General features: G+C 69.2%; 216 protein-coding genes (2 of these 216 cut by a window edge). 112 read left to right on the top strand and 104 right to left on the bottom strand.

Features of this window, described 5'->3' with window-relative positions; translation table 11 throughout:
* A protein-coding gene (locus ACFSVL_RS04970; RefSeq protein WP_378300903.1) for an FAD-binding oxidoreductase crosses the window boundary here: on the top strand, positions 1–254 show its end. The gene continues 1,210 nt to the left of window position 1, outside the view; 254 of the gene's 1,464 nt are visible here — the last part of the coding sequence; its start codon lies beyond the left edge, outside the window; the stop codon is at positions 252–254.
* Here ACFSVL_RS04970 and ACFSVL_RS04965 read toward each other — a convergent pair.
* The gene (locus ACFSVL_RS04965; RefSeq protein ID WP_378300901.1) at positions 232–693 is read right to left on the bottom strand and encodes a GNAT family N-acetyltransferase; all 462 of its coding nucleotides are present in this window, start codon (positions 691–693) and stop codon (positions 232–234) included. The genes ACFSVL_RS04970 and ACFSVL_RS04965 overlap by 23 nt on opposite strands.
* Before the next feature lie 5 nt (positions 694–698).
* Positions 699–2,144, bottom strand: coding sequence for an aldehyde dehydrogenase family protein (locus tag ACFSVL_RS04960; protein WP_378300899.1), 1,446 nt, complete (start codon positions 2,142–2,144; stop codon positions 699–701).
* Between the two features lie 129 nt (positions 2,145–2,273).
* Here ACFSVL_RS04960 and ACFSVL_RS04955 point away from each other — a divergent pair, with 129 nt between their 5' ends.
* Positions 2,274–2,915, top strand: coding sequence for a rhomboid family intramembrane serine protease (locus ACFSVL_RS04955; protein ID WP_378300897.1), 642 nt, complete (start codon positions 2,274–2,276; stop codon positions 2,913–2,915).
* On the opposite strand, the gene ACFSVL_RS04950 is transcribed toward ACFSVL_RS04955, so the two are convergent.
* On the bottom strand, positions 2,848–3,393 hold the full coding sequence (locus ACFSVL_RS04950) for a DinB family protein (RefSeq protein WP_378300895.1): 546 nt from the start codon (positions 3,391–3,393) through the stop codon (positions 2,848–2,850). The two genes, ACFSVL_RS04955 and ACFSVL_RS04950, sit on opposite strands and share 68 nt — an antisense overlap.
* Before the next feature lie 117 nt (positions 3,394–3,510).
* Here ACFSVL_RS04950 and guaA point away from each other — a divergent pair, with 117 nt between their 5' ends.
* A complete protein-coding gene (gene guaA / locus ACFSVL_RS04945; RefSeq protein WP_378300893.1) occupies positions 3,511–5,067 on the top strand; it encodes a glutamine-hydrolyzing GMP synthase in 1,557 nt (518 codons plus the stop codon).
* A gap of 46 nt (positions 5,068–5,113) precedes the next feature.
* Here guaA and ACFSVL_RS04940 read toward each other — a convergent pair whose 3' ends face one another.
* The 6 genes from ACFSVL_RS04940 to ACFSVL_RS04915 form a co-directional block, all read right to left on the bottom strand.
* Positions 5,114–5,344 carry a hypothetical protein gene (locus ACFSVL_RS04940; RefSeq protein ID WP_037368646.1) on the bottom strand — a complete coding sequence of 77 codons (231 nt, stop codon included), beginning with the start codon at positions 5,342–5,344 and terminating at the stop codon, positions 5,114–5,116.
* Positions 5,337–6,629 carry a PspC domain-containing protein gene (locus tag ACFSVL_RS04935; RefSeq protein WP_378300891.1) on the bottom strand — a complete coding sequence of 431 codons (1,293 nt, stop codon included), beginning with the start codon at positions 6,627–6,629 and terminating at the stop codon, positions 5,337–5,339. Before ACFSVL_RS04935 ends, ACFSVL_RS04940 begins: the two co-directional genes overlap by 8 nt.
* 269 nt (positions 6,630–6,898) lie before the next feature.
* Positions 6,899–7,603 (bottom strand): DUF3558 family protein, encoded by a 705-nt coding sequence (locus tag ACFSVL_RS04930; protein ID WP_378300889.1) that lies wholly within the window; start codon positions 7,601–7,603, stop codon positions 6,899–6,901.
* A 354-nt stretch (positions 7,604–7,957) separates the two neighbouring features.
* Positions 7,958–8,509, bottom strand: coding sequence for a DUF3558 family protein (locus tag ACFSVL_RS04925; protein ID WP_378300887.1), 552 nt, complete (start codon positions 8,507–8,509; stop codon positions 7,958–7,960).
* Positions 8,509–9,003: a hypothetical protein gene (locus ACFSVL_RS04920; protein WP_378300885.1), complete on the bottom strand. Its 495-nt coding sequence runs from the start codon at positions 9,001–9,003 to the stop codon at positions 8,509–8,511. The genes ACFSVL_RS04925 and ACFSVL_RS04920 overlap by 1 nt, the downstream gene beginning before the upstream one ends.
* 67 nt (positions 9,004–9,070) lie before the next feature.
* Positions 9,071–10,516: a hypothetical protein gene (locus ACFSVL_RS04915; RefSeq protein ID WP_378300883.1), complete on the bottom strand. Its 1,446-nt coding sequence runs from the start codon at positions 10,514–10,516 to the stop codon at positions 9,071–9,073.
* Between the two features lie 238 nt (positions 10,517–10,754).
* On the opposite strand from ACFSVL_RS04915, the gene ACFSVL_RS04910 reads away from it, so the two are divergent.
* Positions 10,755–12,029 (top strand): ATP-binding protein, encoded by a 1,275-nt coding sequence (locus ACFSVL_RS04910; protein ID WP_378301972.1) that lies wholly within the window; start codon positions 10,755–10,757, stop codon positions 12,027–12,029.
* A 45-nt stretch (positions 12,030–12,074) separates the two neighbouring features.
* On the top strand, positions 12,075–12,743 hold the full coding sequence (locus ACFSVL_RS04905; RefSeq protein WP_378300881.1) for a response regulator: 669 nt from the start codon (positions 12,075–12,077) through the stop codon (positions 12,741–12,743).
* On the opposite strand, the gene ACFSVL_RS04900 is transcribed toward ACFSVL_RS04905, so the two are convergent.
* Positions 12,740–13,648 carry a DMT family transporter gene (locus ACFSVL_RS04900; RefSeq protein WP_378300879.1) on the bottom strand — a complete coding sequence of 303 codons (909 nt, stop codon included), beginning with the start codon at positions 13,646–13,648 and terminating at the stop codon, positions 12,740–12,742. The two genes, ACFSVL_RS04905 and ACFSVL_RS04900, sit on opposite strands and share 4 nt — an antisense overlap.
* Before the next feature lie 103 nt (positions 13,649–13,751).
* On the opposite strand from ACFSVL_RS04900, the gene ACFSVL_RS04895 reads away from it, so the two are divergent.
* Positions 13,752–14,654 (top strand): LysR family transcriptional regulator, encoded by a 903-nt coding sequence (locus tag ACFSVL_RS04895; protein ID WP_116206532.1) that lies wholly within the window; start codon positions 13,752–13,754, stop codon positions 14,652–14,654.
* Positions 14,655–14,660: 6 nt separating this feature from the next.
* Here ACFSVL_RS04895 and ACFSVL_RS04890 read toward each other — a convergent pair whose 3' ends face one another.
* The 7 genes from ACFSVL_RS04890 to ACFSVL_RS04860 form a co-directional block, all read right to left on the bottom strand.
* A complete protein-coding gene (locus ACFSVL_RS04890; protein ID WP_378300874.1) occupies positions 14,661–15,812 on the bottom strand; it encodes a serine/threonine-protein kinase in 1,152 nt (383 codons plus the stop codon).
* A 13-nt stretch (positions 15,813–15,825) separates the two neighbouring features.
* Positions 15,826–17,457, bottom strand: coding sequence for a serine/threonine-protein kinase (locus ACFSVL_RS04885; RefSeq protein WP_378300872.1), 1,632 nt, complete (start codon positions 17,455–17,457; stop codon positions 15,826–15,828).
* Between the two features lie 212 nt (positions 17,458–17,669).
* The gene (locus ACFSVL_RS04880; RefSeq protein WP_378300870.1) at positions 17,670–18,566 is read right to left on the bottom strand and encodes a hypothetical protein; all 897 of its coding nucleotides are present in this window, start codon (positions 18,564–18,566) and stop codon (positions 17,670–17,672) included.
* Positions 18,567–18,822: 256 nt separating this feature from the next.
* Positions 18,823–20,538 (bottom strand): hypothetical protein, encoded by a 1,716-nt coding sequence (locus tag ACFSVL_RS04875; protein WP_378300868.1) that lies wholly within the window; start codon positions 20,536–20,538, stop codon positions 18,823–18,825.
* A gap of 347 nt (positions 20,539–20,885) precedes the next feature.
* Complete coding sequence (locus tag ACFSVL_RS04870; protein WP_378300866.1) at positions 20,886–21,191, bottom strand: hypothetical protein; 306 nt, start codon at positions 21,189–21,191, stop codon at positions 20,886–20,888.
* Positions 21,192–21,248: 57 nt separating this feature from the next.
* The gene (locus ACFSVL_RS04865) at positions 21,249–21,545 is read right to left on the bottom strand and encodes a chorismate mutase (protein ID WP_116206527.1); all 297 of its coding nucleotides are present in this window, start codon (positions 21,543–21,545) and stop codon (positions 21,249–21,251) included.
* 164 nt (positions 21,546–21,709) lie between these two features.
* Entirely contained in the window at positions 21,710–22,144 is a 435-nt protein-coding gene (locus tag ACFSVL_RS04860) for a DUF1707 SHOCT-like domain-containing protein (protein WP_378300864.1), read from the bottom strand.
* A gap of 134 nt (positions 22,145–22,278) precedes the next feature.
* Here ACFSVL_RS04860 and pcrA point away from each other — a divergent pair, with 134 nt between their 5' ends.
* Positions 22,279–24,690, top strand: coding sequence for a DNA helicase PcrA (pcrA, locus tag ACFSVL_RS04855; RefSeq protein WP_378300862.1), 2,412 nt, complete (start codon positions 22,279–22,281; stop codon positions 24,688–24,690).
* Positions 24,691–25,850: 1,160 nt separating this feature from the next.
* Here pcrA and ACFSVL_RS04850 read toward each other — a convergent pair.
* Positions 25,851–26,537 (bottom strand): M23 family metallopeptidase, encoded by a 687-nt coding sequence (locus ACFSVL_RS04850; RefSeq protein WP_378301970.1) that lies wholly within the window; start codon positions 26,535–26,537, stop codon positions 25,851–25,853.
* 1,923 nt (positions 26,538–28,460) lie between these two features.
* Between ACFSVL_RS04850 and ACFSVL_RS04845 the strand changes: the two genes are divergently transcribed.
* From ACFSVL_RS04845 to purH, 8 genes are all read left to right on the top strand, one after another.
* Complete coding sequence (locus tag ACFSVL_RS04845) at positions 28,461–30,437, top strand: hypothetical protein (protein WP_378300860.1); 1,977 nt, start codon at positions 28,461–28,463, stop codon at positions 30,435–30,437.
* A 20-nt stretch (positions 30,438–30,457) separates the two neighbouring features.
* Positions 30,458–30,754 (top strand): hypothetical protein, encoded by a 297-nt coding sequence (locus ACFSVL_RS04840; protein WP_378300858.1) that lies wholly within the window; start codon positions 30,458–30,460, stop codon positions 30,752–30,754.
* A 118-nt stretch (positions 30,755–30,872) separates the two neighbouring features.
* Positions 30,873–32,042: an ADP-forming succinate--CoA ligase subunit beta gene (gene sucC, locus ACFSVL_RS04835; protein WP_378300856.1), complete on the top strand. Its 1,170-nt coding sequence runs from the start codon at positions 30,873–30,875 to the stop codon at positions 32,040–32,042.
* Between the two features lies 1 nt (position 32,043).
* Complete coding sequence (sucD, locus tag ACFSVL_RS04830) at positions 32,044–32,934, top strand: succinate--CoA ligase subunit alpha (protein ID WP_378300854.1); 891 nt, start codon at positions 32,044–32,046, stop codon at positions 32,932–32,934.
* A gap of 216 nt (positions 32,935–33,150) precedes the next feature.
* A complete protein-coding gene (locus tag ACFSVL_RS04825; RefSeq protein ID WP_378300852.1) occupies positions 33,151–33,888 on the top strand; it encodes a DUF5336 domain-containing protein in 738 nt (245 codons plus the stop codon).
* 154 nt (positions 33,889–34,042) lie between these two features.
* The gene (locus tag ACFSVL_RS04820; protein ID WP_378300850.1) at positions 34,043–35,563 is read left to right on the top strand and encodes a cell division protein PerM; all 1,521 of its coding nucleotides are present in this window, start codon (positions 34,043–34,045) and stop codon (positions 35,561–35,563) included.
* Between the two features lie 74 nt (positions 35,564–35,637).
* Positions 35,638–36,255, top strand: a complete 618-nt coding sequence (gene purN / locus ACFSVL_RS04815; protein ID WP_378300848.1) for a phosphoribosylglycinamide formyltransferase — start codon at positions 35,638–35,640, stop codon at positions 36,253–36,255.
* Positions 36,252–37,814: a bifunctional phosphoribosylaminoimidazolecarboxamide formyltransferase/IMP cyclohydrolase gene (gene purH / locus ACFSVL_RS04810; protein WP_354742411.1), complete on the top strand. Its 1,563-nt coding sequence runs from the start codon at positions 36,252–36,254 to the stop codon at positions 37,812–37,814. Before purN ends, purH begins: the two co-directional genes overlap by 4 nt.
* 43 nt (positions 37,815–37,857) lie before the next feature.
* Here purH and ACFSVL_RS04805 read toward each other — a convergent pair whose 3' ends face one another.
* Positions 37,858–38,370, bottom strand: coding sequence for a GNAT family N-acetyltransferase (locus ACFSVL_RS04805; protein ID WP_378300843.1), 513 nt, complete (start codon positions 38,368–38,370; stop codon positions 37,858–37,860).
* Between the two features lie 1,589 nt (positions 38,371–39,959).
* Here ACFSVL_RS04805 and ACFSVL_RS04800 point away from each other — a divergent pair.
* The 5 genes from ACFSVL_RS04800 to ACFSVL_RS04780 all read left to right on the top strand — a co-directional run bounded on the left by ACFSVL_RS04800 (position 39,960) and on the right by ACFSVL_RS04780 (position 46,393).
* Positions 39,960–40,553 (top strand): hypothetical protein, encoded by a 594-nt coding sequence (locus tag ACFSVL_RS04800; protein WP_378300841.1) that lies wholly within the window; start codon positions 39,960–39,962, stop codon positions 40,551–40,553.
* A 53-nt stretch (positions 40,554–40,606) separates the two neighbouring features.
* Positions 40,607–42,193: a DNA polymerase Y family protein gene (locus tag ACFSVL_RS04795; protein WP_378301968.1), complete on the top strand. Its 1,587-nt coding sequence runs from the start codon at positions 40,607–40,609 to the stop codon at positions 42,191–42,193.
* 55 nt (positions 42,194–42,248) lie between these two features.
* Positions 42,249–42,371, top strand: coding sequence for a hypothetical protein (locus tag ACFSVL_RS04790; RefSeq protein WP_378300839.1), 123 nt, complete (start codon positions 42,249–42,251; stop codon positions 42,369–42,371).
* Between the two features lie 2 nt (positions 42,372–42,373).
* Positions 42,374–45,715 carry an error-prone DNA polymerase gene (locus ACFSVL_RS04785; protein ID WP_378300838.1) on the top strand — a complete coding sequence of 1,114 codons (3,342 nt, stop codon included), beginning with the start codon at positions 42,374–42,376 and terminating at the stop codon, positions 45,713–45,715.
* 90 nt (positions 45,716–45,805) lie between these two features.
* Positions 45,806–46,393, top strand: a complete 588-nt coding sequence (locus ACFSVL_RS04780) for a pentapeptide repeat-containing protein (protein ID WP_378300836.1) — start codon at positions 45,806–45,808, stop codon at positions 46,391–46,393.
* Between the two features lie 59 nt (positions 46,394–46,452).
* Here the strand turns inward: ACFSVL_RS04780 and ACFSVL_RS04775 are convergent, their stop codons facing one another.
* Positions 46,453–50,883, bottom strand: a complete 4,431-nt coding sequence (locus ACFSVL_RS04775) for a glycohydrolase toxin TNT-related protein (protein WP_378300834.1) — start codon at positions 50,881–50,883, stop codon at positions 46,453–46,455.
* A gap of 263 nt (positions 50,884–51,146) precedes the next feature.
* On the opposite strand from ACFSVL_RS04775, the gene ACFSVL_RS04770 reads away from it, so the two are divergent.
* Both ACFSVL_RS04770 and ACFSVL_RS04765 read left to right on the top strand, forming a co-directional pair.
* Positions 51,147–52,001, top strand: coding sequence for a bifunctional methylenetetrahydrofolate dehydrogenase/methenyltetrahydrofolate cyclohydrolase (locus ACFSVL_RS04770; protein ID WP_378300832.1), 855 nt, complete (start codon positions 51,147–51,149; stop codon positions 51,999–52,001).
* Complete coding sequence (locus tag ACFSVL_RS04765; RefSeq protein ID WP_378300830.1) at positions 52,001–52,312, top strand: DUF3017 domain-containing protein; 312 nt, start codon at positions 52,001–52,003, stop codon at positions 52,310–52,312. Before ACFSVL_RS04770 ends, ACFSVL_RS04765 begins: the two co-directional genes overlap by 1 nt.
* A gap of 10 nt (positions 52,313–52,322) precedes the next feature.
* Here the strand turns inward: ACFSVL_RS04765 and ACFSVL_RS04760 are convergent, their stop codons facing one another.
* Both ACFSVL_RS04760 and ACFSVL_RS04755 read right to left on the bottom strand, forming a co-directional pair.
* Positions 52,323–53,501, bottom strand: a complete 1,179-nt coding sequence (locus ACFSVL_RS04760) for an MFS transporter (protein WP_237597994.1) — start codon at positions 53,499–53,501, stop codon at positions 52,323–52,325.
* Between the two features lie 185 nt (positions 53,502–53,686).
* A complete protein-coding gene (locus ACFSVL_RS04755) occupies positions 53,687–54,010 on the bottom strand; it encodes an ArsR/SmtB family transcription factor (RefSeq protein WP_378300828.1) in 324 nt (107 codons plus the stop codon).
* Positions 54,011–54,119: 109 nt separating this feature from the next.
* On the opposite strand from ACFSVL_RS04755, the gene ACFSVL_RS04750 reads away from it, so the two are divergent.
* Positions 54,120–55,310 (top strand): MFS transporter, encoded by a 1,191-nt coding sequence (locus ACFSVL_RS04750; protein ID WP_378300826.1) that lies wholly within the window; start codon positions 54,120–54,122, stop codon positions 55,308–55,310.
* A gap of 13 nt (positions 55,311–55,323) precedes the next feature.
* Positions 55,324–55,968 (top strand): spermine/spermidine synthase domain-containing protein, encoded by a 645-nt coding sequence (locus tag ACFSVL_RS04745; RefSeq protein ID WP_378300825.1) that lies wholly within the window; start codon positions 55,324–55,326, stop codon positions 55,966–55,968.
* An 18-nt stretch (positions 55,969–55,986) separates the two neighbouring features.
* On the opposite strand, the gene ACFSVL_RS04740 is transcribed toward ACFSVL_RS04745, so the two are convergent.
* From ACFSVL_RS04740 to ACFSVL_RS04725, 4 genes are all read right to left on the bottom strand, one after another.
* Positions 55,987–56,373, bottom strand: a complete 387-nt coding sequence (locus ACFSVL_RS04740; protein WP_378300823.1) for a PIN-like domain-containing protein — start codon at positions 56,371–56,373, stop codon at positions 55,987–55,989.
* Positions 56,363–57,013, bottom strand: coding sequence for a DUF433 domain-containing protein (locus ACFSVL_RS04735; RefSeq protein WP_378300821.1), 651 nt, complete (start codon positions 57,011–57,013; stop codon positions 56,363–56,365). Before ACFSVL_RS04735 ends, ACFSVL_RS04740 begins: the two co-directional genes overlap by 11 nt.
* A gap of 102 nt (positions 57,014–57,115) precedes the next feature.
* On the bottom strand, positions 57,116–57,697 hold the full coding sequence (locus ACFSVL_RS04730) for an HhH-GPD-type base excision DNA repair protein (RefSeq protein WP_378300819.1): 582 nt from the start codon (positions 57,695–57,697) through the stop codon (positions 57,116–57,118).
* Positions 57,698–57,724: 27 nt separating this feature from the next.
* Positions 57,725–58,486, bottom strand: a complete 762-nt coding sequence (locus ACFSVL_RS04725; protein WP_378300818.1) for an AraC family transcriptional regulator — start codon at positions 58,484–58,486, stop codon at positions 57,725–57,727.
* A 50-nt stretch (positions 58,487–58,536) separates the two neighbouring features.
* Here ACFSVL_RS04725 and ACFSVL_RS04720 point away from each other — a divergent pair, with 50 nt between their 5' ends.
* Both ACFSVL_RS04720 and ACFSVL_RS04715 read left to right on the top strand, forming a co-directional pair.
* On the top strand, positions 58,537–58,950 hold the full coding sequence (locus ACFSVL_RS04720) for a DUF2000 family protein (RefSeq protein WP_378300817.1): 414 nt from the start codon (positions 58,537–58,539) through the stop codon (positions 58,948–58,950).
* A 68-nt stretch (positions 58,951–59,018) separates the two neighbouring features.
* Positions 59,019–59,525: a hypothetical protein gene (locus tag ACFSVL_RS04715; protein ID WP_378300815.1), complete on the top strand. Its 507-nt coding sequence runs from the start codon at positions 59,019–59,021 to the stop codon at positions 59,523–59,525.
* On the opposite strand, the gene ACFSVL_RS04710 is transcribed toward ACFSVL_RS04715, so the two are convergent.
* From ACFSVL_RS04710 to ACFSVL_RS04700, 3 genes are read right to left on the bottom strand one after another with little or no spacing between them, the layout of a single operon-like run.
* On the bottom strand, positions 59,522–60,121 hold the full coding sequence (locus ACFSVL_RS04710; RefSeq protein ID WP_378300813.1) for a class I SAM-dependent methyltransferase: 600 nt from the start codon (positions 60,119–60,121) through the stop codon (positions 59,522–59,524). The two genes, ACFSVL_RS04715 and ACFSVL_RS04710, sit on opposite strands and share 4 nt — an antisense overlap.
* A gap of 29 nt (positions 60,122–60,150) precedes the next feature.
* Positions 60,151–60,516: a DUF2203 domain-containing protein gene (locus ACFSVL_RS04705; RefSeq protein WP_037816161.1), complete on the bottom strand. Its 366-nt coding sequence runs from the start codon at positions 60,514–60,516 to the stop codon at positions 60,151–60,153.
* A gap of 37 nt (positions 60,517–60,553) precedes the next feature.
* On the bottom strand, positions 60,554–61,042 hold the full coding sequence (locus ACFSVL_RS04700; protein WP_378300811.1) for a hypothetical protein: 489 nt from the start codon (positions 61,040–61,042) through the stop codon (positions 60,554–60,556).
* Between the two features lie 216 nt (positions 61,043–61,258).
* Here ACFSVL_RS04700 and ACFSVL_RS04695 point away from each other — a divergent pair, with 216 nt between their 5' ends.
* Together ACFSVL_RS04695 and ACFSVL_RS04690 are read left to right on the top strand one after the other, a co-directional pair.
* On the top strand, positions 61,259–62,482 hold the full coding sequence (locus ACFSVL_RS04695) for an NADP-dependent isocitrate dehydrogenase (protein WP_344270567.1): 1,224 nt from the start codon (positions 61,259–61,261) through the stop codon (positions 62,480–62,482).
* Between the two features lie 192 nt (positions 62,483–62,674).
* Complete coding sequence (locus tag ACFSVL_RS04690; protein ID WP_370932097.1) at positions 62,675–62,986, top strand: SH3 domain-containing protein; 312 nt, start codon at positions 62,675–62,677, stop codon at positions 62,984–62,986.
* Positions 62,987–63,644: 658 nt separating this feature from the next.
* On the opposite strand, the gene ACFSVL_RS04685 is transcribed toward ACFSVL_RS04690, so the two are convergent.
* On the bottom strand, positions 63,645–64,376 hold the full coding sequence (locus ACFSVL_RS04685) for an MBL fold metallo-hydrolase (RefSeq protein ID WP_378300809.1): 732 nt from the start codon (positions 64,374–64,376) through the stop codon (positions 63,645–63,647).
* A 64-nt stretch (positions 64,377–64,440) separates the two neighbouring features.
* Here ACFSVL_RS04685 and ACFSVL_RS04680 point away from each other — a divergent pair, with 64 nt between their 5' ends.
* From ACFSVL_RS04680 to ACFSVL_RS04665, 4 genes are all read left to right on the top strand, one after another.
* Positions 64,441–65,256 carry an exodeoxyribonuclease III gene (locus ACFSVL_RS04680; RefSeq protein WP_378300807.1) on the top strand — a complete coding sequence of 272 codons (816 nt, stop codon included), beginning with the start codon at positions 64,441–64,443 and terminating at the stop codon, positions 65,254–65,256.
* A gap of 329 nt (positions 65,257–65,585) precedes the next feature.
* Entirely contained in the window at positions 65,586–66,050 is a 465-nt protein-coding gene (locus ACFSVL_RS04675) for a hypothetical protein (protein WP_378300805.1), read from the top strand.
* A gap of 289 nt (positions 66,051–66,339) precedes the next feature.
* Positions 66,340–67,359, top strand: coding sequence for a tryptophan--tRNA ligase (gene trpS, locus ACFSVL_RS04670; protein ID WP_378300803.1), 1,020 nt, complete (start codon positions 66,340–66,342; stop codon positions 67,357–67,359).
* Between the two features lie 67 nt (positions 67,360–67,426).
* On the top strand, positions 67,427–68,440 hold the full coding sequence (locus ACFSVL_RS04665) for a YhjD/YihY/BrkB family envelope integrity protein (RefSeq protein WP_378300801.1): 1,014 nt from the start codon (positions 67,427–67,429) through the stop codon (positions 68,438–68,440).
* Positions 68,441–68,497: 57 nt separating this feature from the next.
* Here ACFSVL_RS04665 and ACFSVL_RS04660 read toward each other — a convergent pair whose 3' ends face one another.
* Positions 68,498–69,724, bottom strand: coding sequence for a D-alanyl-D-alanine carboxypeptidase family protein (locus tag ACFSVL_RS04660; protein WP_378300800.1), 1,227 nt, complete (start codon positions 69,722–69,724; stop codon positions 68,498–68,500).
* Between the two features lie 42 nt (positions 69,725–69,766).
* Between ACFSVL_RS04660 and ACFSVL_RS04655 the strand changes: the two genes are divergently transcribed.
* Together ACFSVL_RS04655 and ACFSVL_RS04650 are read left to right on the top strand one after the other, a co-directional pair.
* Positions 69,767–70,012, top strand: a complete 246-nt coding sequence (locus ACFSVL_RS04655) for an SCO4848 family membrane protein (protein ID WP_378300798.1) — start codon at positions 69,767–69,769, stop codon at positions 70,010–70,012.
* Between the two features lie 78 nt (positions 70,013–70,090).
* Positions 70,091–71,473 carry a S8 family peptidase gene (locus tag ACFSVL_RS04650; RefSeq protein WP_378300796.1) on the top strand — a complete coding sequence of 461 codons (1,383 nt, stop codon included), beginning with the start codon at positions 70,091–70,093 and terminating at the stop codon, positions 71,471–71,473.
* Positions 71,474–71,539: 66 nt separating this feature from the next.
* Here the strand turns inward: ACFSVL_RS04650 and ACFSVL_RS04645 are convergent, their stop codons facing one another.
* The 5 genes from ACFSVL_RS04645 to sdhC form a co-directional block, all read right to left on the bottom strand.
* Positions 71,540–72,526: a hypothetical protein gene (locus tag ACFSVL_RS04645; RefSeq protein ID WP_378300794.1), complete on the bottom strand. Its 987-nt coding sequence runs from the start codon at positions 72,524–72,526 to the stop codon at positions 71,540–71,542.
* Between the two features lie 155 nt (positions 72,527–72,681).
* Positions 72,682–73,455: a succinate dehydrogenase iron-sulfur subunit gene (locus tag ACFSVL_RS04640; protein WP_378300792.1), complete on the bottom strand. Its 774-nt coding sequence runs from the start codon at positions 73,453–73,455 to the stop codon at positions 72,682–72,684.
* Positions 73,455–75,209: a succinate dehydrogenase flavoprotein subunit gene (gene sdhA, locus ACFSVL_RS04635; protein WP_378300790.1), complete on the bottom strand. Its 1,755-nt coding sequence runs from the start codon at positions 75,207–75,209 to the stop codon at positions 73,455–73,457. The genes ACFSVL_RS04640 and sdhA overlap by 1 nt, the downstream gene beginning before the upstream one ends.
* Before the next feature lie 36 nt (positions 75,210–75,245).
* Positions 75,246–75,662, bottom strand: coding sequence for a succinate dehydrogenase hydrophobic membrane anchor subunit (locus tag ACFSVL_RS04630; protein ID WP_378300788.1), 417 nt, complete (start codon positions 75,660–75,662; stop codon positions 75,246–75,248).
* Between the two features lie 4 nt (positions 75,663–75,666).
* A complete protein-coding gene (sdhC, locus tag ACFSVL_RS04625) occupies positions 75,667–76,116 on the bottom strand; it encodes a succinate dehydrogenase, cytochrome b556 subunit (protein WP_078870582.1) in 450 nt (149 codons plus the stop codon).
* 542 nt (positions 76,117–76,658) lie between these two features.
* On the opposite strand from sdhC, the gene ACFSVL_RS04620 reads away from it, so the two are divergent.
* From ACFSVL_RS04620 to ACFSVL_RS04595, 6 genes are all read left to right on the top strand, one after another.
* Positions 76,659–77,801 (top strand): BMP family lipoprotein, encoded by a 1,143-nt coding sequence (locus ACFSVL_RS04620; RefSeq protein WP_378300785.1) that lies wholly within the window; start codon positions 76,659–76,661, stop codon positions 77,799–77,801.
* Positions 77,802–77,880: 79 nt separating this feature from the next.
* The gene (locus ACFSVL_RS04615) at positions 77,881–79,446 is read left to right on the top strand and encodes an ABC transporter ATP-binding protein (RefSeq protein WP_378300783.1); all 1,566 of its coding nucleotides are present in this window, start codon (positions 77,881–77,883) and stop codon (positions 79,444–79,446) included.
* Positions 79,443–80,540, top strand: coding sequence for an ABC transporter permease (locus tag ACFSVL_RS04610; protein WP_378300781.1), 1,098 nt, complete (start codon positions 79,443–79,445; stop codon positions 80,538–80,540). Before ACFSVL_RS04615 ends, ACFSVL_RS04610 begins: the two co-directional genes overlap by 4 nt.
* Positions 80,541–80,587: 47 nt before the next feature.
* Positions 80,588–81,820, top strand: a complete 1,233-nt coding sequence (locus ACFSVL_RS04605; RefSeq protein ID WP_378301967.1) for an ABC transporter permease — start codon at positions 80,588–80,590, stop codon at positions 81,818–81,820.
* Positions 81,820–82,209 carry a cytidine deaminase gene (locus ACFSVL_RS04600; RefSeq protein ID WP_009072565.1) on the top strand — a complete coding sequence of 130 codons (390 nt, stop codon included), beginning with the start codon at positions 81,820–81,822 and terminating at the stop codon, positions 82,207–82,209. Before ACFSVL_RS04605 ends, ACFSVL_RS04600 begins: the two co-directional genes overlap by 1 nt.
* On the top strand, positions 82,206–83,480 hold the full coding sequence (locus ACFSVL_RS04595; protein WP_378300779.1) for a thymidine phosphorylase: 1,275 nt from the start codon (positions 82,206–82,208) through the stop codon (positions 83,478–83,480). Before ACFSVL_RS04600 ends, ACFSVL_RS04595 begins: the two co-directional genes overlap by 4 nt.
* A 60-nt stretch (positions 83,481–83,540) precedes the next feature.
* Here ACFSVL_RS04595 and ACFSVL_RS04590 read toward each other — a convergent pair whose 3' ends face one another.
* Complete coding sequence (locus ACFSVL_RS04590; protein ID WP_378300777.1) at positions 83,541–84,632, bottom strand: PA containing protein; 1,092 nt, start codon at positions 84,630–84,632, stop codon at positions 83,541–83,543.
* Positions 84,633–84,844: 212 nt separating this feature from the next.
* Between ACFSVL_RS04590 and ACFSVL_RS04585 the strand changes: the two genes are divergently transcribed.
* Positions 84,845–85,936 (top strand): adenosine deaminase, encoded by a 1,092-nt coding sequence (locus tag ACFSVL_RS04585; RefSeq protein WP_378300775.1) that lies wholly within the window; start codon positions 84,845–84,847, stop codon positions 85,934–85,936.
* 110 nt (positions 85,937–86,046) lie between these two features.
* Positions 86,047–87,255: an MFS transporter gene (locus ACFSVL_RS04580; protein ID WP_378300773.1), complete on the top strand. Its 1,209-nt coding sequence runs from the start codon at positions 86,047–86,049 to the stop codon at positions 87,253–87,255.
* Here ACFSVL_RS04580 and ACFSVL_RS04575 read toward each other — a convergent pair.
* Positions 87,252–87,806 carry a TetR/AcrR family transcriptional regulator gene (locus ACFSVL_RS04575; protein WP_378300771.1) on the bottom strand — a complete coding sequence of 185 codons (555 nt, stop codon included), beginning with the start codon at positions 87,804–87,806 and terminating at the stop codon, positions 87,252–87,254. The two genes, ACFSVL_RS04580 and ACFSVL_RS04575, sit on opposite strands and share 4 nt — an antisense overlap.
* A gap of 101 nt (positions 87,807–87,907) precedes the next feature.
* Between ACFSVL_RS04575 and ACFSVL_RS04570 the strand changes: the two genes are divergently transcribed.
* A complete protein-coding gene (locus ACFSVL_RS04570; protein WP_378300769.1) occupies positions 87,908–88,612 on the top strand; it encodes an SDR family NAD(P)-dependent oxidoreductase in 705 nt (234 codons plus the stop codon).
* Positions 88,613–88,621: 9 nt separating this feature from the next.
* Here the strand turns inward: ACFSVL_RS04570 and ACFSVL_RS04565 are convergent, their stop codons facing one another.
* Complete coding sequence (locus tag ACFSVL_RS04565) at positions 88,622–89,875, bottom strand: primosomal protein (RefSeq protein ID WP_378300767.1); 1,254 nt, start codon at positions 89,873–89,875, stop codon at positions 88,622–88,624.
* Between the two features lie 153 nt (positions 89,876–90,028).
* Between ACFSVL_RS04565 and ACFSVL_RS04560 the strand changes: the two genes are divergently transcribed.
* A complete protein-coding gene (locus ACFSVL_RS04560; RefSeq protein WP_378300765.1) occupies positions 90,029–92,533 on the top strand; it encodes a DEAD/DEAH box helicase in 2,505 nt (834 codons plus the stop codon).
* Here the strand turns inward: ACFSVL_RS04560 and ACFSVL_RS04555 are convergent.
* From ACFSVL_RS04555 to ACFSVL_RS04545, 3 genes are all read right to left on the bottom strand, one after another.
* A complete protein-coding gene (locus ACFSVL_RS04555; protein WP_378300763.1) occupies positions 92,520–93,071 on the bottom strand; it encodes a hypothetical protein in 552 nt (183 codons plus the stop codon). The genes ACFSVL_RS04560 and ACFSVL_RS04555 overlap by 14 nt on opposite strands.
* A gap of 134 nt (positions 93,072–93,205) precedes the next feature.
* A complete protein-coding gene (locus tag ACFSVL_RS04550; RefSeq protein WP_378300761.1) occupies positions 93,206–94,351 on the bottom strand; it encodes an FAD-dependent monooxygenase in 1,146 nt (381 codons plus the stop codon).
* A gap of 19 nt (positions 94,352–94,370) precedes the next feature.
* Entirely contained in the window at positions 94,371–94,952 is a 582-nt protein-coding gene (locus tag ACFSVL_RS04545) for an NADPH-dependent F420 reductase (protein WP_378300759.1), read from the bottom strand.
* A gap of 73 nt (positions 94,953–95,025) precedes the next feature.
* On the opposite strand from ACFSVL_RS04545, the gene ACFSVL_RS04540 reads away from it, so the two are divergent.
* Positions 95,026–95,343, top strand: coding sequence for a winged helix-turn-helix transcriptional regulator (locus ACFSVL_RS04540; RefSeq protein ID WP_378300757.1), 318 nt, complete (start codon positions 95,026–95,028; stop codon positions 95,341–95,343).
* A 20-nt stretch (positions 95,344–95,363) separates the two neighbouring features.
* Here ACFSVL_RS04540 and ACFSVL_RS04535 read toward each other — a convergent pair whose 3' ends face one another.
* Positions 95,364–96,353: a sugar-binding transcriptional regulator gene (locus tag ACFSVL_RS04535; RefSeq protein WP_378300755.1), complete on the bottom strand. Its 990-nt coding sequence runs from the start codon at positions 96,351–96,353 to the stop codon at positions 95,364–95,366.
* 131 nt (positions 96,354–96,484) lie between these two features.
* Between ACFSVL_RS04535 and ACFSVL_RS04530 the strand changes: the two genes are divergently transcribed.
* The 6 genes from ACFSVL_RS04530 to ACFSVL_RS04505 all read left to right on the top strand — a co-directional run bounded on the left by ACFSVL_RS04530 (position 96,485) and on the right by ACFSVL_RS04505 (position 102,387).
* On the top strand, positions 96,485–97,492 hold the full coding sequence (locus ACFSVL_RS04530) for a zinc-dependent alcohol dehydrogenase family protein (protein WP_378300753.1): 1,008 nt from the start codon (positions 96,485–96,487) through the stop codon (positions 97,490–97,492).
* The gene (locus ACFSVL_RS04525) at positions 97,479–98,825 is read left to right on the top strand and encodes an ABC transporter substrate-binding protein (protein ID WP_449224366.1); all 1,347 of its coding nucleotides are present in this window, start codon (positions 97,479–97,481) and stop codon (positions 98,823–98,825) included. The genes ACFSVL_RS04530 and ACFSVL_RS04525 overlap by 14 nt, the downstream gene beginning before the upstream one ends.
* Positions 98,822–99,754 (top strand): carbohydrate ABC transporter permease, encoded by a 933-nt coding sequence (locus ACFSVL_RS04520; protein WP_378300749.1) that lies wholly within the window; start codon positions 98,822–98,824, stop codon positions 99,752–99,754. Before ACFSVL_RS04525 ends, ACFSVL_RS04520 begins: the two co-directional genes overlap by 4 nt.
* A 41-nt stretch (positions 99,755–99,795) precedes the next feature.
* Positions 99,796–100,632, top strand: a complete 837-nt coding sequence (locus tag ACFSVL_RS04515) for a carbohydrate ABC transporter permease (RefSeq protein ID WP_378301965.1) — start codon at positions 99,796–99,798, stop codon at positions 100,630–100,632.
* Between the two features lie 12 nt (positions 100,633–100,644).
* Positions 100,645–101,727 (top strand): ABC transporter ATP-binding protein, encoded by a 1,083-nt coding sequence (locus ACFSVL_RS04510; RefSeq protein WP_378300747.1) that lies wholly within the window; start codon positions 100,645–100,647, stop codon positions 101,725–101,727.
* A gap of 78 nt (positions 101,728–101,805) precedes the next feature.
* Positions 101,806–102,387 (top strand): DUF3995 domain-containing protein, encoded by a 582-nt coding sequence (locus ACFSVL_RS04505; RefSeq protein ID WP_378300745.1) that lies wholly within the window; start codon positions 101,806–101,808, stop codon positions 102,385–102,387.
* On the opposite strand, the gene ACFSVL_RS04500 is transcribed toward ACFSVL_RS04505, so the two are convergent.
* A complete protein-coding gene (locus ACFSVL_RS04500) occupies positions 102,371–102,964 on the bottom strand; it encodes a TetR family transcriptional regulator (protein ID WP_378300743.1) in 594 nt (197 codons plus the stop codon). The genes ACFSVL_RS04505 and ACFSVL_RS04500 overlap by 17 nt on opposite strands.
* 51 nt (positions 102,965–103,015) lie before the next feature.
* Here ACFSVL_RS04500 and ACFSVL_RS04495 point away from each other — a divergent pair, with 51 nt between their 5' ends.
* Positions 103,016–103,819 (top strand): class I SAM-dependent methyltransferase, encoded by an 804-nt coding sequence (locus ACFSVL_RS04495; RefSeq protein ID WP_378300741.1) that lies wholly within the window; start codon positions 103,016–103,018, stop codon positions 103,817–103,819.
* Positions 103,820–104,026: 207 nt separating this feature from the next.
* Here the strand turns inward: ACFSVL_RS04495 and ACFSVL_RS04490 are convergent, their stop codons facing one another.
* Genes ACFSVL_RS04490 through ACFSVL_RS04480 form a run of 3 tightly spaced genes read right to left on the bottom strand, consistent with a single transcriptional unit; the run spans position 104,027 to position 106,706 of the window.
* Positions 104,027–104,221, bottom strand: a complete 195-nt coding sequence (locus tag ACFSVL_RS04490; RefSeq protein WP_037356317.1) for a ferredoxin — start codon at positions 104,219–104,221, stop codon at positions 104,027–104,029.
* Positions 104,222–104,261: 40 nt separating this feature from the next.
* Positions 104,262–105,467: a cytochrome P450 gene (locus ACFSVL_RS04485; RefSeq protein ID WP_378300738.1), complete on the bottom strand. Its 1,206-nt coding sequence runs from the start codon at positions 105,465–105,467 to the stop codon at positions 104,262–104,264.
* Positions 105,468–105,479: 12 nt separating this feature from the next.
* Entirely contained in the window at positions 105,480–106,706 is a 1,227-nt protein-coding gene (locus ACFSVL_RS04480; RefSeq protein ID WP_378300736.1) for a cytochrome P450, read from the bottom strand.
* A 205-nt stretch (positions 106,707–106,911) separates the two neighbouring features.
* Between ACFSVL_RS04480 and ACFSVL_RS04475 the strand changes: the two genes are divergently transcribed.
* Positions 106,912–107,544: a TetR/AcrR family transcriptional regulator gene (locus ACFSVL_RS04475; protein WP_378300734.1), complete on the top strand. Its 633-nt coding sequence runs from the start codon at positions 106,912–106,914 to the stop codon at positions 107,542–107,544.
* A gap of 140 nt (positions 107,545–107,684) precedes the next feature.
* Positions 107,685–108,230 (top strand): DUF4232 domain-containing protein, encoded by a 546-nt coding sequence (locus ACFSVL_RS04470; protein ID WP_378300732.1) that lies wholly within the window; start codon positions 107,685–107,687, stop codon positions 108,228–108,230.
* A 4-nt stretch (positions 108,231–108,234) separates the two neighbouring features.
* On the opposite strand, the gene ACFSVL_RS04465 is transcribed toward ACFSVL_RS04470, so the two are convergent.
* From ACFSVL_RS04465 to ACFSVL_RS04420, 10 genes are all read right to left on the bottom strand, one after another.
* Positions 108,235–109,083 carry a helix-turn-helix domain-containing protein gene (locus ACFSVL_RS04465; protein ID WP_378300730.1) on the bottom strand — a complete coding sequence of 283 codons (849 nt, stop codon included), beginning with the start codon at positions 109,081–109,083 and terminating at the stop codon, positions 108,235–108,237.
* A gap of 139 nt (positions 109,084–109,222) precedes the next feature.
* Positions 109,223–109,462 carry a hypothetical protein gene (locus ACFSVL_RS04460; RefSeq protein ID WP_378300728.1) on the bottom strand — a complete coding sequence of 80 codons (240 nt, stop codon included), beginning with the start codon at positions 109,460–109,462 and terminating at the stop codon, positions 109,223–109,225.
* Between the two features lie 139 nt (positions 109,463–109,601).
* The gene (locus ACFSVL_RS04455) at positions 109,602–110,354 is read right to left on the bottom strand and encodes an ESX secretion-associated protein EspG (protein ID WP_378300726.1); all 753 of its coding nucleotides are present in this window, start codon (positions 110,352–110,354) and stop codon (positions 109,602–109,604) included.
* 12 nt (positions 110,355–110,366) lie between these two features.
* Positions 110,367–111,701, bottom strand: coding sequence for a hypothetical protein (locus ACFSVL_RS04450; RefSeq protein ID WP_378300724.1), 1,335 nt, complete (start codon positions 111,699–111,701; stop codon positions 110,367–110,369).
* Entirely contained in the window at positions 111,701–112,327 is a 627-nt protein-coding gene (locus ACFSVL_RS04445; RefSeq protein ID WP_378300722.1) for a DUF3558 domain-containing protein, read from the bottom strand. Before ACFSVL_RS04445 ends, ACFSVL_RS04450 begins: the two co-directional genes overlap by 1 nt.
* Positions 112,324–112,737 (bottom strand): hypothetical protein, encoded by a 414-nt coding sequence (locus tag ACFSVL_RS04440; protein ID WP_378300720.1) that lies wholly within the window; start codon positions 112,735–112,737, stop codon positions 112,324–112,326. Before ACFSVL_RS04440 ends, ACFSVL_RS04445 begins: the two co-directional genes overlap by 4 nt.
* 368 nt (positions 112,738–113,105) lie before the next feature.
* Positions 113,106–113,972 (bottom strand): aldehyde dehydrogenase family protein, encoded by an 867-nt coding sequence (locus tag ACFSVL_RS04435; RefSeq protein ID WP_378300718.1) that lies wholly within the window; start codon positions 113,970–113,972, stop codon positions 113,106–113,108.
* On the bottom strand, positions 113,965–115,398 hold the full coding sequence (locus ACFSVL_RS04430) for an aldehyde dehydrogenase family protein (protein ID WP_378300716.1): 1,434 nt from the start codon (positions 115,396–115,398) through the stop codon (positions 113,965–113,967). The genes ACFSVL_RS04435 and ACFSVL_RS04430 overlap by 8 nt, the downstream gene beginning before the upstream one ends.
* Position 115,399: 1 nt before the next feature.
* Entirely contained in the window at positions 115,400–116,374 is a 975-nt protein-coding gene (gene deoC / locus ACFSVL_RS04425) for a deoxyribose-phosphate aldolase (RefSeq protein ID WP_378300714.1), read from the bottom strand.
* Between the two features lie 136 nt (positions 116,375–116,510).
* A complete protein-coding gene (locus ACFSVL_RS04420; RefSeq protein WP_378301963.1) occupies positions 116,511–117,143 on the bottom strand; it encodes a DUF1707 SHOCT-like domain-containing protein in 633 nt (210 codons plus the stop codon).
* 105 nt (positions 117,144–117,248) lie between these two features.
* On the opposite strand from ACFSVL_RS04420, the gene ACFSVL_RS04415 reads away from it, so the two are divergent.
* Entirely contained in the window at positions 117,249–117,692 is a 444-nt protein-coding gene (locus ACFSVL_RS04415) for a protein-tyrosine phosphatase family protein (protein WP_378300712.1), read from the top strand.
* A gap of 492 nt (positions 117,693–118,184) precedes the next feature.
* A complete protein-coding gene (gene upp, locus ACFSVL_RS04410) occupies positions 118,185–118,808 on the top strand; it encodes a uracil phosphoribosyltransferase (protein WP_116205731.1) in 624 nt (207 codons plus the stop codon).
* On the opposite strand, the gene ACFSVL_RS04405 is transcribed toward upp, so the two are convergent.
* The gene (locus tag ACFSVL_RS04405) at positions 118,801–119,391 is read right to left on the bottom strand and encodes a TetR/AcrR family transcriptional regulator (RefSeq protein WP_378300709.1); all 591 of its coding nucleotides are present in this window, start codon (positions 119,389–119,391) and stop codon (positions 118,801–118,803) included. The genes upp and ACFSVL_RS04405 overlap by 8 nt on opposite strands.
* Before the next feature lie 95 nt (positions 119,392–119,486).
* Between ACFSVL_RS04405 and ACFSVL_RS04400 the strand changes: the two genes are divergently transcribed.
* The 8 genes from ACFSVL_RS04400 (at position 119,487) to ACFSVL_RS04365 (ending at position 128,139) form a co-directional block, all read left to right on the top strand.
* Positions 119,487–119,888, top strand: coding sequence for a MerR family transcriptional regulator (locus tag ACFSVL_RS04400; RefSeq protein WP_378300707.1), 402 nt, complete (start codon positions 119,487–119,489; stop codon positions 119,886–119,888).
* Entirely contained in the window at positions 119,885–120,865 is a 981-nt protein-coding gene (locus ACFSVL_RS04395) for an aldo/keto reductase (RefSeq protein ID WP_378300705.1), read from the top strand. Before ACFSVL_RS04400 ends, ACFSVL_RS04395 begins: the two co-directional genes overlap by 4 nt.
* A gap of 197 nt (positions 120,866–121,062) precedes the next feature.
* Entirely contained in the window at positions 121,063–122,607 is a 1,545-nt protein-coding gene (locus ACFSVL_RS04390; protein ID WP_378300703.1) for an NAD(P)-binding domain-containing protein, read from the top strand.
* A gap of 1 nt (position 122,608) precedes the next feature.
* Complete coding sequence (locus ACFSVL_RS04385; RefSeq protein ID WP_378300702.1) at positions 122,609–123,634, top strand: alpha-hydroxy acid oxidase; 1,026 nt, start codon at positions 122,609–122,611, stop codon at positions 123,632–123,634.
* Positions 123,631–124,953 carry a cytochrome P450 gene (locus ACFSVL_RS04380; protein WP_378300700.1) on the top strand — a complete coding sequence of 441 codons (1,323 nt, stop codon included), beginning with the start codon at positions 123,631–123,633 and terminating at the stop codon, positions 124,951–124,953. Before ACFSVL_RS04385 ends, ACFSVL_RS04380 begins: the two co-directional genes overlap by 4 nt.
* Positions 124,950–126,221: a cation:proton antiporter gene (locus tag ACFSVL_RS04375; protein ID WP_378300698.1), complete on the top strand. Its 1,272-nt coding sequence runs from the start codon at positions 124,950–124,952 to the stop codon at positions 126,219–126,221. Before ACFSVL_RS04380 ends, ACFSVL_RS04375 begins: the two co-directional genes overlap by 4 nt.
* 92 nt (positions 126,222–126,313) lie before the next feature.
* A complete protein-coding gene (locus tag ACFSVL_RS04370; RefSeq protein WP_378301961.1) occupies positions 126,314–126,961 on the top strand; it encodes a response regulator transcription factor in 648 nt (215 codons plus the stop codon).
* Positions 126,958–128,139, top strand: coding sequence for a sensor histidine kinase (locus tag ACFSVL_RS04365; protein WP_378300696.1), 1,182 nt, complete (start codon positions 126,958–126,960; stop codon positions 128,137–128,139). The genes ACFSVL_RS04370 and ACFSVL_RS04365 overlap by 4 nt, the downstream gene beginning before the upstream one ends.
* Before the next feature lie 7 nt (positions 128,140–128,146).
* Here ACFSVL_RS04365 and ACFSVL_RS04360 read toward each other — a convergent pair whose 3' ends face one another.
* Positions 128,147–128,491 carry a hypothetical protein gene (locus ACFSVL_RS04360; protein ID WP_378300694.1) on the bottom strand — a complete coding sequence of 115 codons (345 nt, stop codon included), beginning with the start codon at positions 128,489–128,491 and terminating at the stop codon, positions 128,147–128,149.
* 42 nt (positions 128,492–128,533) lie between these two features.
* Positions 128,534–128,980: a hypothetical protein gene (locus ACFSVL_RS04355; RefSeq protein ID WP_378300692.1), complete on the bottom strand. Its 447-nt coding sequence runs from the start codon at positions 128,978–128,980 to the stop codon at positions 128,534–128,536.
* 148 nt (positions 128,981–129,128) lie between these two features.
* On the opposite strand from ACFSVL_RS04355, the gene ACFSVL_RS04350 reads away from it, so the two are divergent.
* Positions 129,129–129,512, top strand: coding sequence for a hypothetical protein (locus ACFSVL_RS04350; protein WP_378300690.1), 384 nt, complete (start codon positions 129,129–129,131; stop codon positions 129,510–129,512).
* A 36-nt stretch (positions 129,513–129,548) separates the two neighbouring features.
* Positions 129,549–130,844, top strand: a complete 1,296-nt coding sequence (hisS, locus tag ACFSVL_RS04345) for a histidine--tRNA ligase (protein WP_378300688.1) — start codon at positions 129,549–129,551, stop codon at positions 130,842–130,844.
* Positions 130,845–131,306: 462 nt separating this feature from the next.
* Here hisS and ACFSVL_RS04340 read toward each other — a convergent pair whose 3' ends face one another.
* Positions 131,307–131,756, bottom strand: coding sequence for a flavodoxin family protein (locus ACFSVL_RS04340; RefSeq protein WP_378300686.1), 450 nt, complete (start codon positions 131,754–131,756; stop codon positions 131,307–131,309).
* Positions 131,757–131,766: 10 nt separating this feature from the next.
* On the bottom strand, positions 131,767–133,395 hold the full coding sequence (locus ACFSVL_RS04335) for a phospho-sugar mutase (protein WP_378300684.1): 1,629 nt from the start codon (positions 133,393–133,395) through the stop codon (positions 131,767–131,769).
* 57 nt (positions 133,396–133,452) lie between these two features.
* Between ACFSVL_RS04335 and ACFSVL_RS04330 the strand changes: the two genes are divergently transcribed.
* On the top strand, positions 133,453–134,604 hold the full coding sequence (locus ACFSVL_RS04330) for a glycosyltransferase (protein WP_378300683.1): 1,152 nt from the start codon (positions 133,453–133,455) through the stop codon (positions 134,602–134,604).
* 155 nt (positions 134,605–134,759) lie between these two features.
* On the opposite strand, the gene ACFSVL_RS04325 is transcribed toward ACFSVL_RS04330, so the two are convergent.
* From ACFSVL_RS04325 to ACFSVL_RS04315, 3 genes are read right to left on the bottom strand one after another with little or no spacing between them, the layout of a single operon-like run.
* The gene (locus ACFSVL_RS04325) at positions 134,760–135,545 is read right to left on the bottom strand and encodes a purine-nucleoside phosphorylase (RefSeq protein ID WP_378300681.1); all 786 of its coding nucleotides are present in this window, start codon (positions 135,543–135,545) and stop codon (positions 134,760–134,762) included.
* Complete coding sequence (locus tag ACFSVL_RS04320) at positions 135,542–135,970, bottom strand: ABA4-like family protein (protein ID WP_378300679.1); 429 nt, start codon at positions 135,968–135,970, stop codon at positions 135,542–135,544. Before ACFSVL_RS04320 ends, ACFSVL_RS04325 begins: the two co-directional genes overlap by 4 nt.
* Positions 135,967–136,857 (bottom strand): hypothetical protein, encoded by an 891-nt coding sequence (locus ACFSVL_RS04315; protein WP_449224365.1) that lies wholly within the window; start codon positions 136,855–136,857, stop codon positions 135,967–135,969. Before ACFSVL_RS04315 ends, ACFSVL_RS04320 begins: the two co-directional genes overlap by 4 nt.
* Positions 136,858–137,051: 194 nt before the next feature.
* On the opposite strand from ACFSVL_RS04315, the gene ACFSVL_RS04310 reads away from it, so the two are divergent.
* Positions 137,052–137,675, top strand: a complete 624-nt coding sequence (locus ACFSVL_RS04310) for a MerR family transcriptional regulator (RefSeq protein WP_378301959.1) — start codon at positions 137,052–137,054, stop codon at positions 137,673–137,675.
* 10 nt (positions 137,676–137,685) lie between these two features.
* Here ACFSVL_RS04310 and ACFSVL_RS04305 read toward each other — a convergent pair whose 3' ends face one another.
* The gene (locus ACFSVL_RS04305; RefSeq protein ID WP_449224364.1) at positions 137,686–139,404 is read right to left on the bottom strand and encodes a serine/threonine-protein kinase; all 1,719 of its coding nucleotides are present in this window, start codon (positions 139,402–139,404) and stop codon (positions 137,686–137,688) included.
* 259 nt (positions 139,405–139,663) lie between these two features.
* On the opposite strand from ACFSVL_RS04305, the gene ACFSVL_RS04300 reads away from it, so the two are divergent.
* The 5 genes from ACFSVL_RS04300 to ACFSVL_RS04280 all read left to right on the top strand — a co-directional run bounded on the left by ACFSVL_RS04300 (position 139,664) and on the right by ACFSVL_RS04280 (position 147,078).
* Positions 139,664–141,529 (top strand): methylmalonyl-CoA mutase family protein, encoded by a 1,866-nt coding sequence (locus tag ACFSVL_RS04300; RefSeq protein WP_378300673.1) that lies wholly within the window; start codon positions 139,664–139,666, stop codon positions 141,527–141,529.
* A 61-nt stretch (positions 141,530–141,590) separates the two neighbouring features.
* Positions 141,591–143,759 (top strand): methylmalonyl-CoA mutase, encoded by a 2,169-nt coding sequence (scpA, locus tag ACFSVL_RS04295; RefSeq protein ID WP_378300671.1) that lies wholly within the window; start codon positions 141,591–141,593, stop codon positions 143,757–143,759.
* A 3-nt stretch (positions 143,760–143,762) separates the two neighbouring features.
* Positions 143,763–144,752, top strand: a complete 990-nt coding sequence (gene meaB / locus ACFSVL_RS04290; RefSeq protein WP_378300669.1) for a methylmalonyl Co-A mutase-associated GTPase MeaB — start codon at positions 143,763–143,765, stop codon at positions 144,750–144,752.
* A gap of 528 nt (positions 144,753–145,280) precedes the next feature.
* Complete coding sequence (locus ACFSVL_RS04285; RefSeq protein ID WP_378300667.1) at positions 145,281–145,595, top strand: hypothetical protein; 315 nt, start codon at positions 145,281–145,283, stop codon at positions 145,593–145,595.
* Between the two features lie 190 nt (positions 145,596–145,785).
* Positions 145,786–147,078 carry an amidohydrolase gene (locus ACFSVL_RS04280; RefSeq protein ID WP_378300665.1) on the top strand — a complete coding sequence of 431 codons (1,293 nt, stop codon included), beginning with the start codon at positions 145,786–145,788 and terminating at the stop codon, positions 147,076–147,078.
* 601 nt (positions 147,079–147,679) lie between these two features.
* On the opposite strand, the gene ACFSVL_RS04275 is transcribed toward ACFSVL_RS04280, so the two are convergent.
* Positions 147,680–148,132, bottom strand: coding sequence for a gamma-glutamylcyclotransferase (locus ACFSVL_RS04275; protein ID WP_378300663.1), 453 nt, complete (start codon positions 148,130–148,132; stop codon positions 147,680–147,682).
* A 132-nt stretch (positions 148,133–148,264) separates the two neighbouring features.
* On the opposite strand from ACFSVL_RS04275, the gene ACFSVL_RS04270 reads away from it, so the two are divergent.
* The 4 genes from ACFSVL_RS04270 to ACFSVL_RS04255 all read left to right on the top strand — a co-directional run bounded on the left by ACFSVL_RS04270 (position 148,265) and on the right by ACFSVL_RS04255 (position 151,695).
* Complete coding sequence (locus ACFSVL_RS04270; RefSeq protein ID WP_378300661.1) at positions 148,265–149,668, top strand: NAD(P)H-quinone dehydrogenase; 1,404 nt, start codon at positions 148,265–148,267, stop codon at positions 149,666–149,668.
* 78 nt (positions 149,669–149,746) lie between these two features.
* On the top strand, positions 149,747–150,202 hold the full coding sequence (locus ACFSVL_RS04265) for a hypothetical protein (protein WP_378300659.1): 456 nt from the start codon (positions 149,747–149,749) through the stop codon (positions 150,200–150,202).
* A 194-nt stretch (positions 150,203–150,396) separates the two neighbouring features.
* The gene (locus ACFSVL_RS04260; RefSeq protein WP_378300657.1) at positions 150,397–151,038 is read left to right on the top strand and encodes a hypothetical protein; all 642 of its coding nucleotides are present in this window, start codon (positions 150,397–150,399) and stop codon (positions 151,036–151,038) included.
* A 57-nt stretch (positions 151,039–151,095) separates the two neighbouring features.
* A complete protein-coding gene (locus ACFSVL_RS04255) occupies positions 151,096–151,695 on the top strand; it encodes a class F sortase (protein WP_378300655.1) in 600 nt (199 codons plus the stop codon).
* A gap of 285 nt (positions 151,696–151,980) precedes the next feature.
* Here ACFSVL_RS04255 and glpK read toward each other — a convergent pair whose 3' ends face one another.
* Together glpK and ACFSVL_RS04245 are read right to left on the bottom strand one after the other, a co-directional pair.
* The gene (gene glpK, locus ACFSVL_RS04250; RefSeq protein ID WP_378300653.1) at positions 151,981–153,489 is read right to left on the bottom strand and encodes a glycerol kinase GlpK; all 1,509 of its coding nucleotides are present in this window, start codon (positions 153,487–153,489) and stop codon (positions 151,981–151,983) included.
* Between the two features lie 22 nt (positions 153,490–153,511).
* A complete protein-coding gene (locus tag ACFSVL_RS04245) occupies positions 153,512–154,261 on the bottom strand; it encodes an MIP/aquaporin family protein (RefSeq protein WP_378300651.1) in 750 nt (249 codons plus the stop codon).
* Positions 154,262–154,462: 201 nt separating this feature from the next.
* Between ACFSVL_RS04245 and ACFSVL_RS04240 the strand changes: the two genes are divergently transcribed.
* Complete coding sequence (locus ACFSVL_RS04240) at positions 154,463–156,232, top strand: glycerol-3-phosphate dehydrogenase/oxidase (protein WP_378300649.1); 1,770 nt, start codon at positions 154,463–154,465, stop codon at positions 156,230–156,232.
* 45 nt (positions 156,233–156,277) lie between these two features.
* On the opposite strand, the gene ACFSVL_RS04235 is transcribed toward ACFSVL_RS04240, so the two are convergent.
* Entirely contained in the window at positions 156,278–156,811 is a 534-nt protein-coding gene (locus tag ACFSVL_RS04235; RefSeq protein ID WP_378300647.1) for a GNAT family N-acetyltransferase, read from the bottom strand.
* A 147-nt stretch (positions 156,812–156,958) separates the two neighbouring features.
* Here ACFSVL_RS04235 and ACFSVL_RS04230 point away from each other — a divergent pair, with 147 nt between their 5' ends.
* Positions 156,959–158,410, top strand: coding sequence for a class I adenylate-forming enzyme family protein (locus ACFSVL_RS04230; RefSeq protein ID WP_378300645.1), 1,452 nt, complete (start codon positions 156,959–156,961; stop codon positions 158,408–158,410).
* Position 158,411: 1 nt separating this feature from the next.
* On the opposite strand, the gene ACFSVL_RS04225 is transcribed toward ACFSVL_RS04230, so the two are convergent.
* From ACFSVL_RS04225 to ACFSVL_RS04205, 5 genes are all read right to left on the bottom strand, one after another.
* Positions 158,412–159,641, bottom strand: a complete 1,230-nt coding sequence (locus ACFSVL_RS04225; RefSeq protein ID WP_378300643.1) for a sensor histidine kinase — start codon at positions 159,639–159,641, stop codon at positions 158,412–158,414.
* A gap of 32 nt (positions 159,642–159,673) precedes the next feature.
* Positions 159,674–160,057, bottom strand: coding sequence for a DUF1707 SHOCT-like domain-containing protein (locus ACFSVL_RS04220; protein WP_378300641.1), 384 nt, complete (start codon positions 160,055–160,057; stop codon positions 159,674–159,676).
* Positions 160,058–160,065: 8 nt separating this feature from the next.
* Positions 160,066–160,635, bottom strand: coding sequence for a DUF1707 SHOCT-like domain-containing protein (locus tag ACFSVL_RS04215; protein WP_378300639.1), 570 nt, complete (start codon positions 160,633–160,635; stop codon positions 160,066–160,068).
* A gap of 54 nt (positions 160,636–160,689) precedes the next feature.
* Positions 160,690–162,483: an acetyl/propionyl/methylcrotonyl-CoA carboxylase subunit alpha gene (locus ACFSVL_RS04210; protein WP_378300637.1), complete on the bottom strand. Its 1,794-nt coding sequence runs from the start codon at positions 162,481–162,483 to the stop codon at positions 160,690–160,692.
* A gap of 101 nt (positions 162,484–162,584) precedes the next feature.
* Positions 162,585–162,884 (bottom strand): SAV_915 family protein, encoded by a 300-nt coding sequence (locus tag ACFSVL_RS04205; protein WP_378300635.1) that lies wholly within the window; start codon positions 162,882–162,884, stop codon positions 162,585–162,587.
* A 50-nt stretch (positions 162,885–162,934) separates the two neighbouring features.
* On the opposite strand from ACFSVL_RS04205, the gene ACFSVL_RS04200 reads away from it, so the two are divergent.
* Entirely contained in the window at positions 162,935–163,660 is a 726-nt protein-coding gene (locus ACFSVL_RS04200) for a hypothetical protein (RefSeq protein ID WP_378300633.1), read from the top strand.
* A 43-nt stretch (positions 163,661–163,703) separates the two neighbouring features.
* Here the strand turns inward: ACFSVL_RS04200 and ACFSVL_RS04195 are convergent, their stop codons facing one another.
* The 4 genes from ACFSVL_RS04195 to ACFSVL_RS04180 form a co-directional block, all read right to left on the bottom strand.
* Entirely contained in the window at positions 163,704–165,050 is a 1,347-nt protein-coding gene (locus ACFSVL_RS04195; RefSeq protein WP_378300631.1) for a dicarboxylate/amino acid:cation symporter, read from the bottom strand.
* 103 nt (positions 165,051–165,153) lie between these two features.
* Entirely contained in the window at positions 165,154–165,765 is a 612-nt protein-coding gene (locus ACFSVL_RS04190; RefSeq protein ID WP_378300629.1) for a Maf family protein, read from the bottom strand.
* A gap of 563 nt (positions 165,766–166,328) precedes the next feature.
* Complete coding sequence (locus ACFSVL_RS04185; RefSeq protein WP_378300627.1) at positions 166,329–167,948, bottom strand: DHA2 family efflux MFS transporter permease subunit; 1,620 nt, start codon at positions 167,946–167,948, stop codon at positions 166,329–166,331.
* Positions 167,929–168,537, bottom strand: coding sequence for a PadR family transcriptional regulator (locus tag ACFSVL_RS04180; RefSeq protein ID WP_378300625.1), 609 nt, complete (start codon positions 168,535–168,537; stop codon positions 167,929–167,931). The genes ACFSVL_RS04185 and ACFSVL_RS04180 overlap by 20 nt, the downstream gene beginning before the upstream one ends.
* 130 nt (positions 168,538–168,667) lie before the next feature.
* On the opposite strand from ACFSVL_RS04180, the gene ACFSVL_RS04175 reads away from it, so the two are divergent.
* Positions 168,668–169,072: a tyrosine-protein phosphatase gene (locus ACFSVL_RS04175; RefSeq protein WP_378300623.1), complete on the top strand. Its 405-nt coding sequence runs from the start codon at positions 168,668–168,670 to the stop codon at positions 169,070–169,072.
* Complete coding sequence (locus ACFSVL_RS04170) at positions 168,993–169,325, top strand: tyrosine-protein phosphatase (protein ID WP_378302029.1); 333 nt, start codon at positions 168,993–168,995, stop codon at positions 169,323–169,325. The genes ACFSVL_RS04175 and ACFSVL_RS04170 overlap by 80 nt, the downstream gene beginning before the upstream one ends.
* Here the strand turns inward: ACFSVL_RS04170 and ACFSVL_RS04165 are convergent.
* On the bottom strand, positions 169,315–170,622 hold the full coding sequence (locus ACFSVL_RS04165) for an MFS transporter (RefSeq protein WP_378300621.1): 1,308 nt from the start codon (positions 170,620–170,622) through the stop codon (positions 169,315–169,317). The two genes, ACFSVL_RS04170 and ACFSVL_RS04165, sit on opposite strands and share 11 nt — an antisense overlap.
* Positions 170,623–170,695: 73 nt before the next feature.
* On the opposite strand from ACFSVL_RS04165, the gene ACFSVL_RS04160 reads away from it, so the two are divergent.
* Together ACFSVL_RS04160 and ACFSVL_RS04155 are read left to right on the top strand one after the other, a co-directional pair.
* Positions 170,696–171,307 carry a TetR/AcrR family transcriptional regulator gene (locus tag ACFSVL_RS04160; protein WP_378300619.1) on the top strand — a complete coding sequence of 204 codons (612 nt, stop codon included), beginning with the start codon at positions 170,696–170,698 and terminating at the stop codon, positions 171,305–171,307.
* Positions 171,308–171,325: 18 nt separating this feature from the next.
* Positions 171,326–171,721: a hypothetical protein gene (locus tag ACFSVL_RS04155; protein ID WP_378300617.1), complete on the top strand. Its 396-nt coding sequence runs from the start codon at positions 171,326–171,328 to the stop codon at positions 171,719–171,721.
* Between the two features lie 82 nt (positions 171,722–171,803).
* On the opposite strand, the gene ACFSVL_RS04150 is transcribed toward ACFSVL_RS04155, so the two are convergent.
* From ACFSVL_RS04150 to ACFSVL_RS04140, 3 genes are read right to left on the bottom strand one after another with little or no spacing between them, the layout of a single operon-like run.
* Positions 171,804–172,016, bottom strand: a complete 213-nt coding sequence (locus ACFSVL_RS04150) for an acyl-CoA carboxylase epsilon subunit (RefSeq protein WP_378300615.1) — start codon at positions 172,014–172,016, stop codon at positions 171,804–171,806.
* A gap of 7 nt (positions 172,017–172,023) precedes the next feature.
* Positions 172,024–173,661, bottom strand: coding sequence for an acyl-CoA carboxylase subunit beta (locus tag ACFSVL_RS04145; RefSeq protein WP_378300613.1), 1,638 nt, complete (start codon positions 173,659–173,661; stop codon positions 172,024–172,026).
* Between the two features lie 14 nt (positions 173,662–173,675).
* Positions 173,676–175,220, bottom strand: a complete 1,545-nt coding sequence (locus ACFSVL_RS04140; protein ID WP_378300611.1) for a hypothetical protein — start codon at positions 175,218–175,220, stop codon at positions 173,676–173,678.
* An 83-nt stretch (positions 175,221–175,303) separates the two neighbouring features.
* Between ACFSVL_RS04140 and ACFSVL_RS04135 the strand changes: the two genes are divergently transcribed.
* Positions 175,304–176,122 (top strand): GNAT family N-acetyltransferase, encoded by an 819-nt coding sequence (locus tag ACFSVL_RS04135; RefSeq protein ID WP_378300609.1) that lies wholly within the window; start codon positions 175,304–175,306, stop codon positions 176,120–176,122.
* Here the strand turns inward: ACFSVL_RS04135 and ACFSVL_RS04130 are convergent.
* Genes ACFSVL_RS04130 through ACFSVL_RS04120 form a run of 3 tightly spaced genes read right to left on the bottom strand, consistent with a single transcriptional unit; the run spans position 176,119 to position 177,726 of the window.
* On the bottom strand, positions 176,119–176,313 hold the full coding sequence (locus ACFSVL_RS04130; protein ID WP_378300607.1) for a hypothetical protein: 195 nt from the start codon (positions 176,311–176,313) through the stop codon (positions 176,119–176,121). The genes ACFSVL_RS04135 and ACFSVL_RS04130 overlap by 4 nt on opposite strands.
* A complete protein-coding gene (locus ACFSVL_RS04125; RefSeq protein ID WP_378300605.1) occupies positions 176,310–176,993 on the bottom strand; it encodes an SRPBCC family protein in 684 nt (227 codons plus the stop codon). The genes ACFSVL_RS04130 and ACFSVL_RS04125 overlap by 4 nt, the downstream gene beginning before the upstream one ends.
* A gap of 31 nt (positions 176,994–177,024) precedes the next feature.
* Complete coding sequence (locus ACFSVL_RS04120) at positions 177,025–177,726, bottom strand: NAD(P)H-dependent oxidoreductase (protein ID WP_378300603.1); 702 nt, start codon at positions 177,724–177,726, stop codon at positions 177,025–177,027.
* A 70-nt stretch (positions 177,727–177,796) separates the two neighbouring features.
* Here ACFSVL_RS04120 and ACFSVL_RS04115 point away from each other — a divergent pair, with 70 nt between their 5' ends.
* On the top strand, positions 177,797–178,780 hold the full coding sequence (locus ACFSVL_RS04115) for a GlxA family transcriptional regulator (protein WP_378300601.1): 984 nt from the start codon (positions 177,797–177,799) through the stop codon (positions 178,778–178,780).
* 125 nt (positions 178,781–178,905) lie between these two features.
* On the opposite strand, the gene ACFSVL_RS04110 is transcribed toward ACFSVL_RS04115, so the two are convergent.
* Positions 178,906–179,706, bottom strand: coding sequence for an NBR1-Ig-like domain-containing protein (locus ACFSVL_RS04110; RefSeq protein ID WP_378300599.1), 801 nt, complete (start codon positions 179,704–179,706; stop codon positions 178,906–178,908).
* A gap of 79 nt (positions 179,707–179,785) precedes the next feature.
* Entirely contained in the window at positions 179,786–180,646 is an 861-nt protein-coding gene (locus tag ACFSVL_RS04105) for an alpha/beta fold hydrolase (RefSeq protein ID WP_378300597.1), read from the bottom strand.
* A gap of 70 nt (positions 180,647–180,716) precedes the next feature.
* On the opposite strand from ACFSVL_RS04105, the gene ACFSVL_RS04100 reads away from it, so the two are divergent.
* On the top strand, positions 180,717–183,650 hold the full coding sequence (locus ACFSVL_RS04100; RefSeq protein WP_378300596.1) for a BTAD domain-containing putative transcriptional regulator: 2,934 nt from the start codon (positions 180,717–180,719) through the stop codon (positions 183,648–183,650).
* Here ACFSVL_RS04100 and ACFSVL_RS04095 read toward each other — a convergent pair.
* Entirely contained in the window at positions 183,610–184,113 is a 504-nt protein-coding gene (locus ACFSVL_RS04095; protein WP_378300594.1) for a hypothetical protein, read from the bottom strand. The genes ACFSVL_RS04100 and ACFSVL_RS04095 overlap by 41 nt on opposite strands.
* Before the next feature lie 122 nt (positions 184,114–184,235).
* Between ACFSVL_RS04095 and ACFSVL_RS04090 the strand changes: the two genes are divergently transcribed.
* Positions 184,236–184,460: a hypothetical protein gene (locus ACFSVL_RS04090; protein WP_378300592.1), complete on the top strand. Its 225-nt coding sequence runs from the start codon at positions 184,236–184,238 to the stop codon at positions 184,458–184,460.
* Between the two features lie 3 nt (positions 184,461–184,463).
* Here the strand turns inward: ACFSVL_RS04090 and ACFSVL_RS04085 are convergent, their stop codons facing one another.
* Positions 184,464–185,573 (bottom strand): C40 family peptidase, encoded by a 1,110-nt coding sequence (locus ACFSVL_RS04085; protein ID WP_378300590.1) that lies wholly within the window; start codon positions 185,571–185,573, stop codon positions 184,464–184,466.
* A 91-nt stretch (positions 185,574–185,664) separates the two neighbouring features.
* On the opposite strand from ACFSVL_RS04085, the gene ACFSVL_RS04080 reads away from it, so the two are divergent.
* From ACFSVL_RS04080 to ACFSVL_RS04055, 6 genes are all read left to right on the top strand, one after another.
* Positions 185,665–186,474: a biotin--[acetyl-CoA-carboxylase] ligase gene (locus ACFSVL_RS04080; RefSeq protein ID WP_378300588.1), complete on the top strand. Its 810-nt coding sequence runs from the start codon at positions 185,665–185,667 to the stop codon at positions 186,472–186,474.
* An 83-nt stretch (positions 186,475–186,557) separates the two neighbouring features.
* The gene (locus ACFSVL_RS04075) at positions 186,558–187,133 is read left to right on the top strand and encodes a PH domain-containing protein (RefSeq protein ID WP_378300586.1); all 576 of its coding nucleotides are present in this window, start codon (positions 186,558–186,560) and stop codon (positions 187,131–187,133) included.
* Position 187,134: 1 nt separating this feature from the next.
* Positions 187,135–188,064 (top strand): hydroxymethylglutaryl-CoA lyase, encoded by a 930-nt coding sequence (locus ACFSVL_RS04070; protein WP_378300584.1) that lies wholly within the window; start codon positions 187,135–187,137, stop codon positions 188,062–188,064.
* Positions 188,054–188,629 (top strand): GNAT family N-acetyltransferase, encoded by a 576-nt coding sequence (locus ACFSVL_RS04065; RefSeq protein ID WP_378300582.1) that lies wholly within the window; start codon positions 188,054–188,056, stop codon positions 188,627–188,629. Before ACFSVL_RS04070 ends, ACFSVL_RS04065 begins: the two co-directional genes overlap by 11 nt.
* Before the next feature lie 82 nt (positions 188,630–188,711).
* Complete coding sequence (locus ACFSVL_RS04060) at positions 188,712–189,512, top strand: TNT domain-containing protein (RefSeq protein ID WP_378300580.1); 801 nt, start codon at positions 188,712–188,714, stop codon at positions 189,510–189,512.
* A complete protein-coding gene (locus ACFSVL_RS04055; RefSeq protein WP_378300578.1) occupies positions 189,509–189,772 on the top strand; it encodes a hypothetical protein in 264 nt (87 codons plus the stop codon). Before ACFSVL_RS04060 ends, ACFSVL_RS04055 begins: the two co-directional genes overlap by 4 nt.
* Here the strand turns inward: ACFSVL_RS04055 and hisN are convergent.
* Positions 189,766–190,557 (bottom strand): histidinol-phosphatase, encoded by a 792-nt coding sequence (hisN, locus tag ACFSVL_RS04050; RefSeq protein WP_378300576.1) that lies wholly within the window; start codon positions 190,555–190,557, stop codon positions 189,766–189,768. The genes ACFSVL_RS04055 and hisN overlap by 7 nt on opposite strands.
* A 42-nt stretch (positions 190,558–190,599) precedes the next feature.
* Between hisN and ACFSVL_RS04045 the strand changes: the two genes are divergently transcribed.
* Both ACFSVL_RS04045 and ACFSVL_RS04040 read left to right on the top strand, forming a co-directional pair.
* Positions 190,600–191,301 (top strand): response regulator transcription factor, encoded by a 702-nt coding sequence (locus ACFSVL_RS04045; protein WP_378301957.1) that lies wholly within the window; start codon positions 190,600–190,602, stop codon positions 191,299–191,301.
* Positions 191,302–191,313: 12 nt separating this feature from the next.
* A complete protein-coding gene (locus ACFSVL_RS04040; RefSeq protein ID WP_378301955.1) occupies positions 191,314–192,597 on the top strand; it encodes an ATP-binding protein in 1,284 nt (427 codons plus the stop codon).
* On the opposite strand, the gene ACFSVL_RS04035 is transcribed toward ACFSVL_RS04040, so the two are convergent.
* The 4 genes from ACFSVL_RS04035 to ACFSVL_RS04020 are packed head-to-tail and all read right to left on the bottom strand — an operon-like array spanning position 192,521 to position 196,559.
* Positions 192,521–193,231: an HAD family hydrolase gene (locus ACFSVL_RS04035; RefSeq protein ID WP_378300574.1), complete on the bottom strand. Its 711-nt coding sequence runs from the start codon at positions 193,229–193,231 to the stop codon at positions 192,521–192,523. The genes ACFSVL_RS04040 and ACFSVL_RS04035 overlap by 77 nt on opposite strands.
* Positions 193,228–193,752, bottom strand: coding sequence for a GtrA family protein (locus ACFSVL_RS04030; protein WP_378300572.1), 525 nt, complete (start codon positions 193,750–193,752; stop codon positions 193,228–193,230). The genes ACFSVL_RS04035 and ACFSVL_RS04030 overlap by 4 nt, the downstream gene beginning before the upstream one ends.
* Before the next feature lie 37 nt (positions 193,753–193,789).
* Complete coding sequence (locus tag ACFSVL_RS04025) at positions 193,790–194,290, bottom strand: GtrA family protein (protein WP_378300570.1); 501 nt, start codon at positions 194,288–194,290, stop codon at positions 193,790–193,792.
* A gap of 10 nt (positions 194,291–194,300) precedes the next feature.
* Positions 194,301–196,559, bottom strand: coding sequence for a sigma-70 family RNA polymerase sigma factor (locus ACFSVL_RS04020; RefSeq protein WP_378300568.1), 2,259 nt, complete (start codon positions 196,557–196,559; stop codon positions 194,301–194,303).
* 254 nt (positions 196,560–196,813) lie between these two features.
* Between ACFSVL_RS04020 and ACFSVL_RS04015 the strand changes: the two genes are divergently transcribed.
* From ACFSVL_RS04015 to purE, 4 genes are all read left to right on the top strand, one after another.
* Positions 196,814–197,665, top strand: a complete 852-nt coding sequence (locus ACFSVL_RS04015) for a GGDEF domain-containing protein (protein WP_378300566.1) — start codon at positions 196,814–196,816, stop codon at positions 197,663–197,665.
* A 53-nt stretch (positions 197,666–197,718) separates the two neighbouring features.
* Positions 197,719–199,068: a glycosyltransferase 87 family protein gene (locus ACFSVL_RS04010; RefSeq protein ID WP_378300564.1), complete on the top strand. Its 1,350-nt coding sequence runs from the start codon at positions 197,719–197,721 to the stop codon at positions 199,066–199,068.
* 897 nt (positions 199,069–199,965) lie between these two features.
* On the top strand, positions 199,966–201,150 hold the full coding sequence (locus ACFSVL_RS04005; protein WP_378300562.1) for a 5-(carboxyamino)imidazole ribonucleotide synthase: 1,185 nt from the start codon (positions 199,966–199,968) through the stop codon (positions 201,148–201,150).
* 11 nt (positions 201,151–201,161) lie between these two features.
* Positions 201,162–201,659: a 5-(carboxyamino)imidazole ribonucleotide mutase gene (gene purE / locus ACFSVL_RS04000; protein WP_378300560.1), complete on the top strand. Its 498-nt coding sequence runs from the start codon at positions 201,162–201,164 to the stop codon at positions 201,657–201,659.
* Positions 201,660–201,701: 42 nt separating this feature from the next.
* Here the strand turns inward: purE and ACFSVL_RS03995 are convergent, their stop codons facing one another.
* Positions 201,702–203,375 carry a class I adenylate-forming enzyme family protein gene (locus ACFSVL_RS03995; RefSeq protein ID WP_378300558.1) on the bottom strand — a complete coding sequence of 558 codons (1,674 nt, stop codon included), beginning with the start codon at positions 203,373–203,375 and terminating at the stop codon, positions 201,702–201,704.
* Positions 203,376–203,494: 119 nt separating this feature from the next.
* Here ACFSVL_RS03995 and ACFSVL_RS03990 point away from each other — a divergent pair, with 119 nt between their 5' ends.
* The 7 genes from ACFSVL_RS03990 (at position 203,495) to ACFSVL_RS03960 (ending at position 209,812) form a co-directional block, all read left to right on the top strand.
* A complete protein-coding gene (locus ACFSVL_RS03990; RefSeq protein WP_378300556.1) occupies positions 203,495–204,652 on the top strand; it encodes an acyl-CoA dehydrogenase family protein in 1,158 nt (385 codons plus the stop codon).
* 374 nt (positions 204,653–205,026) lie between these two features.
* The gene (locus ACFSVL_RS03985) at positions 205,027–205,500 is read left to right on the top strand and encodes a hypothetical protein (RefSeq protein WP_378300554.1); all 474 of its coding nucleotides are present in this window, start codon (positions 205,027–205,029) and stop codon (positions 205,498–205,500) included.
* Positions 205,497–206,138, top strand: coding sequence for a DUF3558 domain-containing protein (locus ACFSVL_RS03980; RefSeq protein ID WP_378300552.1), 642 nt, complete (start codon positions 205,497–205,499; stop codon positions 206,136–206,138). Before ACFSVL_RS03985 ends, ACFSVL_RS03980 begins: the two co-directional genes overlap by 4 nt.
* 3 nt (positions 206,139–206,141) lie before the next feature.
* Complete coding sequence (locus tag ACFSVL_RS03975) at positions 206,142–207,560, top strand: hypothetical protein (RefSeq protein WP_378300550.1); 1,419 nt, start codon at positions 206,142–206,144, stop codon at positions 207,558–207,560.
* An 8-nt stretch (positions 207,561–207,568) separates the two neighbouring features.
* Positions 207,569–208,300 (top strand): ESX secretion-associated protein EspG, encoded by a 732-nt coding sequence (locus tag ACFSVL_RS03970; RefSeq protein WP_378300548.1) that lies wholly within the window; start codon positions 207,569–207,571, stop codon positions 208,298–208,300.
* Positions 208,301–208,375: 75 nt separating this feature from the next.
* Positions 208,376–209,305, top strand: a complete 930-nt coding sequence (locus tag ACFSVL_RS03965; RefSeq protein WP_378300546.1) for an alpha/beta fold hydrolase — start codon at positions 208,376–208,378, stop codon at positions 209,303–209,305.
* Between the two features lie 84 nt (positions 209,306–209,389).
* A complete protein-coding gene (locus tag ACFSVL_RS03960) occupies positions 209,390–209,812 on the top strand; it encodes a hypothetical protein (RefSeq protein ID WP_378300545.1) in 423 nt (140 codons plus the stop codon).
* Here the strand turns inward: ACFSVL_RS03960 and ACFSVL_RS03955 are convergent.
* Positions 209,748–211,652 (bottom strand): GTP-binding protein, encoded by a 1,905-nt coding sequence (locus ACFSVL_RS03955; RefSeq protein ID WP_378300543.1) that lies wholly within the window; start codon positions 211,650–211,652, stop codon positions 209,748–209,750. The genes ACFSVL_RS03960 and ACFSVL_RS03955 overlap by 65 nt on opposite strands.
* A 278-nt stretch (positions 211,653–211,930) precedes the next feature.
* Here ACFSVL_RS03955 and ACFSVL_RS03950 point away from each other — a divergent pair, with 278 nt between their 5' ends.
* On the top strand, positions 211,931–212,359 hold the full coding sequence (locus ACFSVL_RS03950) for a DoxX family protein (protein ID WP_378300541.1): 429 nt from the start codon (positions 211,931–211,933) through the stop codon (positions 212,357–212,359).
* A 33-nt stretch (positions 212,360–212,392) separates the two neighbouring features.
* Here the strand turns inward: ACFSVL_RS03950 and ACFSVL_RS03945 are convergent, their stop codons facing one another.
* The 3 genes from ACFSVL_RS03945 to ACFSVL_RS03935 all read right to left on the bottom strand — a co-directional run bounded on the left by ACFSVL_RS03945 (position 212,393) and on the right by ACFSVL_RS03935 (position 216,155).
* Positions 212,393–213,097, bottom strand: coding sequence for a TIGR03089 family protein (locus ACFSVL_RS03945; protein ID WP_378300539.1), 705 nt, complete (start codon positions 213,095–213,097; stop codon positions 212,393–212,395).
* Positions 213,098–213,118: 21 nt separating this feature from the next.
* The gene (locus ACFSVL_RS03940; RefSeq protein ID WP_378300537.1) at positions 213,119–214,552 is read right to left on the bottom strand and encodes an LCP family protein; all 1,434 of its coding nucleotides are present in this window, start codon (positions 214,550–214,552) and stop codon (positions 213,119–213,121) included.
* 64 nt (positions 214,553–214,616) lie between these two features.
* Positions 214,617–216,155: an LCP family protein gene (locus ACFSVL_RS03935; RefSeq protein WP_378300535.1), complete on the bottom strand. Its 1,539-nt coding sequence runs from the start codon at positions 216,153–216,155 to the stop codon at positions 214,617–214,619.
* A gap of 118 nt (positions 216,156–216,273) precedes the next feature.
* Between ACFSVL_RS03935 and rfbB the strand changes: the two genes are divergently transcribed.
* Together rfbB and rfbD are read left to right on the top strand one after the other, a co-directional pair.
* Entirely contained in the window at positions 216,274–217,266 is a 993-nt protein-coding gene (gene rfbB / locus ACFSVL_RS03930) for a dTDP-glucose 4,6-dehydratase (protein ID WP_378301953.1), read from the top strand.
* A gap of 28 nt (positions 217,267–217,294) precedes the next feature.
* Positions 217,295–218,179 carry a dTDP-4-dehydrorhamnose reductase gene (gene rfbD, locus ACFSVL_RS03925; RefSeq protein ID WP_378300533.1) on the top strand — a complete coding sequence of 295 codons (885 nt, stop codon included), beginning with the start codon at positions 217,295–217,297 and terminating at the stop codon, positions 218,177–218,179.
* A gap of 305 nt (positions 218,180–218,484) precedes the next feature.
* Here the strand turns inward: rfbD and ACFSVL_RS03920 are convergent, their stop codons facing one another.
* Genes ACFSVL_RS03920 through ACFSVL_RS03910 form a run of 3 tightly spaced genes read right to left on the bottom strand, consistent with a single transcriptional unit; the run spans position 218,485 to position 223,032 of the window.
* Complete coding sequence (locus ACFSVL_RS03920; protein ID WP_378300531.1) at positions 218,485–219,570, bottom strand: glycosyltransferase family 4 protein; 1,086 nt, start codon at positions 219,568–219,570, stop codon at positions 218,485–218,487.
* A complete protein-coding gene (locus tag ACFSVL_RS03915) occupies positions 219,563–222,070 on the bottom strand; it encodes a glycosyltransferase (protein ID WP_378300529.1) in 2,508 nt (835 codons plus the stop codon). The genes ACFSVL_RS03920 and ACFSVL_RS03915 overlap by 8 nt, the downstream gene beginning before the upstream one ends.
* A gap of 32 nt (positions 222,071–222,102) precedes the next feature.
* Complete coding sequence (locus ACFSVL_RS03910) at positions 222,103–223,032, bottom strand: glycosyltransferase family 2 protein (protein ID WP_378300527.1); 930 nt, start codon at positions 223,030–223,032, stop codon at positions 222,103–222,105.
* An 18-nt stretch (positions 223,033–223,050) separates the two neighbouring features.
* Between ACFSVL_RS03910 and ACFSVL_RS03905 the strand changes: the two genes are divergently transcribed.
* The gene (locus ACFSVL_RS03905) at positions 223,051–224,136 is read left to right on the top strand and encodes a glycosyltransferase family 4 protein (protein WP_378300525.1); all 1,086 of its coding nucleotides are present in this window, start codon (positions 223,051–223,053) and stop codon (positions 224,134–224,136) included.
* 307 nt (positions 224,137–224,443) lie between these two features.
* Positions 224,444–225,574 (top strand): glycosyltransferase family 4 protein, encoded by a 1,131-nt coding sequence (locus ACFSVL_RS03900; RefSeq protein ID WP_378301951.1) that lies wholly within the window; start codon positions 224,444–224,446, stop codon positions 225,572–225,574.
* Here the strand turns inward: ACFSVL_RS03900 and ACFSVL_RS03895 are convergent.
* Positions 225,571–225,791, bottom strand: partial view of an amidohydrolase family protein gene (locus ACFSVL_RS03895; RefSeq protein WP_378300523.1) — the end only. The gene runs 754 nt beyond the window's last position; only the last 221 of its 975 coding nucleotides appear in the window; the start codon falls outside the window, past its right edge; the stop codon is at positions 225,571–225,573. The two genes, ACFSVL_RS03900 and ACFSVL_RS03895, sit on opposite strands and share 4 nt — an antisense overlap.

Raw genomic sequence — 225,791 nt, 5'->3', positions numbered from 1 at the left:
ACCGGAAAGCGCTGGCGAGCATCCAGGTCTACGCACCGGCCACCGCGAGCAGCCAGGAGAACGCGCGCAAGTCAGTGTCCTCTGTGGTCTCAGGGCTGGCGGATGCGGGCGCGCGTGGCGGCTACGTGAACTACATCGACCCGGATCTGCCGGACTGGAAGTCAGCCTATTACGGCGACAACGCGGCCCGGCTGGACCAGGTGGCGAAAAAATACGATCCCAACGGGGTTTTCAAGTTCGCTCAGTCTGCGTGAGGAGGGGCCAGACGTAACGCACGTCTGGCTCGCCTTCTTCATTCCGCTGCCCATCGGTGTATTCGACGGCGACGAAGCCGTGGCGGCGGTAAAACCGTTGCGCTGACTCGTTGACCTGAAACGTCCACAGAGTCAGGCCGTCTGGACGGAGCTGTTTGGCCAAGCCCACCAGCTGATCGCCGATTCCCCGTCCGCGCCACGGCGGGTCGAGGTAGAGCTGCGCCAACTCCGCGCCGTCGAGCACCAAAAGACCGGCCACAGTGGATTCGGCGACCGCGACCCAGGTTTCCTGCTGCGGCAGCACGACATTCGCGAACCACCAGCGGACTTCGTCGTCATCGTGCGCGCGGCGCACCGACGGCAGCGCGGCGGTAAACGACCGCAGCCACACGTCGGCGACGTTGCGTGCGTCGGCGGCCGTTGCCCGCCGAAGGTCCACTGTGGTCAGAGGTCTACTCCGGTGAAGACCGTCACCCGCTCCTCGGTCAGATCGTGCATCGCCGACAGCACGCCCTCCCGGCCGACACCGGAACCCTTTACCCCGCCGTACGGCATCTGATCCGCGCGATACGACGGCACGTCGCCGATGATCACGCCGCCCACTTCCAGCTCCGCCGACGCATGGAACGCCAGCTGCACATCGCTGGTGAACACCCCGGCCTGCAGCCCATACGCGGACGCGTTCACCGAAGCGAAAGCCTCGTCCACACCGTCCACAATGGATACGGCGAGCACCGGCCCGAAGATTTCCTCCGACCAGGCCTTGGCGTCCGCTGGCACGTCGGTCAGCAGGGTCGGCGCAACCGTTGCGCCAGAACGGGTTCCGCCGGTCAGCAGCCGCGCGCCACCGGCCACGGCCTCCTCGACCCACGCGACGATCCGTTCCGCGGCCGCCTCGTCGACGACCGGGCCGACGTCGGTGTTGCGGTCGTACGGGTCGCCGGTCTGCTGCGCCTCGACGGCCTCGGTCAGCGCGGGCACGAACTCGTCCGCGATCGCCGCGTCCACGATCACCCGCTGCACCGCGATGCACGACTGTCCGGCCTGGTAGTTCCCGAACGTCGCGATCCGCTGCGCGGCACCCTCGACGTCCGGCCAGTCCCGCAATACGACCGCCGCCGCGTTGCCGCCCAGTTCGAGCACCACGTGCTTGCGCGCCGCCGCGTCCGCGATCGACCAGCCGACCGGGCCCGATCCGGTGAACGACACCACCGGCAGCCGAGGGTCGGCGACCAGCGCCTGCGTCTCCTCGTTTCCCAGCGGCAGCACGGAAAACGCGCCTTCCGGCAGGTCGGTTTCGGCGAGCAGTTCGCCGAGCACGAGCGAGGACAGCGGCGTCCGCGGCGCGGGCTTGATGATGATCGGCGCGCCGACCGCGAGCGCGGGTGCGACCTTGTGCGCCACCAGATTCAGCGGGAAGTTGAACGGCGCGATCCCGAGCACCGGCCCGCGCGGCACCCGGCGGGTCAGCGCGAGCCGGGCGTCGCCGGACGGGTCGGCGTCGAGCCGCTGCATGTCGCCGCTGAACCGGCGCGCCTCTTCGGCGGCGATGCGGAACACCGACACCGCGCGCTTGACCTCGGCCTCGGCCCACTTCAACGGCTTGCCGTTCTCGGCCGTGATCACCTCGGCGAGTTCCTCGGCGCGCATCGCGAGCCCGCGCGAAACGTGCTCCAGCGCGGCCGCACGCTGGTGCGCGGGAGTCCGCCGGAACTCCTTCGCGACCGCGGCCGCCGCGGCCACCGCCCGTTCGACCTGGTCGGCGCCGGGCACCGCGACCGTCGCCACTTCGCTGCCGTCGAACGGGTGGTGCACCACGAGGGTGCTCGCGCCCTGCTCAGCCTGACCGGCGATCCACGCGGCCCGCGGCTGTGGGGTGATCGTGTCCATGCGCATCAAGGTATTAGGCGGCTCCGGGCCCGGCACGCCGGACTCGGTCCTTCTTTTGTGGCACCTGTCCTGGCCCCGAGATGACATTTATCGGGGGTGTCCGGCGCGCGTCCGTCATATCGTCAGCCCATGACCAACTCGGTTGCTTCTCGCTGGTCCGCCACGCCGGTCGGAGCCTTCTTCGCGCGCGTCGGAACACCGCGCCGTCCGGTGCTGACCGGCGCGGTGTTCCTCGTGACCGCAGCCGTGCTCATCGCCCAGCTGGCGGACCCGTCCCTCTTCGACCGCTTCAAGCGCGACGCCACCGCGATCGACGCCGGCGAGTGGTGGCGGCTGCTCACCGGGATGTTCTTCCAGGACGGCAAGCTTTTCGGTGGGATTTTCAACCTGGTCGCCCTGGCCGCGGTGGGCACGTTCGCGGAATGGTGCCTCGGCCGGATGTCCTGGTTCATCGTGTACTTCGGGTGCGGGCTGTTCGGGCAGTTCCTGAGCTACGTCTGGCTGAACCCGGTGGGGGCGGGGAACTCGATGTGCGTCGCCGGGCTGCTTGGCGTGCTCGCCGTGGTCGTGCTGCGTGCCGATGGGGCGCCTCCGGGGCTGTACCGGGCGGCGTTGCTGATCGCTCCGCTGGCCGTGCTCGACACAGTGCTGCACGACAACCACGGCCTGCCCGCACTGCTCGGGATGGTGCTGGGGTTGCTGGTCACCGGTTTCGGTAAAGGTCGCGCAGCAGCAGGATCTCCGCGCAGTGATGGATCATCTCTCGGTTGATGTGCAAGACCAGCGCGGCCATCGACAGCTCCGCGTACGGCCCTTCAGCCGGACCGCACGGGCGAGCCAACGCTTCGGCGTCGAGGCTGCGTACGCCGGCGATCCAGGTCGCGTACGCGTCGTCGAGCTGCTTCAGCGCTTCGTCGGCAGTGCCCGCGTACGGGAAGTCCTGATAGGACACCGGCGGCCCGCCGAAGTGCGACGCGGAGCGCATGCCCAGCACGCCCGGGATGATGTGGCCCAGCCGCCACGCGATGGTGGTCACCGGCGGCGGGGTCGGTTCCGGGAACGAGAAGTCGATGGTGAAGTCGCCGGTGCCCGGATCGCTCTCGCTCGTGCGCGGGTGCACGGTCCAGCAGTCCGCGACCGGCTGCCAGAAGTACTCGTCGTCGGTGAGCCCGTCCAGCTTCGGGCGCACGTGGTGCTGCCAGTGCCAGTCGAGCTGTTCGGTCAGTTCGTTGGTCCAGTCGTTGGTCATGCGGGCACGGTAAGCCGGTTCGCGGACGACGGCTGTCCTCATTACGGGGGCATTGCCGACGTGACGGGGCCCACCTGGGACGATGGTGGCAAAAGCGCTGATACCTGGAGGTCTTGGGTGGCCACTCCCACCGGTCCGGTACTCGTCATGGACTTCGGGGCGCAGTACGCGCAGCTGATCGCCCGTCGCGTGCGCGAGGCGCAGGTCTTCTCCGAGGTCGTGCCGTCCAGCTCGACCGTCGAGGAGCTGCTGGCCAAGAACCCGTCCGCGATCATCCTGTCCGGCGGCCCGTCGAGCGTGTACGCCGAGGGTGCCCCGGCGATGGACCCGAAGCTGGTCGAGGCCGGCGTGCCGATCCTCGGCATCTGCTACGGCCATCAGCTGCTCGCCCGCGCCCTCGGCGGCGTCGTCGAGCCGACCGGCGTGCGCGAGTTCGGCCGCACCGACGTGCGGATCGTCGGCGAGGGAGGCGTCCTGCACACCGGGCTGCCCGGCCACCAGACGGCGTGGATGAGCCACAACGACAGCGTCACCAAGGCTCCCGAGGGTTCGGTCGTCACGGCCAGCTCCGACGGTGCCGAGGTGGCCGGTTTCGAGGACGTCGAGCGGCGTTTCGCCGGCGTGCAGTACCACCCGGAAGTGGCGCACTCGCCGCACGGCCAGGAGGTGCTGCGCCGGTTCCTGTACGACATCGCCGGCGTCCAGCCCGGGTGGACCACTTCGTCCATTGTGGACGAACAGGTCGCCGCGGTCGCCGCGCAGATCGGCGACGGACGGGCGATTTGCGGGCTGTCCGGCGGCGTTGACTCCGCGGTCGCGGCCGCGCTCGTGCAGCGCGCCATCGGCGACCGGCTGACCTGCGTGTTCGTGGACCACGGCCTGCTGCGCTCGGGGGAGCGCACCCAGGTGGAGCGCGATTTCGTGGCCGCCACCGGCGTCAACCTGGTCACCGTGGACGCGCGCGAGCGGTTCCTGAACGCGCTGGCCGGCGTCACCGACCCGGAGCAGAAGCGCAAGATCATCGGCCGCGAGTTCATCCGCGTGTTCGAGCAGGCCGAGCGCGACCTCAAGGCACAGGGCGACTACCGGTTCCTCGTGCAGGGCACGCTGTACCCGGACGTGGTCGAGTCCGGCGGCGGCGAGGGCACCGCGAACATCAAGAGCCACCACAACGTCGGCGGCCTGCCGGACGACCTGCAGTTCGAGCTGGTCGAACCGCTGCGGCTGCTGTTCAAGGACGAGGTCCGCCGGGTCGGGCTCGAACTGGGGCTGCCCGCGACGATCGTGCAGCGCCAGCCGTTCCCGGGCCCGGGTCTCGGCATCCGGATCATCGGCGAGGTGACCGCGGACCGCCTGGAGACCCTGCGCGAGGCGGACGCGATCGCCCGCGAGGAACTCACCGCGGCCGGGCTGGACCAGGAGATCTGGCAGTGCCCGGTGGTGCTGCTCGCGGACGTCCGCAGCGTCGGCGTCCAGGGCGACGGCCGTACGTACGGTCACCCGATCGTACTGCGCCCGGTGTCGTCGGAGGACGCGATGACCGCCGACTGGACGCGGCTGCCGTACGAGGTGCTGGAGCGGATCTCGACTCGGATCACGAACGAGGTGTCCGAGGTCAACCGCGTGGTGCTGGACGTGACGAGCAAGCCGCCGGGCACGATCGAGTGGGAATGACATAAGAAAACGGGGCCCGGACATCCGGGCCCCGTTTTTTGTGTTCTCAGGGACGTCGTTTGCGGAACGACGCACCGAGCATCAGGATCCCGCAGAACACCGCGCCGCCCGCGATGATCCAGCGGAAGTCGAAGGTGGGCAGCCAGCTGGAGCCGTCGGTGAGGACGTACCCGGACACCAGCAGGGTCGCGACCCCGACGATCAGCGTGATCCAGTCGACCCCGCGGCGGCGGGCCGGGGCCTCGGGCTCGTCGTAGGAGTAAGGGTTCTCAGCCACGGCGCACCTCCACCTGGCCCACGCCGTTGGTGACGTGGAGCGTGATCTTCTGTCCGCCGACGTTGTCGTCGCCGTTGTCGGTCCCGGTGATGGCCGGCTGGCCTACGCCGTTGGACGTGCGGTTCAGGCAGTCGACCTCACCGGCGCTGTTCTCGCAGGTGAAGGTCACGTCCGCGGTGCGCGGCACGATCACCTCGGTGTTCCCGGCGCCGTTGGAGACCGTCGTGGTGATCGGGTCGCTCGCGGGCAGCTGGGTCAGGTCGATCCGCATGTTCCCGGCCGTGTGCCGGTACACCGGCTGCAGCTCGGCCACCGTATGCGGGGTGGCGGTCAGATCGCCGACGCCGCCGCGCACGTCGAGGTTGTCGAACGTGCTGGTCGTGAGCACCATCCCGGCGACCGAAAGCGGGATCGCGAGCCCGATCAGGCCGCGAGCGCCGCGGACGAACGCCCCGGCCACGAGCCCGATGCCGAGCACCGCGAGCGTCAAGCCGATGATGTGCCGCAGCGAGAACCAGTCGAACCCGTTCAGCGCGAGCGCGACGCCGACGCCGGCCACGATCACCGCGATGCCGAACGTAGCGGCCCCGATCTTGGACCGCCGCCGCGGCGTCCTCGGCGCGGAGTCGTTGTAGTCGCCGCTCGGCGGCGGAGGCGGTGGCGGCGCCGCCGGGTCAGGCAGATCCCAGCCCGCCGGGTCGGCGGCCAGCGGATCCCAGCCCGGTGCCGCCGCCGCGGGAGTCGGGGTGTCGCTGTTCATCGTGAAAGCTCCGGTTCCGGAAGCGGTTCCGTCCGCCGCGAACGCGACGACCGGCGCCGGTCGGTTGTCCTGCCCGCGGGTGCGATGCAGGAGGTAAAGGCACGTGGCGAGCAACGCGAACCCGATCAGGCCGCCGCCGTCGAACCAGCCACCGCCGAACGTCCACCCGACCACCGGAATCAACGCGACCGTCAGCACGGCCGCGAACGCCTTGGTCATGGTCGACCGCCCCCGGCCGATCAACGCCTCGAAGCCGGAAACCTCGTCGCCCTCCCCCGGGAAGAACAGCCACCCGAGCAGGTAAAGCACCAGCCCGAACCCCCCGAAGACGGTCGCCGCCGCCAACGCGACCCGAATCACCACCGGATCGATCCCGTAGCGATCCCCCAGCCCAGCCGCGACCCCCGCGACCTTCCGCCCCGAGTGCGGCCGCCGGGGCCGGCTGGCCCAGAAGTCCTTGACGGTCTCCTCGAACCCGTTCAACGGATTCGTGCGCGGAGGCCGCACGTCGTTCGCACCACTCATGCTTCACAGCATGGTCGATGGAGGGGGAGGGCACATCGGGGAAGGTCCCTGAGGTTATCCCCGAGATGGGGGCCTTGCCGGGGGTCTTCCGTTGGGAGGGGGCCAGCTCGCATGACCCACTCGGACCGAACGGTCGTGGCTCCTAGATCACGGGACGGTCGTCGACGCCGCCGAGGCAGACCCCTATTCGATCTTGCCGCCCGCGGTCAGCGTCGTAGCACGACCGGAGCTTTCGAACTTCGCGATGCGATCTTTGGCTGGCCTGATTCTCAGTTCCGGGGCAGCAGCTTGTCTAACGCCGTTGCGACGTCTTCGGCCTTTTCACACGCGGCTGCGGTGTCGTCGCCGATCAGCACGATCACCAAGGCGCGCGAGTCTGGTCCGACTTCCATTCCTATCTGGCAACCGCCTGGCGAGCCCAGCAGATCACGTTGCTCGATGAGCTTGCGCCCGTTGATATTTCCGTTGTGCGCGGAATGTGGGTCAAGGACGTTATCTGTGTACTTCTGGCCGTCCTGGAGCGCGATCCCAACTTCCGCCGCAGGATCCTTCGCGGCATTGACGGAGGTTCTCTTCGTCCGGCAGCTGCGGTTGGCGTCCGCGATGGACGGCCGAGCTGGCGGAAATCCTTGCCCGGACAGGATTTGATCGACTAGCTGACATTGGTCCAATGTGGCGAATGGGTTGGGGGAACTAGAGGCCGGATTGGCTGGCGCAGAAGCTGATGTGGTAGCTGTGCCAGTTCCATTGATCGAGTTTCCGCAGGCCGCTGCGTTGACTAGGGCCAGTGTGACGCTCAATGTCCTGGCGACTCGGCGAATATTGGCCACGATTTTTCCAGCTTCCATGGTGCGAGTCCCGGCCGACTGCGTTGGCGGAGTCAGTTCTTCGGGAGAAGGTTCCAGTTTGCCTGCTAGGTCCTCGGCGGTCTTGCACGAGGCAGTCGTGTCCGTGCCGCTGGTAACGTCGAGCACCGCGCGAGAGTTGGGTTCAACTGCCAAGAAAATCGAGCATTGGCCGCTTGACTGCAAGGGCTCGGGGTCTTCAGCGGACGGTCGACCGTTGAGCTTTCCGCTGCGAGCTTTTTCGGGATTTTGGATGTTTCCATGGGTGTCGCTTTGGGGAACCCCTTGCCAGCGAGGGCCTGGCCCAAGAGGGCGCATTGGTTCCGAGCGGCAAAGGGATTCCTGGACGCGGCTGAGGAAGCTGGTGTGCTCGGAGCTGCTTCGCCGTTGACGGAGTTGTCGCACGCGGTGACCAGGATGGCTGCGGTGTCCAACGTGAGAAGTACCCCTACGGTTCGCAATGCGACTTCCCGGGTGGCTGGGTCAGTTTTTCGGAAGAAGAGGGTCCAGCTTGACCGCCAGCTTTCGGGCTGCCTCGCATGCGACGTCGGTGTCGCTGCCGTTTGTGACATCAATAAGTGCGCGAGAGTTGGTCGCGACAGCCAACTTGATCAGGCATGATCCACTCGAGCCGAGTGGCTGGCGTTCCTCGATGAGGGGGCGGCCATTGACGTCGCCGGCGTGCGCCTTGCTGGGGTCGGCAACGTTGTCGGTGTAGCGCTGACCGTCCTGCAAGGTGAGGCCGATGACACCGGCGTCAGGTCCGTCTCCTGGCTTCTGGGACATGCAGGAGCGCTTTGAGTCGGCAACTGAGGGGGTCGCCTTGGGAAAACCTCGGCCGGCCAGGATTTGATCCAGCAAGGAGCACTGGTTTCTCGCGGCAAAAGGGTTTGCGGAAGAGGATGACGGCGCGGCGGTCGGAGAAGGTGTTTGGCCTGCTCCTGCGGTCCCGTCGACGGTCTTGTCGCACGCGGTCAGCAGCACCGTGGCCGCGCCGAGCAGGAAGAGGGTTTTCGGGACTCGCGATGCGATCATCAGTTGTTAATTTTCTTGTTGAGCTGATCGAATGACTTCTTGTGAGCATGGTCGGTTTCGCGGTAATTTTTGCGCGCGATGGCAAGAGCGTCTCTCGCGGTCTCAACCGCATCCCGCATTAGGACAAGGTTGGGCAGCATGGCTTCTCCGCCTCCGGCTGCTACTTCGACATTGAACCCCGCTACCAAGGTCGCGTACGGAGAACTGCCCATTTCGGCGAATTCAGTGAGGAGGGTCAGGTCGTGAATCATCGTCTTGTAGCCGTCGAGGAAAAAATTGCAGGCCTTCATGTAGGCGTTGAATCCAGCCTCATTGACCGCAAACGACCCGTTTTGTGCCAAGGTCTTCAGTGTGTGCCCGGCATCGCGCATCTTCTCGGCGGCTTCGTGGCTTCCGGGGCCCTCGGTGAGCCCCGCCAAGAAGGCGTTGCCCGCCGTGTCGGCTGCGGGAGAGCCGCCGGAGAGCGGCTCCGAGTTTACTTCGATTCCTGACATCAGCTGCTCCTGTGTCTACGTCTGCGCTCGAGATGCGGAGGCCATGGCATGCGCCAGGCAGCTGGCATCAACCACCGAGCACCGGCGGAGTGATCTTCTCCCCGTCCGGCCCGCGTTCCGGCTTGACCTCGAAGACCTCGTCCGGATCGACCTGTGTCGGGATCTTGTTCTTGTGTTCCTTGTCCTCTTCCTTCTTCTTCCCAGCCCCAGCAGCACCAGCGGCCCCAGCCGCACCCGGCTTGCCGCCCTTTCCGGCGTTCGCGGCCGCCGTAGCTCCGCGCTCAAGCCGTTCCGCCGCGCCCTTGCCGCCGCTCTCACCAGGCTTTCCAGCACCGCCCGAACCAGCGCCACCAGTCACCCGACCGCCAGCGCCACCCCGGCCAACACCGCCGCCCGACCGGCTGCGCGGCGTGTCCTCGCCAGGCTTCGCGACATTGCCCCCGCCCAGCGCGAGCCCGTCAGGGGACAGGCGGCCCAGCGGACCCGGCGTAGGCCGGGCATTGCCGCCGCCGGGCAGGCTGGGGTTGCTGAGCGGTCCGGTGCCGGTGTTGATGCCGGGTCCGGGGTTGTACGACACCCCGGGCGGAGGGCCAGCGGGGTTTCCGACGGACGGCGGACCGAAAGTGTTGGCAGCGGGACCGCCAAGCGGCGGATTCGTGCCAGTGAACCCAGTCGCAGGCCCGCCGTTACCCGGCCCGACATAAGGCCCACTAGAAGCCCCACCCGGCACCGTCACCGGCGCGGCACTACTGGCATGCGTGCTGTCGTTGTTCATCTGCGGCGGCGGAGAGTAAACCGGCTGCGTCGAAGACGTCTCGTGATACGTCGTGTCCAGCCCGTGCATCACCTGGACCGCCTGCTGGTGTGCCGCGTCAGCCTGTTGCTGCTTGGCCGCCACGTCACCCATCGCGATCACACCCTGCAACGGGTTGCCGCTCTGGAACTGCTCGGTCGCCTTGGCCATTTCGGCCTTCTGGTCGAACCCGGTCGGCTCCGGCATGTTCTTGTGCGCGTAATCAGCCGCCGCGGACTGCTGGGAGTAGCGGTTCGACACCAGCTGCATCGCGCTGCCGGTCTTCTCCGTGTGCTCGGCCGTGCTCTGGAAGAACGAATGCGCCTGGTTCGCGGCCGTCCCTTGCCACTCGGCGCCAGCGGTGTTGGCCGCGTCGCGGAACTGGTTGGAGACGTCGGCGAGCCAGTTGCCGTAGGTGTTCGTCACGCGGCTGCGGTCGTTGATGCCTTCGAAGTTCAAGCCCTCGTTGACCATTTTGTGCAGGTCGTCGTGGCTGTACGACGCGTAGTTCGCGTCCGGCGCCGGCGCGTCGCCCCGGGTTTGCTGGCCCTGGAGCAGCTGCTGGCCCTGCTGGACGGAGTACTGCGAGGCGTCCCGCTCAGTGGTGCCGCGGGTCTCCGGCGAGTCGACGCCGACGGAGAAGATCTGGTTCACGTTCTGCGTCCGGGCGTAGTAATCGCCCGCGGACTCGACGTGCTCCGCGCGATGTTGCTCCGTCATCCCCGGCCTCCCCGCCCCGTTTACGCACTGTGATCGCTCGCCCCCTGCATGGTACCGAGTCCCGGACGGCGGCAGGGAGGTTCGGGAAATTTCCGGAGCGGCCATCCGGGGGAATTGATCAGGGCCTTCCCCGATGTCCGGGCCGCGCTCGCGTGTGACGATGGAACTCGTGCAGGACTTTCTCGACATCAGTGCCCCAGGGCGGGTTTCCTCGGCCACCGAGGAGCCCTCGGCGCTCATGTCCGCCCAGGCGATGGAGGTCGCCGAACCGGAGGCGCGGCCCAAGATGTACCGGCGGCGCTCCGGGCGGGCCGTCGCGGGCGTCGCGAGCGGGCTCGCCGATCACCTCGGGGTTCCGGTCGTCTGGGTCCGCGTCGTGTTCGCGCTGCTGGCCGCGCTCAACGGGGCCGGGTTGCTCGCCTACGGCCTGCTCTGGGTGTTCGTGCCGCAGAGCGCCGAGGAAACCGAGACCGCGCCGAAGGCTCGCGACCGGCAGCAGGCGTACGGGCTGATCGCGCTCGGCATCGGGCTCGCGATCGCCAGCAGCACGCTCACCGGTGCGATCCGCGGCTGGGTCGCGGTGCCGCTCGCGCTCGCCGCGCTCGGTGCGGCGGTCGTCTGGCGGGAGGCGGACGAGTCGCAGCGGCGGCGCTGGCGCGTCGGCGCCCGCGACGGTCTGGTCGGGGAGGGCGGCCGGCTCGCGGCGTTCGTCCGGATTCTGGCCGGGGTCGCGCTGGTGGCCACCGGCATCGGCTTCGTGGTGTTCGCCAGCGGCGACTTCGACCAGGTCAAGTTCGCCCTGATCGCGGTGATCGCGACGCTGATCGGCGTCGCCGTGCTCACCGTCCCGTTCTGGCTGCGGCTGGTCCGCGACCTCGGCGAGGAGCGCCAGGCCCGCATCCGCACCGACGAACGCGCCGAGATCGCCGCCCACCTGCACGACTCGGTCCTGCAGACTCTCGCGCTGATCCAGCGCCAGGCCGACCAGCCCGCCGAGGTCGCCCGTCTCGCCCGCGGCCAGGAGCGCGAGCTGCGCGGCTGGCTGTACGGCCCCGGCGGCTACGGCAAGCCCAGCGACAAGCGGACCAAGGAAGAGGAAGAAGGCACCCGCCAGCAGCTGTCCGAAGCGCTCGCTGCGGCGTGCGGCGAGGTCGAGGACCAGTTCGCGATCTCGGTCGGCCAGGTCGTGGTCGGCGACGCCGAGCTGAACCCGCCGCTCACCGCGCTGGTGCAGGCGGCCCGCGAGGCGATCGTCAACGCGGCCAAACACGCGGGCGTCGCCGAGGTCAGCGTGTTCGCCGAGGTCGAGCCCACCGAGGTCACCGTCTTCGTGCGCGACCGCGGCAAGGGCTTCGACCCGGACGTCGTGCCCGCCGACCGGCACGGCCTCGCCGACTCGATCCGCGGCCGGATGGAACGCCACGGCGGCACCTGCAAACTGCGCACCGCGCCCGGCGAAGGCACCGAAGTCCAGCTCGCCATGCCGGTGAAGGCGGGCAAAGGGGTGGCATGACCTCGCTATGCTCGGGGGCAGGCGAAGCGAGGGAGTGGGGCAGTCGTGACGGATAACCAGCGGGAACCGGTCAAGGTCTTCCTCGTGGACGACCACGCGTTGTTCCGCGCGGGAGTGCGCACGGAACTGGATTCGATCACCGACGAGGTGCAGGTGGTCGGCGAGGCCGGGTCGGTCGCCGACGCGGTCGCCGGCATCGCGCGCACCCGTCCGCAGGTCGTGCTGCTCGACGTCCACATGCCCGACGGCGGGGGAGCCGAGGTGCTCCGCCGCGTCCGCCCGGAGCTGCCGGACGTCGTGTTCCTCGCGCTGTCGGTGTCCGACGCCGCCGAGGACGTGATCGCGGTGATCCGGGCCGGCGCGCGCGGGTACGTCACGAAGACGATCTCGTCGAAGGAACTCGTCCGCGCGGTGGTCCGGGTGGCCGACGGCGACGCGGTGTTCTCCCCGCGGCTGGCCGGTTTCGTCCTCGACGCCTTCGCCGACCGTCCCGGCTCCGCGCCGATCAACGACCCCGAGCTGGACCTGCTCACCCCGCGCGAGCGCGACGTCCTGCGCCTGCTCGCCCGCGGTTACGCGTACAAGGAAATCGCGTCCGAGCTGTTCATCTCGGTGAAGACGGTCGAGACGCACGTGTCGAGCGTCCTGCGCAAGACCCAGCTGTCGAACCGCTACGAGCTGTCCCGCTGGGCCTCGGACCGCCGCCTGGTCTAAGCCGGAGTCAGCTCTTCCTCCGGGGCCGCCGCCGGCTTGCGCTGCAACCGGGTCAGCGCGACCCCGAGCAGCACCACGACCATGCCCGCGATCACGCGCAGGTTCAGCTGCTCGTGCAGGAACACCGCGCCCAGCAGCACCGAAACCACCGGCAGCAGATAGCCCACCACGGACGCGGCTACCGCGCCTTCGCTCGCCAGCAGCTGGTAGTTGAGCGCGAACGCGATCCCGGTCGAACCGAGGCCGAGGATCACCACCGCGATCAGCGCGACCGGGCTCAGGTGTACCGGCGTGAATCCGCCGAACGGCATCGCCAGCACCAGGAAACCGGTGGCCAGCAGCATTTGCCCGGCCGCGATCGCGTACGGCGAGGAGCTGGTGTTCGACAGGTACCGGCCCTCGTAGACGAACGCGAACCCGTAGCTCGCCGCCGCGGCGAGGCAGGCCAGCGCGCCCCAGCTGAGCAGCCCGGACGCCTGCCACGGCGCGAAGATCAGCAGGATCCCGCCGAGCCCGACCACCAGACCGGCGATCCGCGTCGCGTTCATCCGGTTCGACACCCCGAGGAACGGGGCCACCACGAGCACCCAGAGCGGGGTGGTCGAGTTCAGCACCCCGGTGATGCCGGAGTCCACAGTGGTCTCACCGACCGCGAAAAGCAGGAACGGCAAGGCATTGTGGAAGAACGCCGCGACGAGCAGATGTCCCCAGGTGCGCTTTTCCGCGGGCAGGCTCCGGCGGCCGATCAGGCACAGCGCCAGCAGTACTACGGCGCCGAGCACGAGCCGCGCGAGCACCAGCTGCACCGGTGAAAGCGCCTCCAGCCCGAGCTTGATCCAGAAAAAACTCGAACCCCACATCAACGCGAGCGCCGCGATCCTCAGCAGCGTCTTCGTCTCGCCCACCCCAGGTTCCTCCTTCGCCTCACTGCCAGCTTCGCGGTGGTGAGGTGTAAGGACAAGCGCAAATAACTGCATGGACAATTAAGCAAAGCTGTAGGATCAACCCATGCTCGATGTGCGGCGCATGCAGGTGCTGCGCGCGGTGATCACGAGCGGTTCGATCACTGCCGCGGCAAGGAATCTCGGGTACACGCCGTCGGCGATCAGCCAGCAGCTGGCGGTCCTCGAACGCGAAGCGGGCACGCCGTTGCTGGAACGCGTCGGCCGCGGCGTCCAGCCGACCCCGGCGGGGACGTTGCTGTCCGAGCACGCCGAGACGCTCAGCGCCGAGCTGGCCAGAGCCGAGGCCGCGCTCACTGAGCTGAAGGAAGGCCGCACCGGCAAGCTCGCCATCCGCTACTTCGCCACCGCGGGCGCGACGATGGTGCCGTACGCGGTGGCCGCGCTGCGCCGCGAACACCCTGGCGTGTGGCTCGATCTCAAGCTCATCGATCCGGGCGACCCGCTCACCGAGGTCGAGGAAGGCCGCGCCGACCTGGCGATCATCGTGTACCCGCGGCCGTCGGAGCCGGGCCGGGGCATCGAGCTGGTGCCGCTGCTGGACGATCCGTACCGCGCGGTGCTGCCGCGGGCGCACCGGCTGGCCCGCAAGCGCGTCCTCGACCTGACGGACCTCGCCGACGAACCCTGGGTCGGCGTCGACCCGATCCCCGGTGCCTGCCGCGCGATCCTGGAAGGGGCCTGCGCGTCGGCCGGATTCCACCCGAACGTCGTGGTCGAGTCCGAGGACTATCCGTCGGCGCAAGGGTTCATCGCCGCTGGTCTCGGCGTCGGGCTGGTCCCGGAGCTGGGCCTTGGCACGCCGCATCCGGGCGTGGTGGTCCGCCGGGTCCGCAATCCGCAGCCGAGCAGGCACATCCACGCCGCGGTGGCCGCGCGCGTCGCGGGCAGTCCGGCCGTGCAGACGTTCCTGGAAGCCATGCAAGAGGCGACCGAGAACGTCGCCTGAGCGGGCTCAGACGAACAGCAGCTGCGAAACGCCGATCCCGATCAGGATCGCGCACAGAATCGCCGCGACGGTGAGGATGATCCGCCGTCGCGCGGCCGCCTTCTCGCGAACTGCCTGAGCGGACGCGGCCTGCTGCGCCGGCGTCGGCACGTACCGCGCGGTCGGCTGCTGCATCGGCTGCGCTGGCGCGGGGGACTGCGGCACCTGCTGGACCGGAAGCTGCATGAGCGGAGCCGGTTGCTGCGCGGGCATCGGTTGCTGAGGCGGCAGAATCTGCTGCGTGGCGTCCGGCTGGATCTGCCGGGTTGCCTCCGGCAGATTGGGCTGCTGCGTCGGAATCGGCCGAGACGCGGGAACGGTCGGCATCGCGGGCGCGGTCGGCGGGATGAACGCCGTTTGCTCGCGTCCCACGGTGATCGCCTTCAGCGCGTGCACGGTGTCGTCCATGGTCGGCCGGGCCGCCGGGTCAGCGCGCAGCATCTTCTGCAGTGCCCCAACGAGCGGACCCGCGTTCTCCGCCGGCCGCTCGGGGGATTGACCGTCATCGCCGAACGGCGGCACACCCTCGACCGCCGTGTACAGCGTCGCGCCAAGGGAGAACACGTCCGCCGCCGCCGACGGAGGAGCACCGCGGGTGACTTCCGGCGCCCGGTAGGCGGCGTGCGGACCGCCACCGGTGATGCCGATGTCGGTGAGCTTGACGCTGCCGTCGTCCGCGAGCAGCACCGTGTTCGGTTCGAGCGTGCGGTGGACGATGCCCGCCGAGTGGATCGACGCCATCGCGTCACCGAGCTGAATGCCCAGGAAGGCGGCCTGTTCCGGGGTGAGCCTGCCGTGCTCGGCGAGGAACACCGACATCCCGCGCGACGGGATGTACTCCATCACCAGCCATACGTCCTGGCCGTCGGGCAGCACGTCGTACACCGTGATCGCGCACGGATGCTCGATCCGGGCCGCCGCCTTGCCCTCTTCCATCGCCATCGCGCGGGCCTGTTCGGCGCGCTCCGGCGGCAGGCCGACGGGCAGGTACATGCGCTTGACGGCGACGGTCCGGAACAGCCGCGTGTCGAACGCGAGCCACACGATGCCCGCGCGGCCGCGCCCGATCGGCTGGTCGAGCCGGTACCGCTCGCCGACGATGCTGCCTTCTGAACTCAATGCTGTCCCTGAATCATCCGCCGCTGGCCGAGCTGGCCGTCGTCGCTGCCGACGAGGTCGGTTCCTTCGAAGTCGACGGCCGGTTCGACGTGGTCTCCCGTGTCCTTGACGGCTCCTGCGTCGGAGTGTCCTCTGCGGTAGTGGACTTCCGCGAGTGCCGCGTCGACTGGGTCTCGCGCGTCGCGCTTTCCCGGGTAGACGTAGGCGGGGACGTAGTGGTTGCTTCCGAGGACGGCTGTGTGACGGACGTCGGAGCCACCGCGGAGGACGAGGCAGGCGGGGCGGGCTGCGAAGCGTCGGGCGGATTGCCCGGCGTCAGCAGCCACACGCCGAGCGCGACCAGGCCGATCACCACGACACCGCCGATGAGCGCCGGTTTCTTCCAAGCGCCGGGCTTCTCGGGCTCGTCGTCCTCGGGCGCGGTCTGCACCACCCGCGTCCGAGGAGCCGGCTCCTCGTCGTACGGGTCGTCGTCGTAGGCGTCCGGCACCGGGACCGCGCGCGTGGCGGCGAGGCCGTTGCGGCTTGGATCGCCGTAGAGCGGCGGTTCCTGGTATCCGTCCTGGTGATAGTCGTCGTAGTCGTCCTCCGGGTAACCGGAGCCCGGCGGGTACGGGTCCTCGCCGTAGTACTGCTGCGCGCTCGGGTCGTACTGCTGGGTGACGCCCGGGTCGTCGAGCAGCGTGCCGGAGTGGCTGGCCTGCTCTTCGTCCGGATGCAGCAGACCGGCCGCTCCGCCCGCCGCACCGAGCGCGGCCGCGCCGAGGGTGCCCGAGGACGAGGCCATCATCGTCTCGTCGGCCGGGCCGCCGAGCGGGGTCTCGCCGCGCGCGACCGCGGACAGCAGCTCCTCGCATTCGTCGGCGGTGGGCCGGTGCTGGGTCTCCGGGTGCAGCAGCACGGCGAGCACGCTCGCCAGCGGACCGGACTGCCGCGGCGGGTTGATCTGCCCCGCGGCGACCGCGTGCAGCAGGCTCAGCGTGTTTTCGGACAGGCCGAACGGCGGCTGTCCCTCGCAGGCGGCGTACAGCGTCGAGCCGAGCGAGAAGACGTCCGACTCCGGGCCCGGGTCGCCGCCGATCGCGACCTCGGGGGCCAGGTAAGCGGGGGTGCCGGCGATCATCCCGGTCTTGGTGACCGTGACGTCGTCCTTGGCCCGCGAGATGCCGAAGTCGGTGATCTTCACGGTGCCGTTGCCGGCGAGCAGGATGTTGCCCGGCTTGATGTCGCGGTGCACGATGCCGACCGCGTGCGCCTCGCGCAGCGCGGCGGCGATCTGCGCGCCGATCCGCGCGACCTCCAGCGGCGGCAGCGTGCCCTTCTCCTGCAGCACCTGCGCCAAGCTGGTGGAAGCCAGGTATTCCATGATCAGGCAGGGCTGGCCGTTGTCGTCGGTGACGACGTCGAACACGGTGATCGCGTTCGGATGGTGCAGCCGGGCGGCGATCCGGCCCTCGCGCATGGTGCGCTGCCGGGCGTCCTCCGCCTCGTGGTTCTCCAGCCCGGGCTGGAGAAGAAGCTGCTTGATGGCGACCGTACGGCCCAGTACCTCGTCGTGGGCGCGCCAGACGGCCCCCATCGCGCCGGAACCGATCTTCCCGACGATGCGGTATCGGCCGGCGACCAGACGACCCTCGTCGCTCACGCGACCTCCCTTTGGGGCTCTGACTTGACGGGGCGGGACTTGTCTACCCCAAAGGGGTGAGTTCGAACCCGCCGCAGCACCAGAGCGTAGGCACCTGCTGTGGACCGTGTGCCGGTTTTGCCGAGACCGACCCGTGACAAGGCTAGGCGCTCACTCTGCGCACACGCACGCGGCACACTCGGGGCGTCCAGGTCCACTCGCGTTTGCGCAGGTCAGGAATAGACTGCGGACAGAACGCGGGCCCGGGAGATCACATCCTGCTCGACGACCTCGAACAATTGGGTCACGCGCAAGAGGGTGCCGTCGGCCTGGCGGACCAGCGCCACGGCGAAGACCGAACCGTCGTCCTGGACGTGCAGTTCCTGGACGTCGATCGAGTCGGCCCCGCTCCACGCGCGGACCAGGTCGCCCGTTTCGCCGCGCGCGACGTTCGGGGTGAGCAGCGAGAGCGCGTTCTCCGGATGGTGGTCGATCGAGGCGTAGAACTTGCGCACCGCTTCGAGCTTCACCGGATCCGGCGCGGCCGCCGACGACGTGGCGGACTTCTGCGACTGTGCCGAGGGCGAGGTGCTCGACGAGGCCGAAGACGAGGTGCCGGAGGTGGTTTCCGGCGTCGTGGTGCCCGAATCCGTCGGCGTCGCGGGCGCGGAGCCGGTGTGCTTGGTCTGTGTCGTGCTTTCGCTGTGTCCCGACGTCGTGCCGCCGGAAGAGTGGCTCTTGCGCTGCTGAGGCACGTCCTGGCCGCCAAGCGCCGCCGCGCCGCTGAACCCGGCCGGCATCGCCGTTCCCTCGGCGACCGGCACGGTGGGCCGCGGGCCGCCGCTGAGCAGCGAGGCGGTGACGACGGCTCCGGCGACCAGCGCGCCTGCCCCGACGAGCCCGGCCAGCTTCGCGCGGCGGGCGAGCTTGCTTTCGGGTTCGTCGGCGGGTTCCTCGGTCCGGACGACCGGGCGGCGGGTGCGCGGCGGCAGGTACTTCTGCGGTTCGCGGAACACCTGCTCGAGATACTCGCGGTCGGCTTCGGCCACGTCCTCGAGCAGCTCCGGCGGGATCACGTCCTCGACGCGCACGGCGTCGGGTTCTCGCCGGGTTCGCTGCCGTTCAAGCACGAAAGTCCTCGCTATGGGGGTTCGGGGCAGGACACAGCGCGGTGGCGGTGTCCCCGGGGCGGTCCGGGCAGCCGATTCGTGGTCGGAGCCAGACCTCGTAGTCGCCAGGTAACCCTGTGCCGACAGACGGCCGCCAGACTTCGTCGCCGGAATGCCGCCGTCGTACGACGAACGGCAGCTTATGTCACCCAACCGGACGAGGGAATAACCGCTCACCGCTCCGCACGTGCATCGGCATTTGCAGACAGTGTGCTGGTCAGCGGCCGTCGTCGGTGATCTTCCCGTTGTCGTCGAAGGTGAGCGTGCGCTGCTCGGTGCTCTTGCTGCCGTCCTGGTGCGTGACCTCGACGGTGTTCACCGTGGTGCCGTGCTCCGGGTCGATGGTGACCTTCTTGACCTCGAAGTACGCGACGTCGGAGTAGCGCTTGCGCAGCCCTTGCGAGCCCTCCTGCTTGAGGTCGCCGGACGTGACCGACGAGGCCTTCGACGGATCGGTGGTGACGTTGTTGAAGAACGTCTCCGAGTTGTTGCCCATCTTGTTCGGGTCGTTGGCGGTGTAGTACGGCGGTTCTTTCGTCTCCCGCTGAGCGGGAGTGACCGGCGGCTTCTCCGGCGGTTCGCTGGACGAGGGCGAGTCCGTAGTCGTCGGCGCGGACGAGGTGCTGCCGGTGCCCGGGCTGGACGCGGTGGTCTCCCCGGCGGAGCTGCTGCTGGCGGAGCTGCTCGCGCCTGCGCCCTGCTGCGGGTGCGTGCCGTTGTCCGAGGTGACGCCGTCCGGGCTGGTGCTGGTGCCGCTGCGCGGGACGTTGCCGCCGACCCCGCCGTGCTGCCCGTTCGGGAGGAGCGCGCTCAGGTTCGGGTTGCCGCCGTTCTGCCTGCCGGGCCAGCCGCCGCCGACCGCGTCGGTCGTCGTGGTGGTGGGCCCGCCGACCAGGAACGTCCCGGCGAACAGCAGTCCGACGACCACCGCGCCGGACGCCCCGGTGGCGAACCACGCGGCCTTGCGCCAGGTCTTCGGCGGCGTGACCGACGCGGGCACCGAGCCGAGGTCGAACGTGCCGAGTCCGTCCAGCAGCGGCGCGGCGTACACGCGCACCTCGTCGTCCTGCTGTTCTTCCTTTTCCCGCGGCGAGACGGCCGGTTCGCGCAGGGTGACGCGCTGGCGCCGGGGCGGTTCGTCCGCGACCGGGTTCAGCTCGACGCGTTCGCGGGGGCCGTCCGGGGCGTCCGGCTGGCTGGCCAGCGCGGCGGACGTGGCGGCGACGCGTTCCTGCCGGGTGCGCCGGGTCGGCTGGGGGAGCGCGCTCGACGGCGGGGCGAAGGCGCGGTGTTCCTCGGGAATCCGGTCCTGCGGCGGCGCGAAGGCGGCGCGGGGGTGCCGGGGTTCCGGCTGCCGGGCAAGGGATTCAGCTCGGCGGCTCGGGGATTCTTGCTGGCCAGGGGGATTCCGGCGGCCGGGTTCCGGCTGGCCAGGAGAATCGGCGTGGGGCTGGCGGGGTTCCGGCTGGCGGCCGCGAGGTTCGGCCAGCCGGTCCGGGGCGGAGGCGGCCGGGCGGCGCGGGGGTTCGACGGGGGCTCGGCGGCTCTGCGGATCCGTCCGGCGGCGCTGCGGCTGCGGCAACGGCGGTTCGCCGACCGGCAACGTGCCGCTCGCGGTGGGGAAAACCGGCTGGTTCGGGGCCGGGCGGTTCCCGTCGTCGGGCACCCGGTTCGCGCGCGGGGCGGGCGTGCCGAGCCGCTGCGGATTCTCGCTGCCCCGTTGTGCGGGAGCACCGGGAGCACCGGGAGCACTGTCGGCGGCCGGGGCGCCGCCGGTGCGGTGCCGGTGATGTCCGGCGGTGCGGGGCGGCACCACGGGAGTCCAGGTCCCGTCGGCGCGGACGCGGTGCCGTCCGGGGACGGTGACCTCGGCGTCCGGCACCGCGCCGGGACGGTCAGCGCGCCGCGGACCGCCCATCGTGTTTCCCGTCATGCCGGTCCGACCCCTCCGGGAGAGGGGCGTGACGGCACCGGGGCGTCGGTCAACCCGAACGGAGCAGGGAAGCGGAGAACGGCGCTTGCGTCCACACTTGCGAACTCCCGCGCAAATGCACGCGCACGCGGAGAACGGCGCGCGGAGCCGCAGCTCCCGCGCATCCTCCGGGCCTTGCCCGGCGCAGACGCCAGGGTCCTCACGGACTTCACAGTAGGAAACCGGCAGGCGAATGTCTTCACCCATCCTGCAACTTGCACCGGTTTCACTCGACCGGGCGCGCCCGAACGGGCGGCACGTCACGCAGCGCAGCGTGCCGCCCGGTGTTTGCCCAGTTCGGGGGCTCGTCAGCCGCCGCTGCGGTACTTCGCCTGCGTCGACTGGAGGGCCTTCACCGACGTCGCGCCGCTACCGACCGCGATGACGATGGCGAGAACGTCCAGCACGACGTTGCCGGAAGTGAGCAGCCAGGCGAACAGCGAGGCCGCGGTGGCGCCGCCGGCCAGCGCCCAGCGGCTGCGCACGTACTGCGCCACCGGAGCTCCGCCGGCCCGCTTGCCCGCCGCGTTGTTCAGCAGCGCCAGGTAACCGACGTGTCCGAGGGCGGCCAGCACGCTCGCGATCGCGATGATGGTGGCGATGAGGTCAATCATGTGTCCAGTCTGCCCGGTTTCCGTGCGGCGCGAATCGGGGATGCCCCGGATGCGGCGTCAGCGGCCCAGCCTGCCGCGGCCGAGGTTCAGCAGCAGCATCGCGAGCTGACGGCCCTCCGGACCCAGTTCGCGGTAGCGCGCCAGCACGTCCATCTCGCGGTTGTAGACGATTTTCGTGCCGCCCGCGGCCATCCGGGCCGCCCCGATGGTCTTCGACACCTCGACCCGGCGTTTCACGAGCCGGAGGATTTCGGAGTCGAGCCAGTCGATCTCCTCGCGAAGCGACGAGATGTCGTCGCCCGCCGGGGTGTGCTCGGCGGGCTGTCCGTCGGCGTTCTGCGTCTGCGCGTTCATCGGGACCTCTCTGAAGTCCGGACTCCCCGTGGCCCAGGGACGGCGAAAGCCCCGGGTCCAGTGGACTCCGGGGCTGCGGGTGATGGCGGGTGGGGCACTACGCGATCACGGGAGCCGGAGTCCGGGTCCCGTAAAAAAATCGCTCGCTGCTGTGCCGCACGGGTTCAGTATGGCACAGGCGCGCCCGGTCGCCGCCGGAACGCCCGCACCCGCGCGTGCAGCACGAGGCTGATGAACAGCCAGAACAACGGCATCGCCGGCCAGAAAAACAGCGCGCCGCCGACCGCCCATCGCACGATCAGCAACGTCGCCAGCACCGCGACGATGCCGAGGTGGACGCGCAGCGCCGGATGCTCGCGCAGCGCGGCCCGGGTCAGCGGCCAGCCGCCGCCGCGCGGCCGGGCGGGCTCCGGGCGGGGAAGGTCGGAGGTGAGTTCGCCGAGTTCGTCGGTGAAGCGGACGGCGTAGGCCGCGCGCAGCCGCTCTTCCACCTCTTCGAGGGTGAGCCGTCCTTCGGAACCGGCGGCCTGGATGGTCTCGGCGACGCGCTCGCGGTCGCCGTCGGAAGCCCTCAGCCGGGCGGGAATCTTGTCGTCCATACCGTTCGATGCTCCGCGCCGAAGCGGTGTCGCGCGTCGGACGCGAGGCGACACTCCGGCGTACGTCGCGGAGCGCAGGCCGACCCCGTGGCTGTTCCGGGACTGTCGTACCCCCGGGGTAGCGTTGACAGACGATGGACACCCTCTTCGATCTCCCCGCAGACCCGCCCGCCCGCGCTGCCCGGCCGGGAACCGCAGACCTGCTCGAGGACCTCAACCCCGCCCAGCGCGAGGCGGTGACGCACGCCGGAGGTCCGCTGCTGGTCGTCGCGGGAGCCGGATCGGGCAAGACGCGCGTGCTCACGCGCCGGATCGCGTACCTGCTCGGGCAGCGCGGCGTGCATCCGGGCGAGATCATGGCGATCACGTTCACCAACAAGGCTGCCGCCGAGATGCGCGAGCGCGTCGCGGCGCTCGTCGGCAAACGCGCGAACGCGATGTGGGTGTCCACGTTCCACTCGATGTGCGTGCGGATCCTCCGCCGCGAGGCGAAAACCCTCGACATGTCGTCGAGTTTCTCCATCTACGACTCGGACGACTCGAAGCGGCTCATCACGCTCGTGGCGCGCGACCTCGACATCGACCCGAAGAAGTACGCCGCGCGCATGCTCGCGGTGCACATCTCGAACCTCAAGAACGAGCTGGTCGACCCGGACGAGGCGGCCTCGAAGGCGGCCAACGACCTCGAGCGCCGGGTCGCCGAGGTCTACGCCGAGTACCAGCGCAGGCTGTCCAGCGCGAACGCGTTCGACTTCGACGACCTGATCATGCGGACAGTGTCGTTGCTGCAAGCGTTCCCGGACGTCGCGGAGTACTACCGGCGGCGCTTCCGGCACGTGCTGGTCGACGAGTACCAGGACACCAACCACGCGCAGTACACCTTGGTGCGCGTGCTCGCCGGCACCGAAGCGACGGACACCGGGATCGAGCCTGCCGAACTGTGCGTGGTCGGCGACGCGGACCAGTCCATCTACGCCTTCCGCGGCGCGACCATCCGCAACATCGAGGAATTCGAACGCGACTTCCCGAACGCGCACACGATTCTGCTGGAGCAGAACTACCGCTCCACGCAAACGATCCTGTCCGCGGCCAACGCGGTGATCGCGCGCAACCCCAACCGGCGCGCCAAGCGACTGTGGACCGATTCGGGCGACGGCGAGAAGATCGTCGGCTACGTGTCGGACAACGACCACGACGAGGCCGCGTTCGTCGCAGGGGAGATCGACTCGCTGGCGGAAAAGGGCGAGGCGGACTACTCGGACGTCGCGGTGTTCTACCGCACCAACAACCAGTCACGGGTGTTCGAGGAAATCTTCATCCGGCTGGGCCTGCCGTACAAGGTCGTCGGCGGCGTGCGGTTCTACGAGCGGCGCGAAGTGCGGGACATGATCGCGTACCTGCGCGTGCTCGCGAACCCGGACGACACGGTCAGCCTGCGGCGGATTCTCAACGTCCCCAAGCGCGGCATCGGCGACCGGGCCGAGGCGGTCGTGGCGACCCACGCGGAGCGGGAGCGAATCTCGTTCTGGGCCGCGCTGCGCGACGCGGTCGAGGACAAGGTGGCGCTGCTTAACCCGCGCTCGGCCAAGGCGATCACCGGATTCGTGACGCTGCTGGACGAACTGCAGGAGATGGCGTCCTCCGGCACCGAGGTGCACGACCTGCTCGAAGCGGTCCTGGAGCGCACCGGCTACCGCGCGGAACTGGAAGAATCCGACGACCCGCAGGACGCTTCGCGGGTCGAGAACCTCACTGAATTGGTGACGGTGGCCCGCGAATTCGCCGAGTTCACCGCTGAGGTCACCAACGACGAGAACGCGGAACTGGTCCTGGACGACGGCGTCCCTGCCCCTGGCTCTCTTCCCGCCTTCCTGGAACGGGTGTCCTTGGTCGCCGACGCCGACTCGATCCCCGCCTCAGACGGCGGCGAGGAAGGCGACGGCGGCGCGGGCGTGGTCACGCTGATGACCGTGCACACCGCGAAGGGGCTGGAGTACCCGGTCGTCTTCTGCACCGGCTGGGAGGACGGCGTCTTCCCGCACATGCGCGCCCTGGGCGATCCGGCTGAACTGGCCGAAGAACGCCGCCTGGCCTACGTGGCGATTACCCGTGCACGGCAACGGCTTTACGTGTCGCGGGCCCTCACCCGGTCGGCGTGGGGACAGCCGCAGATGAACCCGGCGTCCCGCTTCCTGGACGAACTGCCGCCGGACCTGGTCGACTGGCGTCGCCTGGAACCGTCCTCACCCGGCTTCGGCAACTTCGGCTCTTCCTCGGGCTCGTCGTCCGGCCCGCGCGCGGCGACCACGTGGGGCCGCCGGTCTTCGACGTCCTCGAGTTCGAGTTCGCCTTTCGGGAAGGCCTGGAAGGACACGGTGGCGCTGAAGCTGGACGTCGGAGACCGGGTCAGCCACGACAAGTACGGCCTGGGCACAGTGATTTCCTGCGACGGCATCGGCCCCCGTGCGACGGCGACGATCGACTTCGGAGCTTCCGGAAAGGTCCGGCTGATGCTGATCGGCAGCGTGCCGATGGTGAAACTCTGACGGCTGCCGGGTTTTCGGCTTGGCTCGTCCGTGCCGTGCCGTGCCGTGCCGTGCCGTGCCGTGCCGTGCCGTGCCGTGCCGTGCCGTGCCGTGCCGTGCCGTGCCGTGCCGTGCCGTGCCGTGCCGGGCAGCCGACGCCACGGGAACCAGGTCGGCCAGGAAACCAGTGCTGGTTGGCCCGGTTCGCCAGGTACCGGCGAACTGGGCCGGGTTTTGCCGCGCAGAACCGGTTAAGCCGACGTCTCCCATACCGGATTCGCCGGGCTAACCGGTCGGAACTAGCGGTGCCGAGCTGATCAAACCGTTGCCCCGGTCGAACTCTCGCTGATCCCACCCCCAGGTTTGCCCACCACCGGCCTCCTCCCCAAGCCCCAAGCCCCACGCCCTCCCGAACCTCCGGGCTCTCGTAGCGCTCGAAGTCCGGACACATTCCCCCGGACCGAGTGAACTCCCCGAGAACCAGCCGATCTTGTCGGTCCCCTGCGGCATACTGAACTTTATCGAACACAAGTTCGATGAAATGCGGTAAGCTGTGGAGGGGAGCAAGGCATGGACGCGGTGCTGTTTGGGGTGTTTGCCGCTGGGGTACAGGAATACCTGAGGAGAGTCGCGGGGACGGTTGCGGTGGGGACGGCAACCCGGTCAGCACGGGACGTGCCAGGGGATGTGGCACGACTGGCCGCGGCATGGTGGGCGTTGCTGAGGCAGCACGCGCTGGGCCCAGACGGCAGGTGCGTCGTCTGCGGAGGAGCGTCGCGCGCCGACGAGGGGGTCGCTCGATGGCTGCCGTGGCGAAGACGTGCAGACCTGTGCACGGTGTGGCAGGTAGCAGTCGCCTACTTCATCCGACGCCTACCCGGCAGTGACCCGTGAGAATCATTGGCCGATCCGCCGGGCAACGTAAGCCCGGGATCTTGGCCGCAGGCAACGACTTCCGTCTGGCGCGGCGTACTGCCAGCGCAACACAACACGATTGGTTGCCGAGGAGGTGACACTCAGGCATCGCGTGCTTCGTATGTGAGACGCGGAACTCCGCCGCAGCTCAGCCGAGGCAAAAACATCGGCCTAGGAGGCGAGGTATGCGAATCAACTGAGGTAGCGACCTCGTACGACAGTCGCCACCGCGCCGGTTGCCCGGCGGGGGAGAAGCGTGGGTCGGCTCAGAAGTCCACGCCGCGGGCAGCGAGCCACGGGCGGGGGTCGATCTTCTTGGTGCCGTCCTGCCACACCTCGAAGTGCAGGTGCGGGCCGGTGCTCTCGCCCCGGTTGCCGATCTCGGCGATCTGCTGGCCGCACTTCACCTTCTGGCCCTCGCGGACGGAGAAGCTGTTCATGTGGCCGTAGACCTGGATGGTGCCGTCCTCGAGCTGGACGCGTACCCAGAGACCGAACCCGCTGGCGGGGCCTGCCTGGATGACGGTGCCGTCGGAGGCGGCGTAGATCGGGGTGCCGATCGAGTTGGCGATGTCGATGCCGAGGTGGCTCGTGCCCCAGCGGGCACCGAAGCCGGAGGTGAACGTGCCGTGGGCCGGCATGCAGGTCTTCGGACGGGCGGCCTCTTCGGCGGCCTTGCGCGCGGCTTCGCTTTCCGCCTGCACGCGGGCCTTGGTGACCTTGGCGCTGTCGGCCATCTTCGCGGCTTCGGCGGAGGCGTCGACGGCGTGCCCGGTCGGCAGCAGTTCGGGCGCTCCCCCGGAGCCCGCGCTGCCGAGGGTGAACGAGGCGCTCGCGTTCTGTGCGTTGGCGAGCGGGGTGACGGCGGCGTCGGAGTCGCCGCCGCTGGTGGCCTTGAGGGTCTGCCCGGCGGCGGCTGCGGCGAACGCGCCAGCCGCGACGGCGGCGACCACGACCCGCCCGCGAAGGGCGGAGGAGGGCGGGGAGATGCGGTGCTGTCCCCGGACGCGGATGACTGCACCGTCCAGTGCGTCTTTCAGCGCCGGGGAAGGGGCTTGGCCGCCGGGGGAGCGGTGTGAAGCCAAGACAGGGCCTTCCATCGTCGGGGAGCCGGGCGGAAACGGACTCGGGCGGGGGATCCCGTGAACGAACCTCGGGGGTGATTCGCTCAGCGTCCTGCTTCGTGACCTGACTGTAATGGGGACCGGAGGACAGTAACGAAGCGGCGCCGCAATGAGCAAGACGCGACCGGGCTTTCGGCCGAACGAGTGGCCTTCATCGAGCTTCTAGCTGTGGAAACTACCCAAAGTTAATCGGGAACTACTTCCCTGGTTGTGGCTTGAGTCACATACCTTCGGATGGCCCAGTGCCTCCGAAGGCCGTTCCGGAGCCGTCGCGGACGAAATAACCGGTCGCCAAAGTGCGTTGAAGCAGTTTCGCGTGGACTCATGTGATGGCGCTCACTCGCGGCAGCCCGGCAGAGGTGCCACTGGACGGCTCCGCCACGACCTGGCTGGCTGCCTGTTCTCCCGGCGGGGCACCCCTCCGTGGCTTGCCGGAGGTAATCGCCATTCCCTCCATGGCTCGCCCGGTCGCCTGTCCCTCCGGCGATCCGTTCCCCGGACCCCGTTCCCCGGACCTCGGGCCCCGGATCTTGGGCCCGGGCTCCGGTCCCGTTTCCTGTTCTCGGGTCCCGTTGTTCCCCAGGCCTAGGTCCCGCAGGCCGTCGGTCCCCGGTCCCGCAGGTCATCGGTCCGCGGTTTCGCACACCGTCGGTCCCCGGTCTCGCAGACCGAGACCGTCGGTCCCCGGTCCCGCACACCGTCGGGCTCCGGTCCCGCAGGCCGTCCGGCCCCGGGAGCCAATCCCGGTTCCCCTCCGAGGCCCGGCCGGTTCCTGCCCTCCCCGGCAGGCCCCGGCCGTCCCGGCAGGTCATCCCCATGACCCGCCGGAGCCTATCGCGGTCCTCCTCCGCGACGTGGCCGTTCACCTGCCCTCCCCGGCAGGTCTCGGCCGTCTCCACCTCGGCCCCGGCCGATCGTCCCCACGACCTGCCAGCACCCGCCGCGGCTCCCCTCCGCGACGTGGCCGTTCACATGCCCTCCCCGGCAGGTCTCGGCCCTCTTCACCTCGGCCCTGGCCGATCGTCCCCACGACCTGCCAGCACCTGCCGCGGCTCCCCTCCGCGACCTGGTCGGTTGCCTGCCACGAACAGGCATCCGACCTCGTTCCACCGCCCCCGCGATGGGTCCCCGGTTCCTCGTCCCGTGCCGGAGTGACGCCCCGAACGCCACTCCCTTACGCGACTTCCCCGAAGTTCTTCCTCGACGCCCCGGCGTCTCGGCCCTTCGCCTTCGAGACCTCCGACCCACGCCCCTCTTACGCGGATCGGCGGATTTTTTCTTCGTACCCGTCAGACGCGCGGGGACGGCCGCAGGTTCATCCAGCGGAGAATTCACCCGGAAGTGCGCCCCGGCCTGGTCGAGGCGGCCCTGCTGTGCCCCTGCCGGACCCGGTCCTTGCTAGCGTCGCGAGCGATGACTCCGCCGACCCAAGAGCCTCCCGACGGCGACTCCGCCCCGGACACCCCGGGCCGCCCCGCCGGACCCCGGCGTCCCAGCCTCGCCGAGCGCAAAGCCGCCGCCCGTGCCCGAGCCCGTCGCGACGCCGGACGTGCCAAGCCGGACCCGGCGGAAAGCCCGGCCGACTCGCCCCGCCGCCGGGGGAGGGCTTCCTCCGGAAGCTCGGCCGGCCGCGGCGAGCCGACGGCAAACCGGGCCGACCGTCGAGCGGACATTGACTCGGCGACGTCAGCGGAGACCCCTGACGACTCGCTTCGACAAGGCGGACCGACTTCCGCGGCGAATCCGGCTGGCTTGTCCAGCCGCGAGCCGGGGGCGGCGGGCAGCCCGGCCGACGATCGCGGCGGAGCGGCTTCTGCGGCAGGCGCGGCGGGCCCGTCCACCCACGCCGAGCCGACGGAGAACCCGTCCGACGATCGCGCCGCCAAGAACCCGGCTGGCTCGTCCGCTCACGCCGAGCCAGAGACGGAAAGCTCGGCCCCCAGCCGCGGAGCCAAACAACCGACCGGCGACACCGCGCCAACAGGCCTGACCGGTCAAAAACCACTCACCGACCGGTCAACCCCCCACGTCATCCCCAGCCGCCAAAGCGAGCACCTGACCGACGAAACCCCGTCCCCGAGGCTCCGAGCCGCCACCGCCCTCCTGGGCCTCGGTGCCCTGGCCCTGGCCGCCGGCGCCATTGCCCCGGTCTCGCCCGACGCGGGCCCCGGTTACCTCTCCTGGCCACTCCTCGTCATCCTCGCCGTCGTCCCGGCCGGAATCGCCTTCGCGGCCGCGCTCAGCGGGCGGCAGGGGCTGGCCGCCGGGCTCGTCACCGGGCTCGCCGTCCTCGCGCCCGGGCGGCTGGTTCTCGATCTGCAGTTCCTCGTCAACGGTTCCAAAACCATCCGCCCCGAGCTGTACCTCCCGGACCGGCTGCTCGACCGCAGCAGTGTCGGCATCGGGTTCTGGTTGCTGATTGCCGGGCACGTGCTGACGCTCGTCGCGGGAGTCGTGGCCGCGCGCGTCGTGCGGGAGCGCAATGAGATCGCCGGCGGGGACGACAAACGGCGCTGGCGGTTGATCATCCCGCTGCTCGCCGTGGTCGCCGCGGTCGGACTGCTGATGTCGCCCGTTCTCTCGGACGATCCGTTTCTCCTTGCCCGGTCAGCGTTTGAGGGGCCCGGCCTAGCGCTCGCGGGGTACCTGCTGCTCGCCGGTGCGCTGCCCGTCGCGGCAGTGCTGGGGGTTTCCGCCGGATCCGACGGGGTCGCTCGCGGGACGCTCGGCGGGATTGTCGCGGCGGTGCTGGCCGTCGCGGGGCCGGCGTTGGTTGCCGGGCTGGCTGTGTCGGGGCTGACGGCGTCGACGGGTGCGTATCTCGCCGTAGTGCCGATGGTGCTCGTCCTCATTCTCACTCCACTTGCGACACCGCAGCAGACTCAGGCCGAACGCACCGACTTGGCCGGCGAGGCTCGCGTCCCCGGGCTCACGATCTGGCGCACCCTCACCGCTCTGCTCGCGTTGCTGACCGGAATCGCGGCGGCGATCGGCGCGTCCGCTCCGCAACTCGGCAACAGCACGGACAGCCCAGCTCGCTGGCAACTGCTGATCGCGGCAGTTCTTGTCGTGCTGCCAACACCTTTCCTTCTCTCCCGCCGTACCGCGCCGTTCGCGCGCGGGATGCTCGCGGTGTTGTGGGCTGGCGTTGTTCTCGCGGGAACTGCCGTGCTGAGTACCGCGATCACCGCGTCCGAGGCGACTGGGCTCGGCGGGCTCGGTGGTGAGATCAGTTATCACCTTGGCGCGGGTGCCGTTTTCACCGCGATCGCGCTCGGTCTCGCTGGTCTCGCCGGATTGGCCGCGGTGATTACCGGCGTCGTGGAACGCGACGACACCGGTACCGAAGGGCCGCGTTCCCGGGTGGTGCTTCCCGCCGGAATCGCCGCCCTGCTGGCGATCGCGACGTTCAGCACGCCGGTATTCACCGCGAAGGATTACTCGCCGTCCGGCCTTTGGTCCGATTTCGACACTCCGTCGTGGGGATTGCTTGTCGCGCTGCTCGTCGTTCTCGGAACGCTCGGGTTGAGCGTTCGTTCGCGGCCCGGCGCCGCGGCGGCGGGGCTGACCGGCGCAGCGTTGCTCTTCGCCTTGCACGTCGCCGAGATTCCCTGGGTCAGTTACCTCTTCTACGGCGCACGACCGGGCACGGGATTCTGGTTCGGGCTCGCCGCCGTGGCGGCGGCAGTCATCGCCGCGGTCACCGCGGCCGCTGGCGCGAAGAAGTGAGCCCGCGCCGCGTCGTTCTAGTGGAGCTGGCCGAAGAAACCGCGGCGATCCCCTTGGCGCGAATGCTGCGCGACGCCGGTCTCGAAGTCGTCCACGTTGGACACCTCGACACGAAAGAAAAGATCGCGCGCACCACCGAACAGGAGGATCCAGACATTCTGGGCCTCCTCGGCGGGCCGATCCCGGAAGGCCTCGCCGAAGCGCTCCCCGGCACGACCGTCGTCGAGCTGGGCTCGGAAAGCCCCGAAAAGGCCGTCGAAATGCTTGTCGGTGGGCGGTCTCACACTCTCGGCACACCCTCTGACCGCGCACGGTGACGGACTTCACCAGGTGCGGCGTCCCCTGCGTCTGCGCTGGTCGCTAACCTCGACTGGTCCGACAGCGCGGTCCGGAAAACGGACCACCACAGTGGCGTGTCGTCAGGAGACTGGAGTAGTGGACCTCTACGAGTACCAGGCGAGGGATCTCTTCGCCGCCCACGGAGTACCGGTTCTGCCGGGCGCCGTGGCAAGCACCCCGGAAGAAGCCAAGGCCGCCGCGGAGCAGATCGGCACCCAGGTCGTCGTCAAGGCGCAGGTGAAGGTCGGCGGCCGGGGCAAGGCGGGCGGCGTCAAGCTGGCCCAGACGCCCGACGAGGCGAAGGAGAAGGCGGAAGCCATCCTCGGCCTCGACATCAAGGGCCACATCACGCACCGCGTGCTGGTGGCGGAAGCCTCGGACATCGCGTCCGAGTACTACTTCTCCTTCCTGCTCGACCGCGCCAACCGCACCTTCCTCGCGATGGCGTCGTCCGAGGGCGGCATGGAGATCGAGCAGCTCGCGGTCGAGCGCCCGGACGCGCTCGCCAAGATCCCGGTCGACGCGATCAAGGGCGTCGACAAGGCGACGGCGCTCGAGATCCTGAAGGCGGGCAACTTCCCGGCCGAGATCATCGACGAAGCCGCCGACGTCGTGGTGAAGCTGTGGGAGACCTTCGTCTCCGAGGACGCCACGCTGGTCGAGGTCAACCCGCTGGTCCGCGACCCGCAGGACAAGATCATCGCCCTCGACGGCAAGGTCACCCTCGACGAGAACGCCGCCTTCCGTCACCCGGCGCACGAGGACCTCGTCGACAAGCAGGCCGAGAACCCCCTCGAGGCGAAGGCCAAGGCCAAGAACCTCAACTACGTCAAGCTCGAGGGCGAGGTCGGCATCATCGGCAACGGCGCGGGCCTCGTGATGTCCACTTTGGACGTCGTGGCCTACGCGGGCGAGAAGCACGGCGGCGTGAAGCCCGCCAACTTCCTCGACATCGGCGGCGGCGCGTCGGCCGAGGTCATGGCGGCCGGGCTGGACGTCATCCTCAACGACACCGACGTGAAGAGCGTGTTCGTGAACGTCTTCGGCGGCATCACCGCCTGTGACGCGGTCGCGAACGGCATCGTCGAAGCCCTGAAGATCCTTGGCGACGAGGCCACCAAGCCGCTGGTCGTCCGCCTGGACGGCAACAACGTCGTCGAGGGTCGCCAGATCCTGGCCGACGCGAACCACCCGCTGGTCACCGTGGTGGACACAATGGACAACGCGGCCGACAAGGCTGCCGAGCTCGCCGCGGCAGGTGCGTGAGATGTCGATCCTGATCAACGAGAACAGCAAGGTCATCGTCCAGGGGCTGACCGGCTCCGAGGGCATGAAGCACGCGACCAAGATGCTGAAGTCCGGCACCAACATCGTGGGCGGCGTCAACGCCCGCAAGGCGGGCCAGACGGTCACCATCGAGGGCAAGGACCTCACCGTGTTCGGCACGGTCGAGGAGGCCATCAAGGAGACCGGCGCCGACGTGTCGGTCATCTTCGTGCCGCCGAAGTTCGCCAAGGACGCGGTCATCGAGGCGATCGACGCCGAGATCCCGCTTGCGGTCGTCATCACCGAGGGCATCCCGGTGCACGACTCGGCCTACTTCTGGGCGCACGCGGTCGCGACCGGCAACAAGACCCGGATCATCGGGCCGAACTGCCCCGGCGTGATCAGCCCCGGCAAGTCGAACGCGGGCATCATCCCGGCCGACATCACCGACGCCGGCGGCATCGGCCTGGTGTCGAAGTCGGGCACGCTGACCTACCAGATGATGTACGAGCTGCGCGACATCGGCTTCTCCACCGCGGTCGGCATCGGCGGCGACCCGGTCATCGGCACCACCCACATCGACGCCCTCGAGGCGTTCGAGAAGGACGCCGACACCAAGGTCATCGTGATGATCGGCGAGATCGGCGGCGACGCCGAAGAGCGCGCCGCGGCCTACATCAAGGAGAACGTGACCAAGCCGGTCGTCGGCTACGTCGCGGGCTTCACCGCCCCCGAGGGCAAGACGATGGGCCACGCGGGCGCGATCGTCTCCGGTTCGTCCGGCACCGCCGCGGCGAAGAAGGAGGCCCTCGAGGCCGCCGGCGTCAAGGTCGGCAAGACCCCGAGCGAGACCGCGGTTCTCGCCCGGGAGCTGTACAACAGCCTCGGCTGACCAGCAGCGACTCCACTGGCGGAGGCCGGGCACCGACACGGTGCCCGGCCTTCGTCGTTTCCGCCCGCAACCGATCCGGCGTTCGGTGCGTCCAACGACGCGGACGCCCTTGGCGGATGCGCTAGCGTGCAGTCACTCGTGAGCGGGGGACGCCGCCGGTGCGCCCGGGCGCCGCAGGATCTCGAACCGCCGGTTGATGAGACAGGAGAGCTTCCGATGACCTTCCCCAGTGGCGGGCCCGGCTACCCCCAGCAGGGCCAGCCGTCCCAGGGACCGCCCCCGTCGGGCGGGTTCCCGCAGCAGCCCCAGCCCCAGCCCCAGCAGGGCCCGCCTGCCGCGGGTGCCGGAGCGCCGCCGAACCTCCCGTTGCTGCTGTCCCTCGGCGTCGCCGGGCTCGGCCTGGTGCAGTACTTCCTCGGCTTCGCCTCCGAGGCGGGCACGGCAGGGCAGCCCATTCTGTTCCTGCTCGTCGGCGGTCTGCTGTCGGCGCTGAACCTGCTGCCCAAGGGGCCGAAGACGCTGCCGTTCGCCGCGCTGTTCAGCGTGCTCGGCGGGCTGGGCGCGCTCGACGCCGTCATCTCCGGGCGTTCGTCGGCCATCGTGATCGTGGTGCTGATCCTCGGTCTTCTGCAGATGGCGGCGTCGGTCGCGGTGCTGCTGTTCGAGTACAACGTGCTCAAGCCGCCGTCCCCGCAGCCGTCCGCCCCGGCGTACCAGCAGCCCTACAGCCAGCCGGGCCAGTACCAGCCGACGCAGTACCAGCCGACGCAGTACCAGCCGGCTCCCGGCCAGCAGTCGCCGCAGCAGCCTGCTCCGGGGCAGCAGCCGCCCGCCACTCCGCCGCCCGGCGGCCAGGCGACGACGTACGCGCCGCAGCAGGGCCAGTTCTTCCAGCCGCCCGCTGACCAGAACAAGCCGGGCACGCCGCCCGGAGGTTTCGGACAGCAAGGCTGAAATCCCCCGCTTCCCGCACCCGCTGTGACTCTCCGTGTCACAGCGGGTGTTTTTCTTGGCCTGGTGCCACGACCGGGTGGGCGTTGGGTTCGCCACGTCCGCCGGGCGGCGTGCCTCACCCGGACGGCCGAGCGCGGATGTCATGGTCGGGGACATGCAGGTGCTCACCAGTCCCGGACGCCCCGCGGGCGACGAGCCGGTGGGCGACTCCCTTGACCAGGATGTACCCCGGTTCCGGGTGTTGCTCGCCGCGGCGCTCGGCCCGCTCGTCACCGGCTACGCGGTGGTCGCCACGCTGCTCGCGCTCGTCACCCTGACCGCCCAGCACGCGATCTTCTCCGCGGGCGGCGTGCTGCTGTCGGCGGGACCTGGCTGGCTGGCCGCCTACCAGGTCGAACTCGGGATCGGCGGCCATCCGCTCGGGATGCTGCCGCTGTTGCCGACGATCGGTGCGGTGCTGCTGGTCGCACGAGCGGCGGCCAAGGCCGTGCGACGGCTTCGCTGCGCGAGGCTGCGGCACGCGGTCCCCTTGATCGCCACGATTTCCGGTGCGCATCTGCTGTTCGGCCTGCTGATCTCGCTGTTTTCGATCGGCGAACCGGTGGGGGCGAATGTCGCGCTCGCCGCGGTCGTGCCCGCGGTGATCTCGGGGCTCGCGGCCACCGCCGGGGTGCTGCGCCGGTTCGGCCTGCCGCAGGTGCTCGCCGAACGGCTCGACCCGCTGGCACTTCGCGGTCTGCGCGCGGGGCTGCTCGGTCTGTTCGCGCTGCTGGCCGCTGGTGCGTTGACGTTGACGGTTGCCACGGCGCTGTCCGCGCGCACGGTGTCCAGCTTGTTCGAGCCGTCCTTCGGCGGCAGCTTTGGTCTCTTCCTGCTTTCCGTGCTGTACCTGCCGAACGCCGTGGTGGCGGCGATGTCGTTCGTGAGCGGGCCGGGGTTCAGCATCGGCAGCCTCGACGTGCACCTCATCGGCTACCGCGGCGGTTCGGTTCCGGGCGTGCCGCTGCTCGGCGGCATCCCCGAGCACGCCGCGGCGTGGTGGCCGGTGCTGATGGTGCTGCCGCTGGCGGTCGGGGTGCTGGTCGGCTGGTCGGTGCGCGCGGTGGACGACGATCCGGCGGCGCGGCTGCGGGCCGTGGTCGTCGCGGGCGCGGTGGTCGGGTTCGGCTGCGTGCTGCTGGGCACGCTCGCCGGCGGACGGCTTGGCGACGGCCCGTTCGACCCGGTCAGCGTGCCGGTCGGGGTGGCGTCGATCGTGGCGTTCTGCTGGATCGTGATTCCGGCCGGGTTCGTGGCGTTCTTCGCCGGGGCGCACGCTCCGATGCAGCCGGTCGGTTCGCTTGAGGTGGAGGAAGAGGCCGAGGCCGAGGCTGAGTCCGACGAGGCTGACGAGACGGAGGAGTCCGAGTCCGATGAGGACGGTGCGGACGAGGACTCCGAGGCTTCCGAGGAAGACTCGGACCTGGCCGAAGACCCCGAAGACTCCGAGGCCGACGAGGACTTCGACGCCGAGGCCGACGCCGAACTCGGCCTCGACCTGCCCGAGGAGGAGCCGGAAGCCGAGCCCGAAGGCGAGGCCAAGGAGAAGTCCGAAACCCCTGCTGAAGAGCCGGAGTCTGTGACCGAGTCCACCGAGGACTCCGGCGACGCGAAGCCCGCCGAGGACGACCGTTAGGGTTGGGGCGACCTGGTGAAGCGCCGTGCGCCCGAGGCGTACCGCCGTGCAAGGAGCCCGTTCTGGCCAGCCGCTTGGAACTGCCCACCCCGGTGAAGATCGTCGTGCTCGCGTCCGGTTCCGGGACGCTGCTGCAGGCCGTGCTCGACGCGGTCGCGCAGCCGGGGTTCCCGGCGTCCGTCGTCGCGGTCGGCGCGGATCGCACCGGCATCGAGGCGCTCGCGCGGGCGGAACGGGCGGACGTGCCGTCGTTCACCGTGCGGGTCGCCGACCATCCGGACCGGGCCGCGTGGGACCGCGCGCTCGCCGAGGCGGTCGCGGCTTATTCGCCTGACCTGGTGGTGTCCGCGGGCTTCATGAAGATCCTCGGGCCGGAGTTCCTGTCGCGCTTCGCGGGCCGCGTGATCAACACCCATCCCGCGCTGCTGCCGTCGTTCCCCGGAATGCACGCGGTCGCCGACGCGCTGGCCGCGGGCGTGCGCGTCACCGGATCGACGGTGCATTTCGTCGACGCCGGGGTGGACACTGGCCCGGTCATCGCCCAGGAGGCGGTGCCGGTGGAGACCGACGACACCGAAGACGTCCTGCACGAGCGGATCAAAGCCGTGGAACGCAGGCTGCTGGTTGAAACGATCGAGCGACTCGGCCGTGGTGGGTGCACCGTGGACGGACGAAAGGTGAGGTTTTCGTGAGCACAGCACAGGGACGGCGCCCGGTCCGGCGCGCGCTGATCGGCGTCTCGGACAAGGCCGGCCTGCTCGAGCTCGCGACCGGCCTGCACGCGGCCGGCGTGGAGATCGTGTCGACCGGCGGCACGGCGAAGGTCATCGCGAACGCCGGGGTCCCGGTCACGCCGGTCGAGCAGGTCACCGGGTTCCCGGAGTCGTTCGACGGCCGGGTCAAGACGCTGCACCCGCGCGTGCACGCCGGACTGCTCGCCGACCAGGGCAACGACGACCACGTCGCGCAGCTCAAGCAGCTCGACATCGCGGCGTTCGACCTGCTCGTGGTGAACCTGTACCCGTTCCAGGCGACTGTCGCGTCCGGCGCGAGCCCCGAGGACTGCGTCGAGAACATCGACATCGGCGGTCCCGCGATGGTGCGCGCGGCCGCGAAGAACCACGGCAGTGTCGCTGTCGTCGTGGACCCGGCGCGGTACGCGTGGGTGCTTGAGCAGGTCTCCGCGGGCGGTTTCGAACTCTCGGACCGCAAGCGGCTCGCTGCGCAGGCGTACGCGCACACGGCTGCGTACGACACGGCTGTCGCGTCGTGGTTCGCCAACGCGTACGCGCCTTCGGACGACAGCGGCTTCCCGGACTTCCTCGGTGCGACGTGGGACCGTGCGGACGTACTGCGCTACGGCGAGAACCCGCACCAGAAGGCAGCGCTGTACCGCAGCGCGCAGCCGGGCCTCGCGCACGCGGAGCAGCTTCACGGCAAGGCGATGTCGTACAACAACTATGTCGACACTGACGCCGCGCGTCGGGCCGCCTTCGACTTCTCGGAGCCGGCTGTCGCGATCATCAAGCACGCCAACCCGTGTGGGATCGCTGTCGGCGCGGACATCGCCGAAGCGCACCGTAAGGCGCACGCCTGCGACCCGGTGTCCGCGTACGGCGGCGTGATCGCCACGAACCGGCCGGTGAGCGTCGCGGCGGCGGAACAGATCGCCGAGGTCTTCACCGAGGTCGTGCTCGCCCCCGACTTCGAGCCGGAGGCGCTGGAGATCTTGCAGCGCAAGAAGAACGTGCGGCTGCTGAAGCTGCCCGCGATCGAGAACGCGGCTCCGGTGGAGTTCCGGCCGATCTCCGGCGGGGTGCTCGTGCAGACCGCCGACGCGATCGACGCCCCCGGCGACAACCCGGCGAACTGGGAGCTGGCCACCGGTTCGCCCGCCGACGAGCAGACCCTGGCGGACCTGGAATTCGCGTGGCGGGCGCTGCGCGCGGTGAAGTCCAACGCGATCCTGCTGGCGCACGAGCAGGCGACCGTCGGCGTCGGCATGGGACAGGTCAACCGCGTCGACTCGTCGCGGCTGGCGGTCTCGCGGGCGGGCGACCGGGCGAAGGGCTCGGTCGGCGCGTCGGACGCGTTCTTCCCGTTCCCGGACGGGCTCGAGGTGCTGATCGAGGCTGGCGTGCGAGCGGTGGTGCAGCCCGGCGGGTCCATCCGCGACGCCGAGGTGATCGCCGCTGCCGAGGCGGCCGGGATCACGCTGTACCTCACCGGAACGCGGCACTTCGCGCACTGATTTTCTGGTGGCCGGCCGGGACTTTCGGGTCCCGGCCGGGTTTTCATTCCTCGCGCAAGATCGCGTAGACGACCTCGTCGCGGTAGCCGCCGTCCCGCCAGGTGACCTGGCACATCAGGCCTTCGCGGTGGAAGCCGGTCTTCTCCAGCGCCTCCTGCCCGGCGAGGTCCTCGCTGTCGACGAAGGCTTCGAGCCGGTGCGCGCGGGTGTGCCGGAAGAGCTGGTCGACGAGCAGCTGATACGTCTTCGCGGCGGCACCATGGCCGTGGTAGTCCGGCAGCAACGTGACGCTGATCCGGAAGCATCCACCGGCTGGCCCGCCTCGATCGGCCGCCTCCCAGGTCGCCAACCCCGCGACCGCCGAGTCGACAGTCACCGCGACCGCGCTTGAAGCCGGGCTGAGAAACCCGTCCTCGGCGAACCGCCGCCGAGCTTGCGGGCCGGTGAAACTGGTCCACTGAAAGGTCCCGGCGACGTCCGGATCCGTGGCGAACCGGTCGAGCACCGTCAGGTCTGCTTCGGCGACGCCACGGAGGGCGATGTGTCCTGTCTTCATCAGGGTTCCCAGTGTAAAGAGCGGTTTCCTCTTGGTGTCCGGTGCTCTTCCGGGTTCTTTCCCGGCTCGCGCTTGACAGCGGGGGCGGGCGGGGTGAAACATGGATGATGTCGAACAGGTGTTCGATGCTGTTCGGTGTAGTGGTGTGACTGTTGGGTGCGATTGTTTGGGTGACCGTGCGGATTCCGCACGGGTGATGCGGAGCCGTCTTCCCCGCGGTGTGCCGGCATCCGTCCCGGGCTTGGTCTGGCGACCTTGCTCCGGGGCGGATCGCCGGCTGATCTCGGCGGAGGGAGTAATCGGTGACGACCGGAGTGGCTTCGGGGGTTGCTTCGGGGATCGCGGAAGAGACCGGAGCTGTACCGGCCACGGGGGTGGCTTGTGCAGCCGGGGGGACTTCCGCGGCGGCTGACGCTGGGGTCCATGGAGCGAGCGACGCTTCGGCTCTGCCGGTGACCTCGAGCAGTGAGGCCGGTGCTTCCCTTGCGGCGGGTGCGGCTTCGCTCCCGGAAGCGTCGATGGTGCCTGCTGGCTCTGCCGAGACCAATCTCCTTGGTGCGGCAGGGATCCCAGTGGTGCCCACGAGCGTGCCGGAGGCGCGGCCGGCACGCTCGTGGGAAGTACTGGTGCCGTGGTCGGCGATCGAGGCCTTGGCGAAGGAACGGACACCGGTCGCCGCGATGTCCGCGGGTTTCTCGTTGGGGGAGAACGGATCCCGCGCTCGGCTGAGTTCACTGGACGCTGCGTTCGGGCCATGGACGCCAGCCAGCCCCGGGGGAACGGCGGAAACCGACTGGTCGACGGGGCTTCGCCCGCTGGCCCAGTACAGCCCGTCGGCCGGAGCCAGTCGACGGGCCGGGGCTGCGCGTGTGCCCGGCGCGGATTCCGCTGCTCCGCTAACTCAGCCTGGTTCGACTGCCAGCCCACGGTCGTCGGCTCGGAGTGCCTCGTCTGCCGAACGCGATTTGCCGACGCAGCCTGGGCCGGTGAATTCAGGCGAGCCATCGACTCGTCTTCGCCAGGAAGCTCCGTCCGGCTCGTTGACTGAGCCTGGTTCGGCAACCGCGCCCGATACTCCTCTCAATCCTCCGACTCAGCTTCGCCCGGCGGCTCCGTCCAACCCGGCAGTTCGGTCTGGCCTGGCGACTTCGCCCGGTCCGGCGTCCCTGCCCGGTGAGGTGACTCAGTCCAGCCGTCTGGCGGCTTCGCCTGGTTCGGCGGCTCTGTCCGACCTGGTGACTCCACCTGGTTCGCTGACTTCGCCTGGCCTGGCGTCTCTGTCCAGCCCAGTGACTCCGCCCAGCCGCCCGGCCACTTCGCCTGGTTCGGCGACTCCGCTCGGCCACCAGGCGATTCCACCTGACCCAGCCACTTCACCGGCCTCAGCAACTCACGAACCGCCAAAACTCCGCCCCCCAACCCGCCTCCACCCCGCCGACTCGCCGCATCCGCCTCCGTCCACGTCGGCGGAGGAAGCAGATCCGGCGCACCCGCTGGCCAAACTGACCGCCCTCCCCGGCGTCAGCACGGCCAGCACCGTCGCGGCCGATCGGGCTTCCCGGGCCGACTGGGGTCGCGCCGCCGGGCGGATGCTCCCCGTGGCCCCTGCCCTGGCCGATCTCCTTCCCGGCGCTGGGCTGCGCCGCGGGAGCATCGTCGCGGTGCACCAATCCACCTCGTTGCTGTTCGCGTTGCTCGCGGAGGCGACCGCCGCCGGGGCATGGGCCGCGGTGGTCGGGGCACCGTCGCTGGGGATTGTCGCGGCGGCGGAGCACGGGGTCGTCATTTCGCGGCTCGCGTTGGTCCCCCAGCCGGGCACCGAATACCAAGCAGTGATGGCAGCTTTGCTCGACGGCGTCGACCTCGTCGTCACCGAGCCCCGCTCAGTGCGGCCGGACGTCGCCCGCCGGCTCGCGGCAAGGGCCCGTAATCGCGGGGCGGTGCTGCTTTCGCTGGGGCATTGGCCTTCCGCCGACGTCGAACTGCATTGCACTCCGGGCGCCTGGACCGGGGTGCTCGAGCACGGTGCCGGACATCTCCGTTCCCGCCCGGTCGAGGTGCATGCCCGGGGTCGCGGCGCGGCGGCTCGGCCCCGGTCGGCCACGATGCTCCTGCCTGGCCCGGACGGGCGGGTCTCCCGGGCCGAAAAGCTGGCTGCGGCGCGAGAAGAGGCGGTCGGATGACCGGCGCGAATGTCCATAAAGGACAAGAAGACCCCCGTCGCCATCCGACGCGGATGCTGGTGCTGTGGTGCCCGGACTGGCCCGCGGTAGCCGCCGTCGCCGCGGCGGGGAGCGCGCTTACCCAGCCAGCTGCGGTGTTCCATGCCAACCGGGTCGTCGCGTGCACCGCGGTCGCGCGGACGCGGAACGTGCGGCGCGGCATGCGGCGGCGCGAAGCGGAATCACAATGCCCGGACCTGGCGGTGTTCGGTGTCGACGAGGCTCGGGACGCGCGGTTGTTCGAGAACGTCGCGGCGGCGGTGGAGGAACTGGTCGTCGGGCTGGAAGTGGTGCGGCCCGGGCTGCTCGCGGTTCCGGTCGCGGGCGCGGCCGGGTACTTCGGCGGTGAACCGCGGCTCGCGGAGAAGCTGGTGGACCAGGTGGCCGCGGCGGCCGGGGTGGAATGCCAGGTCGGCGTGGCGGAAGGGCTGTTCGCGGCGACCCTGGCCGCGAGGCAGGGGGCGCTGGTCGAACCTGGACGGGCCGCTGAATTTCTCGCGCCGTTGCCGGTGACTGAGCTGGATCAGCCAGGCGCTGAGCGAGCGGATCTGGTCGGCCTGCTCGTCCGGCTCGGGTTGCGCACTCTCGGTGCCTTTGCCGAACTCGGCGAGCGGGACGTCGTCGCCCGGTTCGGGCGCACCGGCGTGCTCGCGCATCGGCTGGCTCGCGGATTGTCCGACCGGCCGCCGTTGCGCCGCAGTCCGCCGCCGGAGCTGTCGCTTGCCGAATCGTTCGATCCGGTGCTCGCCAGAGTGGACGTCGCCGCGTTCACGGCCAAGAAACTCGGCGCGCGGTTCCATGCCGCGCTCGCGGATCGCGGCCTCGCTTGCACTCGATTGGGTATATACGCGACCACCGAGAACGGCGAGCAGCTGGGCCGCGTCTGGCGATGTGCGGAACCACTGACGCCGCAAGGAGTTGCGGACCGGGTCCGGTGGCAGTTCGAGGGCTGGCTCAAGGCCGCGCCCGGCGAACGGCCTACGGCCGGGGTCGCGCGTTTGCGGCTCGAACCGGAAGAGACTGTCGAAGGGAGGTCATTGCAGCTGGGGCTGTGGCGGGGGAGCGATCCCGGCGCCGGCCCGGGCGAGGACGAGGAATTGGCCGCCGAGCGGGCCGGTCGGGCGTTTGTGCGGGTGCAAGGCCTGCTGGGGCCGGAGGGCGTGGTCACGCCGCTGCTCGACGGCGGACGCGATCCGGCGAGCCGGGTCCGGCTCATCCCGTGGGGCGATCCGCGGGAACTCGCCGGTCCGCCGGACGCCACGTGGCCTGCCCGGCTGCCGTCCCCGTCCCCGGCGACGGTGCTGGAACGGCCGTTGCCGGTCCAGGTCGTTGACGAGCAAGGCCAGCCAGTCGGGCTTACCGCACGCAAGCGGTTGACCGCGTCCCCGCACGGGCTTTGCGTCGCTGGCGGGCCGCCGAGGCAGATCACCGGATGGGCCGGTCCCTGGCCGGTCACGTCGGGCCGTCGTTCGACCGGACCGCAGCAAGCCCGCCTGCAATTGCTGCTCGCCGCAGGGGAAAACGAGGCGCCGGAGGCGGTGCTCGTCCTCTGCTCCGGAACCGAAAATCCACTATGGACGGTAGAGGGAAGCTACGACTGAGAAAACTGCCGATGCCACGCCCCAGAACCGCAAAGCCAGCGAAAGGAAGCTGCCGATGATGGACCACGACCTGCCGGTGCCCCGCATCCCGGTCGAACCGCCGTATCCGATCGACCCGGTGCCGGTCGCGCTGCTGATCCCGGAACCCCGGCGATCGCCTGAGAACCGGATGGACTGACGATGGGCTGGAACAACCCGCCGGTCCCGTGGAAGGACCTCGCGCGGGCACTGTCGGGCGGGGTGCCGCCCGGCGATCACGGCGACAGTCCCGCGTGGGGCCGCAAACGCGAGGCGTACCGCCGCCCCGCCGACATCCCGCCGCCGCGCAGCGACCTGGAGTCCGAGCCGCGAGTGGCGTACGCGGAACTGCACTGCCATTCCAACTTCAGCTTCCTCGACGGTGCCAGCCACCCCGAGGAACTGGTGGAGGAGGCCGCGCGGTTGCGGCTTGACGCGATCGCGCTCACCGACCACGACGGCATGTACGGCGTGGTCCGTTTCGCCGAAGCCGCCAAAGAGCTAGGCGTCGCAACGGTATTCGGCACCGAGCTGAGCTTTGGTCTGTCCGGGCCGCAGAACGGCGTCGCCGACCCCGAAGGCGAACACCTCCTGCTGCTCGCCCGCGGTAGCGACGGCTACCGCAGCCTGTGCCGCGCGATCACCGCCGGACAGTTGCGCGGCCACGACGACACCGAAGCGCCAGCCCGCGACCGGGCGGAAAAGGGCCGTCCGATCTACGACTTGCTTGCCGTCGCTGAGGAAGTAGCGGGGCAATGTGCCGTGCTTACCGGATGCCGCAAGGGATCCGTGCGTTCGGCACTGGTGCGCGAGGGGCCGGACGCCGCGTTCGCCGAACTGCGCCGGCTGGTCGACCTCTTCGGCCGCACCCAGGTCTACGTCGAACTGATCGACCACGGCCAGCCGCTCGACAGCGTGCACAACGATTTACTCGACAAAATGGCGCGCGAACTCAACCTGCCCACCGTCGCGACCACCGCCGCGCACTACGCCCGCCCGGAGCGCGGCCGCCTCGCCGACGCCCTCGCCGCCATCCGCGCCCGGCGCGGCATCGACGACCTCGAAGGCTGGCTGCCCGGCGACGCTACCGCGTTCTTGCGCTCTGGCAACGAAATGGCGGAGGTCTTCCAGCGATACCCAGGCGCGGTGCAGCGGTCGGCGTTGCTGGGCATGGAATGTGCCTTCCCGCTTGAACTTCTCGCGCCGGAGCTGCCGCCGTTCGACGTGCCGCCCGGCGAGACCGAGACCACGCATCTGCGCAACCTCGTCAAGGAGGGCTTCGACAAGCGCTACTCGGGGAAGAAGCACGCGGACAAAGCCTGGCAGCAGATCCAGCACGAGATGGCGGTGATCGAGAAACTCGAGTTCCCCGGGTACTTCCTGATCGTCTGGGACATCGTGCGGTTCTGCCGGGAAAGTGACATCCTGTGCCAGGGCAGGGGTTCCGCGGCCAACTCGGCGGTTTGCTACGCGCTAGAGATCACCAAAGTCGACCCCATCGAGTACCACCTGCTCTTCGAACGGTTCCTCGCGCCCGACCGCGACGGCTATCCGGACATCGACATCGACATCGAGTCCGACCGGCGCGAGGAAGCGATCCAGTACGTCTACCGCAAACACGGCAGGCTCAACGCCGCACAGGTCGCGAACGTGATCACCTACCGCGCCCGCTCCGCGATCCGCGACGCCGCCAGGGCGCTCGGCTACTCACCCGGCCAGCAAGACGCGTGGAGCAAGCAGATCGACCGCTGGGGTGCCTTGCGGAGCACGGAAAAGGACCACGACCACGACATCCCGCGCGACGTCGTGCAACTCGCCTTCGCGCTCGAAGACTTCCCCCGCCACCTCGGCATCCACTCCGGCGGCATGGTGATGTGCCGCGAACCGGTGAGCCAGGTGTGCCCGGTCGAATGGGCGCGGATGGAAAACCGCAGCGTGCTGCAGTGGGAAAAAGAGGATTGCGCCATGGCCGGGCTGGTGAAGTTCGACCTGCTCGGGCTCGGCATGCTCTCCGCGCTGCACTACATGCTCGATCTGGTCAAGGAGTACAAGGGCGAGACAGTCGATCTCGCCGAGCTGAATCTCAAGGACAAGAAGGTCTACGACATGCTCTGCCGCGCCGACGCGATCGGCGTGTTCCAGGTAGAGAGCCGAGCCCAGCTGGCGACGTTGCCACGGTTGCGGCCGAGGAAATTCTACGACCTGGCAGTGGAAGTCGCGCTGATCCGTCCCGGCCCGATCCAAGGCGGTTCGGTGCACCCGTACATCCGCCGCAAACAAGGGCGCGAGGAGTGGGACTACGACCATCCGTCGCTGAAAAAAGCACTGAAGAAGACGTTGGGAGTGCCGCTGTTCCAGGAGCAGATGATGCAGATCGCCCTGGACGTCGCGAGTTTTACCCCGGCCGAGGCGGACCAGTTGCGGCACGCGATGGGGTCGAAGCGGTCGCAGCGAAAGATGGAACGGCTGCACAAGCGGTTCCTCGACGGAGCCATCGCCAACGGGCTGGACGCTGAGCTTGCGGAGAAGATCTTCCAGAAGCTCAAGGCGTTCGCCAACTTCGGCTTCCCGGAAAGCCACGCGCTGAGCTTCGCGCATCTAGTGTTCGCGAGCGCTTATTTCAAGTACTACCACCCGGACGCGTTCTGCGCGGGTCTGCTGCGGGCGCAGCCGATGGGGTTCTACTCGCCGCAGTCGCTGGTGGCGGACGCGCGCAGGCACGGGGTCACCACGCTTGGCCCGGACATCAACCTGAGCCTCCCGCACGCGACGCTGGAAGCGTTGCCGGACAACGGGAAACTCCACGCGGTGCGCGGCGGGCTCGGAACCGTCCGGATGATCGGCGAAACACTGGCCGAGGAGATCGTGGCGGAGCGGCGGGCGAACGGCCGGTACGAGAGCATGTCCGACCTCGGCAGGCGCGTCCGGCTCACCACGCCGCAGCTGGAAGCACTGGCCACCGCGGGCGCGTTCAGCGCGTTCGGCCCGGACCGGCGGCAGGCGTTGTGGTCCGCGGGCGCGGTCGCGCAGGACCGGCCGGAGAAACTGCCCGGCACCGGCGCCGGCGTGGACGCGCCGATGCTGCCCGGGATGGACGGGCTCGACCTCGCCGCCGCCGACGTGTGGGCCACCGGGATCTCGCCGGACAGCTATCCGACGGAGTTCATCCGCGACCGGCTCGACGCGCTCGGCGTGCTCACCGCCGACAAGCTGCTGGGCCGGCCCGACGGGGAGCGAGTGCTGGTCGGGGGAGCGGTCACGCACCGCCAGCGTCCGGCGACCGCCGGTGGGGTCACGTTCCTGAACCTCGAGGACGAGACCGGCATGGTGAACGTGGTCTGCACGCTGGGGCTGTGGCAACGGTTCCACCGGATCGCGCGGGGCAGCGCGGCGCTGCTGGTGCATGGAGTGCTCGAAAAAGCGGACGGAGTGGCGAGTGTGCGCGCGCAGAAACTGGAGCCGCTGATGCTGCGGATCCCCACGAGATCCCGGGACTTCCGATGACCGGCGGACGGTTCGTGGACACACGCCTTTCCGCGGCTCGCAGCCACCCCATGGCGGAGGCGGTGCTGAGGCTGATGTCATCCTGTCGGGGTGACGGAGACGGGCGAGGACTACACCGAAGCACGACTTTCCGGCCAGTGGTGGGAAAAGCGCCAGTTCGTGGGTTGCGACTTCACCGAAGCGGACCTGCGCGACCTGCGCACCCGCGGCTGCACCTTCGACAACTGCGACTTCACCAAGGTCGACCTCGCCGGTTCGCGGCACGACGCGTCCGCGTTCCGTTCGTGCACCTTCGACCGGTCGGTGCTGGCAGACAGCCGATGGTCGTCGTGCTCGCTGCTCGGCTCGTCCTTTATGGACTGTCGGTACTCCGGGATCGCGCTCACCGAATGCGATCTGTCACTGGCGTCGTTCGCGCGCGGCCGGTTGCGGAAACTGGACCTGTCGGGACTGCGGATGCGGGAAGTGAACCTCAACGAGGCGGATCTGACGGATTCCGATCTGCGGGGCACGGATCTGTCCGGGGCCAGGATGATCGGCACGAAGTTTCCCGGAGCCGACCTGCGCGGCGCGGTCGTGGACGCGAACGGGCTGGTGCAGGCGGATCTGCGCGGCGCGTACGTGGACGTGGAGCTGGCCGTGTCCTTCGCCGCGGCGCATGGTTTGGTCGTCAAGTAACGCGACTCCGGGCATGGAAAAGGGGCGAAGCCAGCTGGCCCCGCCCCCTTTCCGCGTCCTCAGTCGATCGGCGGTTCGCCTGGGTCGAGTTCGATCAGGTCGCCCTCGGCGAGCAGCTCCTCGATGCTCGCCGGAAGCAGGTACGCCGACCCGCCGCCGGGCTGGTTGAACCACGGGATCGCCACGCCGGCAAGGGTTTCGAGCGGCCGCTGCACCCGGTACACGTGGTACGGCCGGTTCACCCACTCCGGCACCAGCGAACGCTCCTCGAACGGGGTGCCCGCCGCGTAGGTCAGGTTGCCGTTCGGGCCGCCGAACCGGTCCAGCTCGCTGCCCGCGGGCAGCTCGCGCAGTTCCTTGCCGCGGAACAGGGTCAGCGGCGGTTCCCCGGACAGCGGTGCGATCGGCCACTGCCCGCTGCCGCCGGTTCCGTTGGCGCGCACCGGTTCCTCGCGCCGCACCGGCGGTTCCCGCCGCGGCGGCGGGCTGACCGGAGGCGCGACCTGGGTGGGCGGTGCGCTGACCGGCGAGGCGATTTGCGTCGGCGGAGCGCTGACCGGCGGTGCCACCTGGGTCGGCGGGCTCACCGGAGCCGCGATCTGCGTCGGCGGGGCTGGCGGCGGGGTCTGCTGGCGGGCAGGCGGTTCGTCGTCGGCCAGCAGCTGATCGGCGGGCGTGAACGCGGTCTGCTCCTGCGGCGGCACGTTCTCGCGTGGCCGCACCGGGAACGAGCCCGTCGCGACCTCCGGCGACAGCGTCGCCACCACCGGTGGCTTCGGGGCCTCCGCGACCGGCTCAGCCGGTGCCGGGGCCTCCGCCGCGACGTACCCGTCGGGGTACAGCAGCACCTTGCCGAGCATGAACGCCGCGGCGTCCTCCGCGTCGCCGAACACCGCCGGGTTGATCAGCTCGCCGTCGTACCAGCCGACGCGCCAGCCTTCGCCCACCTGCTCGACGCTCCACCCGCGTTCGGTGGGAGCACCGAGCCGGTACGCGGCCTCGGGCACGTTCAGCTCGTCGAGCTTCGCCTGCAACTCGGCCAATTCCGGCTCGGCGGGCTGCTCCCGCCGCGCGACCGGGGCCGCTTCGGTCTGCTCCCGCGCCGCGCGCCGCCCACCGGACGGCGGGGGCACCGGCATCTCCGGCACCGGAAGACCGCCGGGGATCTCGGCCCCCGGCATGATCATCGCGGTGGGCGGACCCGAGTCGTACTCGGGCTCGCGGCGGTTGTCGTCCTCGTAACCGCCGGAGTGCGTGAACAGTTCGGCGCGCTGCTCGTCGTCGTCGCGGGACGGTTCGTTGCCGTGCGTGAAGAGGACCGGCTCGTCCTGCCCGGCGTCGATCGGTTCGTGGACGTCGGTGTGGTCCTCGTCGTCCGGGTGCCCCGGACCGGTGCCGTTGCGGCCCGGGACGAGGTCGTGGTGGACGTCCGTGTGGTCCTCGTCGTCGTAGTGGCCGTCTTCGTAGCGGTCGTATTGGGCACCGTCGAAGTCCTGCTCGAACGGCGGCTCCGCGGGATGCTCCGGCGCGGTGCCGTGGCGACCCTCGGCCTCCTTCTCGCGCCCCCGACCGCGCACGGCGGTAACCCCCGCCGCGGCCAACCCGCCTGCCGCGGCGATCCCGGCGGCAGCCGCGCCGACGTGACTACCGTGCTCGTCGGCCGGTTCGGCCTGGCTGTCCGCTGCGGGTTCGGCGCGCCGTCCACCGTCCTCGGCGTTCAGCCGCGCGTCGTCCGCCTCAGCATCCGGCTGAGCCCGCCGACGACCGCCCTCCTGCTCACCGGGCCGGCCGTCCTCCGGCGCCGCACCACGACGACCGGCTTCCGGCTCGACGTTGTGACGGCTCGCGGCGGCGGGTTCTTCGGCGGTGTCCGCGCCGATCAGCCCGTCGGCGCCGATGAGGCCATCCGCGCCGACCAGCCCGTCATCCGGGACGGCAGGCTGCTCAAACGCGCCGCGCGGGTCGACGCGGTCGTCGTACCCGTGGGCGTCGTAGTCGCTCGCCGCGTCACGGTTGCGGGTGTCGACGTGCTGCGCTTCGTCGTATCCGTGCGGCTCCGCGTCCTCGTACCCGTGCTGCTCGGCATACCCGTCGCCCTCACGCGGTGCGCCGTTGTACCCGCGAGCCTCGTGCGGTGCGGATTCGTCGTACTCGCCGTGCGGCTCGGGTTCGCGGTAGCCGTCGTAGTCGTGCTCGGCGTAGCCCTGCTGGTCGTAGCCCTCGGCGCGGCTTCGGTCGTCGTAACCGTCGCCGGGCTGGTCGTAGCCCTCGCCGTGGCCTTGCTGCTCGTAGGCTTGGCCGCGTTGGTCGTAGCCTTCGCCGTGGTACCCGTCGGCGTCGTAGCCCTCCGCGTGGTCGGGCTGGTCGTAGGCGGCGGGTTCGGCGTAACCGGTGGCGTCGCTCGGCGTGCCGGAGCCTCCGTGCGCGGCTGGCCCGTTGGGTTCAAAGGAATCCGAGCCGACGCCCGCGCCGCGGTCGTCGAAGCCGGATTCGTCTGCTGCGCCGGGGCCACGGACTGTTCCGGGGGCACCGAACTCGTTGGCACCGGTCGGGCCGGAGCCGGGGTCGGCGAATCCACCGTTGTCGTCCGGTCCGCCGGGCCTGCCGGAGCCGGGGTCGGCGAACCCGCTGGCACCGCCCGGTTCGCCGGGCCTGCGGGACTCAGGGGTGTCGAATTCTCCGGGGCCGGCCGCGCCGGGCCTGCGGGGATCGGGGCCGCCGAATTCGTCGGCTGGGCTGAATCCCTCGGGGCTGTCCGGTCGGGTTGCCGGGCCGGGCCTGGCGGAATCGCGGTTGTCGAATTCGTCGGGTGGGCCAAGCCGGTCGACGCCGGGGTCGCGTGGTTCGCCAGCTGCGCCGGGCCTGCCGGAATTGGGGGCGAAGCCGCTGTCGGGGCGGTCTGGGCCACCGGTTGCTTCGGGGTGGCCGGTCGTGCCGTATTCGTCGAAGCCGTGATCGCCAGCCGCGGCCAGTCCGGCCGCGCCGAGACCGGCCGCGCCGAGTCCCGCGGCACCGAGTGCGGCTGCGCTAGGTCCACCGGATCCGCTTGCGCCACGCCTGCCGGCGTCGGACTCGTCGGGACCACGCCTGCCAGTGTCAAACCCGCCAGCGTCGGATCCGCTCGCACCATGCCCGCCAGCGTCAAACCCGCTGGAACCTGGCCCGCCGGAGCCAAGTCCGTTGGAACCGGGTCCGCCGGAATCAAATCCGTCAGCGTTTCCGGGACCGCCAGCGCCGTTGGGGCCGACAGAGCCACCAGGACCGTTAGGCCCGCCCGGCGCGCCAGCGCCGCCTGGGCCACCAGCACCACCCGGGCCAGAGACGTCCGGACCGTTGGGTCCGCCAGGGCCACCGGCCCCGCTGTGAGCCCCGATCCCGCCGGGGCCGCCAGGAGCCTCAACCCCACCAGGTCCATTGGCTCCGCCAAGGGCTCCAGCTCCGCCAAGGCCGTTTACTCCGCCGGGAGCACCGACTCCGCCAGGTCCACCGGCACCGCCTGGGCCACCAGCCCCACTCGGGCCACCGGGAGTCCCGGCCCCACTCGGGCCACCGGCTCCGCCGGGAACCCCAGCGCCACCCGGTCCATTCAATCCACTAGGACCGCCAGGCGCCCCGGCGCCACCAGCGCCGCCAGGAGCGGGCCTCTGCTGCGGAGGCTGGTTCCCCCGCGTGAGATAAGCCGCCGCTCCCTGCAGGGTCAGTTCGTCCACCTGCGGAAGCTGGAACGCATTGGCCCGAATGTGCTCGATCAGGTCCGCTTCCGGCGAGACGCCGTACGTGCGGAGGTAGAAGTTCACCGCGGCCGGCCAGATCCAGTGGCCGTCGCTGTGGAAGGCGACCGGCACTGTCGCTTCGGGAGTCTGGGCGAGCCGGTCGATGTCGTAGCCGCGGTCCTGGACCACGAGAGGTGCGTGATCCAGGTAGTCCAGCAGGCGGTCCTGCTCGTCGACGTCCAGGTCGGGGCGGTTGATCACCGGGCGGCCGGCCGGGCCGATGGTGTCGAAGATGCGGGCGATGCGGAAGTGCGGTCCGGGCTGTTCCGGGCCGAGGCCGGACATCCGGCGGATCAGCCACTCGGGCACGTTCTCCTCGGTGCGCGGGAACATCCGCAGCTCGTCGGAGTACGCCTGGGGCGGCGGGGCGAGGTGCCATTGCGGCTCGTCGCGGTTGTACTCGAGGTTGTAGCTGGAGGGGTGGTCCAGCTGGTAGCGCGCGTTGAACCAGGTGCCGCGGCCGTCGCGGTACATGCCCGCGCGGAGCCTGCCGAAGAGGGTCGCGATGTCGTGCGTCGCGATCCATTCCTGGGCGGAGCCGTCTTCGAGCACGATCTCGCCGGTCAGCTCGTGGTACCTGCCGACGGCTCGGTACTCCGCGGAGACTTTGCGCCAGTCGCGCGGGGCGGCGCGCAGCAGGGCCAGTCCGATCTGCTTGACCAGAGTGTCCTGCTCCGTCGCGTTCAGCTGCGTCGTCGGTTGTGCCACAGAGAACATTTTGACTGTTCGCGCGCACGAACGCACCCCGCATAGGGCTTTTGCCACCCTCGGGCCGGTCGACGAGCCCGCTGACCTCGGCGGACGCGATATGGCACGGGTCACACGCCAGGGTGGGTGATGCGGTGGAGCTTCCACCTTAAGACGCCGCACGGCTGATTCGACGTAAGACGCGCGGGCCGATCGGGTGGTGTCGTGGACACACAGAGTGCAGAGCCCACTCCTGCCCGGCAGCTCGCGGCGACTCTGCGACAATGGCCGCCGTGACGGCGAAGATTCTCGACGGCAAGGCCACGAAGAACGCCATTTTCGCAGAGCTGCGCCCGAGGGTGGCCGCGCTCGCGGAGAAGGGGATCACCCCTGGGCTGGGCACAGTGCTGGTCGGCGACGACCCCGGTTCCCACTCCTACGTGAAGATGAAGCACGCGGACAGCGCGAAGATCGGCGTCAATTCGATCCGCCGCGATCTGCCCGCGGACATCTCGCAGGAGAAGCTCGAGGCCGTCATCGACGACCTGAACGCCGACCCCGCCTGCCACGGCTATCTCGTCCAGCTGCCGCTGCCGAAGCACCTCGACGCGAACCGCGTCCTGGAGCGCATCGACCCGGAGAAGGACGCCGACGGCCTCGCGCCGATCAGCCTCGGCCGGCTCGTGCTCGGCGAAGCGGGTGCGCTTCCGTGCACTCCGTACGGGATCATCGAGCTGCTCAAGCGGCACGGCGTCGAGTTGAACGGCGCACAGGTCACCGTGGTCGGCCGCGGCATCACCGTCGGCCGCACGCTCGGGCTGCTGCTTACCCGGCGCAGCGAAAACTCCACTGTCACGCTTTGCCACACCGGCACCCGTGACCTCGCCGCCGAGGTCCGGCGCGCGGACATCGTGATCGCCGCGGCGGGCGTGCCCGGGATCATCAAGCCGGACATGGTCAAGCCCGGCGCGGCGGTGCTGGACGTCGGCGTTTCGCATGTGGACGGCAAGCTCACCGGCGACGTCGACCCGGCGGTCGCCGAGGTGGCCGGCTGGCTGTCGCCGAACCCCGGCGGCGTCGGCCCGATGACGCGGGCGATGCTGGTGACCAACGTGGTCGAGGCCGCGGAACGCGCGGCCGCCCGCTGATGGCGATGACCGGACACCGGCAGCGCGGCGACCGTCCCTGGCTCGTCCACGTGCCGTTCGCGGTGATCATGCTGCTGCTGGCCGCGGCCGTGGTGCGGGCGCTGCAGTACCACTGGCGCGAGGGCGCGGCGCTGGTCGGCGTGGCCCTCTTCGTGGCCGGTGTACTGCGCGCCGTGCTGCCGGAGGAACGCGTCGGGCTGCTGGCGATTCGCGGCAAGGTCGTCGACATCGTCACCTACGGCGCGTTGTGCGCCGCGGTGCTCTACATCTCGCTGTCGATCGTCGGCGGCCCGTTCGACGCCTCGTCCTAACGAGACCTCGTCAGGACGCGAGCGCGAGTTCCTTCTCGACTCGTGCCTCGCGCCGGTCCAGCAATCCGGACACCGCGGCGATCGACACCCCGAGCACGGCCAGCAGCGCGCCGACCCAGTTCGGAGCCAGCAGGCCGAGCCCGCCCGCGATGACCAGGCCGCCGAGGTACGCGCCGATCGAGTTGGCGATGTTGAACGCCGACTGCACCGCGGCCGAGACCAGGGACGGCGTGCCGCCCGCCTTCTCCATGATCCGCGCCTGCATCATCGGGCCGATCATGAAGCCCGCGACACCCACGAAGAAGATCGTGACCGCCGCGCCGACCTTGCCCTGCGCGGTCACGGTGAAGATCGAGAGCACGGTCGCCAGCGCGAGCAGCGCGACGTACAGGCTCGGCATCAGCGCCTTGTCCGCGAGCCGTCCGCCGAGGTAGTTGCCGATCGTCATGCCGACGCCGGCCAGCGAGAGCAGCACCGTGACGTTGGCCGGGGAGTATCCGGCGACGTCGGTCAGCATCGGCGCGATGTAGGACATGCAGGCGAACACGCCGCCGAGGCCGAACATCACGATCGCCAGTGCCAGCCACACTTGCGGACGGCGGAACGCGCCCAGTTCGCCGCGGATCGACGGGTCGGCCGGGCGGCCTTGGTGCGGCACCAGCTTCGCGATCGCCGCGATGGCGAGCAGGCCGATCACCGCCACGACGCCGAACGTCGCGCGCCAGCCGACCTGCTGGCCGAGCAGCGTGCCGAGCGGGACGCCGATGACGTTCGCCAGCGTCAGTCCCATGAACATCATCGACACGGCCTTCGCACGCTGGCCCGGCTGCGCGAGGCTGGACGCGACGACCGCGCCCGCCCCGAAGAACGCGCCGTGCGGCAGGCCGGCGAGGAACCGGAACGCGATCCCGAAGTCCTGGTTCGGCGACAGCGCGAACAGCGCGTTGCCGACCGTGAACAGGCCCATCATCGCCAGCAGCATGGTCTTGCGCGGCAGCCGGACGGCCAGCGCGGTGAGCAGCGGCGCGCCGATCACCACGCCGAGGGCGTAGGCGGAGATGAAGTAGCCCGCGGACGGGATGTCGATGTGGAAGTCCGCGGCGGTCAGGGGCAGCACACCCATCATCACGAACTCGGTGGTCCCGATGCCGAAGGCACCGACGGCGAGCGCGAGCAACGCGACGGGCACGGCTCTCCCTTCCTGGAGAAATCGTTTTCTCAGCGCCTGGGTCACAGGCTTCTGAAGCGCTTTAGAACGAGGGCAAAAAACTAGACAGCCCCGACGTCGTCGTGCTGTCTCGCTCTAGTTGAACCGATGGAGGGCGGCCTTGTCATCCCGGTATTCGGGTGAGGCCCGCCACGTAGCGCGACGGCTCAGCGCGGCGCGGCCAGCACGCCGTTGAGCAGGCCGGGGAACAGCGCGTCGAGATCGTTGCGGCGCAACGAGTTGTACCGGGTGGTGCCGACCTGGCGGCCGACGATCACCCCGGCCTGGCGCAGGGTCGCGAGGTGATGGGTGAGTGTGGACTTGGTCACCGGCACCTCGAATCCGCTGCACGAAATCTCCGTTTCGGCGTTCGCCAGCTGCCGGACCATCGCCAGGCGGACCGGGTCGGCCAGCGCGCGGAGCACCGCTTCGACGGTGATCTCGTCGCGGTCCGGATAGGCGAGCGGCGGCAGGGGCACAGAGGCGGGCATGTGTCCATAGTACGACGGCTGTCGAAATTGTCGGCGGGTCCGTGTACGGTCGTCATCGAACTACGACGTTCGTCGAACTATCCGTTCAGGTTTCATTGGGGGGACATTCATGTCCAGCGTCTCGTCCTCGGCAGCGGCCCGGAACTCGGTGCTCGCGTTCGGGGCATTCGGCGTCGGCACCAGCGGTTACATCGTGGCCGGGCTGTTGCCGGCGCTGACCTCCGAGCTGCACATCTCCGCGACGGCCGCGGCGCAGCTCGTCACCTCGTTCGCCATCGCGTACGCGGTGGGTTCGCCGTTGTTCGCCGCGGCCACTGGCCGGTGGGAACGGCGCACGCTGCTGGTCGCCGCGCTCGCGGTGGCCGCGGTCGGGAACATCTTCGCGGCCGTCGCGCCCGGGTACGTCACGCTGCTGATCGCGCGGGTCGTCACGGCGATCGGGGCCGCCGTGTACACCCCGGCCGCCACTGCCGTCGCCGCGGAGCTGACCACGCCGGAACGTCGCGGCCGGGCGGTTTCGCTGGTGTTCGGCGGGCTCACCATCGCGTTGATCTTCGGCGTTCCGCTGGGCAGCGTGATCTCGCAGCAGTTCGGCTACGAGGGCGCATTCCTGTTTGTCGGCATCCTTTCGCTGCTCGGTGCCATCGGGGTGCGGGTCGCGCTGCCGAAGGTCGCGCCGCCGCCGGTGGTGGGGCTCGCCGAGCGGTTCGCGGTCGCGCGGGACAAACGGGTCGTCGCGCTGCTGGTCACCACCACGCTCGCCTGCCTCGCCGCGTTCATGGTCTACACGCTGGTGTCGCCGGTGCTGACCGCGACGGCCGGGGTTTCCGGCGGGACGATCACCGTGCTGCTGTTCTGCTACGGCATCGGCGGCGCGATCGGCAACTTCGCCGGCGGCCGCGCGGCCGACCGGTGGGGCGCGCGCAAGCCGCTGCTGATCGTGCTCGCCGGGTTCACCGTCGTGATGGTGGTGCTGCCGTTCACCGCGACGACCGTCGTCGGGGCCGGGATCACGTTGTTCGTGTGGGGCTTGGCGAACTGGTCGTTCAGCCCGCCGCTGCAGCACCGGCTGATCGAGCTGTCGCCGGGGCACGCCGGTCTCGCGCTGTCGCTCAACGCGTCGGCGATCTACCTGGGCGTCGGGCTGTCCGGCGTCGTCGGCGGCGCGGTGCTGACCTCGGCCGGGCCGACCGTCCTGCCGGAGATCGCCGCGATCCTCGCCGCCGCGGCGGCGCTGGTGGTCGTGTTCTTCTGGGGCGCGCGGAAGCGGGCTGAGGTCCGCGAGGAGGTCGCGGTCTGAGAAGCTGCCGGACGTGGCGGAGGTACTGGAGACCGTGTCCGGACACGGCGGCGAACTGGTGCTGCGGCGCGACGGCGCCGAGTTCGAGGTGATCGAAAACGGGATGTTCCTGATGGACACCCGCAACGGCGAGTCGGAGCGGCTGCTCGTAACCGGAGCGGCCGACCGGCTCGCCCCCGGCGCGCGAATGCTGATCGGCGGACTCGGCGTCGGGTTCTCGCTGCGCGCCGCGCTGGATCACGGCACGGTCGGCTCCGTGGTGGTCGTGGAACGCGAGCCGGCGGTGATCTCGTGGAATCGGACCGGCCCGCTGCGCGAGGTGCACGGCGCGGCGCTGGACGATCCGCGGGTGACGGTGGTCGAGGCCGATCTGCTGGAGTGGCTGCGGACGACCGGCGAGACGTTCGACGCGCTGTGCCTGGACATCGACAACGGTCCAGAGTGGACGGTCACCGAGGGGAACGCCTCGCTGTACGCGGATTCCGGATTGGCGGGATTGTCCCGGCTGCTGCGTCCGGGAGGGGTGCTGGCGGTGTGGAGCGCGGGCGCGGCACCGGGGTTCACGGCTCGGTTGCGGGAGCGGTTCGGCGAGGTGGATGTGGTGGAGATTCCGGTGCCACGCGGGGAGCCGGACGTGGTTTGGTTCGCGCGGGGTTGAATCAGATAGTCCGGTGGACTACGGCCAGGTCGCGCGTAGGCGTTGCGCGCCGACTGCGTATGCGCGCGGGCCGCCACGTGCGACGGCCTGGTGGATCGCTTGCCGATGTTGCTCGAATCGCGCGACCATGTCGTCGACCCTGAGGCGTTGGTTGTCGAGATAGAAGAGAACCCCGCCGTACGTTTCCAACGGCGCACGTTCCGTGTCACGACCTTTGATCCGGCCGTCTTTGCACAAGGGCGACCATCCTCTGGCCAGGCCGTAGTCCAGCCAGTCCTCGTCAGCGACATGCTGGGCGTCGTCTGGGAAGTGCGCCGCGGCTCGGTGCACGATCCAACCCAGGCCGGTCAACTCTTCGGCCAGCCGTCGTCCCAACCCTCGATCGAGGAAAAACTCAGGCGGCACGGCCTACTCTGCAGATAGCTTCGACTTGTTCCGAAGTGAGACCGTATTCGTAAGCGACGTCGGTGAAGGATTCTCCGGCCAGCCATAGATCGACGACGGCATCAACCGGTACCTTCGTCGACGCGACAACGGGCGTTCCCCATCCGAACCGAGGGTCGATCACCACTGGTGCCAGATCGGGGTACTGCCGGAGGCGAAGGCTTCCGGCGAAACCGTCCGCAGCGTCCCATTCGATGAAATGCAGGTAATCGTTGATGATCTCACGGAACGGCCGTTGACCGTCGCCGACGCGTGCGAGATCGCCGTCCGCGTAGTGGAGAAAGATGTCTACGCCGTCTGTCGCGATCTGCTTCGTCGCCAGCGCGTATGGCGTGTGAAACGACCGGCGAACTTCGGCGGCGGCGTCACGGATCTTTCGTTTGGTCAGCCCGAGGTCGCGCAGGGCTCGAAGCACGTAGGCCTCGATCACGGCGACAAACGGAACCGAAGGCCTGCCGTGTCGTTCTGGTTCGACTCGGTGCACCAGCGGCGTACCGTCTGCCTTCTCGCCGAGCCAGTCGTACATGGTGGACTGAGGGATCTGCAGATGCCGAGCCACCTCTTTGGGAGTCAGCAGCGGATCGGCGAATTTGTCGACCACGGCACTCCTTCCTGAGATGGATTCGTCCTCGACAGGTTCCACTCTATCGGTTCGCCGGATTGCCGGGCCGACTCATGATCTGCGTGTTCGCGCGAGGTGAAGTCACCCCGCCTTAGCCGCAGCCTTCGCCGCCTTCTTGAACGCACGCACCTCACCAAGCGTCTTCGCGTCCGTCACGTCCGCAATGGACCGACGCGACCCGCGATCTCCGTACGCGCCGGCGACCTCGCGCCAGCCCTTCGGAGCGACCCCGCGCTGTTTGCCCAGCAGCGCCAGGAAGATCTTCGCCTTCTGCTCACCGAAACCAGGCAGCTCCTTGAGCCGCTTCAGCACCTCCGCGCCGTCCGGCTTGGGGCGGCCGTCGAGCCAGATGCCCTCGGTGCGGCCGTCGTAGTTCTCGATGATGTGCAGCGCGAGCGCGTGCACCCGGCGCGCCATCGAGCCGCCGTAGCGGTGGATCGCGGGCGGCACCACACACATCTCCACAAAGGTGTCGACGTCCGTCGCGGCGATCTTGCGCAGGTCGAAGCCGTCCATCCGGTCGGCGATCTTCCGCGGGCCCGCGAAGGCGTGCTCCATCGGGTACTGCTGGTCCAGGAGCATCCCGGTGAGCAGGGCGAACGGGTCGTCGTTGAGCAGCTTGTCGGCCGCCGGGTCGCCGGTCAGGTGCAGTTCGCGCAGCATGCCGCCATCTTCGCACAAACCGCCCGGTCAGCCGCGTGCGAAGCGGGAGGGAGTGGTGCCGAGGTAGCGGCGGAAGTGCCGGGTCAGGTGCGCCTGGTCGGTGAACCCCGCGGTGGCGGCGACGGCGGCCGGTGGGGTGCCGTCGAGCAGGAGACGGCGGGCGTGGTCGACGCGGCGGCCGGTGACGTACCGGTGCGGCGGCAGTCCGAAGCGGCGGCCGAAGGCGCGGACGAGGTGGACGGGATGTGCGCCGAGCACCTCGGACGCGTCGGCCAGCGTCAGTGAGCCGGGCAGGCGTTCGTCCAGGAGGTCGCGGAGGTCGTCGGCCAGGCTGCGGTCGGGCGGGGTGTCGGCAGGGCGGCCGAGGTGGGTGCGTAGCCGTTGCGCGACCAGGGCGAGGCGGCTTTCGGCTTCCAGCGGCTCGGCGAGTGCCTGGTGCAGCTGGTGGATTCTGGTGCGTAGCAACGGGTCCGGCAGGCTTGGCTGGTCGACGGCGGCCCCGATCAGGTCTTCGCCGAGCACGTCGGCATCGAGGTAGAGCACGCGCTTGCGGAAGCCGTGGCTCGTCGCGGCGCGACCGTCGTGTGCGACGTTCGGTGGCAGCAGCGTGACGGCTGTGCCGAGTGCGCCGTGGTGGTGCCGGTCTAGGTCGTAGCTGATGGCACCGTCGTCGACGATCAGCAGCGTCCAGGTGTCATGCGTGTGCGCGGGGTAGGCGTGATCGGTGAACCGGGCGTGGAACGCCTCGGCGATTCCGGGCACCGAAGGGCGCCAGGCCGACACCGTCATGTTCAAAACGTACAAGACCCGCGCGCGGCACCCGGCCGATCCTGTCCCGTATGAACCGATTCGACACGAAGATCGCCGTGCTGCTGCGGGACGATCTGGCCTCGTGGCAACGGCTGAACGTCACGGCGTTCCTGGTGAGCGGCGTGGCCCACGCGACGCCCGAGCTGCTCGGCGAGCCCTACCTCGACGCCGACGACACCGAGTACCTGCCGATGTTCCGCCAGCCGGTACTCGTCTTCGCCAGCACCGCCGAGACACTCGCGCTCGCCCGCAGCCGGGCACTGACGCGCGGCCTGCGGTTCTCGATCTTCACCGACGAGCTGTTCCAGACCGGCAATGACGTCGACAATCGCGCGGCGGTGCGGGCGGTGCCGGGGGAGAAACTGGCGCTGGCCGGGATGGCGATGCACGGGCCGAAGAACGCGGTGGACAAGATCCTCAAGGGCGCGCGGTTGCACGGCTGAATGGGGGATTTTTCGCCGCAGCACTGGGAATCCTGCCAAGATCGGACGCAGCCCAGGGGAGGGAAATCATGCGAAGAATCTTGGCGGTCGTCGCTGCGGCGGGCATCGCGTGCGGGACGGCATCGGTCGCGCACGCCGACCCGGCGGTCGGGTTCGGCTACACCTCGGAAGCCGGCGCGTATCCGTTCGAAGGCAGTGCTTCGTGGACCGCTGACCAGGTCGACGTGTGGGAGTACGGCGACGCGGTAAAGGTGAACGCCGAGTCGGCGGACGGCTGGGATTGGGCCCGCCTGGAACTCAGTGCGCCCGCCGGACAGCAGTTGCACGAGGGCACCTACGCGAACGCCGCTGTCCGGCAGCAGAACTCACCGCAGCTCGCGACGCCGGGCTTCATCGCGTTTCGCGGGACGAAGGCGGGCGGCGCGGGTGCCTGCGCCGCCCCGGACGCGACCGCTGACTTCACCGTTTCCCGCCTGGTCCGCGCCGCCAACGGCACCGTGACCGACCTCGACGTCACCTTCGTTCTGCATTGCTCCGCCGCCGCAACGAGCGGCGAAGCGCACTTCCACCGTTAGGCCTCCGCGAACACCGCGAAAACCTGCCGCACCCGGTCGCCCTGATCGAGCGCCACGTGCTGTGCCGTCGCCGAGCTGAACCCGGCGTCGGTGGCCAGCGCGGCGGCTTCGTCCAGGGTGCCCGGGACGCGCAGGTCGCGCGGGAACACGTCGGCGAACTTGCCGGTCGGCTTGAACCGCTCCGACGACACCATGCTGAACGCCAGCTTGCCGCCCGGGCGCAGCACCCGCCGCCAGTCGGCCAGTGCGCGCGGGCCCAGGAAATGCAGCGCCGACGCGCACACCACCGCGTCGGCCTCGCCGTCGCCGATCGGCAGCGGCACCGCGGATCCGACGTGCCACGAGATCCGTCCGTCCGGGTCGCGGTCGGCGGCTTTGGCCCGGGCGATCTCGATCATCGCGGGGGAGAGGTCGATGGCGAACACCGCGGCCGGGTCCAGGCGGAGCGCCGCGAACGCTGCCGCGCCGGTGCCCGCGGCGACGTCGACCAGCAGGTTCGGCTTCGGGGCCAGGCCGCCGATCAGCTGCTCGGCCACATACGGGTGGAAGGTGTCCTCGTCGTATCCCGCCGCGTCGGCGTCGAAAAGTGTGCTCACCTGGTCACCGTAGTGCGCTTGACCAGTGATTATCCCGGCAATCGGCGGCGGCCGGCGAAACCGAGATCGGCCCGGTGGTACCAGGACAGTTCACGGTCGCCTTCGAGCCAGCACAACAGGACGTCGTCGCCGTCGAGCGAGGCCGGGAAGTCCACCAGCAGCGGGGCGAACCCCTTCAGCTCGGCCCCGGTCGCCTGGATCGCGGTCATCAGGTCGTCCAGCCGGGCCTGCGCCGCCTTCCATTCCGGCAGGCCGCCGAGGCTGGTGTCCCGTCCGCCCGGGCGCAGGGACGCGGCGAGTTCGGCGGCATCGGCGCGGACCCGGATCAGCTCGGCGAGCACGGGAAGCAACCGGGCGAGCTCGGTGCGGGCCTCGGCTACGGTGAACAATCCCATCTGCAAATAGTCTCACCGGGCCCGCGCCGCCCCGAAGCTACCTGCGCCGGCGCGCCAGCCGTACCGCCAGACCCGCGCCGAGCAGCAGGAACCCGGTGGCGAGAAAGGCTCCGGAGGACATCCACCCGGCCACTCCCACGGTCATCTGGCCGCGCGGCAGCAGGTTGAGCAGATCGAACGCCGAGCGCGGCGACACCAGCGTGATCACGCCCGGAACCAGGCCCCACACCAGCCCGCCGACGGCCGGCCCGGTTCCCGACCACGCGCCGAGCAGGGCGACCCCGAACAGGAGCACCGCGCCGGCGACGGTCAACGTGATGCCGAGGGCGTCCCCGTGTTCGGCGAACGAGGCCGCGACCTGCCGCTGGTGCAGATAGCTGCCGTAGGCCAGCAGCCCGAGCGCGACCGGGGTGACGACCAGTCCGCACAGCCCGCTGAGCACGCGCGCCACGGCCCGGCTGCCCTCCGGGGCGGCGATCGGGCCGCCCGCCGGGGGATAAACGGAGTACGGCTCGGGGTATGACATGGCGGGACCTCCCAGTGCGGCGCTTGCCGTGGTGGGACGGTCGTCCCGTTCGGATGGTTCCGCATTCGTGCCCGGTCGGCATGCCGGGTCAAGGGTGGTAGAGACTTGATTCCGACCACTTCTGGAACCATCCAGCTCTGTTTAGCAGTACGCTCGTACCGCTAACGGAGAGCGAAGAACAGAACGCGAAGATCCGCGGAAGGAGCACCGCTGCTCATGGCCAAGATCAAGGTCCAGGGCACCGTTGTCGAACTCGACGGCGACGAGATGACCCGCATCATCTGGCAGTTCATCAAGGACAAGCTGATCCACCCGTACCTGGACGTCAACCTGGACTACTACGACCTGGGCATCGAGGAGCGGGACCGCACCGACGACCAGATCACGGTCGACGCGGCCAACGCCATCAAGCAGCACGGCGTCGGCGTCAAGTGCGCCACCATCACGCCCGACGAGGCGCGCGTCGAGGAGTTCGGCCTCAAGAAGATGTGGGTGTCGCCCAACGGCACCATCCGCAACATCCTCGGCGGCGTGATCTTCCGCGAGCCGATCGTGATGCGGAACGTCCCCCGTCTGGTACCCGGCTGGACCAAGCCGATCATCATCGGCAGGCACGCGCACGGCGACCAGTACAAGGCCACCAACTTCAAGGTCCCCGGCCCGGGCACCCTGACGATGACCTACACCCCCGAAGACGGCTCCGAGCCGATGGAGTTCCAGGTCGCGAACTTCCCCGAGGGCGGCGGCGTCGCGATGGGGATGTACAACTACCGCAAGTCGATCGAGGACTTCGCGCGCGCGTCGCTGCAGTACGGCCTCGACCGCGAGTACCCGGTCTACCTGTCGACCAAGAACACCATCCTCAAGGCCTACGACGGCATGTTCAAGGACGTGTTCCAGGACATCTTCGAGGCCGAGTTCAAGGCCGACTTCGACGCCAAGGGCATCACCTACGAGCACCGGCTGATCGACGACATGGTCGCCGCGTCGCTCAAGTGGGAGGGCGGCTACGTCTGGGCGTGCAAGAACTACGACGGCGACGTCCAGTCCGACACCGTCGCGCAGGGCTTCGGTTCGCTCGGGCTGATGACCTCGGTGCTGCGCACGCCGGACGGCAAGACGGTCGAGGCCGAGGCCGCGCACGGCACGGTCACCCGGCACTACCGCCAGCACCAGCAGGGCAAGCCGACCTCCACGAACCCGATCGCGTCGATCTACGCGTGGACCCGGGGCCTCGAGCACCGCGGCAAGCTGGACGGCAACTCGGAGCTGATCGGCTTCGCGAACAAGCTGGAGCAGGTCGTCGTCGACACCGTCGAAGGCGGCAAGATGACCAAGGACCTCGCGCTGCTGGTCGGCAAGGACCAGGAATGGCAGACGACCGAGGACTTCCTCGCGACGCTGGACGAGAACCTGGCCAAGAAGATCGCGCAGGGCTGATCTTTCCTTAGCCGTTTTTGCGAGAAGGGCACCTCGGAGGAGTCTTCCGAGGTGCCCTTCTCCTTTTTGTCACTCTTCGTGTTCTGCCGGTGACAGGATTGGCACCTCCGGGTGGAATGGCTGCGAGAGCCTGTCCGGGCGCCGCGCGGATGCCTACTCTGGACGAGGGGTTTTTGCGACTGAGGAGCGGCCGTGATTCTGGGTTTGCCCAAGAAGACACTGATTATTATCGGGGTCATCGCGGCGGTCGTGGTCATCTACGCGTTCGGCCAGAAAGGCCAGGCCGACGCGCAGGGATCCCCGACCGGGTGCAAGGTCTCGGTGACCGCCGACGTGCTCAACGCGCGGGAAACCGCCGCGGGTAACGGGAAAGTCATCGGGAAGTACTTGCGCGGCGCGGAATTCGACGCACAACCCGTGGTGCAGAACGGGTTCCGGAAGATCGCCGACGGCAAGTGGGTAGCGGACAGCTTCGTGACGCCGGTATCCGGGGCCAAGTGCTGAGTTCGGTTGGTGCCTGGTTGCGGTGCTGAGTGTCTGGTGTGGTGACGCTGGGTCGTGCGAAGTACCTTGCTGCGCTTGAGTTCGTGTGGTGCCCGGCTGAGGTGCTGAGTGTCTGGCGTGGTGACGCCGGTCCGTGCGGAATGGCTTGCCGCGCTGAGGTTCGCGTGATGCCTGGCTGGGTGCTGAGCGTCCCCTGTGGTGACGCTAGGTCGTGCGGAATAGCTTGTTGCGCTTAGGCTCGTGTGGCTGCTGGGTTTGTTGCGTCGTGCTGGTGCTGAGTGTCCGGTGTGATGACGCTGGCTCGCGCAGAGTGGCTTGCGCGCTTAGGTTCGCGTGGCTGCTGGGCTTGGTGCGTCACATGGTTCGCCTGGGACCGAGGACGGTCGTTGAGCCTGGTTCCGGGGCGAGTTCGGGTCGGCGCACATCGGCTCCCCCGTGCTTATTCGCGGTTCGTCTCATGTGGTGGGACAGCTTCGGTTGTCCAACCAGGAATGCGCCGGTCGGTGGAGCCGATGCGTCCGTACTCCTCGGAACGTTCGCGATTGCCGGATGCCTTTACCGCACTTGCGTCGGCTCGGCTTGCTCTTTCCGCCGGTTTGTATCGGCGCGAAAGCGTTCGGCGCGCAGAGGTTGACCGCGTTTGTTTTACGCAGCGCGATTATGCGTGATTCAGCATGAGACCTTCTTCCGCGGCCACCACTTCCCCGACGAACTCGGCACGGGCTTCGGCTACGGAAACCGTTCGGTCGGAACCCGGCCAGAAATGGGTGAGCAGCAGCGTTCGTACGTTCGCCGCGGTGGCGAGCTGGCCTGCTTCGGCCGCGGTCATCAGGTAGCGGGGGCCGTCCGGCGGTGTGCCTTGCAGGGTGGCTTCGCAGATCAGGACGTCGGCGTCGCGAGCTAGGTCCGTCAGCTGCGGGGCGGGGCCGGTGTCGCCGGTGTAGGCGAGGGTGTAGCCGGGCGCGGTGAGCCGGATCCCGTAATTCGGCACGTGGTGTGGCAGGAGCGCGGTGGTGAGCCGGAACGGGCCGACGTCGGCTTCGGGGCCGAGGTCGTGGAGGTCGAAGTTCTCGGCGGGGGACGGGTTCGGCCCCATCGCGGCTAGCCGGCGGACGGTGCCGGGAGTGCAGTGCATCGGGAGCTTGCGGTCGGTCGTGTAGTAGCGGGCCCGGCCGAGTGCGCTGACGTCGGCGATGTGGTCGGGATGCTCGTGGGTCACGACGATCGCGTCGAGCCGGTCGGCGGGGACGTGCTGGAAGAGTTGCGAGGCGGCTCCGTAGCCGAGGTCTAGGGCGAGGTGGAAATCCTCGTGGGACAGCAGGAATCCGGCACAGGCGCGGCCGGGTTCCGGCCAGGCGCCACAGCTGCCGAGGATAGTCAGACGGGGCATGCCGAACATTCTGGACCGCGCCTGACCTGCCTTGCCCGGAAAATTGTCAGACCCGGCGGGTAGCGTGCGCGGGGTGCTGATCGTCTCCACTGTCAACGTCAATGGCCTTCGGGCCGCCGTCAAGAAGGGCTTCGTCGAGTGGCTGGCCGCCACCGAGGCCGATGTCGTCGCGTGTCAGGAAGTGCGGGCCGAGGCCGCGCAACTGCCCGCGTCGGTGGTCGAGCCGGAGGGGTGGTTCGCCGCGCACGCGCCTTCGGTCGCGAAGGGGCGCAACGGGGTCTCGCTGTACAGCCGCGTCGAGCCGGACGAGGTGCGGACCGGGTTCGGCGAGCCCGAGTTCGAGGACAGCGGGCGGTACCTGGAAATGCACCTGCCCGGCGTGGTGGTGGCGAGCTTGTACCTGCCGAGCGGCGACGTCGGCACGGAGCGCCAGGACGAGAAGGAACGCTTCATGGCCGCGTTCCTGCCGTACCTGGTCGAGCTGCGCGCGAAGGCGGCTGCGGAGGGGCGGGAGGTCGTCGTGGTCGGCGACTGGAACATCGCCTACGACACGGTCGACCTCAAGAACTGGCGCGGCAACCAGAAGAACTCCGGATTCCTGCCGGAGGAACGCGAGTGGATGGGCCGCGTCTACGAGGCGGGCTACGTCGACGTCCAGCGCCGGCTCGACGCCGAAGGACCAGGCCCATACACGTGGTGGTCCTACCGGGGCAAGGCGTTCGACAACGACTCGGGCTGGCGCATCGACTGCCAGCTGGCGACGCCGGGGCTCGCGGAGAAGGTGACGTCGGTGGTGGTCGAACGGGCGGAGTCGTACGACCAGCGCTGGTCGGACCACGCGCCGGTCACCGCGAAGTACGACGTGCCGTTCCCAGGCTGAGGCCGATTGTCCTGCTGGTGACTAGTTGGTGAATAGCCTGCGGAGGGTAGTTCGGGTCCGTTCTCAGGGGTGAGCTCGTCCGGTTTTTCCTCGGTTGAGGACACTGTGCGTGGTCTCAGTGACCGCGCACGGCGCTGACCACCGAGGACACTGAGACGGCAGGGGTGCCCACGGTCACTCCCCGAGTGGGCGCTAGCCTCGGCACCCGAGTTGATCAGATCCGACAGGTCTTGACACGCTCGGTAGTTTTCTGACCAGTAGCACGTCGAGAACTCATCCTTACGGGTGAGACGCTCGCTCAGAACAGTCACCTCGCGGGAGGCACTCCGGTGCGCAACCCAGGCCGGTTCGTGACACGGTCCACGCTGGCTTCTGGCCGTCCAGCGCTCTACCCGTCCGTCACCCCATCGGGGGCGGCGCGGGACCAGGCTCGGGCGGCCGGCAGCAGCCGTTCCGCGGCTTTCGGACGCCGTTCCCTGGCGGTCGCGGGCGGGCGGGTCCTGGCGGTGCTGGCGACGATCCTGGTCGCGGCCGCCGGGACGAGCGCGACGGCCTTCGCCGACGACGGTGTCGTCCGGGCGGAGACGACGTCCACCGGCTTCGGGATGCTCGGTCCGGTCGGGCTGGTCGCGGTGGGATTCGGCATCATCGGGATGGCGCTGGGCGTGGTCCGGCAGCGACGCAAGGCACGGGCGAAGGCGATCGAGGCGGTGGCTGCCGCCGGTGCGCTGGACGAGGAGCCCACCCGGCCGCTGGAACCGGCTCCGGCTGCCTTGAACCTGCGCCGGTCTTAGGGGCGTCCCGGCTCTGGGCGCGCTGCCCTTGTGCGGGTCTTGGAGCCGTTTGGTTGTGGGAGCTGGCTCGGGCCGCAACGGAATGTTCGCTGGTCATGGAGCCGGTTCAGATCGCACGGAGCCTGCCCGGTCTTGGAGCTGCTCAGTCGTGAAGTCGGTTCCGAGCCACCAGCGGCTTCCCGCAGCAGACCCTCCAACAGCGGCCGCCCAGACCGCCCCACCAGCCCAGGTGCGCCACAACCGCTAGGCCCGCGGCGAAGCCCTCTTCACTGCCTGGAAGAATCTCGGCGTGTCCGACGAACAGAACGGGCGCCTGCGGGTGCTTTCCGGGATCCAGCCGACTGCCGACTCCTTCCACCTCGGCAACTACCTCGGTGCCTTGCGCCAGTGGGTCCGGCTGCAGGACACCCACGACACCTTCTACTGCGTCGTCGACCTGCACGCGATCACCGTCGAGCAGGATCCGAAGGTGCTGCTGGAGCGGACGCGCCGTTCGGCCGCGCAGTTGCTCGCGATCGGGGTCGACCCGGCGCGCAGTGCGCTCTTCGTCCAGAGCCACGTGCCCGAGCACGCTCAGCTCAGCTGGGTGCTCGAATGCCAGACCGGTTTCGGCGAGGCCGGGCGGATGACGCAGTTCAAGGACAAGGCCGCCAAACAGGGCAGCGACCACGCTAGCGTCGGCCTGTTCACCTACCCGGTGCTGATGGCCGCGGACATCCTGCTTTACCAGACGAACGCGGTGCCGGTCGGCGAGGACCAGCGGCAGCATCTCGAACTGACCCGCAACCTCGCGCAGCGGTTCAACAGCCGGTTCGGCAAGACGTTCGTCATGCCGGAGCCGTTCATCGTCAAGGACACCGCGAAGATCTACGACCTGCAGGAACCGACGGCGAAGATGAGCAAGTCGGCGGCGACCGGCAACGGGCTCATCGAACTGCTCGAGGACCCGAAGCGCTCGGCGAAGAAGATCCGGTCCGCGGTCACCGACACCGGGCGCGAGGTCCGGTTCGACCGCGAGGAGAAGGCAGGCGTCTCCAACCTGCTCACGATCTACTCCGCGCTGACCGACCGCACCGTCGTCGACCTCGAAACCGCTTACGAGGGCAAGGGTTACGGCGATCTCAAGAAGGATCTCGCCGAGGTGCTGGTCGACTGGGTCACGCCGCTGCAGGAGAGCGTCCAGTCCTATTTGGACGATGTCGCCGAGCTGGACCGGATCCTCGCCGCGGGTGCGCGTCGGGCGCGCGAGGTCGCGTCGGCCACGCTCGCGTCGGTCTACGAGCGGATCGGGTTCCTGCCCGCCAGTTGATCGCGACCGGTAACCGCGCGGGCACGCTCGCGTTGCGGGGGCCGGGTGCCGTGGTTAGCGTTTTCCGGTGGCGAAAGAGACCGGTGACAAGGAAAAGCTGCTGCCCCGGCTGCGGCGGAAGTACCCGTGGCTGGATCACCTGATCCGCGCCAACGACTCCTTCAACGAGAACTACGGCAACCATTACGCGGCGGCGATCACGTACTTCAGCGTGCTGTCGGTGATCCCGATCTTCATGGTGGCGTTCGCGATCGTCGGCATGGTGCTCGGGCACAACGAGGCGGTGATCGCCCAGATCACGCACGGGATCGACACTTCGGTGCCGGAAGGACTGCGCGGCCTGGTCGGGCAGATCACCGACGCGGCGCTGAAGTCCGGCAGCGGCATCGGGATCTTCGGGCTGCTGCTGGCGCTGTACTCCGGCGTCGGCTGGATGGCCAACCTCCGCGACGCGCTCACCGCGCAGTGGGGCCAGGAGAAGAAGGCGGAACCGTTCGTCGGCAAGACGATCAAGGACCTGCTGTCGCTGCTCGGGCTCGGGCTGGCGCTGATCGTGTCGTTCGCGCTCACCGCGGCTGGCAGCGGCGTCGGCGAACTACTGCTGAAGCTGGTCGGGCTGGAAGGCCAGGGGTGGGCGAAGTTCCTGCTGCAGGTCGCGACGATCGTGCTCGGCCTGGTCGCCAACACGCTGGTGTTTCTGTGGGTGATCGCCCGGCTGCCGCGGGAGCACGTCGCGTTGCGCAGTGCGGTCAAGGGCGCGATCTTCGCGTCGGTCGGGTTCGTGATCCTGCAGAAGGTCGCGACGATCTACCTGGGGAGCGTCACGAAGTCGCCGTCGTTCGCGTTGTTCGGGCCGGTGATCGGGTTGCTGGTGTTCGCGAACCTGGTGTCGCGGTTCCTGCTGCTGGTGACCGCGTGGACGGCGACCGCGCGGGAGAACCAGCGGCGCGTGGTGCAGCCGCCCGCTCCGGTGTTGCTGCAGCCGCGCGTGACGGTGCAGCACGGGCTTGGGCTCGGCTCCGTGGCGGGTGCGTTCAGCGCCGGTGCGCTGCTGGCCTGGCTGGGCAGGCGGAAGAGCTGAAACAGTGAAGGCCTCCTTGAGCGCGGCAAGGAGGCCTTCGCCGTTTACTAGCGTTACTTAGCGGGCGTTGCGTTTCCGCTGATAGCCGATGGCGAACCCAGCCACGATGAGCACCAGGACCACCACCGTCAGCACCCAGCCGGTCGTCCCGAACGGGTCCGGTTTCTCCGCCGCCGCGGTGGTCGCGCCCGCGGGGGAGACTTCCTTGTCCGAGAGCGGGGCGGCGTCGGCGGTCAGCGGCTGATAGGCGATTTGCCCGACTGGCTGGGCACCGGATTTCTCCAGCGCGAAGCCGTAATCGAGCAGTTTCGCCGCCTGGTCCACCACCTTCGTCGGACGTTGTTCGGCACGCATCATCACGATCGCGAGGCGGTGGCCGTCGCGTTCCGCGCCGCCGACGTACGTGTGCCGCGCGTCGTCGGTGAAGCCCGTTTTCCCGCCGAGGAAACCGGGGTACACGCCGAGCAGCTTGTTGTCGTTGTACACCGGGATCGGCGGCTTTCCGTCGATCGCCGGGATCGTGTACGCCTTCGTCGCCACCGCCTTGGCGAACTCCGGCTGCTTCATCGCGTAGTGGAAGACCATGCTCAGGTCGTACGCCGAGGTCGACATGCCCGGTCCGTCGAGGCCGGATGGGGTCGCCGCGCGGGTGTCGGTCGCGCCGATGCGGGCGGCGAGCGCGTTCATCTTGGCGACCGCCGCGTCGACCCCGCCCAGTGCCGTGGCGAAGGCGTGCGCCACGTCGTTGCCCGAGTGCATCAGCAGGCCGTGCAGGAGCTGGTCCACCGTGTAGTGCCCGCCCGCGGTGATGCCGACGCAGGTGCACTCCTGCTCGGCGTCCTCCTTGGTCGGGACGATGATCTGGTCCGGCTTCATCTCGGTGACCACCACGAGCGCCAGCAGCGTCTTGATCAGCGACGCCGGCCGCTCCCGCGCGTGCGGGTCCTTCGCCGCGACGACCGCGCCGGTTTCGAGATCCTGCAGGACCCACGACGCCGAGGTGTCGCCCGGCGGCAGGGCGGGCGCGCCGGGCGGGAGGATCGGGCCGCAGCCGCCGAGGCGGTCGCCGCCGACCGGCTGCGCGGGCACCGGAAGCGGCGGCGGGACGGGCTGGCCCGGCTTCGGCTTCTCCGAGGTGTCCACCGGAGCCGGCGGCACGGCGTGCTCGGTGCATTGCTCCGCCGCTGCCGGTAAGGCGAACGCGACGGGAGCGGCGACGGCTACGAGGGCTGCGGCGAGTGGCGCGGCGAATGCTCGCAGCGACCGGGTGAAAGCGGGGTGCACCCACGCAATCTAGCGCCGATGGCCCGGCGGCATACTCGAGACATGCGCATTTCACGAGGTACAGCGATGGCCTTGTTCGCTTTCGGCATCTGGTCCTGGATCATTTGGATCACGTTCGCCAAGAATCTGTGGGCCAGCAACCAGTCCTGGGCGGCCGACGGTTCACCCACTGGGTACTTCATCGTGCACGCGGTGCTCACCGTGGTTTCGTTCGTGCTCGGCACCGCCATCGGGGTGCTCGGCTGGCGCGGCATCCGGGCGACCGCGAAGGACCGCGCGAACACCTGATAAGGGGATGCGTCCTTTGGTCGGTGGCGGAGCGTGTCCGGGCTGCCTTAGTTTCGGGCGACCGACCATGGAGGCTAAATGTCCCGTTTACGTCGATTGCTCATTCCGGTGGCGGTGGCCGGGGTCGCCGCCGGCGCGGTGACCGTGCCCGCGGCTGCCGCGCCCGCGCCGTCGTGCGACACCACCAGCCCGCAATACAGCTACGTCGTGCTGTATCAACCGGGCGAAAAGCAGCGCGCGGTCGATACGGAGCTGAACGCCAAATGCGGCAAGCGGATCGCGTACTACCCGGAGATCGGGGTCGCGATCGCCAGCTCGCGCAACGCGGACTTCGCCGACCGGATCGGGGTGAAGCGGGCGTATTCGGGCGGCAAGGACGTCGCCGCGAAGGCCGCCGCCCGGGCCGGACTGCGCTCGGCGGTCGGGATGCTGGAGCGGACGGAGAGCGTCGCCACTGGTGACGATTTGTCGACTCAACAGTGGGACATGCGCGCGATCCACGCGCCGGAGGCGAACAAGATCAACCCCGGTTCCGGGTCGGTCACCGTCGGGGTGCTGGATTCCGGCATTGACGCCAAACACCCCGCGCTCGCGCACGCGGTAGACACACGAGCGTCAACCGGCTGTGTCACCGGCGCGCCGGACGCCTCCGCGTGGGCGCCCACCAACTCCGAACACGGTACGCACGTCGCGGGCACCATCGCCGGTAAGGACGCTTCGCGCGGCTTCACCGGCATCGCGCCGAGCGTGCGACTGGCGTCGGTGAAGGTGGTGAACGACGACGGCTACATCTTCCCTGAGGCGGCCGTCTGTGGCTTTGTCTGGGCCGCGCAGCACGGCTTCCAGGTGACGAACAACAGCTACTACATCGACCCCGGGATGTTCTACTGCCGCAACGAAGCCGGCGACGCTGCCGCGTACGAGGCTGTACGGCGCGCAGTGACCTACTCGACGCAGCGCGGGACCCTGAACGTCGCTGCGGCGGGCAACTCGGGCTTCGACGTGCGTACGCAGACTGTCGATCCCAACCGTCCACACAAGATTGACTCTTCGTGCGGCATCCTGCCGAAGGCGATCGACGGTGTGGTGACGGTGTCCTCGGTGGGTTACGCGGGCACGAAGTCGTCGTTCTCGAACTACGGCGCTGTCACGGTCACCGCGCCGGGAGGGGACTTCGCGCAGCAGCCGCCGTCTGGACAGGGCGAGGGCTGCACACTGTCGACGGTCTTCAACGGCGCGTACGGCACGATGTGCGGCACTTCGATGGCTTCGCCGCACGTGGCCGGGGTTGCGGCTCTGCTGGCTTCTACGCATCGAAACGCACCGCCGCGGGCTTTGACGGCTTTGCTGACCGCAGAGGCGGATCCGGTGGCTTGCGACGTGTCGGCGTGCGAAGGGCCGAAGCAGAACAACTCGTACTACGGGCACGGCTTGGTGAACGCTCTGGACGCGGTTCACTGACGCCTGCTCCACGTCCGTGAGGGGAACCCTGACGGAATCAGATTCCCTCAGGGTTCCCCTCACGGACTACCCAGCTGTGCGCAGGTCTTCAGGCGGGATGTGCAGGGATACTGGCGGACGGGGGCGGGTCTCGGCCGCGCGGTATGCGTCGCTGAGTTCGTCTAGAACGGCTTTCGGCTCCGTGCGCAGACGAGACGGCAGAGTCTGCACGACGGCGATACCCAGTGCTGCGTAACGAGTGTTTCGCCGCAACGTTCGCGCGTAGTCGGCCGACCGGAAGTGAAACTCCACCGAGTCGATCTCCCAGGCAAGGCCGACATCGTCCCACCAGAAGTCGGGTCTGCCAGCGTATCCGCCCGAGCGGTCGTAAAGCACAGCGTTCTGGTGCGTTGGCGGATTCGGAAGAAGTGCGGCCAATTTCTGAGCTTCGGCCTCGGCGACGGATCGGACGTCCGACCACTCGGCGAGAAGCCGGCGGGGAATCGCGGTGCCGCGTTGGGAACCGCGATTCAGCTCTTCTGCGAGGGCTTGTGGTGAACAGCTTCCCCGCTGGATTGCTTCGATCAGGATCCGGCTGACGCTCTCGGAGTTGCGTGTTCGCCTGACCAAGTCTGTGGCGGCTCTGACAATCGGCGCGAGCGGGACACCGTCGCGCTGCCATGGTGCCGGGAGGTACCTCGTCCGTTCGATGGTCACGAACTCAGCGCTGTTCAGCTTCTTCCGATGCGGAACCAGCAGATGGACTTGCCGCGGGCCGTCGGCCGAGGGAAGGCGCAAACCGTACCGCAGGCACGCTTCTTCTCCGGTGACGATCGCTGATTCTCCCGCGTACAACAAGGCCGCGTGCACTAGCTGGTCGGGCGTGGGATCGTTGTTGTGCAGCAGGATGACCCCGGGTAACAGCCGCTGCCACGTTCCCCCGGGCAGGCATCTTCGATAGATGACCTTGCTGTTCATGCCCAGCGATTCCAGGGTCATCGCCCGGATCGCCTGGTGCGTGCTGTGCTGCGCGATTATCTCGGGGTTTGCGGCCCAGCGGCCTCGTTGCTTCACCCGACGAATGCTGCCGCATCGGGCATAACTTCGGGCCTGACCAGGCTGGTTCTGTGGACAACCTGCCGGCTTGTGGATATGCCGCGTTAAAGCCGTGAGGGGAACCCTGAGGGAATCAGATTCCCTCAGGGTTCCCCTCACGGACAGTCAGAAGATCAGACGCGCTTGAAGAGGAGGGCGCGCTTCACTTCCTGGATCGCCTTGGTCACCTGGATGCCGCGCGGGCAAGCGTCGGTGCAGTTGAACGTCGTGCGGCAGCGCCACACGCCTTCGCCGTCGTTCAGGATGTCCAGCCGCTCTTCGGCGCCCTCGTCGCGGGAGTCGAAGATGAAGCGGTGGGCGTTCACGATCGCCGCCGGGCCGAAGTACGAGCCGTCGTTCCAGTAGACCGGGCAGGACGACGTGCAGCAGGCGCACAGGATGCACTTGGTGGTGTCGTCGAAGCGGTTGCGGTCGGCCTGGGACTGGATGCGCTCGCGCGTCGGCTCGTTGCCGTAGGTGATCAGGTACGGCTTGATCGCCCGGTACGCCTCGAAGAACGGGTCCATGTCGACGTAGAGGTCCTTCAACGTCGTCAGGCCCTTGATCGGGGCGATGGTGATCTCGGTCTTCTTGCCGTTCTTCTCGAGCAGGTCCTTCAGCAGCACCTTGCAGGCCAGCCGGTTGATCCCGTTGATCTGCATCGCGTCCGAACCGCACACGCCGTGCGCGCACGAGCGGCGGAAGGAGAACGTGCCGTCAAGGTAGTCCTTGACGTAGAACAGCAGGTTCAGCACGCGGTCGGTCGGCTGCGCCGGGACGTCGTAGGTCTCCCAGTGCGGTTCCTGGTCGGTCTCCGGGTTGAACCGCAGGATCTTCAGCGTGACCTGGATCGGCGTGTGCTCGTCGGACGCCTTGGAGGAAGGCGCTTCAGGGGTGGCCGTCGTCATCAGTACTTCCGCTCCATCGGTTCGTAGCGGGTGAAGGTGACCGGCTTGTAGTCGAGCCGGATGTCGGACGACAGCCCCTCGCCCTGCTTGTAGGCCATGGTGTGCCGCATGAAGTTCGTGTCGTCGCGGTTCGGGTAGTCCTCGCGGGCGTGGCCGCCGCGGGACTCCTTGCGCGCGATCGCGCCGACGACCAGCACCTCGGCCAGCTCCAGCAGGAAGCCGAGTTCGACGGCCTCGAGCAGGTCGGTGTTGTACCGCTTGCCCTTGTCCGCCACGGTGATCCGCTGGTAGCGCTCCTTGAGCGCCTGGATGTCGGTCAGCGCCTGCTTCAGAGTGTCCTCGGTGCGGTACACCGAAGCGTGCGAGTCCATCGTCTGCTGCATTTCCTTGCGGATGTCGGCGACGCGCTCGTCGCCGTGCTCCGACAGCAGCAGCTCCAGCTGTTCCTCGACCAGGGTGGTCGGGCTCTCCGGCAGCTCGACGTGCTCGTGCGCCAGCGCGTACTCCGCGGCGGCGATGCCCGCGCGGCGGCCGAAGACGTTGATGTCCAGCAGCGAGTTCGTGCCGAGCCGGTTCGAGCCGTGCACCGACACGCAGGCGACCTCGCCCGCGGCGTACAGGCCCGGGATGACGTGCTCGTTGTCGCGCAGCGCCTCGCCGTGGATGTTCGTCGGGATGCCGCCCATGACGTAGTGGCACGTCGGGAACACCGGCACCGGCTCCTTGACCGGGTCGACGCCCAGGTAGGTGCGGGAGAACTCGGTGATGTCCGGCAGCTTGGTCTCGAGGACCTCGACCGGAAGGTGGGTCACGTCCAGGACGACGTAGTCCTTGTTCGGCCCGCAGCCGCGGCCCTGCAGCACCTCCTGGACCATCGACCGGGCGACGATGTCGCGCGGCGCGAGGTCCTTGATGGTGGGGGCGTAGCGCTCCATGAACCGCTCGCCGTCGGCGTTGCGGAGGATGCCGCCCTCGCCGCGCACCGCCTCGGAGATCAGGATGCCCAGGCCGGCCAGGCCGGTCGGGTGGAACTGGAAGAACTCCATGTCCTCCAGCGGAAGGCCCTTGCGGAAGATGATGCCGAGGCCGTCGCCGGTGAGGGTGTGCGCGTTCGAGGTGGTCTTGAAGATCTTGCCAGCGCCGCCGGTGGCGAACACGATCGACTTCGCTTGGAACACGTGCAGTTCGCCGGTGGCCAGCTCGTAGGCGACCACGCCCGACGCGATCGGGTTGCCGTCCTCGCCCTCGGACAGGACCAGGTCGAGCACGTAGAACTCGTTGAAGAACTCGGTGCCGTGCTTGACGCAGTTTTGGTACAGCGTCTGGAGAATCATGTGCCCGGTGCGGTCCGCGGCGTAGCAGGCGCGGCGCACCGCGGCCTTGCCGTGGTCGCGGGTGTGCCCGCCGAACCGGCGCTGGTCGATCTTGCCCTCGGGCGTCCGGTTGAACGGAAGGCCCATCTTCTCCAGGTCGAGGACGGCGTCGATGGCCTCCTTGGCCATGATCTCCGCGGCGTCCTGGTCGACCAGGTAGTCACCGCCCTTGACGGTGTCGAAGGTGTGCCATTCCCAGTTGTCCTCTTCGACGTTCGCCAGCGCGGCGCACATGCCGCCCTGCGCCGCGCCGGTGTGGGACCGGGTCGGGTACAGCTTGGTGAGGACCGCGGTGCGGGCGCGCTGACCGGATTCGATGGCCGCGCGCATGCCGGCGCCGCCCGCGCCGACGATCACCACGTCGTACTTGTGGAACTGCATAGGGAAAGACTCCGCTAGCTAGTGGTGGGTGCGCCTTCAGGAGGCAGGCATCTCGGGGTCGAACGTGAAGATCACCATCGTGCCGACGGCCAGGATGAGCACCATCGAGACGTACAGCACGATCTTCAGCCAGAACCGGGTGGAGTCCTTGCGCGCGTAGTCGTCGATGATGGTGCGCAGGCCGTTGCCGCCGTGGATCTCGGCGAGCCACAGCATCGCCAGGTCCCAGAACTGCCAGAACGGCGAGGCCCAGCGGCCCGCGACGAAGCCCCAGTTGATGCGGTGCACGCCGCCGTCGAGGATGTTCATGATGAACAGGTGGCCCAGCACCAGGATGATCAGCGCGAGCCCGGAAATGCGCATGAACAGCCAGCTGTAAAGCTCGAAGTTGCTGCGCCGGGCGGACGGGCGCCGCGGCGAGCGCGGCTTGTCGAGGATCAGAGCGTCGGCCATGGGATCAGGCACCCCCGAAAAGCGTCTCGACGGTGCGCTTCAGCATGAAGAACGCACCCGGAACCATCACGACCACCCACACGACGCCGATGACCCAGAGCATCGTCTTCTGGTACTTCGGGCCCTTGGCCCAGAAGTCGACCAGCAGGACGCGCAGCCCGTTGAGGGCGTGGAACAGCACCGCGCCGACAAGGCCGACCTCGAGCAGGTTCACGATCGGCGTCTTGTACGTCTCGATGACCTGGTCGTAGGTGTTCGGCGACACGCGCACGAGCGCGGTGTCGAGCACGTGCACGAACAGGAAGAAAAAGGTCAGCACGCCGGTGATGCGGTGCAGCACCCAGGACCACATGCCGGGGTCGCCCCGGTAGAAGGTTCCCTGCCGGCGTGAGGCACCCGCCCGATCGCTAGCTCCTGCCCCGCTTTCGGTGGCAGTGCTCGCCGTGGTGGACATCGGTGAACGGCCTCCAACGTCATGACTGTCGTGCCCGGGTGACCGGTGAGGTCCGCACCCGCGGCCGGGGTCGGTCCACTGGGGACAACTCCGGCGACGGTGCCGAGATCAGGGGCCATCGAGCGTGGATGCATGGATGCTAGACCCGACCCCTACGCGCGGCTCACCTCCGGGTTCCTCTCTGTGATGGACCAGACACCGGTGACCACGGCAGACCACTCGGACGTGTGGTCTGGAGCACGTCTGAGCTGGCCGTGAGGGGAACCCTGGGGGACTCTGATTCCCCCAGGGTTCCCTTCACGGACTTTTCGGGGGCCACGGAGAGTGAGTGCGGGCGCGGGGCGCGGGCTGTTGATCACGGTCGGCGCCGGTTTGGTCGCGGATCGAGCCGCCGAGTAAACGTTTGTGTTACGTAGCGTGCCGTTCCTATGGCGGTTACCCGGCGGTTGGGTACGGTCTGGCGGTTGAGCCCGGCGACCGTGACCGGGCCGTTCCTGGATCGTCCGCTGGATCAGCGGGGAGGGAGACACACGTTGCGTCGCATGCGTGGAACCGCGCTGGCCGCCGCGACCATGGCTGGGGTGCTTGCACTGGCCGGGTGCGCGAAGGACACCGGGGGAAGCAAGAACAACGCGTCCGGTTCGGACGGCAACTCGGGCTCGAACTGCATCACCGCCCCGAAGCCGCCCGCCGCTCCGGCGGCCGCCACGAGCAGCAGCGCCGCGTCGGGCAAGGTCGACGGCAGCAAGCTCAAGGTCGGGCTGGCCTTCGACGTCGGCGGCCGTGGTGACGCTTCGTTCAACGACGCCGCCGCCGCGGGTACCGACCAGGCGAAGTCCGAACTCGGCGTCCCGACGGTCAACGAGAGCACCGCGAGCGCGAGCGAGAGCGAAGCCGCCAAGCAGCAGCGGCTCGAGCAGATGGCGCAGTCGGGCCTGAACCCGATCATCGCGGTCGGGTTCGCCTACGCGCCGTCGGTGAAGACGGTCGCCGCCAAGTACCCGAACACCAAGTTCGCGATCGTCGACGACGACTCGATCACCCTGCCGAACGTCACGCCGCTGGTCTTCGCCGAGGAGCAGGGCTCGTTCCTGGCCGGCGTCGCCGCCGCGTACAAGAGCAAGAAGTGCCACGTCGGCTTCGTCGGCGGCGTGAACACCCCGCTGATCCAGAAGTTCGAGGCGGGCTTCCTGCAGGGCGCGAAGGCCGTTTCGGACAAGATCAAGGTCGAGGACGAGTACCTGACGCCTGCCGGCGACTTCTCCGGTTTCCAGGACCCGCCGAAGGGCAACGCGAAGGCCGCGGCGGAGATCTCCCGCGGCGCGGACGTCGTCTACCACGCGGCCGGTGCCTCCGGTAAGGGCGTGTTCGACGCGGCGAAGCAGGGCAACGCGCTGGCCATCGGCGTCGACTCCGACCAGTACAACCAGAAGACGGTCGCGGCCGACAAAGACATCATCATCACCTCGATGATCAAGCGCGTCGACGTCGCGGTCTTCGAGTACCTGAAGGCCGTCGCGAAGGGCGACCTGAGCACGGTGCCGAAGCGCTTCGACCTCAAGTCCGACGGCGTCGGCTACTCCACCTCCGGTGGCAAGGTCGACGACATCAAGGACGTGCTCGACGGGTACAAGGCCCAGATCGTGTCCGGCGCCATCAAGGTTTCGGACAAGCCGGCCAAGTAACGCTCACGACGTGGCAGGGCTCGGAAGGATCTTCCTTCCGGGCCCTCACGCGTTTCGACAGAACGGGATGTCCCCTCCGATGACCGAGATCGAGGCCGAAGCCGTCCCCGACCGGGGCGTGCCGGCCGTCCAGCTGACCGGGATCACCAAACGGTTCCCCGGCGTGGTCGCGAACTCCGACGTCAACCTCACCGTCGCGGCGGGCGAAGTGCACGCGCTGTGCGGCGAGAACGGCGCGGGCAAGTCGACCCTGATGAAAATCCTGTACGGGATGCAGCAGCCCGACGAGGGCGCCATCGCCATCAACGGCGCCGAGGTGAAGCTGCGCAACCCGCAGGACGCCATCCGCGCCGGGATCGGCATGGTGCACCAGCACTTCATGCTCGCCGACAATCTGACTGTCGCGGAAAACGTGTTCCTCGGCGGCGAGGCGCTGCACGGCATCGGCCGCGCGGCGCGGACGCGGCTGCGGGAACTGTCGAAGCGGACCGGGCTGCACGCGAAACCGGACACGCTGCTGGAGGAACTCGGCGTCGCCGACCGCCAGCGCGTCGAGATCGTGAAGGTCCTTTACCGCGGCGCGAAAATCATCATCCTCGACGAGCCGACCGCCGTGCTCGTGCCGCAGGAGGTGGACGCGCTGTTCGCCACCGTCCGCGAGATGCAGGCCGACGGCTACACCTTCCTCTTTATCTCGCACAAGCTCGACGAGGTGCGCGCGATCGCCGACACGGTCACCGTGATCCGGCGCGGCACCACGGTCGGCACCGCGGATCCGAAGAAGATCACCAGCCGCGAGCTGGCCGAGATGATGGTCGGGTCGGAGCTGCCGAGCCCGGAGACGCGCGAGTCGACGGTGACCGACCGCGAGGTACTGGCGGTGCGCGAGCTGCGGCTGTCCGCCGAAGGGTCCGAGCGCAACGTGCTCGACCACATCTCGTTCACTGTGCACGCGGGCGAGGTGCTCGGCATCGCGGGCGTCGAGGGCAACGGCCAGACCGAACTGGTCGAGACGATCATGGGGATGCGCAAGGCGAGCGGCGGCCACATCGAGCTGACTCCGCCGGACGGCGAGACGCACGACCTGGTCAAGCTGGGGACGCTGGCGCGGCGTGAGGCGGGCATCGGGTACATCGCCGAGGACCGCACGCGGCACAGCCTGCTGCTCACGCAACCGTTGTGGGTCAACCGGATTCTCGGGTACCAGACGCGGGAACCGGTGTCCGGCGGGCAGTTGCTCAACATCGCGGGCGCGCGCGAGGACACTGAGCGGATCGTGCGCGAGTACGACGTCCGCACGCCCGGTATCGACGTTCCGGCGGCCGCGCTGTCCGGCGGCAACCAGCAGAAGCTGATCGTCGGGCGCGAGCTGTCCGGGAACCCGGTGCTGCTGATCGCTTCGCACCCGACGCGCGGCGTCGACGTCGGCGCGCAGGCGCTGATCTGGGAACAGATCCGGCAGGCGCGTGCCGACGGTCTCGCCGTGCTGCTGATTTCCGCGGACCTCGACGAGCTGATCGGGCTGTCCGACACCATTCGCGTGATGCTGCGCGGGCGGCTCGTGAGCGAGGCGAACCCCGCGACCGTGACCCCGCAGGAACTCGGTTCCGCCATGACCGGCGCCGAAGAAGGTGAAGACTCATGAGTTCGTGGCGCACGCGGCTGTTGCCGCCTCTGCTCGCGATCGCGTTCGCAGTGATCCTGTCCGCGATCGCGCTCGTCATCTCCGGCGCCGACCCGTTGCAGGCGTACGGGACGATGATCGGCCAGCTGTTCAAGGGTTCCACCGCGGTCGACACGGTGAACCTCGCGACGGTGTACTACCTGTCCGGCCTCGCCGTGGCCATCGGGTTCCAGATGAACCTGTTCAACATCGGCGTCGAGGGCCAGTATCGGTTCGCCGCGGTGGTCGCCGCGATCATCGGCGGCGCGCTGCAGCTGCCGCCGGTCCTCCACACCATCGTGATCCTGCTGGTGGCCATCGTTTCCGGGGCGCTGTACGCGACGATTCCGGCCGTGCTGAAGGTGACCCGCGGCGTCAGCGAGGTCATCTCGACGATCATGCTGAACTCGATCGTCGCCGGCATCATCGCGTTCCTCATCAACGCCGACCAGTTCGGCGTGCAGACCGGCAACAACATCGGGACCAGGGTGATCGCGCCGTCCGGCCGGATCCCGGGCATCCCGATCGGGTCGGGCACGCTGTTCGGGTTCGTGTTCATCGCGCTCGTGATCGGCGCCGCGTACTGGTTCATGCTGAACCGCACCAGGTTCGGCTTCGAGCTGAAGGCGAGCGGCGAGTCCGCGACGGCCGCCGCGGCCGGTGGCGTGAGCGCGAAGAAGATGACGCTCATCGCGATGCTGCTGTCCGGTGCGGTCGCCGGTCTGGTCGCGATGCCGGAACTGCTCGGCCGCGACTACTCCTACGGCATCACCGCGACCCAGATGTACGGCTTCACCGGCATCGCGGTCGCGCTGCTCGGCCGTAACCACCCCGGCGGCATCGCGTTCGGCGCGCTGCTGTGGGCGTTCCTGGACACCTCAGCGGTGTCGCTGGAGCAGATCAACGTGTCCAAGGAAATCGCGACGATCATGCAGGGCGTCATCGTGCTCTCGGTCGTCGTGGCGTACGAGATCGTGCGCCGGGCCGACCTCGCCGCGGAACAGCGAAGGGTCGGCAGGGCGCTCGCCGGCAACGGCCGCAAGGGCGCCTCGGTCGCGGAAGGCGGTGCGGTGTGACCACCACGACGGAGTTCTCCCGGCCGGGACCGGAATCCGGGACGCCGATGCCGGTCAAGCGCAAGCGGCCGCGGATCCCCGGCTGGCTGCGCGGCGTGATCTGGGCCGTGGTCGCGATCGCGGTCATGTCCACCGCGTCGTATGCCACCGGTGTCTCGGCGCTGACGTCGAGCAACACCGCGTCGACCGCGCTGCGGCTGGCGCTGCCGATTCTGTTGTGTGCGCTGGGCGGGCTGTGGGCCGAGCGCGTCGGCGTGATCAACATCGGTCTCGAAGGCATGATGATCCTCGGCACCTGGGGCGCGGCCTGGGGTGCGTACTACGGCGGCGCGTGGGTCGGCCTGCTGGCCGCGATCGCGTTCGGCGCGCTGGGCGGGCTGCTGCACGCGGTGGCGACGGTGACGTTCAACGTCAACCACATCGTCTCCGGCGTCGCGATCAACCTGCTCGGGCTCGGCGTCGCGAAGTATCTGGCGAACCTGATTTTCGAGCCGCTGTCGGGCAACCCGCGCCAGTCGCCGCCGGTGCCGAAGTTCGACACCTACTCGGCGGCCGGAGTGTCGGACTGGCTGGGGTCGCTGGAGGACCAGCAGCGCGTCGGGCTCTCGGACGTCGCGGGCATTCTGCGCGGGCTGGTGACCGGGGTCGCGCCGCTGACCATGATCGCGATCCTGCTGATCCCGGTGAGCTACTGGATTCTCTGGCGCACCCGGTTCGGCCTGCGGCTGCGTTCGTGCGGCGAGAACCCGGTCGCGGCTGAGTCGCTTGGCGTGAATGTCTATCGCTACAAGTACGTCGGCGTGCTGATCTCCGGTGGTTTCGCCGGGATGGGTGGTGCGTCGCTGGTGCTGCTCAAGGGCGGCGCGGACTACCTGGAGAACCAGACCAACGGCCGTGGGTACATCGGTCTGGCCGCGATGATTTTCGGCAACTGGCGGCCGGGCGGGCTGCTCGGCGGTGCCGCGCTGTTCGGGTACTCCGACGGTCTGCAGCTCGCCGGCGGCGGCGACGCGGTGCTGGCGTTGCTGTACGGCGCGGTGATTCTGCTGGCGATCATCGTGATCGTGCAGCTGATCCGGAAGCGCTGGATCGCGGCCGCGCTCGGGGTGGTCGGCGCTGGGATTCTGTACGCGATCTACTGGACCAACGACACGCTGCCGAGCGACTTGATCCCGTACACCGCGCACTTCGTCACGCTGATTGTGCTAGCCGTTGCGTCGCAACGACTTCGACCGCCTAAGGCAGACGGTGCGCGGTACCGGCGAGGTGAGGGCGACTGATGTCCGAAGTGGACTGGGAAGCTTTGCGTGCGGCTGCGGTTTCAGCTGCCTCGCATGCGTACGCGCCTTATTCGGGATTGCACGTCGGTGTCGCGGCCATTGTGGACGATGGTCGGCAGGTGACCGGGTGCAACGTCGAAAACGCTTCGTACGGCTTGGGTTTGTGCGCTGAGTGCACAATGGCCGGACAATTGCGACTGTCCGGTGGCGGCCGGTTGGTTGCGGTGGCTTGCCGTAGCGGTGCGGGTGAGCTGTTGATGCCTTGTGGACGGTGTCGGCAGATTCTGTTTGAGCTTGGCGGTTCTTCTTGCTTGGTCGACACTCCGCGCGGGGTGCTGCCGATGTCGGAGGTGCTGCCGGACGCGTTCGGGCCGGAGGATTTGCCGTGAGTTTCACTGCGGTAGACGTCATTCGGGCCAAGCGTGATGGCGGACGGCTGAGCGACGAGCAGATCGACTGGGTCGTCGACGCTTACACCCGCGGGGCGGTCGCGGAAGAGCAGATGGCCGCGCTGGCCATGGCGATTTTCCTGCGTGGCATGGACGACGGCGAGATCGCGCGCTGGACCGGCGCGATGATCGACTCGGGTTCGCGGCTGTCGCTGGACGTCGCGCGCCCGACCGTGGACAAGCACTCGACCGGCGGGGTCGGCGACAAGATCACCTTGCCGCTGGCTCCGCTGGTCGCCGCGTGCGGGGCCGCGGTGCCGCAGCTGTCCGGCCGCGGGCTCGGGCACACCGGTGGGACGCTGGACAAACTGGAGTCGATCCCGGGCTGGCGTGCGGCTTTGTCCCTGGACGAGATCGCGGCGCAGCTGAACTCGGTCGGTGCGGTGGTCTGCGCGGCGACCGAGGGGCTGGCTCCGGCGGACAAGAAGCTGTACGCGCTGCGGGATGTCACGTCGACGGTCGAGTCGGTGCCGCTGATCGCCAGCTCGATCATGAGCAAGAAGATCGCCGAAGGCGCTTCGGGGCTTGTGCTGGACGTCAAGGCTGGTTCCGGGGCGTTCATGAAGACCGTGCCGGACGCGCAGCGCCTGGCACGCACTCTCGTGGACATCGGCACGGCGCACGGGGTCGCTTGCACGGCGTTGATCACCGACATGAGCACGCCGCTCGGGCGAGCGGTCGGGAACGCGGTGGAGGTCGCCGAGGCGGTCGAGGTCCTTCGCGGCGGCGGCCCCGCTGACGTGGTCGCGTTGACGGTGGCGCTGGCTCGGGAAATGCTTGCTCTAGCGGGTATTTCCGCTGATCCGGCCGCAGTGCTGGCGTCTGGTGAGGCTTACGAGGTGTGGGCTCGGATGATCTCGGCGCAGGGTGGGGATCCTTCGGCACCCTTGCCGCGTCCTGCTTCGGTGCACGTCGTCCCGGCACCTGCTTCGGGGGTGCTGACTTCGCTGGACGCCTACGCGGTGGGCGTCGCGGCTTGGCGGCTCGGGGCTGGTCGGGCGCGGAAGGAAGATCCGGTGCAGGCCGCGGCTGGGGTGTTGTGCCTCGCGAAGCCTGGTGACGCGGTGGTGGCGGGGGAGCCGTTGCTGGAGTTGCACACGGACACCCCGGAGGCGATCCCGGCGGCCCTCGCTGCGTTGGAGGCCGGGTTCTCGGTGGGGGCGGAGGCTCCTGCTGCGACGGGGATCGTGCTGGACACCGTTCGGCCCTGAGGGTTTTGAAACGACGAAGCCCCCGTCCAGATCCTGGACGGGGGCTTCGCTCATTCAGCTTCAGTCGGTCGACTCATCCGCGTCGCTGCCTGCCTTCGCCTTCGCGTCGGCGGCCTTCGGCGAACGGCCGTTGCGGGAGCTGCGGCGCGGCTGACGGGGCGCGGGCGGCGGCGGGGCGATCTGCTGCACCGCGGGGCCGCCGCCGAGCATCAGTTCCGCGAACGTCGCCATTGCTTCGTCCAGCTGGCCGCCGATGCGGCGGACGGATTCGTCGTTGCTGCGGCGCACCAGCGAGTCGACCGAGTCGGTGTCCGGCTGCTTCGACAGCGTGCCCTCGACCTTCGACAGGCCGCTGCGCAGCGAGCCGTCCAGGTCGCCGATGCGGCCGGTGACGTCGTCCTCGACCTTGTCGATGCGGCCGGACAGGTCGTCGAGACGCTGGGTGATCGTTTCGAGCTTCGTGCCCACCGCGTCGAGCCGCGCGGCAGGGTCGATCATCTCGCCGGTGTCGGACACGGCGCTCTTCAGCGCGTCGGTCGCGGTGGTGATCCGCTCCTTGGTCGCGCGGTCCAGTTCGTCCACGCGCGAGCGCAGTTCCTGGTCCGTGGTCTCGATCCGCTCGCGCAGCGACGTCTCGGCCATCTCGATCCGGTCACGGATCGGGCCCTGGGTGGTCTGCGGCAGCGATTCGAGCTTCGCGTCCTGCTTGTCCAGGTGCCCGCCGAGTTCGTCGAGGCGGCGGTGGATGTTCTGCAGCTTGTCCTCGAGCCCGTCCATCCGGCCGGCGACGCCCTCGAACCGGGCCGCGACGCCGTCGAGGCGTCCGTCCAGCTGGGCGAAGGGCTTCGCCAGCTTGTCGACGATGCTCTCCACCGCGTGCGTGAGCGCCGCGATCGCGTTGTCCTGCGACTCCAGCCGCGTCATCGCCTCGTCGAGGCGTTCCGCCAGCACCCCGACCTCGGTCCGGTCCGGCAGTTCCGACAGCCGCTTGCGCACCGCGCCCAGGGAGTCCACCGGCGCGAGCCGGGCGTAGATGTCGTCGAGCGCGTCGAAGATCTGCTGCTGCTCGCTCTCACGAACCTCGGCCGCGCGCACCAGCATGTTGCGCATCCGGTCGAACGACGGAGCGGCAATGTGGTTGTCAGTGGTCACTGCGGTGTCCTTCGTCGGCGGGGAAAAATGGAAGGGACTGACCCGAGCTTATCGATGAAGAAAATTGCTGTGCGTATGGCCCCCGGGGAACGCGGATAACGGCCGTGCCACCCGGATGGCCGATTCCTTGCGCACAGTGCTGAGCAGAGGGTTGCTCCGGTGCGCTCGGTTACGGCCAGGTAGGGGAATGACAGCGAGGCTACCGTTGGAGGATGTCGGACGTAACCCCGCTCGGCGCGGAGATCCTGCGCCGCGCCCCCAAGGTCCTGCTCCACGATCACCTCGACGGCGGCTTGCGCCCGGCCACGGTCGCCGAACTCGCCGAGGATCTCGGCTACCGGGAACTTCCCGCGACGGATCCGGGCGAACTCGGCCGCTGGTTCCGCGCCGCGGCGGACTCGGGTTCGCTCGTGTCGTACCTCGAAACGTTCGCCCATACGTGTGGTGTCATGCAAACGGAGGAAGCGCTGGTCAGGGTTGCCGCCGAAGCGGTGGAAGACCTGGCCGCGGACGGGGTCGTCTACGCCGAACTGCGGTACGCGCCGGAGTTGTTCGTAGAGCGCGGACTGTCACTCGATGCAGTGGTTGAGGCGGTCCAGGAAGGCTTCGCCGAGGGGATGCGGAGGGTAGCCGCGGGCGGCGGCCGGATCCGGGTGCGGACCCTGCTGTGCGGCATGCGCCAGCACGCCCGCGCGCTGGAGATCGCTGAGCTTGCGGTGCGCTACCGCGACGCCGGGGTGGCCGGATTCGACATCGCCGGACCGGAGGACGGATTCCCGCCTACCCGCAATCTGGACGCATTCGACTATTTGCGCCGGAACAATGCGCACTTCACTATTCATGCCGGCGAAGCGTTCGGGCTTCCGTCGATCGGCGAGGCAATCCAGTACTGCGGTGCGGAACGGCTCGGGCACGGCGTGCGGATCGCCGAGGACATCACCACCGACGCTGACGGAAATGTCCACCTTGGACGGTTGGCGGGCTACGTCCGGGACCGGCGCATTCCGCTGGAAATCTGCCCGTCGTCGAATGTCCAGACCGGCACCGTGCCCTCGCTGGCCGAGCACCCCATCGGACTGCTCGCCCGGCTGCGCTTCCGGGTCACCGTCAACACCGACAACCGGCTGATGAGCGGCTGCACGATGACCAGTGAATTCGCCGCGCTGGCCGAGACGTTCGGCTTCGGCCTCGACGACTTCCGCTGGTTCACCATCAACGCCATGAAATCCGCGTTCCTCGATTTCGACGAGCGGCTCGAACTGATCGAGAAGGTCGTCAAGCCCGGGTACGCGGCGCTCGGCTGAGTCCCGGCACTCCGAACGCGGCCGCCCGAAAGGCGGTTGCGTTCGTTAGCCATGCCAACTATCGTTCAATATGTAAGACATATATCTCAAATGTTGAGACGGTGGGCGGAATGACGCAGGTCGAGACCGGGGAGCAGGTGCGGCAAAAAGGCAGCTCGCGACGGTGGCTGATCCTCGCGCTCGGCCTCGCGGCGCAGACTGCCAGCTGCTCGTTCCTTTACGGGCTCCCGTTTCTCGTGCCCGCCATGCGCGAGGCGGACCATCTGACGCTGGCGCAGGCCGGCACGGTCGTCGCGGCGCCGAGCATCGGCCTGCTGCTCACGCTCATCGCCTGGGGCGCGGCTGCGGACCGTTACGGCGAGCGGCTCATCATGGCGCTCGGCCTGGGCGTATCGGGGTTACTCCTCGTGTACGCCGCCCTGTGGCACCACCCGGTCGGTTTTCTCTTTGGGGTGTTTCTGGTCGCCGGTGCGTGCACGGCTTCGGTGAACGCGGCGAGCGGCCGGGTCGTGATGGGCTGGTTCGCGAAATCCGAGCGCGGCGTCGCGATGGGGATCCGGCAGACCGCGCAGCCGCTGGGCGTCGGTGTCGCGGCGCTCGGGCTGCCGCCGCTGGCCGCGCGGTGGGGGTTCCAGGCGGCGATGCTGCTGCCGGCCGTGCTGGCGGTCGGCGTGGCGCTGTTGGTCGCGGTGTTCGTCGTGGACCCGCCACGGCCGCCGCGTGCGGCGAAGGGGGAGCGGCCGCCCTCGCCGTATCGCAAGCCGTGGCTGTGGCGCGTGCACGGTGCCAGCGCACTGTTGGTGGTGCCGCAGTTCGCGGTGTCCGCGTTCGCGCCGGTGTATCTGGTGTCGCAGCACCAGTGGACCGCGGCGCAGGCTGGCGTGTTCGTCGCGGTGGCTCAGGTGCTCGGCGCGCTCGGGCGGCTGGCGTCGGGGTATTGGTCGGACCGGGTCGGCAGCCGGCTGCGGCCGATGCGGCAGCTCGCGGTCGCGAGTGTGGTGGTGATGCTGCTGGTCGCGGTCGGGGACGCGACGTGGCTGTGGCTCGTGCTGGCCGCGTTGGTGCTGGCGGCGGTGATCACGGTGGCGGACAACGGTCTTGGCTTCACCGCCTCAGCCGAGCTGGCTGGTGTCGCGTGGTCGGGGCGGGCGATGGGGACGCAGAACACCGCGCAGAACATTGCCTCGGCGCTGACGCCGCCTTTGCTGGGCTTGGTGATCGGGGACAGCCGGTACGCGCTGGCCTATTGCGTAGCGGCGATTTTCCCGCTGCTGGCAATAGGTTTGGTGCCGGTGCGCGCGGAGTCCGAAAAGGACTAAGCGCGCAGGCCGTCGAGGAAGAACGCCAAGTGTCGCCGCCAGGTCTCGCGCGGTTCGTGGATCAGCTGCGACATCGCGGACACCAGCGGGGCGAGATCCTCCGGCTCGAAATCCGCGCGCAGCTGGCCGGATTCCTTTGCCCGGTCCAAAACTCGCGCCGCGTGTACGAAGCCGGCGTGGCATGCCTCCAGCACCGCCGGGCTCAACGGCATCCGGCGGGCGAGGGCGTCGTTGAGTCCGTGATCCTTGGCCTGTAAGGCGAACAACCCGTCGAGGAATTCGGTGAAGCCCTGCCACGGGTCCGGTTCCGCTAACGCCTTTGTCGCCAGCTCGTCCAGCGTGGCGATTTGCGCGGGCAGGATCGCGTCGACGAAGGCGTCTCGGGTCGGGAAGTGCGCGTACAGCGTGCCGATGCTGACCCCGGCGCTGCGAGCGATCTGCTCCAGTGGCGCGTCGAGTCCGTGCTCGCCGAACGCGCGCGTCGCGGCGGCCAGCAGCTTGTCGCGGTTGCGGGCGGCGTCCGCGCGCAACGGCTTCGATCCGGTGGCCATGGGTCCCATCGTACAAGTCGAGGGCACCCTCGGGTTTTGTGGTAGCTTGGCGATCGAAGTCGAGGGCACCCTCGATTTACCACTGGGGAAGGACGCAAGCCATGACTGCTCGCCCGACCGCTGTCGTTCTCGGAGCCGGACCCGGCCTCGGGATGTCGATCGCGCACCGGTTCGCCGACGAGGGATACAACGTCGCGCTCGTTTCGCGTACCGCTGAGCGGCACCCGGGTTATCTGGCCGGACTTGAAAACGCGGCGGCGTTCGTCGGCGATGTCCGCAAAGGGGTCGGGACGACGCTCGATGAAATCGCCGAACGGTTCGGTGCCATCGACGTCGCCTACTACGGTCCGGCCGCGATCGAACCGGACAGCTTTCCCGCGGACATCACCGAAGCGACCCCCGCCGCCGTCGAGAAGGCGATGAGCTGGGTGTATCCGGCGGTCGAGGTGGTCGGCAAGCTGCTGCCGGGAATGCTGGAGCGCGGCCGCGGCGGATTCCTGTTCGCCGGCGGGCTCAGCGCGGTGCGGCCGATGCCCGCGCTCGGCGCGCTCGCGGTGTCGTCGGCGGCGCTGCGGAACTACGCGCGAACGCTGCACGAGGGGCTGGCCGGGACCGGCGTGTACGTGGGCAGCCTCATTATCGGCGGCCTGGTCGAACGCGGCGACATCCACCGGATGGTCGTCGCGCAGCGGGAAAAATACGGCGACGCCGGCGGGCACACCCTGGATCCGGATGCGCTCGCCAGCGTCGCCTGGAAGATGTTCTCCGCCGGTGCCCCAGCGGAGAGTGTGTTCGACGCCCTCTAGCTAGGAGGTTCAGACCACCGTGAGGCGGTTCTCGAAGTCCTCCACCAGCTTGCGCCACGCGCTCTGCTCGGCGTCGAACGGAGCGCTCGGCTCGAGCCGGCTCGGGTCCGGCCGCAGCACGAACGACACCAGCCAGCCGAGGCTTTCGTTGGCCGCCAGCGCGGTTTCGACGGTGTCGTCGCCAGCCCACTCGGCGGCGTCGGTGATCAGCTCGACCGCCAGCTCCAGCTGGGTCGGGTCGATCGACTCCGGGCCCTCGGCGATGTCCTCGTCGAGGCCGGGGAACACGTAGGTGTTGTCCGGGTCGACCTCGACCTCCAGCTCGCCCGCCGCGGCCTTCTCCCGCACCTCGTCCCAAGTGGACACGCCGGCGAGGTCGGTGTCGGCCAGCTCGTCGCCCGCCTTGATCGCCTTGAGCAGCGCCTTCGGCGAGCTGAACACGTCGATCTCGCCGTCGGTGCCGAGGAAGACCGGCTTGTCGTCGAGGTAGCAGCGCAGCGTGTAGTACTCCGCGCCGGAGGTGACGATCTTGACCGGGTCGATGCCGACCTCGCCCCAGAAACCGACCGGCTCGTCCTCGGCGTCCTCGTCTTCGCCGTCGACCGCTTCGAGGTCCTCCGGCCCGCCGTCCTCTTCGCCGGCCTCGGCCTCGGCCGACTCCTCGTGGAAGGCGGCCAGCTCTTCGGCGGTCTGCTCCAGGACCGCGGCGTCGACGTCCGGCACGGTCACCAGGTTGTCGATCGCGTCGAGCACGGTGTCCCACTTCTCGGAGACGGCCTTCGACAGGTCGTTCCACAGCGCTTCGCCCTCGCGCCCGGTGAACGGCAGCCGGCCCTGCTCCAGCAGCGAGAAGCCCTCGTAGGCGTCGAGCACCTCGTGCACCTCGTCCAGCTCGCACACGTCGGCGAGCGAACGGACGATGCCGACGATCTCGGCCAGCTCGCCGATCGTCCACGAGTCCGGCTCCTCGGCGACCAGCTCGGGCACGCCGACGAGGTCGTAGGAGTGGTCGTCGTCGGGGATCAGCTCGGGCACGTTCAGCGCGGGCACCGCGTCCCACGCCGGGTGGTCGAGCAGGTCGTGCTGCTCGGCCGTGCGCACGAAAGCGGCGAGGTGCGCGGCGTCCGGGAAGGCGTACAGGTCGTCCTCGTCGCCGAGGAACGCTTCCCACTCCTCGCCGTCCTCCCGCCAACGAGGGGCCCAGAGGGTGACCACGTCGCCCTGCGGCAGCCCGAGTTCGATCGGGATGATGTCCTGTGCCATTGCCGAATCCTCCGCGAGTACCGCCCGTGTGCGCGCCCGCCTGTCCGTTCCCCTCCGGCAGCGCGCGGTACCGGAAGCCTACGGGTTAGGGCAAGCACCCGCGATCTCCCCTGCACCCGGAACCGGGGGCGGGATGGCACGATGGGGGCCGCGATGACTCTCACCGACCTCCTGCCAGCGGATCCCGACGCAGATGCCCTGTTCGAAGCCTTCACGACGTGGACGGCCGAACGGGGGATCGAGCTGTACCCGGCGCAGGAGGAGGCGGTGATCGAGGTCGTCTCCGGGGCCAACGTGATCCTGTCGACGCCGACCGGCTCCGGCAAGAGCCTCGTGGCGGTCGGCGCGCACTTCACCGCGCTCGCCCACGGCAAACGCAGTTTTTACACCGCGCCGATCAAGGCACTGGTCTCGGAGAAGTTCTTCCAGCTCATCGAGATCTTCGGGGCCGATCAGGTCGGCATGATGACCGGCGATTCGAGCGTCAACGCCGATGCCCCGATCATCTGCTGCACCGCGGAAATCTTGGCGAACATCGCGTTGCGCGACGGCGCCGACGCTCCGGTCGGCCAGGTCGTCGCGGACGAGTTCCACTTCTATTCGGAACCGGACCGCGGCTGGGCGTGGCAGGTCCCGCTCATCGAACTGCCGAACGCGCAGTTCGTGCTGATGTCGGCCACGCTCGGCGACGTTTCGTTCTTCGAAAAGGACCTGACCCGGCGGACCGGACGGCCGACCGCGGTGGTCACCTCGGCGGAGCGGCCGGTGCCGCTCACCTTCCGGTACGCGCTCACGCCGCTGCACGAGACGATGTCGGAGCTGCTCAACGGCGGCCAGGCACCGGTGTATGTCGTGCATTTCTCGCAGGCCGCGGCCATCGAGCGGGCGCAGACGCTGATGAGCATCAACGTCACCACCAAGGCGGAGAAGGAGGCGATCGCCGACCTGCTCGGCGACTTCCGGTTCTCCGCCGGGTTCGGCAAGACGCTCTCGCGGCTCGTGCGGCACGGCATCGGCGTGCACCACGCGGGCATGCTGCCGAAGTACCGGCGGCTGGTGGAAACGCTCGCGCAGTCCGGGCTGCTGAAGGTGATCTGCGGGACGGACACGCTCGGCGTCGGCATCAACGTGCCGATCCGCACGGTGGTGTTCTCGGCGCTCACGAAGTACGACGGCGTGCGGCAGCGGCATTTGAAGGCGCGCGAGTTCCACCAGATCGCCGGACGCGCGGGCCGGGCCGGGTACGACACCGACGGTTACGTGGTCGTGCAGGCGCCGGATCACGTGGTGGAGAACGCCAAAGCGCTGGAGAAGGCAGGCGACGACCCGAAGAAGAAAAAGAAGATCGTCCGGAAGAAAGCGCCGGAGGGCTTCGTCAACTGGACCGAGAGCACGTTCGACCGGCTGATCGCGGCCGATCCGGAACCGCTCACGTCCAGCTTCCAGGTCAGCCACTCGATGCTGCTGAACGTGATCTCCCGGCCGGGCAACGCTTTCGACGCGATGCGGCATCTGCTGGAGGACAACCATTCGGACCGTCCGGCGCAGCGGAAACTGATCCTGCGGGCGATCGAGATCTACCGTTCGCTGCTGGCCGCCGGAGTGGTGGAACGACTGTCCGAACCGGACGACGAGGGCCGCATCGTCCGGCTGACGGTGGACCTGCAGTTCGATTTCGCGTTGAACCAGCCGCTTTCGCCGTTCGCGTTGGCGGCGATCGAGCTGCTGGACATGGAGTCGCCTTCGTACGCGCTGGACGTGGTGTCCATTGTGGAGTCCACAGTGGACAACCCGAGGCCGGTGCTTTCGCAGCAGCAGTTCAAGGCTCGCGGGGAAGCCGTGCAGGCGATGAAGGCCGACGGCATCGAGTACGACGAACGGATGGAACTGCTCGAATCCGTCACGTATCCGAAGCCGTTGGAGGAACTGCTCAACGCGGCTTATCAGTCGTATCGCTCCGGGCATCCGTGGGTGGCGGATTACGAGCTTTCGCCGAAATCCGTGGTGCGCGATATGTACGAGCGCGCGATGAACTTCGTGGAATACGTGGGGTTCTATCAGCTCGCCCGGTCCGAGGGCCTGGTGCTGCGCTACCTCGCCGACACCTACGACGCGTTGCGGCACACCGTGCCGGACGAGGCGAAGACCGAATCGTTGCAGGACCTCATCGAATGGCTCGGCGAATTGGTGCGCCAGGTCGACTCGAGCCTGCTGGACGAATGGGAAGCGCTGCGGCATCCGGACGAGGAGGGCCCGGTCTCGCACCGCCCGCCCGCCGAGCCGCCCGCGGTCACGCGCAACGAGCGGGCGTTCCGGGTGCTGGTGCGCAACGAACTGTTCCGCCGGGTGGAGCTGGCTTCGCGCCGGGCGTACGGCGAACTGGGTTCGCTGGATTCCGGCTCCGGCTGGGACGCGGATGCGTGGGAAGACGCGATCGAGGACTACTACGACGAGCACGATTCGCTCGGAATCGGCCCGGACGCCCGCGGTCCGGCACTGTTGCTGATCGAACAGGAACCGGACCTGTGGCGGGTCCGGCAGATCTTCGACGATCCGGCCGGCGACCATGACTGGGGGATCAGCGCGGAGGTGGATCTGCGCGCGTCGGACGAGGTGGGCAGCGCTGTGGTCCGGGTCGTGGACGTCAACCAGCTCTGAGGACCCGTTTCGGCCGCCGGGCAAGCACTACGACGAGCATGAGCAGCGACAACGCGGGCATCGGGTAGCCGAGCGCGATCCCGGCCGCGGTGTCGACGATCGGTGCCGCTAGCCCGGCCGCGAAGACCCAGACGGGCGCGGTGGGCGGTTTGGCGGTGGACCACGGCGTGCGCGACCACGGTTTGGCGACTGAAATCCAGACCTGGAACGCCAGCCCGCTCGCCATCAGCGCGGTGCCCGCGGCTTGCTGCCAGATCGGGGTGGCGGTCGCCGCGGCCTCGGTGAGCGCGGGGGAGAGCAGGAAGATCCCGGCGTACAGCTGGATGAGGGTCAGGCCGAACTTGACCAGCACCCACCAATGCCGGAAGAAACCCCAGGCGGTCGCTCCGGCGAGCAACAGGCCGGTGAAGGCGGCGGTGTTCGCCATCGGTGCGAGCAGCACAGTGTCGAGGTGCTTGGCCATGGTCATCGCCGGGCCCGGCTGTTCTCCGGCGAGTGCGATGAGCGTCAGTACGAAGAGGGCGAGTGCCTGGCTCATCCACGCGACTGACGAGATTACGTGGAGCCACACCAGTGTCTGCCGCCATCGCGGGGAAACCCTAGTCACCGGGCCAGTTTCGCGGGTGCTGGGGCGGGGGACATCCGGTGAAACCACCCAATTCGACCCTGAGGTCAGCCGAGGGTCGGTGGCTGCCAACGGGTATAGCGCAGCATCGACCGGGCCATCAGCGACGTCGGCATCGCCCGGAACGCCGCGTTTCGCATCGCGATCCCGACCGGGTTCGTCAGCTGCTGGCCCATCCGGCCGGTTTGCCGGGCCGCGCGGGCGATGGCTTGGCTGCGTGGGCGGCGTTCGGCGTCGTACCGGGTGAGCGCGGAGTCGACGTCGGCGGACGACAGCGTATGCGCCAGCGTCACGGCGTCTTCCAACGCTTGGCAGGCACCCTGGCCGAGATTTGGTTGCATCGCGTGTGCGGCATCGCCGAGCAAGGCGACTCGACCGGACACATAGGACGGCAGCGGCGTCACCAGCTCGTAAACATCATGGTGCAGCACGGCTTCCGGGGCGGTCGCGTCGAGCAGTGCGGTGATCGGGTCGTGCCACGAGCCGAAACGGCGGCGCATTTCGGCGATCGGATCGGGATAGCGGGTGCCGGGCGGAATCGTCAGTACGGCGTGCCATTCGGCTCGGCCGTCGGCCAGGACGATGTGGCCGAACTCCACTCCTCGGCCCCAGGTGAGGTTGAAGTCCGAAGAGGACAGTTCGATCGGCTCGGCGGTGATGGCCCGGATGACCGCTGATCCACTGTAGACAGGACCGGGGTGCGAGGGAAAGAAATGCTTGCGCAGCCGACTGTTGACGCCGTCCGCGGCGACGACCACGTCAGCCTCGTGACGGCCCGACGCAGTGAGTACGGTGCTGCCCTCGACGGCGGTGACCTCTTCACGCACCACCGGCGAGGGCAGCAGCGAACGCAACAGCCGATGCAGTTCGTACCGCGCGATGCCGACGATCGGCGTTCCGGCGACACGTTCGAGTTCGGCCCCGTCCATCCGGGCTAGCCAGGTGCCGCGTGGACTGCGGGTGCTCACTGTGCGCTGGAAGCAGCCGGCGGCGCGGAGTGCGTCGCCGGCTCCCAGCGCGTCTAAGGCCCGAACGCCGTTGGCGGCTAGGGAAATGCCGGAACCGGCGTCGTCCAGTTCGCCGGGAAGGCGTTCGAAGACCGTGACCTCCCAGCCGGCTCGGTGCAACCCGATCGCCGCGGCCAGGCCGCCGATTCCGCCGCCGACAACTACTGCTGTTCCAGCTCTGGGCACTCAGCCAGGATAGGGCGATTCAGGCGCTCATGAGCATGGAACGCGCATCCAGGCCGTCGAACCACAGGCCGATCGCCAGCCCGGCGGCGGCTTCCAGCAGGGCGGCTCGGTCGAGACCGCCCGCGGGCAGGGGAGTGCCGCCCAGGTCGCGGACCAGTTCGGTGGCCACGGCGACCGCGTCCGGGGTCCCGCACAGCGGAACGCCGAGCGGGCGGCCTTCGAACAGCGGCGGGGTCATCCGCCAGACGTCCACGTGGGCGAGGTTGAACGCCTTCACCACCGAAGCGCGCGGGGCGTATTCGGCGATCCGAGCGGCCACCGGTTCGCCGGTCGCGCCGGGGGTGTTGGTGCAGTCGATGAGGACCTTGCCGGCCAGGTCGAGCGGGGTGAGCAGGGCTTCGAGCGCGGTGGTGGGGACGGCCAGCAGGATGGCGTCCGCGCGGGCGGCGGCATCGGCCCAGCTCGCGGCCTCGGCGCCGAGTTCGGTGGCCAAGGCGGCGGTGCGTGCGGGGGAGCGGCCGGACACGGTCAGGTCGTGCCGGGTCCACTGGCTGCCGAGTGCGGACGCCATTCCGCCGGTGCCGAAGAGAGCGATGCGCATGGGAAGGTCTCCTGTCGTCGCGTGGTTGTACGGAAGCGACGTTATGGACCACGGCAGGAACCGAAAGGTAACCATGGAGTTCATCGCCGACTGCCGCACCCGGCTCGCATTCGACCTGGTCGCGAACACCTGGCACCCGGTGGTGCTGTGGGCGCTGAAGAACGGCCCGCTGCGGCACGGCGAACTGCGCACGCGCATCGGCGGGATCAGCGCGAAGGTGCTCACCGAGGCGGTGCGCAAGCTGGAGCGCGACGGGCTCGTCGAGCGGGTCGAGGGGGCGTATCAGCTGACTGAGCTAGGGGTGAGCTTCCTCGGGCCGATCGAGGGGTTTGGGCGATGGGCGGAGGAATACGGGGATCGGGTGGTGGAGGCGCAGGCCCGGGTGTCGTGAGTGGCGGTTGGAACCAGCACTCACGACGGTTCCGGCAACGGTCGTGCGCGGGCCAACTCCAGCAGCGGCACGGCGGCCGCGGCGTCGGTGACCAGCGTCGATACCAGCCCGGACCGCAGTACGGCGTCCACCGCTTCGGCTTTGGGACGGCTGTACCCGATCGCGATCACCTCGGGCACCGCCATCAGCTCCTCGTGGCTGATCGCCAGCACGTGGTGCGCCAGCCCGGTGCCGAGCGAATTCCCGTCCGCGTCGAACAAGCGCGCGGCGACCTCGGCGGTCGCACCCCTGGCGGCGATGGCGGCGCGTTCGGCCTCGTCCAGCGCGTCGTACACAGTGGACTCGCCGGCCTCCCACGAGCCGATGCTGACCACCGCCTTGGTGAGTTTCCCGAACTGCGCGAACGTTTCCGCGATGCCCGGCTGGTGCCGCAGGATCTCGGTGGTCCGCCGGTCGGGCAGGACGAGCGGGCCGAAGATCGGGTAGGAATCGCCGCCGGACACCGACGTCACGCGGCTGACCGTCTCCACCGAACGGCCGCGCATGTCCATCCCCGCCTGCACCCCGCACAACTGCACGATCGGACAGCGCGGCAGGGTCCGGATCGCCTCGGTCATCGCGTTGACCGACCGCGCCCAGGACAGCCCGATGACGTCGTCGATGGTCGCGATCTCCTCCAGCAGCCGGGCGGCCAGCGCGCCGACCTGCTTCCGGACGATCTCTCGTGGTTCCTTCTCCGCCGCTCGTTCGAGCACGAGCACGCGGTCCAGCCGGTAGGCGCGGCGGATGTCGTCGGACAGTTCGACGTCGATCGGCGCGGGCAGGTCGAACTCGATCCGCACCAGCCCGCTGTCGCGCGCGGCGTCCAGCATCCGCGCGACCTTGAACCGGCTCATGCCGAACTCGTCGGCGATCTCCAGTTTCGAGGCGCCCTGCACGTAGAACCGCCTGGCCATGGTCGCCAGCAGCAGCGTCTCGGTCAGTGGCGGTGGCCCCTTTTTCCTGCTCACATGAGCAGGATAGCGCAAAAATGAGCTTTGCTGGTTGACGGATCCGCAGGCAGCAGCCTCTAATGCCTACGCATGTTACCTACGGCATAAGTCAATATCGCTCAAACGAGCATCTTGGAAGGTGATGACGCATGCGCGCCGCGATCGTGGACCGGCCCGGGGAGATCCGGGTCGGCGAGGTTCCCGATCCGAAGCCCGGGGAGCGCCAGGTCGTCGTGAAGGTGGGTGCCTGCGGGATCTGCGGCACGGACCTGCACATCGCCGACGGGCATTTCCCGCCGACCCCGTATCCCATCGTTCCCGGGCACGAGTTCGCCGGGGAGATCGTCGAACTCGGCGCGGACGTCCCCGCCGCGTGGAAGGTCGGCGACCGGGTCGCGGTCGACCCGTCGATCTACTGTGGATACTGCACTCCGTGCCGGTCCGGGCACGGCAACCTCTGCGCGAACTGGGCCGCCACCGGCGACACGGTCAACGGAGCCTTCGCCGAGTACGTCGCGGTGCCCGCCGACACCTGCCACCAGATGCCCGATTCGATGACCTGGGAGCAGGGCGCGCTGGTCGAACCCGTTTCCTGCGCGGTGCACGGCGTGCGCCGGATCGGTGTGGAGGCGGGCGAACGCTTCCTCGTGGTCGGCGCGGGCACGATGGGCCTGATCATGCAGCAGCTCCTGCTTCGCGCGGGCGCGCACGTGACGATGGTCGACCGCAACACCGCGCGGCTGCCCCGGGCGACCGACCTCGGTGCGGCCGCGGTGGCCTCCGATGTGTCCGAATTGGACGATGAACGCTTTGACGCCGCGGTGGATTGCACTGGCGCGGCACCGGCTATCGAGGCGGCTTTCAATGCGCTTCACCGCGGCGGCCGTCTGCTGGTGTTCGGGGTCGCCCCGGCTGAAGCGCGCGTGGCACTTTCGCCGTTCCGCATTTACAACGACGAAATCACCATCGTCGGTTCGATGGCCGTGTTGAACAGCTACGGCAATGCGCTCGATCTCGTCGCGAACGGCTACATCGACACCGACGCGCTGATCACCGATACTCTTCCGCTGGAGCAATACCCCGAGGCGCTGGCGAAGATGCGCAGCGGGTCCGGCCTCAAGATCCAGGTGCTGCCCGGAGGTGGTGGCGGTGCGTAAACTCCTGTGCCTCCTTGCCGCGACAGCGTTGTTGGTGACGGGATGCGCCGGAGCCGGGGCGCTCGGCACCGGCGGGCGGACACTGGTCGTCGCGATCGTGTCCAATCCGCAGATGAAGGACGCCATCTCGCTCAAGGGCGAGTTCGAAAAGGCCAACCCCGGGATCAAACTGAAGTTCGTGTCCCTGCCGGAAAACGAGGCACGGGCCAAGATCACCGCGTCCACCGCCACTCAGGGCGGCGAGTTCGACGTGGTGATGATCAGCAATTACGAAGCACCGCAATGGGCCGCCAACGGCTGGCTGGAAAACCTCGAACCGCACATGAAAGCGACGCCGGGGTACGACGAGGGCGACTTCATCCCGAGCATCCGGCAGTCGCTGTCGTACGAGAACCAGATGTACGCGGTGCCGTTCTACGGTGAATCGTCCTTTGTGGTCTATCGCAAGGACCTGTTCCAGAAGGCTGGGCTGAGCATGCCGCCGCATCCGACGTGGCAGCAGATCGCCGATTTCGCCGCGAAACTCGACGACAAACAGGCTGGCATCTCCGGGATCTGCTTGCGTGGCAAGCCTGGCTGGGGCGAGAGTCTCGCGCCATTCACCACGGTCGCGAACACCTTTGGCACGCAATGGTTCGACAAGGACTGGAACGCGAAGCTCACCAGCCCGGAGTTCACCCAGGCGGCCAACTTCTACGTGAACCTGCTGCGCGACCACGGCGAGGTCGGTGCCTCCAGTGCCGGGTTCACTGAATGCGGCACGAAGTACGCGCAGGGCAATGCCGCGATGTGGTACGACGCCACGTCGATGACCGGCACCACGGAAGACCCGAAGACCAGCCACGTCGGCGGCAAGAACGGGTACGTCGCCGCGCCGGTGGAGAAGACGCAGGCGAGCGGCTGGCTCTACACCTGGTCGCTGGGCATTCCGAAGGTCGGCAAGAACAAGGACGACGCCTGGAAGTTCATGGCGTGGATGACGAACAAGGACTACGCGAAGAAGATCGGCGAGACCTACGGCTGGAACCGGGTGCCGCCGGGCACGCGCAAGTCCACCTATGAAATCCCGCAGTACAAGGAAGCCGCGAAAGCCTACGCACAGCCCACTTTGGACGGTATCGCGGCGGCCAACCAGCAGAAGACGATGGTGCATCCGGTGCCGTATCCGGGCATCCAGTTCGTCGGGATCCCGGAGTTCCAGGACCTCGGCACCCGGGTGAGCCAGCAGCTGTCCGCCGCGATCGCCGGTCAGACCTCCGTCGCCGACGCGCTCGCGCAATCGCAGAAGTACGCGGAATCCGTCGGAAAGTCCTATCAGGAGGTGCAGAAATGAGCACCCTCTCCGTCCCCGCCGGAACCGCGCCGGCGACCGCACCGCCCGCTGCCAAGAAAGTGACCGGCTCGGCAGGCAAACGGCGGCTTCCGCTGCTGCCCGCGCTGATCTTCGTGATCGCGGTGACGCAGATTCCCTTCCTGCTCACCGTGTTCTACTCGTTCCAGTCGTGGAACCTGGTCCGGCCGGGTTCACGGCATTTCGTCGGCTTCCGCAACTACGTCGACGTCTTCACCGACACGACGTTCCTCGGCGCGCTGGTGAACACGGTGGTGCTCACCGTGGTGTGCGTGTTCCTCGCGCTGCTGCTCGGACTCGGGCTCGCCGTGTTGCTGGACCGGAAGTTCTTCGGCCGCGGCTTCGTCCGGACGCTGCTGATCACGCCGTTCCTGATCCTCCCGGCGGCCGGCGCGCTGCTGTGGAAGACCACGATGTTCGACCCGACGTTCGGGCTGCTGCATTTCGTGTTCGGGACGGACACTGATTGGCTTTCGCAGTTCCCGCTCGCCGCGGTGATGGCGCAGATCGTCTGGCAGTGGACGCCGTTCATGACGCTGCTGATTCTCGCCGGGCTGCAGAGCCAGTCGAAAGAGGTGCTGGAAGCGGCCTCTGTGGACGGTGCGAGCCGCTGGCGCACCTTCGTGTCGATCACGCTGCCGCACCTGTCACGGTTCCTGCAGTTGGCCACACTGCTCGGCGCGATCTACATCGTGAACAGCTTCGACGCGATTTTCCTGATGACGCAAGGCGGTCCGGGCACGGCCAGCACGAACCTGCCGTTCTACATCTACCAGCGCGCGTTCGAGGGCTTCGACATCGGCCAGTCGTCCGCGATGGGCGTCGTCGTGGTCATCCTGACGATGATCGTCGCGACCTTCGCGCTGCGGCTGATGTTCCGCGCGTTCTCCGTGGACGGAGGAGTCAAGTGAGCACCGCAACCGCCACCGCCTCGCCCGCCGCCACCGACACCGTGCCGCCCCCGCAGCGCAAGACCAAACGCCGCTACGGCCCGGGCGCGCTGACCGTCGCCACCTGGATCATCGCGATCCTGTTCGTTTTCCCGTTGCTGTGGATGATTCTCACCGCGTTCAAACAGGAAAACGACGCCTACACCGATCCGCCGAAGCTGTTCTTCACCCCGACGTTCGACCAGATCTCGAACGTCCTCAACAGCGGCTTCCTGCCGTACCTGGGAAACTCGGCGTTCGTCACGGTGGTTTCGACGCTGCTCGTGCTGCTGCTGGGAATTCCGGCCGCGTACGCGCTGTCGCTGGCCCCGGTGAAGGGCACGAAGAACGCGCTGAGCTTCTTCCTGTCGACCAAAATGCTGCCGATCGTCGCGGCGATCATCCCGCTTTACGTGATCTCGCAGAACACCAACCTGCTGGACACCGTGTGGGCGCTGATCATTCTGTACACCGCGATGAACCTGCCGCTCGCGATCTGGATGATGCGGTCGTTCTTCCTCGAGGTTCCCGGCGAAATGATCGAGGCGGCGCGGATCGACGGGGCGAATCTGCCGACGTTGCTGCGCAAGATCATCATGCCGGTGGTCGCGCCCGGGATCGCCGCGACCGCGCTGATCTGCGTGATCTTCTCGTGGACGGAGTTCTTCTACGCGGTCAACCTCACCGCCGCCCGGGCCGGCACGGTGCCGGTGTTCCTGGTCGGCTTCATCACCAGCGAGGGCCTGTACTGGGCTCAGCTGTCCGCCGCCGCGCTGCTGGCCTCGCTGCCGGTGATGATCGTGGGCTGGATCGCGCAGAACCACCTGGTGCGCGGGCTTTCCATGGGCGCTGTGAAGTAAGGGAGAACGCAGATGTCCGCTGAAGTGATCTACGACAAGGCATCGCGGGTTTATCCCGGCAACCCGGGCGTCCGCGCGGTCGACCAGCTGAGCCTCGAAGTGCCGGACGGTGAATTCCTCGTGCTGGTCGGACCGTCCGGTTCGGGAAAGTCCACCGCGCTGCGGATGCTCGCCGGGCTGGAGGACGTCAACGAGGGCACCATCCGGATCGGCGACCGCGACGTGACGGACCTGCCGCCGAAGGACCGTGACATCGCGATGGTGTTCCAGTCCTACGCGCTGTACCCGCACATGACGGTCGCCGACAACATGGGTTTCGCTTTGAAGCTACGCGGTTTCTCGGCGGCCGACATCAAGAAGCGGGTCGACGAAGCGGCCAAGATGCTTGACCTGTCTCGTTTCCTCGACCGCAAGCCGAAGGCGTTGTCCGGCGGGCAACGGCAGCGGGTAGCGATGGGCCGGGCGATTGTGCGCGAGCCGAGCGTGTTCCTGATGGACGAACCGCTGTCCAATTTGGACGCTAAGCTGCGGGTCGAAACGCGCGCCAACATCGCGAAACTGCAGCAACGCCTAGGCACGACGACTATCTACGTCACGCACGACCAGGTCGAGGCCATGACGATGGGCGACCGGGTGGCCGTGCTGAAGGACGGCGTGCTGCAGCAATGCGCTTCGCCGCGGTCGCTGTACGAGAAGCCGGAGAACTCGTTCGTGGCCGGGTTCATCGGGTCGCCGGCGATGAACCTGGCGACGCTGCCGCTGTCCGACGGCGGAGTGCGGCTGGGCGATCTGGTGGTGCCGCTGCCCACCGAGGTGCGGACGGCCGCGGCCGGGCTGTCGGAGGTCGTGTTCGGGGTCCGCCCGGAGTCGCTGCGCCTGGTCGGCGAGGCGGACGACGGCTTCGAGCTGGTGGTGGAGCTGGTCGAGGAACTGGGCGCGGACGCCTACCTGCACGGGAAGGTCGGCGACGACCGGTTCGTGGTCCGGGTGGACGGGCGGACGCCGCCGAGGATCGGCGACAACGTGCGCGTGGCGTTGCGCGGCGAGGGCGAGACGCATGCGTTCGACCCGAAGACGACGCTGCGGCTGGGCTGAGCCACCTAGCTCTCGCGGGGGAGGCACCTCCCCCTGGCGTCCGATCCGTTCCGCCGCGGTTCGGACGACGCTGGACGCATGACCTCGAAGCAAGCAAGTCCCCAGGCACAGCTGCGCAGATGGCCGGGTTTCGCAGCTGCTGCCTGGGGATTCTTGTTCGCGATACCCAGCTTCGTCTGGGCAACCGGCAACACCTTCGGCGCGCGATCGACCGTCTCGCCGTCGCTGGTGAAGCTCGCGGAAGACCGGGTGCCGTGGTTTGTGGCCGTCCTCGTGATCACCGGTCTGCTGAAACTCTTCGGCACCGTGATCGGAGTCAGCCTGACCCGGCCGCGCGGCCGGTGGCTCAGCCGCGCGATGGTGTTGTGCGGCGGTGGCGCGGCGATCCTGCTGACCTGGCACGGCGGGCTGTTCGTCGTGCAGGGAGTGCTGATCAAGACCGGGGTCGTCGCTGTCGACCCGGCGTTGTCCGACCTGGTCGGCTGGTACCTCTACCTGTGGGGGCCGTGGTTTATCGCTGGTGGTCTTGCGTTCGCTGGGGCGGTGGCGTGGTACGTCCGGGACCACCCTGGCCAAAGGACGTTGACGCGTTACGGAGTGGTGGGCGCGGTGGGTGCGTTGGCTCTGTCGGTGGCCGCGTTGGCTACTGGCATTGGGTGAGCACCCCGGCAAGAACAGTTCTCGCCATCTGCCGCACGGCCTCCTCGCTAGGCGCTTCCCCCGTACGATCCGCGAAGAGCAGATGCCCCGCCCCGATCAGCGTCGGAGCCAACGTCTGCACATCGGCATCCGGAGCGAGCCGACCGAGTTCTTTCTCCGCCGCAAGGTAATCCGCCAGCACCCTCGCCGCGTCTGTCGCCAGCGGAATCCCCGCCCCCGGCCGTGCCGTGCGGAGGCGGTGGCGGAGTTCGTCGCGGAAGGTGATCAGGGCGACGATCGACACCGCGACCGAGGAGAAGACCTCGGTGAGCACCTCGGCCACCGTTTCGACCACGTCGCCGGCTCCGGCCTGCAGGTCGTCCGCGCGGGCTTCGAGCCGGTGGATCCGGTCGAGCACCAGCGCGGCGAGGAACGCGTCGAAATCCTCGAAGTGCCGGTGCAGCACGCCCTTCGCGCAATCCGCCTCCGTAGTGACGGCGCGGCTGGTGAGGCCGCTCGGGCCGTCGCGGAGCAGGACGCGTTCGGCGGCGTCGAAAAGCTGGGCGCGCACGTCGCGGAGATGGATCCCAGTGGGCAACTCGACGGTCCTCTCTAGCCATAGTGGGCGCTTGCCCACTATGGTGGGCGCATGCCCACTTTACCTCGTCCAGAACCGCATCAGCACCGGAGCATGGCCGAGTCGTTCGGCGTCGATCCCGCGCGCTACGACCGGGCGCGCCCGCGTTACCCGGACGAACTGGTCGCCGCGCTCGTCAAAGCAAGCCCGGGGAAGGAATTTCTCGACGTCGGCTGCGGCACCGGCATCGAAGGGCGGCAGCTCCAGGACCACGGTGCCGTCGTGCTCGGCGTGGAGCCGGACGAGCGGATGGCGGAGTTCGCCCGGCGCGGCTTCGCCGTCGAAGTCGCGAAATTCGAGGAATGGGACCCGGCCGGGCGGACGTTCGACGCCCTCGTGTCCGGGCAGGCGTGGCACTGGGTCGACCCGGTCGCGGGAGCCGCGAAGGCCGCGCGGGTGCTCCGGCCGGGCGGGCGGTTCGCCGCGTTCTGGCACGTCTTCATGCCGCCGGAAGAAATTTCCCAAGCACTGGCGGACGCGCTGCGCCGCGCGATGCCGGACTCGCCGTTCAGCGGCAACTACCTGAAAAGCCCCAGCGCGGACGCCTATCAGCCGATGCTCGACAAGGCCGCGGACGGCCTGGCCGAGACCGGCGCATTCGCCGAAGCGGAGAACTGGCGTTATGAATGGACGCAGGACTACACGCGCGACGAGTGGTTGGATCTGCTCGCCACGCAGGGCGGCGTCACGGTGGCGACGCCGGAGCAGCGCGACCAGATCCTGGCCGAGGTCGGCCGCGCGATCGACGCTCGCGGCGGCCGCCTGACGACGAATTACTCGACCGCCGTGGTGACCGCCGTCCGCCTGCCGTCGTGAGCGGCAATCCCGGTTAGAACCCAATGCCGCGTGGCTTAAGCCGGCGCAGACGGTGCCGGGGGCGGGTTTGCGGTCCGTGAGGGGAACCCTGAGGGAATCTGATTCCCTCAGGGTTCCCCTCACGGACGTGAAGATACGGTCAGACGGGCATCAATCGGGCGTTGGTTCCCAGCATTGGGTTCTAACCGGCATCAGCACTCACGAGGCTCATTCCTCCAGTGAAAGCGCTTGGCTCGGGCAGATGTTCACGGCCTCGCGCGCCTTCTCGACCAGTTCGCCGTCCGGGGTGTCGTTGAGGACGATGACCGTGCCGTCGTCCTCGCTCTGGTCGAACAGCGCGGGCTCGGTGAGCACGCACTGGCCGGCGCCGACGCACTTGCCGGTGTCCGCGATGATCTTCATGATGTCCTCTTCCTGGCTTGTGGTGGGAGCACTCTGATCTCTACCAGGTCACCGGCAACTGGTACAGGCCAAAGATCGTGGCGTCCTTCTTCACCGGCAGCTCGTCGGCGGGGAGCATGCATGTGAGCGTCGGGACGCGGCGGAACAGCGTGTCGAACACGATCTGCAGTTCCATCCGCGCGAGGTTCTGGCCGAGGCACTGGTGCGGCCCGAACCCGAACGCGACGTGGTGGCGTGCCCCGCGTTCGAGGTCGAGCTTTTCCGGGCTCTCGAACACCTCCGGGTCCCAGTTCGCGGCGTAACCGAGCACGAGCACGCCCTCGCCGGCCTTGATCGTGACGCCGCCGATCTCCACGTCCTCGGTCGCCACGCGGGCGGTCGCGCCTTCGACGATCGTGAAGTAGCGCAGGAGTTCCTCGACCGCGAGGAGAGTCTTGCCGGGGTCGGCCTCGATCGTCGCGCGCTGCCCGGGGTTCTCCAGCAGCCCGATGGTGCCGAGCGAGATCATGTTCGCGGTGGTCTCGTGCCCTGCGACGAGCAGCAGGAACGCCAGCCCGATCATCGCGTCGTGGTCGTAGGTGCCTTCCTCGCGCCGCTTGACGATCTGCCTGCCGAGCAGGTCGTCGGACGGGGCCTTCTCCTTCGCCGCGACGAGGCCGCTCAGGTATTCGCGCAGCTCCGCGGAGGCCTTGATCCGGTCTTCGACGCTGGTGCTGCGCCGGATGAGCGCCATCGTGCGCTCTTGGAAGTAGTCGTGATCGGTGTACGGGACGCCGAGCAGCTCGCAGATCACCAGCGACGGCACCGGCAGCGACAGCTTTTCCACCAGGTCGGCCGGCTTCGGCCCGGCGAGCAGTTCGTCGATCAGGCCGTCGACGATCTCCTGGATCCGCGGCCGCATCGCCTCGACCCGCTTGACGGTGAACTCGCCGAGCACCGCCCGGCGGGCCTCGCCGTGCTCGGGCGCGTCCATCCCGATCATGGCCTTTTGCTTGGTGTTGGTGAGGATCGCGGCCCCGCCCTCGGCCAGGAACGGGAAGTTGGGCAGGAACCGGTCGGAGGAAAACCGCCGGTCGCCGAGGATCTGCCGGGCTTCCTCGTGCCGGGAGGCGACCCATGCCTCCTTGCCGCCGGGGATCCGCACCCGGGTGAGCGCGCTCTCCTCGCGCATCCGGACGTACTGCTCCGGCTGCGAAAAGGGGCAGGTGCGGGCGACCGGCATGTGGAGTTCTTCAGTGGCAGTCATCGTTTTCCCCCTTCACCAGGTCACCGGGAGGCAGTACAGCCCGAAGACGCCGGAATCGTGTTTGAACGGCAACTGGTCGACCGGTGCGGCGAGTTTCAGGGTCGGGATGCGGCGGAACAGCGTGTCGAACACGATCTGCAGTTCCATCCGCGCGAGGTTCTGGCCGAGGCACTGGTGCGCGCCGAAGCCGAACGCGACGTGGTGGCGGCCGCCGCGGGTGATGTCGAGCCGCTCGGGCTCCGGGAAGACGTCGGAGTCGAAGTTGGCCGCGTAGCTCAGGCCGAGCACGCCCTCGCCGGCCTTGATGGTGACGCCCGCGATGTCGACGTCCTCGAGCGCGACTCGGGAGGTGGCGAATTCCGCGATGGTGAAGTAGCGCAGCAATTCCTCGACGGCGTCGAGGGTCTTGCCCGGGTCTTCCTTGATCGCGGCGAGCGCGTCCGGGTTCTCCAGCAACGCGACGGTGCCGAGCGAAATCATGTTCGCGGTGGTCTCGTGCCCGGCGATGAGGAGCAGGAAGGCCAGCGACACGAGGTCGTCGCGCTCGTAGTTGCCCTCCTCGCGCTTCTTCGCGATCTGCCGGCTGAGCAAATCGTCCGCCGGTGCGGTTTCCTTCGCCGAAACCAGGTCGGACAGGTAGTTCTGCATCGCTTCGACTGACTTGCTGCGTTCTTCGACGCCTGTTTCGCGGTTGAGCAGGCGTGAGCTGTGCTTCTGGAAGAACTCGTGGTCGGAGTACGGAACGCCGAGCTGCTCGCAGATCACCAGCGACGGCACCGGAAGCGAGAGCGCGGACACCAGGTCGGCGGGCTTGTCGCCGGCCAGCATCGCGTCGAGGTGCTGGTCCACGATCTCCTGGATGCGCGGCTGCAACGCCTTCATCCGCTTGACGGTGAACTCGCCGACGACGCTGCGCCGGGCCGGGCCGTGCTCCGGCGCGTCCATCGCGATCAGCGACGGGCGCAGCCTCGCGCGGCGCTGCTGGCCGTCTTTGAACAGGATCGGGAAGCCGGGATTGAAGCGGTCCGAGCTGAACCGCGGGTCGTTCAGCATCGTCCGCAGGTCCTCGTGCCGGTTGAGCACCCAGGCGCGCTGGCCGGTGTGCTCGAGTTCGACGTAGTGCGCGCGAGCGTCGCGGAACCGGTCGTACTCCGGCGGCGGCGCGAACGGGCAGGTCCGCTTCATCGGGAATGCGGCCTGTTCAGGCTGGGTGCGGCTGGGCTGGGCGACTTCGGTCATCTGAACCCCCTGTGGTGGGTTTGCCCCGTTACGGAATGAATGTGGAGGATTACATTCCGGTTCACTGCCCAAGGTACCGAAGTGGAGGATCGTCGTCCACTAGCAACAGGGTGACAATTGCTGTCCAGCCCGCGTCGCGGGCACGTTTGCGCAGATGGACCGGCATGCGAGAATTCGCGCGAACCGGAAGAGGGAAGGCCGGGCTATGAGTGCAGACCCCGAGGCGCCGTTGCGGGCGGACGCCCAGCGCAACCGCGACCAGATCATCGCCGCGGCCCGTGTCATCTTCGCCAGCCATGGCCCCGAGGTCCCGATGGAGGAGATCGCGCGTGCGGCCGGCGTCGGCGTGGGCACCCTCTACCGGCGCTTCCCCGACCGCGACGCGCTCATCCGCGCGGTGGCGGTGGACAACTTCGCGGGCGTGCTGCACGACGCCAGGCGGCTGTCAGCGGAAGCGCCGACGGCGTGGGAAGCGTTGGTACAGCTGCTCTACCACGGCGCGGAACTTCAGCTGTCGATGCAGTTGTCGATGCTTTCGCAGCGGGCGCACGAAATTCTCAAGGACGACCCCGAGGTGGCGCACCTGCGTGAAGCGGTGCTGCTTGAGGTCGAAGGGCTGGTCGAGCGGGCGCAAGCCGAGGGGACGCTGCGCAAGGACGTGGGCGCGGGCGACGTCGCGGTGCTGTTCGCCCGCCTCATCCGGCAGCTGCCCGCGCACCGGTTGAAGTCGCCGGAAATGGCGACCGCCCGCAACATCGCGATCATGATCGACGGCCTGCGCGCCGGTCCGGCCACCCCGCTGCCGGGGCGGCCGATCTACAAGGAAGATCTGCTCTGACCCCTCTTTCGGACGCGGCGGGCGATCTTGGGTTGCTTTGGTGGGGGTGATCCCACAACGGGCCATCGCGGTGCGGGCGGGGACGTCTTATCTCGTGAAAGCCGGTGCGGAGCCGCCGGAACCACGAGAGGGGACGAATCATGAAGAACATCCGCCGAATCGCCATCGCCACCGCTGTCGCCGGGGGTGCCGCCGCGATCTTCGCCGGGACGGCCAGTGCCGCGACCGCTGACTCTTCGGCCTCTTCGCCGCTGCAGTGCACGGCGAACCAGTTCAGCACGAAGCTCGTCTACGGCGGGGCAGGCGCGGGCCAGCGCCAGGCCGCGCTGCAGTTCACCGCGAACCCCGGCGAGCGCTGCGTCCTGCCTGGCCAGGCGGACGTCGGCCTGGTCGGCGCGCACAACGTCCTGGTGAACAACGAAGCGCCCGCCGACGCCCCGCCGGTGCTGATCGCGAACGGTTCGTCGGCGTACGTGCCGCTGCACTGGACCGCGATCGGGGCCGACGACGAGCAGCAGACGCCGAACGCGGTGACCGTGACCGCTCCGGCCGCGTCCAACCCGCACGGGGACCCGATCGACCCGAACGTGACGGTGGACTGGACCTTCGGCGCGGTCGACGCCAACGCCGACAGCCACACCCTCGACGTCGGCGCGCTGACCGGTGGCGTCGCGCCCACGGCGTAACGGATTAGCCGGGCGGTGCGGTGCGGGTGAGGGAATCGAGGACCCGCAGCAGCACCGCCCGCGCTGCTTCGCCCTCGGCCGCGACTGTCCACAGTAGATCCGCGACCTCGTTGTACGGGTCGGCGTCGCTCGCGATGTGCTCGCCCTCCGGGGTTTCGACCATCGCGACGTCGTCGACGACCCAGAAGTCGGCGGTGACCGGATAGGGCAGGACGACGTCCGCGGGGATGATGCCGAAGCGGATGTTGGGGGTGCCGAGCAGCGCGAGCAGCTTGTGCACCTGCGCGACCATCACCTCGCGCGGCGCGTTTGGGTAGCGCAGCGCCGCCTCGGAGGTGAGCAGTTCGATGGTCCGGCCGGGTTCGTAGAGGATCTGCTGGCGCTGCATCCGCGCCCGGACCGCTTCGGTGATGTCCTGGCCGCCGCCGTGAACCCGGGCGTGCGCGAGCAGGGTATGCCGCGCGTACTCCGGAGTTTGCAGTAATCCGGAGACGATCCGGAGGTCAATCGCCCGAATCCGCATCGCGCGGGCCTCTCGGGCAATGGATTCCTCTTGCCGGGCCCGGTGTCCGTCGCGGACCTTGTCCTTCCAGCTGGCGTGCGCGTCGCGGACCTCGACCAGTTGCTCCCGCAGCTGCGCGGCCAGCTCCGGCGGCCCGCCGACGGCGGCGATCCAGGTGTCGAGATCGTCGTCGCCGACCGTCTGCCTGCCGTTCTCGATCTTGCTGACCTTGGGCGCGTTCCAGCCGATGGCCTTGGCGAAATCCTTCCCAGTCTCGTAGCCCGCGTCGACCCGGAGCCGGCGCAGGCGGTCGCCGAGTTCTGCCCGGCGTTTCTCGAAACTGGTAGGCACTCGCCCTCGCTATCGCATGCGGAATTCCTCGAACCCGATGGCATCTTCCCACACCTGGGGTCGAGTTTCGAGAAATCCGGGGCGTCTAGTGGGTCTGGATCGCCGGGATCCCTTGCCGTGCCCGCGCCGGACGCCGTGATCAGGCTTCCGGAGGAAAGAACTTGAGCAGGCCGACGGGGATTTCGACGGCCGTCTCGGTGTCCGGCATCCCGCGTTCGCGCAGCTGCCGCAACGCGTGGGCGTCGGTGACCCGGTAGCCCTGGACGACGTACGTGCCGCGATTGGTGCGGTATGCGTTGGGACAGTTGCCGCCGGCGCTGGTGGTGCCGAGGAACTCGAGGGCGAGAGCTTCTTCGGGCTGAGCGGGATGCAGGGTCATGCGGAGTCCTCCTGACGTGCTGGCGGCGCCTGTTCGGGACACGAGGCTGGCGAAATTTCGCCAATAACTCATGTTTGCAGAGAATTTCGCGAAAGGATAGGGCTTTCACGCGAAATGCTGAGTCCCGGCGGCCGTCCGGTCAGGCGAGTTCGGCGAGCGTCAGCGCCAGTGCGTCGACGAGGTGCGGGCGGGTGCCGGAGTAGACGTTGATCTGCGGCTCCCCGTCGCTTCCCGGGCTGACGTAACTCAGCACCCGGCCGCGCCCGGTGAGGTCGATCGCGGACAGCGGCGTGCTGTGCGTCCGGCTGCCGTCCTGCCCCCGGACGGCGACGTGCATCAGGTGCACCGCGTCGCGCCGGGCCCGCATGAGGTGCCGCAGCTCGTCCGCGCTGGCCGACGATTCGGCGAGCGGATCGGCGGCGGCGCTGTCGTAGTAGTCCTTGGGCACCTTGATCGGGCGCAGCTTCGCCGGATCGCACCGGGGCAGCAGATCGACCAGCGTGGCACCGATGTCGCGCGGCGAAACAGGTTCGAGCTGCACCGAACGGTTGTCCGTCACGAGCCGCACGGCCTCCCGCCCGGCGGCCGCGACGAGAATCGCCCCGTTGTCCCCGCGGCGATTGCCGAAATCGCTCCACGAGTACACCTCGCGCCGGGCCTCGGCGAGCAATTCGAGAGTGTCGCGCAGCCGCGGACTGGGCGCACCGCTCGCCGCGAGCCCGAACCGCGCCAGCAGCGCGTACGACTGGACCCGCAGCTTCTCGGCGAACTCGTCGGTCATGAACATCGGCGCGTGCTCGACCACGACGGGCGGATCGCCGAGTTTCTCCTGATTCCACACGGCGAGGAAAGCCAGCCGCGGCATCCGGACCGGTCTCTCGAGGATGGGCATGGCCGCGGCCCCTTAGCCGCCGATGGTCGGCGGCGTCGGAGGCAGGCCGGTGCGCGGATCCACGACGCGCTCGCCGTCCTCGTCGGTGAGGGTGAAGGCGGAGTCGTTGTCCAGGCCGTATTTGCGGTGGTGGTCTTTGGCCTCGTCGTCTTTGCCGCGGCTGGGGGTGATCCCGCCGATGCCGGGTGCGCCCCGGGAGCCTGGGGTGGCGCGGGGTGAAGCGTTGGCTGGGCGGGGTTGGTCGGTGCCTGGGCGGGCGGGTCGTCCGGTGGGTGTTTCGGCTTGGGGGTTGCGGGCTGTGCGGTTGTCTTTGCTGCCTTGGGGGTCGCCGGTGGTTCTTCCCTGTTCGGGGATCGTGCTGACGAATCCTGGCGGCCATGCGGTGTTGCCGCTCCGGGGTGTGGTGGATTCCCTTGGCGTCGCTGGATCAGGCGACGATGGCGGTGGGGTCCATCCGGAAGTCGTTGTCTGCTCGTCGGTTTTTGGTGCTGTGGTTGGGACGGATGCGTCGCTTGGCGCCCGGGTTGCGTGTGGTTCGGCTGCTGCGCTGGGGTTGTGCGGGGCGGGTGGTCCGCTCACCGGCGGTGCTGGTGACGGAATGTCCGGTGGGTGGCCTGGGTGTGGAGGTTCTGGGGAATGCGGGCTCGGTCTTCGCGGCTTCGGGCCGGGGGCGATCGGGCTGCCCGGTCCCGCCGGTCCGCTCGGCCCGCTTGGTCCGCTTGGTCCATTCGGTCCGCTCGGCCCGCCGAAATCGTCGAGCCGGCCGTAGTCGGTCTGGAGCTGCTGGCCGCCCGTGCGGGCGTGCTGGACGTAGGCCTGATACCGGTCGACGTTGTGCTGGGCCACCGCGTTGTAGTTGTTGATCTCCCGCTCCGCGTCGGTGTCCCACGGAGTCATCCGGTCGATGAAGGTCAACTGCGGCGGCTTGTCCGGCATCGGCTGCAGGGAGGTTTTCATGGCGTCGAACCCGTGCGCGACGTCGGACAGATTGGCTCCGTTGGTGGTGTAGATCGCGGCGGACACCGAGGTGATTTCCGCTAGGGCACGGATCCGCGTCTGCGCGGCGTCGGCGGCCCGGCCGGTCCAGGCGGATTCCAGGCCGGCGCTCATCCGGGAGACGAGGTCGCTGGCCTCGTGGTGCTGACTGGTGAGCTGGGCGGCCTGGTTGGCTCCCTCGTGCCAGACGGACGTGCCGGGGCCGGCGAGCACCTTCTGAGCCAGTTCGGGCGCGGGCATGGCCTCGGTGCCGGTGTTGCCTTGCAGTGCCACGGAATAGAACTTGCCGAGATCGTCGATGCGCTCGCCGATCCAGTGGCCGACACCCTCGGCGATCTCCAAGAAGCCCATCACGAACCTGCCCGCTGCCGAAGGTTGGTGACGACCATGTCGGCGACCCTGGCCGTCAGATCGCACGGGTCGGCCTTTCCTTCTTTGCCGCGACCGAGAGTCAATGCCGCGTCGAAGGTGTAGTCGTCCGCGATCCCGACGCTGACGTCGCAGGAATTATCGACGTCGGATCCGGTGTGGATCGAGAATGCGACTGCGGGGAATCCCTGGATCAAGGGAAGCGGCCGCCACGTGGTCGTCCTGGGTTTGGTGTTCTGGTAGACCGAACTGAGACCCTGGTGGGTGCGGATATCGTAGAAAATATTCAGTCCAGCGCCGGAGTCCGGATGGTTCCAGCGACAGGAAGGCCCGGTGGCCGGGATGTTTTCGGATTTGGGTGGATCTGTGGTGCCAAGGATTTCCTTGAGTTGCCCAGCGGTCAGTGCATTATGGCAGGGGTCTCCCGACAAGACCGACGACGGCAGGGCCTGGCCCACCTTCGGCGCTCCTCCGTAGGGCAGGGAAGCTGCGGCTGGCGATGGTGGCGAGGAGGCGGGCGGCGAGGGAGTGTTGCCACCCGAGCAGCCCGCGGCTGTGCCGAGTGTGCCCACGGCGACGAGCAGCCACGCTGGCGAGTGGCGGTTCATCCGGTGAAACCCGTCGGAGCGCCAGCGGCTTTCACGTCCGCGGCTGCGGTTTGCTCGGAACTTTCGGTGATCCCGAGTGCTTGCTCCAGCTTCCGGACCAACGCGTGCGTGTAGCCGCGCAGTTGGCCAAGGTGTTCCAGGCCTGCCCCGAACGCGCCGTCGCCGTTGATCAACCGCCCGTTGTAGTCGTTGCTTGCCGGTTCGTCCGCGGGTGGCGTCAGCTTGGTCAAATATGTCGCGCGGCTCTGCATTTCGTCGAACTGTACGAACGCCTGCTTGGCCAGGCGGAGCATGCTGTGGGCGTCGTCGCGGCTCATGGTGAAGCCTGGGCCGGGCGGGGAACCGGTGCCGTCGGTGATGGTGAAGTCTGGTAGCCAGTTCTTACCCGCGTCGGAGGCAGGCTGGTCCATGTCCTCGTCCTCCCCGAGACACGGTGGACATTTCGCGCAACGGGTGGTTCGACACCCCTCGGCGATATTCACCGTAGCTGACGGAGTACGGTTAGTCGTGGGGTCAGGCTGTATTTGTCGGAAATCTCCGAGCTGCTGGAGAAATTGCGCGAATTTGATTGTTTTCCCAGGTGTGAGCTGCGGGAAACTCTGAGTGGCAAATGGGGGTACGGGCTTGCTGAGCACGGTGTAATGCATGGTAGTCCCTTTAGGTTATTAGCCTCGTTTTAATGGCGTAACCTAAGCCGTCGGGCATTGTGTCTACCGTGCGGAAACAAAACCCGCTGATCGGGTTTAGCCCGATCAGCGGGTGTTGGTGCACCTGTGAGTTACACGCCCATCGGGTGCCAGACGGTTTTCGCTTCCAGGTACCGCCGCAGGCGGGACAGGTCTGGTTCGGCGGTCCAGTCCGGTTCCGCGTCCGGGACGGACAGGACTCGCTTCACCGTTCCGGCGGCTTCCTGGGCCAGGGTGACGCGGTCGGCGGGGGTGGCCCCGGTCGGGTCGAGTGCGTTGACGTCTCCGTGGGACGCCAGCCAGGGGCCGAGTTCCGCGGCGTGGCCGGTCAGGATGTTGGCGGTGCCGCCGGGGACGTCGGAGGTGGCCAGTACCTCGGACAGGGTGATGGCGGGCAGGGGGCGGTTCGCGCTGGAGACCAGGACCGCTGTGGAGCCGGTGGCAAGGACGGGGGCCAGGACGGTCACAAGCCCGAGCAAGGACGACTCTTGCGGCGCGAGGACTCCGACGACCCCGGTCGGCTCGGGCGTGGTGAAGGAGAAGTACGGGCCGGCTACCGGGTTGGCGGCGCCGAGGACCGAGGCGATCTTGTCGGTCCAGCCCGCGTACCACACCCAGCGGTCGATGGCGGCGTCCACAAGGGACTCGGCCTTCTTCGCGGGGACGCCTTCGCAGGCGGCCACCTCGGCGGCGAACTGGGCGCGGCGGCCTTCCATGACCTCGGCGACGCGGTAGAGCACCTGGCCGCGGTTGTAAGCAGTTGCCGACGACCAACCGGGGAAGGCCTTGCGGGCGGCGGACACCGCGTCGCGGAGGTCTTTGCGGGAGGCGTGGGCCGCGTTGGCCAGGAAGGCGCCCTGGGAATCGGTGACCGGGTAGACCCGGCCGGATTCCGAGCGGGGGAATTTGCCGCCGATATAGAGCTTGTAGGTTTTGGCGACGGAAATCCGGTCAGACATTGAGGTAGGCCTCCAAACCGGTGCGCCCGCCCTCGCGGCCGAAACCGGACTCCTGATAGCCGCCGAACGGGGCGGCGGGGTCGAAGCGGTTGAACGTATTGGCCCAGACAACGCCTGCCCGGAGCTGGTTCGCCATCCACAGAATGCGCGAACCCTTCTCAGTCCAGATGCCCGCGGACAGCCCGTACGGCGTGTTGTTCGCCTTCGCCACGGCCTCTTCCGGCGTGCGGAAGGTGAGGACCGACAGCACCGGGCCGAAGATCTCCTCACGGGCGATTCGCATGGACTGGTGCACTTCGGAGAACACCGTCGGCGCGAAGAAAAAGCCGCGGTCCGGCACCGGGCAGGGGCTGGTCCAGCGTTGCGCGCCTTCGGCGTCGCCGGATTCGACCAGGCCGCGGATTTTCGCCAGCTGCTCGGCCGAGTTGATCGCGCCGAGGTCGGTGTTCTTGTCCAGCGGATCGCCCATCCGCAGCGTCGACACCCGGTAGCGGAGCTTCTCCAGCACCTCCTCGGCCACCGATTCCTGCACCAGCAGCCGCGAGCCCGCGCAGCAGACGTGGCCCTGGTTGAAGAAGATCCCGTTGACGATCCCCTCCACCGCCTGGTCGAGCGGCGCGTCGTCGAACACCACGTTCGCCGCCTTGCCGCCCAGTTCCAGGGTCAGCTTCTTGCGGGTGCCCGCGACGGTGCGCTGGATCAGCTTGCCGACCTCGGTGGAGCCGGTGAACGCGATCTTGTCGATGTCCGGATGCTCCACAATGGACGCTCCGATGTCGCCAGCGCCCGGCAGGATGTTCACCACGCCCGGCGGCAGCTCCGCCTGCTGGCAGATCTCGGCGAACACCAGCGCGGTGAGCGGCGTGGTCTCGGCCGGCTTGAGCACCACGGTGTTGCCGGTGGCCAGTGCCGGCGCGATCTTCCACGCCAGCATCAGCAGCGGGAAGTTCCACGGGATCACCTGGCCCGCGACGCCGAGCGGCTTCGGGTCCGGGCCGTAGCCCGCGTAACCGAGCTTGTCCGCCCAGCCCGCGTGGTAGAAGAAATGCGCGGCCGCGGTGGGCACGTCGGAATCGCGCGACTCCTTGATCGGCTTCCCGTTGTCCAGCGTTTCCAGCACCGCCAGTTCGCGCGAGCGTTCCTGGATCAGCCGCGCGATGCGGAACAGGTACTTCGCCCGCTCGCTGCCGGGCATTTTCGACCAGACCGACGTGTACGCCTTGCGCGCGGCTTTCACCGCGGTGTCCACATCGGACGCCGACGCGGTGCCGACCTCGGCGAGGATCTCCTCGGTGGCCGGGTTGATCGTCTTGAGCGGCTCGCCGGAACCGTCGACGAACTCGCCGTTGATGAACGGCTTGTAGTGCTCTTTCAGATTGGCCAGTGCGCGCGATTCCGGCGCGGGCGCGTATTCGAAGATGCCCATGTCAGTCCACCGTCACGTAATCAGGGCCGCTGTAGTGGCCGTCCACCTGGGTGCGCCGCTGCAGCAGCAGGTCGTTGAGCAGGCTCGACGCACCGAACCGGAACAGCTCCGGCGTGAGCCACTGCTCGCCCGCGACCTCGTGCACGGCGACGAGGTACTTGATCGCGTCCTTCGTCGTCCGGATCCCGCCCGCGGGCTTGACCCCGCGCAGTTCGCCGGTGCGCTCGTGCCAGTCGTGCACGGCCTGCAGCATCACGTGCGTGACCGGCAGCGTCGCGGCGGGCGACACCTTGCCGGTGGACGTCTTGATGAAGTCCCCGCCGGCCAGCAGCGCGAGCCAGGACGCGCGGCGCACGTTGTCGTACGTCGCCAGCTCGCCCGTTTCGAGGATCACCTTCAGGTGCGCCGAACCGCAGGCGGCCTTGATCGCGCGGATCTCGTCGAACACCTCCAGGTACCGGCCTTCGAGGAAGGCGCCGCGGTCGATCACCATGTCGACCTCGTCCGCGCCCGCCTCGACCGCGAGCCGCGTGTCAGCCAGTTTCACCTCGCGGCTCGTGCGGCCCGCCGGGAATCCGGTGGCGACGCTCGCCACCCGCACCCCGCTGCCCGCGAGCGCTTCGACGGCCGTCTCCACCAGGTCCGGGTACACGCACACGGCCGCGACGCGCGGGCAGTCCTGCCGCTCGGGATCCGGCCGCATCGCCTTCGCGGCGAGTCCGCGGACCTTGCCGCGAGTGTCGGCTCCCTCGAGCGTGGTCAGGTCGACCATCGACACCGCGGTGTCGATCGCCCACCGCTTGGCTTCCTTTTTGATGCTCCGGGTCGCGAGCCCCGCCGCGCGCTGCTCGACGCCGACCTGGTCGACCCCGGGCAGCCCGTGCAGGAACCGCCGCAAGCTCGCTTCGTCGCGAGTGACGTCCGTCAGCGGCGACAGGGTTTCCGGCACCGCTGCCGGGCTGGTGGTAGCTGTCATACCGCTGAGTGTAAGTGCGCGACAGCAGGCGCCGGGGCGCTCACCGGAATCTGTGGACAGCTGGTCACCGGCTCGCAGTTGTCCACAGCGACGCCGGTGGGGCGGCGGTTTTTGTCGGTGCCGTGTGCAGCCGGGTTCAGGATTCGATCTGCGGCGCGTTCAGGTCCTTGGCCGGCTTGCGATACACGACTACGCCGCCCCAGAACCCGAGGCCGTTGATCGTCACCGTCGGGGCGGTCGGCGGCGCGGGCGGCGCGCCGGACTTGTCCTCCAGCTGGAACGCGCCCATGAAGCCGATGCCGGTGACGTTCACGTTGATGTCGTCGGGCACGGTGATCTCGATCCCGCCCATGATCGCGATGGCGGTGATCGTGCACGATTTCTCCGCGAACCGGGCCCGGCGCAGGTCGATCTCGGCCCCGCCCCAGAACGCGAACGTCGTGTGCTGCTGCGGCAGGACCCAGCTGCCCTTGCGCACGGCCCCGGACATCACGCCGATCGACACGGCGGAGCCGGGATGCCCGCCGACGCGGTTGTCCGGCAGCCCGAGCGCGCGGGTAGGAGCGGCCTGCAACGCGGCCGACGCGGTGGTGGCGACCGCGGCACTGCCGGGAAGGTCGGCGGTCACCGGCTTCAGATCGGCGAACGTTTTCGCGGCGTAGACGCTGGACAGCCGCTCTTCGAGTTCGTGAATCGTGATGCGGCCCTCGGACAGCGCCTGGTGCAGGACCTGCGCGACCTGCTCCCGGTCGGCGTCCGACACGCGCATCTGGTCAGGGCCCGGGGTGGCTGGGTCTTCACTCACCTGGGGCAGCCTAGTCCTGTCGGGTCGGCCTCGGGTCCATCTAACGGTGGATAGGGGGATCATGGCGTGATGGATGTTGCGTTGACGGGGACGCTCGTGCTTCCCGATGGGGTCGAGGTGCGGGGGCGCGGGCTGCGGCGGCCGATGCCGGAGGGGCCGGAGCCGGGGTTCGGGCTGTATTTGGGGTCTCGGCGGATGCGGGCCAAGTACGACGCGTCGTTGCGGTGGGAACGGCGGTGGGTGCGGTGGCCGGATTTCTCGTTGCCGCGGGATTGGGAGGGCGCTCGGCGGGAGATTGTGGGGGTGCGTGAGCGGGCGCTTGCGGGGGAGGCGGTGGAGGTGGCTTGTCTTGGCGGGGTGGGGCGGACTGGGACTGTGCTGGCTTGCCTCGTGACGTTGGGCGGGATGGGTCCGGGGGAAGCTGTGGCTTGGGTTCGGGAGAACCATCACGCTCGGGCGGTGGAGACGCCTTGGCAGCGGTGGTGGGTTGGGTGGTTTGCGCGGGGGCGGTAGGGGGTCTGCTCGTCGCCTGGCGGCGACATTGCGCCCGAGGGTTGTGGGGGCACCCCGAAGCCTGATTGTGATGACGGTCTGAGGGTGCTTGTCAAGGCGGGAAAGATGCCTTGACAAGCACCCTCAGACCGCATTTGGGCTTCGTATCGGGGTGCGGGGGTGGTGTGGGTGCGCTGGTGGGTTGGGTGCGTCGGCGGCGGTTTGGTGGGGGTGGGGCTTGCGCCCCAACGTGGCATTGGGTGCGTCGCATGCACCCAATGCCACATTGGGGCGCAACAGTGGCGGCGGGCGGCGAAGGTCTGTGAAGGACTCCTTGAGGGAATCTGAGTACGTGAAGGGGCCCCTCACGGACTCCGGTGACGGTGGCAGTGGTCGTGAGGGGAACCCTGGGGGAATCTGGGGCTGTGAGGGTTCCCCTCACGGAAGTAACGGGGCCCACGTGGCTTGGGGAACCGGCGGCGGGGCGGGAACTGGGCGGCTAAGTTGTGCGGCATGGATGTGCACGTCGTCGATCACCCGCTGGCTAAGGCTCGTCTCTCTACTATGCGGGACGCTCGGACGGATAGTGCTGCGTTTCGGGCCGCGCTGCATGAGTTGACTGTCATGCTGGTTTACGAAGCCACGCGGGACGCGCCGGTGCGGACTGAGCGCATTCATACTCCGGTTGCGCGTACTGATGCTTATCGGCTTGCCAGCCCGCCGTTGCTGGTGCCGGTTTTGCGGGCTGGGCTGGGTATGGCGGACCAGGCGCACAAGCTGATTCCGGATGCGCAGATGGGGTTTGTCGGGCTCGCGCGCGACGAGGAGACGCTCAAGCCGACTCCGTATCTCGAGTCGCTGCCCGAGTCGCTTGCGGATCGGCCGGTGCTGGTGCTTGATCCGATGCTCGCGACTGGGGGCTCGATGGAGTACACGATTCGGCTGCTGACCGATCGTGGGGCGACCGACGTGACGGCCATTTGTGCGCTTGCCGCGCCGGAGGGGCTTGCGCATTTGGAGCAGACTGGGCTGCCGGTCCGGGTGGTCACGTCGAGTATTGACGAGCGGCTCAATGATTCCGGGTTCATCGTGCCGGGGCTCGGGGACGCGGGGGACCGGCAGTACGGGGCTAGGTGAGCCAGCCGGAAGCGTTGGCGTGCAAGGCTTTTTCGTACGCGTCGGAAACGCTGAAGCCGTCCGGCAGGCGGCCGGACAGTTCCAGGGACACCAGGCCGTGCACGAAACCCCACAGGCTGACGGTGATCAGTTCGGGGGCGACGTCCTGGAATTGTCCGGACGCCACTGCGTTGCGGACCACTCCGGTCAGCGGGGCCAGGGTGGACTGGGCGACCTCGTCGGCTTCGGCGTTGGGTTCGAAACCCGGCACCGAGCGGCTGAACATGATCGCGTACAGGTGCGGGTCGGCTAGGGCGCTTTCGCGGTAGGCGATGCCCAGGCGCACGAGGTCGGTTACAGCGTCGCCAGTGAGGGGGACCGTCGCGAGGCGGGCTCCGAAGCGGCGGAAGCCTTCGACATACAGCGCGTTCACCAGGTCCGGTTTGCTGCCGAACAGCGAGTACACCGCGGTGGTCGACGTGCCGGAGTCGGCGGCCAGCTTGCGCAGCGACAGCGCCTTGGGGCCGTCGGCGGAGATCAGTTCGCCTGCCCGGTCCAGGAGCTTCAGCCGGAGGGTTTCGTCGTGGGTACGGGGGCGAGGCATGTACCCAGCGTAACGCAACAACGTTATAAAACGCGAGCGTGACCACCGGTTTCAGATTTGACCTGGAGTGCACTCCAGGTCGTACTGTCGAGCGCATGAGCTACTCGATAGCGGAAGCCGCACGACGTAGCGGCCTGTCGATCGACACCCTCCGGTACTACGAGCGGATCAAGCTGCTCGAACCGCCCGCCCGGGATTCGGCGGGGCGGCGCGCCTACTCCGACGAGGACCTGGGCTGGCTCGGCTTCCTCACGAAGCTGCGGCTCACCGGGATGCCGATCAAGAGCATGCGCGAGTACGCCTCGCTGCGCCGCCACGGGGTGGCCAGCGCGGGACGGCGCAAGGCGATCCTCGTGGAGCAGCGGCAGTCGGTCGCCGACCGGATCGCCGAACTGCAGGGGTGCCTCGACATTTTGGACTACAAGATCGCCAACTACGAGCAGATCGAGCGCAAGGCCTTCGGCGTCGCGCCCGAGATGGAGGGAATTTCCGCGTGATCGGTACGAGGAAGCTCGGCGCGCTGGAAGTCGGGGCACAGGGCCTCGGCTGCATGGGGATGAGCGCGGCCTACGGCGTGCGCGACGACGACGGCGAGGCTGTCGCCACCGTGCACCGGGCGCTGGAACTGGGGGTGACCCTGCTCGACACGGCCAACGTGTACGGCGCGGGGGAGAACGAGAAGCTCGTCGGCAAGGCGATCGCCGACCGTCGTGACCAGGTGGTTCTCGCGACGAAGTTCGGCATCGTGCACACCGACGAGGGCATGACCGCGCGCGGGGACGCCGCGTACGTGAAGCAGTGCTGCGACGAATCGCTGCAGCGGCTCGGGGTCGACCACATCGACCTCTACTACCAGCATCGCGTCGACCCGAGCGTTCCGATCGAGGAGACCTGGGGCGCGCTCGCCGACCTGGTGCAGGCCGGGAAGATCCGCTATGCCGGGATTTCCGAGGCAGGCGCGGAGACCATCCGCCGGGCGCACGCGGTGCATCCGGTCACCGCGCTGCAGAGCGAATGGTCGCTGTGGACGCGCGGGATCGAGGACGAGATCCTCGGCACCTGCCGGGAGCTCGGCGTCGGGATCGTGCCGTTCTCGCCGCTCGGACGCGGGTTCCTGACCGGCGCGGTCACCTCGCTGCGGGAACTGCCCGAGGACGACATGCGCCGCGGCCTGCCTCGGTTCGCCGAGGACAACTTCGACCGCAATCTGGCGATCGTCGAGGCGCTGCGCGCGCTGGCCGCGGACAAGGGCGTCACCGCTGGGCAGTTGGCGCTCGCCTGGGTGCAGTCCCAGGGGGCCGACGTCGTGCCGATCCCGGGCACGAAACGGCGGAAGTACCTGGAAGAGAACGTCGTCGCGGCCGAGCTGGCACTGTCCGAAGAGGACATCGCGGCGATCGAGAACGTCGCTCCGGCCGGTGCGGTCGCGGGCGAGCGGTACCCGGAGGCGCTCGCCCGCGTCACGGGCAAGTAGCCGCGCGACTCGGCTCCTGTAGTCGTCCGTGAAGGACTCCTTGAGGGAATCTGGTTCCCTCAAGGAGTCCTTCACGGACCTCTGAACCGCGTCCCAGGCGCCGGCGTCCCAGGGACCGGGTAGGTTCTGAGGGATTTCTGAGATCTTCCGACCACTCTGATCGCCGTCAGTTCAAGGCGACGCGGGAGGTCGGTGTCATGGCGGACGTGCTGGACTACCTGGTGGTCGGAGCCGGGCCGGCGGGATTGCAGCTCGGACGGCAGCTGGGCGGGGCCGGGCGCAGCTACCTGGTGCTGGAGCGGGGGTCCGTGCCGGCGGCGTTCTTCACGCGCTTTCCCCGGCACCGCACGCTCATCTCGGTCAACAAGAAGTACACCGGCTGGACCGACCCCGAGCTGAACCTCCGGGTCGACTGGAACTCGCTGCTCGACGACGGCCCCGATCCGCTCGTCTTCACCGACTACAGCGCCGAGATGTTCCCGCCGGCGGAAGCGTTCCTGAGCTACACCGCCGATTACGCGGCGAAGCACGAAATCAAAATCCGGTACGACACCGAGGTTACGCGAATTTCGCGGGCGGACGACGTCTTCACGGTCACCGCTGCGGACGGGGAAACGTTCCGCGCGCGCCGGCTGATCATGGCGACCGGGGTGACCAAACCGTATGTCCCGGACGTGCCGGGGATGGAGTTGGTCGACCAGTACGCCGATTACGACACCGAACCGGAGCAATTCATCAACCAGCGCGTTCTCGTGCTGGGCAAGGGAAACTCCGCGTTCGAGACTGCCGACAGCATCAACGCGTTCGCCGCGGTGCTGCATGTCGCCGGTCCGCGGCCGGTGAAACTCGCGTGGCGCACGCACTTCGTCGGACACCTCCGCGCGTTCAACGCTGGCGTGCTCGACATGTATCAACTGAAACTGCAGCACGCGATCCTCGACGGCGATGTCCGTGAGATCACCAAGGACGCGGACGGTTACCACGTCAAATTCGCCTTCGCCCGCGCTGACGAGCTGGTTAAGGAAATCCGCTACGACCGGGTCATCGCGGCGACCGGATTCCGGTTCGACGCCTCGATGTTCGACGAGACCTGCCGTCCGGAGCTGACGATCAACGACCGGTTCCCGGCACAGACGTCGTCGTGGGAATCGGTGAACGTACCGGGGCTTTACTTCGCCGGGACGATCACGCAGGCCCGCGATTTCAAGAAGGCCACCAGCGCGTTCATTCACGGCTACCGCTACGGCGTGCGCGCGCTTTCCAAGATCCTCGACGAGCGTTACCACGACACTAAATGGCCGAGCACGGTCGTGGTCAACAAAACCGCTGATCTGGTCGATGCGGTCATCAGCCGGATCAACCGTACTTCCGCGCTGTACCAGCAGTTCGGCTTCATGTCCGACGTCCTGGTGGTCGATGGCGACCAGGCCCGGTACTACGAGGAAGTCCCGGTCGACCGGTTCAAGGACACGCCGCTGGGACAGAGCGACGACGCCTTCGTGATCACCCTCGACTACGGGCCGGACCACGACAAAGTCGATCCGTTCGACTTCACCGTCACCCGTGCGAGCCAGGACGTCGCGAACGATTCCGGCGAGGGGCATTACCTGCACCCGATCGTCCGGCATTACCGGCGCGGCGAATTGGTCGCGACCCATCACGTCACCGAGAACCTCGAAAACGAGTGGAACCGCCCGGTGCACGTGGACGCGCTGACCGCCTTCTTCGCCAAGCAGCTCTGACATGCGCACGATCGCGGAGCTGGAAGCCATCGCGCGGGAACGGCTCGATCCAGCACACTACGACTATTACGCCGGCGGCGCGGGCGAGGAAGCCACCTTGCGCGCCAACGAAAGAGAATTCCACGACCGGGTGCTCGTGCCGCGAGTGCTGCGCGCGGTCGGCAAACACGAGCTGGCGGTGGAAATTGCCGGATCGCCGTTGTCGATGCCGATTCTGGTGTGCCCGACGGCTTTCCACCGGCTCGCGCATCCGGACGGAGAACTCGCGACCGCGCGAGCCACAGCTGAAGCGGGCACCGTTTTCGTGTGCAGCATGGCGTCGACGACGGCGGTCGAGGATGTCGCCAAGGTCGCCGACGTGCTGTGGTTCCAGCTGTATTTCCAATCAGACCGGAAATTCACCGAGGCGGTGCTCAACCGGGCGGAGAACGCGGGAGCACGCGCGTTGGTGGTAACGGTCGATTCCGCGGTGCGCGGACGACGGGAACGCGAATACCGCAACGCTTTCCACGATCTCCCGCCGGGGCTGGCCGCCGAGAACATGCGCGACGAGACCGGCCGCGTACGCGATATCGAAATGCCCGCCGACCTGACCTGGGAAGACCTGGACTGGCTGCGCGAGGTCACGAACATGCCGATGTTCCTCAAGGGCGTGGTGCATCCGGAGGACGCCCGGCGCGCGGTGGCGGCCGGAATCGACGGGATTTTCGTGTCCAATCACGGCGGCCGCCAGCTCGACGGCGAGATTTCGAGCCTGGCCGCACTGCCGGAAATAGCGTCCATTGTGGATGGCCGGGTGCCGCTGATCCTCGACGGCGGCGTGCGCAGCGGCGCGGACGTCGTCAAGGCACTCGCGCTCGGCGCGGACGCGGTCGGGGTCGGCAGGCCGGTGCTGTGGGGGCTCGCCGCGGCGGGTCAGGAAGGGGTCGCCGAGGTGCTGGAGCGGCTGCGCGAGGAAACGGACACCGCGCTCGCGCTCTGCGGGGCACGGAATCCCGGCGAGCTGACCGCGGACCTGGTCCGATGAAGCGGCTCGCGCTCGCCGGCGCGGCCGGGCTGGTGGCGACCCTGCCGAGGTGGCTGCCCGGCCGGGTGGTCGCGGTGCGGAACCGGATCTTCGCGCTGGTCAACGGGGACGAGGGCTATCCGGTGCCGGTCGAGGACTTCCGCCGGGTGTACGCCGATCCGGCGGCCGACGGGCGCAGCGAGGGCGCCGCGCTGTCCGACCTGTTCTGGTACTGGCTCGCGCCCGGACCGCAGGTGCACCAGGAACATCTGGAACCGGGCCCGCGCTACGACGAGGTCGCCAAAACCACCCGGAGCATCCTGGTCAAGTCCAAGGCCGAATCGCAGGCGCTGACCGAACGGGTCGCCGCGCGCGTGCTCGACCGGATCGAAACCGGTCCGGGACGGCTGCTCCGGCTGCGCGACGAGATGATGCCGATCTGGGCCGAGCTGTACTACGAGCTGGTGTTCGGGGAACCGTGCCCGCCGGAAGCGCGCGATCTGATCGTCGGGCACGCCGACGACGTCGTGTCCGCGTTGAAGTGCGTCCGCCCGCGCAACATGCGCCGCCGGGCCCGGCTCACCGCGTACCTGCGCCGCCGCCTCGACGACGTGCCGCATCCGCTGCCGTCCCGCCTCACCCGCGAGGAGCAGGCGTTCTACCTGCAGGGGACCTTCTTCAACACCGCGGTCGTGCAGATGTCCGAGGCGATGGCGCACCTGCTGATGGTGCTCGCCGAACATCCGCAGGTGCAGCGCAGGCTCGCGGAAAACCCGGACGACGACGAGTACTTCGACCGGGTGCTGGACGAATGCCTGCGCACGTACCCGTTGTTCGGCATCGCGCACCGCATCACCACTGGCGACATCGAACTGGCCGACCGGACCATCGACGCCGGCACCGTGCTGCTGTTCAGCTACCCGGACTTCCACCACGCCGGACTGGACCGTCCGGAGGAATTCGATCCGGAACGCTGGACTGGCTGCCCCGCACACCAGCAGCGGAATTTCCTGCCGTTCGGGGTCGCGCAAAACCGGCCGTGCCCGGCGCGCGGCCTGGCCCCGGTGACGATGCGGGTGGTCACCAGGGAGTTCCTGCGCCGGTTCACGCTCGCCACGAGCGCCGCGCACACCCGGTCGATCCCCAACCGCGGGCCGGTTTTCGCCACCCCGCGCGGATCGCGGCGAAATCCGCGTACCGCGCTGGCCTATCTGGCGGTGCGCGATCGCTGGGAAGACGTGTGGCGCAGCCTCGCGCAGCTGGTGTTCGGCACCTACATGGTTCTCGACGCGCGACGGCTTCGGTTGTGTACCAAGCACTTCCAAGGAGGAACTCGATGAGTGCCGTAGAAGCCGCGCCCGCGTTTTTCCTGGCGGCAGTGGTGATCCTGGTGGCCTGCCGGGCGGTGAACGCGCTCGCCGTGCGGCTCGGGCAACCGCCGGTGGTCGGCGAGATGGTGACCGGCGTGCTGCTGGGCCCGTCGCTGCTCGGCCTGGTGCTGCCGGGCGTGCAGGAATGGCTGTTCCCGGACTCGGTGCGGACGCTGCTGTACCTCGGCGGCCAGATCGGGCTCGTCATCTACATGTTCGGCGCGGGCTACGAATTCCGGCTGAGCGCGTTGAAGGAAGGCCGGAAAACCGTCGCGGCGGTGTCGGCCGCGGGCACGCTCGTCCCGCTCGCGCTCGGCGTCGGGGTGAGCGTGCTCGGCGCGAGCTGGGCCGGAATCCTGAAGCCAGGGGTGTCGCCGGTGGTGTCCGCGGCGTTCGTCGCGGTGGCGCTCGCCATCACCGCGTTCCCGATGATGGCCCGGATCATCACCGAACGCGGCCTCGGCAATACGAGGTTCGGTTCGCTGGCGCTCGCCTGCGGTGCTCTCGACGACGTCCTCGCCTGGATCCTGCTCGCCCTCGTCCTCGGCATGCACGCCGGTTCGGCGGGCCCGATCGCGACGGCCATCGGCGGCGGGGTGCTGTTCGTGCTGCTGGTGTGGCTGGTGGTCCGCCGGGTCGTCGCGCGGGTGATGGACAACCCGCGGGTGTCGCTGGACCAGCGGATGCTCGTCACCGCCATGTTCCTGTTCGGGGCCGCGTGGTTCACCGACATCATCGGCCTGTACGCGGTGTTCGGCGCGTTCATGCTCGGGCTCGTGTTCCCGCGCGGCGAGGCGTCCGACGCGGTGCTCGGGCGGATCATGCCGATCGGCCGGGTCGTGTTCCTGCCGCTGTTTTTCACCTATTCCGGCCTCAACACGCGCTTCGCGCTGCTCGCCGACCCGAAGCTGCTGCTGTTCGCGGTGATCTGCATCCTGGTCGCGGTGATCGGCAAACTCGGCGCTTCGTGGGGTGCGGCACGGCTGACCGGCGAACCGCAGCCGATCGCGCTGCGGATCGGCGTACTGGTGAACGCGCGCGGATTGATGCAATTGGTGGCGTTGAACGTTGGGCTGTCCGCCGGAATCGTTTCGCCCGCCTTGTTCACCGTCCTGGTGCTCGTCGCGCTCGTCACCACGATCATGACCTCGCCGGTGCTCGGCTGGCTGGACCGGCGCGACGCCCGCCGGTACGCCGGCGGGGAAATGCCCGAATTTCTCCTGACTGGACGAAGCTGAACGATTGCCTACGAAAGTCGAGGGTCGGATGGCCGGATCACTGCGAGTATGGACCCGTGCACGATGAGGCAGAGACCCCGGCGGCTTCCCGGGTGCTCCTGGTCGAGGACGATCGAGACCTCGCCGGGATGCTCGTCGAGTTGCTCACCGGAGAAGGTTACGAGACCGAAGTGGCCCACGACGGCCAGCGCGGCCTGCACCTCGGGCTCACTGGCAGGCACGCGGTGGTGATCCTCGACCGGCGGCTCCCGGTGGTCGACGGGCTTTCGGTGCTGGCCCAGCTGCGCCGCCGGGCGGTGCCCGCGCGGGTGCTGGTGCTTTCCGCGCTCGGCGAGCTGGCCGACCGGGTGCACGGCCTCGACACCGGGGCCGACGACTACCTGGTGAAACCGTTCGAGACTGACGAGCTGCTCGCCCGGGTGCGCGCGTTGTGCCGCCGCGACGAGGAGCACGCCGAATCCCTTCCGCTCGGCGCGGCGGCGCTGGACCTGCAACGGCACGAGGTCGTGCTGCCGCGCGGCGAACGGGTGACGCTGTCCGGGCGCGAGTTCGAGCTGTTGCGCACGCTTGCCCAGCGGCCCAAGGCCATCCACCCGAGGGCGTCGCTGCGCGCGGGGGTGTTCACCGAGTCCGCCGCCGAGTCCATTGTGGACACCTATGTGTACTACCTGCGGCGGAAGCTGGGACGAGGCGTGGTGAAGACGGTGCACGGCCTTGGCTACCAGATCGGGGCGGTGTGACCACCGTCGTCGCCCCCGAATCGCGTGCGCTGCGGCGGGCGCGGCGGACGATCGCGGGCCAGATCGCCGTGGTGATCACGATGGTCGTGCTCATCGCTGGCGGGATCGCGTACTGGGTGCTGCTGCGCGGACAGGCCGCGGAGACCGAGCGGCAGCTGCAATTCGCGCTGAGCCACGGGCTTTCCGCGACCCCGCCCGGGTGCACCTACCTGGTGACGCCCGAGGGGCACGCGCCCGCCGGGCGGCTGCCGTTCACCCTCCCGCCCGCGTCGCCGGTGCCGCACCCCGGCGACGTGGTCACTGAGGAACGCGTGCTCGACGGCGCGACGTACACCGTCCGCACGGAGAACCGCGACGGCCAGACCTGGCAGGCGTACTTCAACCAGCACTACCTGATCTCCGACCGGCAGCACCTGCTGCTGGGGCTCGGGGTGGCCGAGCTGGTGGTGCTGATCGCGTCGGTGATCAGCGGGTATCTGCTGGCCGGACGGGCGATCCGGCCGCTGGGCGAGGCGTTGCGCCGGCAACGGACGTTCGTCGCCGACGCGTCCCACGAGCTGCGCGCGCCGTTGACCCGGCTGCACACCCGCACCCAGCTGCTGGCCCGGCGCGGCGGCGCGGGACCGGCCGATCTGGAAACCCTGGTCTCGGGCACCCGGGAGCTGGGCGCGGTGGTCGACGATCTGCTGTTGTCCGCACAGGCTTGCGCCGAACGGCCGCAGCTGGAGCCGGTGCAGCTGGCGGTGCTGGCGGAACAGGTGGTGGCGGCGGAATCGGTGCGCGCCAGCGACCGGCGGGTGGACCTGAAGCTGAGTCGTTCGCCGGGGCTGGAGGACGTCGTGCCGGGCGTGCCGACGGCGTTGCGGCGGGTGTTGTCCGCCTTGCTGGACAACGCGATCGGGCACACGCCGCCGGGCGGGTCGATCGAGGTGATCCTCGCCAATCCGGACGCGCGGCACGTCGAACTGCGCGTGTGCGACACCGGAATGGGCTTTCCGCAGCACGAGGCGGAACGGCTTTTCGAGCGGTTCGCGCACGGGGCACACGGCGAGGGACGGCGGTTCGGGCTGGGGCTGGCGTTGGTGCAGGAAGTCGTTGCCGGGCACGGCGGGACGATCGCCGCGGCGGGGAAACCTGGTGCCGGCGCGACGTTCACGCTGCGCTTCCAACGGGCTTGAGCTTGCGTCAGTCGGTGAGGGTGTCGGTCGGCAGCAACGCCCGCAGCCGCCGGGTCGTTGCCTCGTACTCGACGTAGGCGCGTGAGTTTTCCGGTCCGCCGGCGGCGAGATATTCGTCGTGCGCCAGCGCCTGTTCCGCGATCACCGACGCCAGCTGAACCAGGAAACGGGCCGAACGCTCGGAGCGCTCCGCCATCTCGGCGGAGCCGGGTAGCCCACGCTCGGCGAACCCTTCGAAAACCGCGGTGTTCTCGCGCTGCTTCTCGGCTAGCAAGCGGCAGGTCGCCGATTGCTGGCGGAGCTGGTCGGCATACGGCAACGCGACATCCCCGGGCTGGCTCACGCCCGACATCATGCCTGCTTTCCGCCGCCGATACCGACCAGCTCGGGCTGGCTAGAACACCACGACCGTGAACACGGTGGAGACCGCCGCGGTGAACAGGGTGGATTCGGGGTGGAAGACGCGCAGCGTCAAGCTCCCGGACACGCTCAGCCGGACGCCGAGGTTGAAGTCGCCCGGCGAGCACAGGGTGGAAGCCAGGTTCACCCACACCCCGGCTTGGGTTTGCTGCTGCAGGTACAGGAACCCGCCGTCGTCGCCGCGGCCAGCCGGGCCGGTCGCCACGTGCCCGTGGATCCGGAGCTGCTCTCCCTTGTGCACCTTGGCCTTGACCGGTCCGGCCTTGATGTGCACCGGTGTCTTCTTCCCGGCCAGCTGATGCGCGGCGGACTGCGGGACCGCCGCCTGCGCGGGCAGCGGCGCCAGGCACAGGCCGCCGAGGACGAGGGACAAGGCGAGACCGGCCGCTCGGCCGGGCCGCCGCATCGAGGTCGTAGTCATCGGCCCAGCGCAGTGCATCGGCGGTCGTCCCGCTTCCCCGTTCCCTCGACCGTCGGGGGACAGGCACCGGCAAGAGGGACGGCGTGAAGCTTCGTGACAGTGTTTTAAAACAGTGTTACTGTTGCCGTCGCACCCCGAGGAGGCGACCATGCACGGCCCAGTCCAGTTGTTCACCGTCATCGCGCTCGTATCGCTGCCGACCGTCATGTACGGCGGCTACGCGCTGAGCGGCGTCCTGCGCCGCGGCGATCTCACTGAGAAGCAGCGCGGGCTGTTCCGCGCCGGGCACGCGCACGCCGGTGTGCTGCTCGTCCTCACGCTCGCCGCGCTGCAGCTCGTCCAGCACGGCGGACTCGGCGACACCGTGCGCTGGATCGCCTGCTTCCTGCTGCTGTTCGGCGTGCTCGCGCAGTCCGGCGGGTTCTTCCTCGCGATGCTGCGCACCCGGCTCGGCATGGGCGTTACCACCGGTGGCGCGGTGCTGCTCGGCGCGGCCATGCTGCTCACCGCGTACGGCATCGCGTTCCCCTGACGAAATCGCTGGCGCCGGGTCGTTAAGCTGGATGACGTGCCTGAATACCTGTCGACCGCGCCTGTCAAGGGGACCCGAGACTTCCTCCCCGCCGAAATGTCCGTCCGTACGCAGGTGTTCGGCCATCTCTACGACGTGCTGGAGCGCTACGGCTACCTCCGCTACGACGGCCCGGTCCTGGAGCAGGCGGAGGTCTACGAGCGGAAGTCCGGCCAGGAGATCGCCGACCAGCAGCTGTACACGCTCACCACGCGCGGCGGCGAACGGCTCGCGCTGCGCCCGGAGATGACGCCGTCGGTGGCCAGGATGATCGCCGGCCACGCGAAATCGCTGTCGTTCCCGGTGCGCTGGTACAGCCACCCGAACTGCCACCGCTACGAGCGCCCGCAGCGCGGCCGCGTGCGCGAGCACTGGCAGATCAACGCGGACATCTTCGGTTCGGAAAGCGCGAACTGCGAGATCGAGATGTTCGAGCTGATCCACGACCTGATGGGCGCGGTCGGCGCGACCCCGGACATGTTCGCGGTGCGGGTCAACGACCGGAACCTGCTGTCGTCGGCGCTGACCGACGTCGCCGGGATCTCGCCGGACCACCTGCCGCAGGTGTTCGCGCTCGTCGACCGGTGGGAGAAGACCTCGGCCGAGGACCACGCGGCGAGCGCCGCCGAGATCGGCTTGTCGGACAAGCAGTTCGCGAAGCTCACCGAGACGCTCAGTGCCGGTCCGGCGCTGCTCGACGAGCTGCCCGCCGAGGTCAAGGCGGAGTCGAACCTGGTCAAGGTGCTCGCCAGCAGCGCGGCGAGCCTGGTCCGGTACGAGCCGCTGATCGTGCGCGGGCTGGCGTACTACACGTCGACCGTGTTCGAGGTCTTCGACACCTCGCCGCAGAACCGCCGAGCGCTGTTCGGCGGCGGCCGGTACAGCAACCTCGCCTCGATGTTCACCAAGGAGCAGATCTCCGGCATCGGGTTCGGCATGGGCGACGTGACGCTGATGGACTTCCTCGACACGCACGGCCTCGTGCCGCAGCCGCGCAGCGAGGTCGACGTCACGGTCATCCCGGTCGCCGAGGACCTTGCCGACCCGGCCCGCGAGGTCGCGACGACGCTGCGGAAGGCGGGGCTGCGCACCTCGACCCCGCTGGAACTGCGCAAACTGGGCAAGGAGCTCACCCGCGCGGACAAGGCGGGCGCGATCGCGGTCGTCATCGTGGGCGAGGAGGACTGGGCCGAAGGCATGGTGACCGTGCGGAGCCTGGCCACCCGGGAGCAGCAGCGGGTCACGCTGGCCGACGTGCCGGCGACGGTGCGGGCGATGGTCTCGCCCGCCTGATTTTTCCCAGGGCGGGCATCGGTCGGCGGACCGGTGCCCGCCCCTCGTTTATCCGGCGGCTGGTGGATCCGGTGCGATTTCGGCACTCCCGGGCGCGGGTCGCTGAGGGAATCAGCCGACGTCCATGTTGCTCCACAATGGACACTCAAGGCCGGTTCGCGTTCCCGGCTCCGGGGCACCGGGGGCCCGTTCGCCGGGACGGTGTGCAACTGCGGATCCGCGTTCTTCCGGCGCGGCGGGCCTGGTCGGCGCCCTGGGAGTCGAACCGGGCACGCTTGGTTGTCATCGCAGGGTCGTCATGATCGGTTCTTTGTAGTACTCTTGCGTAGTCGAGGTCGATCGCCTTCGTTGCGAACCCTTGACTTGGCCTGTTGCCGGAGGTCGACCCCCAGGGCTTCCGGTGACAGGCCTCTTACTTTTCCCGGGAAGGGTTTCCGCCCCGCTCACCGGAGTAAGGCCTGCTCACATGAGCGTCGCGGCAAGCGTTCCGCCGAGTTCGGTCACCGCTTCCAGCGCGGCCTTGTCCGGCTCGCCCATCACGAGCACCGGTTCGGCCACCCGGGTCCAGCCGAGCCCGGTGGTGATCGCGTCGAGTTGCCGCACGGTTCCGGACGTGTCGTTGTTGCCGTGCACGTAAGCCCCGAACGGGCGGCCTTTCGTCGCGTCCAGGCACGGGTAGTACACGGTGTCGAAGAAGTGTTTCAGCGCACCGCTCATGCTGCCGAGGTTCGCCGGCGTGCCCAGCAGGTAACCGTCCGCGGCCAGCACGTCGGCCACCGTCGCACCGAGCGCGGGACGGCGGACGACCTCGACGCCTTCGATATCCGGATGTTTCGCGCCGGCGAGCGCGGCCTCGAACATCGCCTGCATCGACGGCGACGGCGTGTGGTGCACGATCAGCAACGTGGACATGGTCCTCCCGTCAGCGCAGCAGCGCGGTGATCTCCGCGCGGACCGCGTCGAGCCGTTCCGTCGCGCCGCGCCGGGCATCGGCCAGTTCGCCGGTCACCGGAGCCACCACTTGCAGGTACGCCTTCAGTTTCGGTTCGGTGCCGGACGGCCGCACGACGACCCGCACGCCGTCGCCGCTCAGCCGCAGCACGTCGGCGTCCGGCAGGAGGTCTTCGAGCGTCACCGGCACCCCGCCGAGCGTGGCGGGCGGGTTCGCGCGCAGTGCGGCCATGAGCCGTCCGCGCACGGAAAGATCGGTGACCCGCAACGACACTTGATCGGTCAGGTGCACGCCGTGCCGGGTCGCGATGTCGTCGAGGACGTCCAGCGCCGTGCGGCCTTCGGCCTTGAGCGTGGCGGCCAGGTCGGCACCGGCGACCGCGGCGGCGATGCCGTCCTTGTCGCGAACAAAGCTCGGGTTCACGCACAGCCCGAGCGCCTCCTCGTACGCGAACACCAACCCCTCGCCGGCGCGGACCAGCCACTTGAACCCGGTGAGCGTTTCCGCGTAGCGCGCGCCTTTTTCCTTCGCCACTTCGCCGAGCAGCGACGAGGACACGATGGTGGTGGCCACCAACGGGTCTGGATTGTCCGTTGTGGACAGAACGTGCGCCCCGAGCAGGACGCCGGTCTCGTCGCCGCGCAGCATCCGCCAGCCGTCCGGGCCGCGGACGCCGAGCGCGCACCGGTCGGCGTCCGGGTCGAGCGCCACCGCCAGGTCCGCGTCCACTTCGGACGCCAGCGCCAGCAGGAGGTCGGTCGCGCCGGGCTCCTCGGGGTTCGGGAACGAGACGGTGGGGAAGTCGGCGTCCGGTTCGGACTGCGCGGAAACCAGGTGCACGTCGGTGAATCCGGCGCGAGACAGCGCGGCCCGCAACGTTTCCGCGCCGACGCCGTGCAGCGCGGTCGCGGCGATCCGCAGCTCGCGCGTCGTGCCGTGCGGCAGCGCGCCGACCGCCGCGAGGTACGCCTCGCGCGGGTCGACGACCTCGGCGCCGGGCGTGCGCGGAATGCTGCGCGCGGCCGGTGCGGTCTGGATCGCGCGCTCGATTTCGCCGTCGGACGGCGGCACGATCTGGCCGCCGGTGGCGTCGTAAAGCTTGTATCCGTTGTCCGCGGGCGGGTTGTGCGACGCGGTGATCTGGATCCCGGCGACCGCTCCGTAATGCAGCACCGAGAACGCCAGCACCGGCGTCGGCAACGGTTGTGGCAGCACCTTCACCGCGAACCCGGCGGCGGTGAGCACTTCGGCCGCCGCGGTGGCGAACTCTTCCGAACCGTGCCGTGCGTCCCGGCCGACCACGACCACGCCGCCCGCGTGCCCGTGCGCGGCGAGCCACGCGGCGACGCCCGCGGTGGTCCGCGTGACGACCGCGACGTTCATCCCGTTCGGACCCGCGCGCACCGGACCGCGCAGCCCCGCGGTGCCGAACTCCAGCGGTCCGGCCATCCGGTCGGCGATCTCCTCGACCGCGCCGGGCACCTTGCCGATCGCGCGGGCGAGCGCGGCGGTCAACTCCTCGCGCGCGGCCGGATCCGGGTCGTCGGTGATCCAGCGGTAGACGGAATCGCGGAGGCGGGAATCGAGGCTGTCGGACACCCTGGCCAGCTTACGCGGATCCGGAAAGAAGTTGATCGCCGACGATAGGCTGGCTTCGTGCGCATTCTTTTCACTTCCCTCGCGTCGTACGGTCACCTTTATCCGTTGCTGCCGCTGGCCACCGCCGCGCGCGACGCGGGCCACGACGTGGTCTACGCGACCGCCCCGGACTCCCATCCGACCCTGGAGAAGGCGGGCCTGGAGAGCGTCGCCGCCGGAATGACGCTGCAGGAGGTCTTCGGCGAGCTGTTCGCCGGAGACGCCCGCGGCCGCCACGAGATCCCGGAAGCCGAGCTGAACCAGGCGATCGGCAAGGGGTTCGGGCGGCTGCTGCCCACCCGGTTCATGACCGATCTCGAACCGGTGATCGCCGAGCGGAAACCGGACCTGGTGGTGTACGAAATGGGCAATCCGGGCGGGATGTTCGCCGCCCACCGCGCGGGGATTCCCGCGATCGGACACGGATTCGGCCGGGTGTCCACCGGCGGTCCGATGGAGCACATCAGCAAGCAGATCGACGCGTTCGCCGCCGAACTCGGGCTCGACGGCGACAGCGGGGTCTTCTGGGGCCGCCCGTTCGTGGACATCTGCCCGCCGTCGGTGCAGGCGCCGGAGTTCGTCGCCAGGGCACAGCGCTTGCCGCTGCGCCCGGTCGGCTGGAGCGAACCGGGCGAGCTGCCGTCCGGCGTCGAAGGCCGCGACCGCAGCCGCCCGCTGGCGTACTTGACGCTCGGCACCACCGGAGCCAGCCAGGCGCACCTGCTGACCGCGGCGTTGCAGGGGCTGGCCTCGCTCGACCTTGACGTGCTGGTGGCCACTGGCCCGGCCGTCGACGTCGCCGCGCTCGGCGAGGTGCCGGCCAATGTGCAGCTGGAGGCGTGGGTGCCGCAGTCGGAACTGCTGCCGCACGTCGACCTCGTGGTGCACCACGGCGGAAGCGGCACCACCCTGGGCGCGTTCGCGGCGGGAGTGCCGCAGCTGGTGCTGCCGCAGGGCGCGGACCAGTTCACCAACGCCGACGCGGTGATCGAAGCCGGCGCGGGCGCGAAGCTGCTCGGCGACGAACTGACGGCGGACGCGGTCCGCGAAGCCTCCGCCCGGTTGCTGACCGACAGCGCGGTGGCGGACGCCGTGCGCGGGCTGGCGGAAGAGGTGGCGGGGATGCCTTCGCCGCAGGAAGTGGTCGCTCAGCTGTCGCAGTACGCCTGAGCTGCTTGCGCCCCAATGTGGCATTGGGTGCGTTAGATGCACCGAACGCCACATTGGGTGCGTTGAGCGAGCCTGCGGCGCGCAGCGCCTCCGTTGAGGGTGGTGGCGGGGGCATGGATGGAGCACCCAATGCCACATTGGGGCGCTCGCCGGGCTCAGGCGCGGGTGACGAGTTCCTTCAGCAGCGACCCCATCCGCGTAGCCGACTGCCGCCCCGCCTCCAGGACTTCCTCGTGGTTCAGCGGTTCGCCGGTCATGCCCGCGGCCAGGTTCGTGACCAGCGACAGCCCGAACACCTCGAGCCCGGCCGCGCGGGCGGCGATCGCCTCCAGCACGGTCGACATGCCGACCAGGTCCGCGCCGAGGGTGCGCAGCATCCGGATCTCGGCGGGCGTTTCGAAGTGCGGTCCGGGCAGGCCCGCGTACACGCCCTCCTCCAGCGAACCGTCGATCTCCCGCGCCAGGTCGCGCAGCCGCGCGGCGTACAGGTCGGTGAGGTCGACGAAGTTCGCGCCGACGATCGGGGAGCGCGCGGTCAGGTTGAGGTGGTCGGAGATCAGCACCGGCTGCCCGACGCTCATCCCCGCGCGCAGCCCGCCCGCCGCGTTGGTGAGCAGCACCGTCCGCGCGCCCGCCGCCGCGGCCGTGCGCACGTTCTGCACCACCGGGTCGATGCCCTTGCCCTCGTAAAAGTGCGTGCGGCCGAGCAGGACCAGCGCACGCTTGTCGCCGATCCGCAGCGACCGCACCGTGCCGCCGTGGCCGACGGCTCCGGGCGGGGTGAAGCCCGGCAGTTCGCCGAACGGGATCTCCGTGTCCGCGGTGCCGATCACGTCCGCGGCCGGGCGCCAGCCCGAACCGAGCACGACGGCGATGTCGTGCTTCTCGACGCCGGTGCGCTCGGCGATGACGGCCGCGGCCGCCTCCTCCAGGTTGCTCATGCCGCCGAGCGTATCCGGGCACTGCGCACCGCGAGGAACGCGACCAGCCCGAACGGCGACAGGAAGATCGTCAGCACCAGCAGCGGGCTGAGCACCCACCACGGGACCCGGTGCGTGCGCGCCTCGAAGAACATCCAGCGCGCGATGAACAGGTCGAACGCGATGAGGTGCGCCCAGACCAGCGCGGCCCCGTACGGCGTGCTCAGAAACCCTTGCAGGACACCGAGATCCGGCCGCCGCATCGCGTGCCACAGCTCGCCGAAATGCGGGATCGCCAGCACGAAGTACCAGGCCAGCGGCAGCAGCGGCACCCACGGCGACGCCAGGATCCGGCGGGTGCCGCGCCAGCCGGGCAGGAAGATCATCAGCGCCCAGAACGGCACCGCGACCGGGAACGTCCAGGCGAAGACGGTCAGGTCGCTCATCGGAGTTTCTTCCGGACCGGCACCAGCACCGACGCCGCTGTGGCCGCCGCGACGGCACCGACCAGCAGACCGGCCGCGGCCAGCGTCGGACCGCTCGGGTAGATGAGCGGCTCGCCGCGTTCGGCCTGCCAGACGACCAGGCCGACGAGGCCCGCGTAGCCGAGCGAACCCGTCCACACCAGCCGCACGCGCACCGCGCTCTCGCGCAGCCGGGGCAGCCGCGTCGCGAGCAGGGCGAGGCCGAAAGCCAAGAGCGGCAACGCTTGCAGCGCGTGCATGCCGATGAAATGCGGGATGCGCAGGTCGCCGCCGGTGGTGCTCCAGCCGAGCAGCGGGAGGCCGGGGCCGCCGTCCTCGACGCCGACGCTGTGCGCGCCGATGAGATCGGAGTGTCCGGTAGCTTGGATCTTGGCCAGCTCCTGCGGCGTGGGCTGGGTCATCAGCGCGCCGAGCCCGGCGCCGATCAGCGCCAGCACCGCGCCGGTGCGCACCGCCCAATGCACCGCGCGGTCTTCGAGCCGGGTGAACATCAGCAGGACGGTGGCCACGAGCGTGGCGAGCCAGAGCCCCGCCACCATCAGGCCCATGGCCTGGAACAGCGCCGAGTCGAACGGGGACGTGTTCGCGAAGTGGCTCGGCCTGCCGCGGACCGCCTGAAAGGTCATCGCCACGTACTCGGCGGCGAACAGCACGACGGCGACGGTGGTGGCCGCGCTCGCGACCTTGCGCAACCGGCCGGGCAGCAGCGAGACGAGCCAGCTCCAGGTGAAGAAGTAGAGCCCGCCGGACACGGCGAACTTGAACAGCTTCGCCCACACCGGCGCGCCGAGCAGGGTGCGGCGGTCGATCAGCATCGCCGCGATGGTCAGCACGGCCGCGACCGCCATCGATGCGGCGAACCGCAGCGAAGGTCGGTGCCAGGTGCGCATCCGGGCGGTATTCAGCGTCTCGGGCGGGTCGACAGTGGTGGTCACGGGTTCCTCCCAGTATGGATAGTCAAGCTCTCCGCTATGGGAAGTTAAACTATCTATACTGAGAAGTCCTCAGGGTTTTTCCCGGAAGTAGGGTCGAACGGGTGCGGATGGCAGAGCTGAGCGCGGAATCCGGGGTCCCGGTGGCGACGATCAAGTACTACCTGCGGGAGGGTCTGCTCCCGGCAGGCGAGCGGACCAGCCCGAACCAGGCTCGCTACGACGAGGGGCACGTGCGGCGGCTGAAGCTGATCCGGGCGCTGGTCGAGGTCGGCGGGCTGTCGGTGGCGACGGTGCGGGAAGTGGTCGCCGCGGTCGACTCCGACGAACCGGCGTACCACGTGCTGGGGGTCGCGCAGCGGGCGTTGACCGGGTTCGCCGCGGATGTCCCCGAGGACGAGCGCGAGTGGGCGATGGAGACGCTGTCCGCGCTGGCCAGGAAGCACGGGTGGAAGTTCGGGCCGGACAATCCGGTCGCGCCTTCGCTGGTCGGCACCATGTGCACGATTCGCGCGCTGGGGCACGAGGCGTTGCTTGACCAGCTCGGCCGGTACGCGGAGATCGCCGACCGGATCGCGGAGGCGGACCTGGACACCATTGACGCCTCGGTGCCGATGGACCGGATCGTCGAGGCCGCGGTGGTCGGGACGGTGCTGGGGGACCGGTTGTTCGAAGGACTGCGGCGGCTGGCGCAGGCCGCCGAGACCGCCCGGCGCTACCCGGACGGCCGGTAAGCCCGGTAGGTCAGGAGGAGGCCGGGAACGACAAGGTCGGCGCGATCTGGTCGAAGAGGCCGGACGAGCTGTCTTCCTGTTCGGTCGGGACGGTGAGCGACAGCAGCCACAGCGCGTTGCCGGACTGCTTGATCAGCGCGAAGGTCGCGCGGGTGATGACCGGGCCCGCTTTCCCCTCGCGGCCGGGGGATCGTTCCGCGGTGCGGTAGGCGAGTTCGGTGCCGTTGGCCGTCTCGTGCGCTTCCCGCGCGATGGTGAACGAGTCTTGCGACGAGGAAAGCTTCAGCGCTTCCACCGCGTCGCCTTCGGAGTACTTCTCGAAGAAGTTCGGGATTCGTTCCAGGCGAAGGGATTGGCGGCCGTCCGCGGAGAGGTACTGGACCACGGCGGACGTGCCGAAGGTCGATTTCCGGGACGCGATAAAGCGTTTCCAGCCTTCCGGCACCGACACGGTGTACTCGCTGTCGCGCGTGACGTTCGCCGTCGCGCTCGCGTTGCCGTGCTGGGGAAACAATTTCAGCGGCTCCGACGTGCCCGCGACGGTGCCCAGCGTGCCCAGCGTTCCGGTGCTCATGCTCTGCGGCGGCAGCAGGTTCTGCCCGCTCACCACGCGGGCCAGCGCGAAACCGCCACCACACGCGACGGCGAACAGCAGCATCGAAGCGACCGCCAGCAGTGCCGTCGCCTTGCCGCTGCGACGCGGGGGAGGCGGGGGCAGCGGAGCCGGCAGCGGCAGGGGCGCTGGCATCGGCGGGCCAGGGACCGGCGCGGGGGTGAAGGCGGGCGCGGCCCCGGTGTTCCCCGAGCGCATGAACGGCAGCGGGCCCGGATCCGCAGCCAACGCGGCGGGCTGATCGGGGGTTTCCGGTTTCGGGGCGACGGTCTTGATCACCTGCGTGTCGGTGGCGTCCAGGTGCGCGGCCGTCTTCTTACCGTCCGGCGTGCGGAACAGTTCCGGGCCGAACAGGTCCAGCGCGGCCTTGTTCTGCCTCGGGTACAGCCGGTGGCGCACCTCGCGCAGCGAGATCCGCTTCTCCGGCTCCTTCTTCATCAACGCGGCGATGACGTCGGCCAGCGGGCCCGGCTTCGGGCGCGGGACCTTGCCGTTGACGACCTTGCCGACGGTTTCCAGCGGGTCGCCGTCCGCGTCGTACGGCGGCGAGCCCTCGACGGCGGCGAACAGCGTCGCGCCGAGGCCCCACAGGTCGGCGTTGGGGGTGACCGCGCCGCCGGAAGCGACCTCCGGCGAGATGTACGCGGGCGAACCGAGCATGATCCCGGTCCGCGTCATGGTGGCTTCGGAGACGTTGCGGGCGATGCCGAAGTCGGTGAGCTTGATCCGGCCGTCGCTCGCCACGAGGACGTTGCCCGGTTTCACGTCGCGGTGCGTGATGCCCGCGTCGTGCGCCGCTTCGAGCGCGGCGGCCACCGCGATGCCGACCGCCGCCGCCTGTTCGACGGTGAGCGGGCCGTGGTCGCGCAGCAGGTGCGCGAGGCTGCGCGACGGCAGCAGCTCCATCACGACGAACGGCGCGTCGTCCTCGCGCGCGACGTCGTGCAGCGTGATGACGTTCGGATGCGACAGCACCGCGATCGCCCGCGCCTCGCGCAGCGTGCGCTCGCGCAGTTCGTCCGCCTGTTCGGCCGGGATGCCCGGCGGCACCTTCATCTCCTTGACCGCGACCGGGCGGTGCAGGAACTCGTCGTACGCCGACCAGACCGTGCCCATCGACCCCGACCCCAGAACCGACCGCAGGCGATAGCGCCCGGCGACTACCCGCGGCTGGTCGCCGCCGGTCGGCTCGGCGTTGTCCGTGCGGTCGGTGTTGCCGGGCTGGTCCAGGTCGCTGTTCTCCGAGGGCACCTCATGATTGTGGCCCAAGGGGCCGACACTCTTCGACTCGCCACCGCTACCCCTGAGTTCACCCGTACGGGGGGCGAGCAGAGTCACAGGTGCGGGTGGTGGCCTGCCTCTACCATCACTGGGTATGACGAACGTGGCTGGTCCGGAGTCGGCGCCGCACTCCGAGCCCGGGCTCGCGCTCGCGGCGGAGTTCCCGACCGCGGACCGCGCCCAGTGGCAGGAGCTGGTGGCGGGAGTGCTGCGCAAGAGCGGCAGGCTCCCGGAGGATTTCGCGGGTGCGCCCGAGGGCAAGCTGGCCTCGCGCACCTACGACGGCATCGAGATCCAGCCCCTATACACCGCTGAGGACGCTGGCGGAGACCTCGGCTTCCCCGGGCTCCCGCCGTTCGTGCGCGGGGCGCGTCCGGAGGGTGTCGTCGACACCGGCTGGGACATCCGGGTCCGGCACCAGCGCGAAGACGTCCGTGCGGCGAACGCGGCGATCCTCGCGGACCTCGAAGGCGGCGCGTCTTCGGTGTGGCTGCGCCTTGGCGAAGGATCGCTCCCGATCTCCGCGCTCGCGGACGTGCTGAACGAGGTGTACGTCGGCCTCGCGCCGGTGGTCCTCGACGCCGGTGCGGAGTACGAAAACGCAGCTCAGGCACTTCTTGACCTCTTCGCTGAGCGTGAGGTCCCGGCCAGCGAAGCCGTCGGCACGCTCGGTGCGGACCCCATCGGCACCACGGCGCGCACCGGGCAGGCTCTCCCGCTCGCCCCGGCCGCCGAACTGGCCGCGAAGGTTGCCCCTAAGTACCCCAAAGTCCGCACGATTGTCGCCGACGGACTGCCATTTCATGAGGCGGGCGGCTCCGACGCGCAGGAACTCGGCGCGACCATCGCGTCCGGCGTCGCTTATCTGCGTGCGCTCACCGCGGCGGGCCTGGACGCCGCGGCCGCGGCCGCGCAGATCGAGTTCCGCCTCGCCGCGACTGCCGACCAGTTCCTCACCATCGCCAAGTTCCGCGCCGCGCGCCGGCTGTGGGACCGGGTCCTCGAGGTCTCCGGCGCGCCCGCGGAAGCCCGCGGGATGCACCAGCACGCGGTCACGTCGCCGTCGATGTTCACCCAGCGCGACCCGTGGGTGAACATGCTGCGCACCACCGTCGCCTGCTTCGCGGCCGGCGTCGGCGGCGCGGACGCGGTCACCGTGCTGCCGTTCGACGCGGCGATCGGCCTGCCGGACGCGTTTTCCTCGCGGATTGCCCGCAACACCAACGCGATCCTCATCGAGGAGTCGAAGCTGGGCAGCGTGATCGACCCGGCGGGCGGCTCCTGGTACGTCGAGAAGCTCACCGACCAGCTCGCCGAAGCCGCGTGGCGCGAGTTCACCGCGATCGAGGCGGCCGGCGGCATCGAGGCCGAGCTGGCCTCCGGCGCGCTGGCCGGACGGCTCGCGCAGACCTGGGAGAAGCGCGCGAGCCGCCTCGCCACCCGGCGCGACCCGCTCACCGGCGTCAGCGAGTTCCCGAACCTGGCCGAAAAGCCGGTCGCCCGCGAGCCGATCCCGTCCACTGTGGACGGCGGACTGCCCCGGCACCGGTACGCCGAGGAGTACGAGAAACTGCGTGACGCGTCCGACGCCTATCTCGCCGAACACGGCGAACGGCCGAAGGTTTTCCTGGCCACGCTGGGCCCGGTCGCCGCGCACACCGGCCGCGCCTCGTTCGCGACGAACCTGTTGCAGGCGGGCGGGATCGAGGCGGTGAACCCCGGCGCGACCGACGATCTGCCCGGCGCGTTCCGCGAGAGCGGCGCGAAGGTCGCCTGCGTCTGCGGCACGGACGCGGCGTACGAGGAACAGGCCGCCTCCGTCGCGGCCTCGCTCGGCGCGGACAGCGTGCTGTTGGCGGGCAAGGGAAATTACGACGGAATCAACGGCAATCTGTACGCCGGGTGCGACGCGCTCGACATCCTGACCAGCCTCCACGCACAGCTGGGAGTCGCTCAATGAAAACCATCAGGAAGCGTGAGGCAGCAATGCGCTCCAGCGCGGGTCTAAAGACGGTGATTCGATGAGCATCCCGAACTTCGCCGACATCCCCCTCGGCACGCCCGAGCCCGGCGACCGCGCCGCGTGGGCGCAAGCCGTCCAGGAAGCGACCGGCAAGGGCCCCGACGCGCTGGCCTGGGAAACCCCCGAGGGCATCGGTGTGAAACCGGTCTACACCGCCGCCGATCTGTCCGATGTGGACTTCCTCGGCACGTACCCGGGCATCGCCCCGTACCTGCGCGGGCCGTACCCGACGATGTACGTCAACCAGCCGTGGACGATCCGCCAGTACGCCGGGTTCTCCACCGCGCAGGAGTCGAACGCCTTCTACCGCCGCAACCTCGCGGCCGGGCAGAAGGGCCTGTCGGTCGCGTTCGACCTCGCCACCCACCGCGGCTACGACTCCGACCACCCGCGCGTGTCCGGCGACGTCGGCATGGCGGGCGTGGCGATCGACTCGATCTACGACATGCGCCAGCTCTTCGACGGCATCCCGCTGGACAAGATGTCCGTCTCGATGACGATGAACGGCGCGGTGCTGCCGGTGCTCGCGCTGTACGTGGTCGCGGCCGAGGAGCAGGGGGTGAAGCCGGAGCAACTCGCGGGGACCATCCAGAACGACATCCTCAAGGAGTTCATGGTCCGCAACACCTACATCTACCCGCCGCAGCCCTCGATGCGGATCATCTCCGACATCTTCGGCTACACCTCGCAGCACATGCCGAAGTACAACTCGATCTCCATCTCCGGCTACCACATGCAGGAAGCCGGCGCGACCGCCGACCTGGAGCTGGCGTACACGCTCGCGGACGGCGTCGAGTACATCCGCGCGGGCGTCGAAGCCGGGCTGGACGTCGACAAGTTCGCGCCGCGGCTGTCGTTCTTCTGGGCCATCGGCATGAACTTCTTCATGGAGGTCGCGAAGCTGCGCGCGGCGCGCCTTCTGTGGGCGAAGCTGGTGAAGCAGTTCGAGCCGAAGTCTCAGAAGTCGCTGTCGCTGCGTACGCACTCTCAGACCTCTGGCTGGTCGCTCACCGCGCAGGACGTGTTCAACAACGTCACGCGTACGTGCGTCGAAGCGATGGCCGCCACCCAGGGGCACACACAGTCGTTGCACACCAACGCTCTCGACGAAGCGCTCGCGCTGCCCACTGACTTCTCCGCGCGGATCGCGCGCAACACACAGCTGTTGCTGCAGCAGGAATCCGGCACCACGCGCGTCATCGACCCGTGGGGTGGCAGCGCGTTCGTCGAGAAGCTCACCTACGACCTCGCGCGCAAGGCGTGGGGCCACATCACCGAAGTCGAAGGCGCGGGCGGCATGGCGCGCGCGATCGACGAGGGCATCCCGAAGCTGCGCATCGAAGAGGCAGCCGCGCGTACGCAGGCGCGCATCGACTCGGGACGACAGCCGGTCATCGGCGTGAACAAGTACCAGGTCACCGACGACGAGCAGATCGACGTGCTGAAGGTCGACAACGCGGGCGTACGCGCGCAGCAGCTCGACAAACTGCGCCGCCTGCGCGAAGAACGCGACCCGCAGGCCACCGAGGACGCGCTGCGACGGCTCACCGAAGGCGCGCAGAACAACGGCAACCTGCTCGAACTGGCCATCAACGCCGCCCGCGCGAAGGCCACCGTCGGCGAGATCTCCGACGCCCTGGAAAAGAACTGGGGCCGCCACTCCGGCCAGATCCGCACGATCTCCGGCGTGTACCGGGAAGAGGTGGGGAAGTCGGACAACGTCGAAAAGGCCCGCGAGCTGGTCGACAAGTTCGCCGAGGACGAAGGCCGCCGCCCGCGCATCCTGGTCGCGAAAATGGGCCAGGACGGCCACGACCGCGGCCAGAAGGTGATCGCCACCGGCTTCGCCGACCTCGGCTTCGACGTCGACGTCGGCCCGCTGTTCTCCACCCCGGCCGAGGTCGCTCGCCAGGCGTCCGAAGCCGACGTGCACGTGATCGGCGTGTCCTCGCTCGCCGCCGGGCACCTGTCGCTGGTGCCCGCGCTGCGCCACGAGCTGGCGGAGCTGGGCCGCGAGGACATCATGGTCGTGGTCGGCGGCGTGATCCCGCCGCAGGACTACCCCGAGCTGCGCGAAGCGGGAGCGGCGGCGATCTTCGGCCCGGGCACGGTGCTCGCGGACGCGGCGATCGACCTGCTCCAGCAGCTGGCCGCGCAGGAGTCCTGAACCTTGCCGCGGCGGATCGACGTCGGCGAATACGCCAAGGGCGTGCTCGCGGGCGACCGGGGGACCCTGTCCAAGGCCATCACGCTGGTCGAATCGCACCGGGAGGACCACCGGCGGCAAGCGCAGGAGCTGCTGGTCGAGCTGCTCCCGCACGCTGGCGGGGCGAAACGCGTCGGCATCACCGGCGTACCCGGAGTCGGCAAGTCGACATTCATCGACCAGCTCGGCACCGACCTCACCACCGCCGGGCACCGGGTCGCGGTGCTGGCCGTCGACCCGTCCTCGACCCGCACCGGCGGCTCGATCCTCGGCGACAAGACCCGGATGGCGCGGCTGGCGGTCGACCCGAAGGCGTTCATCCGGCCGTCGCCGACGTCCGGCACGCTCGGCGGCGTCGCGCGCGCCACCCGCGAGACGATCGTGCTGATGGAGGCCGCCGGCTTCGATGTCGTGCTGGTGGAGACGGTCGGGGTCGGGCAGTCCGAGGTGACCGTGGCGAACATGGTCGACTGCTTCCTCTTCCTGACCTTGGCGCGCACCGGCGACCAGTTGCAGGGCATCAAAAAGGGCGTGCTCGAACTCGCCGACGTCATCGCCGTGAACAAGGCCGACGGTCCGCACGAACGCGACGCCAAACGCGCCGCACGCGAACTGCAGGGCGCGCTGCGGATGATCTACGGCAAGGACGCGCTCTGGACGCCGCCGGTACTCACGTGCAGCGGCCTCGAAGGCAGCGGCCTCGACGAGGTGTGGGCCGCGATCGGGAAACACCGCGAGGTGCTCACTGAATCGGGTGATCTTGGCGAGCGGCGCAAACGCCAGCAGGTTGACTGGACCTGGTCGATGGTCCGCGAACAGCTGCTCGACCGGCTCACCGCGCATCCGGCGGTCCGCGCGCAGGTAGCCGACGTGGAACGAGCGGTGCGCGACGGGGAACTCACCGCGACGCTGGCCGCGCAGCGGATCTTGGCCGCGTTCACCGAGCCCTCCTGAAACCCGCGCCAGGACGCCGCCGTCGAATTGCCCGATTTATGCCCACGTGACCGCATTTGAAGGGCTGTGAGGGGAACCCTGCGGGAATCTGAGTCCGTGAAGGTTCCCCTCACGGACGGGCCCAAACCCGCGCCGACCGGACCCGCTGGGAGTCGCACTGGCCCTGGCCAGCCTCCTCGTTCTGGGCGGACGAGGCTCAACGGCGCCCACAGCGCCGCCTTAGGTTCCTGGCATTGAAGCTGATTCCCTCAAGGGTCCGACAGTCCCCGCTCTGACCACGCAAGCCCCTTCGACCTGGGGCAGACTTGTCTCAACCGCGCCCATGGCGGAGCCTTGAGTCCCTGGCTTCTTGAACGTTGTCCAAGAAGAAAAACCGCTCAGCGCACAAGTGCCTTTTGACCGTATCCGGGGCTTATTGCGCTCGACGGTCGTCGGCGCGAGGCGAGCGGACCCGCCTCCACCGCGTGGCGGCTGACGCGCTCTCGGTTCGACAGGCAGAATGCACGGTGACGGCGTAGAAGGGAAGTCATGGCGAAGGTGCGGGGACTGCTGCTGGCCGGTCTGCTCGGCGTGCTGCTCACCGGCGTGGCACCGGTGATGGCGTCCGCGGCGACCCCGGCTCCGGCCGTGGCGACGGTGGCCGCTGAGACGGCGATCACGCAGGTGGACGCGGTCCACCAGGCACCTCCCGGACCGGTGCTCGACCCCACGCAGACCGACAAGGCCAATGCCGACAAGACGAAGAAGAACCTCATCGCCGGCGGCGCCGCGGTGGTCTTGCTCGCCATCGTGTTCTTCGGCCGCCGCCACCGCATCAAGCGCCGCAAGGCGCAGGGCGGCTGAGCTTTCCGGCGTTCACCCTGGCCGAACTTCGTCAGCCGTTCGCCGCAGATCCGGTACCGGCCGTCTTGGCCGAACGGCGGCGCACCGCCGCTTGCCACCTGCATGGTGCACGATCGACTCCAATGCGTAAGACAGATCGATCGGCACGTTGCGTGTTCCCCTGCGCTCGTGTTGCGGGAGGAGGTGCGGCGTGACGGTGCTGGACTCACGGCCGGACGTTCCAGGTGACCACGAGGGCAACCCGATCGCGGCGCCCGGCGCGCTGCTGACCGAAGCCGGCGTCAGCATGGCTCCGGTGGAAGACCTTGGCGCGGGCCGCGGCCCGTTCTGGCTGGACGACTGGCTGCGCGCGAACGCGACCGACGTGCTCGCGTGGCGGCGGCACATCCACGCCAACCCCGAGCTGTCGCGGAACGAGTTCGGGACGACCGAGCTGATCGTCTCGCTGCTGCGCCGGGTCGGGCTGAAGCCGTGGGTGCTGCCCGGCGGCACCGGCGTGGTGTGCGACATCGGCAAGGGCGAGCGCTGTGTCGCGCTGCGCGCGGACATCGACGCGCTGCCGCTGACCGAGGACACCGGCCTGCCGTACAGCTCCACCACCGAGGGCGCGGCGCACATGTGCGGCCACGACGCGCACACCGCGATCCTGCTCGGCGCGGGCCGCGCGCTCGCCGGCGCGCCCGAGCTGCCCGGCCGCGTGCGGCTGATCTTCCAGCCCGCCGAGGAGGTCATGCCCGGCGGCGCGCTGGACATGATCGCCGCGGGCGCGCTGGAGGGCGTCGAGCGGATCTACGGCCTGCACTGCGACCCGCGGCTCGAAGCGGGCAAGGTCGGCACCCGGGTCGGCGCGCTGACGTCCGCCGCCGACCTCATCGAACTGCGCCTCACCTCGCCTGGCGGGCACACGTCGCGGCCGCACCTCACCGCGGACCTGGTGTACGCGCTCGGCACGGTCATCACCTCGCTGCCGTCGGTGCTGTCCCGGCGCGTCGACCCGCGGTCCGGCACGGTGCTGGTGTGGGGCGCGGTGCACGCTGGTCAGGCCGCGAACGCGGTCCCGCAGGACGGTGTCCTGCGCGGCACGCTGCGGACGGCCGACCACGAGGTGTGGAAGGCGCTGGAGCCGCTCGTCGCGTCGTCGGTGGAATCGCTGCTGGCCCCGACCGGGGTCGGCTTCTCGCTCGACTACCGGCGCGGTGTTCCGCCCGTCGTGTCCGACGCCGAGTCGACCGCGCTGATGCGTGCCGGCGTCGAGGCGGCGGTCGGCGAAACGGGCCTCGCCGGGACGGAACAGTCGTCCGGCGGCGAGGACTTCGGCTGGTACCTGGAGCACGTCGGCGGGGCCTTCGCCCGGCTCGGCGTGTGGTCCGGCCCGCCCGCCCCACAGGCCGACATCCACCGGCCGACGTTCGTCCTCGACGAGCGCGCGCTGCTCGTCGGAGTGCGCACTTTGGTGCACACCGCGCTGGCTTCACTGGCCTGAGTTATCCACAGGCTTCGCGCCGATGTGGATAACTCAGGCGGGTGAGAGGTACCCCTCGTGCGGGGGTGTCAGCAAGGGGTTACCGGGCGTGGTCTAGACCGCCGGTACGGCCGCTGCGGCCCGCTTACCGAGAGTCATTTCGGACTTTTGTGCTGCCCGGGCCCGGTGGTGGGCCGTTGACCGCCGGTTGCGGATTTCGTGTTGCGCGGCAACGGCTTTCACGGAATCTGCGGCCGTTTGGGGTGCCTCGGTGTCCTGATTTATGCCGTCATCCTCGGTAACTCGCTGCGATTTTTCCTGCACGCGGCGGTGCCGGATGCCCGTGTGGGTGAGCCTCTGCCGTGTGGTATTGGGCGGCTGTCCGGCGAGGCGGCGGAGTATCCAGCCGCCCGGAGTTATCCACAGGGCAGTGCCGTTGGGGACAACTTTCGGCCCTCGCCCAGGCGGGTGTGGATGACTCCGGAAACGAGCGTTCCCGACGGCCGCGGCGAGGTCGGGGCGGCCGGGCTGCCTCGGCTCTCGAACGGCTGAAAGTCCGTGAAGGACTCCTTGCGGGAATCAGATTCCGGCAAGGAGTCCTTCACGGCCAGTTAAGAGAGCGTCAGCCGCTGATCCCGGTGCACGGCCGGGTGCGCAGATCGTCCACGTAGTCCACCGGGGCCCCGGCCGCCTCCGCGGCGTCCGCCAGCACCCCGAGATACCGCGCCGAGGGCAGGCCGCCCTCGTAGGCGTCCAGGACGTAGAGCCAGGCCAGCACCGACCCGTCCATCGTCTGGACCCGCAGCCGGATCTTCGTGTGCATCCCCAGCTCGCCGCCTTCCCAGCGGTCGAGCCGTTCCTCGTCGAGCCCGGTCACGTCGTAGGTCACCACGAACACCCGCGACGACGGGTCCTCGACGATGGTGGCCAGCGCGCCTTCCCACCCGATGTCCTCGCCGCCGAAGGTCAGCCGCCAGCCTTCCAGCCAGCCGGTGCCCGCCATGGGCGAGTGCGGGGCGCGCTCCAGCATCTGGGCGGGCTCCATGTTGGATCCGTAAGCGGCATACAACGGCACGCGGCACAGCCTAGCGACCTATGTCCCGCTCGATCGGATGCACATGCCGTGTCCCGGGCACTTCGCTTGCCGGTCAGGTTCGCCGCGTAGGGTCAGAACCACCGCCAAGCACGCATACCTAGGAGGACCCCGGTGACCAGGATCGTGATCATGGGTGGCGGCCCGGCGGGCTACGAAGCCGCCTTGGTCGCGGCGCAGCACGGCGCCGACGTGACGATCGTCGAACGGGACGGCCTGGGCGGCGCCTGTGTCCTCTACGACTGCGTGCCCTCGAAGACGTTCATCGCCTCGTCCGGCGCGCTGGCGAAAATGCACGACCTCGGCGAACTCGGCATCAACACCGACCTCGCCGACACCACCGTCGACCTGCCGACTGTGCACGGACGGGTGAAAGGTCTCGCGCTCGCGCAGTCGGCCGACATCCGGGCCCGGGTGCAGCGTGAGGGCGTGCGCGTCGTCACCGCCGAAGCCCGGTTCGCCGACGACGAGCCTGGTCTGGCCACCCACACGGTGGAGGTCACGCACGCCGACGGGACGGTCGAATCGCTGTCCGCGGACGTCGTGCTGATCGCCACCGGGGCCACCCCGCGCGTGCTGCCCGGCGCGGTGCCCGACGGCGAGCGGATCCTGGACTGGCGTCAGCTGTACGACCTCACCGAACTGCCCGAGCATCTCGCGGTGATCGGGTCCGGGGTCACCGGGGCCGAGTTCGCGTCCGCGTACACCGAGATGGGCGTGAAGGTCACCGTCGTGTCCAGCCGCGACCGCGTGCTGCCGCACGAGGACGCCGACGCCGCCGCGGTGCTCGAAGAGGTCTTCTCGCAGCGCGGCACCACGGTGGCCAAGCAGGCCCGTGCGGAACGCGTCGAGCGCACGGACAAGGGCGTCGAAGTTCACCTGGCCGACGGTCGCGTGATCGAGGCAAGCCACGCGCTGATGACCGTCGGGTCGATCCCGAACACCGCCGACATCGGCCTCGACCGCGTCGGCATCGAGCCCGGCCCCGGCGGGTTCATCGCGGTGGACCGGGTGTCGCGCACCAGCGTCCCCGGCGTCTACGCGGCGGGCGACTGCACCGGCGTGCTGATGCTCGCGTCCGTGGCGAGCATGCAGGGCCGCATCGCGATGTGGCACGCGCTGGGCGAGGGCGTCGCGCCGATCAAGCTCAAGACCGTCGCGGCGAACGTGTTCACGCATCCGGAGATCGCGACCGTCGGCATCAGCCAGCAGGCGATCGACTCCGGCGAGGTCCCGGCGCGCACGATCATGCTGCCGCTGGCCACCAACGCGCGCGCGAAGATGGAAGGCCTGCGCCGCGGTTTCGTGAAGCTGTTCTGCCGTCCCGCCACCGGCGTGGTGGTCGGCGGCGTGGTGGTCGCGCCGTCGGCGAGCGAGCTGATCCTGCCGATCGCGCTGGCCGTGCAGAACCAGCTGACGGTGGACCACCTGGCGCTCACGTTCTCGGTGTACCCGTCGCTGTCCGGGTCGATCACCGAAGCGGGCCGTCAGCTCATGCGGCACGACGATCTGGACTGATTTTCGCTGTCCGGGCAACCCCGTGCCGCACCCCGCGTCTAGCGGGTTGAAGACGTGTGGCACGGGGAAGGAACGAGGGTGCGCAAGAGCGCGATTTTCGCGGTGGCGGCGGCGATCGGACTGGCCGGGACAGCGGTTCCGGCTTCGGCTTCGGCGGACGGGCCTGCTCCCGATCCGGTGACTGTGCAGCTGAACCAGGACACCGCAGTGCTGCATGGCCAGGTGAACGCCTACCAGCGCGGCTCCGACCCGAACCTGGCGTTCGCCTACTGCCCGGGGGCTAAGGCGGGCACGGCGACGTTCAGCTCGCCGGCGCTCGCGTTCTCTCGGTACTTCTACGGCGAGATGGTCGGAGTGAAGGCCACGATGAGCGCGTACGCGAATCTGGTGCCAGGAACCAAACCCGGCAGCTATCCGCTCACCGTCACGTGCGACGGGAAGCCGCACACCGCGACGTTCACCGTGCCCGCCGCGCAGGTGTCGCGGGTGCCCAAGGGCGCGGCGAAAGCGGGCGACGGCAGCCTCGCCGGCTGAACATCCATGCTTCGAAAACCGCCGGAAATTGTTTCCGGCGGTTTTTTCGTTCCCGAGGCAACCCGGTGCCGGGTGGAGACGTCTTGGTTGTTGTCGGAACGAAAACGCCCGGGCCGCAGGGGGAACTGCCTGCCGGGCGCGGATTCGCCGCCGTTTTCCGCGGCGGGGATCGCATTTTCATCAAGGGGAGTGTCATGAAGCGTACCGTTGTTTTTTCTGCCCTCGTCGCCGCCGGAATGCTTTCGGCCGCGCCGGCTTTCGCGGCGGAAGCGCCCACCGCGCCCACCACGCCGCCGTCGACGAGCACCACCACGCCCGCGCCCTCCACGCCGCCCGCTACTGACGGACCGGACGACCACGCCGGCGTGCCCAAGGCGTTCGTGCGGGTGCTGCCGTCGTCCGGCCGCGCCGGGGACCGGGTCACGGTGCGCGTCGGCTGCGAGGCCTCGGAAATCCACAACCTCAAGTCGGCGGCGCTGCAGTTCGGCAAGCTGCACCCGGTCGGGCCGCAGGACGACCCGTCGAAGGCCCCGATCTCGCAGGGCACCGCGACCGTCCGCGACGGCGTGAAGCCCGGGACGTACCAGGTGGCGTTCTCCTGCGGCAGCGGCGACATCGCCACGAAGTTCACCGTGCTCGGCGCGAAGCCCGCGCCCAAGCCCGCCCCCAAGCAGGTCAGCAAGGTCCCGTCCGGCGCGCCGCAGACCGGCGGCACGGACGGCCCGGTCGCGGACGGCCAGTCGGACCTCGGCCTGCCGATCGCGGCGGGCGCGATGGGCGTGCTCGCCCTCGGCGGCACCGGGCTCGTGGCGGCGCGCCGTCGCCAGCGTGGCTGACTAATCTCCTGGGCCTGGCTGCTTTTCGCGGCCAGGCCCAGGCGGATCGGGGGAAAAATGATCAGGAAGACTTTCGCCGCGGCGGCCGTCGCGCTCGCCGCCCTGCTGGCCGGATGCTCGGCCGGTTCGACGACCTCGACGGCTTCGGCCCCGGCGGCCGCCGCCAGCGTCCCGTCCGCTCCGGCGGCCGCCCTGCCGAAATCGGAACCGGTCTCGCTGGACATTCCGAGTATCGACGCGCATTCCAGTCTGGTTCCGCTCGGCCTCAACGCCGACAATTCCGTGCAGGTCCCGCCGGTCAGCACGCCGATGCAGGCCGGGTGGTACGAAAACGGCCCGACTCCCGGCGAAACCGGCCCCGCGGTCGTGCTCGGACATGTGGACGGAAACAAGCACAAAGGAATCTTCTACCGGCTCAAGGAAATGAATCCGGGAGACACGGTGAACATCGCCCGCCGCGACGGCACCACCGCGCGCTTCGAGGTGACCAAAGTGGACCAGGTGCCCAAGGACGTCTTCCCGAGCGACGCCGTCTACGGGGACACTTCGGACCCGCAACTGCGCTTGATCACCTGCGGCGGCGCCTTCGACCGGGCCGAGCACAGCTACGTGGACAACATCATCGTGTACGCCCACCTGGTCAGCGGCGGCCACTGAACAAGCGGTCTCCGGTTCTGGCCCAGAAGCCAATGCCAGGGACCTAAGCCGGGTGGCCTCAGCCTGGCGGCCATCCATAAAGGACGCCCAGTTCCCGCCGCCCGCGTCGGCCCCGACGCAAGCCAAAGGTCCGCCAGCGGCTTCGGCCTGGGCGGATGCGTCTCAGCCGCACCCATAACGCCGCCTTGAGTCCCTGGCATTGGGCCCAGAAGTCCGTGAGGGGAACCCTGGGGGAATCAGATTCCCCCAGGGTTCCCCTCACGGACCATCAGCCGGGCGCGGCGATCAGTCCTCCACCCAGTCGAACGTCTTCGTCACGGCCTTCTTCCAGTTCCGGTATTCCTTCTCCCGCCGGGACTCGTCCATGGCCGGGTCCCACTGCTTGTCCTTGGCCCAGTTCGTCCGGATGTCGTCCTCCGACTCCCAGAACCCGACCGCCAGCCCGGCCGCGTACGCCGCGCCCAGCGCGGTCGTTTCGTTCACCACCGGGCGGATCACCGGCACGCCGAGGATGTCCGCCTGGAACTGCATCAGCAGCTCGTTCACGACCATCCCGCCGTCGACCTTCAGCGACTTCAGCGGGACACCCGAGTCCGCGTTCATCGCGTCGATCACCTCGCGCGACTGGAACGCCGTCGCCTCCAGCACCGCCCGCGAGATGTGGCCCTTGTTCACGAACCGGGTCAGGCCGACGATCGCGCCGCGCGCGTCGGAGCGCCAGTACGGGGCGAACAGGCCCGAGAACGCTGGCACGAAGTACGCGCCGCCGTTGTCGTCGACCGTCCGGGCGAATTCCTCGATCTGGGCCGCCGACGAAATCAACCCCAGGTTGTCGCGCAGCCACTGCACCAGCGAGCCAGTGACCGCGACCGAACCCTCCAGCGCGTACACCGTGTCGTTCAAGCCGATCTTGTAGCAGACCGTCGTCAGCAGGCCGTTCTCCGACAGGACCTTCTCCGTGCCGGTGTTGAGCAGCACGAAGTTGCCGGTGCCGTAAGTGTTCTTGGCCTCGCCCGGCGAGAGGCACGCCTGGCCGAACGTCGCCGCCTGCTGGTCGCCGAGGATGCCCGCGATCGGCACCTCGGCGAGGGCTCCGCGCGGGCGGACCTTGCCGTACACCTCCGACGACGACCGGATCTCCGGCAGCATCGACAGCGGAATCCCCATTTCCGCCGCGATGTCCTCGTCCCACTTCAGAGTGTCGAGGTCCATCAGCAGCGTGCGCGACGCGTTCGTCGGGTCGGTCACGTGCACGCCGCCGTCGGTGCCGCCGGTCATGTTCCACAGCACCCAGGTGTCCATGTTGCCGAACACCAGGTCGCCCGCCTCGGCCCTGGCCCGCGCGCCCTCGACGTTGTCGAGGATCCACTTGATCTTCGGGCCGGAGAAATACGTCGCGAGCGGGAGGCCGGTCTTCGAGCGGTAGCGCTCCTGGCCGCCGCCGAGCGCGCCCAGTTCGCCGGCGATCTTGTCGGTGCGGGTGTCCTGCCAGACAATCGCGTTGTACACCGGCTTTCCGGTGTTGCGGTCCCACACGACCGCGGTCTCGCGCTGGTTGGTGATGCCCACCGCGACGATGTCGGTCGGCCGCAGGTCGGCCTTGGCGAGCGCGCCCGCCGCGACCGCGCGGGTGTTTTCCCAGATCTCCTCGGCGTTGTGCTCGACCCAGCCCGCCTTCGGGAAGATCTGCTCGTGCTCGCGCTGGTCGACCGCGACCACGCGGCCGGAGTGGTCGAAGATCATGCAGCGCGTCGACGTGGTGCCCTGGTCGATCGCGGCGACGTACGAAGTCATGGATTCCCTCCGGAAAGCTGGATCAGGTCAGGTTGTGCACGGCGAGGTACACCAGCGCCGCCAGCGCGCCGCCGATGAGCGGCCCGGCGACCGGCACCCACGAGTAGTTCCAGTCTGGATCGCGCTTGCCCTTGATCGGCAGCAGGAATGCGTACGCGATGCGCGGGCCGAGGTCGCGGGCCGGGTTGATGGCGTAGCCGGTGGGCCCGCCGAGTGAAATGCCGATGACCAGCACGACGAACGACACCCCGGCGTAGCCGAGCGCGGTGTTGCCGAAGTCCGGCGAGCCGTCCGCGGTGGCCTTGAACGCGGGGGTCAGCAGGATCCAGCCGACGAGCACGAAGGTGCCGATGATCTCGGTCACCAGGTTCCACGCCTTGTTCCGGATCTGCGGGGCGGTGGAGAAAATGCCGAGCGTCTCCTCCGGATTCGGGTGGTCGTCGAACTGCAGCTTGTAGGTCAGCCAGCACAGCACGGCGCCGAGAATCGCGCCGAGCATTTCCCCGATGAAGTAGAACGGCACGTCCGCCCACGAGACCTTGCCCGAAATGGCGAGACCGAGGGTGACCGCCGGGTTGAGGTGCGCGCCGGTCGGCGCGGCGAGGCTGGCCCCGGCGAACACGCCGAAAGCCCACCCGAAAGTGATGAACAGAGTTCCCGCTTGATGGCCGTTGTTCTTTCGCAGCACGACGTTGGCCACCACGCCGTTGCCCAGCAAGATGAGCACCGCTGTGCCCAGCAGCTCCCAGACGATGATCGCACCCGGACTCATGCTCTCCGCACCTCCACACTGGACAGTCTGTGCAGGGCCGATCACGTCCGGCCACAGCCCCGTAGCCGACCCCAGTCCGCGGCACGTTACCGGTGCGTACGCGCGCAATCCAGAAGCCGGGCGAAGCAATGTGACCATGATCGTCATGGGTTCCGCCACACGTGTCACCTCGGGGTCAGCAGACGCTCACGCAAGCGTGCGATGCTGGAGAAGGTGGAGCACGAGGAGGAACGAGTGGTGACGAATCCGCGCAGCGGCAGCGACCCGGCCCAGCTGGGTCCGGCGGGCCGGGAGGAATCCTGGCGGCGCTTCGGCGACGAGACCTTCGACCTGGTCGTGATCGGCGGCGGCGTCGTCGGCGCGGGCACGGCGCTCGACGCGGCGACCCGCGGCCTGCGGGTGGCTCTCGTCGAGGCCCGCGACCTGGCGTCCGGCACGTCGAGCCGGTCGAGCAAGCTCTTCCACGGCGGCCTGCGATATCTGGAGCAGCTCGAGTTCGGGCTGGTGCGCGAAGCGCTGCACGAGCGCGAGCTGATGCTCACGAAGATCGCGCCGCACCTGGTGAAACCGGTGAGCTTCCTGTACCCGCTGACGCACCGCGTCTGGGAGCGCCCGTACACCGCCGCCGGCTTGCTGATGTACGACACGATGGGCGGGGCCCGGTCGGTGCCGGGCCAGAAACATCTCACCCGCGCGGGTGCCCTCCGAATGGTCCCCGCGCTCAAGCGGTCCGCGCTCATCGGCGGCATCCGGTATTACGACGCGCAGGCGGACGACGCCCGGCACACGATGACCGTCGCGCGCACCGCCGCGCACTACGGCGCGGTGGTCCGGACCTCCACCCAGGTCGTCGGCTTCCTGCGCGAGGCGGACCGGATTTCCGGCGTGCGCGTGCGCGACGTCGAGGACGGCCGGGAGACCGAGATCCACGCCGGCGCGGTGGTCAACTGCACCGGGGTGTGGACCGACGAGCTGCAGCGGCTGTCCGGCGGCCGCGGCCGGTTCCGCGTGCGCGCCAGCAAGGGCGTGCACATCGTGGTCCCGCGCGACCGGATCGTGTCGGAATCGGGGATGATCCTGCGCACCGAGAAATCGGTGCTGTTCGTGATCCCGTGGCGCAACCACTGGATCGTCGGCACCACCGACACCGACTGGAACCTCGACCTCGCGCATCCGGCGGCCACCAAGCACGACATCGACTACCTGCTCGAACACGTGAACTCGGTCCTCGCGACGCCGCTTACGCACGACGACATCGAAGGCGTGTACGCGGGTCTGCGGCCGCTGCTGGCCGGCGAGAGCGAAGAGACGTCGAAGCTGTCGCGCGAGCACGCGGTAGCGCGGGTCGCGCCGGGCCTGGTCGCGATCGCGGGCGGCAAGTACACGACGTACCGGGTGATGGCGGCCGACGCCGTCGACGCCGCGGTGGTCGACCTGCCGGGCCGTCCGCCGTCGTCCATCACCGACAAGGTCCCGCTGGTCGGCGCGGACGGGTACCACGCGCTGGTGAACCAGGCGGACCACCTGGCCGCCGAGCACGGCCTGCACCCGTACCGCGTGCGGCACCTGCTGGACCGCTACGGCTCGCTGGTGCACGAGGTGCTCGCGCTCGCGGCGGACCGGCCGGAGCTGCTCAAGCCGATCGAGTCCGCGCCGGATTACCTCGGCGTGGAGGTCGTGTACGCGGCCAGCCACGAGGGTGCGCTGCACCTGGAGGACGTCCTCGCGCGGCGCACGCGGATCTCGATCGAGTACGCGCACCGCGGCATCGACTGCGCCGAGCAGGTCGCCCAGCTGGTGGGCGGCGTGCTGGGCTGGTCGGAGGACACGGCCAAGCGCGAGGTCGAGGTCTACCGGGCGCGGGTCGAGGCGGAGCGCGATTCGCAGCTGCAGCCGACCGACGAGTCGGCGGACGCGTTGCGCGCGGCGGCTCCGGAGGCCCGGGCCGGGCTGATCGAGCCGGTCAGCTGAGACAGCCTCGTGAGTGTCTATCGCGGTTCTAACCGGGATAGACACTCACGAGGGCTTGAGCACCCACCTAATCAGCCTTTCCCCGCTAGGCGAGGGCCGCTCTTCGGGACCCACCCGGGTGAACCCCGCCCTCCGCGCCACCACCTCGGACGCGGTGTTGCTTTCGTCGTGCCGGTAGGCGATCTCGTGCAGCCTGAGGCGGGCGAACCCGAACTGGATGGCGGCCGAAAGCGCTACTGCCGCAATGCCTTTGCCCCGTTCGGCCGGATGCGTCCACACCGACGCCTCGGCGGTGCCGAAGTCTAGGTCCAGATCACGCAGCCCGACCTCGCCGAGCAGCCGTCCGGTCGCCGGGTCGGCCACCGCCCACGAGCAGCGTTCGTCGCACGCCCATTGCGCGGCGCGCAGCGTCACGTATTCGGTGGCCTCGTCGGGGGTGCGCAGCCGGTAATTCAGGACGTACCGCCGATGTCGCGGGTCCGCGAACGCCTCCATCAGCGCGGGCCGGTCGTCGACATGCCGGTCCGCGCGCAACTGACGCAGGTAGTACGCGCCCGCGTTGATGTCCACGGGTTCCACAACTTGAGCCTAACCGTCCGAAGGCGTGCAGCGGCTGCGTGCCGTGTCACGGAACACCGGCGCAAGGTGAAAAACTCTTGCCGTTTTGGGCAGTGCTCGGGAAAAACCCGTCGCGGCGCGAAGATCACCCTGGCAGCGTTTCCGGGTATGCCGGACAATCTGACCCAGCTTGCCGCCGACCATGCCCGTCTGCACGGATGGGACGACCTGACCGCCTTCATCGCCGACGACCGGACCTGGACGTTCGCCGAGGTCTACGCCGGGGCCGCGCGCGTCGCGGGCGGTTATCGAGCCGCCGGGCTGAACCGCGGCGATCGCGTTCTGCTCGCGCTTCCGGACAGCGTCGAAATGGTCTGGTGCCTGCTCGGCGCGTGGCAGGCCGGAATCGTCGCGATTCCGGTGAATGTCCAGATGAGCCAGGACGATCTGACCCGCGACATCCGCACCGCCGAACCCGCGCTGATCGTCGCCGACCCGGAGACCGCGGGCTGGCTCGACGACGCGGGCCTCGCCCCGGTGACCGGTGCGGAACGGCTGGCCGCGGCGGAACCGGAGACGGAGTTCGCGGAGGGCGGGGACCATCCGTCGCACGCGATGTTCACCTCCGGGACGACCGGCGCGCCCAAGCTGTGCTTCTACCTGCACAGCAACTTCGAACCGTCGATGCTCAGTACGGAAGGGGTCGGCACGGTCGCGTTCTCGGTGTCGCGGATGTACTTCTCCGGCGGGCTGTTCTCGTCGGCGATGGCGACGATGTGCACCGGCCAGACGTCGGTGCTCTCGCGGCCGCGCGCGACCCCGGCCGCCGCGCTGGAGCTGATTCGCCGCTACGACGTCGCGACGCTGTTCGGCCAGCCGAGTTTCTACGCGCGCCTGTTGCTTGAGCCGGGGCACGCCGAGACGCTCGGAAAGCTGCGCGGCGCGATGTGCGCTGGCGAAGTGCTTTCCGCGCGGTTGCGCGAGAAACTGCTGCCAGTCTTCGGTGATCGGTTGCTGAACCTCTACGGTGCCACCGAAGTCGGCGGATACGCCGCAGGGCGACCGGCGGACTACACCGATGTGTCCGCGGTCGGGCCGGTCTTCCCGGGGCGTTCGGCACGCGTTGTGCTCGACGGACAAGAGGTGGCGGCTGGGACGCACGGCGAACTGCAGTTTCTGGCTCCGTTCGCCACGCGCGGTGTCGCTCGCGGCAGTCTCGGCCCGGATCAGGTGACCAATACCTGGTGGCCGACCGGCGATCTCGGGTCCATTGACGCACAGGGCGTGATCCACGTGTACGGACGGCTGGACGACGTCGAGGTGATCGGCGGGCAGAACGTGGTCCCCGGCGAGGTCGAACGGCTTCTCGAAAGCCACCCGAAGGTGCGGGAAGCCGCGGTCAGCGCGGTGCGGCGCGAGGTGGGGGACACGACGCTGCGTGCTTACGTGGTCGCGACCTCGGGCGGCGACGAGGCGTTGAGCGCCGAGTTGCTCGCGCTGACTCGGGAGCAGCTGTCGTGGTACAAGGTGCCGCAGGACGTGGTGTGGCTGGATGCGTTGCCGCGCAACGCAAACGGCAAGGTGTTGCGGCGGCAGCTTCGTACCGCGGGCGGGCAGTGACTTAAGCAGTGCCGGGTGAAGGGATCGCCGGGAATTCCGCGTGTACGGCGGTCCCTTCCCCCGGTGCGGACTCGATGGCGAGCGAGCCCGCGACCCGTTGCACGCGCTGGCGCATCGCTTCCAGGCCGAAGCCGGTGCCGTCGCCGCGCTCGCCGGGGGCGAAACCCGTTCCGTCGTCGCGGATATCGAGCATGACCAGGTCGCCGGCGTAGGTCAGGGTGATGCCGACCCGGCTGGCGTGTGCATGTTTTTCCGCGTTGGCCAAGGCTTCCTGCGCCACTCGGTACAGCGTCACCTCCAGCTCAGGCAGCAACGGCCGCGCGTCGCCTTCGACGTCGGTGGTCACCCGGGCTCCGGAGGTGCCGGACACTCGGCTCGCCAAGTCCGCCAATGCTTCCGGCAGGTGCGAGTCGGCCAACGGCTCCGGCCGCAACGCCTGAACTGCCCGCCGCGCCTCGGTGAGACTGTCCTTCGCCAGCGTGTGCACGTGGTCTAGATGCCGTTGCCGGTCCGCGGTTTCGGTGGCCCGGTCGGCGGCTTGCAGCTGCGTGACGATCCCGGTCAGTCCTTGCGCGACAGTGTCGTGGATTTCGCGAGCCATCCGCTGCCGCTCGTCGAGCACGCCCGCCTCTCGGGCTCGGGTGAGCAGTTGTGCGTGCAGCTCCGCGTTTTCCGTCAGCGCAGTTTCCAGCCGAGCGTTGGACTGCGCGAGTTTTTCGTTGGTACGACGGCGTTGCTCGTTCTCCGCGCCGACGAACCACGCGACGTACAGAATCGGGCCGACGATCGACACCGCGGTGATCCACGGTGGTGACGGCTGCCAAATTCCCTTGGCCAGCAACGGAACCACTGCGGTCGCGGCCGCCGCGAAGATGCTCCAGCGCGTCGGGAACAACACGAACGCGATGGGGTAGCCGATCGAAGCGAAGGCGGTGAATGGGTCCAGCCGGGCGGTGAGGACGGTCGCTCCGGCCAGCAGCACGACGAAGAATCCGACGGCCAGCCACGGTTTTCGCGTACGCTGGGGGAAGACTGGAATCAGCACCAGCAACCACAGCCCGCTCGCTGCGGCGAGCAGCAACGTGGTGCGCCATTGCGCGGGGTCGCCGTGCCGCTGGGTCGCGGCGATGATCGTGCACACTGCGAGCGCCGCGATGCCGACCCCGGCGAACACCGGGCCCACCCAGCGCTCGGCCCTCGGGTCGACCGAACCCGGCCGCAGCCCCATCATCGGGCTGGGCCGCGGCTCGTGTGCCGGCGGGCTCAGCGCCGCCGCCAGCCGCTGAACAGGATCAGCAGCAACGGCAGCGCGAACACGATCAGCAGCCGTCCGCGCGTCACGATGAGCACGATGACCGCCAAGGCGATCGAAAGCGGCACCGAATACCGCCACACGAACGCGCTCAGCTTGCCGTTGCCCGCCGACTGCGTGACCGGCTGCGGCCGGGCCGTGGCCAGCAGTGCGCTCGGGCGCGGCGAGGGCAGGTCGTCGAACAGCGGCACCAGTTCGCTCACCAGCTTGGCTGACGTGACCTTCGCCGAGCGGCTGCCGTACTCGTCGATGTCGAGGCGTCCGGTGCGGACGTGCTCGGAGAGGACGTCGAGCGCGTCCTGCCGTTCGTCGTCGCTCAACCGCAGGTCAGCCATGGTCCGCCTCAGGGGTCCAGACGGCGCTGGCGCCGGTGCTCGTCACGCATCGCCCGGAACTCCTCGCGGCGTTCGCGGTGCCGGTCGTGCCGGTGGTCCCGATGGTGATGGTCGTGGTGCTCGAAACCCTTGCCCCAGAGCGCGCGGCCGACCGCGGTGAGCGCGATCGGCGCGAAAATCACCGGCCACCCGGCGGTGCCCGTGGCGATCAGCGCGATCGCCGCGATCCACACCAGCGGGACCAGGGCGGCGGCGATGCGCTGCCCCGCCGACCAGTCCGGCTGGCGCGCGGCGACCTCGCCGGACGCCGCGGGAATCGGCATGGGCGTCGGCGGCGGCGCGGCGGCCGGTTCCGGCGCGGCGGGGATGCCCGCGCCGAACACCGGATGCGGCACCGGCAGGTCGGTGAACAGCTCGCCCAGCTCGCCGCGGGTCTTGGCCGCGGTGATCCGGGCGGACCGTTCGCCGAATTCGTCGATGTCGATCCGTCCCGCGCTCATGTGCTCACCGAGCGCATTCAGCGCGGACTCTCGCTCCTGGTCGCTGATCCGCAGCTGCGGAGACGGAACCTCAGTCACGTAGTCGATGGTAGGCCGCCCGGGCGCGGGCCACCCACGACATTCAGCACAACTTCAGTCCTTGAGTTCCAAGAGTTGCGTTCCCTGCGTGACCGCGGAGCCGATCTCGACCGAAAGCCCGGTGACCGTGCCCGCTTTGTGCGCGGTTACCGGGTTTTCCATCTTCATCGCCTCGAGCACCACGATCAGCTCGCCCGCCTCGACCTGCTGGCCTTCCTCGACCGCGATCTTCACGATGGTGCCCTGCATCGGCGCGGTGACCGCGTCGCCGCTCACCGCGGCCTTCGCGCCGCCCGCGCGCTTGCGGGGCTTGGCTTTCGTGGCCGCGGGCGCGCCGCCGCCTTCGAGGGCGAACCCGCCCGGCAGCGACACCTCGAGCCGGCGTCCGCCGACCTCGACCACCACGTTCTGCCGCGGCGCCTCTTCCTCGGCCTCGACGTCCGGCGCGACGAACGGCTCGATCTGGTTGTCGAACTCGGTCTCGATCCAGCGGGTGTGCACGCTGAAACCGTTGTCGTCGCCGATGAACGCGGGGTCGTTCACGATCACCCGGTCGAACGGCAGCACCGTCGCCATGCCCTCGACCTCGAACTCGGCCAGCGCGCGGCGGCTGCGCTCCAGCGCGTTCTCCCGGTCCGAACCGGTGACGATGAGCTTGGCGAGCATCGAGTCGAACTGGCCGCCGATCACGCTGCCGGACTCGACGCCGGAGTCGACGCGCACGCCCGGACCGGACGGGGCGACGAACTTGGTGACCGTGCCCGGCGCGGGCAGGAAGCCGCGGCCGGCGTCCTCGCCGTTGATGCGGAACTCGATCGAGTGGCCGCGCGGCTCCGGGTCCTCGGTGATCCGCAGCTTCTCGCCGCGCGCGATGCGGAACATCTCGCGGACCAGGTCGAGGCCGGTGGTTTCCTCCGACACCGGGTGCTCGACCTGCAGCCGGGTGTTCACCTCGAGGAAGGAAATCGTGCCGTCGACCGCGACCAGGTACTCGACGGTGCCCGCGCCGTAGTAGCCGGCCTCCTTGCAGATGGCCTTGGCGGATTCGTGGATCCGGGCGCGCTGGTCGTCGGACAGGTACGGCGCCGGGGCCTCTTCCACCAGCTTCTGGTGGCGGCGCTGCAGCGAGCAGTCGCGGGTGCCGACGACGATCGCGTTGCCGTGCTGGTCGGCCAGCACCTGCGCCTCGACGTGCCGCGGCTTGTCAAGGTAGCGCTCCACGAAGCACTCGCCGCGGCCGAACGCGGCCACCGCCTCACGCGTCGCGGACTCGAACAGTTCGGGGATTTCCTCGCGGGTGCGGGCGACCTTCAGGCCGCGGCCGCCGCCGCCGAACGCCGCCTTGATCGCGACCGGGAGGCCGTGCTCGTCGGCGAACGCGATGATCTCGTCGGCGTCCTTCACCGGCTCCTTGGTGCCGGGCACGAGCGGCGCGCCGGCGCGCATCGCGATGTGCCGCGCGGTCACCTTGTCGCCGAGGTCGCGGATCGACTGCGGGCTCGGCCCGATCCAGGTCAGGCCCGCGTCGAGGACGGCTTGGGCGAACTCGGCGTTCTCGGACAGGAAGCCGTAGCCGGGGTGGATCGAGTCGGCACCGGACCGCTTGGCGGCGTCGAGGATCTTGTCGATCGCGAGGTAGCTTTCGGCCGCGGTGGTCCCGCCGAGGGCGAACGCCTCGTCGGCGAGGCGCACGTGCGGCGCGTCGCGGTCCGGGTCGGCGTACACGGCCACGCTCTGCAGGCCCGCGTCCTTCGCGGCCCGGATCACGCGAACCGCGATCTCGCCCCGGTTCGCGACCAGGATCTTGGTCACCGGACCGCCTGTGCTCGCGGTGTCCTGCTCGCTCACCACATACCTCCCGTGCCCGTCGCCGCGCTGCTGGTCAACCGGGAGTCTACGGACCAGAACAGAGCCTGGATTGAGAGGTGGACCACCCGGTTGGGTCCCGTTTATACCCGCCCGGCGGGGGACTGATGCCGCAGTTCGGCCGGTAGTTCGGAGTCGAGCACGATGACGTCGTAGGGGTTGACCTGGTGCACCAGCGCGAGGTTCTCGGTGTTGACGAGGATCCACGGCTGGTGCTCGCCGCAGCAGTCGACGAGCCGGTCCAGCGCGGTGTAGGCGACCAGCGCGGTGCGGCCGTCGGGCGTGCGCCGCAGTTCGACGTTGGCTCCGGTCTGGCCGTCGGTGGTCGGGCCGGCAGGGCCGGTCGGCAGGTAAAGGGCCGGGGGCAGATTGGGGTTCGTCACTCGGACAACATAGACGGACACGGTGCGCGAGGTCGCTTACAGTCTCGGATATGCGGACTTGGCGAAAGCGCATCCCGCGATCCGCGCTGTTCACCGCTGTCCTCGCGACAGTGGTGACGGCGGCGGCGCTCGTCGCGGTCTTCGCGCTGCGCCCGAAGCCGGACGACACGGTCACCATGGCGCCCCGCGAGCCCCCGGCGGCTCCGGTCAACGGATCCTCGGCTACCTGCGGAAACGGTCCCTGCCGGCAACTGGCCGCGATGACTGTCGGCGGTACCCCGGTCATTTTGCTCGCCGACGCCGCGGGCGGATGGGGCCGCGTCCAGATCGGGCAGGAGCCGGGCACCGAGTTCGAACTCGCGATCACCGGGATGGGCGCGAAGCTGACGCCGACCTCGCTGCGCTGTATTGACGGGTCGACCGCCGCGTGCCTGATCCGCGGCGACGCCGCCGGCGGTGGCGCGTACGGCGAACTGCTCACCGGGTCCGGCGGGGTGTGGCGCGATTTCGGCCGCCCGTATTTCGCTGACGCCGGTTCGCTGTCGCTCTACGACGTGAGCCAGGACGGCCGCCCGGACGTGATCGTCGTCCGGCACGAATGCCCGCAGGCGATGTCCGGCACGCCACGCTGCCAGGCGGCGCCGGTACTGGCGGAGGTCTACGAACTCGACGGCGCGGTGATGGGCTGCACGAGCACCGTCACCGCGCCGTCGAACTTCCGGGGCTGGCCGGATATCGAGTTGAGGAAGTCCCAGTTGCGTAAGTGTGAGTCGTGAGTGGCAATCCCGGTTAGAACCGGGATCGCCACTCACGAGGTCGTCAGGCCGTGGCGGGCCGGGCGGCGCCGCCCTCGTCGCCGTGGTTGGGTCGGGCGGTCTGCGTCTGGAGGATCTCGTCGTCGAGCAGCCCCTCGCTGCGGGCGACGATCGCCGGGACCACGATCTGGCCCGCGACGTTGGTGGCCGTGCGCATCATGTCCATGATCGGGTTCACCGAGTAGATCAGCGCGATGCCGACCGCGACCTGCTTGGCGTCGAGGCCGATGAACGCGGTGGTCAGGGTGAGCGCGGTCAGCCAGCCGGTGGTGCCCGCGGTGGCGAGCGCGCCGACCACGGCGACCACCACGATGCCGACGTATTGCCCGAAGCTCAGCGGCACCCCGGCGAGGTTGGCGATGAAGATCGCGCCGATCGCCGGGAACACCGCGGCGCACCCGTCCATTTTGGTCGCGCTGGCGAGCGGGGTGGCGAAGGCGGCGTACCCGGGGTCGACGCCGAGGTTCACCGCGGACTGCCGGGTCAGCGGCAGCGTGGCCGAACTCGACTGCGACGCGAACGCGAACTGGATCGCGGTGCCCGCCTTGGCGAAGAACGTCAGCGGGTTCACCTTCGCGACGAACTGCAGCAGGATCGGGTAGACGACGAACAGGATCAGCAGGCAGCCGACGTACACCGCGAGCGTGGTGGAGAGCAGCGGGCGGAACAGGGCGTCGCCGTAGTTCGAGACCGCCGCGCCGATCAGGCCGATGATGCCGATCGGCGCGAGCCGCACGATCCAGCCGAGGTAGCGCTGGATGATTTCGAAAACACTCGTGGTGAAGTCGATGAACGGCTTCGCCTTGTCACCGAGGCTGTAGGCGGCGGCGCCGATCACCACGGCGAGGAAGAGCACCTGCAGTGTGCTGCCCTCGGCGAAGGCGGAGAAGAAGTTCTCCGGCAGCAGGCCCTTGATGAAGGCGTCCCACGAGCCCCAGTTGCTCATGCTCTTCGTGGCCTTGTCGGCGTTCTTCGCGGTGGCCGCGACGCCTTCGCCGAGCCCGCCGGACCCGGGGTTGAAGAGCTTGCCGATCGCGATCCCGATCAGCGAGGCGATGAACGACGTGATCGCGAACCACAGCACGGTCTTGCCGCCGAGCCGCGCGGCGGCGCGCCCGCCGCCGAGGCCGCGGAGGCTGTTGATGCCGACCACGATCGCGGTGAAGACCAGCGGGATCACCGCGATCTGCAGCAGGGTCGTGAAGATCGTGCCGATGTGGTCGAGGGTGTCGGTCAGCCAGCCGGCTTCCGTCGTCCGCGCGAGCACGCCGAGGCCGGCGCCCACGACAAGCGAGCCGAGCACGGCCGCGGCGAACACGCGCGGTTTGGTGTACGTCCTGACGAAGGACATGTGCCACCCCAGAGAGGTCGAAAGTTTCCGCCGGCCCGGATGCGGGCCGGCCTCGACTGTCCCTGATCACTCGTCCGAGTGACACATCGTCCCAGTATGTGAACTAATTCCACATTTCGGTGACGCTGACGCCCACCTCGGCGAGCAGTTGCCGCAGCAGCGGAAGACTGATCCCGATCACACTGGACGGGTCCCCTTCGACGCCCTCGACAAACCACCCGCCGAGCGCGTCGAGCGTGAACGCCCCCGCGACCTGCAGCGGTTCGCCGGTAGCGACGTAGGCGTCGATCTCGGCCTGGCTGGGGTTCGCGAAGTGCACGGTGGTGGACCGGGTGCCGGAGGCTTCCTTGGTGCGCTGCCCGCCGTCGAGCCGGACCACGGCGTGCCCGGTGAGCAGGACGCCGGAGCCGCCCGCCATCTTCGCCCAGCGCTGCTTCGCGATCTCGGCCGTGGCGGGTTTGCCGACCATCTCGCCGCCGATGGAAAGCATGGAATCACAGGCGACGATCACCGCGTCCGGCTCGGAAACCATCTCGACGACGGCGTTGGCCTTGGCTTTGGCCAGAGCTGTGACGAGTTCCGCGGGCGCGGGGTCGGTGAGCGCGGCGGCGACGGCGTCCTCGTCGACGCCGGACACGACGACCGCCGGGTCTAGACCGGCGCTGCGCAGTACGGAGAGGCGGGCGGGGGACTGGGAGGCGAGGACGAGACGCACGGCCGAACGCTACCTTGGGTGGGAGGGGTGGCTGAAGTGCGGCCTGGGGGCTGCAGTGCGCTGAGGACCGGGGCGCGCTGGGTTCGGATGCGGGACAGCGTGCTGGGACCGGACTGCGCTGGGCGCGGCTGCGGACAGTGTGCTGGGGCCGGATTGCGCTGGGCGCGGCTGCGGAGAGTGTGCTGGGGCCGGGTCGCGCTGGGCGCGGCTGCGGACAGCGTGCTGGGACCGGGTCGTGCTAGGCCCCGATGCGAGACAGCGTGCGGGTGCGGGATGGCGTGCTCGGCCCTGGGCACGGGGTTTCGCCGCACCGCAATCGCGACGCCGCTGTGACGACGACGCCGCTGCGACAATGCAGGGCGCGTCCGAGCGGCACCGCCTCGCCCGCTTTAAGGCTGTCTATCGCTCGACCGGCGGCCGTGGCGCGTTCCGGGTTCGCCTGAACCCGCCCCATGCGGCTGGGCTTCCCTGCCCGCCCGCTTCCTGTCGTCCGGCCATGGCCTCCCTTCTAGGCTCTTGGCCCCGGCTGGGTTCGGCCAGCCGGGGCCGTCGCGATCAGTCGTTCATCGGGCCGGTTCCGGAGCTGCGGCGGTCGGCGCTGGGGTGTGCGGGCGGGGTGACACCCGGCGCAAGGCCGCTGCGGACAGGACTCCCAGTACCAGCACCGCGATCGGCAGGATCAGGGTCGCCCTGGCCGCATCGGTGAGTCCATTGTGGACTACCTCGCCGGCGAGGCGGCCAGCTTGGGCGGCGATGTCCGCGGGGAGGCCGGGGATCGGGGCGGGGCCGCCGGAGGAGCCGAATTCTCCGGTGGAGGCGGCGGCGTTCGCGATGCCTTCGGTGAACTTGGCGCGGTATTGCTCCGGCAGCTGGGCGGCCGCGGTGGCGGCTTCACTGGTGATCGAGGCGCTGATCCTCGCCTGCAGGAGCACGCCGATCGCGGCGCTGCCCAGGACGCCGCCTACCTGGCGGGCGGTGTTGAAGATGCCCGAGGCGGTACCGGTGTGTCGCGGCTCTACCGACGCCATCGTCAGGTTGCTCATCGGCGAGAAGATGCAGCCGACGCCAAGGCCGCACACCAGCAGCGCGGGGATCAGCGCCCACGGGCTCGTGTCCGGGCGTGCTTGCAGCGCGATGATGCCGACGCCCGCGGCCAGCAGGGCCAGGCCGCCCATGACCAGGTACTTGCCGTTGATCCGGTCCGAGGCGCGGCCGACGAACGGGGCGATCACGCCGGACAGCAGGGACATCGGCGCGGTCAGCAGGCCGGCCGACGTGGGGGACAGGCCCAGCACCGTCTGGATGTAGATGATCAAGGGCAGGAACATGCCGGTCATGGTGAAGCCGACCGTGGTCGCGGTGAGGGTGCCCGCGGAGAAGTTGCGGTTCGCGAACACCGCCAGCGGGACCAGGGGTTCCCGGCGGTTGTAGTGCTGCCACAGCACGAAAGCGATCAGCAGCACCACGCCGGCCCCGATGATTTCGAAGACGGTGATTCCGCCGAAAACGGTGCCCCAGTCGTACTGCTGTCCATTTTGGACGCCGAACACGACGCAGAAGAGCCCGGCCGCGGACAGCAGGATGCCGAGAAGGTCGAAGGAGTGCGAGTGCTTCGGCTGCCAGTCCGGCACCAGCCACAGGGTGAGCGCGATGGCGACGACGCCGATCGGCACGTTCACGTAGAAAATCCACTCCCAGCCGAGGTGCTGCACCAGCACGCCGCCGAGCAGCGGGCCGGTGATCGTGGCCAGGCCGGCCACGCCGCCCCACGCGCCCATCGCCGCGCCGCGCTTCGCGGGCGGGAACAGGTGGCTGATGAACGCCAGCGTCTGCGGCGTCATCAGCGCGGCGCCGATGCCCTGCACGGCACGGGCGGCGATCAGCATTTCGACGTTGCCGGAAAGCCCGCACCACAGCGACGAAGCGGTGAACACGACGAGCCCGGCGACGAACACGCGCTTCGGCCCGAAGCGGTCGCCGAGGCGGCTGGTGAACAGCATCGGCACGGCGTAGGTGAGCAGGTAGACGCTGATCACCCACACCACCGAGTTGAGCCCGGCGTTGAGTTCCCGCAGCATGGCGGGCACCGCGATGGACACGATCGTGGTGTCCAGCAGGATCATGAAGAACCCGATGCACAGCGCGCTGAGCGCGGCCCACGGGTTAACCGGTCTTGCGTTCATGGTCTTCCTTGAGCTTGAGTTTCTTGTTCTGGAAAGGGATCCGGCCGCCGTCGAGGTCCGCGAACAGCTGCTCGATCCATGCCAGCTCGAACTTCCGCTGCGCCGCGCTGTAGCGGAAGTCGAGCCAGTAGATGTCGGGGGTGCCGTCTGATTCGATCTGGGCGATGAGCACCTCGTCGGAGGCGATAGCCGCGCGCAGCTTGGTGATGCGGTGCTCCAGTTCGAGCAGCGCCACGTCGCGTCCGAGGTCGTCGATGACGGCCAGCCCGTTGAGCACGTCGCTGTAGTCGGGCACTACGTCGCCCAGCATTTGCCGGGCTCGTTCCTGGAAGGCGTCCTTGCCCGCGGCGGTCATCGCGTAGACCGTGCGCTCCGGCCGTTTGCCGTCTCGCTGCGTTTCGACTATGTCGACGAAACCGTTGCGCTGCAGCCGATCCACCGTGTGATAGAGCGAGCCGGCCTTGAGCTTCACGCGGGTTTCGACGTGCCGTTCCCGCATGAGCTGGGCCATTTCGTAGGGGTGCATCGGCCGCTCGTGCAGCAGCTCGAGCACGGCGACGCCCAGCGCCGTGAGCTTGGCCGCGACCATGACGGTGGTCCTCCGGGAGGTCTGATTGGGTGATCCATCGTGGGTTATTCCATGTGGACTATACGGTGTGGAACAAGCGGCGGTCCAGTGTGATGTGCGCTGGTGAGCAGCTTGTCGCTGACGGTGATGGGTGCTGCGAGATGGGGAAAGCGTAACCACCAGCACCGACAAAAACCGGCGATCGCCTGTTCGAGGGCCCTTTTCGGCCGTCGGCACCCGCATCAGGCGGACCGGGTCAGGATCGGCTGATGGAGAACCGGTCGGTGGGCTGGGAAGGCTTCTTCAGCACCAGGGACCTCGGCGGGCTGCCGACCCGATCCGGCGGGCGCACGGAACCGCGCGGTTCTACCGGGCTGCCAGTCTTCGGTTCGTCACCGAGGCGGGATGGGCCAGTGCGCGGGAATCCGGCGTACGCACCGTCATCGACCTGCGCAATCCCGCCGAGATCAGCACCTGTGCCGCCACCGTGCCGCCGGGAGTACATCGCCGACGAGCAGCTCGACGGAACCCCGCTCTACTACCGCGTTTTCCTTGACCGCAAAGCAGAACGCTGCGCAGCCGTCGCCGCCGACTACGCCTTGTCGACGGAAGCTGTTCGCCCGCTGCTGAAGGCACTAGGGGTCGAAGACCAAACCGCTGCTCTCGAAGCAGTGTTGGCCCGCCGTCAAACGACCATCCGCGAAGCCGTAATCAAGACCCTCGACGGCTTCGACGTGCGGGAGTACCTCGTCCGCGCCGGAATGGCCGCGGACGAGGTAGCCCGTCTCCGGGACCGCCTCAGTCAGTGACCTGGTGCAGCTGCCGCGCCCGGCGGCTGCCCAGCGAATACCAACCGGCGATCCCCGTCCCGACAGTCAGTGCGGCCGCGCTGATGCCCAGCGACCAGTGCACCCCGACCGCCGCACCGAGCAGCCCCACGGTGAACCCGCTCCCGGCGCGAAGACCGTTCGCGGACACGCTGTACACGCCGATCACCCGGCCGCGTTCCTCCGGTTTCGCCAGCAGCTGCACGACGGTCTGGCCGATCGACATCGACGCCAGGTTCGCGACGCCGCCGATCACCAGCAGTGCCACCGCGATCGGATAGCTGGCGGTCATCGCGAAGAACAGGCTCGACACCCCGTAGATCGCCGTGCTGATCACCGCGGCGGACACGCTCGGCTTGATCTTTCCGGTCGCCTCCAACAGGATCCCGCCGATTACGCCGCCCGCGCCGTTGGCGAACAGCAGCACGCCGTACGCGGTTCCGGCGCTCCCGGCGCCGAGGTCCTGCGCGAAGATCGGCATCGAACTCTGCATCGAAGCGCCGACGAAGAACGCGCCGAGCCCGGCGAGGATGATCATCCCGACCATGGTCGGGTTTCCGCTGATGTCCTTCATGACCCGCACCGAATCCATCAGTCCGACTCGTGGCCGGCGGATGATTCCGCCGTCTCGGGTGTGGCCGGTGAACTTGGTGCGGAAGAGGAACACGGTCAGCGGCAGGTAGAACGCGACGTTCACGAAGATGCCCGCCACCGGCCCGAGTCCGAGCAGCAGCGCGCTTCCGACGACCGGGCCGAACAGGATGCCAAGGCTGCGGAAGGTGGCGTTGAGCCGGACCGCGCTCGGCAGTTCGGCGGGGCCGACGAAGTCGTGCAGCATCAGCTGTTCGCCGGGTCCCCAGATCGCGCCAGCGCAGCCGTGCAAAATCAGCAGTACGCACGCACTCCACACCTCAAGGGTGTCGGTGACGATCAGCACGCCCCACGCCACGGACACGGCCATGAACAGCGCCTGCGCGGCCTGAATGATCCGGCGGCAGTCGTGCCGGTCGGCCAGCCCGCCGAAATACACCGAGAACAGCAGGAACGGCACCCAGTGGCTGATCACCTCGAACCCGGTCAGCGCGGGCGACTGGAACTTCTCCCACAGCACCCAATAGGTGATGACGTGTTCGATGTTGTCGGCCATCATGGCCAGGCCGGTGCCGATGAGATACGGACGGCAGTCCTTGTTGTACAGCGCCGCGAACTTGCGCGGGGCCGCTGTGCCGGTAACCCCGGAATCGGGTTGGTGCGTCGGCACCCCGCACGCGGAACACATGACTGGAAACCCCCTAGTGAGCTGGTGCTCCTAACGCTAGACGAGACGTTGCGTCTTGGCTAGACTCCGGCACGTGGGCGACGTCACTGAGTCCGGCCAGAACCGGAACCACGGAAACCGCTACGGCCGCAGCGAGAACGCGCGCCGCGCGGTGCTGCACGCGGTCGACGATCTGCTGGTGGAGGTCGGTTTCGCCCGGCTCACGATGGAGGGCATCGCGGCGAAGGCCGGTGTGGGCAAGCAGACCGTCTACCGCTGGTGGCCGTCCAAAGTGGACATTCTGCTCGAAGCGCTCGGCGACGACCTCGCCGAGGAACTCGCGCCGCCGGACACGGGTGACCTCCGCGCAGACCTCCGTGCGCACCTCGCCGCGGTGGCGTCTTTCCTGACCATCGCTGACGCCGGGGCGATGTTCCGCACCCTGCTCGGCCAGGCTCAGCACGACGCTGACCTGGCGCGGCAGCTGCGCGAGGAGCACCTCCGCGGTCAGCACGCGCGCGACCGGCTGCCGCTCGAACGCGCCGTCGCTCGCGGCGAATTGCCGCCGGACACCGACCTGGACAGCGCGGTCGAGCAACTCGTCGGGCCGATCCACTACCGGGTGCTGGTCACCGGCGCGCCGGTGCCGCCGGAGTTCACAGATGAGCTGGTTGAGCGATACCTGCGGGAGCATCCGCGCGGGTAGGGTCCTGCGGATATGGGAATGGTCTGGTGGCTGGTCGTGGCCGTGGTCGCCGCGGCCGTCGCCGGGACGCTCTGGGTGCTGCGGGATCGCGCGGGCGGGCTCGACCAGCGGTTGCGGGCCGCCGAGCAGGCCTCGCGCTGGCGATTCCTGCAGCAGCGGTGGGACGCGGAGCCGATGGCGCGGCTCGCGACCGTCCAGCAGGTGCACGCGCTCACCCAGAACGGCGGCTGCCGGGTCCGGATCGTCTGGACGGACAGCTACCACGCCGAGGACGTCGAAATCGAGCACGACCAAGCCGACGCCGGCGATTACCTGCTGCTGCGCGGCGTCGGCCCGCTCGGTTCGATCACCCGCCAGGAGCTGCTGGCGCACGCGGGCGCGGATGCGCCGGATTGGGCTTGGCGCGGGCGTTGATTCCCGGATGAGGCGCTCGTTCACGCCGCCCGCTCGTGAGTGGTGGCGCCGGTTCTAACCGGCGCCAACACTCACGAGAACTTCAGCGCGGCAACGTCGAGGCGCGCCAGGCTCCGTCACCAACCGCCGCCGGCGCGTGCACCGCGGCGGCCCGGTCGCCCCACCACGACGTACGCCGCCGCGCTGGAGCTGGTGCCGAGGCCGACGCGGCCGTGGCCACCACCGCGGTGAGAGCGGCGAGTTCGGCGTCGTCCGGGTTGCCGCGGACGACGCGGAGCAGGGGAGTGTCCGTCATCGCGGCCTCACAGGGGGATGTTGCCGTGCTTCTTGGGCGGCAGCGATTCGCGCTTGGTGCGCAACAGGTTCAGCGCCTTGGCGATGTGGCCGCGGGTGTGCGCGGGCACGATCACCGAGTCGACGTAACCGCGTTCGGCCGCCGCGTACGGGTTGAGCAGCGTGTCCTCGTACTCCTGGATCAGATCGGCGCGCAACGCGTCCACATCGCGACCCTCGGCGGCCGCGTTGGCCAGCGTCTTGCGGTGCACGATGTTCGCCGCGCCCTGCGCGCCCATCACCGCGACCTGCGCGGTCGGCCAGGCTAGGTTGACGTCCGCGCCGAGGTGCTTGGAGCCCATCACGTCGTATGCGCCGCCGTAGGCCTTGCGCGTGATCACCGTGATCAGCGGGACGGTCGCCTCGGCGTAGGCGTAGATCAGCTTCGCGCCGCGGCGGATGATGCCGTTCCATTCCTGGTCGGTGCCAGGGAGGAAGCCGGGAACGTCCACAAAGGTCAGTACCGGGATGTTGAACGCGTCGCAGGTCCGCACGAACCGGGCGGCCTTCTCGGACGCGTCGATGTCGAGGCAGCCGGCGAACTGGGTCGGCTGGTTCGCGACGACGCCGACGCTCTGCCCGTCGACCCGGCCGAACCCGACCAGGATGTTGGGCGCGAACAGCTCGTGCACCTCGAGGAACTCGCCGTCGTCGAGCACGCGGGTGACGACCTCGTGCATGTCGTACGGCGTGTTCGGCGAGTCCGGGATGAGCGTGTCCAGCTCGCGGTCGGTGTCGGTGACGTTCTCGAAGAACCCGGCCGGCGGCTGGTTCGCGTCGAACTCCGGCGGCTCGGACAGGTTGTTCTGCGGCAGGTAGGAGAGCAGTTCCTTGACGTAGGCGATCGCGTCGTCGTCATCGGAACCGAGGTAGTGCGCGACGCCCGACTTGGTGTTGTGCGTGCGCCCGCCGCCGAGTTCCTCGAAGGTGACGTCCTCGCCGGTCACCGTCTTCACGACGTCCGGTCCGGTGATGAACATCTGCGACGTCTCGTCCACCATCACGACGAAGTCGGTGAGCGCGGGGGAGTAGACGTGCCCGCCCGCGTTCGCGCCCATGATCAGCGAGATCTGCGGGATCACGCCGGACGCCATGGTGTTGCGGCGGAAGATCTCGCCGTACAGGCCGAGCGAGACGACGCCTTCCTGGATCCGCGCGCCGCCGCCCTCGTTGATGCCGATGATCGGCCGCCCGGTCTTGATCGCCAGGTCCATCACCTTGACGATCTTCTCGCCGTAGACCTCGCCGAGCGCGCCGCCGAACACCGTGACGTCCTGGCTGAACACGCACACCGGACGGCCGTCGACGGTGCCGTACCCGGTCACCACGCCGTCGCCGTACGGGCGGTTCTTCTCCAGCCCGAAGTTCGTGGAGCGGTGCCGCGCCAGCTCGTCCAGTTCGACGAACGAGCCCTCGTCGAGCAGCAGATCGATCCGCTCGCGGGCGGTTTTCTTGCCCTTGGCGTGCTGTTTCTCGATCGCGCGCGCCGATCCGGCGTGCACGGCCTCGTCGTAGCGGCGGTAGAGATCCGCGAGCTTGCCGGCCGTGGTGTGGATGTCCGGTTCTCCCTCGGGCGGCGTCCCGAGCGGCTGCGTCGCACTGCTCATGTGGCGGAGCTTAGCTACTGCGCGGTTGCCGCGCGTGTGGCGTAGGACTCCCTCGCGGTCACGGCGCAGACGAGCACGCGGCCGTCCAGCGTGCCGATGACGAGCCGGTCCGCGCCAGCCGCGCGCAGCGAAAGCGGGACGACGGGGTGGCCGTTGACCTGCAGGTGCTGCCGTCCTCGTACGCGCCCGTCGGTGGCGTCGATGGCGACGATCTCGCCGGAGTTGTACGCGACGTAGACGGTGTACCCGATGGTGTCTATCGCGGTGACCTGGTGGTCGGCGTGGTGCACCCAGCGGGGTTTTCCGTCGGGGTAGGAGCGGCGGACGACGCAGGAGTTGCCAGGCAGGAGCCCGGTTCCGTCGTGGATCGCGGTGGCGTGGACGATCGCGCCGTCGACGAACACGCCGGGGCCGCCGAAGAGGTGCCTGCCCTTGGCCGCGTCCCATTCGAGGGGAAACAAGCGCTCGGTTCGCTGCCGGGCGGGATCGAAGGCGACGACCCATTTGTCCTCGTGCGCTCGCGGTCCCATGCCTTGCAGGAACAGCAGGGCCGGGGCGCGGCGGATGTCGAAGAAATGGTTGAACAGGTCGTAGCCGCCGAGGTCGACGCGGCTTTCCTGAGACAGCACCTCGGTCGCTCCGGAACGGGGACGGATGGCGAGCTGTCCGGTCGAGTCGGTGACGAGCACAACGGGCTGGGCGAAGGTCCGGAGCGGTTCGACCTGCCCATCAGCGAGCCGGACGCGTTCGACAGTCGCGGTGGATTCGTTCCAGCCAGACCAGGTGGCGAGAACGGCGGTGTTCTCCTCGGCGTCGACGTAGAGCTGGCAGCCGACGCCCGAGGCGGGCACGGACCATTCGCGTTCTCCGGCGGCCGACCAGCACTCGAGGGCGACGTGTTCGAGGCTGGCGAGAATCCGTCCGTCGCTCAGCTCGGCGACCGCCCAGACCTGCCGACGGCGTTTTCCCTGCGCGACGGGCGTGGCAGCCGGTGTCGTGGCAGGGCCGTCGACGTGCAGCGAACGGGCCTTTACAGCGCGCCAGTCCGGCACCGCGATGGTGACGGCCATGGTGGGGGAGCCGAGGTTTTCCTCTTGTTCCTCGTCGCGTACCGAGATTTTCGCGTCGAGAGTCCGCCGGTCGCGCCAGCGAAGTTCGGTGACCTCACGGCGTTCGTGCAGCACAGAGGTCGCACGGCCGGATTCGAGGTCGAGGACGGTCAGCTCGCCTTCGTAGAAATAGCCGCCGTCGTAGGAACCGGAGCCGATGGCCAGGATCGGCAGTTCCGGATGGAACGCCAAAGTATTGACCGGCCAAGGCAGGCAAACCAGGTGAACGCATTCGAGCGTGTCGGCGCGGTAGAGGCCGACACGGTTCCAGGCGGTCGGGCCGGACGAACTCATCACGCTGTGCCCGGCCCACTGCGGATATCCCAGCGAGCCCCCGACGGCCACGTAAGTCCCGGTGGGATCGGTCTCGGTCAGCCGCACCTCACCGACCTCGGCGAATCGGCCATCACCGAGAACCCGCTGGACGGACAGCACTTCGGAGTCGGTCACCCGCGAAGCTTATGGCAGGTGTCAGTTGAATTTTCGGCGTCAGCCTGGCCAAGACGGGTGTTCCCCGGCCTAGGGTGGGCAGCGTGCTGCTCGCCGACGCCTCGGTCCGTTCGCTCGGGCCCGCCGACCTGTCCGCTTGCCTCGACCTCGGAACCGATCGCGGATGGCCGCGCGAAGAACGGAAATGGGCGATGCTGCTGGACGTCGGCCGCGGATTCGGCATCGACGCCCCAGACGGCGGACTCGCCGCGGCGGCGGTGCTCACCCGGACCGGGCCAGCCGCGAGCGTTTCAATGGTCGTCGTTGCGGAGCGGTTCGCGCGGCAGGGGCTCGGCCGCCGGGTGATGGCGCGGGCGCTCGAGGACGCCGGTGACGCCGTGGTGTCCTTGCACACCACGGAAAACGCGCGTCCGCTGTACGAATCGATGGGCTTCGAGTCCGACGGCGGCTGCAACGACCATCGCGGCCGGTTCGCCGACGACGGCGGCCCGGGGGCGCGGCCGATCGGTCCGGCGGATGTGGCGCGAGTGTACGAATTGGACAGTGCGGCACAAGGCTTCGCGCGGCGGGAGTTGTTGAACCGCATGCTGTTCGAGGCTGAGCACGTTCACGTGACGGACGACGGTTACGCGCTGGGCACGTCGCAGGCCGGGGTGACGGTGATCGGGCCGGTGGTGGCCGCGGACGAGGATCAGGCCCGTGCGCTGATCCGCGGCGTCGCCCGCGCCGCGACCGGCGATCTCCGGCTGGCGGTCGACCATCGGTTCCCGGAGCTGTCGGCGTGGTGCGAGGCGCGCGGGCTGGCGGTCCACGGTCCGGCACCGAGGCTGGTACTCCACGGAAAAGCCTTGCCGGGCCCGGCCGAGGTGCGGTTTTCGCCGTACAACACCGCGCTCGGCTAGCTGTACCGCTCCCGAACCTCCGCCCGGCGCTCCGCCGACCACGGCTGCAGTTCCACCCCGAACGACGCCGCGAACAACGCGTTCAGCTGCTCATGCCGCGTGGTCAGCAACTCCGGCACCTGCTCGGACAGCTCCGCCGGAACGGTCTGGGTCAGCTCCACCCGCACCCCGTCCAGCGGATCCGCCGTCACCTCCCACCGGACGCGCCCGGCCGGTTTTCCGTCGTGCAGCCAGGTGTAGGCCAGCACCTCCGGCGACCGCGACTCCAGCACCTCCGCCCCGTTTTCCGGCTGGGGCAGCCGCTTCCAGACGTCCTCGGCCGGCGGCCACACCAGGTCGCGGCGGAACCGCAGCACCCCGCCGTCCAGGACTTCGCCGTCCTCCAGGCCGAATTCCTCGACGTAGCCAGCATCCGCGCGTGCCAGTCGGTCGGCAGTTCCGGCGTCCGGCCGTCCAGCGTGGCTTCGAGGGAATCGAGGCAGGCGACCCAGCCGGTGACGTGCCGTCCCGCGCCGAGCAGGGCGATGTCCGGTTCGCCGCGGTTGAAGACATGCGTGAACGCGAGTTTGCTGCCCGCACCGTCAGCCGACACCTCGATCCGGATCAGGTCCGAGTTCCAGGTGAACTCGAAGACCTCCGGCGGCCGGTAGCCGACGATCTCGCCTTCGCTGGTGTCCCCGGTTTCGGTGAAGGTGAACGTGATCTTCCCGCCCGGGCTCAGGTCGTCCGGCAGCGTGACCGCGGCCGGGAACCAATGCGCCAGCTCCTCCGGCGAGGTGACCGCGCGCCACACCTTCTCCGGCGGGTGGGCCAGGGTCCGTTCGAGTTTCACGCTCGGTCGTCCGCCAGGGGTGGTGCGCAGGATCGCCATGCCCGTATATAACCACGGAGGTATATACGGGTCAAGCCGTCAGATGTGCCGGGTACCCGGTCTGACCTGGGGCGACCTCGGGAAGCAGGACGAGCCGCCGGTCGTAGTCGCCGCCGTCCTGCGTGCGGTACGGCAGCGGATCGGCCGTTTCCAGGGAATGCAAACGTTTGCGCAGCTGCTCGGCGACGCAGTCGAACTTCTCCGGGGTCATCCGGTTCGTGCCGGTCACCTTGAGCGGCGGCAGGACCGTCATGCCGGTGTAGAAGAGTGTGCCGTGCTGGACGTTGAACAGCAGGTCGTCCAGCGAACCGTGCGCGCCGCGCGGGCCGAGGCTGTCCTCGTGCGCTCCGGCGGTGACGATCACCATCGCGCGTTTCCCGGCCAGCACGCCGTTGCCGTAGCGCAGGGTGTGGCCGGTTTCGTCGCGGTAGTCGTAGCCGTATCCCTGCACGAAAACGCGGTCGAACCAGCCCTTCAGGATGGCCGGTGTGTCCGCCCACCAGAGCGGGAATTGGACGACCACGGTGTCCGCCCAGTCGAGCTTTTCGTGCTCGGTCCGGACGTCCTCGGGCACGGTCGCGATCTCGTCGACGATCGGGTTCCAGCGCATCGCGTAGAGATCGGATTCGCGCACGTCGTGGCCGAGATCGCGCAGCGTGGTGACGCCCTCGTCGCGGAGCGCGCCGTTGAGCGAAGCGGGGTCGGGGTGGGCGTAGAGCCACAAGACGTTCATGAGGCCAGGGTGCAACCGGCGAACCGGCCAAAACAGTGGCCCGATGGCCACCTTGTGCAAGAATCGGGCCATGGCGGTTTTTCGGCATCCCGGACGGCACAAGGTCGCGGTGCTGGTGCGGCACGGCATGCTCGTGATGGAGCTCGGCATCGTCCACCGGCTGTTCGGCCAGGCCAAATCCGCGGACGGCGAGCGGCTGTACGAGGTCGTCACCTGCACGCCCGAGCCCGGCGACATCCGCACCGACTCGGATTTCGCCATCCCGGTCGCGCAGGGCCCGGAGGTGCTGGCCGAGGCGGACACGGTGGTCGTGCCGGCGTCCTCGCTCGAGTACGAACCCGGTGGGCACCAGCTGACCGCGCAGCTCAAGTACGCGATGAACCTGGTGCGCGCGGACACCCGGATCGCCTCGATCTGCACCGGCGCGTACGTGCTCGCCGCGATGGGCCTGCTCGACGGCCGCCGCGCGACCACGCACTGGCGTTCGGCGTGCGAGTTCCAGCTGGAGTATCCGCGCGTGCTCCTCGACCCGGACGTGCTCTACACCGAGGACGGCAACGTCCTCACCTCGGCGGGCGTCGCGTCCGGCATCGACCTCTGCCTGCACATGATCCGCCGCGACTTCGGCGCGACGGTGGCCAACGAGGTCGCGCGCGGCACGGTCGTCTCGCCGCATCGCGAGGGCGGGCAGGCCCAGTTCATCCGCCGTCCGGTGCCGGAGCCGAGGTCGTCGTCCACCTCGGCCGCGCGGGCGTGGGCGCTGGAGAATCTCGACCGGCCGATCACCCTGCGCGACCTGGCGATGCGCGAGTCGATGAGCACTCGGACGTTCACCCGGCGGTTCCGGGACGAGGTCGGGATGTCGGCGTTGCAGTGGCTGACCCAGCAGCGGGTGGAGCGCGCGCGGCAGCTGCTGGAGGAATCGGAATTGCCGGTGGACCGGGTCGCGGCGGCATGCGGATTCGGGACGGCGGCGTCGCTTCGGCAGCATCTGCAGGCCGCGCTCGGGGTCTCGCCGAGCGCCTACCGGACCACCTTCCGCCGGTCGGCCTGAACTCGGCGGTCCGTGGCAGCGCTGTGCGCGGCTGCCACGGACCGACCCCCAGCGGCACCCATCCTGGCGAGCCCGCTGGGGTGTTCGGTACCCCGGCGACCAGGTCTTACAGAATCTGACACGCGTCAGGAGACGACCGTCACCAGCACATACACCGGGCGGCGGGTCGAGAAGAACTCCGCGCCGTTCGCGTCGACCATCTTCCAGCCGATCCAGCACTTGCCCGGCGCGGCCGAGGCGGTCAGCGGGACGCTCACCATCACGTGGTCGCCGGGCGGGGTGTCGCCGATCAGCACCCGGTCCGGCGTGCGGCAGGAGCCGGGGCTCGGCGGCAGGTCCATCCGCTGCAGGTACCGCTGGTGCCAGATCGCGGAGCCGGTGTTCTGCAGCTCCCACACCTTCTGCACGGTCTCGCCGACGTGAATGACGGTGCCGTCGGGCACGGTCACGTCGGCGAGGAACTTGGAGTTGTCGCCGGGCACGCGCGCCCCGACGTCGACCAGGCTGGCGCGGTTCAGCTTCGGCACCACGAACGCGGCGACGGCGGCGAGAAGCACGACGACGAACGCGACTGCGGCCAGCGCGTACTTGCGGCGGGGGCGGCGGCGTTTTTCCAGGGCCGGCACCGCGGGCTCCGAGGTGATCACCACCGGTTCAACGGCGGCGGGCTCGGGTTCCGGCGGCACGCCTTTCAGCTCTTCCCAGCGCCGCCGCCACTCCTGTTCGTCGGCGTCGCACGCCCGGACGAACTCGCGCGTGGTGTCCCACGACGGGAACCGGGTGCCGCGGACCGCCTCGTGCAGCGTGGTGTGCGAGATCTGCCCGGACTGGCCGGCCATCTTGCGGAACGACGGATTCCCGGCTCGCGCGCGCAGCGTCGCCAGCTCCGCGGAGAGCACCTCGGCGGCAGATTGCCCGTCGCCCATCGCTCTCCCTGGTTGTCAGATCTGCTGGTCGGACCAGTCTGACATTCCAGTTGGGCACCGCCGGGGCCTACCCCGATGCTCAGCGCAGCAGCAACTCGCGCAGTGTTTTCGTCACCACAGCGGGTGCCTGTTCGGCCATGAAGTGCCCGCTGGTGACGGTCTCGTGCACGCAGGACGGCGCCCAGGCGCGCCAGAGCGCGACCGCGTCGTAGCCCAGTGCGACGCCCCAATCCTGCTGCAGCACCGTGACCGGCATCTCCAGTTGGCGGCTGGCGTCCCGGTCGGCGCGGTCGTGCTCGACGTCGATGCCCGCGGAGGCGCGGTAGTCGGCCACGATCGACGGGACCGCGTTCCGGCTCGCTTCGAGGTACCGGGCGCGGATGCCGGCCGGGATGGCCTCCGGGTCGGCGCCCCACTGGTCGAGGAAGTAGCTGAAGAACGCGTCCGGCGCGCCGCTGATCAGCTGTTCGGGCAGGCCGGGCGGCTGCGCCATGAGGTAGAGGTGGAAGGCGACGGCCGCGTTGACGCCGTGCAGCACGTCCCACATGTCCAGCGTCGGCAGGACGTCGAGGATGGCCAGGTGGGACACGTGGTCCGGATGGTCGAGGCCGGCGCGGATCGCGACGAGCGCGCCGCGGTCGTGCCCGGCCAGCGCGAACCGCTCGTGCCCGAAAGCGCGCGCGAGGGCGACGACGTCGGCGGCCATGGTGCGCTTCGAGTAGGTCTCGCCGGTGTCGGCGGGCTTGTCGCTGTCGCCGTAGCCGCGCAGGTCCGGGCACAGCACGGTGTGGTCGGCGGCGAGGTCGGCGGCGACGTGCCGCCACATCAGGTGGGTTTGCGGGAAGCCGTGCAGCAGGACGACGGGGGAGCCGGAGCCCGCGACGCCGACGTTGAGGGAAACCCCGTCGGCGACGGGCACTCGCTGGTAGTCGAAGTTCATGCGACCCAGCGTGCGCCGGGCCGATCAGCAACCGATCAGCAACGGCCGAGCTGATTACAGTACGGAACCGATGACCATCTCGTTCTCGGTGCTGGGCCCGCTGACGGCCCACGACGCGCGCGGGCCGGTGGCGTTGCCCGGGCCGCGGCATCGTGCGGTGCTCGCGCGTCTGCTCGTCGCCCGTGGACAGGTGGTTTCGACGGACGCGCTGGTCGACGCGTTGTGGACGGAGCCGAAGGCGGGTGCGGTCGGCGCGGTGCAGACCTTCGTTGGCGCGTTGCGGCGGTCGCTCGAACCGGACCGTCCGCCTAGGACACCCGCGAAGCTGCTGGTCACCGCCGGGCCGGGGTATGCGTTGCGCGCTGAGCCGGAGCAGGTCGACGCGTGGCGGTTCGAGGCGTTGCTGCGGGGCACGCCGTCGGTCGCGCAGCTGGACGAGGCGCTCGGCTGGTGGCGAGGCGAGCCGTACGCGGAGTTCGCCGACGAGCCGTGGGCGCGCGCCGAACGGGCTCGGCTCGACGAACTTCGGTTGCTCGCGCTGGAACGGCGGGCCGCCGGTCTGCTGGATCTCGGCCGTGCCGCCGAAGCGGTGCCGGACCTGGAGTCTCTTGTGGACGCTCATCCGTTGCGAGAGGAAGCGTGGCGGCTGCTGGCGCTCGCGTTGTACCGCGCTGGACGCCAGGGGGACGCGCTTGCCGCGTTGCGCCGGGCCCGGGCCGGGCTGGCAGCGGAGCTGGGCGTCGATCCGGGTCCGGCGTTGCGGCAGGTGGAGCAGGACATCCTCGCGCAGGCACCGCAGCTGGCGCCGGCCGTTCCCCGGCGGTTGGCCGGGCGAGACGCGGAATTGGCGCGGCTGGCCGAGGTCGCGGCGGAGGTCGCGGAACGCAAGCGCTTCCGGCTTGCGCTGGTGTCCGGCGAGGCGGGCGCGGGCAAGACAGCGCTGGTCGAGGAATTCGCCGCCCGGCTGGGCTGGACCACGGCGTGGGGCGTGAATCCGGACGGGGCCGGGGTGCCGCCCGCCTGGCCGTGGACGCGCATCCTCGCCGCGCTGGGCGAAGCGGTCCCGCCTCGGCCGACGGTTGGCGATCCGGCGGTGGCGCGGTTCGAGTGGCATCAAGCGGTGGCCGCGCGCATCGCGCAGGTGCCGGGTCCGCTGCTGCTCGTGCTTGACGACTTGCATTGGGCGGGCGAGGAAACGCTGGCACTGCTGACGTCGATTTCGGCGGAATCGGTGCTCCTGGTCGCGACGTATCGGACGACCGAAGTCTCTCCGGAGCTGACCGCGGCGTTGGGCCGGCTCGCGCGCGCCGACCCGGTGCGGCTGTATTTGAGCGGGCTTTCGGTCGAAGCAGTTGCTGAGCTGGTCGGTGCCGAATCCGCTGAGGTGATTCATCGCCGATCCGGCGGAAATCCGTTCTTCGTCAAGGAACTCGCCCGGGCGCTTGATGCCGAAGGCGACCTGCCGGACGGAGCCCGCGACGTCGTCCGAAACCGGATTGCCGCGCTGCCCGAACACGTGCGCACCGTGCTCGGGAAGGCCGCGGTGATCGGCGCGGACGTCGACCTCGGCCTGCTCGGCGACGTCCTTGACGAGCTGGAAACCGCTGTGCAGGCAGGTTTTCTGACCGAGAGCGGCCCACGGGCGTTCCGGTTCGCGCATTCGCTCGTCCGCGACGCGGTGTACGACGATCTCTCGCTGGCTCGGCGCGCACAGCTACATCGAGAGGTCGGCGAGGCCTTGGCAAGCCGTCGCCCAACCGAGATTTCCTTGCTGGCCCACCACTTCCTGCTCGCCGGAGACGACCGCGGCGCTGCCTACGCACAGGCGGCCGCGGAAGGTGCCGAGCGGGATTTCGCGCCCCACGAAGCACTTCGGCTCTGGCAAGCGGCTCTGGCCCAAGGGCCGCGTACCGTCGAACTGCTGATGGGACTCGCGCGGACGTCAGCGTTCACCGGCTCCCTAGCCGCCGCGCGCCGCTACCGCGCCGAGGCCCTGGACCTCGCCGGTGACGATTCCGCGTTGACCATCCGGGTCCTGACCGCGTTCGACGTGCCGGGAATCTGGACCGAGAACGACGACCCCGCGTTGGCCCGCCGCATCGCCGACGCGGCCGAACACGCGCACCCCACCGACCCGCTCGTGCGGGCGCGGCTGTTGGCGACCATCGCGTTGGAACTGCGCAACGAAGGCGGGCAACGCGCGCACGACGCGGCCGTTGAAGCGGAAAAACTGGCGCGGTCCTCGGGTGATCCGGCGTTGCTGGCGCTGGCGTTGAACGCACGCTGGACGCAGACGTTCACCCGCGCCGGCCTGGCTCCGGAACGCGCGCAGATCGGGGAAGAACTGGTCGAACTGGCCGCCCGGCACCAATTGGTGACGTTCGAGGTGCTCGGCCACCTGGTGCTGATGCAGGCCCGCTCCGCGCTCGCCGACTTCACCGCCGCCGACGCACACGCGACCGCGGCGGATCGCCTGGGGGAGCAGTACGACCTCCCGCTGGTCAGCGTGTTCACCGACTGGTACCGCGCGCTCCGCCTGGCCGTCACCGGCCCGGTCGCCGCCGCGGAAGCCGCGTATCGCAGTGCTGCGGCGCGATTGTCCGGCAGCGGAATGTCCGGAGTGGACCGTGGCCTGCTGCCGTTGGCGCTGCACTGCCTTTACCGCCAGCACGGCCGAGACTCCACAGTGGACTTCGCACTGCCACCCGACCGACCCGACCTGTTGCTGGAACTGCGCGCCTGCCTCACCGCCTCGACCGGCGACGCCCGCGAGCTGTATGCCCGGCTGGCCCCAGCGGAGAACGAACTGGCCGGTGCCGGTTCAGGACTGGTGACGCTGGGGCCGGTCGCCTACTACCTCGGCGAGCTGGCCGTCCGATTAGGACAGCCAGCCGGCGAGCACTACCGCAAGGCCGTCGAAGTGGCCCGCCGCGCCGGAGCCGGGCATTGGGCCGAGGCCGCGCTCAGTCGACTACGTACCACTTGCCGCCGCGATTCTCCATAACCGCGTCGCCGAGGTCTCCGGCGGTGAACTTGACCGAGGCCTTCACCGCGCGCGCCGGGATCTCGACCTTCTTGGCCCCCTCCTTGATCTTGGAGCGGTCGACCGTGGCGGTCTGCAGGGCCTTCTTCTGCGCGGGGGAGATCATCTGGAACGCCATCGGCATCGTCTTCTCGCACGGCCCCATGCCCTCGTCCTCCGCCTGCTTGGCAGCCGGACCGGCGATCTCGCACACCGTCGCGAGGTCTTCCCTGCCTGCCGCGTGCATGAAGGCCTCGTACCGCTCGACCGCGTCGCCGCCGGTCGACGCCGCGGCGGACGTCGACGGTGCCGAAGACGTCGACGCCGGGGCGGACGTCGAGGGCTGCGCGGTGGCGGAGGAGGTCGCGGGTGCGGGCGAGGAGGCGGGAGAGGCGGTGCCGCCGCTTTCGCTGCCGCAGCTGGTGATCAGGAGGGCAGCGCCCACGGCAAGAAAGGGGAGGATACGAGCGGACATGGTGGGCCTTTCCCGTCAGGAAGAATGCTCCGGAGCATAAGCGACACTCCGCCGCTGCGTGCGGAAACGGGAATCTTGGCTACGGTCGGGGCATGAACGGGAATCAGCGCGAGGCCATCACCATGTCCAGAGAGGACGGCACGGAGCGGACCGTGGCCTGCCCGGAGTGCGGTGCCAGCGGCCCGTTGACCGTCACCCCGGACGCGACGCTGATCTGCCCCGCGCGGCATCGGTTCACCGATCCGGACGTCCCGCTGGCGATGGCGGAGGCTATGAACGGGATGGTGCCGCCGACCCCCGCGGTCCGCTCCGCTTAGCCGTCAGTTCGCCGGATGTCCCGCCCCGGCGTAGTCGTCGCCGGGCCGGTGGAACGTGTGGATCTGGATCGCCTGTCCCTCGGTCGGCGCGTTGATCATCAGGCCGTTCCCCAGATACAGCCCCACGTGGTGGATACGCGTCGCCGGGCTGCCGTAGAAGACGAGATCGCCCAGCTTCGGCTCCTGTCCGCCCGGAACCTGCGGGATCGACCGGAACTGGCTGTCCGCCGTGCGCGGCAGCGAAACCCCCGCGCTGTCGTACGAAGCCTTGGTGAGACCCGAGCAGTCGAACCCGGCCGCGCCCGCGTCGGGACCGTTGCCGCCCCACACGTACGGCAGGCCGAGCTGTCCCAGCGCGAACCGCGTGGCTTGCACCGACGGCGCGTTCGCCTTCGCCGGATCAAGGGAAAGCGTGGCGTACAGCTGGGCGTAGCCGAGCACGCGCTGCCGGAACAGCTCCATGCCGCTGCCGTTCTGGTAACCGGCCACGGCCTTCCACCAGCCGTTGCCCGCGGACAGGTCGACCCCGCTCGCGCACAGCGCGCGGGCCGCGGCGACGGACGCTGACGACGGGTCGGACAGCGCGGGGTTCGCGATGCCCGGGATGTGCGCGCCGTACTTCTTCCACTGCGGCGTCGAAAGCCCCATCGCGGCCCCGTCGCCGCGACCGTGGTTGTTGCCGGCGACGCCGAGGCCAGCCAGCGTGACCCACGACAGGTGACAGTCTGGCCGCTCCTTGCGCATGGTCAGCTCGCCGTTGGCGTACCCGAGCAGCGCGGGGGCCGGGATGTCCAGCGGCCCGGCGAGCGAATCCGCCCACTTCTGCAGCGGGGCCGGACCACCGCCTCCGCCCGCCGCGCCCTGCGCCGGTTCCTGGGCTTGCACCGGAGCGCTCGCTTGCAGGACCGACGGGCCGCTGACGGTCTTGGCCGGCTCCGGCGCGGTGAGCGCGGCCGGTGCCGGAACGGGAGCGGGCTGGTCGCGTCCGGCCACCAGCCAGCCCGCGGTGGCGAGCCCGGCGACGAGCGGCAACGCCACGAGGCCACGATGCAGGGCGCCACGAGCCCAGGCGGGCTTCGGCGGCGCGTCGGCGGTGGGGGATTCCGGCGTCACGGCGTCCAATCTAGAAGAGCGCACCTCTGGGTAACGAGCGAACGGCTTGCACGTTAGGGGGACTCTCATATTGTGGGCATATTGTGGGCACATGGCTGAACTCGACGCGGCGCGGCTGCGGGACGGACTCGGCGGCCGCTACGCCCGCCTCGACGTCGTGGAGACGACCGGTTCCACCAACGCTGACCTGCGGGAAGCCCTCACTTCGGGGGCGGCGGACCGGACCGTTCTGCTGGCCGAGCACCAGACCGCCGGAGTAGGGCGGCGGGCCCGTTCGTGGAGTTCGCCCAAGGGGGCCGGGCTGTACCTGAGCGTGGCGCTGCGCCCGGCGGGCGTGCCGTTCTCCGCGCTCGGCTCACTTTCCGTGGTGGCCGGCCTCGCGGTGCACGCGCTCGCCACCGATTTGGGTGTCGACGTCGCCCTCAAATGGCCTAACGACGTGCTCGCCGGCCCCGAGCGGGGCAAGTGCGCGGGCATCCTCGCCGAAGCCGTCGGCACCGGCGAAGCGGCCGTCGTGCTCGGCATCGGGCTGAACGTCCTGCCGCTCGGCGACGACGTCCCGGCCGGGCCGGGCGGCCTGCCCCCGACCTCGCTCGCCGAGCAGGGCGCGTCGACCACCGACCGCACCGAGATCGCGCTCGGCCTGCTGACCAGGCTCGACGATCTCGAACGCCGCTGGCGGACGGCGGGCGGCGACCTCACCGAGGCCGGTTTGCTCGGCGACTACCGCGCGCGGTGCGCGACGCTCGGCCAGGACGTGCGGGTGCAGCTGCCGGACGGGTCCACGCTCACCGGCCGCGCCGCCGACCTCGACGCGTCCGGCCAGTTGCAGGTCGACGTCGCCGACGGGCGGCGGCTGACCGTTTTCGCCGGTGATGTGGTGCACGTCCGCCCCGCTTGACCGGAACGGGCGCGCCCGCGCGGGGCCAGCGCCGGTACGGTGGATCCACCACATCGGCACACATTCGCAGGGGAGCGCCCGCCGTGGCCTATCCGGACGATTTGCTCAGCCAGAACGAGCGCGTGGTGGTGCACAGCCACCCGCACTTCAAGATGCTGATCTTCCCGTTCCTGGCGTTCGTGATCACCGTCGGCGCGGCGGTGTGGCTGTTCCTGGTCACGAAGGACCTGACCGCGCCGTGGAACAACGTGTCGATGATCGCGATCGCGGTGGTGGCGTTCGTCCTCGTGGTGTGGCTGTTCCTCGCGCCGCTGGTCCGCTGGCGCACGACGCACTTCATCGTGACCACCGACCGGCTGATCGCGCGCGAGGGCGTGCTCAAGCGCACCGGCATCGACATCCCGCTGTCGCGGATCAACAGCGTGCAGTTCGAGCACGGCCTGCTCGACCGGATCTTCGGCTGCGGCACGCTCATCATCGAGTCGGCCTCGGACGAGCCGCTGCGCTTCGATGACATTCCCCACGTCGAGCACGTGCATACGGTCATTTACCGCGAAGTCAACGACAATCCCTACGACGACTACCACGGCGCGCCCGGTCCGCAGGACACCGAACCTCTGCCCCCGCGCGGCCGGGAACCGCGCGGAAGGAGACGCTGACGTGGGTGCTCGAGAGGTCGGCCTGCCGGAACGAGTCCCCGCGGGCGGGACGGCGCCCCGGGTGGAGATCTGGGAGGTCGGGGCGCGCGACGGGCTGCAGAACGAGGGCTCGGTCGTGCCGGTCGAGGTCAAGCTCGAATTCCTGGACCGGCTCGCCGGCGCCGGGCTGACCACTCTCGAAGCGACCAGCTTCGTGCACCCGAAGTGGGTGCCGCAGCTCGCCGACGCCGAACAGTTGCTCGCCGGGCTCGACCGCCACGACGGCGTCCGCTACCCGGTCCTGGTGCCGAACGACCGCGGCCTCAACCGCGCGCTCGACGCGGGCGTCGACCACATCGCGATCTTCGCCAGCGCTACCGAGACCTTCGCCCAGCGCAACCTGAACTCGACCTTCGACGACCAGTTCGCCATGTTCGAACCGGTGGTCACGCGGGCCCGCAAGGAGGGCCTGGAGGTCCGCGGCTACCTGTCGATGTGCTTCGGCGACCCGTGGGAAGGCGTGGTCGCCGCGGAGCAGGTCGTGCGGGCGGGCAAGCGGCTGCTCGACTTCGGCTGCTCGCAGCTCTCGCTCGGCGACACCATCGGCGTCGCGACCACGAACCAGGTCACCCGGCTGATCGAGGCGTTCGGCGACACCTCGGCGCTCGCCGTGCACTTCCACGACACCTACGGCCAGGCGCTGGCCAACACTGAGGCCGCGCTCCGCGCCGGGGTGTCCACTGTGGACTCCTCGGCAGGCGGGCTCGGCGGCTGCCCGTACGCCGAGTCGGCGACCGGCAACCTGGCGACCGAGGACCTGGTCTGGCTGCTGGAAGGGCTGGGCGTGGAGCACGGCGTCGACCTCGGCAAACTGGTGGAGACCAGCGTCTGGATGGCCGAGCGGCTGGGCCGTCCGTCGCCCTCGCGAGTGGTGAACGCGCTTGCCGGATAGCGCTCCCGAGTTCGTCCCGCTCGGGGCGGAGACGTGGCCGTTGTTTGAGCGGCTCTTCGGCCCGGGCGGGGTGCAGGGCGGCTGCTGGTGCACCTTTTTCCGGCTCGGCGGTCCGGACTACAAAGCCGCCGGTCGGGACGGCCGCAAGGAGCACGTCCGTACTGAGGCTCAGGACGGGAAACCGTTGGGGCTCTTGGGAATTGTCGACGGTGAACCGCTGGGCTGGGTGGCCGTGTCGCCGCGGAAGGACAATCCGCGGCTGGCCCGGTCGCGCGTGATGGCGTCGGACGAACCGGGCGCGGTCTGGTCGGTGACCTGCTTCTACATCCACCGTCGCGGCCGTCGGCGAGGGCTGGCGACGGCGTTGCTGCGGGCCGCCGTGGACTACGCCGCCGAGCAGGGCGCGGAGAGCGTCGAGGGGTATCCGGTGGAGGTCGGGACGCGGTCCTCTTCGGACCTCTACCACGGCACGATCGGCATGTTCGCCGACGCCGGGTTCGAGGTGGTCGAGAAGCGCGGCCTGGCCCGCGCGTTGGTGCGGCGGCGCCTCCCGGTCGCCCGATAAGGTGGGTTTCCCGCTCGCCCGGAACCTTCCGGCGCGAACGGGCGTCCGATCCGGTGCCGGCACGACCGAGAAGAGGGTGCCAGTGTCCGACCAGCCCGAACCGGCAGACACCGACATGGCCACCGGCCCGGTGCGCGTGCCCGCCCAGTACGGCGGGCTGCTCGAACGCGGCTTCGACGAGGTGCCCACCCCGCCCGCGGGCACTGGCGTGCTGCCCGCGCAAAGCCGTCCGCCGGTCGGTTCTCCGCGTACGGACCGGGAAAGCGTGCTCGCGCTGTTCTCGGTGCATATGTTCCCGCTCGGCCATTTGCCGGTGGCGGCGGATCGGCCGGATCGGCAGTTGCCGCTGCCCTCGGATGGAGTCGCCCGGCGTCCGCTGTTCGACCATCCGGAATCGGCGTTGCTCGACGACACCGAGGTGCTCGGGTACGTCAAGCAAGGCTTCCGCCGTTCGCCCGCGCCGCCGGTGGATCCGGAGCCGCCCCAGGCGGTCGTCGAAGGCTATGTGCCGCCGGAGGGTCCCGAGTGGGAGCGCCGGTTCGTGGTCGGCGCCGAGTACGTGTGGCCGTCCGCGGAGGGCGGCGTCGAAGAGCCGAATCCGGTGGTACTGCCGGAAAACACGCTGCTGGACCGCTTCGGCAGCGACCACGGCCGCGTGTTCGCCCCGGACGGCACGCCGTTCGCGGAGCGCGCCTTGCCGCCCGCCGCGCTGCGGTCTGGCTACCGCCGGTACCGGGTGCTGAAGCCGATGCCGGCATGGCAAGCCACGTCGGCGGAATGGTTCGACGGGCCGGGCGGCGGAATCCGTTACCGTGCTCTGTTGTCTGCGGACGAACTGGTCACGCTAGGTTTTCTGGTCGACGTCACGCGGGAGGCACGATGAACACCCAGTCGATCCGGAAATGGCTGGACGTCATCGGCGTGCCCGAGGAAGTCGTGTCGATCGGCCGCGAAACGGACAACACGTGGTGCCTGCTGCCGACCTCCGACGGCGGCTGGGAAGTGTTCTGGCGCGAGCAGGGCAACCGCTACGACTGGGCCGCGTTCACCTCCGAACAGGTCGCCTGCCATTACCTCTTCGGCAGGCTGACCTGGTCACAGGTGGCGCGCGGCGCGGTCGGCGTGCTGCCCGGCGCTCACTGACGGCGCAGGACAGCCAGCGCTTCGTCGTGCAGGAGGCCGTTGGTGGAGAGCGCTGAGCCGCCTTCGTAGGTCTCCGCGCCGGAAAGATCGGTGAACCGGCCGCCCGCCTCGGTCACGATCACCTGCGCGGCGGCGACGTCCCACGGGTTCACGATGCACTCGGCCGCGACGTCCATCGCGCCCTCGGCGACGAGGCAGTGGCTCCAGAAATCGCCGAACGCGCGGGACTCCCAGCACGCCTCGGTGAGCGCGAGGTACTTCTCGCGGGAGTGGTACTCGGTCCAGCTGTTCAAGTCCGTCGTGGACAGATAGGCGTCGCCGAGCGTCGCCACCTTCGACACCGACATGCGCCGTTCGCCCGCCGCGTCGCGCAGGTGCGCGCCCTCGCCGCGAGCCGCCCACCAGCGCCGGCCCAGCAACGGCGCGCTGATCATGCCGACCACCGGCGTGCCGTCCTCGACGAGCGCGATCAGCGTCGCCCACACCGGGACCCCGCGCAGGAAGTTCTTGGTTCCGTCGATCGGGTCGATCACCCACGCCCGGCCCTCGCTGCCCGCGGTGCCGCCGCGTTCCTCGCCCGCGACGGTGTCGCCCGGCCGTTCCGTGGAGAGGATTTCGCGGATCGCGTCCTCGACGGCGGTGTCGGCGTCGGTCACCGGCGTGCGGTCCGGTTTCGCGGACACCGCGAGGTCGAGCGCGCGGAAGCGGGCGGTAGTCAGCGCGTCGGCGGCGTCGGCCAGCCGGGTGGCGAGAGCTAGGTCATCCGAGTAGGCAGGCACGGTCACGATGGTTTCACGCCCGTTCGCCGTAAGGTTGGCCAGGTGAGCATGGTCCTACTTGCCGAAGACGATCCGGCCATCGCCGAGCCGCTGTCCCGCGCGCTGCACCGGGAGGGGTACGAGATCGAGGTCGTCACCGACGGCCCGGCGGTGCTGGCCGCGACCGCCGCGCACCGGGTCGACCTGCTCGTGCTCGACCTCGGGCTGCCGGGAATGGACGGGCTGGAGGTGTGCCGCAGACTGCGCGCGAGCGGCACCGAACTGCCGGTGCTGATGCTCACCGCGCGCACCGACGAGGTCGATTTCGTCGTCGGCCTCGACGCGGGCGCGGACGATTACGTGGCCAAGCCGTTCCGCCTCGCCGAACTGCTCGCACGGATCCGCGCGCTGCTGCGCCGCCGGGTGCCGGAGGTGCTGGAGGCGGGCGGCGTCCGGATGGACCTCGGCGCGCGACTGGTCACTGTGGACTCGCACGAGGTGCAGCTGGCGAACAAGGAGTTCGAACTGCTGCGCGTGCTGATGAACCGGGCCGGGCAGGTCGTGAGCCGCGACGAGATCCTCGCCGAGGTGTGGAACGACCTGGAGTCCAAGACGTCGAAGACGCTCGACATGCACATGTCCTGGCTGCGCCGCAAACTCGCGGTCGCCGCCGACGAGGCCGCGGGCAGGCAGGCGAAGCCGGCGCACTCCGACGCGGAGCGGCGCATCGCGACCGTGCGCGGCGTCGGGTTCCGGTTCAATGTCGAGTAGCCGCCGATGAGCATGCGCCGCCGGATCCTGCTGGCGATCCTCCTCGCCGTGCTGGTCACCGCGGCCGTACTGGGCATCCCGCTCGGCGTCACCGCGTGGCGGCTGGTGGAGAACCTCAACCGGGAAAGCCTGGCCGAACGAGCCCGCAACATCGCCGCGACCGTCGACACCCAGGTCGCGAACGGCCAGGAAATCGACCTGGAGCAATTCCGGGTCGGCGTGCCCGACGGCGGCATGCTGATCGTGCGCGCGGAGGGATTCAGCGAAAAACACCTCGGTGCGAACCCCGGCCCCAACCCAGTGGTCGAATCGGTGCCGACCGCACGCAGCGGCACGGTGATGCTGGCCATCCCGAGCGGTCCGGTACGCACGAAGCAGACACAGGTGACGCTGCTGGTCGTGCTCTTGGTGGTGTTGTCGGTCGGCACCGGCACGGTGGTGGCCACCGTGACCGCACGCCGCCTGGCCAAGCCGCTCCGGCACGTCGCAGACCGCGCGTCCCGCCTGGGCGGCGGCGATTTCCGCCCCGACCCGAGCCGCTACCGCGTGGCCGAGCTGGACATGGTCGCGGAGGCCCTCGACACGTCCGGGTCCGCGCTGGCACAGCTCGTGCAACGGGAACGGCAGCTGGTCGGGGACGTCTCGCACCAGCTGCGCAGCCGGTTGACCGCGCTGCAGCTCCGGCTGGAACCACTGACCGGCCACGAGGACCCGGACGTCGTCGAAGAATCCCGGGCGGCGCAGGAACAAGCCGACCGGCTGGCCCAAGCCCTGGACGAACTGCTGGCCGCCGCCCGAGCCGCCCGCGAGGTAGACGCCGAGCCGGTCGATCTGCCGATCACGTTGCCCGCTGTCGCGGAGGAATGGCGCCAGCTATTGCGCGTCGAGGGCCGGAATCTGCGCCTGAAGGTCGCGGACGGCTTGATGGTGCGCGTGACTCCGGCGCGGCTGCGTGAGGTGATCGGGGTGCTGCTGGACAACGCCCTGCGCCATGGCGCGGGAACAGTCACCCTGTCCGCCCGCCGAGGCGACGCGGAGGGGACCGTGGTGATCGAGGTCGCGGATACCGGTTCCGGGGTGCCGGATGAAATCGCGCCGCACATTTTCGAGCGCGGGTTTTCCGGCGGGGGATCGACTGGAGTGGGTTTGGCGCTGGCGCGGGCACTTGTCGAGGCGGATGGCGGACGGCTGGAACTGTCGAATAAACGGCCGGCGATTTTCAGTCTGTTCTTGAAGGTGCCGCGTCCTGACGAGGTGGGGGAATTGCGGTGGCCCGCGGAGCCGGTTCCTCGGTGAGCAGGTGCCGGACGGCTTGCCGCAGGCTAGTTGCGACGCGGTGGGGCGGTTGTTGATCTTGCGGCCACGTGCGGTGGCGGCTGATCCAGAGGGTGCGTATTCCGGCTCGATGCCCGCCTGCGATGTCGAGGCGAGGGCTGTCGCCGATGAGCCAATCGTCGGGCGTCAGCGTGGTTCCGCAGTGCTGAGCAGCGAGATGAAGGATGCGCGGGTCGGGCTTGCGCAGGCCGACCGTGTCGGAAATGCAGTAGCCGTCGACCGCGTTGACGAGGCCGGTGCGTTCGAGCTTCGCTAGCTGGTTGTCCCGCATTCCGTTGGTGACAATGCCGATTCGCCAACCGGCGGTGCGAAGGGCACCGAGATCGTCAAGCACGTGTGGGTAGAGCAGCACCAGCTGCGGGATCCTCGCGCGATAGCTTGCCCACAGCTGTTCAGCTGGCTCAGCGAGATCGAACCTTTGCCGGGCTCCGGCGAAGAACTGGTCCATCGGGCCTTCGCGCCGCGCGGAGACCAGCCAGTCCGCCGCCCCTCCGGGAAGCCGGTACCGAGCAGCGAATTCCTTCGCCCACCGAGAAAACGCCCCATCGAGATCGGTCAGCGTCCCGTCAAGGTCGACCAGCGCCAGCCGGGTCACCGGGGAATCCGGGGCACCCCGTCCTTCCGCCGTTCCCCCAGCTCATCCGGGAACACCCACTTCTTGAACCCCCAGAACCGGAACACCATCGCCAGCAGCATGCCGATGATCGATCCGCTCGCGAAGTCCGCGACCTCCTGCACGAACCGCGACACGTGCGGCACCTCCAGGTGCAGCCAGTACCGCGAGATCAGCAGCGGAATGAGGTTCACCACCACCGCGACGCCGCTGATCAGGAAGAACAGCGTCGCCTCGTGGGCGCGTTCGCGGCCGCCTCTGGTGCGGAACGACCATTCGCGGTTGAGCACGTACGACACGATCGTCGCGACGATGATCGCGATCGCCTTCGCCGTGGTCGGTTTCGACTCCAGCACGCTGAGCTTCAGCAGGTACCAGACGCCGTTGTCGACCAGGAAGGTCGTGCCGCCCACGATCGCGAACTTCAGCAGCTCCCGGTGCTTCACGAGCACGGAGCGCAACGGCTCGGGAGTGCGGGCGAGCACGGTTTCGACGACGGTCACGTATCGCAGTCTAGAGAATTCGAGGTCACGGCAGGTCTCAGGCGGCCTTACGGTCCGGAATATCCCGATTGTCATTCTCCGCTGTTTCCGGCCGGGCGCCCTCCGTGGGGAAAACCCACTTCTTGAACGCCCACCAGCGGAACAGCGTCCCGAGCAGCGTGCCGAGGATCATCCCGCTCACGAAGTCGGCGACCTCCTGGCCGACCAGGCTCACGTGCGGCACCTGCAGCTGCAGGACGTACCGCGAAACCCACTGCGGCAACGCGTTCAGCCCGAGCGCGATCCCGCTGATCAGGAAGAACAGCGCGGCCTCGTGCGCGCGCTCCCGGCCGCCGCGGGTGCGGAACGCCCATTCGCGGTTGGCGACGTACGAGAAGATCGTGGCGACCAGCACACCGACGATCAGCGCGGTGACCGGATGGGTCCGCAGCACGGTGAACTTCAGGACGTACGTGATCGTCAGCGTGATGACGAAGCTCGTGCCGCCGACCAGCGCGAAACGGACCAGTTCACGGTGCTTCGCCAGGAGTTCGCGCACCCGGCGGACGCTACTCCGTGAACCAGCCGAAGAACCCCCGGGGTTCGACCGACGGCGGGCGCTTGTCCTGGTTACCGGGTTTGCCCGGCTTGCTGCTCGGACCGGGGTTCGGCGGCGCGCTCGTCGTGGTGGCCGGGTTGCTCGGCGTCGACTCCGGGGTCTCCTCGTCGGAGGACGGCGTGGTCGGCGGCGTGAAGCTCGGCTTCGGGTGCTTCGACGAACTCGGCGTGTGGCTCTTCGACGGCGTCGTCGGCAGCGGCACCGACGTGGACGACAGCGGTCCGATCGTCGGGTCGTGGCACATGTCCCACCAGCAGCCGAGCGGCACCGGCACCGGCTTCGCCGAGGCGCTGCCGAGCGACGCGCCGACGGTGACGGTGAGCGGACCCTCGAACGGCTTGCGGTCCACGAGCACCCACAGCGACGCTTGTTCGCCCGGAGCCAGCGGCTTGACACTCGTGCAGCTCGTGCTCGAACCGCCGGACGTGCACTTGAACTGCTTGAAGCTGACCTGGCCCTCGACCCGGTGGTCGAAGGTGATCGTCACTGGCTTCGTGCTTTCGCCGGTGTTCCGCACGTCAGCGTCGATGAGCGGCTTCAGCTTCCACGGCGCTCCGTGCGCATGGGCGGCCAGCGACAGGTCGTCCTTCGGGGCCTTGACCTTCACCTGGACGTTGACGGTGACGTTGATGGAAGCACCGGCCGTGACCGTGCCCTTCACCGTCCCGCCCTTCGCGTCCTCGTTCGCCTGCAGCCGGAACATCAGCACGGCCGACTGTCCAGGCTGCAGACCGCTCCCGGTCTTGCAGGTGACCGTGCCCGTACCGCCAGGACACGCGACCTGCATCGGCCCGGACTGTGCGGCCGCTTCGCTGGAGTACGCGCCAGCCGCGCCGCCGCCGTTCGCCGGTACGGCCTCCACGCCAGGCGGCAGGTCCAGCTTCGCCTGGACCGGATCGGACACGGCATTGCCGTCGTTGCGCACGGTGATCGGCAGTGCGACCGGTCCACCGCCCGGCTGGAGTTCGACCCCGCCCGGCGGAAGGGTCGCGGACAGGGACGGCTTCGTGGTCGGGTTCTGCGCTGGTGGCTGCGCCGGCGGAGCCGCCGGAGGTGCGGCGGGCGGTTGCACGGCCGGAGGCGCGGGCTGAGCAGGCGGCGGGGCCGGCGGAGCTGGCGGCGCGGCAGGAGGTGCTGGGGGAGCTGGCGGCTGCGCAGGTGCGGGCGCGGCCGCTGGCGGCGGCGCGGGTGCTTGCTGCGCGGTCGGGATGGTCTGAGTTCCGCCACCCGCAGCCAGGGCGACCGCGACCGCGGCCACCACCGCGGCCCCGGATGCGGCGACACCGGCGAACTGCCGCGGCGCGGACGCAGCCGCCCCCGCGCCAGCCTTGGCTCCGCCTGCCGCCGCAGCGCCAGCACCAATCGCCGTGGCACCGGCCGTGGCGGCGCTCGCCTTGGCCGCACCGATCGTGGCCAGGTAACCGAGAGCGGCGCCGCCGAGGACGATCGGGGCGATGATCGCGCGCAGACCGCCGTTGACGTCGGCCAGTTCGGCCGCGAGCAGCCGGCACTGTTCGCATTCGTCGAGGTGGTTTTCCACCTGCGAGCGTTCGCGTTTGGACAGCCCGTCGCGCGTCCAGGCACCGAGCCGCTCGGCCGTCGCCCGGCAGCGATCCGTACCGTTTTCCTGCAGGTGGACCTGCAGATACGCCTGGCGAAGCCCTTCCCGGGCGCGGTACGCGAGCGCGGACACGCCGTTCGCGGTCAAGCCGAGCAGCGGCGCGACTTCAGCCGGGCTCTGCTGCTCGATTTCGGTGTGCCACAGCACCGCCTGCCAGCGTTCCGGCAACCGCGCGAACGCCTTCGCGGCCATCGTCCGCTCAAGGCCCGCGACGGCGGTGTCGGAGAACGGCACGGTGAGCGCCTCGCCGGCGGCCCCGCCGACGTCGCTCATGTCCTCGTTCAGGTCGATCCGGCGGTCGCGGCGAGTCTTGTCGTACGCGGTGTGCCGGAGCGCCGTAAGCAGGTACGCGCGGAAGGCGCTGTCCGGGCCCTTCCCGCCACGCAGCGTGTCCAGCACCTTCGAGAACGCCTCGGACACGAGGTCGTCGGCTTCCGAACTGGACCGCGCGAGCTGGCGGGCGAGGTTGTGCGCGGCACCGCTGTGCCGCTCGTAGAGCGGACCGTAGGACGCGATCTTTCCCGCGCGCACCTCTGCGATCAGCTCGGCGTCACTCTTACCGGAGAGATCGGCGGGAACGGTGGACACGGGGCTCCTTTGAGGCTGCGCGCGCGGCGGACTCCACGCGCCTTACTCCCTACAACGCACACCAAGTGTGACGGATGCGGCGACACTCGTCACGCCGTGGTCCGCCACATGCCTCAGTAGGCGCAGCAAGTTCACCCGTCATCTGGCGATTACGCGAAAAAGATCGGGGAAAACGCGTCACGCGAGGAGTTCCGCCGCGTCCCCTCCGTGATTGGGGACAAGATCGACAGGAACCGGAAGGAGCTGGGGGTTCGGTGGACGTACCGGCGACCGGGGCGCGGTTCGGCTCCGCAGGCGACTCGTCGGGGGACGAGACGCGTGCGCGGTTCGAGCGGGACCGCCATTTGCGGGCATTGCGGGCTCGCTGGCGAACAGCCAGTCTCGCGGCCGGCTGGCGTTTCCCGAGCGACTGGGCTTTGCCCGAAGTCGACGCGGTGTGCGCGGCAGTCGTGCGGCACGGTTCGACCGGCGCGGAAACCGCGCTGGCCGGACTGGGCCGGGCGCGGGCCGCGGCCGGGGCGGGGTTGTCGGAAACGCTGTCCGACCTGGCCGCCCTGCACGCGGTGCTCGCCGACCCGGACGCGGTCGACGGGTTCGTCGCGCCGGACGTCGACGCCACGCCTGCCCGGCTGCTGCGGGTGACCGCGCTGGCCTGGGCGGACGTCGCGACCGACCAGCTCGTGCACACCGAGGTCACCGACCCGCTCACCGGCCTGCCGTCCGCGGCGTACCTGCGGACCCGGCTCGGCGAGATCTACCGCGGCGGCGTCAACGAGGCGAATGTGCTGCTGACCGTGTCGCTGGACTTGACGTCGGTGTCCGGCTGGCCCCGGCTGACCGCGATGATCCTCGCCGCGGACGCCGTCCGTGCGGTCTTCGACACCGGCGAGTGTTACGCGACAATCGGCCCGTCCGCGGTCGCGGTGCTGGCCGAGCGCAACGAGCGGCTGGCCACCCGCGGGGTCGCGTTGCGGAGAGCGCTCAACGAACGCCTGGCGGTGGACCCGCAGCTCCGCGACGTCGCCCGTCCGCTGGTGTCGGCCGTGCGGCTGCCCGGGACGCACGACCGGGCGTGCGAACTGCTGACGGAATTGGCGCACAGCTGAGCCCGGGTCCCCCTTCCTGACCAGCGCTGCCGCACTCATGCTTTCCTGGTGTGGTGACCAGGACCGTACCCTCCGCTGCCGACAGCGAAGCTCCGGTGAATCGATCCGGGCAGCCCCGGCTGGCCCTGCGCCGCTCTCTGGCGCGGCTGTCCGTGCGCCCGCGGTCGATGCTGATCTTCGCGGTGTTCCCGCTGCTGGCGATCGCGATGGGGTTCTGGGGCTGGACGCACGACTGGAACCTCGGCGTGGACAGCGCGGTCTACCGGGCGGGTGCCCTGCAGCTGCTGCGCGGGGACAACCTCTACGACGCGAACACGCTGCCCACCGAGCCAGGCTGGGCGCTGCTGCCCTTCACCTACCCGCCGACCGCGGCGCTGCTGTTCGCGCCGCTCGCGATCGTGCCGGTGCAGGTCGCCTGGGGTTTCCTGACGGTGGCTTCGCTCGGCGCGCTCGCGCTGTCGATCCGCATCGCGATCGGCGCCCTGCCCCGCCCCGCCGCGGACGGCCCCCGCTGGTGGGCTTCGCCTGCCCGGTCGACCATCGTTTTCTTCCTGGTTTTCCTCGGTTTCGAACCGGTGTGGCGGACGATCTTCCTCGGCCAGATCAACCTCATCCTGATGGCGATGGTCCTGCTGGACCTGCTCGTCATCGGCGCGCGAGGCAGCCGCTGGGGCGGCGTGCTGGTCGGCCTAGCCGCGGCGATCAAGCTGACCCCCATCGTGTTCCTCGGCCACCTGCTGGTCACCGGCCGCTGGAAAGACGCGCTGCGCGGACTCGCCACCTTCGTGGGCATGCAGCTGCTGCTGTTCCTGATCAACCCGCACGATTCGTGGAAATACTGGACCAAAACCCTGCCCGACACCGGCCGGATCGGCCCGATCCACTGGGCGGGCAACCAGTCGCTGAACGCCCTGATGAACCGCGCGACGGACCTCGCCCCGTGGGCCTCCACCGCGGCGACCGTCATCGGCCTGGTGCTCGCGATCCCGGCGCTGTGGCTGATGCTGCGCTTCCACCGGCGCGGACAGGCGCTGGCCGCACTGCTCGTCACGGCGTTCTGGATCCTGCTGATCTCGCCGGTTTCCTGGTCGCACCACTGGGTCTGGGTCGCGCCGCTGGTCGTGCTCCTGGTGTCCCGGCTGCCGAAAACCACCCCGGCGACGGCGTGGAAACGATGGCTGGGCACGTTCCTGGTGGCGTTCGTGTTCGTCAGCTGCGTGCTGCTGATCTTGCCGAACGGCCGGAATGTCGAACTGCACTGGAAGGTGTGGCAGAACGTCCTCGGCGACGCGTACATCCTGATGCCGGTCGTGCTCGCCGCCGCTTTGATACTGCGGTGGGGCCTGCAACGGCGTGCCCGCGATCGGGTGCAGCGGGAGCCTTCGGATCACGTGGGGTCTTAGGTCTTTTTGCTGGTCAGGGGCTTGGCTGCGGTTTTTGTCGGTGGTGGCGGTTACTGTCTGGATCGCGGTGGTTACGCGGCCGTTCGGAACCTTTGGTTCGCGGACGGGCACGGGCATCGTTCTGATCCGGGGCTTCCGGGCAGATCAACCGAAGAGTGCGTAATGGCCTTTGTTCAGGTGATCCGGCTCGTCGGGTCGCCGCGGTCGGTCTGGCTGGGTCGTCGATCTGGTGTGGTGTGTCGGGCTGGCCTGAGGCTCGTCAGCCCGACCCGTCCAGCAGGGCTGATTCGGTCTTGTCTGGTCGGCCTGGTCGGTTCGGTCGGTCGGGTTGACCCGCTTTGGCAGGTTGAGTCCGTTCGGTGAGTTGGCCCCGCTCATCGAACTGGCTAGGTCTGTCTGGCTAGCCCGGCGTGCCAGGCCGACTCCGCTCGTCAGGCCGACTCCGTCCGTCCGTCGTGCTGGCCCGATCGTCGAACCCTCTCCACTCGTCAAGCCCGCTCTGCTCGTCGGGCGGTCCGGCTCGCCAAGCCCGCTCTGCTCGCCGAGCGGCCCGGCTCGCCAAGCCCGTTTCGCTCGTCGAGCTGGCCCGCTCGTCGCGGTGGTGTGGTCTGTCGGGCTGGCCTGGCTCGTCAACCCGGTCCGGTCCCTCGCCTTGACTGCGCCCCGTCAAGCTGGCCCGGCTCGCCGAGCTGCTCCAGCCGGTCGAGCCGTCCCGTCCAGCCAATCGAGGCCGTCCGTCGAGCCACCTCGGCTTCCCCGGCCAGCCCGAGCCCGCCACTCGGCCCCCCCCGCCCGCAAACCCAGCCACCCCCGACCGACCCGCACCCCGCCACCCACTCCCTCCGCCGCAGGTCGCCGACGGTCCGCCGCTCCTCGCCCAGTAACCTGGACGGCGCTATGGACAAACGAACCGGTCTTCCCATCGTCGGCATGGTGGGCGGCGGCCAGCTCGCCCGCATGACCCAGCAGGCGGCGATTTCCCTCGGCCAGTCCCTGAAGGTGCTCGCGGCCGACGAGGGCGACGCGGCGGCCCTCGTGGCCAGCGACGTCGTCATCGGCCACCACACCGACCTCGACGCGCTGATCGAGTTCGCCCGTCAGGTCGACGTGGTCACCTTCGACCACGAGCACGTGCCCGGCGAGCACCTGCTCACCCTCGCCACCGAGGGGTTCGTCGTCCGCCCCGCGCCCACCGCGCTCGGGTTCGCGCAGAACAAGCTCGTGATGCGCGAGATGATGGCCGGCCTCGGCGTTCCCGGCCCCGCCTTCGCCGAAGTGTCCACTGTGGACGATGTGGTGAAGTTCGGCGGTGAGCACGGCTGGCCGGTGGTGCTGAAGGCGTCGCGCGGCGGGTACGACGGCCGCGGCGTCTGGATGCTCGACACCGCGCAGCAGACCCGCGAGACCGTTCCCGAACTCCTCGAAGCAGGCACCGAGCTGCTGGTCGAGGAGAAGGTCGCGATGAAGCGCGAGCTGTCCGCGCTCGTCGCGCGTTCCCCGTTCGGCCAGGGTGCGGCGTACCCGGTGGTCGAGACCGTGCAGACGAACGGCATCAACACCGAGGTCCTCGCCCCGGCCCCGGGGCTGGCCGAGTCGCGCGTGCACGAGGCGCAGGAGCTGGCGCTGCGCATCGCTTCGACGCTCGACGTCACCGGCCTGCTCGCGGTCGAGCTGTTCGAGACCGAGACCGGCCTGCTGGTCAACGAGCTGGCGATGCGCCCGCACAACTCCGGGCACTGGACCCAGGACGGCTCGCGCACGTCGCAGTTCGAACAGCACCTGCGCGGCGTCCTCGACTACCCGCTCGGCCGCACCGACCTGATCGCGCCGGCGTGCGTGATGGCGAACGTGCTCGGCGCGGACGTTTCGCCGCAGATGAGCCCGGACGAGCGCGTGCACCACCTGTTCGCGCGGTTCCCCGAGGTGAAGATCCACCTCTACGGCAAGCAGGACCGGCCCGGCCGCAAGCTCGGGCACGTCAACTTCATCGGCGACCGCATGGACGACCTGCGCAACCGCGCGCTGCTGTCCGCGCACTGGCTGTCCCACGCCGTCTGGCTCGACGGCTACGAGATCCACTGAAGGGGAACACAATGGCGCCGCAGGTGGGCGTGATCATGGGCAGCGACTCCGACTGGCCGGTGATGGAGGCCGCGGGGCAAGCGCTGGACGAGTTCGGCGTCGACTACGAGGTCGGCGTCTACTCGGCGCACCGCACCCCGCAGCGGATGCTGGACTACGCGAAGTCCGCGGCCGACCGGGGCATCCGCGCGATCATCGCGGGCGCGGGCGGTGCCGCGCACCTGCCGGGCATGGTCGCGTCGGCGACGGTGCTGCCGGTGATCGGCGTGCCGGTTCCGCTGAAGTACCTGGACGGCATGGACTCGCTGCTGTCGATCGTCCAGATGCCGGCCGGCATCCCGGTCGCGACCGTGTCCGTCGGCGGGGCGCGCAACGCCGGGCTCCTCGCCGTCCGCATCCTCGCCGCCGCCGACCTGCAGCTGCAGGCGAAACTGACACAGTTCCAGGAGGATCTGGAGCAGCTGGTGCTCGACAAGGACGCCAAACTCCGCGAAAAAGCAGGCAAGTAAGCCGGTGGGTGCGGAGGCCCGGCCTCCGCACCCACGTTCGGCTCAAGCCGGGTCAGGCAACTGCTTCCGCAGCTCGCGCTTCAGCACCTTGCCCGCCGCCGACACCGGGATCTCCGGCACGAAATGCAGCTCCCGCAAGCGCTTGTACGGCAGCACCTTCTCGTTCACCGCCGCCATCAGCTGCTCGGCGTCCACTGAGGAATCCGGCTGCCGTACCACGAACGCCACCGGCAGCTCGCCGACCTCCGGGCTCGGCCGCCCGACCACCGCCGCGGACAGCACGCCGGGCGACGCGCTCAGCAGTTCCTCCAGCTCGCGCGGAAAGACGTTGTACCCCTTGTACAGCAACATGTCCTTCTTGCGATCCACAATGGACAGATAACCGTCCTCGTCGAGAACGCCGATGTCGCCGGTGTGCAGCCACCCGTCGACCAGCGCGGCGGCGGTCTCCTCCGGACGGTTCCGGTACCCGCGCATCACCTGCGGCCCGCGCAGGCACACCTCGCCCTCCTGCCCGGACGGCAACGGCTCCTCGCTGCCGTCGGCGACGAGCTTGACCTCGGTGTCGAAGATCGGCCCGCCGACCGAGCCGACCTTGCGCACGCCGGACCGGTAACTCGGCGAGATCACCGCGCCCATCGTCACCTCGGTGAGCCCGTATCCCTCGGCGATCACGACGTCAGGGAACCGCTGGTGCAGCGCGCGGATCATCTCGTGGCTCATCGGTGCCGCGCCGGAGCCGATGTTGCGCACCGAGGACAGATCGGCAGTGTGGAACGAGGGCGTCGCCAGCAACGCCGCGAACAGCGCGGGCGCGCCGCCGATGGTCGTGACCTGCAGCCGTTCCGCGTCCGCGACGTACGCCGCCGGATCGAACCGGGCGTGCAGCACGGTGGTCCCGCCGCCCATCAGCGGGCCGTTGAGCCCCGCGATCACACCCATCGCGTGGAACCACGGCGTCAGGTTGATCGCGGTGCCCGTGCCCAGCCGGGTCGGCCATTCGTCCGGGCTGCCGATCTGGTCGAGCGTCAGGTCGCCGTTCGCGTCGAGCGCGGGCACCGAGCCGGTCGACCAGCAGGTGTGCTGCAGCGTGTTCGTGACGACGTTGCGGTGCGTGAGTTCTACCCCCTTGGACCGCCCGGTCGTGCCACCCGTGTAGGCGAGATGCGCGAGGTCATGGTCGACGTCGATCACCACGTCAGGCCTGGTCGCGGGCTGGCCAGCGAAGAACTCGCGGAACTCCACACTCCCCTCGCTGAGGTCGCCAGCAGGCGAGACGACGATCGTGAGCCGCGCCGGAATCCGGTCCGCGACCCCCGCGAGGGTGGCCGCGACCGGCCCGAACGTCACGACGGCAGTGGCCGCGCAGTCGGTCAGCTGGAAGGCGAGGTCATCCGGCGGGAGCAGCGGGTTCGTCGGACTGAACGTCGCCCCCGCGAGCAGGATGCCGTGGTAGGCGATCGGATACGCGAGACAGTTCGGCAGATGCACGGCGACCACGTCGCCACGGCCGATGCCGCGGGCCCGCAGCGCCTGCGCGAACTGGCAGGCAGCGTGCCAGGTCTGCGCGAAGGTGAGCTGGTCGTCGCCCATCGCGAACGCGACGCGGTCGCCGTAGCGTGTCGCGGCGCCGGCAAGCAGCGAACCGATCGGCACCTCGGGGTAGTCAAGGGAAGCGGGCAATCCGGGCGGCGGGGTCGACGCAGTGGCAGCCATCACTTGACCATACGAACGGTGAGGCCGAGGACACAAGCAGCGAGCTGCCGCGTTCGCAGTGAACGCGGGCTAACATCGGGGGACTTTCTCCCGTTTCGCTGCAGAAGAGGTGACTGAAGGTGGCCGAGGGCCTGTATCAGCTGGCCGAAGAGCACGAGGAACTGCGGGCCGCGGTCCGGGCGCTGGCCGAAAAGGAGATCGCCCCGTACGCGGCTGAGGTCGACGAGCAGGAGCGCTACCCGATCGAGGCCAACCAAGCGCTCGTCAAGGCCGGTTTCAACGCCGTCCACATCGGCGAGGAGTACGACGGCCAGGGCGCCGACGCCATCGGCGCGTGCATCGTGATCGAGGAGGTCGCCCGCGTCGACGCGTCGGCGTCGCTGATCCCGGCAGTCAACAAACTGGGCACCCAGCCGATCATCCTGTCCGGTTCGGAAGACCTGAAGAAGCTGGTCCTGCCGTCGATCGCTTCTGGCGAGGCATCGGCGTCCTACGCCCTGTCCGAGCGAGAAGCAGGCTCGGACACCGCGTCGATGCGCACCCGCGCCCGCCTTGACGGCGACCACTGGGTCCTCAACGGCACCAAGTGCTGGATCACCAACGCTGGCGAATCGTCCTGGTACACGGTCATGGCCGTGACCGACCCGAATGCCGAAAAGAAGGCCAACGGCATTTCCGCGTTCGTCGTGCACAAGGACGACCCAGGTTTCTCGGTAGGCCCGAAAGAAAAGAAGCTAGGCATCAAGGGTTCCCCCACCCGAGAGATCTACTTCGAAAACTGCACCATCCCCGCCGACCGCATCATCGGCGAACCGGGCACCGGCCTGAAAACCGCCCTGCGCACCCTTGACCACACCCGCCCGACGATCGGCGCGCAAGCATTGGGAATCGCCCAAGGCGCCCTGGACGCGGCTGTCGCCTATGTCAAGGAACGCAAGCAGTTCGGCAAGGCAATCGCAGATTTCCAGGGAATCCAGTTCATGCTGGCCGACATGGGAACGAAAATCGAAGCCGCCCGCCACCTGGTCTACGCCTCCGCCGCCTCCTCCGAACGCGGAGACAAGCGCGCCGGCTTCACCGCATCCGCAGCAAAGGCCTACGCATCCGACGTGGCAATGTCCGTAACGACAGACGCAGTCCAACTGTTCGGCGGCGCAGGCTACACGCGCGACTTCCCCGTGGAACGCATGATGCGGGACGCGAAGATCACCCAGATTTATGAAGGCACGAACCAAATCCAGAAGGTCGTCATGGCCCGGGCCCTGCTGAAGGGCTGAGTTTTGACGGTTCGACAATAAAGGAGCCTCGCTGTCCCGGATCGGGCAGCGGGGCTCTTTGGCGATCGATCGCGTTGCGGCCGTTAGATGATCGGCTGGACGGTTGTGTCCCGAACGGTGGAGTGCTGAAGGAAGAGAAGCGGTCGCATGACCGTCAGGTTTCCCCGGGTCAGAGCTGGTGCTGCGGACTGATTCATGAGGCTTGTGCCGCAAGTGCCGGCACGTGGTGGATGTTGGTGGCTCTGCACGGAGGGGTGAGTTGATCGGTTCCGATCACCCCGCTGTGCGCGGTTGGTTACAGTCATGGACTGGAGGGCCGCACGGCTGGTCGCCTAGGTCGAGAGCTGGCGTTGCGCGCAAGGGGAGGGACGGGCATGGCTGAGAACGACCCAGGGAAAGCCCTGGAGGCAGCAGGTTGGCTGACCGGGCTGCCGATCACGGTAGTGGGCACGGCGATGAACGTGGCCAAGGGCATGTCGGATGCTGCGGCCGTGGCGTCGGCTGCGAAGTCTGGGGCGGGATTCACTTTGAGTCCCGATGAAGCGCGCTCGTTGCTCGAGCGGGCGAAGCGGCTCCGCGACAACCTGGCAATGATGCGGCCGAAAACTGTGTCATTGACACAGCTCACGCCACCGGCACAAGACCCCGGCAGTGTCGGATTCAACCAGCAGGTGGTTAAGACGTTCGCAGACGGCAAGGACGCGAACGACAATATGCACAAGTACATGGTGGAACTCATTGGCCGCCTGGAGAAGGCGTTGGGCATTGTCGCTGAATCGGACGGCCAGGCGGCGGGAGACGTCAAGGCCGTGGCCAACGACGGTCAGAGCGGAGGACTCGCAGTATGAAGGCTCGGGTATTTCTTGTTGCCGCTGGCACCGTCGCGGCGAGCGTTCTGCTCGCGGCGTGTTCTGGTGGAGCCGCGCCAAACTCTGGCCCTGGCTCGACCGGCGCTTCGGTGCCTTCGTCGGCGGCTGAGAAGACGTTGCCGTACGCGGGTGCCCCCAAGGTGGAGAATCCGCTCCCTGTGTCAGTCCTGGCTGGGCATCCATGCGATGACGCACTCACCCCGGACCAGGTGGGCAGGATCCTTGTGCAAAAACCGCAGGGAAAACATGACGATGAACCCTCTCTGGGGCCGCAGTGTCATTGGCTCAATAGTGACGCTGGCGCGGTCGCTACCGTCATGTACGTCACGAAGGTCTCGGATGGTCTGAGCGCGGTTTACGCGAATTCGAAGCCTCAGTCCACGGTGTGGCGTCCGCTGCCGCCCATTCAAGGGTTTCCGGCAGTTGCTCACTCCAACTTAAGCAAGGACACCGCTAAGGAATTCTGTCAGGTCAGTGTCGGCATCAGCGATCAGCATGACGTTGATGTTTCGGTCACGCTTGGCCAGTCGAAGGTGGGCGGGCCGGATCCGTGCGATGTCACTGCTCAGGTGGCGGACATGGTCGTCACCAACCTGAAGCAAAAGGTGGGTGCGTGACCGATGGGTTTTTTCGATTTCATCGGCGAAGGTGCCAAGTGGATCGGTGACCGGATCGACGATGCGGACCATTGGGTCAACGACCGAATCAAGGACGCGGGAGGCTGGTTCTCCGACTTTTACCACGGCAATCTCGGTGATCAGGCAGTGCCGGCACCGGAAATTGTGCAACAGGTGCAGCAGGGGCCAGGCACCTCGTCTTGGGACAGTGGCAGTGCGACTGTGCGGGATGTGACCCAAGAGCACAACCAAAACAGCGACGACGCCCAGCAGATCACGACGATGCTGGAGTCCGTCTGGACCGGCCAAGGTGCCGACGCGGCCAGGGCTCGGCTTCGGCCGTTGTCTGATGCGTCTTCTACTTCTGCGCAAGCCTATGTGGTTAACGGGCAGAAGCTCGTCGACACCACGCACGGCTACAACGACATGAAGATCTCGCTGCAGGCGATGCCGCCAACCCCTCCGCATAAGAATCTTTGGGATCAGGGCACTCCGTGGGACACGGACACCGAGAAGCAGATCAACCAATACAACGCGACGGCTAATCACAACGTCGAGCGGTATCAGAAGTATGCGGATCAGGCCAAGGTCAACGGGCAAGGGCTGAACAGCGATTACGGCCAGGTTTCCGGATTCGACGGGCAGAATCTCAAGATCGATTCTGGCGGCGATCACGGCACGGGCAAGAGCGGGGCGCGCGAGAGGTCTGAGCGGGGGCCGGAAACAGGTGGGCCGGGGGCCACAGGCGGGCCTGGGAGTGGGCCGGGGACCGCTGGTGGGTCGGGAAGCTGGGCGGGTGCCGGTGGATCGGGAAACTGGGCAGGGGCCGGTGGGCCGGGAAGCGGGCCGGGTGCCGGTGGGCCGGGGGCTGCTGGCGGGCCGGGAAGCGCGGTACCGCCGGGGAGTGGCGCGTCGCCGGGGTATCGCCCGGGGGACAACGACGGGACTTCGACGTCTGGGTGGACGCCGCCGTCGGTGGAGCGGGTTGGGGGATCTAACTGGACTCCGCCGACGCCGACCTCCTTCGGCAGCGGCAATAGCAGCAGTGGCAACAGCAGTGGCTGGTCCCCGACGCCGGGTGGGTTCGGGCCGTTCGGTGACGGAGGCGAAGCTGGCGGCCGCAGTGGAGGGATTGCGGCGCGGCTTGGCGGAGGTCCGGGCGTAGGAGCAGGGACCGGTGCGGGAGCCGGAGAAGAAGGCGTCGCCCGAGGAGCGGCGAAGGGCGCGGCCGGAGCCAAGGGGACACCGGGAATGGGTGGCATGGCCCCGGGCGGCAAAGGCAAAAGCGAGGAAGACAAAGAACACCAGCGCAAGTACGGAATCGACGACGACTCCGCCTTCTCCCTCGTCGACGAGAACGGCGAGCGGGCCCTCGACCCACGCACGGGGCTCCCGCCGACGCCGCCGACGATTGGTGGTTGAGGGGCGTTATGACGATCATCGACAGGCCGCTGCGGATGCCGCGGCCGGTGTTCTTGGCGCTTTGGCACGTGGAAAACCTCGGCAAAGTACCGGTGGTGGTCGAAGACACGCCGATGTACTTGACCGAGGAAGGCGCCGCCGAGCGGGCGAAGCGGGCGCGGGATCTTCTTGCGCGGCTTGGTGAGACCGCGACGTCATTGGTCAGCACGTTGAAGTTGCTCGCTACCGCCCGGCACGAGGTGTATGGGTGGACCGACTTCGGTACCCATCAGGAGGACAACGGGGCGATTCTCGTCGCGGCGGCGGGGTGGGAGGCTGTTCGGCTGATTACTGACGCCGAGTTCGTTCAGCTCGATCCGGTGTCGCCGAACGAGCTGGCGGCCTGTTTGGTCATGGCGATGCCGGAGTGCCCGCCGGCGGCGGTGCGGGTGATGCAGGTCAGCCGGGAGTACTACGACGGGGGCAGCGCTGACCCGCTGGCGGAGGAAGGCGGCGAGGCGGACGAGTTGCGGTACCTGATGCGGGCCCCGCGCGACGCGGTGCATCAGTTGCATGCCGCGGTCCGGGATGAGCGGGGTCGTCGGTACAGCTCGCCGTTGTCGGTGATCGATCTCAGTGGGCGGGGGCGGGTGCTGAGCTTCCAGAGCACCAGGGACGGTCAGGCGCAGATCAGTGTCCACCCGGGAAACCGAGCCTCCTTGATCGATGCGGTTGACCGAACGCTCGCTGAACTGCGATAAAAACTAGTAACCGCGTTTCCCTTTCTCGTGTTCCGCGTTAACCACTGCATCGGGTTCACAGAGAGGTGAAGCGGAATGGGCGTACGCGCGTTCGGACGGGGCATCGTTCTCCTGGCGGCGACGGTGGTCGCGCTCGGCGGAGCCACTGCGGTGGCCTCGGCGGAAACCGAGCCGACTGGTCCGGTGCAACCGAACATCATCGCCGCGGCGATCTACTCGGTCGGGCAGCCGACGATCGCGCCGCCGGGGGCCAACGACTGGGACTGCAAACCGTCCGCGGAGCATCCGAACCCGGTGTTGCTGTCCAACGGCACCACCGCCAACGCGTACGAGAACTGGGCGGATCTGTCCCAGCAGCTCGCCGACGAGGGGTACTGCGTGTTCGCCGGGAACTTCGGCGGGTCGCCGGGGGCGTTCCTGCAGACGGTCGGGCCGGTGGCGGGTACGGCGGGGCAGCTCGCGACCTTCGGGGACAAGATTCTGCGGGCCACCGGGGCCTCGAAGCTCGACATCGTCGGGCATTCGCAGGGCGGGATGAACCCCCGTTACTGGATCAAGTACCTCGGCGGCGCGAGCAAGATCGGCAAGCTGATCGGGCTGTCGCCGTCCAATTACGGCACCAACCTCTTCGGCCTGCTCACCGCGATCCAGGCGATCCCGCCTGCCCGCGACCTCGTCGGGGTGGCCTGCGCGGCCTGCAACGAACAGTCCACCGGCTCCGCGTTCCTCACCGACCTCAACGCGGGCGGCGACACCGTCCCGGGCGTCGACTACACCGTCATCCAGACCCGGTATGACGACGTTGTCACCCCGTACACCAACGCCTTCCTCAAGCCCGCGCCCAACGTGAAAAACCTCGTCCTCCAGGACGTCTGCGGGCTCGACTACACCGACCACCTCGGCATCACCTACGACCCGATCGCGCAGCGCGAGGTGCTCAACGCGCTCGACCCGCAGCACGCGAAGAAGCCGGACTGCGTGTTCGTGCCGCCGGTGATCAGCTGAGATACCCCCGCCCCGGGGTATAAACGCGAACACTTTCGCCGACTTGGTTGTGCAACCTCGCCCCGCGATGTCACAGTCGGCGGCATGTTCTGGCTGCTCCCCGACACCTGGACGCCGCACGACGAGGCCGAGCTGGTCGCCGGATGGCGGCTTTGGCTTGAGCTGAGCGATCGCGCGTGGCCCACCGCGTCGTGGGACGGCACCCCGGCGGGCGCGGTGGGTCAGTTGCGCGAACTGCTCGACGCGTGCGACGAAATCGAGCGCACCTGCCGGGAAACCGCCGAACCGTCGGCGGAGTTCACGGACCTCGTGCAGCCGCTGGTGCTGTGCGCGAGCGCGGTGATCTGCCTCTGGTGGGACGACCACGCCCCGCTCGACTCCACCCGCGCCAAGGCGCTCCACGAGGACCTGCGCCGGTTCTCGGCCCTCGCGGAGCGCGTCCTCACGCTGTTGTCCGCCCACGGCGGCTGGACCGAACTCGACCTGGCCCGCCGCCACCCGGCTTGAGCCGGTATTCGGCGAAATTGGTGACGAGCGTGCCCTCGCCTTGGGTGAGCGCGGGCAACGTTTGTTCCAGGTCGTGCGCTGAGGCGGCTGGGAGATGACCGTCCACAGTGCACCGGTCCCCGGTGATTGCTGGCTCGCCGGGGATTGCGCGTAGCTCGACTAGCTTGCGCAGCACGGCGCTTAGCGCGGACGCTGGTGCTTCTAGTTCGAACGCGTGGACTGGTTCGTACACTCGCGTTCCGGCCTGGCGGAGGGCTTCCTGCAGCACTAGCCGGGCCATGCCGCGGAAATCTCCGGCGGTGCTGACGGGTGGGTAGAACGCGGTATCGGTGAGGGTGACCACACAGTCGATCACCTCCCGGCCGTGCAAGCCTTCACGCAGGACCTCGTGCACGGTCTCCTCAACGGCGGTGTGGAACGACAGCGGCAGCGAACCGAGTTCAACCCCCAGCCGGTAGTCGGTGCCGGAGCCAGGCGGGCCTGGTTCGACACGAAGCCCGACGGTGGCCCAGAAGAAGACGCGTTCGTCCGGGGCGGGGTGGCGCACCCGGTGTCCAGTCCCATGTAGACGTTCAACCAGAAGTGGTTGTGACTCATCGAATTCGGCAGCGATACCGAATTCCTCGGCGAGCGTTGTCCGGATGACTTCTTTCTGCACCTCGCCATATAGCCGGACGGTGATCTCGTGATCCTGTCGGCGAATGCTGATCAACGGGTCCTGTTCGGACAGCCGGGTCAACGCGGTGTACAACGCGCTGGTCTGGTCTGGATCGACCGGATACACCAGCGTTTCCAGGCTCGGCGGTGCGAAGTGCCGGCTTTGGGAAAGATCGGCGCTTTCGCCGAGCCGGTCGCCGATTTGGACCTCTGGCAACCCCCAGACGCGCGCGACATCACCGGCCAGCGCTTCGCCGGACACCGGGGTCGCGCCGTGCTCGAACACCCGTACTGCGGAAGGTCGGCCGACGCCTTCCTCGCCTGGACGGCGGAAAGGCACTGGACGGCGGGCCGCCAGCGCACCGGAAAACATTCGTACGTAAGCGATTTTCTCGCCTGCTCGGCCACGCTCGATCTTGAAGACGGTGGCGTCGAGCGGTCCGTCCGCGCGGCGTTCGCGGGACGGCAGCAGCTCGTAAACTCCCGCGACGAGGTCGGCGACGCCAGCTCCAGTGACTGCCGAACCGAAGAACACCGGATACACCGCGGCACCAGCGACTTGACGTGCCAACGCTTTTCGATAGTCCGTTGAGGACGCGGTACCGGCCACATAGGACTCAAGAAACTCGTCGTCTCCGGCTAGTGCGTCGGCCAGCCGTTCATCGAGGGGCAGCGGCGTCGGGCGCGCGTCCGCGGTACCGATTCCCGTCACCGTGCTCATCGCGACGCAGTGCGGGGAAAGCTTGGTACGCAAGGATTCCAGCAGTGAATCTTCGCGAGCCCCGGTGCGGTCGATCTTGTTCACGAACACGAGAACCGGAATGCCGAGCCGGACGAGCGTGCGCATCAGCACGCGGGTCTGGGCTTGCACGCCTTCCACCGCGGACACCACGAGTACCGCGCCGTCGAGCACGCCGACGGCGCGTTCGACCTCCGCGATGAAATCGGGGTGGCCGGGGGTGTCCACGAGGCTGAGCCGGTGGCCGGGCGTGCTGACCGCCACGACGGCGGACTTGATGGTGATGCCGCGCCGGCGTTCGAGGTCGAGCGAATCGGTTTGGGTGTCGCCGTCGTCGACGCGACCGGCGTGGTCGATCACGCCGGTCTCGAACAGCAGACGTTCGGTGAGGCTGGTTTTACCTGCGTCGATGTGCGCCAGGATGCCGATGGTCAGTGCTTTCATGCGTGCGGGAGTCCTCAGATACGGGAGACAGGCCGAACTGGGGTCGATCGGACTGTCGGCGCATCGAAGACTCCTCGCGGGTCGAAAGCAGAAACACGGCCGCGAGCAGGCGACACCCGCGGCTATCGGGACCGTACCGCCGGGCCGAGGGCGGTGTACAGCGAGTTTTCAGTGCCTGTCGGTTTCCTGTCGATTACTGGCTGACACCCCCGCGCCGGTGTTCAGTGCCTTACCGTGGGCCGGGTCAGTTGAATTTTCACCTATCGGGAGCTGTCTCCATGTTGACTCGAGTCAAGGACGTCGCGCTGCTGCTCGGCCGGATCGGCATCGCGGTGGTGTTCTTCGCCCACGGCCTGCAGAAATGGAACAGCGGCGTGGGTGCGACCGCCGACATGTTCAGCCAGATCGGCATCCCGCTGCCGAGTGTCTCCGCGTTCCTGGTGATCGTGCTCGAACTGCTCGGGTCGATCGCGTTCGTCGTGGGCTTCCTGCTGCCGGTGGTCGCCATCGGCTACGCCATCAACATGGCCGGCGCGCTGATCTCGGTCCACGCGGCGAACGGCCTCACCGGCGAAGGCGGCTACGAACTGGTGCTGGTGCTCGGCCTCACCGCGCTGGCGCTGGGCTTCAACGGCGGCCGGCTTTCCCTGGACCACGTGCTGTTCCGGCGTCGTCGCCAGGGCGCGAGCGAGCTGCAGAACGCCTGAGTACCGCGTGAGTGCTGACACCGCGGTCAGCACTCACGAGGTCAGGTCTGCGGTGGTTTTTTCGGCCTCGCGGCGGGCGGACAGTTTCGCCGGGTCCGCGTTCGTGACCTGCACCAGATGCGCGCTGGCGGCGAGCGGAACGAGCAGGCCGTCCAGTACGCCCTCCGGCACCGTCCAGTCCAACGTGGACAGCACTCGGTCGGCGGCGGTCAGGCCGAGTTTCGCCGCGCGGGCAGTGGCTTCCGCCCACACTTCGTCCACAGTGGAGGATCCGAGCGCCGGGGTGTCGCCGGGGATCGGCTGCATCGGGACGAACTGGTCTCCGGACATCCGGGCCTCGGCGAGGTAGTCGAGCGCTCCGCCGGACGGCGGCGTCGACAGGCCGCGGCCCATCGGGTCCAGCGACACCACCGCGACGGCCGGCGCGTCGATTTCCTCGTCCGGACTCGTGAACACCACCCGCGCGCCGTCCGGCTCCGCGACCACGTGCGCCCCGCACCACCACGCGCCGAGCAGCACGCCCGCGGTCTGCCAGTGCGCGGGCAGCCGCACCGCGACGGCGTCGCCCGGCTCCACGTCGAACTCGTCGACCAGCCAGTTCGCCGTCTTCGCGGCCCAGTTCTGCATCGTCGCCACGGACAGCTCGACCCGGCTGCCGAGCCGGTCGTCGTAGTGCGTGACCAGCGGTTTCGCCGGCGAGGCCAGGAGCGGGCGCAGCAGCTGCTCGGTGAGACTCATGCGTTCAGGCTAGCCGCGGCGTCAGTCGACGCAGGGCACGCCCGGAAGTCCGGAGTCCAGGCCCCGCGGCACCGCCCCGGCCGCCGCGCCGCCGCCCCCGGAACCGTTCCGCCCGGCCAGCCCCGCGACGAACTTCTGCACCGCGGCCGGATCGACCTCCACGATGCTCTGCCCGTCCTCGCTGCGGCCGTTCGTGGTGATGACCGGGATCGTCGCGAAGGTCAGGTCGCCGGACGCGATGCCCTTGACCTGCTGGGCGAATTCGAGCACGTCGAGGCTGTCGTCAAGCACGAACGACCGGTGCACCGCGTCCATCAGGCTGTTGAGCGTGGCCTGGTTGGTGAGCGTGCCCGCCGACAGCACCTTGCGCAGCGCCGAGGACAGGAACGCCTGCTGCCGCTTGATCCGGTCGAGGTCGCCGTTCGGCAGGTTCTTGCGCTGGCGCACGAAGGACAGCGCCTCGCCGCCGCTGACCGTCTGCACGCCGCGCCGGAAGTTCGCGCCGGAGTCCTTGTCCGACGTCGCGTGGTTCAGGCACACCGGAACGCCGCCGACGGCCTCGGTGATCAGGTAAAACCCGAGCAGGTTGACCTCGGCGTAGTGGTCGATGCGGGCTTGGGTGAGGTCCTGCACGGTCTGGACCAGTGCCCGCCGCCCGGCGGCGTCCGAATCGCGGGAGAGCTTCGCCTGGTCGCGCTCGCCTCGCGCGCGTTCCTCCTGCTCGGCGTGCGCCTTGGCGACGCCGTACGCGGAGTTGATCTTCGCCTTGCCGCGGCCCGGCACGTCGACCCAGCTGTCGCGCGGGATCGACACCGCGGACGCCTTGCCGCCGTTCTTCGGGATCCGCAGCAGGATGACGGTGTCGGTGTTGATGCCGGCCTTTTCCTCGGTGCGCAACGACTTCAGCATGCTCAGCGGCAGCGGGTTGCCCTGGATGTCGGTGCGCGCGTCGCTGCCGACGAGCAGGATGTCGGTGCCGCCGTCGTCGGCGGGCGGGGCCGGCGGTTCGCCCGCGCGCGGCGTGAGGACGTCGGTGGTGGGGACGTTGTCCTGGAGCCGGTCCTTGGTGACGTACGCGTAGCCGGTCGCGCCCAGTGCGACCAGTGAGACCAGGCCGAGCGCGACCCGGCGGGTGATCCGGGTGACCCGGCCCGTGCGGCGGACTGGCTCCGGTTCCGGCGGCGGCGCGGGGTTCGACGGCTGGGGGAGTTCCACTCGCGGGTACGGCGAGGGCTTCCACTCGGAAGTGGCCTTGTCCTCGGTGCCCTCGGCACCCTCGGTAACCGGCTCGGCCTCCTCGGCGGCGGTGTCCTCGGTCACCTCGTCGGCAGCCGGTTCAGCCGCGGCGTGCTTCGGCCCCGTGGTTCCGTCGGATTCACGGCCCGAGGCGTCGGAAACCGCCGGACTGTCGGCAGAATCCGCCGCCCGGTCCGGTTTGTCCTGGTTTTCGCTCACCCCGACTACCTCCCCGCTCACCAGCGTACGGCCAGCGGTGCGCCGCCACGCTGGGTGCCCGACTCTAGTTGACGCAGGGAACATCGCCCGCCGTGATCGGCGGCGCGGGTGAGTTCGAAGGCCCGGACTGCGGCGATCCGGACTGCGAAGACGCGGGCGGTGCCGCAGGCGGGGCGGAGGAGGTCGTGGCCGGCGTGCCGGGCGTGTCCTTGGCGTCCTTGCCGAGAATCACCCGGACGTGCCCGGCGGCGACGTCGGCGTCCGGCTCGGCCTGGGCGGTGCCGCCGAGGGCTTGGCGGACCAGGTCGGCGGCGGCCTCGTCGGACGGGTGGTAGCGCAGCACGGTGGTCGAGCGGGTGGACAGCTTCGTGCTCGTGCCGAGCTGGAAACCCTTGCCCTGCAACAGGCTTCGCAGCTGCTCGGCGGCACCGGAACCGGAGCCGTCGAACAGTTCGACGGTGACCTTCTCGGCGCCGGGCAGCGGAGCGTCGCTGGGCGGCGGCGCGCTGCCGTCGGAGGTCAGCCGGTCGATCTCGGCGCGGACCTTCGCCTGGTCGACGCGCAGCACGTCCGCACCGCCGATGACCGCGTTGCCCCCGGTGGGGATGGTGTGGAACTCGACGTTGCCGCCGGTCAGCCCGCGCATCTGGTCGACGAACTCGGCGAGGTCCCAGCCCGCGGACAGCACCACGGACTTCTTCACCGCCTCGATCAGCTGCGCGATCCGGACCGGGTTGGCCAGCACCTCGGACGACAGCACCTTGCTCGCCAGCCCGGACAGGAACGCCTGCTGGCGCCCGATCCGGTCGAGGTCGCCGTTGGGCAGGCCGTAGCGCTGCCGGACGAACGCGAGCGCCTGCACGCCCTCGATGGTCTGCTTCCCGGCGGGCAGGTTGACGCCCGACTTCTTTTCCTGCACCGCGTGGTTGAGGCACACCTGCACGCCGCCGATGGCCTTCGTGACCTCGTAGAAGCTGGCCAGGTTCACCTCGGCGTAGCGGTCGATCATGCCCGGTTTGCCGATGAACTTCTCCAGCGTCGCGACCAGGTTCTTGCGGCCGGCGAGCTTGGCTTTCTCGTCGACGTCCTTGAGGTCGGCGTTGCCCTTGGCCTGCAGTGTCTTGGCGGTGTCGTTGTAGGCGTAGACGTACGCGCTGTTCAGCTTGTGCTTGCCGAAGCCGCCGGTGATCTCGACGTAGGAGTCGCGGGGGAAGGAGATCGCGATCGCGTGCTCACCGTTCTGCGGGATGTGCACGAGAATCATCGTGTCGGTCTGCTTCTCGCCGTCGGATTCGCCGGCGTGCAGCATGTCGAGCACCTCGCGGGGCAGCGGGTTGCCCTGCGCGTCGGTGCGGCTGTCCTGTCCGACCAGGAGGATGTCGATGGCCCCGTCGAGCGGTTTCGCGTGCGGCTGCTGTTCGCCGAAGATCGCCGTGGTGGAGAAACCGGACTGCGGGTCGCCGATGAACTGCCAGCCGTACCAGGTCAGCGCCAGCACGATCACCGAGACGACGGACAGCGCGATCTTCCCGCTCCGCCGCAACACGACGAGCACGCCGCGACCGCGGTGCACCGGCAGCGGTGTCCCCGGCCATTCGGCCACTTGTTCCTCCCCAGGATGCCCCGCGCATTTCGCGCTTTTCCGAACTCTACCGACTCATCTGTGAGCCACCCGTAGGCTGGGGGCGAGAGTGCCCGGTCGGGCGGAAGGGTGGATGAGGATGCGGGTCCTGGTCACGGGCGGTGCCGGGTTCATCGGTTCGCACTATGTGCGGCAGGTGCTGTCGGGGGCGTACCCGACACTGGCCGACGCCGAGGTCGTGGTGCTCGACAAGCTCACCTACGCGGGCAACGAGGCCAACCTGGCCCCGGTCGCCGACAGCCCGCGGCTGCGCTTCGTGCGCGGCGACATCTGCGACACCGCACAGGTCACCGAGCTGATGCGCGGCGTCGACCTGGTCGTCCACTTCGCCGCCGAGTCCCATGTGGACCGCTCGATCCTCGGCTCGGCGGACTTCGTGCTCACCAACGTGCTCGGCACCCAGACCTTGTTGCAGGCCGCGCTGGAAGCGCGGGTCGGGAAGTTCGTGCACGTCTCGACGGACGAGGTGTACGGGTCCATCCAGGACGGTTCGTGGTCGGAAGACCACGTACTGGAGCCGAATTCGCCGTACTCGGCGTCGAAGGCTTCGTCGGATCTGATCGCCCGCTCGTACTTCCGCACGCACGGCCTGCCGGTGTGCGTCACGCGGTGCTCGAACAACTACGGCCCGTACCAGTTCCCGGAGAAGGTCATCCCGCTCTTCGCGACGAACCTGCTGGACGGCAAGAAAGTCCCGCTCTACGGCGATGGTCTGAACATCCGCGACTGGCTGCACGTGGACGACCACTGCCACGGAATCCAGCTGGTCGCCGACGGCGGCCGCCCCGGCGAGATCTACAACATCGGCGGCGGCACCGAACTGACCAACCGGGAACTGACCGAACGCCTGCTCGCCGCGGCGGGCGTCGGCTGGGAAATGGTCGAACCGGTCGCCGACCGGAAGGGCCACGACCGGCGGTACTCGGTCGACATCGCGAAGATCAGCGGTGAACTCGGTTACGCTCCGCGGGTGTCGTTCGAGGACGGGTTGGCCGAGACCGTGCGCTGGTATGCCGACCACCGGTCGTGGTGGGAGCCGCTGAAGGCCCGCGCCGCGCTCGGCACGTCCTGAAACCCTTGTCGTAGTAGGAGGTACGCCGGTGCGGCTGGCAGTGCTCGTGCCCGGCGGTTCTGGTCAGCTAGGCCGGGACCTGGTGAATTCCGCGGGCCCGGAGACGGACGTGCTCGCTCCCTCGTCGGCTGACCTGGATGTCACGGCGACCGGCCAGGTGATCAGCGCGGTCGGGGAATTGGCCGAGCGCGCGGCGGCGGCTGGTGCGGTGCCGGTGGTGATCAATGCGGCTGCTTATACGGCGGTTGATGCCGCGGAGTCTGACGAGGCTCGGGCGTTCGCGGTGAATGTGGACGGGCCACGGGTGCTGGCGGCGGCTTGTACTTCGCGCCGGGTGCCGTTGATCCATGTCTCCACGGATTATGTCTTTCCGGGGGATGGGGATCGGCCTTATGAGGTGGATGACGCGCTGGGGCCGAAGAATGCCTATGGGCGGACTAAGGCTGCTGGGGAGGACGCGGTCCTCGGGTCCGGGGCTTCGGCTTGGGTCGTGCGGACTAGCTGGGTTTACGGAAAGGGCGGGTCCAACTTCGTCGAGACCATGCGACGGTTGGAGTCGGAGCGGGATGAGCTGTCCGTTGTGGACGATCAGGTCGGAGCACCCACCTGGTCGGCGGATTTGGCCCGGGGTCTTTGGGAGTTAGCCGAACTGGTCGCTTCCGACCGGGGTCCGGCGGGAAAGGTCCTGCACTGCACTGGTGCCGGTGAGACTTCGTGGTACGGCTTCGCCCGAGCGATCTTCGAGGAAATCGGCGCGGACCCCACCCGAGTCAAACCCTGCACCACCGAAGAATTCCCCCGCCCAGCAGCACGCCCCGCATACTCCTTGCTCTCCAACGCTTCATGGCGAGACGCGGGACTAACTCCGCTAAGGGATTGGCGCGCGGCTTTAAACTCGTACCTGCACGCCTAACCAGAGAAAGCGCCCAGCCTCCGCCCTGCACCCCGATACGAAGCCAAAACACGGTCTGGGTCGGCTTGTCAAGGTACTCTTTCCAGCCTTGACAAGCCGACCCAGACCGTAGTCACACTTATGCTTCGGGGTGCCTTTCTCGCGCTCCGCTTTTCCCGGCTCCGCCGGGTTTTCCCCCGGCTCCGCCGGGGTTTCTCAAGAGGAGTGGGACCCCACCCCAATCTTTTAATTCTCACCGCGTGCCTGGCAGGGATCGGGGTTGCGGGGAGAGGGCTGGGTGGTTGCCCGCTTGTACGTTCCGGTTCTTACGACTCTGTTGCTTGCCGGTACGCGTCCAGCGTGCGCAGGGCGGTGTTGTGCCAGGTGAAGCTTGCTGCGTGGGTTCGTCTTGCGGTGGAGGTTGCGATGCCGTGAGGGTCGATGACCGCTTGGCGGAGCGCGTCGGCTAGGCCGACTACATCGTCGTAAGGAACCAGAGTGGCGCAGTCTCCGGCTACCTCGCGTAGTGCTGGGATATCTGTGCAGACGACGGGGACGTCTGAGGCCATTGCTTCCAGGACTGGCAGGCCGAAGCCCTCATCTCGCGAGGGGAGGACCAGGGCGGCGGCTCCCGCGACAACCGTGCGGAGGTCCACATCGGACAGATACCCGGTCTGACCAGAGCGGGGCAGGCGAGGGAACGGGCCAGGGCCGGCGAAGACCAGCGGCGGTAGGTCGGGGGCGGCGGCGTGGGCGGCGGCCAGCCAGTCCAATCCCTTGCGGGGGCCCGCGGCACCGGCGAACAGCAGATATTTGTCCGGCAGCCGGAGCTTCGCCCGCACCCCGTCGTCCGGTGGCCGGGCGGTGAACCACGCTGGGTTCACGCCAAGGGGAGTCGCGATGATCTTGGAGCGGTCGACGTCCAGTTTCTCCGCGACGGAATCCGCGACAGCCTCGGTCGGAGTGCAGATGACATTTGCTCGGTGGGCGCCGCGCCGGACCAGTTCGGGCAAGGTCCGGTCGGAGTGCGCGAGTTCCTGTGGGGCGTCGATGAAAGCCAGGTCGTGAATGGTCAGGACGCCAGCGGCGCGGAGTCGGCCGGGGAGGACGAAGTTGGTGCCGTGAACGACATCCGTCGGGCCGGCGAATAGCTCCACCGGAGGCAGCTGCGTCCGTAGCCAAGTCGCCCGGAGGAGTCGCGCCGATACTGGCATGCCTCGTGCTTGCACGCCATGCGGTAGCACGTGCCGCAGTTTCCGCCAGCCCCGCAAGGTAAACGCCACCGCGCGAAGGTCCACTTCGGACATCGAAGCCAGCTCTTCGCTCAGCGCCGCAGTGTACCGGCCAATCCCCGTCCGGGAGCCGAGCAGAGGGGTGCCGTCTAGCAGGACGCGCAGCGGACGATCAGCCACGGCGCAACCGCTCCCGTACCACCTTCGTGACCCGGCCCGCGGCCCGGCGGGCCAGTTCGCCTGGGCCGCCGGCGGCGAGATATTCGCGCACCAGGGCCACATCCCGCCGCACCATCGCGGTTCCGCGTACCGGTTCGCTGACGGTGAGATCCGCGCCGCCGGGCAAGCGGTCCGCAGCCGGACGCGGGTTGCGGCAGAACTCCACCAGCGGTTTCAGCGCCTCCGGCCAGGCATACCGCTGCGCCACCACGCGGATCCGCTCGACGCAGGCGTCGGCGAATTCCCGGTCATACAACGACTTCTCCAGCGCGTCCGCCAGTGCACCGGCGTCTTCGGCGGGTACCACGACGCCGAGGTTCTCCGCGCGGACGAGGTCGGCGAACGCGTCCCCGTCCGTCGTGACGATGGGCAAACCGGCCCACAGGTAATCGAGAACCCGGGTGCGGAAAGCGAAAGTCGTCTCGACGTGCTCGTAATGCGTGGTGACCCCGCAATCGGCATCCAGCAGCCAATTCTGCCGGTCCGAATACGGTACCCACTGCTCGTTGAAGAATACGTTCTTGTCCGTCAGGCCCAGTGAATCCGCGAGCCGCACCGTCCGGGCGCCGATGTCCATTTCGGCGACCTCGGGATTCGGGTGCTTCATGCCGAGGAACACGAGACGGGCGTCGTCGTGGCGGTGGCGCAGCAGGTCGAAGGCGCGGATCAGGGTGAGCGGGTCGAACCAGCTGTATACGCCGCCTGCCCACAGCACGACGCGGTCCGATTCGCCGATGCCGAGCGAGGAACGCAGGCCCGGACCGGTGCGCGTCGGGGCTTGCGGCGAGAGGCCGAACGGTACGACGGCGAGCAGCGACTGGGTGGTCGGGTCGGCGTCGTAAAGCCTGGGCGACAGACGGCCGAGCGCGGCGAGGTGGCCGAGCCAGAAGTGCCGCTGGCGTTCTGAGGCGCAGAGGAAGAAGTCGGCGCGTTCCAGTTGGGCGTCGAGGACGCGGGTGACGCCGGCCAGGTCGAGCGCGCGCTGGTCGTCGGGGGCGTCCTTGCCCTGTTCGAGCAGCTCCAGGTGCATCGGGTCGTAGACGTCGGCGACCACGATCTTGTTCTCGTGCTGCTTTTTCAGCGACGGGGCCAGCTCCAGCACGTGGCCCTGCAGGATCACGACGTCCGCCCATTCGATGGGGCCGTCGAGATCGCGGTGCTTGCCCGAGCTGATCCGGAAGGCCGCGGGCGGCGGCGAGACCAGCGGGTTGGTGGTCATGAGGTGCACGTCGTGCTCGGCGGACAGCGTCGAGGCGATGTTCCACGCCCGGATCGCCGGGCCGGCCATGCGCTCGGTGATCGAGTCTCCGGTCAGCACGAGGATCTTGCGCCGCTGCCCGAACACGTCCTTGATGCCGAACGCCTCGACGAGGATTTCGTGCGCGCGCAGGTAGTCCGGCAGCGGGTACGCGGGCTCAAGTGCCTTGCGCAGCAAGGGAAGCAGGTCGGCGTCGGTGCGCACGCGCGCGGCTTGCTCCACTGCCCGCGACTCGGCCAGCGACGGCATCATCTCCACGAACCGGTCCACCGCGAGCACCCCGGCGAGCGTGGTGCGCGGGACCGCGACCTCGGAGGTGTCGACCGGGCCGACGCCCTTCTCCAGGTTGAGCTGCTCCGGGTCGATGCCACCGCGCGCGGTGGCCCGGCGGACGGCCAGCGCGAGCGCGGCGGGGAGCGCGCGGGCCAGTGATTCGTCGGAGAGGTTCTTGTACAGCGCGGCCAGCGCGTTGCGCTCCAGCAGGAACGTCTCGCGGCCGGTGTCCGGTGCGTCGACGGCGGCCATGGTGCCGTGATGACGGTGGTAGGTGAGCGATTCCGGCACGTAGCGGACGCGCCAGCCGCGCAGGTTGAGCCGCCAGCCGAGGTCGACGTCCTCGTAGAACATGAAAAAGCGCTCGTCGAAGCCGTCCAGCTCGGCGAACACCGAGGCGCGCACGAACAGCGCCGAGCCGGTGCCGAAGAGGACGTCCTTGGCGACGTCGTGTTCGGCGTCGGGCACGTCGGCGAGCGGGCTGCCGGCGTGCCGTTTGTAGCCCATGCCGAACCAGGTCAGACCCGCGTCCACGAAATCGGTGCCGGTGCCGTCCCAGTCGAGGACCTTGCTCGCGACCGCGGCGACGGTCGGCTGCGCGCGCAGTTCGGCGACGGCTGCCGAGACCCAGGCCGGGGCGGGGCGCGCGTCGTTGTTGAGGAAGCCGAGGACGGTGCCGTTCGCGTGCTTCGCGCCGAGGTTGCAGCCGCCGGCGAATCCGGTGTTGACCGGCGATTCGATGAGGTGTACGTCCGGCACAGCGGCCCGGATGCGCGCCGCGTCGTCGCCGCCGGACGCGTTGTCGACACAGATCAGCTCGACATTCGCGTAGTCCAGGTCGGCGTGCAGCGCCCGCAGGCAGGTGATGGTGTCGTCGGCGCCGCGGTAATTCACCACGATCACCGAGACGAGCGGTTGCGGGTCCCCCACTGCGAAGCTCCTCCGTCGAATTTCCGCCCAGCTTAAAGGCCAGCCCAGGCTTCCCAGATCGCGCCTCGGCCCAGCGCCGAGATCCGGCCGACCCGGCCGCGTTCCCGCAGCGTGCGGGGGAGCCGGAGGACGACCTCGGCCAGCACCCGGAGGCGCAGCGCCGGATCGAAGTTCGCCGCGTCCGGACGGTGCCGGCGCAGCGGCAGCAAAGCGGTAATCGCGGCGAAGCGGGCCAGCTCGCGGACCGCGACTCCGGCGGGTGCGCAGCGCAGCAGCATGAGCAGCCGGTTGCGTTCGTTCCAGCGGTGAAACAGCGGTGAACCGGGGTTCGTGCTGGCCCCGTGCAGGTGCTGGACCCGCGCTTTCGGCGCCGCGGCGACGTGCCACCCGGCCAGCCGCAGCCGCCAGGCGGTGTCGGTGTCCTCGTAGTAACAGAAGAAGCTCGCCGGCACCCCGCCGACCGCGCGGACGGCCTCGGTGCGCAGCAGCGCGGCCCCGCCGCAGAAGCCGAAGACCTCGTCGCTGGGTTCGGTGAGGTCAGCGCCGTGGCCGTCGGCGGTGAGCCGGACTCCGATCGACTGCGTGCTGCCGTCGGGCAGTTCGAGCCGGGACGTGACGGCGGCGGCGAGCGGCTGGCTGTCGAGGGCGTCTTCGAGGGTGGCGAGCCAATCCGGCTCAGGGGCGGCGTCGTCGTTGAGCCAGGCGACGCGCGGGGTGTCGATGCGGTCGAGAACGTGGGCCATGGCACCCGCGTATCCGGTGTTGCGGCGCAGCCGCAGCACCTCCGGACGGCTGGGATGCTCGGCCAGAATCGTTGCGGTGCCGTCGGTTGAGGCGTTGTCCACGACAACTGTCCGATGTGGACGGCTCTGGGCGGCGAGCGCGTCGAGGCAGCCGGTGAGGTGGTCCGCTCCCCGCCACGTCACCACGACGACGGTGGTGCCGGAATCCGCGCTGGTCACCTGCGAGAGAATAGCGGCGTGCCCGAACTGGTCGTGATCGCCGAGCAACTGCTCGCCCCCGTTCCGGGTGGCACCGGCCGGTACACCGCCGAACTGCTGCCCGCGCTCGCCCGCACCGCGCCGCCCGGCTGGACCGTGTCCAGCGTGGTCGCGCGGCACGCGGACGTCTCCGCGGCGCGGATCGAGGGCGTCGAAGGCCCGCGGGTGCTGCCGCTGCCGCCTCGTGCGCTGGTCGCGCTCTGGCAACTCGGCCTGCGCTGGTGGCCGGGCGGTGACGCGGTGCACGCGCCGACCCCGTTCGCGCCGCCCCGTCCCCCGGCTGGGCGAACACTCACCGTCACCGTGCATGACACCGTGCCGTGGACGCATCCGGAGACCCTGACCGCGCGCGGCGTCAGCTGGCACCGGTCGATGATCGCGCGAGCGGCACGGCGCTCGTCCGGGCTGATCGTGCCGACGCGCGCGGTCGCCGACGAGCTGGCGGTGCTGCTGGACGTCGACGTCCCAGTGCGGGTCGTGCCGCACGGCGTGACGGTGCCGGAGGGGGCCGCGCGGCTTGATCTGCCGTCGCGGTACGTGCTGGCGGTCGGGACGATCGAACCGCGCAAGGGCATGGACGTGCTGATCGACGCGGTGGCCCAGCTGGACGGCACCGACGAGGTCGGCGACGTCGGCCTGGTGCTGGCCGGCCAGCCCGGCTGGGGCGGAATCGACCCGGTGCGGCTGGCGGCGGACCGAGGCCTGAAATCGGTGCGGGTGCTGGGAAAGGTCACCGACGCACAGCTGGCGACGGCCATGCGCGGCGCGAGCGTGCTGGCGGTGCCGAGCCTTGCCGAGGGGTTCGGCCTGCCGCTGCTGGAAGCGATGGCGATCGGGGTGCCGGTGGTGCACACCGACGTCCCGGCGCTGGTGGAGGTCTCCGGCGGGGCGGGGTTGGTGGTGCCGCGGGGGGACGCGGACGCGCTGGCCCGGGCGTTGCGGGAGGTGCTGTTGTCGCCGGACAAGGCGGCGGAACTGTCGAAGCTGGGGCGGGAGCGGGCTCGGACGTTTACCTGGCGGGCTGCGGCGGAGGCGGTTTGGGCTGCGCATCGGCGGTCTGGCTGACGGTGGGGCTGGCTGGGGCTTGGCTGGTGGGTTGGTGGTCCGGCGGGCTCGGCATGGCGCGGGCGGGCGGCAGCCGGGCTGACTGGCGGCGGGGCCGTGGTCGAGTTGGCGGGGGAATCGGGCTCGCCGGTCGGCCGTCGATCGGGCGGGTTCAGGCTGCGATCGACGTGACACGGACGGGTGAACCCAGATGGGTGAGCGCAGGTGGGCGAGGGTGGCCGGGCCCAGAGTTGGCGGCAGTTTGCCGGTTCCCGACCTGTGCGGTGGGTGATCGCCGTACGCTGCACTCGTGACCGGTGATCCCCGTGTGCTGATCGACGCGACCGCGGTGCCCGCGGATCGGGGCGGGGTCGGCCGATACGTGGACTCGCTCGTCGGCGCGCTCGACCAGGACGGGGCCCGGCTGACGGTCGTCTGCCAGCCGCGTGACCTGCCGCTGTACAGCCAGCTCGCGCCCGGGTCCCGGATCGTCGCCGCATCGCCCGCGACCTCGACGCGCACCGCCCGGCTGACCTGGGAACAAGCCACCCTGCCGCGCCTCGTGCGCCGGCTCGCCGCCGACGTCGTGCACTCGCCGCACTACACGATGCCGCTCGCCAGCCCGGCCGCTTCGGTGGTCACGCTGCACGACGCGACGTTCTTCACCGACGCAGTCCTGCACTCGTCGGTGAAGGCCCGCTTCTTCCGCGCGTGGACCACCACCGCGCTGCGCCGGGCGACACTCTGCGTAGTTCCCAGTCACGCGACAGCGGTAGAGCTGGCGCGGGTGAGCCCGGTGCGGCGCGCGGAGTTGGAGATCATCCATCACGGCGTCGACAGCGAACGGTTTCATCCGCCTTCCCCGGAGGAGGTCGCGGCGGCGCGGGCGGCGGTCGGGCTCGGCGCGACGCCGTACGTCGCGTTCCTCGGCGCGCTCGAACCTCGCAAGAACGTGCCGGCGCTGATCCGCGGCTACGCCCGCGCGGTCGCCGGTCAGCGGGACGCCCCGGCGCTCGTGCTCGCCGGCCAGCCCGGCTGGGACACCCAGGTGGAACGCGCGCTGGACGCGGTGCCGCACCGGCTTCGCGTGATCCGCGCCGGTTACCTGCCGTTCGGCACGCTCGCCGGATTCCTTGGTGGCGCGGAACTTGTGGCGTACCCGAGCCTTGGCGAAGGTTTCGGACTGCCGGTTCTCGAGGCGATGGCTTGCGGTGCCGCGGTACTGACCACGCGCCGGCTTTCCCTGCCGGAAGTCGGCGGCGACGCGGTGGCGTACTGCGGCGTCGGGGCGGGCGATGTCGCTGCCGCGTTGACGGAATTGCTGGCCGATCCGTCGCGTCGTTCAGTGCTCGCTTCCGCGGCGCAGCGGCGCGCCAAGGAATTCTCGTGGACGACAACGGCGGATCGGCACCGCGAGGCTTACGGCAAAGCCTGGCACCAGCATTTGCGCAACCGTTAGCTGAGGCCGTAAAGGGCTTCGGCGTTGGCGTGCGCGATCTTTTCCCGGTCTTCCGGGTTCGGCAATTCTTTCAGGAACTCCGTGATGGCTGCTGCTTCGACGCGATGGAACGGATAATCGCCGGACAGCAGAATCCGGTCGGCGGTCGTGTATTCGAGTGCGTTGCGGAGCATTCGCGGGACGAGCATTCCGCTAGTCGCCAGGTGGATGTTAGTGC

Origin of the sequence: Amycolatopsis silviterrae (assembly GCF_042684085.1) — a bacterium.
GTDB lineage: Bacteria > Actinomycetota > Actinomycetes > Mycobacteriales > Pseudonocardiaceae > Amycolatopsis > Amycolatopsis silviterrae.
This window is presented reverse-complemented; position numbering and strand designations above follow the sequence as displayed.

Bases quoted from the DNA above. Each gene is read 5' to 3' on its own strand.
- ACFSVL_RS04055 (WP_378300578.1), top strand. From the start codon at position 189,509: ATGAACACCCAGTCGATCCGGAAATGGCTGGACGTCATCGGCGTGCCC.
- ACFSVL_RS04300 (WP_378300673.1), top strand. From the start codon at position 139,664: ATGACGAACGTGGCTGGTCCGGAGTCGGCGCCGCACTCCGAGCCCGGG.
- ACFSVL_RS04700 (WP_378300811.1), bottom strand. From the start codon at position 61,042: ATGTCATACCCCGAGCCGTACTCCGTTTATCCCCCGGCGGGCGGCCCG.
- ACFSVL_RS04445 (WP_378300722.1), bottom strand. From the start codon at position 112,327: ATGAACCGCCACTCGCCAGCGTGGCTGCTCGTCGCCGTGGGCACACTC.
- ACFSVL_RS04820 (WP_378300850.1), top strand. From the start codon at position 34,043: ATGCAGGTGCTCACCAGTCCCGGACGCCCCGCGGGCGACGAGCCGGTG.
- ACFSVL_RS04785 (WP_378300838.1), top strand. From the start codon at position 42,374: ATGGGCTGGAACAACCCGCCGGTCCCGTGGAAGGACCTCGCGCGGGCA.
- glpK (WP_378300653.1), bottom strand. From the start codon at position 153,489: ATGACTTCGTACGTCGCCGCGATCGACCAGGGCACCACGTCGACGCGC.
- ACFSVL_RS04045 (WP_378301957.1), top strand. From the start codon at position 190,600: ATGGTCCTACTTGCCGAAGACGATCCGGCCATCGCCGAGCCGCTGTCC.
- ACFSVL_RS04100 (WP_378300596.1), top strand. From the start codon at position 180,717: ATGACCATCTCGTTCTCGGTGCTGGGCCCGCTGACGGCCCACGACGCG.
- ACFSVL_RS04910 (WP_378301972.1), top strand. From the start codon at position 10,755: ATGTCCGCCCAGGCGATGGAGGTCGCCGAACCGGAGGCGCGGCCCAAG.
- ACFSVL_RS04005 (WP_378300562.1), top strand. From the start codon at position 199,966: ATGGACAAACGAACCGGTCTTCCCATCGTCGGCATGGTGGGCGGCGGC.
- ACFSVL_RS04315 (WP_449224365.1), bottom strand. From the start codon at position 136,857: ATGGCGGTCGCGGCCGTGCTGACCATCGCGGCGATGCTGATCGACCGC.
- ACFSVL_RS04090 (WP_378300592.1), top strand. From the start codon at position 184,236: ATGAACGGGAATCAGCGCGAGGCCATCACCATGTCCAGAGAGGACGGC.
- sdhA (WP_378300790.1), bottom strand. From the start codon at position 75,209: ATGCAGTTCCACAAGTACGACGTGGTGATCGTCGGCGCGGGCGGCGCC.
- ACFSVL_RS04110 (WP_378300599.1), bottom strand. From the start codon at position 179,706: ATGGGCGACGGGCAATCTGCCGCCGAGGTGCTCTCCGCGGAGCTGGCG.
- ACFSVL_RS04565 (WP_378300767.1), bottom strand. From the start codon at position 89,875: ATGGCACAGGACATCATCCCGATCGAACTCGGGCTGCCGCAGGGCGAC.
- ACFSVL_RS04725 (WP_378300818.1), bottom strand. From the start codon at position 58,486: ATGACGGTGTCGGCCTGGCGCCCTTCGGTGCCCGGAATCGCCGAGGCG.
- ACFSVL_RS04475 (WP_378300734.1), top strand. From the start codon at position 106,912: ATGAGTGCAGACCCCGAGGCGCCGTTGCGGGCGGACGCCCAGCGCAAC.
- purE (WP_378300560.1), top strand. From the start codon at position 201,162: ATGGCGCCGCAGGTGGGCGTGATCATGGGCAGCGACTCCGACTGGCCG.
- ACFSVL_RS04925 (WP_378300887.1), bottom strand. From the start codon at position 8,509: ATGATCGCATCGCGAGTCCCGAAAACCCTCTTCCTGCTCGGCGCGGCC.
- ACFSVL_RS03970 (WP_378300548.1), top strand. From the start codon at position 207,569: ATGACGATCATCGACAGGCCGCTGCGGATGCCGCGGCCGGTGTTCTTG.
- ACFSVL_RS03975 (WP_378300550.1), top strand. From the start codon at position 206,142: ATGGGTTTTTTCGATTTCATCGGCGAAGGTGCCAAGTGGATCGGTGAC.
- ACFSVL_RS04400 (WP_378300707.1), top strand. From the start codon at position 119,487: ATGAGCTACTCGATAGCGGAAGCCGCACGACGTAGCGGCCTGTCGATC.
- ACFSVL_RS04650 (WP_378300796.1), top strand. From the start codon at position 70,091: ATGTCCCGTTTACGTCGATTGCTCATTCCGGTGGCGGTGGCCGGGGTC.
- ACFSVL_RS04865 (WP_116206527.1), bottom strand. From the start codon at position 21,545: ATGAACGCGCAGACGCAGAACGCCGACGGACAGCCCGCCGAGCACACC.
- ACFSVL_RS03945 (WP_378300539.1), bottom strand. From the start codon at position 213,097: ATGAGTCTCACCGAGCAGCTGCTGCGCCCGCTCCTGGCCTCGCCGGCG.
- ACFSVL_RS04380 (WP_378300700.1), top strand. From the start codon at position 123,631: ATGAAGCGGCTCGCGCTCGCCGGCGCGGCCGGGCTGGTGGCGACCCTG.
- ACFSVL_RS04415 (WP_378300712.1), top strand. From the start codon at position 117,249: ATGGATGTTGCGTTGACGGGGACGCTCGTGCTTCCCGATGGGGTCGAG.
- ACFSVL_RS04350 (WP_378300690.1), top strand. From the start codon at position 129,129: ATGCACGGCCCAGTCCAGTTGTTCACCGTCATCGCGCTCGTATCGCTG.
- ACFSVL_RS04580 (WP_378300773.1), top strand. From the start codon at position 86,047: ATGACGCAGGTCGAGACCGGGGAGCAGGTGCGGCAAAAAGGCAGCTCG.
- ACFSVL_RS04390 (WP_378300703.1), top strand. From the start codon at position 121,063: ATGGCGGACGTGCTGGACTACCTGGTGGTCGGAGCCGGGCCGGCGGGA.
- ACFSVL_RS04720 (WP_378300817.1), top strand. From the start codon at position 58,537: ATGAACCGATTCGACACGAAGATCGCCGTGCTGCTGCGGGACGATCTG.
- ACFSVL_RS04870 (WP_378300866.1), bottom strand. From the start codon at position 21,191: ATGATTGACCTCATCGCCACCATCATCGCGATCGCGAGCGTGCTGGCC.
- ACFSVL_RS04480 (WP_378300736.1), bottom strand. From the start codon at position 106,706: ATGACCGAAGTCGCCCAGCCCAGCCGCACCCAGCCTGAACAGGCCGCA.
- ACFSVL_RS04105 (WP_378300597.1), bottom strand. From the start codon at position 180,646: ATGAACTTCGACTACCAGCGAGTGCCCGTCGCCGACGGGGTTTCCCTC.
- ACFSVL_RS04695 (WP_344270567.1), top strand. From the start codon at position 61,259: ATGGCCAAGATCAAGGTCCAGGGCACCGTTGTCGAACTCGACGGCGAC.
- ACFSVL_RS04705 (WP_037816161.1), bottom strand. From the start codon at position 60,516: ATGGGATTGTTCACCGTAGCCGAGGCCCGCACCGAGCTCGCCCGGTTG.
- ACFSVL_RS04520 (WP_378300749.1), top strand. From the start codon at position 98,822: ATGAGCACCCTCTCCGTCCCCGCCGGAACCGCGCCGGCGACCGCACCG.
- ACFSVL_RS04435 (WP_378300718.1), bottom strand. From the start codon at position 113,972: ATGTCTGACCGGATTTCCGTCGCCAAAACCTACAAGCTCTATATCGGC.
- ACFSVL_RS04450 (WP_378300724.1), bottom strand. From the start codon at position 111,701: ATGGGCTTCTTGGAGATCGCCGAGGGTGTCGGCCACTGGATCGGCGAG.
- ACFSVL_RS04260 (WP_378300657.1), top strand. From the start codon at position 150,397: ATGAAGCGTACCGTTGTTTTTTCTGCCCTCGTCGCCGCCGGAATGCTT.
- ACFSVL_RS04765 (WP_378300830.1), top strand. From the start codon at position 52,001: ATGGCGATGACCGGACACCGGCAGCGCGGCGACCGTCCCTGGCTCGTC.
- ACFSVL_RS04950 (WP_378300895.1), bottom strand. From the start codon at position 3,393: ATGACCAACGACTGGACCAACGAACTGACCGAACAGCTCGACTGGCAC.
- ACFSVL_RS04120 (WP_378300603.1), bottom strand. From the start codon at position 177,726: ATGAACGTCTTGTGGCTCTACGCCCACCCCGACCCCGCTTCGCTCAAC.
- ACFSVL_RS04115 (WP_378300601.1), top strand. From the start codon at position 177,797: ATGGCGGTTTTTCGGCATCCCGGACGGCACAAGGTCGCGGTGCTGGTG.
- ACFSVL_RS04325 (WP_378300681.1), bottom strand. From the start codon at position 135,545: ATGAGCAACCTGGAGGAGGCGGCCGCGGCCGTCATCGCCGAGCGCACC.
- ACFSVL_RS04570 (WP_378300769.1), top strand. From the start codon at position 87,908: ATGACTGCTCGCCCGACCGCTGTCGTTCTCGGAGCCGGACCCGGCCTC.
- ACFSVL_RS04575 (WP_378300771.1), bottom strand. From the start codon at position 87,806: ATGGCCACCGGATCGAAGCCGTTGCGCGCGGACGCCGCCCGCAACCGC.
- ACFSVL_RS04485 (WP_378300738.1), bottom strand. From the start codon at position 105,467: ATGACTGCCACTGAAGAACTCCACATGCCGGTCGCCCGCACCTGCCCC.
- ACFSVL_RS04825 (WP_378300852.1), top strand. From the start codon at position 33,151: ATGACCTTCCCCAGTGGCGGGCCCGGCTACCCCCAGCAGGGCCAGCCG.
- ACFSVL_RS04310 (WP_378301959.1), top strand. From the start codon at position 137,052: ATGGCAGAGCTGAGCGCGGAATCCGGGGTCCCGGTGGCGACGATCAAG.
- ACFSVL_RS04495 (WP_378300741.1), top strand. From the start codon at position 103,016: ATGCCCACTTTACCTCGTCCAGAACCGCATCAGCACCGGAGCATGGCC.
- ACFSVL_RS03965 (WP_378300546.1), top strand. From the start codon at position 208,376: ATGGGCGTACGCGCGTTCGGACGGGGCATCGTTCTCCTGGCGGCGACG.
- scpA (WP_378300671.1), top strand. From the start codon at position 141,591: ATGAGCATCCCGAACTTCGCCGACATCCCCCTCGGCACGCCCGAGCCC.
- ACFSVL_RS04180 (WP_378300625.1), bottom strand. From the start codon at position 168,537: ATGGTCGCGGCCAAGCTCACGGCGCTGGGCGTCGCCGTGCTCGAGCTG.
- ACFSVL_RS04610 (WP_378300781.1), top strand. From the start codon at position 79,443: ATGAGTTCGTGGCGCACGCGGCTGTTGCCGCCTCTGCTCGCGATCGCG.
- ACFSVL_RS04230 (WP_378300645.1), top strand. From the start codon at position 156,959: ATGCCGGACAATCTGACCCAGCTTGCCGCCGACCATGCCCGTCTGCAC.
- ACFSVL_RS04795 (WP_378301968.1), top strand. From the start codon at position 40,607: ATGCTGGTGCTGTGGTGCCCGGACTGGCCCGCGGTAGCCGCCGTCGCC.
- ACFSVL_RS03985 (WP_378300554.1), top strand. From the start codon at position 205,027: ATGGCTGAGAACGACCCAGGGAAAGCCCTGGAGGCAGCAGGTTGGCTG.
- ACFSVL_RS04490 (WP_037356317.1), bottom strand. From the start codon at position 104,221: ATGAAGATCATCGCGGACACCGGCAAGTGCGTCGGCGCCGGCCAGTGC.
- ACFSVL_RS04305 (WP_449224364.1), bottom strand. From the start codon at position 139,404: ATGGGCACGGTCTGGTCGGCGTACGACGAGTTCCTGCACCGCCCGGTC.
- ACFSVL_RS04715 (WP_378300815.1), top strand. From the start codon at position 59,019: ATGCGAAGAATCTTGGCGGTCGTCGCTGCGGCGGGCATCGCGTGCGGG.
- ACFSVL_RS04185 (WP_378300627.1), bottom strand. From the start codon at position 167,948: ATGAACGCAAGACCGGTTAACCCGTGGGCCGCGCTCAGCGCGCTGTGC.
- ACFSVL_RS04220 (WP_378300641.1), bottom strand. From the start codon at position 160,057: ATGGCTGACCTGCGGTTGAGCGACGACGAACGGCAGGACGCGCTCGAC.
- ACFSVL_RS04915 (WP_378300883.1), bottom strand. From the start codon at position 10,516: ATGACGGAGCAACATCGCGCGGAGCACGTCGAGTCCGCGGGCGATTAC.
- ACFSVL_RS04285 (WP_378300667.1), top strand. From the start codon at position 145,281: ATGGCGAAGGTGCGGGGACTGCTGCTGGCCGGTCTGCTCGGCGTGCTG.
- deoC (WP_378300714.1), bottom strand. From the start codon at position 116,374: ATGACAGCTACCACCAGCCCGGCAGCGGTGCCGGAAACCCTGTCGCCG.
- ACFSVL_RS04530 (WP_378300753.1), top strand. From the start codon at position 96,485: ATGCGCGCCGCGATCGTGGACCGGCCCGGGGAGATCCGGGTCGGCGAG.
- ACFSVL_RS04195 (WP_378300631.1), bottom strand. From the start codon at position 165,050: ATGTCCTTCGTCAGGACGTACACCAAACCGCGCGTGTTCGCCGCGGCC.
- ACFSVL_RS04510 (WP_378300747.1), top strand. From the start codon at position 100,645: ATGTCCGCTGAAGTGATCTACGACAAGGCATCGCGGGTTTATCCCGGC.
- ACFSVL_RS04125 (WP_378300605.1), bottom strand. From the start codon at position 176,993: ATGGCGATCCTGCGCACCACCCCTGGCGGACGACCGAGCGTGAAACTC.
- ACFSVL_RS03955 (WP_378300543.1), bottom strand. From the start codon at position 211,652: ATGAAAGCACTGACCATCGGCATCCTGGCGCACATCGACGCAGGTAAA.
- ACFSVL_RS04375 (WP_378300698.1), top strand. From the start codon at position 124,950: ATGAGTGCCGTAGAAGCCGCGCCCGCGTTTTTCCTGGCGGCAGTGGTG.
- rfbB (WP_378301953.1), top strand. From the start codon at position 216,274: ATGCGGGTCCTGGTCACGGGCGGTGCCGGGTTCATCGGTTCGCACTAT.
- ACFSVL_RS04440 (WP_378300720.1), bottom strand. From the start codon at position 112,737: ATGGACCAGCCTGCCTCCGACGCGGGTAAGAACTGGCTACCAGACTTC.
- ACFSVL_RS04615 (WP_378300783.1), top strand. From the start codon at position 77,881: ATGACCGAGATCGAGGCCGAAGCCGTCCCCGACCGGGGCGTGCCGGCC.
- ACFSVL_RS04895 (WP_116206532.1), top strand. From the start codon at position 13,752: ATGCTCGATGTGCGGCGCATGCAGGTGCTGCGCGCGGTGATCACGAGC.
- ACFSVL_RS04860 (WP_378300864.1), bottom strand. From the start codon at position 22,144: ATGGACGACAAGATTCCCGCCCGGCTGAGGGCTTCCGACGGCGACCGC.
- ACFSVL_RS04505 (WP_378300745.1), top strand. From the start codon at position 101,806: ATGACCTCGAAGCAAGCAAGTCCCCAGGCACAGCTGCGCAGATGGCCG.
- ACFSVL_RS04420 (WP_378301963.1), bottom strand. From the start codon at position 117,143: ATGCGCGTGTCGGACGCCGACCGGGAGCAGGTCGCGCAGGTCCTGCAC.
- ACFSVL_RS04540 (WP_378300757.1), top strand. From the start codon at position 95,026: ATGGAGTTCATCGCCGACTGCCGCACCCGGCTCGCATTCGACCTGGTC.
- ACFSVL_RS03950 (WP_378300541.1), top strand. From the start codon at position 211,931: ATGTTGACTCGAGTCAAGGACGTCGCGCTGCTGCTCGGCCGGATCGGC.
- ACFSVL_RS04600 (WP_009072565.1), top strand. From the start codon at position 81,820: ATGTCCGAAGTGGACTGGGAAGCTTTGCGTGCGGCTGCGGTTTCAGCT.
- sucD (WP_378300854.1), top strand. From the start codon at position 32,044: ATGTCGATCCTGATCAACGAGAACAGCAAGGTCATCGTCCAGGGGCTG.
- ACFSVL_RS04960 (WP_378300899.1), bottom strand. From the start codon at position 2,144: ATGGACACGATCACCCCACAGCCGCGGGCCGCGTGGATCGCCGGTCAG.
- ACFSVL_RS04750 (WP_378300826.1), top strand. From the start codon at position 54,120: ATGTCCAGCGTCTCGTCCTCGGCAGCGGCCCGGAACTCGGTGCTCGCG.
- ACFSVL_RS04730 (WP_378300819.1), bottom strand. From the start codon at position 57,697: ATGCTGCGCGAACTGCACCTGACCGGCGACCCGGCGGCCGACAAGCTG.
- ACFSVL_RS04470 (WP_378300732.1), top strand. From the start codon at position 107,685: ATGAAGAACATCCGCCGAATCGCCATCGCCACCGCTGTCGCCGGGGGT.
- ACFSVL_RS04685 (WP_378300809.1), bottom strand. From the start codon at position 64,376: ATGCCCCGTCTGACTATCCTCGGCAGCTGTGGCGCCTGGCCGGAACCC.
- ACFSVL_RS04555 (WP_378300763.1), bottom strand. From the start codon at position 93,071: ATGAGCCAGGCACTCGCCCTCTTCGTACTGACGCTCATCGCACTCGCC.
- ACFSVL_RS04430 (WP_378300716.1), bottom strand. From the start codon at position 115,398: ATGGGCATCTTCGAATACGCGCCCGCGCCGGAATCGCGCGCACTGGCC.
- ACFSVL_RS03995 (WP_378300558.1), bottom strand. From the start codon at position 203,375: ATGGCTGCCACTGCGTCGACCCCGCCGCCCGGATTGCCCGCTTCCCTT.
- ACFSVL_RS04585 (WP_378300775.1), top strand. From the start codon at position 84,845: ATGTCGGACGTAACCCCGCTCGGCGCGGAGATCCTGCGCCGCGCCCCC.
- ACFSVL_RS04920 (WP_378300885.1), bottom strand. From the start codon at position 9,003: ATGTCAGGAATCGAAGTAAACTCGGAGCCGCTCTCCGGCGGCTCTCCC.
- ACFSVL_RS04245 (WP_378300651.1), bottom strand. From the start codon at position 154,261: ATGAGTCCGGGTGCGATCATCGTCTGGGAGCTGCTGGGCACAGCGGTG.
- ACFSVL_RS04385 (WP_378300702.1), top strand. From the start codon at position 122,609: ATGCGCACGATCGCGGAGCTGGAAGCCATCGCGCGGGAACGGCTCGAT.
- ACFSVL_RS04155 (WP_378300617.1), top strand. From the start codon at position 171,326: ATGGTCTGGTGGCTGGTCGTGGCCGTGGTCGCCGCGGCCGTCGCCGGG.
- ACFSVL_RS04150 (WP_378300615.1), bottom strand. From the start codon at position 172,016: ATGACGGACACTCCCCTGCTCCGCGTCGTCCGCGGCAACCCGGACGAC.
- ACFSVL_RS04955 (WP_378300897.1), top strand. From the start codon at position 2,274: ATGACCAACTCGGTTGCTTCTCGCTGGTCCGCCACGCCGGTCGGAGCC.
- ACFSVL_RS04225 (WP_378300643.1), bottom strand. From the start codon at position 159,641: ATGATGGGGCTGCGGCCGGGTTCGGTCGACCCGAGGGCCGAGCGCTGG.
- ACFSVL_RS04755 (WP_378300828.1), bottom strand. From the start codon at position 54,010: ATGCCCGCCTCTGTGCCCCTGCCGCCGCTCGCCTATCCGGACCGCGAC.
- ACFSVL_RS04545 (WP_378300759.1), bottom strand. From the start codon at position 94,952: ATGCGCATCGCTCTCTTCGGCACCGGCGGAATGGCGTCCGCACTCGGC.
- ACFSVL_RS04875 (WP_378300868.1), bottom strand. From the start codon at position 20,538: ATGACGGGAAACACGATGGGCGGTCCGCGGCGCGCTGACCGTCCCGGC.
- ACFSVL_RS04320 (WP_378300679.1), bottom strand. From the start codon at position 135,970: ATGAGCGACCTGACCGTCTTCGCCTGGACGTTCCCGGTCGCGGTGCCG.
- ACFSVL_RS04775 (WP_378300834.1), bottom strand. From the start codon at position 50,883: ATGTTCTCTGTGGCACAACCGACGACGCAGCTGAACGCGACGGAGCAG.
- ACFSVL_RS04165 (WP_378300621.1), bottom strand. From the start codon at position 170,622: ATGTGTTCCGCGTGCGGGGTGCCGACGCACCAACCCGATTCCGGGGTT.
- ACFSVL_RS04655 (WP_378300798.1), top strand. From the start codon at position 69,767: ATGCGCATTTCACGAGGTACAGCGATGGCCTTGTTCGCTTTCGGCATC.
- ACFSVL_RS04605 (WP_378301967.1), top strand. From the start codon at position 80,588: ATGCCGGTCAAGCGCAAGCGGCCGCGGATCCCCGGCTGGCTGCGCGGC.
- ACFSVL_RS04560 (WP_378300765.1), top strand. From the start codon at position 90,029: ATGACTCTCACCGACCTCCTGCCAGCGGATCCCGACGCAGATGCCCTG.
- ACFSVL_RS04080 (WP_378300588.1), top strand. From the start codon at position 185,665: ATGGCTGAACTCGACGCGGCGCGGCTGCGGGACGGACTCGGCGGCCGC.
- ACFSVL_RS03960 (WP_378300545.1), top strand. From the start codon at position 209,390: ATGTTCTGGCTGCTCCCCGACACCTGGACGCCGCACGACGAGGCCGAG.
- ACFSVL_RS04360 (WP_378300694.1), bottom strand. From the start codon at position 128,491: ATGTCGGGCGTGAGCCAGCCCGGGGATGTCGCGTTGCCGTATGCCGAC.
- ACFSVL_RS04460 (WP_378300728.1), bottom strand. From the start codon at position 109,462: ATGACCCTGCATCCCGCTCAGCCCGAAGAAGCTCTCGCCCTCGAGTTC.
- ACFSVL_RS04145 (WP_378300613.1), bottom strand. From the start codon at position 173,661: ATGAGCAGTGCGACGCAGCCGCTCGGGACGCCGCCCGAGGGAGAACCG.
- pcrA (WP_378300862.1), top strand. From the start codon at position 22,279: ATGGACACCCTCTTCGATCTCCCCGCAGACCCGCCCGCCCGCGCTGCC.
- ACFSVL_RS04805 (WP_378300843.1), bottom strand. From the start codon at position 38,370: ATGAAGACAGGACACATCGCCCTCCGTGGCGTCGCCGAAGCAGACCTG.
- ACFSVL_RS04800 (WP_378300841.1), top strand. From the start codon at position 39,960: ATGCTCCCCGTGGCCCCTGCCCTGGCCGATCTCCTTCCCGGCGCTGGG.
- ACFSVL_RS04620 (WP_378300785.1), top strand. From the start codon at position 76,659: ATGCGTGGAACCGCGCTGGCCGCCGCGACCATGGCTGGGGTGCTTGCA.
- ACFSVL_RS04630 (WP_378300788.1), bottom strand. From the start codon at position 75,662: ATGGCCGACGCTCTGATCCTCGACAAGCCGCGCTCGCCGCGGCGCCCG.
- ACFSVL_RS04200 (WP_378300633.1), top strand. From the start codon at position 162,935: ATGCGGACTTGGCGAAAGCGCATCCCGCGATCCGCGCTGTTCACCGCT.
- ACFSVL_RS04640 (WP_378300792.1), bottom strand. From the start codon at position 73,455: ATGACGACGGCCACCCCTGAAGCGCCTTCCTCCAAGGCGTCCGACGAG.
- sdhC (WP_078870582.1), bottom strand. From the start codon at position 76,116: ATGTCCACCACGGCGAGCACTGCCACCGAAAGCGGGGCAGGAGCTAGC.
- upp (WP_116205731.1), top strand. From the start codon at position 118,185: ATGGATGTGCACGTCGTCGATCACCCGCTGGCTAAGGCTCGTCTCTCT.
- ACFSVL_RS04790 (WP_378300839.1), top strand. From the start codon at position 42,249: ATGATGGACCACGACCTGCCGGTGCCCCGCATCCCGGTCGAACCGCCG.
- ACFSVL_RS04340 (WP_378300686.1), bottom strand. From the start codon at position 131,756: ATGTCCACGTTGCTGATCGTGCACCACACGCCGTCGCCGTCGATGCAG.
- ACFSVL_RS04255 (WP_378300655.1), top strand. From the start codon at position 151,096: ATGATCAGGAAGACTTTCGCCGCGGCGGCCGTCGCGCTCGCCGCCCTG.
- ACFSVL_RS03980 (WP_378300552.1), top strand. From the start codon at position 205,497: ATGAAGGCTCGGGTATTTCTTGTTGCCGCTGGCACCGTCGCGGCGAGC.
- ACFSVL_RS04455 (WP_378300726.1), bottom strand. From the start codon at position 110,354: ATGCCCATCCTCGAGAGACCGGTCCGGATGCCGCGGCTGGCTTTCCTC.
- ACFSVL_RS04935 (WP_378300891.1), bottom strand. From the start codon at position 6,629: ATGAGTGGTGCGAACGACGTGCGGCCTCCGCGCACGAATCCGTTGAAC.
- ACFSVL_RS04040 (WP_378301955.1), top strand. From the start codon at position 191,314: ATGCGCCGCCGGATCCTGCTGGCGATCCTCCTCGCCGTGCTGGTCACC.
- ACFSVL_RS04355 (WP_378300692.1), bottom strand. From the start codon at position 128,980: ATGACTACGACCTCGATGCGGCGGCCCGGCCGAGCGGCCGGTCTCGCC.
- ACFSVL_RS04405 (WP_378300709.1), bottom strand. From the start codon at position 119,391: ATGCCTCGCCCCCGTACCCACGACGAAACCCTCCGGCTGAAGCTCCTG.
- ACFSVL_RS04240 (WP_378300649.1), top strand. From the start codon at position 154,463: ATGCTGGAGAAGGTGGAGCACGAGGAGGAACGAGTGGTGACGAATCCG.